The 227,687-nt window shown below is 68.5% G+C and carries 202 protein-coding genes, 9 tRNA genes, 1 pseudogene and 1 riboswitch (1 of these 213 cut by a window edge); of the genes and pseudogenes, 142 read left to right on the plus strand and 70 right to left on the minus strand.

Annotated features, from left to right (window positions below):
* Positions 1-174, plus strand: partial view of a LysR substrate-binding domain-containing protein gene (locus tag BOSE125_RS04970; RefSeq protein ID WP_159554728.1) — the end only. It extends 765 nt beyond the left edge of the window; 174 of the gene's 939 nt are visible here — the last part of the coding sequence; the start codon falls outside the window, past its left edge; the stop codon is at positions 172-174.
* A gap of 8 nt (positions 175-182) precedes the next feature.
* Here the strand turns inward: BOSE125_RS04970 and BOSE125_RS04975 are convergent.
* Positions 183-255: transfer RNA gene (locus tag BOSE125_RS04975), tRNA-Arg, on the minus strand.
* A gap of 207 nt (positions 256-462) precedes the next feature.
* On the opposite strand from BOSE125_RS04975, the gene ssb reads away from it, so the two are divergent.
* Positions 463-1,038 (plus strand): single-stranded DNA-binding protein, encoded by a 576-nt coding sequence (ssb, locus tag BOSE125_RS04980; RefSeq protein ID WP_159550586.1) that lies wholly within the window; start codon positions 463-465, stop codon positions 1,036-1,038.
* A gap of 68 nt (positions 1,039-1,106) precedes the next feature.
* On the plus strand, positions 1,107-2,789 hold the full coding sequence (gene ettA, locus BOSE125_RS04985) for an energy-dependent translational throttle protein EttA (RefSeq protein WP_159550588.1): 1,683 nt from the start codon (positions 1,107-1,109) through the stop codon (positions 2,787-2,789).
* 34 nt (positions 2,790-2,823) lie between these two features.
* Here ettA and BOSE125_RS04990 read toward each other — a convergent pair whose 3' ends face one another.
* From BOSE125_RS04990 to BOSE125_RS05005, 4 genes are all read right to left on the minus strand, one after another.
* Positions 2,824-3,867, minus strand: a complete 1,044-nt coding sequence (locus BOSE125_RS04990; RefSeq protein ID WP_159550590.1) for a glutathione synthetase — start codon at positions 3,865-3,867, stop codon at positions 2,824-2,826.
* A gap of 91 nt (positions 3,868-3,958) precedes the next feature.
* Positions 3,959-5,230 carry a flavohemoglobin expression-modulating QEGLA motif protein gene (locus tag BOSE125_RS04995; RefSeq protein WP_159550592.1) on the minus strand — a complete coding sequence of 424 codons (1,272 nt, stop codon included), beginning with the start codon at positions 5,228-5,230 and terminating at the stop codon, positions 3,959-3,961.
* On the minus strand, positions 5,227-6,069 hold the full coding sequence (locus BOSE125_RS05000; RefSeq protein WP_159550594.1) for an N-formylglutamate amidohydrolase: 843 nt from the start codon (positions 6,067-6,069) through the stop codon (positions 5,227-5,229). The genes BOSE125_RS04995 and BOSE125_RS05000 overlap by 4 nt, the downstream gene beginning before the upstream one ends.
* Before the next feature lie 78 nt (positions 6,070-6,147).
* Complete coding sequence (locus BOSE125_RS05005) at positions 6,148-7,128, minus strand: acyl-CoA thioesterase II (RefSeq protein WP_159550596.1); 981 nt, start codon at positions 7,126-7,128, stop codon at positions 6,148-6,150.
* A 179-nt stretch (positions 7,129-7,307) separates the two neighbouring features.
* Between BOSE125_RS05005 and BOSE125_RS05010 the strand changes: the two genes are divergently transcribed.
* A complete protein-coding gene (locus BOSE125_RS05010; RefSeq protein ID WP_236557819.1) occupies positions 7,308-8,042 on the plus strand; it encodes a hypothetical protein in 735 nt (244 codons plus the stop codon).
* Here BOSE125_RS05010 and BOSE125_RS05015 read toward each other — a convergent pair.
* Positions 8,039-8,518: a globin gene (locus BOSE125_RS05015; protein ID WP_201301264.1), complete on the minus strand. Its 480-nt coding sequence runs from the start codon at positions 8,516-8,518 to the stop codon at positions 8,039-8,041. The two genes, BOSE125_RS05010 and BOSE125_RS05015, sit on opposite strands and share 4 nt — an antisense overlap.
* 225 nt (positions 8,519-8,743) lie before the next feature.
* Positions 8,744-9,265, minus strand: a pseudogene (locus BOSE125_RS18235) (OsmC family protein); the annotation flags it as partial.
* Between BOSE125_RS18235 and BOSE125_RS05025 the strand changes: the two are divergent.
* From BOSE125_RS05025 to moaA, 3 genes are read left to right on the plus strand one after another with little or no spacing between them, the layout of a single operon-like run.
* Complete coding sequence (locus BOSE125_RS05025; RefSeq protein ID WP_159550600.1) at positions 9,259-9,747, plus strand: molybdenum cofactor biosynthesis protein B; 489 nt, start codon at positions 9,259-9,261, stop codon at positions 9,745-9,747. The pseudogene BOSE125_RS18235 and the gene BOSE125_RS05025 overlap by 7 nt on opposite strands.
* The gene (locus BOSE125_RS05030; RefSeq protein ID WP_159550602.1) at positions 9,734-10,240 is read left to right on the plus strand and encodes a molybdenum cofactor biosynthesis protein MoaE; all 507 of its coding nucleotides are present in this window, start codon (positions 9,734-9,736) and stop codon (positions 10,238-10,240) included. The genes BOSE125_RS05025 and BOSE125_RS05030 overlap by 14 nt, the downstream gene beginning before the upstream one ends.
* Entirely contained in the window at positions 10,237-11,403 is a 1,167-nt protein-coding gene (gene moaA / locus BOSE125_RS05035; RefSeq protein ID WP_159550604.1) for a GTP 3',8-cyclase MoaA, read from the plus strand. Before BOSE125_RS05030 ends, moaA begins: the two co-directional genes overlap by 4 nt.
* 50 nt (positions 11,404-11,453) lie before the next feature.
* Here moaA and BOSE125_RS05040 read toward each other — a convergent pair whose 3' ends face one another.
* The 5 genes from BOSE125_RS05040 to BOSE125_RS05060 are packed head-to-tail and all read right to left on the minus strand — an operon-like array spanning position 11,454 to position 15,899.
* Entirely contained in the window at positions 11,454-11,693 is a 240-nt protein-coding gene (locus BOSE125_RS05040) for a MoaD/ThiS family protein (protein WP_159550606.1), read from the minus strand.
* Positions 11,693-12,859 (minus strand): NTP transferase domain-containing protein, encoded by a 1,167-nt coding sequence (locus BOSE125_RS05045; protein ID WP_159550608.1) that lies wholly within the window; start codon positions 12,857-12,859, stop codon positions 11,693-11,695. The genes BOSE125_RS05040 and BOSE125_RS05045 overlap by 1 nt, the downstream gene beginning before the upstream one ends.
* A complete protein-coding gene (gene moaC / locus BOSE125_RS05050) occupies positions 12,852-13,415 on the minus strand; it encodes a cyclic pyranopterin monophosphate synthase MoaC (RefSeq protein WP_159550610.1) in 564 nt (187 codons plus the stop codon). The genes BOSE125_RS05045 and moaC overlap by 8 nt, the downstream gene beginning before the upstream one ends.
* The gene (gene glp / locus BOSE125_RS05055) at positions 13,415-14,755 is read right to left on the minus strand and encodes a gephyrin-like molybdotransferase Glp (protein WP_159550612.1); all 1,341 of its coding nucleotides are present in this window, start codon (positions 14,753-14,755) and stop codon (positions 13,415-13,417) included. The genes moaC and glp overlap by 1 nt, the downstream gene beginning before the upstream one ends.
* Positions 14,748-15,899 (minus strand): HesA/MoeB/ThiF family protein, encoded by a 1,152-nt coding sequence (locus tag BOSE125_RS05060; RefSeq protein ID WP_159550614.1) that lies wholly within the window; start codon positions 15,897-15,899, stop codon positions 14,748-14,750. The genes glp and BOSE125_RS05060 overlap by 8 nt, the downstream gene beginning before the upstream one ends.
* 138 nt (positions 15,900-16,037) lie before the next feature.
* Between BOSE125_RS05060 and fdhD the strand changes: the two genes are divergently transcribed.
* Complete coding sequence (gene fdhD / locus BOSE125_RS05065) at positions 16,038-16,901, plus strand: formate dehydrogenase accessory sulfurtransferase FdhD (protein ID WP_159550616.1); 864 nt, start codon at positions 16,038-16,040, stop codon at positions 16,899-16,901.
* Between the two features lie 82 nt (positions 16,902-16,983).
* Here the strand turns inward: fdhD and pepN are convergent, their stop codons facing one another.
* The gene (gene pepN, locus BOSE125_RS05070; RefSeq protein WP_236557820.1) at positions 16,984-19,599 is read right to left on the minus strand and encodes an aminopeptidase N; all 2,616 of its coding nucleotides are present in this window, start codon (positions 19,597-19,599) and stop codon (positions 16,984-16,986) included.
* A gap of 248 nt (positions 19,600-19,847) precedes the next feature.
* Here pepN and BOSE125_RS05075 point away from each other — a divergent pair, with 248 nt between their 5' ends.
* Positions 19,848-20,321, plus strand: a complete 474-nt coding sequence (locus BOSE125_RS05075; protein WP_159550621.1) for a ribose-5-phosphate isomerase — start codon at positions 19,848-19,850, stop codon at positions 20,319-20,321.
* Between the two features lie 14 nt (positions 20,322-20,335).
* Positions 20,336-21,313, plus strand: a complete 978-nt coding sequence (locus BOSE125_RS05080; protein WP_159550622.1) for an Fpg/Nei family DNA glycosylase — start codon at positions 20,336-20,338, stop codon at positions 21,311-21,313.
* A gap of 90 nt (positions 21,314-21,403) precedes the next feature.
* On the opposite strand, the gene BOSE125_RS05085 is transcribed toward BOSE125_RS05080, so the two are convergent.
* Entirely contained in the window at positions 21,404-22,372 is a 969-nt protein-coding gene (locus tag BOSE125_RS05085; RefSeq protein WP_159550624.1) for a YafY family protein, read from the minus strand.
* 95 nt (positions 22,373-22,467) lie between these two features.
* Between BOSE125_RS05085 and BOSE125_RS05090 the strand changes: the two genes are divergently transcribed.
* On the plus strand, positions 22,468-23,508 hold the full coding sequence (locus tag BOSE125_RS05090; protein WP_236557821.1) for an SDR family oxidoreductase: 1,041 nt from the start codon (positions 22,468-22,470) through the stop codon (positions 23,506-23,508).
* 52 nt (positions 23,509-23,560) lie between these two features.
* Here BOSE125_RS05090 and BOSE125_RS05095 read toward each other — a convergent pair whose 3' ends face one another.
* The 3 genes from BOSE125_RS05095 to BOSE125_RS05105 form a co-directional block, all read right to left on the minus strand.
* Positions 23,561-24,217 carry an SRPBCC domain-containing protein gene (locus BOSE125_RS05095; protein WP_159550626.1) on the minus strand — a complete coding sequence of 219 codons (657 nt, stop codon included), beginning with the start codon at positions 24,215-24,217 and terminating at the stop codon, positions 23,561-23,563.
* Between the two features lies 1 nt (position 24,218).
* Positions 24,219-24,620 carry a helix-turn-helix transcriptional regulator gene (locus BOSE125_RS05100; protein WP_159550628.1) on the minus strand — a complete coding sequence of 134 codons (402 nt, stop codon included), beginning with the start codon at positions 24,618-24,620 and terminating at the stop codon, positions 24,219-24,221.
* Positions 24,621-24,724: 104 nt separating this feature from the next.
* Positions 24,725-24,798 (minus strand) — tRNA-Gly (locus BOSE125_RS05105).
* A gap of 208 nt (positions 24,799-25,006) precedes the next feature.
* On the opposite strand from BOSE125_RS05105, the gene BOSE125_RS05110 reads away from it, so the two are divergent.
* The 6 genes from BOSE125_RS05110 (at position 25,007) to BOSE125_RS05135 (ending at position 30,847) form a co-directional block, all read left to right on the plus strand.
* Positions 25,007-25,080 (plus strand) — tRNA-Pro (locus BOSE125_RS05110).
* A 107-nt stretch (positions 25,081-25,187) separates the two neighbouring features.
* Positions 25,188-26,942 (plus strand): trigger factor, encoded by a 1,755-nt coding sequence (gene tig, locus BOSE125_RS05115; protein WP_159550630.1) that lies wholly within the window; start codon positions 25,188-25,190, stop codon positions 26,940-26,942.
* A gap of 316 nt (positions 26,943-27,258) precedes the next feature.
* Positions 27,259-27,855: an ATP-dependent Clp protease proteolytic subunit gene (locus BOSE125_RS05120; protein ID WP_159554734.1), complete on the plus strand. Its 597-nt coding sequence runs from the start codon at positions 27,259-27,261 to the stop codon at positions 27,853-27,855.
* A 67-nt stretch (positions 27,856-27,922) separates the two neighbouring features.
* Positions 27,923-28,603 carry an ATP-dependent Clp protease proteolytic subunit gene (locus BOSE125_RS05125; RefSeq protein WP_159550632.1) on the plus strand — a complete coding sequence of 227 codons (681 nt, stop codon included), beginning with the start codon at positions 27,923-27,925 and terminating at the stop codon, positions 28,601-28,603.
* Between the two features lie 219 nt (positions 28,604-28,822).
* A complete protein-coding gene (gene clpX / locus BOSE125_RS05130) occupies positions 28,823-30,136 on the plus strand; it encodes an ATP-dependent Clp protease ATP-binding subunit ClpX (protein WP_159550634.1) in 1,314 nt (437 codons plus the stop codon).
* Positions 30,137-30,199: 63 nt separating this feature from the next.
* Positions 30,200-30,847 carry a DsbA family protein gene (locus BOSE125_RS05135; protein ID WP_159550636.1) on the plus strand — a complete coding sequence of 216 codons (648 nt, stop codon included), beginning with the start codon at positions 30,200-30,202 and terminating at the stop codon, positions 30,845-30,847.
* A 64-nt stretch (positions 30,848-30,911) separates the two neighbouring features.
* On the opposite strand, the gene BOSE125_RS05140 is transcribed toward BOSE125_RS05135, so the two are convergent.
* The 5 genes from BOSE125_RS05140 to valS form a co-directional block, all read right to left on the minus strand.
* A complete protein-coding gene (locus tag BOSE125_RS05140) occupies positions 30,912-31,250 on the minus strand; it encodes a hypothetical protein (protein WP_159550638.1) in 339 nt (112 codons plus the stop codon).
* A 55-nt stretch (positions 31,251-31,305) separates the two neighbouring features.
* Positions 31,306-31,749, minus strand: coding sequence for an ATP-binding protein (locus BOSE125_RS05145; RefSeq protein ID WP_159550640.1), 444 nt, complete (start codon positions 31,747-31,749; stop codon positions 31,306-31,308).
* Positions 31,742-32,074 (minus strand): STAS domain-containing protein, encoded by a 333-nt coding sequence (locus BOSE125_RS05150; RefSeq protein ID WP_159550642.1) that lies wholly within the window; start codon positions 32,072-32,074, stop codon positions 31,742-31,744. The genes BOSE125_RS05145 and BOSE125_RS05150 overlap by 8 nt, the downstream gene beginning before the upstream one ends.
* Entirely contained in the window at positions 32,074-33,186 is a 1,113-nt protein-coding gene (locus BOSE125_RS05155) for a SpoIIE family protein phosphatase (RefSeq protein WP_159550644.1), read from the minus strand. The genes BOSE125_RS05150 and BOSE125_RS05155 overlap by 1 nt, the downstream gene beginning before the upstream one ends.
* A 185-nt stretch (positions 33,187-33,371) precedes the next feature.
* Entirely contained in the window at positions 33,372-36,059 is a 2,688-nt protein-coding gene (gene valS, locus BOSE125_RS05160; RefSeq protein WP_159550646.1) for a valine--tRNA ligase, read from the minus strand.
* Positions 36,060-36,154: 95 nt separating this feature from the next.
* On the opposite strand from valS, the gene BOSE125_RS05165 reads away from it, so the two are divergent.
* The 8 genes from BOSE125_RS05165 (at position 36,155) to BOSE125_RS05200 (ending at position 46,149) form a co-directional block, all read left to right on the plus strand.
* Positions 36,155-37,603: an FAD-binding oxidoreductase gene (locus BOSE125_RS05165; RefSeq protein WP_159550648.1), complete on the plus strand. Its 1,449-nt coding sequence runs from the start codon at positions 36,155-36,157 to the stop codon at positions 37,601-37,603.
* A gap of 19 nt (positions 37,604-37,622) precedes the next feature.
* Positions 37,623-38,408 (plus strand): SDR family oxidoreductase, encoded by a 786-nt coding sequence (locus tag BOSE125_RS05170; protein WP_159550650.1) that lies wholly within the window; start codon positions 37,623-37,625, stop codon positions 38,406-38,408.
* Positions 38,409-38,437: 29 nt separating this feature from the next.
* Entirely contained in the window at positions 38,438-39,001 is a 564-nt protein-coding gene (locus tag BOSE125_RS05175; protein ID WP_159550652.1) for a hypothetical protein, read from the plus strand.
* Positions 39,002-39,291: 290 nt separating this feature from the next.
* Positions 39,292-42,777 (plus strand): isoleucine--tRNA ligase, encoded by a 3,486-nt coding sequence (ileS, locus tag BOSE125_RS05180; RefSeq protein WP_159550654.1) that lies wholly within the window; start codon positions 39,292-39,294, stop codon positions 42,775-42,777.
* A gap of 116 nt (positions 42,778-42,893) precedes the next feature.
* Complete coding sequence (locus BOSE125_RS05185) at positions 42,894-44,441, plus strand: folylpolyglutamate synthase/dihydrofolate synthase family protein (protein WP_236558140.1); 1,548 nt, start codon at positions 42,894-42,896, stop codon at positions 44,439-44,441.
* Positions 44,438-44,929 (plus strand): DUF4233 domain-containing protein, encoded by a 492-nt coding sequence (locus tag BOSE125_RS05190; RefSeq protein WP_159550656.1) that lies wholly within the window; start codon positions 44,438-44,440, stop codon positions 44,927-44,929. Before BOSE125_RS05185 ends, BOSE125_RS05190 begins: the two co-directional genes overlap by 4 nt.
* 82 nt (positions 44,930-45,011) lie before the next feature.
* Positions 45,012-45,434 (plus strand): nucleoside-diphosphate kinase, encoded by a 423-nt coding sequence (ndk, locus tag BOSE125_RS05195; RefSeq protein WP_159550658.1) that lies wholly within the window; start codon positions 45,012-45,014, stop codon positions 45,432-45,434.
* 193 nt (positions 45,435-45,627) lie between these two features.
* Positions 45,628-46,149, plus strand: coding sequence for a GyrI-like domain-containing protein (locus BOSE125_RS05200; RefSeq protein WP_159550660.1), 522 nt, complete (start codon positions 45,628-45,630; stop codon positions 46,147-46,149).
* A 56-nt stretch (positions 46,150-46,205) separates the two neighbouring features.
* Here the strand turns inward: BOSE125_RS05200 and BOSE125_RS05205 are convergent, their stop codons facing one another.
* Entirely contained in the window at positions 46,206-46,748 is a 543-nt protein-coding gene (locus tag BOSE125_RS05205) for a vitamin K epoxide reductase family protein (RefSeq protein WP_159554738.1), read from the minus strand.
* A 618-nt stretch (positions 46,749-47,366) separates the two neighbouring features.
* Between BOSE125_RS05205 and BOSE125_RS05210 the strand changes: the two genes are divergently transcribed.
* From BOSE125_RS05210 to BOSE125_RS05295, 18 genes are all read left to right on the plus strand, one after another.
* Positions 47,367-50,450, plus strand: coding sequence for an Rne/Rng family ribonuclease (locus BOSE125_RS05210; protein WP_159550662.1), 3,084 nt, complete (start codon positions 47,367-47,369; stop codon positions 50,448-50,450).
* Between the two features lie 232 nt (positions 50,451-50,682).
* Positions 50,683-50,991 carry a 50S ribosomal protein L21 gene (gene rplU / locus BOSE125_RS05215; protein WP_159550664.1) on the plus strand — a complete coding sequence of 103 codons (309 nt, stop codon included), beginning with the start codon at positions 50,683-50,685 and terminating at the stop codon, positions 50,989-50,991.
* 44 nt (positions 50,992-51,035) lie between these two features.
* The gene (gene rpmA, locus BOSE125_RS05220; protein ID WP_159550666.1) at positions 51,036-51,296 is read left to right on the plus strand and encodes a 50S ribosomal protein L27; all 261 of its coding nucleotides are present in this window, start codon (positions 51,036-51,038) and stop codon (positions 51,294-51,296) included.
* A gap of 189 nt (positions 51,297-51,485) precedes the next feature.
* A complete protein-coding gene (gene obgE, locus BOSE125_RS05225; protein WP_159550668.1) occupies positions 51,486-53,153 on the plus strand; it encodes a GTPase ObgE in 1,668 nt (555 codons plus the stop codon).
* Entirely contained in the window at positions 53,146-54,306 is a 1,161-nt protein-coding gene (gene proB / locus BOSE125_RS05230; RefSeq protein WP_159550670.1) for a glutamate 5-kinase, read from the plus strand. Before obgE ends, proB begins: the two co-directional genes overlap by 8 nt.
* Before the next feature lie 9 nt (positions 54,307-54,315).
* Positions 54,316-55,674, plus strand: coding sequence for a glutamate-5-semialdehyde dehydrogenase (locus tag BOSE125_RS05235; protein ID WP_159550672.1), 1,359 nt, complete (start codon positions 54,316-54,318; stop codon positions 55,672-55,674).
* A gap of 116 nt (positions 55,675-55,790) precedes the next feature.
* Positions 55,791-56,018, plus strand: a complete 228-nt coding sequence (locus BOSE125_RS05240; protein ID WP_159550674.1) for a hypothetical protein — start codon at positions 55,791-55,793, stop codon at positions 56,016-56,018.
* A gap of 54 nt (positions 56,019-56,072) precedes the next feature.
* The gene (nadD, locus tag BOSE125_RS05245; protein ID WP_201301266.1) at positions 56,073-56,789 is read left to right on the plus strand and encodes a nicotinate-nucleotide adenylyltransferase; all 717 of its coding nucleotides are present in this window, start codon (positions 56,073-56,075) and stop codon (positions 56,787-56,789) included.
* On the plus strand, positions 56,786-57,961 hold the full coding sequence (locus tag BOSE125_RS05250; protein ID WP_159550676.1) for a hypothetical protein: 1,176 nt from the start codon (positions 56,786-56,788) through the stop codon (positions 57,959-57,961). The genes nadD and BOSE125_RS05250 overlap by 4 nt, the downstream gene beginning before the upstream one ends.
* Before the next feature lie 116 nt (positions 57,962-58,077).
* Positions 58,078-58,524, plus strand: a complete 447-nt coding sequence (gene rsfS / locus BOSE125_RS05255) for a ribosome silencing factor (protein ID WP_159550678.1) — start codon at positions 58,078-58,080, stop codon at positions 58,522-58,524.
* 64 nt (positions 58,525-58,588) lie between these two features.
* Positions 58,589-59,203: a histidine phosphatase family protein gene (locus BOSE125_RS05260; protein ID WP_159550680.1), complete on the plus strand. Its 615-nt coding sequence runs from the start codon at positions 58,589-58,591 to the stop codon at positions 59,201-59,203.
* A 169-nt stretch (positions 59,204-59,372) separates the two neighbouring features.
* Positions 59,373-59,448: transfer RNA gene (locus BOSE125_RS05265), tRNA-Ala, on the plus strand.
* Between the two features lie 200 nt (positions 59,449-59,648).
* Positions 59,649-61,334 (plus strand): ribonuclease J, encoded by a 1,686-nt coding sequence (locus BOSE125_RS05270; RefSeq protein ID WP_256375972.1) that lies wholly within the window; start codon positions 59,649-59,651, stop codon positions 61,332-61,334.
* A gap of 22 nt (positions 61,335-61,356) precedes the next feature.
* Positions 61,357-63,189, plus strand: a complete 1,833-nt coding sequence (gene glsA, locus BOSE125_RS05275) for a glutaminase A (RefSeq protein WP_159550682.1) — start codon at positions 61,357-61,359, stop codon at positions 63,187-63,189.
* 68 nt (positions 63,190-63,257) lie between these two features.
* On the plus strand, positions 63,258-63,902 hold the full coding sequence (locus BOSE125_RS05280; RefSeq protein WP_159550684.1) for an ABC transporter permease: 645 nt from the start codon (positions 63,258-63,260) through the stop codon (positions 63,900-63,902).
* Entirely contained in the window at positions 63,899-65,101 is a 1,203-nt protein-coding gene (locus BOSE125_RS05285; RefSeq protein WP_159550686.1) for an ABC transporter ATP-binding protein, read from the plus strand. Before BOSE125_RS05280 ends, BOSE125_RS05285 begins: the two co-directional genes overlap by 4 nt.
* Complete coding sequence (locus BOSE125_RS05290; RefSeq protein ID WP_159550688.1) at positions 65,098-65,907, plus strand: ABC transporter permease; 810 nt, start codon at positions 65,098-65,100, stop codon at positions 65,905-65,907. The genes BOSE125_RS05285 and BOSE125_RS05290 overlap by 4 nt, the downstream gene beginning before the upstream one ends.
* A 90-nt stretch (positions 65,908-65,997) precedes the next feature.
* On the plus strand, positions 65,998-66,948 hold the full coding sequence (locus BOSE125_RS05295; protein ID WP_159550690.1) for a glycine betaine ABC transporter substrate-binding protein: 951 nt from the start codon (positions 65,998-66,000) through the stop codon (positions 66,946-66,948).
* A gap of 66 nt (positions 66,949-67,014) precedes the next feature.
* On the opposite strand, the gene BOSE125_RS05300 is transcribed toward BOSE125_RS05295, so the two are convergent.
* Both BOSE125_RS05300 and helR read right to left on the minus strand, forming a co-directional pair.
* Complete coding sequence (locus BOSE125_RS05300) at positions 67,015-68,538, minus strand: asparagine synthase-related protein (RefSeq protein WP_159550692.1); 1,524 nt, start codon at positions 68,536-68,538, stop codon at positions 67,015-67,017.
* Positions 68,539-68,604: 66 nt separating this feature from the next.
* Positions 68,605-70,860 (minus strand): RNA polymerase recycling motor ATPase HelR, encoded by a 2,256-nt coding sequence (helR, locus tag BOSE125_RS05305; RefSeq protein WP_159550694.1) that lies wholly within the window; start codon positions 70,858-70,860, stop codon positions 68,605-68,607.
* 134 nt (positions 70,861-70,994) lie between these two features.
* Here helR and BOSE125_RS05310 point away from each other — a divergent pair, with 134 nt between their 5' ends.
* From BOSE125_RS05310 to BOSE125_RS05320, 3 genes are all read left to right on the plus strand, one after another.
* The gene (locus BOSE125_RS05310; RefSeq protein WP_159550696.1) at positions 70,995-71,387 is read left to right on the plus strand and encodes an MmcQ/YjbR family DNA-binding protein; all 393 of its coding nucleotides are present in this window, start codon (positions 70,995-70,997) and stop codon (positions 71,385-71,387) included.
* A gap of 17 nt (positions 71,388-71,404) precedes the next feature.
* A complete protein-coding gene (locus tag BOSE125_RS05315) occupies positions 71,405-71,995 on the plus strand; it encodes a TIGR03086 family metal-binding protein (protein WP_159550698.1) in 591 nt (196 codons plus the stop codon).
* 113 nt (positions 71,996-72,108) lie between these two features.
* The gene (locus tag BOSE125_RS05320) at positions 72,109-73,260 is read left to right on the plus strand and encodes a N(5)-(carboxyethyl)ornithine synthase (protein WP_159550700.1); all 1,152 of its coding nucleotides are present in this window, start codon (positions 72,109-72,111) and stop codon (positions 73,258-73,260) included.
* Positions 73,261-73,287: 27 nt separating this feature from the next.
* On the opposite strand, the gene BOSE125_RS05325 is transcribed toward BOSE125_RS05320, so the two are convergent.
* The 8 genes from BOSE125_RS05325 to BOSE125_RS05360 all read right to left on the minus strand — a co-directional run bounded on the left by BOSE125_RS05325 (position 73,288) and on the right by BOSE125_RS05360 (position 82,295).
* Complete coding sequence (locus BOSE125_RS05325; protein WP_159550702.1) at positions 73,288-73,977, minus strand: DUF6320 domain-containing protein; 690 nt, start codon at positions 73,975-73,977, stop codon at positions 73,288-73,290.
* On the minus strand, positions 73,974-75,359 hold the full coding sequence (locus BOSE125_RS05330) for an alcohol acetyltransferase (RefSeq protein ID WP_159550704.1): 1,386 nt from the start codon (positions 75,357-75,359) through the stop codon (positions 73,974-73,976). Before BOSE125_RS05330 ends, BOSE125_RS05325 begins: the two co-directional genes overlap by 4 nt.
* Positions 75,356-76,363, minus strand: a complete 1,008-nt coding sequence (locus tag BOSE125_RS05335; protein WP_236557823.1) for an alpha/beta hydrolase — start codon at positions 76,361-76,363, stop codon at positions 75,356-75,358. Before BOSE125_RS05335 ends, BOSE125_RS05330 begins: the two co-directional genes overlap by 4 nt.
* Positions 76,364-76,436: 73 nt before the next feature.
* Positions 76,437-77,072, minus strand: a complete 636-nt coding sequence (locus tag BOSE125_RS05340; protein WP_159550708.1) for a histidine phosphatase family protein — start codon at positions 77,070-77,072, stop codon at positions 76,437-76,439.
* Complete coding sequence (locus BOSE125_RS05345; protein WP_159550710.1) at positions 77,069-78,310, minus strand: ABC transporter ATP-binding protein; 1,242 nt, start codon at positions 78,308-78,310, stop codon at positions 77,069-77,071. The genes BOSE125_RS05340 and BOSE125_RS05345 overlap by 4 nt, the downstream gene beginning before the upstream one ends.
* An 86-nt stretch (positions 78,311-78,396) precedes the next feature.
* A complete protein-coding gene (locus tag BOSE125_RS05350) occupies positions 78,397-80,157 on the minus strand; it encodes an iron ABC transporter permease (RefSeq protein ID WP_159550712.1) in 1,761 nt (586 codons plus the stop codon).
* Between the two features lie 4 nt (positions 80,158-80,161).
* Positions 80,162-81,349: an ABC transporter substrate-binding protein gene (locus BOSE125_RS05355; RefSeq protein WP_159550714.1), complete on the minus strand. Its 1,188-nt coding sequence runs from the start codon at positions 81,347-81,349 to the stop codon at positions 80,162-80,164.
* Positions 81,350-81,452: 103 nt separating this feature from the next.
* Positions 81,453-82,295 carry a MurR/RpiR family transcriptional regulator gene (locus BOSE125_RS05360; protein WP_159550716.1) on the minus strand — a complete coding sequence of 281 codons (843 nt, stop codon included), beginning with the start codon at positions 82,293-82,295 and terminating at the stop codon, positions 81,453-81,455.
* A 153-nt stretch (positions 82,296-82,448) separates the two neighbouring features.
* Between BOSE125_RS05360 and BOSE125_RS05365 the strand changes: the two genes are divergently transcribed.
* Complete coding sequence (locus BOSE125_RS05365) at positions 82,449-83,420, plus strand: arsenic resistance protein (RefSeq protein ID WP_236557824.1); 972 nt, start codon at positions 82,449-82,451, stop codon at positions 83,418-83,420.
* Between the two features lie 10 nt (positions 83,421-83,430).
* Here the strand turns inward: BOSE125_RS05365 and BOSE125_RS05370 are convergent, their stop codons facing one another.
* The 4 genes from BOSE125_RS05370 to BOSE125_RS05385 all read right to left on the minus strand — a co-directional run bounded on the left by BOSE125_RS05370 (position 83,431) and on the right by BOSE125_RS05385 (position 87,030).
* Positions 83,431-84,450 (minus strand): cation diffusion facilitator family transporter, encoded by a 1,020-nt coding sequence (locus BOSE125_RS05370; protein WP_236557825.1) that lies wholly within the window; start codon positions 84,448-84,450, stop codon positions 83,431-83,433.
* Positions 84,447-84,947 carry an ABC transporter substrate-binding protein gene (locus tag BOSE125_RS05375; protein WP_159550718.1) on the minus strand — a complete coding sequence of 167 codons (501 nt, stop codon included), beginning with the start codon at positions 84,945-84,947 and terminating at the stop codon, positions 84,447-84,449. The genes BOSE125_RS05370 and BOSE125_RS05375 overlap by 4 nt, the downstream gene beginning before the upstream one ends.
* Positions 84,948-85,015: 68 nt before the next feature.
* Entirely contained in the window at positions 85,016-86,341 is a 1,326-nt protein-coding gene (locus BOSE125_RS05380; RefSeq protein WP_159550720.1) for a sensor histidine kinase, read from the minus strand.
* Between the two features lie 5 nt (positions 86,342-86,346).
* Positions 86,347-87,030 carry a sensor domain-containing protein gene (locus BOSE125_RS05385; protein ID WP_159550722.1) on the minus strand — a complete coding sequence of 228 codons (684 nt, stop codon included), beginning with the start codon at positions 87,028-87,030 and terminating at the stop codon, positions 86,347-86,349.
* 101 nt (positions 87,031-87,131) lie between these two features.
* Here BOSE125_RS05385 and BOSE125_RS05390 point away from each other — a divergent pair, with 101 nt between their 5' ends.
* Complete coding sequence (locus tag BOSE125_RS05390; protein ID WP_256375973.1) at positions 87,132-87,833, plus strand: response regulator transcription factor; 702 nt, start codon at positions 87,132-87,134, stop codon at positions 87,831-87,833.
* An 88-nt stretch (positions 87,834-87,921) separates the two neighbouring features.
* Here the strand turns inward: BOSE125_RS05390 and BOSE125_RS05395 are convergent, their stop codons facing one another.
* Positions 87,922-89,307, minus strand: coding sequence for a M14 family zinc carboxypeptidase (locus BOSE125_RS05395; RefSeq protein WP_159550724.1), 1,386 nt, complete (start codon positions 89,305-89,307; stop codon positions 87,922-87,924).
* A 137-nt stretch (positions 89,308-89,444) separates the two neighbouring features.
* Between BOSE125_RS05395 and BOSE125_RS05400 the strand changes: the two genes are divergently transcribed.
* The 6 genes from BOSE125_RS05400 (at position 89,445) to mftF (ending at position 96,498) form a co-directional block, all read left to right on the plus strand.
* A complete protein-coding gene (locus BOSE125_RS05400; protein WP_159550726.1) occupies positions 89,445-90,485 on the plus strand; it encodes a hypothetical protein in 1,041 nt (346 codons plus the stop codon).
* Positions 90,486-90,606: 121 nt separating this feature from the next.
* Positions 90,607-90,987 (plus strand): DUF4282 domain-containing protein, encoded by a 381-nt coding sequence (locus BOSE125_RS05405; protein WP_159550728.1) that lies wholly within the window; start codon positions 90,607-90,609, stop codon positions 90,985-90,987.
* Between the two features lie 30 nt (positions 90,988-91,017).
* On the plus strand, positions 91,018-92,427 hold the full coding sequence (locus BOSE125_RS18175; RefSeq protein WP_159550730.1) for an HNH endonuclease: 1,410 nt from the start codon (positions 91,018-91,020) through the stop codon (positions 92,425-92,427).
* Positions 92,428-92,439: 12 nt separating this feature from the next.
* On the plus strand, positions 92,440-93,294 hold the full coding sequence (locus BOSE125_RS05415) for an AraC family transcriptional regulator (protein WP_159550732.1): 855 nt from the start codon (positions 92,440-92,442) through the stop codon (positions 93,292-93,294).
* A gap of 49 nt (positions 93,295-93,343) precedes the next feature.
* Entirely contained in the window at positions 93,344-94,972 is a 1,629-nt protein-coding gene (locus tag BOSE125_RS05420; RefSeq protein WP_159550734.1) for a GMC family oxidoreductase, read from the plus strand.
* Positions 94,969-96,498, plus strand: coding sequence for a mycofactocin biosynthesis glycosyltransferase MftF (gene mftF, locus BOSE125_RS05425; protein ID WP_159550736.1), 1,530 nt, complete (start codon positions 94,969-94,971; stop codon positions 96,496-96,498). Before BOSE125_RS05420 ends, mftF begins: the two co-directional genes overlap by 4 nt.
* Before the next feature lie 28 nt (positions 96,499-96,526).
* Here mftF and mftE read toward each other — a convergent pair whose 3' ends face one another.
* Together mftE and mftR are read right to left on the minus strand one after the other, a co-directional pair.
* Entirely contained in the window at positions 96,527-97,213 is a 687-nt protein-coding gene (mftE, locus tag BOSE125_RS05430) for a mycofactocin biosynthesis peptidyl-dipeptidase MftE (protein WP_159550738.1), read from the minus strand.
* Entirely contained in the window at positions 97,200-97,931 is a 732-nt protein-coding gene (gene mftR / locus BOSE125_RS05435) for a mycofactocin system transcriptional regulator (protein WP_159550740.1), read from the minus strand. The genes mftE and mftR overlap by 14 nt, the downstream gene beginning before the upstream one ends.
* Positions 97,932-98,067: 136 nt before the next feature.
* On the opposite strand from mftR, the gene mftA reads away from it, so the two are divergent.
* From mftA to BOSE125_RS05530, 19 genes are all read left to right on the plus strand, one after another.
* Positions 98,068-98,169 carry a mycofactocin precursor MftA gene (gene mftA / locus BOSE125_RS05440; RefSeq protein ID WP_159550742.1) on the plus strand — a complete coding sequence of 34 codons (102 nt, stop codon included), beginning with the start codon at positions 98,068-98,070 and terminating at the stop codon, positions 98,167-98,169.
* A 2-nt stretch (positions 98,170-98,171) separates the two neighbouring features.
* Positions 98,172-98,492 (plus strand): mycofactocin biosynthesis chaperone MftB, encoded by a 321-nt coding sequence (mftB, locus tag BOSE125_RS05445; protein WP_236557826.1) that lies wholly within the window; start codon positions 98,172-98,174, stop codon positions 98,490-98,492.
* Between the two features lie 16 nt (positions 98,493-98,508).
* A complete protein-coding gene (gene mftC, locus BOSE125_RS05450; RefSeq protein ID WP_236557827.1) occupies positions 98,509-99,768 on the plus strand; it encodes a mycofactocin radical SAM maturase in 1,260 nt (419 codons plus the stop codon).
* Positions 99,769-99,875: 107 nt separating this feature from the next.
* Positions 99,876-100,712, plus strand: a complete 837-nt coding sequence (locus tag BOSE125_RS05455; protein WP_159550748.1) for a mycofactocin-coupled SDR family oxidoreductase — start codon at positions 99,876-99,878, stop codon at positions 100,710-100,712.
* 18 nt (positions 100,713-100,730) lie between these two features.
* Positions 100,731-101,579 (plus strand): mycofactocin-coupled SDR family oxidoreductase, encoded by an 849-nt coding sequence (locus BOSE125_RS05460; RefSeq protein ID WP_159550750.1) that lies wholly within the window; start codon positions 100,731-100,733, stop codon positions 101,577-101,579.
* Between the two features lie 65 nt (positions 101,580-101,644).
* Positions 101,645-102,487, plus strand: coding sequence for a mycofactocin-coupled SDR family oxidoreductase (locus BOSE125_RS05465; RefSeq protein WP_159550752.1), 843 nt, complete (start codon positions 101,645-101,647; stop codon positions 102,485-102,487).
* Positions 102,488-102,494: 7 nt separating this feature from the next.
* Entirely contained in the window at positions 102,495-103,484 is a 990-nt protein-coding gene (locus BOSE125_RS05470; RefSeq protein WP_159550754.1) for a MoxR family ATPase, read from the plus strand.
* Positions 103,485-103,511: 27 nt separating this feature from the next.
* Positions 103,512-104,459, plus strand: coding sequence for a VWA domain-containing protein (locus tag BOSE125_RS05475; protein ID WP_201301138.1), 948 nt, complete (start codon positions 103,512-103,514; stop codon positions 104,457-104,459).
* A gap of 55 nt (positions 104,460-104,514) precedes the next feature.
* A complete protein-coding gene (gene mftD / locus BOSE125_RS05480) occupies positions 104,515-105,801 on the plus strand; it encodes a pre-mycofactocin synthase MftD (protein WP_159550756.1) in 1,287 nt (428 codons plus the stop codon).
* Positions 105,802-105,852: 51 nt separating this feature from the next.
* The gene (locus BOSE125_RS05485; RefSeq protein WP_159550758.1) at positions 105,853-106,674 is read left to right on the plus strand and encodes a mycofactocin-coupled SDR family oxidoreductase; all 822 of its coding nucleotides are present in this window, start codon (positions 105,853-105,855) and stop codon (positions 106,672-106,674) included.
* A 103-nt stretch (positions 106,675-106,777) separates the two neighbouring features.
* Positions 106,778-107,518 carry an IclR family transcriptional regulator gene (locus BOSE125_RS05490; protein ID WP_159550760.1) on the plus strand — a complete coding sequence of 247 codons (741 nt, stop codon included), beginning with the start codon at positions 106,778-106,780 and terminating at the stop codon, positions 107,516-107,518.
* A gap of 110 nt (positions 107,519-107,628) precedes the next feature.
* Complete coding sequence (locus tag BOSE125_RS05495; RefSeq protein ID WP_201301139.1) at positions 107,629-108,702, plus strand: ABC transporter substrate-binding protein; 1,074 nt, start codon at positions 107,629-107,631, stop codon at positions 108,700-108,702.
* 26 nt (positions 108,703-108,728) lie between these two features.
* The gene (locus BOSE125_RS05500; protein WP_201301140.1) at positions 108,729-109,577 is read left to right on the plus strand and encodes an ABC transporter ATP-binding protein; all 849 of its coding nucleotides are present in this window, start codon (positions 108,729-108,731) and stop codon (positions 109,575-109,577) included.
* Positions 109,567-110,361, plus strand: coding sequence for an ABC transporter permease (locus tag BOSE125_RS05505; protein ID WP_201301141.1), 795 nt, complete (start codon positions 109,567-109,569; stop codon positions 110,359-110,361). The genes BOSE125_RS05500 and BOSE125_RS05505 overlap by 11 nt, the downstream gene beginning before the upstream one ends.
* Positions 110,362-112,077 (plus strand): dihydroxy-acid dehydratase, encoded by a 1,716-nt coding sequence (locus BOSE125_RS05510; RefSeq protein WP_201301142.1) that lies wholly within the window; start codon positions 110,362-110,364, stop codon positions 112,075-112,077. It begins immediately after the preceding gene.
* Positions 112,077-113,462 (plus strand): FAD-dependent oxidoreductase, encoded by a 1,386-nt coding sequence (locus BOSE125_RS05515; RefSeq protein ID WP_159550762.1) that lies wholly within the window; start codon positions 112,077-112,079, stop codon positions 113,460-113,462. The genes BOSE125_RS05510 and BOSE125_RS05515 overlap by 1 nt, the downstream gene beginning before the upstream one ends.
* Positions 113,449-114,729, plus strand: coding sequence for an aconitase X catalytic domain-containing protein (locus BOSE125_RS05520; protein WP_159550764.1), 1,281 nt, complete (start codon positions 113,449-113,451; stop codon positions 114,727-114,729). Before BOSE125_RS05515 ends, BOSE125_RS05520 begins: the two co-directional genes overlap by 14 nt.
* Positions 114,726-115,169 carry an aconitase X swivel domain-containing protein gene (locus BOSE125_RS05525; RefSeq protein WP_201301143.1) on the plus strand — a complete coding sequence of 148 codons (444 nt, stop codon included), beginning with the start codon at positions 114,726-114,728 and terminating at the stop codon, positions 115,167-115,169. Before BOSE125_RS05520 ends, BOSE125_RS05525 begins: the two co-directional genes overlap by 4 nt.
* Positions 115,170-115,235: 66 nt before the next feature.
* Complete coding sequence (locus BOSE125_RS05530) at positions 115,236-116,297, plus strand: zinc-binding dehydrogenase (protein ID WP_201301144.1); 1,062 nt, start codon at positions 115,236-115,238, stop codon at positions 116,295-116,297.
* A gap of 40 nt (positions 116,298-116,337) precedes the next feature.
* Here BOSE125_RS05530 and BOSE125_RS05535 read toward each other — a convergent pair whose 3' ends face one another.
* The 4 genes from BOSE125_RS05535 to BOSE125_RS05550 all read right to left on the minus strand — a co-directional run bounded on the left by BOSE125_RS05535 (position 116,338) and on the right by BOSE125_RS05550 (position 120,741).
* Positions 116,338-117,393: a GTP-binding protein gene (locus BOSE125_RS05535; RefSeq protein WP_159550766.1), complete on the minus strand. Its 1,056-nt coding sequence runs from the start codon at positions 117,391-117,393 to the stop codon at positions 116,338-116,340.
* 211 nt (positions 117,394-117,604) lie between these two features.
* Positions 117,605-119,110, minus strand: a complete 1,506-nt coding sequence (locus BOSE125_RS05540) for a tripartite tricarboxylate transporter permease (RefSeq protein ID WP_159550768.1) — start codon at positions 119,108-119,110, stop codon at positions 117,605-117,607.
* 1 nt (position 119,111) lies between these two features.
* Positions 119,112-119,681: a tripartite tricarboxylate transporter TctB family protein gene (locus tag BOSE125_RS05545; RefSeq protein ID WP_236557828.1), complete on the minus strand. Its 570-nt coding sequence runs from the start codon at positions 119,679-119,681 to the stop codon at positions 119,112-119,114.
* A gap of 49 nt (positions 119,682-119,730) precedes the next feature.
* Positions 119,731-120,741 (minus strand): tripartite tricarboxylate transporter substrate binding protein, encoded by a 1,011-nt coding sequence (locus BOSE125_RS05550; RefSeq protein ID WP_236557829.1) that lies wholly within the window; start codon positions 120,739-120,741, stop codon positions 119,731-119,733.
* A 133-nt stretch (positions 120,742-120,874) separates the two neighbouring features.
* On the opposite strand from BOSE125_RS05550, the gene BOSE125_RS05555 reads away from it, so the two are divergent.
* Positions 120,875-121,255, plus strand: a complete 381-nt coding sequence (locus tag BOSE125_RS05555) for a universal stress protein (protein ID WP_159550770.1) — start codon at positions 120,875-120,877, stop codon at positions 121,253-121,255.
* 10 nt (positions 121,256-121,265) lie between these two features.
* On the opposite strand, the gene BOSE125_RS05560 is transcribed toward BOSE125_RS05555, so the two are convergent.
* Together BOSE125_RS05560 and BOSE125_RS05565 are read right to left on the minus strand one after the other, a co-directional pair.
* Positions 121,266-122,045 carry an ABC transporter permease gene (locus tag BOSE125_RS05560; RefSeq protein WP_159550772.1) on the minus strand — a complete coding sequence of 260 codons (780 nt, stop codon included), beginning with the start codon at positions 122,043-122,045 and terminating at the stop codon, positions 121,266-121,268.
* Positions 122,045-122,830 (minus strand): ABC transporter ATP-binding protein, encoded by a 786-nt coding sequence (locus BOSE125_RS05565; RefSeq protein WP_159550774.1) that lies wholly within the window; start codon positions 122,828-122,830, stop codon positions 122,045-122,047. Before BOSE125_RS05565 ends, BOSE125_RS05560 begins: the two co-directional genes overlap by 1 nt.
* Before the next feature lie 120 nt (positions 122,831-122,950).
* On the opposite strand from BOSE125_RS05565, the gene BOSE125_RS05570 reads away from it, so the two are divergent.
* From BOSE125_RS05570 to BOSE125_RS05580, 3 genes are all read left to right on the plus strand, one after another.
* Entirely contained in the window at positions 122,951-124,186 is a 1,236-nt protein-coding gene (locus BOSE125_RS05570; RefSeq protein WP_236557830.1) for a sensor histidine kinase, read from the plus strand.
* Positions 124,183-124,827 carry a response regulator transcription factor gene (locus tag BOSE125_RS05575; RefSeq protein ID WP_159550776.1) on the plus strand — a complete coding sequence of 215 codons (645 nt, stop codon included), beginning with the start codon at positions 124,183-124,185 and terminating at the stop codon, positions 124,825-124,827. Before BOSE125_RS05570 ends, BOSE125_RS05575 begins: the two co-directional genes overlap by 4 nt.
* 246 nt (positions 124,828-125,073) lie before the next feature.
* Positions 125,074-125,925 (plus strand): SMP-30/gluconolactonase/LRE family protein, encoded by an 852-nt coding sequence (locus BOSE125_RS05580; RefSeq protein ID WP_159550778.1) that lies wholly within the window; start codon positions 125,074-125,076, stop codon positions 125,923-125,925.
* Between the two features lie 31 nt (positions 125,926-125,956).
* Here the strand turns inward: BOSE125_RS05580 and BOSE125_RS05585 are convergent, their stop codons facing one another.
* Positions 125,957-127,303: an aromatic acid/H+ symport family MFS transporter gene (locus BOSE125_RS05585; protein ID WP_159550780.1), complete on the minus strand. Its 1,347-nt coding sequence runs from the start codon at positions 127,301-127,303 to the stop codon at positions 125,957-125,959.
* A gap of 48 nt (positions 127,304-127,351) precedes the next feature.
* Here BOSE125_RS05585 and BOSE125_RS05590 point away from each other — a divergent pair, with 48 nt between their 5' ends.
* Positions 127,352-128,149, plus strand: coding sequence for an IclR family transcriptional regulator (locus BOSE125_RS05590; RefSeq protein ID WP_159550782.1), 798 nt, complete (start codon positions 127,352-127,354; stop codon positions 128,147-128,149).
* Positions 128,150-128,187: 38 nt separating this feature from the next.
* On the opposite strand, the gene BOSE125_RS05595 is transcribed toward BOSE125_RS05590, so the two are convergent.
* Positions 128,188-128,439: an NINE protein gene (locus tag BOSE125_RS05595; protein WP_159550784.1), complete on the minus strand. Its 252-nt coding sequence runs from the start codon at positions 128,437-128,439 to the stop codon at positions 128,188-128,190.
* A 19-nt stretch (positions 128,440-128,458) separates the two neighbouring features.
* Positions 128,459-130,180, minus strand: coding sequence for a ubiquinone-dependent pyruvate dehydrogenase (gene poxB, locus BOSE125_RS05600; protein WP_159550786.1), 1,722 nt, complete (start codon positions 130,178-130,180; stop codon positions 128,459-128,461).
* Positions 130,181-130,311: 131 nt separating this feature from the next.
* On the opposite strand from poxB, the gene BOSE125_RS05605 reads away from it, so the two are divergent.
* On the plus strand, positions 130,312-131,916 hold the full coding sequence (locus BOSE125_RS05605; protein ID WP_159550788.1) for an NAD(P)/FAD-dependent oxidoreductase: 1,605 nt from the start codon (positions 130,312-130,314) through the stop codon (positions 131,914-131,916).
* Here the strand turns inward: BOSE125_RS05605 and BOSE125_RS05610 are convergent.
* Positions 131,879-132,301, minus strand: coding sequence for a cupin domain-containing protein (locus BOSE125_RS05610; RefSeq protein ID WP_159550790.1), 423 nt, complete (start codon positions 132,299-132,301; stop codon positions 131,879-131,881). The genes BOSE125_RS05605 and BOSE125_RS05610 overlap by 38 nt on opposite strands.
* Before the next feature lie 548 nt (positions 132,302-132,849).
* On the opposite strand from BOSE125_RS05610, the gene nrdH reads away from it, so the two are divergent.
* From nrdH to BOSE125_RS05645, 7 genes are all read left to right on the plus strand, one after another.
* Positions 132,850-133,095 (plus strand): glutaredoxin-like protein NrdH, encoded by a 246-nt coding sequence (gene nrdH / locus BOSE125_RS05615; RefSeq protein WP_159550792.1) that lies wholly within the window; start codon positions 132,850-132,852, stop codon positions 133,093-133,095.
* Positions 133,096-133,111: 16 nt separating this feature from the next.
* Positions 133,112-133,582, plus strand: a complete 471-nt coding sequence (nrdI, locus tag BOSE125_RS05620; protein WP_159550794.1) for a class Ib ribonucleoside-diphosphate reductase assembly flavoprotein NrdI — start codon at positions 133,112-133,114, stop codon at positions 133,580-133,582.
* Positions 133,579-135,747 (plus strand): class 1b ribonucleoside-diphosphate reductase subunit alpha, encoded by a 2,169-nt coding sequence (nrdE, locus tag BOSE125_RS05625; protein WP_236557831.1) that lies wholly within the window; start codon positions 133,579-133,581, stop codon positions 135,745-135,747. Before nrdI ends, nrdE begins: the two co-directional genes overlap by 4 nt.
* Before the next feature lie 131 nt (positions 135,748-135,878).
* Positions 135,879-136,853, plus strand: coding sequence for a class 1b ribonucleoside-diphosphate reductase subunit beta (gene nrdF, locus BOSE125_RS05630; RefSeq protein WP_159554768.1), 975 nt, complete (start codon positions 135,879-135,881; stop codon positions 136,851-136,853).
* Positions 136,854-137,118: 265 nt separating this feature from the next.
* The gene (locus BOSE125_RS05635; protein WP_159550796.1) at positions 137,119-139,641 is read left to right on the plus strand and encodes an N-acetylmuramoyl-L-alanine amidase; all 2,523 of its coding nucleotides are present in this window, start codon (positions 137,119-137,121) and stop codon (positions 139,639-139,641) included.
* Positions 139,642-139,789: 148 nt separating this feature from the next.
* Entirely contained in the window at positions 139,790-140,656 is an 867-nt protein-coding gene (locus BOSE125_RS05640) for a thioesterase family protein (protein WP_159550798.1), read from the plus strand.
* Between the two features lies 1 nt (position 140,657).
* A complete protein-coding gene (locus tag BOSE125_RS05645) occupies positions 140,658-141,440 on the plus strand; it encodes a lipoyl protein ligase domain-containing protein (RefSeq protein ID WP_159554770.1) in 783 nt (260 codons plus the stop codon).
* 82 nt (positions 141,441-141,522) lie between these two features.
* Here the strand turns inward: BOSE125_RS05645 and BOSE125_RS05650 are convergent, their stop codons facing one another.
* Genes BOSE125_RS05650 through BOSE125_RS05660 form a run of 3 tightly spaced genes read right to left on the minus strand, consistent with a single transcriptional unit; the run spans position 141,523 to position 143,938 of the window.
* Positions 141,523-142,143 (minus strand): uridine kinase, encoded by a 621-nt coding sequence (locus tag BOSE125_RS05650; RefSeq protein WP_236557832.1) that lies wholly within the window; start codon positions 142,141-142,143, stop codon positions 141,523-141,525.
* 56 nt (positions 142,144-142,199) lie between these two features.
* Positions 142,200-142,847, minus strand: coding sequence for an MBL fold metallo-hydrolase (locus BOSE125_RS05655; protein ID WP_159550802.1), 648 nt, complete (start codon positions 142,845-142,847; stop codon positions 142,200-142,202).
* A complete protein-coding gene (locus BOSE125_RS05660) occupies positions 142,847-143,938 on the minus strand; it encodes an S-(hydroxymethyl)mycothiol dehydrogenase (protein WP_159550804.1) in 1,092 nt (363 codons plus the stop codon). The genes BOSE125_RS05655 and BOSE125_RS05660 overlap by 1 nt, the downstream gene beginning before the upstream one ends.
* Positions 143,939-144,273: 335 nt before the next feature.
* On the opposite strand from BOSE125_RS05660, the gene BOSE125_RS05665 reads away from it, so the two are divergent.
* From BOSE125_RS05665 to BOSE125_RS05695, 7 genes are all read left to right on the plus strand, one after another.
* Positions 144,274-144,948 (plus strand): DUF6318 family protein, encoded by a 675-nt coding sequence (locus BOSE125_RS05665; protein ID WP_159550806.1) that lies wholly within the window; start codon positions 144,274-144,276, stop codon positions 144,946-144,948.
* 312 nt (positions 144,949-145,260) lie between these two features.
* Positions 145,261-145,965 carry a PKD domain-containing protein gene (locus tag BOSE125_RS05670; protein ID WP_236557833.1) on the plus strand — a complete coding sequence of 235 codons (705 nt, stop codon included), beginning with the start codon at positions 145,261-145,263 and terminating at the stop codon, positions 145,963-145,965.
* Between the two features lie 61 nt (positions 145,966-146,026).
* Positions 146,027-146,815 carry an SOS response-associated peptidase gene (locus BOSE125_RS05675; RefSeq protein ID WP_159550808.1) on the plus strand — a complete coding sequence of 263 codons (789 nt, stop codon included), beginning with the start codon at positions 146,027-146,029 and terminating at the stop codon, positions 146,813-146,815.
* A gap of 172 nt (positions 146,816-146,987) precedes the next feature.
* Entirely contained in the window at positions 146,988-148,256 is a 1,269-nt protein-coding gene (locus BOSE125_RS05680) for a metallophosphoesterase family protein (protein ID WP_159550810.1), read from the plus strand.
* A gap of 289 nt (positions 148,257-148,545) precedes the next feature.
* A complete protein-coding gene (locus BOSE125_RS05685; RefSeq protein ID WP_159550812.1) occupies positions 148,546-148,875 on the plus strand; it encodes a DUF6504 family protein in 330 nt (109 codons plus the stop codon).
* Positions 148,875-152,636 carry a DNA polymerase III subunit alpha gene (locus BOSE125_RS05690; protein ID WP_159550814.1) on the plus strand — a complete coding sequence of 1,254 codons (3,762 nt, stop codon included), beginning with the start codon at positions 148,875-148,877 and terminating at the stop codon, positions 152,634-152,636. The genes BOSE125_RS05685 and BOSE125_RS05690 overlap by 1 nt, the downstream gene beginning before the upstream one ends.
* A complete protein-coding gene (locus BOSE125_RS05695; protein WP_159550816.1) occupies positions 152,633-153,154 on the plus strand; it encodes an SRPBCC family protein in 522 nt (173 codons plus the stop codon). The genes BOSE125_RS05690 and BOSE125_RS05695 overlap by 4 nt, the downstream gene beginning before the upstream one ends.
* On the opposite strand, the gene BOSE125_RS05700 is transcribed toward BOSE125_RS05695, so the two are convergent.
* Positions 153,136-153,825 (minus strand): dihydrofolate reductase family protein, encoded by a 690-nt coding sequence (locus BOSE125_RS05700; RefSeq protein WP_159550818.1) that lies wholly within the window; start codon positions 153,823-153,825, stop codon positions 153,136-153,138. The two genes, BOSE125_RS05695 and BOSE125_RS05700, sit on opposite strands and share 19 nt — an antisense overlap.
* Positions 153,826-154,070: 245 nt before the next feature.
* Here BOSE125_RS05700 and BOSE125_RS05705 point away from each other — a divergent pair, with 245 nt between their 5' ends.
* The 5 genes from BOSE125_RS05705 to BOSE125_RS05725 all read left to right on the plus strand — a co-directional run bounded on the left by BOSE125_RS05705 (position 154,071) and on the right by BOSE125_RS05725 (position 160,170).
* Entirely contained in the window at positions 154,071-155,843 is a 1,773-nt protein-coding gene (locus tag BOSE125_RS05705; RefSeq protein WP_159550820.1) for an HNH endonuclease signature motif containing protein, read from the plus strand.
* A 256-nt stretch (positions 155,844-156,099) separates the two neighbouring features.
* Entirely contained in the window at positions 156,100-158,124 is a 2,025-nt protein-coding gene (gene thrS, locus BOSE125_RS05710; protein ID WP_159550822.1) for a threonine--tRNA ligase, read from the plus strand.
* On the plus strand, positions 158,121-158,741 hold the full coding sequence (locus BOSE125_RS05715) for an HIT domain-containing protein (RefSeq protein WP_159550824.1): 621 nt from the start codon (positions 158,121-158,123) through the stop codon (positions 158,739-158,741). Before thrS ends, BOSE125_RS05715 begins: the two co-directional genes overlap by 4 nt.
* Positions 158,741-159,370, plus strand: coding sequence for a phosphatidylinositol phosphate synthase (pgsA, locus tag BOSE125_RS05720; protein WP_159550826.1), 630 nt, complete (start codon positions 158,741-158,743; stop codon positions 159,368-159,370). Before BOSE125_RS05715 ends, pgsA begins: the two co-directional genes overlap by 1 nt.
* A 44-nt stretch (positions 159,371-159,414) precedes the next feature.
* A complete protein-coding gene (locus BOSE125_RS05725; RefSeq protein ID WP_159550828.1) occupies positions 159,415-160,170 on the plus strand; it encodes a GPP34 family phosphoprotein in 756 nt (251 codons plus the stop codon).
* Positions 160,171-160,193: 23 nt separating this feature from the next.
* Here BOSE125_RS05725 and ybaK read toward each other — a convergent pair whose 3' ends face one another.
* The 3 genes from ybaK to BOSE125_RS05740 all read right to left on the minus strand — a co-directional run bounded on the left by ybaK (position 160,194) and on the right by BOSE125_RS05740 (position 162,331).
* Complete coding sequence (gene ybaK / locus BOSE125_RS05730) at positions 160,194-160,697, minus strand: Cys-tRNA(Pro) deacylase (RefSeq protein WP_159550830.1); 504 nt, start codon at positions 160,695-160,697, stop codon at positions 160,194-160,196.
* A gap of 56 nt (positions 160,698-160,753) precedes the next feature.
* The gene (locus BOSE125_RS05735; RefSeq protein ID WP_159550832.1) at positions 160,754-161,233 is read right to left on the minus strand and encodes a SufE family protein; all 480 of its coding nucleotides are present in this window, start codon (positions 161,231-161,233) and stop codon (positions 160,754-160,756) included.
* A gap of 141 nt (positions 161,234-161,374) precedes the next feature.
* The gene (locus BOSE125_RS05740) at positions 161,375-162,331 is read right to left on the minus strand and encodes a sulfurtransferase (RefSeq protein WP_159550834.1); all 957 of its coding nucleotides are present in this window, start codon (positions 162,329-162,331) and stop codon (positions 161,375-161,377) included.
* A 163-nt stretch (positions 162,332-162,494) separates the two neighbouring features.
* Between BOSE125_RS05740 and zapE the strand changes: the two genes are divergently transcribed.
* Positions 162,495-163,607, plus strand: a complete 1,113-nt coding sequence (gene zapE, locus BOSE125_RS05745; RefSeq protein WP_159550836.1) for a cell division protein ZapE — start codon at positions 162,495-162,497, stop codon at positions 163,605-163,607.
* A gap of 116 nt (positions 163,608-163,723) precedes the next feature.
* On the opposite strand, the gene BOSE125_RS05750 is transcribed toward zapE, so the two are convergent.
* The 4 genes from BOSE125_RS05750 to BOSE125_RS05765 form a co-directional block, all read right to left on the minus strand.
* Positions 163,724-163,800, minus strand: a tRNA-Gly gene (locus tag BOSE125_RS05750).
* A gap of 35 nt (positions 163,801-163,835) precedes the next feature.
* Positions 163,836-163,907, minus strand: a tRNA-Val gene (locus tag BOSE125_RS05755).
* Between the two features lie 68 nt (positions 163,908-163,975).
* Positions 163,976-164,046: transfer RNA gene (locus tag BOSE125_RS05760), tRNA-Cys, on the minus strand.
* Positions 164,047-164,064: 18 nt separating this feature from the next.
* Positions 164,065-164,138: transfer RNA gene (locus BOSE125_RS05765), tRNA-Gly, on the minus strand.
* 199 nt (positions 164,139-164,337) lie between these two features.
* Here BOSE125_RS05765 and BOSE125_RS05770 point away from each other — a divergent pair.
* From BOSE125_RS05770 to BOSE125_RS05835, 14 genes are all read left to right on the plus strand, one after another.
* On the plus strand, positions 164,338-165,279 hold the full coding sequence (locus tag BOSE125_RS05770; RefSeq protein WP_236557835.1) for a PD-(D/E)XK nuclease family protein: 942 nt from the start codon (positions 164,338-164,340) through the stop codon (positions 165,277-165,279).
* Positions 165,280-165,284: 5 nt separating this feature from the next.
* Entirely contained in the window at positions 165,285-165,842 is a 558-nt protein-coding gene (def, locus tag BOSE125_RS05775) for a peptide deformylase (protein WP_159550838.1), read from the plus strand.
* Positions 165,839-166,960, plus strand: coding sequence for a methionyl-tRNA formyltransferase (locus tag BOSE125_RS05780; RefSeq protein WP_159550840.1), 1,122 nt, complete (start codon positions 165,839-165,841; stop codon positions 166,958-166,960). Before def ends, BOSE125_RS05780 begins: the two co-directional genes overlap by 4 nt.
* On the plus strand, positions 166,957-168,696 hold the full coding sequence (locus tag BOSE125_RS05785; RefSeq protein ID WP_159550842.1) for an RsmB/NOP family class I SAM-dependent RNA methyltransferase: 1,740 nt from the start codon (positions 166,957-166,959) through the stop codon (positions 168,694-168,696). Before BOSE125_RS05780 ends, BOSE125_RS05785 begins: the two co-directional genes overlap by 4 nt.
* An 8-nt stretch (positions 168,697-168,704) precedes the next feature.
* Entirely contained in the window at positions 168,705-169,382 is a 678-nt protein-coding gene (gene rpe, locus BOSE125_RS05790; RefSeq protein ID WP_159554774.1) for a ribulose-phosphate 3-epimerase, read from the plus strand.
* Between the two features lie 37 nt (positions 169,383-169,419).
* A riboswitch (FMN riboswitch) is annotated at positions 169,420-169,564 on the plus strand.
* Positions 169,565-169,688: 124 nt separating this feature from the next.
* A complete protein-coding gene (pnuC, locus tag BOSE125_RS05795; RefSeq protein WP_201301146.1) occupies positions 169,689-170,396 on the plus strand; it encodes a nicotinamide riboside transporter PnuC in 708 nt (235 codons plus the stop codon).
* Positions 170,393-171,592, plus strand: a complete 1,200-nt coding sequence (gene ribD, locus BOSE125_RS05800) for a bifunctional diaminohydroxyphosphoribosylaminopyrimidine deaminase/5-amino-6-(5-phosphoribosylamino)uracil reductase RibD (RefSeq protein WP_159550844.1) — start codon at positions 170,393-170,395, stop codon at positions 171,590-171,592. The genes pnuC and ribD overlap by 4 nt, the downstream gene beginning before the upstream one ends.
* Before the next feature lie 61 nt (positions 171,593-171,653).
* The gene (locus BOSE125_RS05805; protein ID WP_159550846.1) at positions 171,654-172,406 is read left to right on the plus strand and encodes a riboflavin synthase; all 753 of its coding nucleotides are present in this window, start codon (positions 171,654-171,656) and stop codon (positions 172,404-172,406) included.
* A gap of 89 nt (positions 172,407-172,495) precedes the next feature.
* Positions 172,496-173,887, plus strand: coding sequence for a 3,4-dihydroxy-2-butanone-4-phosphate synthase (gene ribB, locus BOSE125_RS05810; protein WP_159554778.1), 1,392 nt, complete (start codon positions 172,496-172,498; stop codon positions 173,885-173,887).
* Positions 173,884-174,426 carry a 6,7-dimethyl-8-ribityllumazine synthase gene (ribH, locus tag BOSE125_RS05815; RefSeq protein WP_159550848.1) on the plus strand — a complete coding sequence of 181 codons (543 nt, stop codon included), beginning with the start codon at positions 173,884-173,886 and terminating at the stop codon, positions 174,424-174,426. Before ribB ends, ribH begins: the two co-directional genes overlap by 4 nt.
* Before the next feature lie 70 nt (positions 174,427-174,496).
* Positions 174,497-174,760 (plus strand): phosphoribosyl-ATP diphosphatase, encoded by a 264-nt coding sequence (locus BOSE125_RS05820; protein ID WP_159550850.1) that lies wholly within the window; start codon positions 174,497-174,499, stop codon positions 174,758-174,760.
* A gap of 83 nt (positions 174,761-174,843) precedes the next feature.
* Complete coding sequence (gene hisG, locus BOSE125_RS05825; protein ID WP_159550852.1) at positions 174,844-175,695, plus strand: ATP phosphoribosyltransferase; 852 nt, start codon at positions 174,844-174,846, stop codon at positions 175,693-175,695.
* A gap of 25 nt (positions 175,696-175,720) precedes the next feature.
* On the plus strand, positions 175,721-176,491 hold the full coding sequence (gene hisF / locus BOSE125_RS05830; protein ID WP_159550854.1) for an imidazole glycerol phosphate synthase subunit HisF: 771 nt from the start codon (positions 175,721-175,723) through the stop codon (positions 176,489-176,491).
* Positions 176,492-176,534: 43 nt separating this feature from the next.
* Positions 176,535-177,434 carry a GNAT family N-acetyltransferase gene (locus BOSE125_RS05835; RefSeq protein WP_159550856.1) on the plus strand — a complete coding sequence of 300 codons (900 nt, stop codon included), beginning with the start codon at positions 176,535-176,537 and terminating at the stop codon, positions 177,432-177,434.
* A gap of 6 nt (positions 177,435-177,440) precedes the next feature.
* Here BOSE125_RS05835 and BOSE125_RS05840 read toward each other — a convergent pair whose 3' ends face one another.
* Positions 177,441-178,136 carry a maleylpyruvate isomerase family mycothiol-dependent enzyme gene (locus BOSE125_RS05840; RefSeq protein ID WP_159550858.1) on the minus strand — a complete coding sequence of 232 codons (696 nt, stop codon included), beginning with the start codon at positions 178,134-178,136 and terminating at the stop codon, positions 177,441-177,443.
* 39 nt (positions 178,137-178,175) lie between these two features.
* On the opposite strand from BOSE125_RS05840, the gene hisI reads away from it, so the two are divergent.
* From hisI to pyk, 11 genes are all read left to right on the plus strand, one after another.
* Positions 178,176-178,610, plus strand: coding sequence for a phosphoribosyl-AMP cyclohydrolase (gene hisI, locus BOSE125_RS05845; protein ID WP_159550860.1), 435 nt, complete (start codon positions 178,176-178,178; stop codon positions 178,608-178,610).
* Positions 178,603-180,243 (plus strand): chorismate-binding protein, encoded by a 1,641-nt coding sequence (locus tag BOSE125_RS05850; RefSeq protein ID WP_159550862.1) that lies wholly within the window; start codon positions 178,603-178,605, stop codon positions 180,241-180,243. Before hisI ends, BOSE125_RS05850 begins: the two co-directional genes overlap by 8 nt.
* Entirely contained in the window at positions 180,240-180,863 is a 624-nt protein-coding gene (locus tag BOSE125_RS05855) for a Trp biosynthesis-associated membrane protein (RefSeq protein WP_159550864.1), read from the plus strand. Before BOSE125_RS05850 ends, BOSE125_RS05855 begins: the two co-directional genes overlap by 4 nt.
* 143 nt (positions 180,864-181,006) lie before the next feature.
* Positions 181,007-181,279: an HGxxPAAW family protein gene (locus BOSE125_RS05860; protein WP_159550866.1), complete on the plus strand. Its 273-nt coding sequence runs from the start codon at positions 181,007-181,009 to the stop codon at positions 181,277-181,279.
* Entirely contained in the window at positions 181,279-182,100 is an 822-nt protein-coding gene (gene trpC, locus BOSE125_RS05865) for an indole-3-glycerol phosphate synthase TrpC (protein ID WP_159550868.1), read from the plus strand. The genes BOSE125_RS05860 and trpC overlap by 1 nt, the downstream gene beginning before the upstream one ends.
* A gap of 97 nt (positions 182,101-182,197) precedes the next feature.
* Entirely contained in the window at positions 182,198-183,508 is a 1,311-nt protein-coding gene (gene trpB, locus BOSE125_RS05870) for a tryptophan synthase subunit beta (protein ID WP_159550870.1), read from the plus strand.
* Entirely contained in the window at positions 183,508-184,338 is an 831-nt protein-coding gene (gene trpA / locus BOSE125_RS05875) for a tryptophan synthase subunit alpha (RefSeq protein WP_159550872.1), read from the plus strand. Before trpB ends, trpA begins: the two co-directional genes overlap by 1 nt.
* Complete coding sequence (lgt, locus tag BOSE125_RS05880) at positions 184,338-185,390, plus strand: prolipoprotein diacylglyceryl transferase (protein ID WP_159550874.1); 1,053 nt, start codon at positions 184,338-184,340, stop codon at positions 185,388-185,390. Before trpA ends, lgt begins: the two co-directional genes overlap by 1 nt.
* 246 nt (positions 185,391-185,636) lie before the next feature.
* A complete protein-coding gene (gene gltB, locus BOSE125_RS05885; RefSeq protein WP_159554780.1) occupies positions 185,637-190,301 on the plus strand; it encodes a glutamate synthase large subunit in 4,665 nt (1,554 codons plus the stop codon).
* Positions 190,294-191,784, plus strand: a complete 1,491-nt coding sequence (locus BOSE125_RS05890) for a glutamate synthase subunit beta (protein WP_159550876.1) — start codon at positions 190,294-190,296, stop codon at positions 191,782-191,784. The genes gltB and BOSE125_RS05890 overlap by 8 nt, the downstream gene beginning before the upstream one ends.
* 75 nt (positions 191,785-191,859) lie before the next feature.
* Positions 191,860-193,353, plus strand: coding sequence for a pyruvate kinase (gene pyk / locus BOSE125_RS05895; RefSeq protein ID WP_159550878.1), 1,494 nt, complete (start codon positions 191,860-191,862; stop codon positions 193,351-193,353).
* Between the two features lie 64 nt (positions 193,354-193,417).
* Here the strand turns inward: pyk and BOSE125_RS05900 are convergent, their stop codons facing one another.
* Positions 193,418-194,035, minus strand: coding sequence for an ANTAR domain-containing response regulator (locus tag BOSE125_RS05900; RefSeq protein WP_159550880.1), 618 nt, complete (start codon positions 194,033-194,035; stop codon positions 193,418-193,420).
* A 134-nt stretch (positions 194,036-194,169) separates the two neighbouring features.
* Between BOSE125_RS05900 and BOSE125_RS05905 the strand changes: the two genes are divergently transcribed.
* A tRNA-Leu gene (locus BOSE125_RS05905) sits at positions 194,170-194,254 on the plus strand.
* A gap of 29 nt (positions 194,255-194,283) precedes the next feature.
* On the opposite strand, the gene BOSE125_RS05910 is transcribed toward BOSE125_RS05905, so the two are convergent.
* Entirely contained in the window at positions 194,284-194,868 is a 585-nt protein-coding gene (locus BOSE125_RS05910) for a hotdog fold thioesterase (RefSeq protein ID WP_159550882.1), read from the minus strand.
* Between the two features lie 106 nt (positions 194,869-194,974).
* Between BOSE125_RS05910 and polA the strand changes: the two genes are divergently transcribed.
* From polA to rpsA, 3 genes are all read left to right on the plus strand, one after another.
* A complete protein-coding gene (polA, locus tag BOSE125_RS05915; protein ID WP_236558145.1) occupies positions 194,975-197,839 on the plus strand; it encodes a DNA polymerase I in 2,865 nt (954 codons plus the stop codon).
* The gene (locus BOSE125_RS05920; RefSeq protein ID WP_159550886.1) at positions 197,823-199,187 is read left to right on the plus strand and encodes a GNAT family N-acetyltransferase; all 1,365 of its coding nucleotides are present in this window, start codon (positions 197,823-197,825) and stop codon (positions 199,185-199,187) included. The genes polA and BOSE125_RS05920 overlap by 17 nt, the downstream gene beginning before the upstream one ends.
* Before the next feature lie 161 nt (positions 199,188-199,348).
* A complete protein-coding gene (rpsA, locus tag BOSE125_RS05925) occupies positions 199,349-200,806 on the plus strand; it encodes a 30S ribosomal protein S1 (RefSeq protein WP_159550888.1) in 1,458 nt (485 codons plus the stop codon).
* A gap of 153 nt (positions 200,807-200,959) precedes the next feature.
* Here the strand turns inward: rpsA and BOSE125_RS05930 are convergent, their stop codons facing one another.
* Both BOSE125_RS05930 and BOSE125_RS05935 read right to left on the minus strand, forming a co-directional pair.
* Entirely contained in the window at positions 200,960-202,228 is a 1,269-nt protein-coding gene (locus tag BOSE125_RS05930; RefSeq protein WP_236557836.1) for a class I SAM-dependent methyltransferase, read from the minus strand.
* Complete coding sequence (locus tag BOSE125_RS05935; protein ID WP_159550890.1) at positions 202,225-202,938, minus strand: YigZ family protein; 714 nt, start codon at positions 202,936-202,938, stop codon at positions 202,225-202,227. The genes BOSE125_RS05930 and BOSE125_RS05935 overlap by 4 nt, the downstream gene beginning before the upstream one ends.
* Positions 202,939-203,051: 113 nt before the next feature.
* Here BOSE125_RS05935 and coaE (BOSE125_RS05940) point away from each other — a divergent pair, with 113 nt between their 5' ends.
* The 4 genes from coaE (BOSE125_RS05940) to BOSE125_RS05955 all read left to right on the plus strand — a co-directional run bounded on the left by coaE (BOSE125_RS05940) (position 203,052) and on the right by BOSE125_RS05955 (position 209,830).
* Complete coding sequence (gene coaE / locus BOSE125_RS05940) at positions 203,052-205,430, plus strand: dephospho-CoA kinase (protein ID WP_159550892.1); 2,379 nt, start codon at positions 203,052-203,054, stop codon at positions 205,428-205,430.
* A 5-nt stretch (positions 205,431-205,435) separates the two neighbouring features.
* Entirely contained in the window at positions 205,436-206,089 is a 654-nt protein-coding gene (gene coaE, locus BOSE125_RS05945) for a dephospho-CoA kinase (protein ID WP_236557837.1), read from the plus strand.
* A 43-nt stretch (positions 206,090-206,132) separates the two neighbouring features.
* Complete coding sequence (uvrB, locus tag BOSE125_RS05950) at positions 206,133-208,304, plus strand: excinuclease ABC subunit UvrB (protein WP_159550894.1); 2,172 nt, start codon at positions 206,133-206,135, stop codon at positions 208,302-208,304.
* A gap of 269 nt (positions 208,305-208,573) precedes the next feature.
* A complete protein-coding gene (locus BOSE125_RS05955; RefSeq protein WP_159550896.1) occupies positions 208,574-209,830 on the plus strand; it encodes a TerC family protein in 1,257 nt (418 codons plus the stop codon).
* Positions 209,831-209,963: 133 nt separating this feature from the next.
* Here BOSE125_RS05955 and BOSE125_RS05960 read toward each other — a convergent pair whose 3' ends face one another.
* The 3 genes from BOSE125_RS05960 to BOSE125_RS05970 are packed head-to-tail and all read right to left on the minus strand — an operon-like array spanning position 209,964 to position 214,792.
* Positions 209,964-211,523, minus strand: coding sequence for an alpha/beta fold hydrolase (locus BOSE125_RS05960; RefSeq protein WP_159550898.1), 1,560 nt, complete (start codon positions 211,521-211,523; stop codon positions 209,964-209,966).
* Positions 211,520-212,107, minus strand: a complete 588-nt coding sequence (locus BOSE125_RS05965) for a GNAT family N-acetyltransferase (protein WP_159550900.1) — start codon at positions 212,105-212,107, stop codon at positions 211,520-211,522. Before BOSE125_RS05965 ends, BOSE125_RS05960 begins: the two co-directional genes overlap by 4 nt.
* Before the next feature lie 30 nt (positions 212,108-212,137).
* Positions 212,138-214,792, minus strand: coding sequence for an RNA helicase (locus BOSE125_RS05970; RefSeq protein ID WP_159550902.1), 2,655 nt, complete (start codon positions 214,790-214,792; stop codon positions 212,138-212,140).
* 44 nt (positions 214,793-214,836) lie between these two features.
* Between BOSE125_RS05970 and BOSE125_RS05975 the strand changes: the two genes are divergently transcribed.
* Positions 214,837-215,682 carry a methyltransferase domain-containing protein gene (locus BOSE125_RS05975; RefSeq protein ID WP_159550904.1) on the plus strand — a complete coding sequence of 282 codons (846 nt, stop codon included), beginning with the start codon at positions 214,837-214,839 and terminating at the stop codon, positions 215,680-215,682.
* A 44-nt stretch (positions 215,683-215,726) separates the two neighbouring features.
* Here the strand turns inward: BOSE125_RS05975 and BOSE125_RS05980 are convergent, their stop codons facing one another.
* Complete coding sequence (locus BOSE125_RS05980) at positions 215,727-216,407, minus strand: MBL fold metallo-hydrolase (protein ID WP_159550906.1); 681 nt, start codon at positions 216,405-216,407, stop codon at positions 215,727-215,729.
* 222 nt (positions 216,408-216,629) lie between these two features.
* Between BOSE125_RS05980 and BOSE125_RS05985 the strand changes: the two genes are divergently transcribed.
* From BOSE125_RS05985 to BOSE125_RS06025, 9 genes are all read left to right on the plus strand, one after another.
* Positions 216,630-217,103 carry a GntR family transcriptional regulator gene (locus BOSE125_RS05985; RefSeq protein WP_159550908.1) on the plus strand — a complete coding sequence of 158 codons (474 nt, stop codon included), beginning with the start codon at positions 216,630-216,632 and terminating at the stop codon, positions 217,101-217,103.
* Positions 217,104-217,300: 197 nt separating this feature from the next.
* Positions 217,301-220,180, plus strand: a complete 2,880-nt coding sequence (uvrA, locus tag BOSE125_RS05990) for an excinuclease ABC subunit UvrA (RefSeq protein ID WP_236558146.1) — start codon at positions 217,301-217,303, stop codon at positions 220,178-220,180.
* Positions 220,177-220,860 (plus strand): HAD hydrolase-like protein, encoded by a 684-nt coding sequence (locus BOSE125_RS05995; RefSeq protein WP_159550912.1) that lies wholly within the window; start codon positions 220,177-220,179, stop codon positions 220,858-220,860. The genes uvrA and BOSE125_RS05995 overlap by 4 nt, the downstream gene beginning before the upstream one ends.
* A 78-nt stretch (positions 220,861-220,938) precedes the next feature.
* Entirely contained in the window at positions 220,939-221,652 is a 714-nt protein-coding gene (locus BOSE125_RS06000) for a 1-acyl-sn-glycerol-3-phosphate acyltransferase (protein ID WP_159550914.1), read from the plus strand.
* 6 nt (positions 221,653-221,658) lie between these two features.
* Complete coding sequence (gene uvrC, locus BOSE125_RS06005; protein WP_159550916.1) at positions 221,659-223,761, plus strand: excinuclease ABC subunit UvrC; 2,103 nt, start codon at positions 221,659-221,661, stop codon at positions 223,759-223,761.
* Between the two features lie 32 nt (positions 223,762-223,793).
* Positions 223,794-224,687 carry an RNase adapter RapZ gene (gene rapZ / locus BOSE125_RS06010; RefSeq protein WP_159550918.1) on the plus strand — a complete coding sequence of 298 codons (894 nt, stop codon included), beginning with the start codon at positions 223,794-223,796 and terminating at the stop codon, positions 224,685-224,687.
* 23 nt (positions 224,688-224,710) lie between these two features.
* Positions 224,711-225,751 carry a uridine diphosphate-N-acetylglucosamine-binding protein YvcK gene (yvcK, locus tag BOSE125_RS06015; protein WP_159550920.1) on the plus strand — a complete coding sequence of 347 codons (1,041 nt, stop codon included), beginning with the start codon at positions 224,711-224,713 and terminating at the stop codon, positions 225,749-225,751.
* A 77-nt stretch (positions 225,752-225,828) separates the two neighbouring features.
* Entirely contained in the window at positions 225,829-226,815 is a 987-nt protein-coding gene (gene whiA, locus BOSE125_RS06020; RefSeq protein WP_159550922.1) for a DNA-binding protein WhiA, read from the plus strand.
* 224 nt (positions 226,816-227,039) lie between these two features.
* Complete coding sequence (locus BOSE125_RS06025; protein WP_159550924.1) at positions 227,040-227,663, plus strand: superoxide dismutase; 624 nt, start codon at positions 227,040-227,042, stop codon at positions 227,661-227,663.
* Positions 227,664-227,687 lie beyond the last annotated feature (24 nt).

Genomic DNA, 227,687 nt, shown 5'->3' on the forward strand with positions numbered 1-227,687 from the left:
CGCTCGGTCCGGCTGACAGAGCCCCGGCTCAGCCGGACCATCAGTCTCGCCCGGCGCCAGGACGTGCAGCCCACGCGCGCCGCGGCGGCCATGCACCGGATGATCCTGCGGACTGCCGATGCGCTCGCCGCCGGGGATCGGGGCCTGGGCGGCCTGGTCTGCCGCGCCGGATGACGGCGAAGTGCCCCAGGAGGGAGTCGAACCCCCGACCAAGAGATTAGAAGGCTCCTGCTCTATCCACTGAGCTACTGGGGCTGGGCCCCGTCATTCTAGCGGGATGGCCCTCCTCCACAGGAAACCGTCCCCGGTGGGTTGTCCACGGATCAACGGTGCCACCCTGTCGCCGCAGTGCCGGTGCGGCTGTGCTGGAAGGGCAGGAAGTTCTCTTCCTGCCGCCGTCGGACACCCTGGCCGACGGCGGCCCCTCGCCGGCCGCGGGCCGGCTCACCGAAAGGCACCAGCATGAGTCAGCACATCACCGTCCGCGGCTTCGTGGCCACCGATCCGACCATCCGCAACGCCCAGGCCGGGTTTCCCGTCGGCAACTTCCGGCTGGCCGCCACGGACCGGCGCTTCGACCGCGAGCAGAATGCGTGGGTGGACGGCAACACGAACTGGTTCACCGTCAATCTCTTCCGCAGCCTCGCCCAGAACGCCTTCACGTCCCTGCAGAAGGGCCAGCCCGTGGTGGTCACCGGCCGGCTCAAGGTCCGTCCGTGGGAGACGGAGGAGCGTTCCGGGACCGCCGTGGAGATCGAGGCGGACACCATCGGTCATGACCTGTCCCTGGGTACGGCCACCTTCCAGCGCTCCTCCGGGCGGCCGGGCGAGGTGGCGGCCGGAGCGGCGGAGACCGGGACCGCGTCGGGCGAGTCGGCTGGGCCGGTCGGTTCAGACGGTCCCAGCGAGGAGGCCTTCGATCGGGAGACCGGCGAACTGCTGGGCCACGAGGGCGCCGGGGCCGGGGCCGCCGAAGGTGCTGAGGGCCCGGACGCTGGAGAGGACTCGGCGGACTCGCACGCCCTGTCAGCGGCCTGAGGGCCCCCGGTGGCCGCCGGACGCAACGGATGCGGGCATTCCGGCGGCCACCCACTAGCCTTGGGCCCATGGCGGAATACATTTACAGCATGGTCAAGGCCCGCAAAAAAGTGGGCGACAAGCTGATCCTGGATGACGTGACGATGGCCTTCCTCCCGGGAGCGAAGATCGGCATGGTGGGCCCCAACGGCGCGGGCAAGTCCACGATCCTGAAGATCATGGCGGGGCTGGACACGCCCTCGAACGGAGAGGCCCGGCTCACTCCGGACTACAGCGTGGGCATCCTCATGCAGGAACCCGCGCTGAACGAGGAGAAGACCGTCCTCGGCAACGTCCAGGAGGGCGTCGGCGAGATCTACGGCAAGATCCAGCGCTACAACGAGATCTCCGAGGCGATGGCCGATCCGGATGCGGACTTCGACGCGTTGATGGAGGAGATGGGCAAGCTCCAGGAGCAGATCGACGCCGCTGACGCCTGGGACATCGACTCCCAGCTCGAGCAGGCCATGGACGCCCTGCGCTGCCCCCCGGGCGATGCGGACGTCACCAACCTCTCCGGTGGTGAGCGCCGCCGCGTGGCGCTGTGCAAGCTGCTGCTGCAGAAGCCGGACCTGCTGCTGCTCGACGAGCCCACCAACCACCTGGACGCCGAGTCGGTGCTGTGGTTGGAGCAGCACCTGGCCGCGTACCACGGTGCTGTGCTCGCCGTGACCCACGACCGGTACTTCCTGGACCACGTGGCCGAGTGGATCTGTGAGGTGGACCGCGGACGCCTGTACCCCTACGAGGGCAACTACTCCACGTACTTGGAGAAGAAGCGCGCCCGCATGGAGATCCAGGGCAAGAAGGACGCCAAGATGGCCAAGCGTCTGTCCGAGGAGCTCGACTGGGTACGCTCCAACGCCAAGGGGCGTCAGGCCAAGTCCAAGGCCCGTCTCTCCCGCTACGAGGAGATGGCGTCGGAGGCCGAGAAGACCCGCAAGCTGGACATGGAGGAGCTGCAGATCCCGCCGGGCCCGCGGTTGGGCAACCAGGTCATCGAGGCCACGAACCTGCAGAAGGGCTTCGGCGATCGCGTGCTGATCGATGGGCTGTCCTTCTCCCTGCCGCCGAACGGCATCGTCGGCATCATCGGCCCCAACGGCGTCGGCAAGACCACCCTCTTCAAGACCATCGTCGGCTATGAGTCCCTCGACGGCGGAGAGCTGAAGATCGGCGAGTCGGTCAAGATCTCCTACGTGGACCAGTCCCGCGGCGGAATCGACCCGGAGAAGTCGCTGTGGGAGGTCGTCTCCGAGGGGCTGGACTACATCAAGGTCGGCCAGGTCGAGATGCCGTCCCGCGCCTACGTCTCGGCGTTCGGCTTCAAGGGCCCGGACCAGCAGAAGAAGGCCGGTGTGCTCTCCGGTGGTGAGCGAAACCGCCTGAACCTGGCGCTGACCCTCAAGGAGGGCGGCAACCTGCTCCTGCTGGATGAGCCCACCAACGACCTCGACGTGGAGACCCTGACCTCCTTGGAGAATGCCCTGCTGGAGTTCCCGGGCTGCGCCGTGGTCATCTCCCACGACCGGTGGTTCCTGGACCGGGTGGCGACGCACATGCTGGCCTACGAGGGCACGGAGCAGGATCCGGCCAACTGGTACTGGTACGAGGGCAACTTCGAGTCCTACGAGGCCAACAAGGTGGAGCGGCTCGGCCCCGACGCCGCCCGCCCGCACCGCGTGACCCACCGCAAGCTCACGCGGGACTGACGGACCGACGGACTGACCACCTCAGGCGCCCGGTTCAGATGGTCGCGAGCCGGGCGTTCTGCAGTGTGTCCCCATAGTGCTTCCGCACGTCCATCTTGCGCTCCAGGTCGGCGATGACCGCGACGGCGAAGTCCTCCCCGTAGAGACTCTGGCAGGAACCCAGCCCGCCCGGGGAGAACACGTTGATCTCCATGAGCTTGTCGCCCACGATGTCCAGGCCGACCAGGAACATCCCGTCGGACACCAGCTTGGGCCGGACGGCCTCGACGAGGTGCAGCATCTCGTCCGTGAGGTCAACCCGTTCGGCGTTTCCGCCGGCCGACATGTTCGACCGGACATCGTTGGACGTGTTCCGGCGGCGGAATGCGGCGGTCTTCCCGTTGACCGTCAGGGGCCGGCCGTTCAGGAGGAAGAGACGCACATCGCCGTTCTCGGCCTCCGGCAGGTACTCCTGGGCCACGATGTAGCCGTCCCGGCCGATGGCCTCGATGATCTGGGAGAGGTTGGGCGACTCCCTGCGGTTCACCAGGAACACCCCCGACCCGCCTGACCCCTGTAACGGCTTGAGCACCGCCTTGCCGCCCATGTCATCGATGAAGTCCGAGATCATGGATTCGTCCCGGGAGATCAGCGTGCGAGGACGTACTACCTCGGGGAAATGCTGGAAGTAGGCCTTGGACAGCGCGTTGGCCAAGGTGTGGGGGTCGTTGGCCACCAGCACCCCGGAGTCGGTGATCAGTTGGCCGAAGGCGACGGCGGCGGTGGGCGCCCAGGGCCGGTCCACGGCGTCGTCGGCCGGGTCATTGCGCAGTAGCACCACATCGAAGTCGTTCACGGCGACCTGCCGCTCCGTCGCCGGTCGCTGGATGTCCTGTAGGTAACGCTCCAGGGAGCGGTAATTCTTGTCCGCCCCCCCGCGGGCCAGCACGGACAGGGTGCCGTCGGGCTCATAGGCGAAGTCGCCCGTCCCGGTCAGCAGGACTTCATGGCCGGCCCGGGTGGCTGCCAGGGCCAGTCGGTTGGTCGTGTAGTGGGCCTTCTCCGTGGCGACGTCGTTGACAACGAATCCGATTTTCATACGTGCTCCGATCGTTCGGGTGCCGGTGGGCGCGGTGCGGGGGTGGTGGCGGCCGGCGAGAAGTGATGAGCGCCGGGTCAGCGGAATGTGCTCAGGCGTTGACGAACGCCGTGGGGTCGTCCAATGCGGCAGCCCGGCCGAGTCTGGCCGTCGCGTCCTGGTCGTCCAGCCACCGAGGCTGGAGCAGCGCCGGCTCCAGGACCCCTCGCTCCTGGAGATCGTCGATGAGCGGCAGATCCTCCAGGGAGAACTTGCCCAACAGCAGCAGGTCGAGGCTGCCTCCCCGGCGCAGGTGCCCCAGGAGATCGAGCATGCCACGCAAGTAGATCGCGTCCTTGGTCAACCCCCCGGCGCGGTACGCACGCATGGTGGTGGTGAAGGCGGACGAGGCAGGGACACCGTCCGCCACGAGGGCCGAGTGCGCTTCGGCAAAGGTGGCCCCGGTGACCATGCGGTGCACTGTCAGTACCCGGGAGGCCAGCTGCCGCAGCCGGAAGGCCGTGAGCCCGCCGCAGGCAACCTCCGCGAGCACGGCCAGGCCCTCCTGCGTCTCGTCATAGCGGGCCAGCCCGGTGCCGAGGATCTTGATGGGCTGGGCGGAGCCGTTGAAGTGGGTGACCAGGTGGGTCCCGACTTCATGCTGGAGCAACGCGTGGGCGCGGGCCTTTCGGACCTTGGATTCGGGTCCCAGGAGCAGTGAGTTCCCCGAGACCATCACCCCGGACACGTCGTCGCGGATCTCGGCGTGCATCTCGATGTCCGGGTCCTGCTGGCGGTAGTGGTCTATTTCCTCCCGGGCGAGGTCGAGGAATTCCTTCGCCCCGAGGCTACCGGCCGACGTCGATTCCGTGGCCGTGACCGTTTCAAGGATCAACTCGGCCGAGCGCCGCAGGTCCGGAAGGATGGCCCCGTAGAGTTCGATACTCAGCGGCATGAAGTCCTCGGTGTCACGGGCTGCCAGCATGTCGAGCTGCAGGGACATCTCCTTGTGCTTGTTGCGCAGCAGGGTGCCCAGCACCGTATCGTCCACCAAGTGGATCGGTACGTCCTCCAGCACCCGCTTGAGCACCTCGGGGTCGTCCACCACGTCGCGGTAGACGAACTCCGGCAACTCGCCGGTGGCGAGGAATTCGGTGCGTGCCTGCTCCACGTTCATCGGTGTGATGTCCAGCAGGAACCGAATGGAGCCGGACAGCAACGCCAACTCATGGTCGATCGCCCGGTCCCGGGTTGAGAGCCCGACGACGGCCCGAGGGTCGTCGATTCGTGTGCCGTCCTTCCGCTTGACCCCGGTGCGCTGGCCTTCAGCCTGATTGCGCCCGGTCTTCTTGTCCTCGGAGCTGGTGGGCTTCTTGGCACTCATGGTGTCGGCACCTCGACCTCCCTCAGCGCGGCGGTGACGGCCGGGACGGTGCGTGCCAAGGCGTCCGCCAGTTGCGCCAAGTGCTCCTCGTCGACGTCTCCGGTCCACTCGTCCATGAAGGTCTTCTTGAACTCCAGGGCCAGGACGCAGGCGGTGTCCGGGTACTGCCGGTGGGCCCAGCGGCCCTCGTTCTGGCCCCAGAACCGGACGTTCTCGCGAACATCAAGCCTGCGTCCCGTGGCCGGGATGACCTCGGTGGACATCGACTCGATGAAGGCGTCCACCACCGGGTTCCAGGGTTCGCGGTCCAGGGATCCGGTCCCGACGTTCACGTCGGGGTTCCCCTCCTGGGGTGCCGGGCCGGCGTCGGGACCGTCCCGGCGGTGGTTGTAGCTGTGCAGGTCATAGACCACGAAGGGTCCCCGGGCGGCCATCGGGGCGATGCGGTGCGCCAGCTCCTCGTACCAGGCGTCGTGGACCCGCCGGCTCCGCTCGGCCACGTCGTCCGGCAATTGGCCGTCCCTCCAGACGTCGAGGCCCCAGGAGTCATCCGGGTCCAGGTACACGGCGGTGTCGCGTGCGCGGTTGAGATCGGCTTCGAACCGGGAACGGTGCATGACCATGCCCGAGTCCAGTCCCGAGCCGATCCGGTCCGTATGCGGGTCCTCCTCGCGGTAGCGGGTGGCCTCGTCCAGCACCATCAGGTCCCGGACCTCAGGGCGCAGGTCGTGGCCGGCGTGGACCGCCGTGAAGACGATCTGGCCGTCCCAGGGGCCGAGCACCGTCAGGAGATCGGGGTTCCCGGAACCGTTCGGGGTCGTCAGGGTGTCGTCGTCCATCCCTTCAACGTAGACCACCAGCCCTGGAGGTCGGCCAGTTTCCACCGACTGCTTAGCCGGCCGCTGACCACCGGCCGGCTACCGACGTGGCCGGGAGGCGCCCTTCAGGAGCAGGCTCTGGACCGAGTTCTTCACCCGGTACTGCAGATCGCCGGGTACCCGGATCATCCCCTCCTGGGCCACCGAGGCCACCAGCCGGCCGTCACGCGAGTAGATCCGTCCGTTGCTGAGCCCGCGGGCCCCCTGCGCCGAGGGACTGGACTGGACGTACAGCAGCCACTCGTCCGCGCGGGCCGGCCGGTGCCACCACATGGCATGGTCCAGGGACGCGACCGAGATCCCGGGCCGAACCCAGGAGATGCCGTGCCGGCGCAGGATCGGCTCGAGCAGGGTGTAGTCCGAGGCATAGGCCAGGGCCGCCCGGTGCAGGTTCGCATTGCCCTCCATGGCGGAGAACGTCTTCATCCACACCATGTTGGTGGCCACCTCCCTCCGGTCCGGGGCGATCTCGATGGGTGGATCCACGTGCCGGATGTCGAAGGGCCGGGCCCAGGACCACTCCTGCGCGATCGGATGACGCATGCGGCCGAGCCGGTCCGAGGTGGACGGCAGGGACTCCGGATCGGGCACGCCCGTGGGCATGGGTGACTGGTGCTCCAGGCCGGACACGGGATCCTGGAAGGAGCTGATCAGGGACAGGATGGTCTTGCCCTCCTGCATCGCCTGGACGCGACGCGCGGAGAAGGACCGACCGTCACGCAGGGTCTCGACGGCGAAGGTGATGGGCAGCAGGGCGTTGCCGGGGCGGAGGAAGTACCCGTGCATCGAGTGGATGCCACGCTCCTCGTCCACGGTGGCGATGGCGGCCATCAGGGACTGGGCCATGACCTGCCCGCCGAACACACGGCCGCGAGCCTGCGGTGGAGTCTCACCGGTGAAGAGGAGATCGCCGGTGGCGGCGTCCTCGCCAGCCGGCGCCAGGTCCAGGACGCTGCGGAGCACATCGGTCGGATCCTCCGGGAAGTCGTTGCGCCCCTTGTGGACCTTGCCAGTACCCATGAATGCCCCTTCGCTGTCTCCGAGCCGTCTGGCTGTTGTGGCCAGTCCGACGGCGTCGGTACCGGCCGGTAACCGTCCCGGAAGTCTACTCCGCCGGCGTGGAACCGCCGCGCTGACCTGCCCCGGGGGATCGTCCGGGTGATCTGTCTCCGGGGCCCGACGATGGGACAATGGATCCCATGTCCTCCTCACCCGACGATCCGTTCCGTCCCGACTCCACGTCCACCCGAAGCCCGGCCGGCCCGGAACTGCATCTGGAGGACCTGGAGGCGGCCAAGGACCTCGAACGGTACGCCACACGGGCCAGGACCATGGCGGACACGGGCATGCGTCTCCAGGTGGCCGGCAACGTGCTCGCCTCCTGGGTCTCCGTGCTCCACCCCCGGGGACTGGGGGACCGCGTTCCGGTGGCCTTGGGCCTGCGGACAGTCCGGTTGGTGGAGGGCCGGCATGACGGGATCGATGCGGTCTATGCCCTGTCCTCCGTGCTGGAGCGCCTGGCCCGCATGGCCGCCACGGGATCCACGGCCTTCACGCTGCCTCCGGCGCCCGAGAGCGCCCCGTGGACGGCCGTGACCCCGCCCCGGGGCGGATGGACGCCGGTGGCCACCGTGGAGGATGGCGAACTCCAGCAGATCGCCCGGGACGGGATCCGAGAGCTGGCCGACGCACTGCCCCAGGACCCGGGGGCCTCCATGGTCGCCCAGGCTCGCGCCGCGGTCTGGGGGCGGCTGTTGGGAGGCTCATCGGCGGAGCCCGGTGACGGCTTCCTGCCGGCCGGAGCGGCCTTCGCGGCCCACGGTCTGGGCTTCCTCAGCCCGCAGGGTACGACGGCGGTCCACACCTCGGGTCCCTGGGTGCGCCTCTCGAACGCGGCCGGGTACGTGCTCTGCCGTCAGCCGATGCTGCTCTAGGCCGAGTTCACCATCGAGTGGGCCGCCCGCTCCAGGTAGTCCCAGAGGGTCTCCTCCAGCAACGGTGCCAAGTCGAGGGAATCCACGGCTGCCCGCATGTGCCGCAACCAGGTGTCCCGGGCCGCGAAGTCCACGGTATAGGGCGCGTGCCGCATCCGCAGCCGAGGATGGCCGCGTTGTTCGCTGTATGTCTTCGGCCCGCCCCAGTACTGCTCGAGGAACATCCGCAGCCGTTCCTCGGCCGGGCCGAGATCCTCTTCGGGGTACATGGCCCTGAACTCGGGGTCCGCCGCGACCTGCTCGTAGAACACCCTGGCCAGCTTCACGAAGGTCTCGTGCCCGCCGACCTGCTCGTAGAAGCTCGCGTTCTCCGGCTGGGCTTCCGCATCAACACGAGCGCCAGCTGCTCCACTTCCACCGGCAGCGGCGCCAGCACCTCCACCGGCGCTGGCAGCGGTGCCGGACGCGGGAGCCATCACCTGCGGCGGTCGCTGGCCGGTCGACGCGGTGGGCCGGTCCTGCAGGCCGGTCACCTGGCTGGGGGCCTTGCCCTGGCGCGGCTTCAGCACCGCGATGGGCGCGCCCAGGCGGCTGCCGAACTCCGGCAGGTTCTGGTTCTGATGGCGGCGCACCTGCTGAGGCTTGATGGTGACGGGGAAGCTGACGGATCGGGCGATGAAGCACTGCTCATGGGCCTTCGCGTGCAGCCCGTCCGCGGTGCCCCGCTGCTCCTCGTCGGCGAGCCAGATCTCCGGGACCAGGGTCGCGGAGGTGATCCGGCCGCCGTCGTGGTCATGGGTCAGCACACACTCGGCGCGCACGGAGGCGCCGGTCACGACCACCTCGGCCTGCGTGGCGGCCTGGAGGTAGGACAGCAGGTGGCACTCGGCGAGGGCCGCGAGCAGGAGCTGTTCGGGGTTCCACCGGGAGTCGCTCCCGTGGAAGGCCCGCGCTGCGGAGCCGTTGAGTTCGCCGGGGCCTTCGGCGCGGACCACGAGCTCACGGCCGTAGTCCTTGTATCCGGAGGTGCCGGAGCCCCGGTTTCCGGTCCATTCGGCATGCAGGGAGAAGGAGTGTTCCACGTCCTCTACGGTACCGCCCGCGGCGTCGCAGCCGTGCGTCGGCTCCGCCACGGTCCGCAGTGGTGGTGTCTGGGGTGACGCCGCTGGCCGGACCGCCCTCGTCAGCCTAGACTCGAGAGACGCTGGGAGGTTTGATGCCACACATCCACATCTTGACCGTCTCCGATCGGGCCCATGCGGGTCAGGCTCCGGATACGGCGGGGCCGCGCGCTCTCGAGCTGGCGGCCCAGTATCTGAGCGAGTGGACGGCAGACGGGGCCGTGGTGGCGGACGGGGTTGAATCCGTCCGGTCCGGTGTCCGGGCGGCACGGAGCGACGGAGCTGACGTGGTCATCACGCTGGGCGGGACCGGGGTGTCCCCGCGAGACCTGACGCCGGAGGCGATGGACGGGCTCCTCGACACGGAGTTGCCCGGCATCGCCGAGATGCTGCGCCGTGAGGGTGCCGAACAGACCCCCACCGCGGCCCTGGGACGCGGACGCGCCGGGATCATCGGCCGGACCCTCGTCGTGAACCTCCCCGGCTCCCTGCGTGCCACGGAGCAGGGCATTCCACTGCTCGCTCCGGTGCTGCCGCACCTGCTCGCCCAACTTGGTGGAGGCGGCGACCATGCCCGCCACTGAGGACGCAGCCACCGTGAGGCCCGTCTCGACGACGCTCTCCCCAGCACTCCGTTCGGTCGCACCGGTCCGCACCGGGGTGACCGAGGAACCCCTGGACCCGGTGGCCCTGGAGTCCTCGGTCGTGACCCCCGCCTGCGGAGCGGCCCTGACGTTCACCGGCATCGTCCGGAACCACGATCCGGAAGCCACCGGCACCGTGACCTCGCTGGACTATTCGGCGCATCCGGATGCGGGAGCCGTGCTGGCGGAGATCGTGACGCGTCACGTCCGCGGCCCCGGGGATCCGCGCGGGGAGGTTCGGGTCGCCGCGGCGCACCGGATCGGACACCTCGACGTCGGCGACCTCGCCCTGGTGGTCTCCGTGGCGTCAGCGCACCGGGCCGAGGCCTTCGAGGTGTGCCGGGCCGTGGTGGAGGACATCAAGGCCGAGGTCCCGATCTGGAAGAAGCAACAGACCGCGACCGGCGAGGCCCACTGGGTGGGACTGCCATGACCTCGGTGCCAATCACCCTGACCACCCGGACCGCGACCGGGCCGGGCGCACGCCCGGCCGGCGCCGCGGACACTGCGCCGGCACCGGGCCCCGAGGCCAGGCGCCTGCTGCCCACCCCGGCCGAGCTGGCCGGCGTCGAGGCCCATGAGGGGAGCGATCGTTCGCTGACGGACGGATTCGGGCGCGTGCACCGGGACCTGCGCGTCTCGCTGACGGACAAGTGCTCGCTGCGCTGCACCTATTGCATGCCCGAGGATGCCGGCCCGTTCATGCCGAAGGACCAGCTGCTCTCGGCCGCCGAGATTGAACGGTTGGTCCGGATCGCGGTGGACCACGGCATCACCGGGGTGCGGTTGACCGGCGGCGAACCGCTACTGCGCCGTGACCTCGAGGACATCGTGGCCCGGCTCGCCGGAATCGAGCTCTCCGATGCTGCCGGGGGTGGGCGCCTGCCGGTGGCCATGACCACCAACGGGATCACCCTGGACCGCCGACTGGCCGCCCTGCACGAGGCCGGGCTGTCCCGCGTGAACATCTCCATCGACACCCTCCAGCCGGAGAAGTTCCGCCAGCTGACGCGCCGTGACCGGCACGCCGACGTCCTGGCCGGGATCGCCGCCGCCCGGGATGCCGGGCTGCGGCCACTCAAGCTCAACGCTGTCGCCATGCGCGGGGTCAACGACGACGAGTTGGCAGACCTGGTGGCCTTCGCCGTGTCCCAGGACGCGCAGATGCGGTTCATCGAGCAGATGCCCCTGGACGCCGGGCACACCTGGAAGCGGGACAATCTGGTCTCCGGTGAGGAGATCCTCGCCCGGCTCGCCGAGCGCTTCGACCTCGCCGAGGTCCCCGGCCGCGGCTCCTCGCCGGCCGCGCTCTACACGGTCGACGGCGGCCCTCACACCGTGGGCGTCATCGCCTCGGTCTCGAAGCCCTTCTGCGGAGACTGTGACCGCCTGAGGCTCACGGCCGACGGGCAGATGCGCAACTGCCTGTTCGCCCGGGAGGAGACCGATCTGCGAACCCTGCTGGCCGGCTCCGCCTCGGACGCGGACCTGGCCGCAGCCATGAAGATCTCGGTCGGGGCCAAGAAGGCCGGTCACGGCATCGACGACCCGGACTTCGTCCAGCCCGGGCGCGGTATGAACGCCATCGGCGGCTGACGGCTCACCCCACGGCGATAGGGCCGTGCCTAGGGCCCGTCTGCTGGCAGCTAGCCGCCGGCGAAGGGCGGCAAGACGTCCACGAGCGAGTCCGCCTGGACCGGGTGGTCGTCCTCGATCGCGCGCACACCGTCCACCATCAGGGAGCATCGGGAGACGACCTGTTCGGCGCTGGTCCCGTGGCCGGCGACCAGGAGCCGGCGCAGTTCGCCCGCGGTGGCGGCTTCGAGGGCAAGTTCTGAGGCGCCCAGGATGTCAGCAGCTCCGGCGAAGAGACGGATCCGGGCCATCAGCCCTCACTCCCTGCCGGGTCGTAACCGAGGGCGAGAACCTGGACGCGGGCCGAGAGCCGGTCCACCAGGCCGGCGATCTCCTCCGGTGTTCGCTCCTGACCGGCCAGCTGTAGTCCTACAGCCACACCGATCAGGTAGGTCGAGGTCGGGGCCCCGGGACGCAGGACCCCGTGGGCCACGTCTCGGGCCACGTCCAACAGGGGACCGGGGAGCACAACGGAGGCCGGCAGACCCAGTTCTCCGGCGACGGCGTCCAGCCAGTCCGCCAGTCCGGGGATGTCCTGCTGGTGGTCGCGGTGGGGGACGCGGTGCGTACCGGCCGGGACCTCGCCGGCGTGGGGTTCGGTGGAGTGGGGTTCGGTGGTGCTGTTCTCAGGCACGGGGGCTCCTGGTGGTGTCGTGGCAGATCCTGCCGGGTGGGGCCGGTGGCGTTGCAGATCCTCGGGGGTGTCCATATCGTCCCAGAGACCGGGGCGGCTTGCCGGTTCGGGAACCTCGAGCAGGTCCAGGCCGGCGACCCGCTCCCGTACACGGGTGACGCGGGTGCCACCGTCCGTGGTGTCAGGTGCCGCCTGCCTGCGCAGGGCCGGAAGCCGGAAGAGGGCGGTGAGGTGCTGGCGGCGGCCGGTGGAGTCCACGGCGACGACGCCGTCGTGGCCTCCGCCATTCAGGGCACCGTCAATGGTTGCCCCCACGGTCCCGTCCAGGACCCCGGCCCGGGTGCGGTCGGAGGCTCGGACGAGCTCTCGGGCGGCCGCCACCGGATCGGCCAGATCGCAGGGCAGCACCAGGACGTGATCTGCTTCGAGGGCCGTCAGGGCGTCCAATGCGGCGTCCAGGGCCGCGACCGGGCCGGACCGCGGTGGGTCCTCACGCACGAACCGGACGACCGGCGAGTCCAGGACGGAGCGCTGAACGGATCGGTGGGGGGCCGCCGAACCCGTGGGCGCAGACGCCGGCAGAGCCTGCGCCGTGGGCGCAGCAGTCACCGGCCGGTCACCGGCCACGACGACGGTGGTGGCTCCGGCCGAGAGCGCGGCGTGGACGGTGCGCTCGAGCAGGGTGGTTCCCTCGGCGGGATCCACCACGATCGAACCCTTGTCCCGGCCCATGCGAGTGGACGCTCCTCCCGCCAGGACGATCGCCGCCAGGATCTCAGCCACGGTCGACCGGTGCCTCCGGCGCTGCCGGGTGCTCCGCGTTGTCACGGCGCCACGTGCCGGAGCGGCCGCCGGTCTTCTCCAGCAGCCGGACTCCGGTCAGCTCAACGGCCCGGTCCAGGCCCTTGACCATGTCCACCATGGCCAGCCCGGCCACGGAGGCGGCGGTCAGGGCCTCCATCTCCACCCCGGTCCGGTCGGCGGTCCGGGTGGTGGCGACGATGCGGATGCGACCCTCGCCGACCTCGAAGTCCACCGTGGCTCCGTGGACACCGATCACATGGGCGAGCGGCAGCAGTTCGGCGCACTTCTTGGCGCCCTGGATGCCGGCGATCCGGGCCACGGCCCAGACATCCCCCTTGGGCACGGTGCCCCCGGTCAGGGCCTCGAGGACCTCCGGGGCCACAAGCACGGTGGCCTCGGCGGTGGCGCTGCGGATCGTCGGCGTCTTGGCCGTGACGTCGACCATGCGGGCCGAGCCGTCACCGGCGAGGTGGGTGAAGCCGTCGGCTCCGTCGGCACCGAGAGCGGTGGATTGGACGGTGGGGGATTCGGTCATCAGGCCTCCAGGGCTCGGTAGAGGACGGTGTCTCCGGCGGACACCGCGTCGGTGGTGGCGGGCACGCGGGCCAGTCCGGTGGCGCGGGCCATCCGGCCGGCCAGATGTGATCCGGAGCCACGCTCGGTCGCCTGGGCGATCCGCAGTGGTTCCCCGGGGGCGGAGACCACCCGTGCCGGCACGAACTGCTCGCGCCCGGGCGGTGAACGCCAGCCCTCTTCTATGGTCACCGGCTGCCACGGGGCCACGGGCGTATCGCGGCCCTGCATGGCCAGCAGCCCCGGCTCCACGAACAGCAGATAGGACACCCAGGCACTGACCGGGTTGCCCGGCAGCGACCACACGGCCCGCCCGTCCGGCAGCAGGCCGAAGCCCTGGGGCTTGCCCGGCTGGACCGCGACCCGGTCGAAGCGCACGGTGGGATCCTCGGGGGCCGGGGTGCCGCCGTCGGGCGTGGAGGGTTGCGTGGACGGCACCGTGCCGCCCGGCGAGTCCGGCGCCAGGACGAGGCGGGCGACGTCATGGGCACCCACGCTGGCCCCTCCGGTGAGGATCACGGCGTCGGAGGCGCCATGGGTGGACTGCAGCACGGTCTGCAGTTCAGCGGGGTCGTCGGAGACGCGGCCCCGGTGCACCACCAGCCCGCCGCTGGCCGCCACCAGGGACGCCAGCAGGAGGCTGTTGGAGTCGGGGATCTGGCCGCGGCGGACCGATGCGCCGGGTGCCACCAACTCTGAACCGGTGCTGACGACCACGACCTGCGGCCGGCGCCGGACCCGCACCTCGGCGATACCGGCGGCGGCGAGCGCGGACAGCCGGTGAGGCGTCAACGGCCGGCCGGCAGGGGAGACGAGGTCGCCGGCACGCACATCCTCGCCGCGCCGCCGCAGATGGCGTCCCGCCGCGGCGGGGTGGTGGAGCTCCACGTGCGCGGGGGTCTCGGTGCCGGCGGTGGGCGCGGCCGGGTCCCAGCCCACGGCATCCTCCAGGGGCACGACGGCGTCCGCGTCCGTGGGCAACGGCGCGCCGGTCATGATGCGGGCCGCCTGGCCGGGAGCCAGCGCCGGATCGGCCTCCGTGCCGGCGGGGAGTTCCGCGATGAGGTCCAGGCGGACCGGTGCCTGCGCGGAGGCTCGCGTGGTGTCCTCCGAGCGGACGGCGTATCCGTCCATGGCGGAGTTGTCCCACGGGGGCAGGTCCAGGGTGGCGGTGGCGTCGGCCGCCAGGGTGAGCCCGGCGGCCTCGGCCAGGGGCAGGGTGTCGGCGGGCAGGAGGGGGGCCAGGGCGAGGATCCGGTGCTGGTGGTCCTCGACGGTGCTGCGGTAGCGGGCCTCAGCCACGGTGGTCTCCCGAGGGCTCGGTGGTTGCGGTGGGAAGCCCGCCGTCCAGGTACCCCTGGACAGGCCAGCCGAGGCGCGCCAGGTGACGGGCCGCCGTCGCGCTCCGGGGGCCGGCCGCGCAGAAGGGCAGCAGCGTCGCTCCGTCCGGCGGCCCTACCATGCCACCGGGTGCCAGGGCAGCCTGGACGGGCGCCAGCGGGTGGTCGGGAGGCAGCGGCAGCTCCGGGCCGTGGCGTAGACGCAGGAGCCGGTCGAGGGGCAGTTCGACGGTGCCGGGCGGGCCGGGGCGCTCGCGGGATTCCTCCGGCCTCCGGACGTCGAGCCAGACAGCCGCCGGATCCACGTCGGGGCGGTCGATCGGGACCACTCGGGCGGTGTCTCCGCCTGACGCGGCAGATGGCGTGAGGGGGATGTCCGTGGTGGTGCCGGAGAGCCCGTCGATCAGCATCATCCGCCCCAGCAGCGGCGTGCCGGTGCCGAGGATGAGCTTGATCGCCTCCAGGGCCATCAGGGAGCCGGTGATCCCGACGACGGCGCCCAGGACCCCGGCCTCGGCGCACCCGGGAGCGGCATGGGTGGCGGCATTGTCCGGGAAGACATCGGTGAGGACGACGGCGGGAAAGTGGGAGGCCACGGGCGGATCGGACCAGAAGACGGTGACCTGGGCGCTCCATTGCATCAGGGCTCCGAATACCACCGGCGTGCCGAGGGCGGTGGCGGCCCGGTGGATGATGAATCGGGTGGTGAAGGTGTCGCTGCCGTCCATGATCAGGTCGGCTCCGGCGAGCAGGTCCGCTGCGTTGGCGTCCGTCAGGCGGACGGTGTGCGGGATGACGGTGGTCTCGGGGGAGAGGCGCCGGGCCGCAGACACCGCACCGTCGGTCTTGAGCCCGCCGAGGGTGTCCACGCCGTGCAGGGTCTGCCGGTTGAGGTTGCTCAGCTCCACGTGATCGTCGTCGATGACGTGGAGGGTGCCGATGCCGGCGGCCGCGAGGTAGCTGATGACGGGCGAGCCGAGGCCTCCGGCGCCGACGACGGCGATGGAGGCCTGTGACAGGAGATCCTGTCCGGAATCGCCGATCTGGGGCAGGGTCCGTTGACGGAGCGTCCGTTCTGCTGTGTGCGCGGGGCGGTCCTGGGGCATGGGGCCAGCCTAGTCCGCGGCGTCCTCACCAGTCCGCGGCGCACTCACCCCCGCGTTTTCCATTGATTTCGGGTGGGCCTGGGGCCTCAGGACCCACCCGAAGTCGACGGAAAGCGGGCCGGGGGCGAAGATGGAGGCATGGCACGAAGTGAATCGCGGGTCCGCGTGGTCAGGGTCAAAGCCGGGGAACGTGACGCCCGGGCGGACGTGCTGGCGGCCGAGGAGCCCCTGGAGATCCGGGTGAACGGCCGGCGGCTCGCGGTGACGATGCGCACGCCCACGGAGGACTTCTCACTGGCCGTCGGCTTCCTGCTCAGCGAGGGGCTGATCGGGGCCGCCGACGAGGTGCACTCCGTCAGGTACTGTGGCCGCGATTTCGGCCCGGGGGCGGAGGAGACCGACAACACCGTGGACGTGGTCCTGCGCCCCGGGGTCCAGGCCCCGGCGCCGGAGATGGAACGCCAGGTGCTCATGTCCAGCGCCTGCGGCCTGTGTGGTCGGACCAGCATCGAGAATGTCCGCACCCAGTCGCGGTTCCCCGTGGACGGCGACCCGATGCAGGTCACCGAGTCCTTCGTCCTGCAGATGCCCGAGGTGCTGCGCGAGCGGCAGAAGGTCTTCGACCGCACCGGCGGGCTGCACGCCGCCGGCCTGTTCAACACCGCCACGGGCGAGCTGGTGGCGGTGCGTGAGGACGTGGGCCGCCACAACGCCGTGGACAAGGTCCTCGGCTGGGCCCTGCTGGAGGGAAAACTGCCCCTGTCCGGGCATGCCCTGATGGTCTCCGGCCGGGCCAGCTTCGAACTCACCCAGAAGGCCATGATGGCCGGGGTGCCGATGCTCGCCTCCGTCTCCGCGCCGTCGTCGTTGGCGGTGGACCTGGCCCGGGAGGCCGGGATGACGCTGGCCGGCTTCGTCCGCGGCGACCGCTTCGTCATCTACGCCGGGGAGCAGCGGATCGTGGCCGACGCTGAAGCTGTTTTGGAGGCCGAACCACGGTAGTCCGACCCTGTGCGGGCCATCCCCAGCGGTGGGGAGTGCCCGCACAGCGTCGGCGAGAGGCGACCGACCTGGCGCGGCGTGGCTACCGGGCGGCATCCGCCTGGCGCGCGGCCAGGGTGCGGACCATCTCGTCGCGGGACTCGGCCACCGTGCGGGACAAGGCGGCCTGCGTGCCCCGCGAGCGCTCCACCAGGGCATTCGCGGCGTCAATGGTCTCCTGGGAGACCTGGGCACCCGGGAACAGCCCGATCGCCGCGGACTCCGCCATCTCGTGTGAACGCGAGGCCCACAGCTCCTCCACACCCGCGAAGAACTCGGCGGCGAACGGGGCCAACAGGTCCGGATCGTGCACGCGGTTGAAACCCAGCAGCACGTTGCGCTGGGTCATGTTGGACAGTTCCCCACTCGCCACCTGGTCCCACGCCGTGCGCTTGGCCTCGGCGGTGGGCACCGCGGCGCGAGCCTGGGATGCCGCCAGGGCACCGGTGGCGGTGGCGTCCGCGGCCTCCGCGGCAGCGATCTCCGCCTCGCCGGCGCGGCCTCCGGCCACGAGCCCGGTGAGCATCTCCCACTTCAGGTCCGTGTTCAGGTCCAGCCCGTCCAGTGACTCGGTGCCGGCCTGCAGGGCGGCCAGCGTGTCCAGCTGCCGCTCCGAGCGGGCCGCCGCCGCGAACGCCTTGGTGAACTGGAGCTGGTTGTCCGAGCCCGCCTCCGCGTTCCGGGCCAGGTCCAGCAGGCGGTCGGCAGCGGAAACACGCAACCGCACAGCGTGCTCGGGCGCGGCGTACTGGGACAGCGTGGTGGCCAGCTGGCGCAGCAGGGTCTGCACCACGGAGGAATCGCGTTCGTGACCGATGTTGGTCAGCACCAGGTCCGTGAACCAGCCCGCCGTGGCCTCGGCGTCACGGACGGTGTCCCACGCCGCACCCCACAGCAAGGTACGGGGCAGGGACTCCGCCACATCCTTCAGGTGGGTGGCCACGAAGGCCCAGGAAGCGTCGTCCAGGCGGATCTTGGCGTAGGCCAGGTCGTCGTCGTTCGGCAGGATCAGGTCCGGGCGCCGCTGGCCGGCGGCCTCCATGACCTCGGTGACCTCGCCGGCCACATCGAGTTCGAACCGGTGGGTGCGCACCAGCCGTCCGGAGCCGTCCGCGGAGTAGAAGCCCACGGCCATGCGGTGCGGACGCAGCACGGCGTCCCCGGGTTGGTGGTCTCCCGGCGCTGACTGGCGCAGGCGCAGGGAGGTGATGGCGCCGGCGTCGGGAGTTCCTTCGTCAGTGGTGCCGGAGCCGGACGCCCCGGCGGTCTCGACCTCCACGGACAGGGTGTTCACCCCCGAGGTCTCCAGCCACAGCCGGGTCCACTCGGTCAGGTCGCGGCCGGAGGAGGCCTCGAGCTCCCGCATCAGGTCCGGCAGCTCGGTGTTGGACCAGGCGTGCTTGCCGAAGTACGCGCGGACGCCGGCCATGAAGTTCTCCTGGCCCACCCAGGCCACGAGCTGGCGCAGCACGGACGCACCCTTGGCGTAGGTGATGCCGTCGAAGTTGACCAGGACGTCATCCAGGTCCCGGATCTCGGCCTTGATCGGATGCGTGGTGCTCAGCTGGTCCTGCTTGTAGGCCCAGTTCTTCTCCATGGCGGAGAACGTGGTCCAGGCCCCCGTGTACCGGGTGTTCTCCGCGGCGGAGAGCGTGGACATGAACTCGGCGAAGGACTCGTTGAGCCAGAGGTCGTTCCACCACTTCATGGTCACCAGGTCGCCGAACCACATGTGGGCCAGCTCGTGCAGGATCGTGATGGCGCGGCGTTCCACCATGGCCTCGGTGACGGTGGAGCGGAAGACGTAGTTCTCCAGGAAGGTCACGGCGCCGGCGTTCTCCATGGCCCCGGCGTTGAACTCCGGGACGAAGAGCTGGTCGTACTTGGCGAAGGGGTAGGGGGTGCCGAACTGGGCCTCGTAGAACTCGAAGCCCTGGCGGGTCAGCTCGAAGATGTTCTCGGCGTCCAGGTACTCGAACAGGGAGGCGCGGCAGTAGGCGCCCAGCGGGATCGTCCGGCCGTCGGAACTGGTCAACTCGGAGTGGGTGGACTTGTACGGTCCGGCGATCAGCGCCGTGATGTAGGAGGAGATGACCGGGGTGGGCTCGAAGGCCCACGTGGAAACCCCGCCTCGTGTGCCCTCGGCGGGCACCGGCCGCGGGGTGGGGGAGTTGGAGACCACGGCCCAGTGATCTGGGGCGGTGATGGTGAAGGCGAACGTGGCCTTCAGGTCCGGCTGCTCGAAGACCGAGAACATGCGGCGGGAGTCCGGAACCTCGAACTGCGAGTACAGGTACGTCTCCCCGTCCACCGGATCCACGAAGCGGTGCAGGCCCTCACCGGTGTTCATGTAGTCGGCCAGCCCGTCCACCACCAGCAGGTTCTCGGCCGCCAGTGGCCCGATGGCGATGCGGGTGCCGTCGAAGGCCTCCGCCGGCAGCACATCTCCGTTGAGGGTGACGGTCGGTGCCTGGGTGGAGACGAAGTCGATGAAGGTGCTGGTGCCCACGGCCGCCTCCGCCGCGGAGAAGGTGACGGTGGTCGCCGAGCGGAAGTGGTCGCCGTCGAGCGTGAGGTCCAGGTCGACCTCGTAGGAGGCGACTCTCAGGGCTGCGGCACGCTCGGCGGCCTCGGTGCGGGTGATGTTCAGAGTGGGCACGTGGCCTCCGGTCGGTCGGAACGGACAGTAACGATGGCGGCGCGGATGCCATCGGGTGGACAGGACCAGCAGACACCCTGGTGTGAAACGAATGCTGGATAACTGGTCCAGAGAGTATTGTGCCACCGGACACATCCCAGCGGGTAGTGGATCCGCCCCGGTAGGCTGGTCGCTGGTCCCGACCGTATCCCACCGCATCGCCACGGCCGCACGAGAACCCGCCAGATGCCGACAGCAGGAGCAGACCCATGCGCGTGCACATCGCCACCGACCACGCCGGCCTCGAGCTGAGCGCCCACCTCATCGAGCACCTCACGGCCGCCGGATACGAGATGGTCGACCACGGACCCCAGTCCTATGATCCGCAGGACGACTATCCGGGGTTCTGCATCAACGCGGCCGCTGCCGTGGTGGTGGACCAGCAATCCGGGGTGGAGGCGCTCGGGATCGTCCTGGGCGGCTCCGGCAACGGTGAGCAGATCGCCGCCAACAAGGTCCGCGGCATCCGCGCCGCCTTGGCCTGGAGCCTGGACACCGCCAGGCTCGCCCGTCAGCACAACGACGCCAATGTCATCGCCGTCGGCGGCCGGCAGCACTCCCTCGAGGAGGCCACCGCCATCATCGAGGCCTTCCTGGCGGAGCCCTTCTCCGGCGACGAGCGCCACGTGCGCCGCATCGGCAAGATCGGGCACTACGAGCAGACCCGCGAGATCGTCAGCTGACGCTGGCCTGAGCCATGCCCGAGGGCCATTCGATCCACCGCCTCGCGCGGCAGTTCTCCGACGTCTTCGCCGGTGAGCGCCTGCGGGTGAGCTCCCCGCAGGGCCGCTTCGCCGCTGGCGCTCGTCTGATCGACGGGGCCACGCTGACGGCGGCCCGGGCCCACGGCAAACACCTGTTCCTCGACTTCAGCCGGGACACCGGCACCGCATTCGTCCTCCGCGTACACCTCGGCCTCTACGGCGCCTGGAGCTTCGGCGGCGATGAGACGTTCCGTGGGTCCTCCAGCATCGGCGCACCCCGCAGGATGGGAGAGACGGACACCTTTGACGCTCGGGCTGCGCCCGCACACACGGCAGCAGACACGGCACCGTACACCCCAGCGCACGACGCCGGCGCGGCACCCGCGTACGCCGGCCCGCCAGCACCGGTGGGTCAGGTGCGCGTCCGGTTGGTCTCCGCCCACGGGTGGGCGGATCTGCGTGGCCCGAGCGCGTGCGAGGTGATCACGCCGCCCGAGGCGGCCACCGTCGTGGACCGCCTGGGGCCGGACCCCTTGACGCCCGGCACCGGACCCGAGGAGTTCCTGCGGCGGGTCTCCGGCCGCGGGGTGGCTCTTGGGCAGCTCCTGATGGATCAGAACGTGCTGGCCGGGGTGGGCAACATCTACCGCGCCGAGTCCCTGTTCCGGCAGGGGCTCGACCCGTACCTGCCCGGGCGGTCGCTGGGACGGGAGGCCGGTGTGGCCCTTTGGGAAGATCTCGTGGCGCTGATGAACGACGGCGTCCGCGACGGCAAGATCATCACCACGCGCCCCGAACACCGCAACTCGAAAGATGAGCGCGGGAACGTGGCTCCGGTGTGGCCGGACAATGCCTACTACGTGTACCAGCGGGACGGGCTGGACTGCCGGGTCTGCGGGACCACGGTCCGGCTGGCCGAGATGCAGGCCCGCAAGCTCTTCTGGTGCCCGGGCTGTCAGCTCGCGGGGTGAACGACGGGGCGACCGACGGGGTGATCGACTGGGCGACTGACAGGGTGGAGGCCGGCGATACCTGGTGATCGAGAGAACTCCCGGTGATGATCACCGGGAATACGCAGGATCGCGGGGAGCGGCAGGGCGGTTCCGGGCGACCAGCTCTGTGCCGCGGCGGTACAACGCCTCCCGTACTGCCGGTGGATCCTGCACCTCGACGCCGGGAACCTGCAGGAGCTGTGCCACGGCGATGCCCTGGTGCTCCATGAGCAGGTCCAGTTCCAGCCGGTCACCCTCATGGCGCGCCGACTCCAGAGACTCGGCGGTTCCCGGTCCCGGGACCGCCGCCCGCAGGGCTTCGAGGGACGCCAGCGGGACGGACAGACGGACCGGAAGGCTCTGGACGGACGCCTCGAAGGAGGCTCGACTGGCCTCCCAGTAGCGCGAGAGGGAGAAGTCCTCCGGGCGCCACGCCGCCTCTGGCCGGATCTCCGCGGAGACGATGCGGGAGAGCCGATAGGCCCGCGGCTGGCGACGATGCGCCGCCACGAGGTACCAGACGTCCGTCTTGAGGACGAGGCCGAGCGGATCGACCAAGCGGGACCCCCTGCTGTGGTCGATGCTCAAGCGCCGACCGGACCACACCGCCTGGGAGACCACCGCCAGAGACGCGGGCCGCTCCGGCTCGGCGAACCACCGCTCATGGTCGATGAGGAAGCGCTCGCTGACGGAGCCGACACCCGGATCCCGGCCCGTCCTCGTGCCCAGCATCTTCAGCCGGGCGGTCTCGAAGTGCGGTTGCAGACCGAGATCGCGGGATCCGGCCTCGCCGATCAGCAGCGCCTGAAGCTCGGATGCCGTCATCCCGGTGATGGGAGAGGACCATCCCTCCACCAACCCGACCCCGCCGGCGGGACCTGTGCGGGTCCACACCGGGACGCCAAGCTGGTGCAGCGCCGTCAGGTCCCGTTGGATGGTGCGGGTGGAGACCCCGTGGTGGTCGGCGAGCTGCCGGACGGACGTCTGCTGACGTCGTGACAGGTCCATCATGATTGCCAACAGCCGGGTGGTGCGCATGAGGCACCCTAACCGATTGACGACATGGGTTGTCCTGAATAGGCGGAACCATGGTGAACACAGGATCGAACACGAGAACCGGAGTGGACAGAGTCATGGCGATGAAACCAGCCGAATCAACGGACGAGACAGGTCCGGCAACACCGGCCGAACGAACGGGAGCAACGGAGTCGGCAGGGCAACGTCCCCGGACCCTGGAGGGGAGGATCGCCCTGGTGGCGGGAGCCACCCGCGGTGCCGGCCGGGCCATCGCCCGGGAACTGGGCCGGGCCGGGGCGATCGTCTACTGCACGGGCCGGTCCACGGCTGGCCAGCCCTCGGACTATGGGCGGCCAGAAACGGTCGAGGAGACCGCCGGACTGATCCGGGCCGAGGGCGGGACGGCCCATGCTGTGGTCGTGGACCATCTCGACGTGAGCGCCGTCCGCGAACTCGTGGCGCGGATCGACCGGGAACAGGGTCGGCTGGACATCCTCATCAACGACATCGGAGGAGAGGCCTACGTGGAGTTCGGCATTCCGCTGTGGGAGTACGACCTCGACGACGGTATGCGGCTCTTCGACGCAGGCTTCCGCACCCATCTGCTGACCAGCCACGCCGCCTTGGGCCTGCTGATCCGCCACTCCGGGGGCCTGGTGGTGGAGACGACCGACGGGACCCGGGACTACAACCAGGGCCATTTCCGGGAGACCGTGTTCCTGGACCTCGCGAAGACCGCTGTCGACCGGCTGGCCTTCGCCGAGGGGCACGAGCTGAAGGCACACGGGGGTACGGCGGTCTCCGTCTCAGCCGGATGGTTGCGCTCGGAGATGATGCTGGATGCCTTCGGCGTCACCGAGCAGACCTGGCGCGAGTCGGCGGCAGCCAACCGCGGGAAGTCCGACGTGGTCCCGCCCTACGAGTTCGTGATCTCGGAGACCCCCGCCCTGCTCGCTCGCGGCATCGTGGAACTGGCGGCCGATCCGCAACGGGAGCAGTGGAACACCCGGTCCGTCAGTTCCTTCGAACTGGCCCGTCACTACGGCGTGACCGACGTGGACGGCTCCCGGCCGGACGCCTGGGGGTTCATCGCGGCCATGGACACGACGCCGTCCGCGGACCTGGCCGTGGAGGACTACCGATGTGCCGGGGGGTGAGCTGCGGGTGAGGCCTGGCCGCCCCGGGGCTGGGCAGCCCCGGGGCGCCGGATCAGGCGTCCGACCCGGTATAGAAGCCATAGGTGGCGTCCGCAGCGCGGGCGGCCACCGTGGGGTCCGCGCCGGCGGCCACGTGGGCCGCTGCCCAGCCGTCAGCAGCTCCGCGATAGAAACGCTTGCCCTCCTCGGTGACGGCCCAGGCCTCCGCCTCCTGGGGCGAGAGGGAGCCTTCGATGGCCCCGAGGTGCAATCCCAGGCCCAGCAGACCGCCGTCCCAGCCCACCCCGGTGGCGCCGGGGCCGTAGGTGTCCCACATCCCCTCCGGGAGGTCTGCGGCGCGGGCGACGTGTTCGAGGATGAATCGCGTCGAGTCACCCTCGGCGGCCAGCCGCACGGTCACCCAGGAGACGCCTCCTCCGAATTCCCAGGTGATCCGGTAGCGTGCCGTGCCGTCCGCAGGAGGGGCGCATTCCAGTACGGTGCCGCCGGCATTGCCCTCGAGCTGGTACTGGCCGCCGAGGCCGAGGTCACCGCTGACCGGCAGGAACCAGCGGGCGATGCGATCGGCAGTGGTGACCGCCTCCCACACGTCCTCAAGCCCTGCCGGGTAGGTCTGCTCGAGCGTTTGGACGTGTGAGGGCTCGCCGTCCCGGTCCTCGAGTGAGAGGCCGCGTGTGACAGCGGAGAGTTGATTCTGGATATCGACCATGTCATGACTCCTGGTGGGATGGATGGTGGTGTTCGGTGGCGTCTACGGTGGTCTCCGCAGCCGCACGCTCCGCCGCCAGCCTCTGCTGGCGCTTGCCTCGGGCCAGTTCAGTCCCCAGGGCATCCAGGCGCGGACGCCAGAACTGCTCGAACGGACTGAGCCAGTCGCTGGCCTGCCGGGGGCCTTGGGGGTCCACCGCGTAGAGTCGGCGCGTGCCCTCGGGACGCACGGTGGCGAAGCCGTGATCACGAAGGACCTTCAGCTGCTGCGAGACCGCCGGCTGGCTGATCCCGAATTCGGCCTGCACCTGGGTGCCGACCTCTCCGGCGCTGAGTTCGCCCCCGGCCAGCATCTCGAGGATGCGGCGCCGGACGGGGTCACCCAGGACATCGAGAGCGTGCATGAACTCATGATTGCATCGAGTCTTATATAAGACAAGGGTTAAGTAGTGGCGTGCGGGAGTTAAACACGAAGGCCCCGGACGGATCCGGGGCCTTCGTGTTGCGGTGGAGGGGATGACGGGAATCGAACCCGCGTAGCCAGTTTGGAAGACTGGGGCTCTACCATTGAGCTACATCCCCGCGGCGTCGGCCGGGATGGATGATCCCGCAGGGGTCATCAGCCGAACGCAGCGAAGATAATCCTATCAAGCAGTCCGTGTGAGCAGCAAAACAGGCCCACATCGGCGCGCCGCAGAGGTTCAGCCGGGGCTTGAATGTCGCAGAAATGCGGAGTATGGGGCCGTCATGCGTACACTGGTCTCTGGCCAGAAATGGCCAGGGCCGTCTGCGGGGTGTAGCTCAGCTTGGTAGAGCGCGCGCTTTGGGAGCGTGAGGCCGCAGGTTCAAATCCTGTCACCCCGACGTCATGGTCGCCCCGCTTGCCGGGGCGGCCTGATTCACCGGATGCCCGACGGCCGGGCCCATCCGCGCCATATAGACGAGACGATCAATCCACACAGGAGTCCCACGTGGTCAAGAGCACCGCAGAAAACCTCAGCCCGACCCGGGTCAAGCTGGACGTCGAGGTCCCCTTCGAGGACCTCAAGCCGCGCCTGGACCAGGCCTACAAGACGGTGGCGAACCAGATCCAGGTCCCCGGCTTCCGCAAGGGCAAGGTTCCTGCGCGCCTCATCGACCAGCGGGTCGGCCGTGGCTACGTGGTGGAGACGGCCGTCAACGAGGGCCTGAACGACTACTACCAGGAAGCCCTGGCCCAGACTGAGACCACCCCGATGGCACGCCCCGAGGTCGAGGTCACCTCCATGCCCGGCGTTGACGGCGAGGCCGAGGGCCCGCTGAAGTTCAGCGTCGAGGTCGACATCCGTCCCGAGGTCGAGCTGCCCGACTACAAGGGGCTCAAGGTCACCGTCGAGCCGGCGGCCGCGTCCGAGGAGGACGAACAGAAGGCCCTCGACGAGCTGCGTTCCCGCTTCGGCACCCTCAAGGCCGTGGAGCGCCCCGCCGCCAAGGATGACTTCGTCACCATCACCTTGACCGCCACCGTCGGGGACGAGCAGGTCGACCACGCCGAGGACCTGTCCTACCAGGTCGGTGCCGGCACCATGCTGGACGGCATGGACGAGGCCCTCGAGGGCCTGTCCGCCGGTGAAGACGCGGTCTTCGAGACCGTCCTGGCCGGTGGCGACCACTCCGGTGAGAAGGCCACCGTCAAGGTCATCCTCGGTGGCGTCAAGGAGCGCGAGCTGCCCGAGGCCGACGACGACTTCGCCCAGCTGGCCTCAGAATTCGACACCATCGACGAGCTCAAGGCCGACCTGAAGGAGAAGGCCGCCGAGGGCGCCGTCACCGGTCAGGGCATCGAGGCCCGTGACAAGGTCCTCGAGGAGCTGGTGAAGCTCGTCGAGGTGCCGGTCCCGGACTCCGTGGTCAACGAGCAGATCGAACAGCACTTCTCCCAGCAGGGTCACTCCGAGGGCGACGATCACGACACCGCGGAGCACCGCGCCGAAGTCGAGTCGAACGCCCGCGAGGCCTTCCGCAACGAGATCATCCTCGACAAGGTCGCGGACGCCGAAGAGGTCGGCGTGGACCAGGGCGAGCTGATCGAGTACATCATCTCCACCTCCCAGCAGTACGGCATGGACCCGAACCAGTTCGCCCAGATGCTGGACCAGGCCGGCCAGGTGCCGATGATCATGGGTGAGGTCCGCCGCCGCAAGGCCCTGGCCAAGGTCCTCGAGTATGCCGTGGTCACCGATACCGCTGGCAACACCGTGGACCTGACCGCCTTCGTCACCCCGGGTGGCGAAGACGGCGCTACCTCGGCGGACTCCGCAGATTCTGCCGACTCCGCAGATTCTGCCGACTCCGCAGATTCTGCGGATTCAGCCCCCTCAGCCGATTCCCCGGCCGAGGCGGAGAAGACCCCCGCGAAGAAGGCCCCCGCCAAGAAGGCTCCGGCGAAGAAGGCTCCGGCCAAGACCGCTGCCGCCAAGAAGGCTGAGGCAGAGGCAGAGGCAGAGGGAGCGGCGGATGCCGAGGAGGCTCCGGCGAAGAAGGCCCCCGCCAAGAAGGCTCCGGCCAAGACCGCTGCGAAGACGGCCACCACCAAGGCTCCGGCCAAGACCGCCGCCGCCAAGAAGGCCGAGGCCGAGGGTGAGGAGAAGGCCCCCGCCAAGAAGGCTCCGGCGAAGAAGGCTCCGGCCAAGACCGCTGCCGCCAAGAAGACCGCCGAGGACAAGGCCGCAGACACGGCCGAGTGATCGCCGAACCGCCGGCCGCCTGCTGAAACTGATCCCCACCGGATCGGCTGCAGCGGGAGTCGAACGCCCGGGCCGACCATGCACCATGCGTGGTCGGCCCGGGCGTTTTGGCGACCGGATCAGGGAGGCCGCCGCCGTCGTCGTCCATCCACGCCAACAGCGAACAGCCGGGCCAGGAGGGCCCGGGCGGCGCCGTTGGACAGTAGTCTCGATCCAAGACCAATGCCGGACGTGTACCACCAGGTGCCGTCGTCGCATGTGAAGTCCATCTGAAGGAAGGCAGGGCGCCATGTCCGCATCGTCCACTGCTCCCCGTATGGCGTCGGTTGATCCGGCGGCCCGCGAGGACTACATCTACAACCGTCTGCTCAAGGAACGCATCATCTGGCTGGGCTCCGAGGTGATGGACGAGAACGCCAACGCGATCTGCTCCCAGATGCTCCTGCTCTCCGCCGAGGACCCGGAGAAGGACATCTACCTGTACATCAACTCCCCGGGCGGCTCCATCACCGCGGGCATGGCGATCTACGACACGATGAAGTACATCCCGAACGACACGGTCACCGTCGCCACCGGCATGGCCGCCTCCATGGGCCAGTTCCTGCTGTCCTCGGGCACGCCGGGCAAGCGCTATGCCACTCCACACGCCCGCATCCTGATGCACCAGCCCTCTGGCGGCATCGGCGGCACCGAGTCGGACATCCGCATCCAGGCACAGCTGATCCTGCACATGAAGCAGGTCATGGCTGAGCTGACCGCGGAGCAGACCGGCCAGACCGTGGAGACCATCCTCAAGGACAACGAGCGGGACAAGTGGTTCACCGCCACGGAGGGCCTGGAGTACGGGTTCTTCGACCACATCGCCGAACGTGCCGGGACCGTGGCCGGCGGCGGTGGCGTGGACAACTCCTGATCCGGCTCCGGCCCTCCCAGGACCCTCCTCCCCACCTCACAGACCCTTCGCCCAGGAGAAACCAGACATGAACCACTTCACCACGGGAACACCGACCGGAATGCCCTCCGGTGCCGGTCAGCCGGCGCCGAGCAACCGTTACGTCCTGCCGCAGTTCGAGGAGCGTACGCCCTACGGATTCAAGCGCAACGATCCCTACGCCAAGCTGTTCGAGGACCGCATCGTGTTCCTCGGCTCGCAGGTGGATGATGTCTCCGCGGATGACATCATGGCCCAGCTGCTCGTGCTGGAGTCCATGGACTCGGAGCGGGACATCACCCTGTACATCAACTCGCCGGGTGGCTCGTTCACCGCGATGACCGCGATCTACGACACCATGCAGTTCGTCCGTCCCGAGATCCAGACCGTGTGCCTCGGCCAGGCGGCCTCGGCCGCGGCCGTGTTGCTGGCCGCCGGTGCACCGGGCAAGCGACTGGCCCTGCCGAACGCCCGCGTGCTGATCCACCAGCCGTCCATGGGCGGGGACCGAGGCACGGCCACGGACCTGCAGATCCATGCCGAGGAACTGCTGCGGATCCGCACCTGGATGGAGGAGACGCTCGCCATGCACACCAACAAGTCGGCCGAACAGATCCGCCAGGACATCGACCGGGACAAGTTCCTCTCGGCCCAGGGCGCCAAGGACTACGGCCTGGTGGACGAGGTCCTCGAGTCCCGGAAGATCACCCGTCCGCAGCTCTCCAACTGATCCGGTCCGGCTGGCGGACCTGCGACCGTGTGAGCGGTGGCAGGGATCGCCGGGGACCAGGGATCGCCCGACGGCGGCCTGCACCTGGACGTGCTTCGTCACGTCCGGTGTGGGCCGCCGTTGCAATCCACCGTCCTAACGTGTCCACCCCCTAAGCTGTAATGGCAGTACCCCGGGCAGCTTCGTCTGGAGGCCCGACCCAATCGAGGAGATTCCCGCATGGCTCGCATCGGTGAAAGCGCCGACCTGCTCAAGTGCTCATTCTGTGGAAAGAGCCAGAAGCAGGTCCGGAAACTGATCGCCGGACCCGGCGTCTACATCTGCGACGAGTGCATCGAGTTGTGTAACGAGATCATCGAGGAGGAACTCTCCGAGGTCGCGGAGACCGCCGAGGTTGAACTGCCCAAGCCTCGGGAGATCTACGACTTCCTCGAGGAATACGTCATCGGCCAGCCCGATGCCAAGCGGTCCCTCGCCGTCGCCGTGTACAACCATTACAAGCGCATCCGCTCCGGCCAGCAGTCCACGCAGGCCAAAAGTGACTCCTTCGCCGACCGCTCGGCCGAGGAAACCGACGAGCTGGCGGATGTGGAGGTCGGAAAGTCCAATATCCTGCTCGTGGGCCCCACCGGATCCGGCAAGACCTACCTCGCCCAGACCTTGGCCAAGAAGCTCAACGTGCCGTTCGCCGTGGCGGATGCCACCTCGTTGACGGAGGCGGGCTACGTGGGCGAGGACGTCGAGAACATCCTGCTCAAGCTCATCCAGGCCGCTGACTATGACGTCAAGAAGGCCGAGCAGGGCATCATCTACATCGACGAGATCGACAAGATCTCGCGCAAGTCCGAGAACCCCTCCATCACCCGGGATGTCTCGGGCGAGGGGGTCCAGCAGGCCCTGCTGAAGATCCTGGAGGGCACCACGGCCGCCGTCCCGCCACAGGGCGGCCGCAAGCACCCGCACCAGGAGTTCCTGCAGATCGACACGTCGAACGTCCTGTTCATCGTGGCCGGGGCCTTCGCCGGCCTGGACGAGATCATCTCCTCGCGAGCCGGGTCCAAGGGCATCGGCTTCGGCGCGCCGATCAACACCATCGGCAAGCGGGACGTGTCCTACTCCGATGTCCGCCCGGAGGACCTGCTGAAGTTCGGCCTGATCCCCGAGTTCATCGGCCGTCTGCCCGTGATCACCACGGTGGACAACCTGGACCACGAGCAGCTCGTGAACATCCTGACCAAGCCCCGGAACGCCCTGGTGAAGCAGTACCAGAAGATGTTCCTCATGGACGGTGTCGAGTTGCAGTTCGAGGATGAGGCGCTGGACGCGGTGGTCGAGCAGGCCGAAGAGCGGGGGACCGGCGCCCGCGGGCTGCGCTCCATCCTGGAGGAGGTCCTCAAGCCGGTCATGTTCGACCTGCCCTCCCGTGATGACATCGCCACCGTGGTCATCACCGGTGACGTGGTCCGCGAGGGGACCGAGCCCACGCTGATCTCCCGTGAGGTGCAGCGCAAGCGCCGCACCAAGTCCGCCTGAGTCCCACCAGGGCTTCACCGCGGACCTCTTCCCGAATCACCCAGACGCACGCCAGGAGGCACCATGACCGAGACCGCAGACGCCACGAACACCGCCACCGAGGAGGGGACCCAGACCGTCGACTTCTGGTTCGACTCCGTCTGCCCGTTCGCCTGGATCACCTCACGCTGGATGCTGGAGGTCGAGAAGGTCCGCCCGATCAGGGTGAACTGGCACATCATGTCCCTGTCCGTCCTCAACGAGCACCAGGATCTGGACGAGGACTACCGCTCCATGCTCGATCGGGCATGGCTGCCAGCCCGCGCCGCCACCCAGATCCAGGAGCGCCACGGCAATGAGGCCATCGGCGCCTTCTACACGGCCGTGGGCACCCGTATCCACAACGAGGGACAGAAGGACTTCGAGGCCGCCGTCCGCGGGGCGCTGGAGGAGCTGGGACTGGAGACCGAGGAGATCCTCGCGGCGGCCCGCACCGATGTGTTGGACGAGGCGCTGCGGGCCTCCCACGCGGAAGGCATCGAGAAGGTCGGGGACGACGTCGGCACGCCGGTGGTCTCCTTCAACGGCACCGCTTTCTTCGGGCCGGTGATGACCCGCATCCCGCGCGGTGAGGAGGCCGGCCGGATCTTCGATGCGGCCGTGACCCTGGCCGGGTTCCCCTACTTCTACGAGATCAAGCGTTCCCGCACGACCAGCCCTCAGTTCGACTGACCTTCCGTCCGGAACGAAGGGCTGATCCCGGCCTCAGCCCCGCCGTGGTGCGCTGCGGGCGGGTTCAGCGTCCGCGGGCCAGACGCCCCGCGGCCCGGATCATCGGGATCTGCAGGGGCAGCCGTGCCAGTGTGACGGCCCGGGTGACAGGTGTGGCCGTCCGGGCACGCCATGCGTGGTAGAAGTTCCCCGGCCAGACGGCTATGAAGAGGATCTGAGCGGCCCGGCCGCCCACGCGGCGGGTGGCCGGTACGGCCAGCATCCCAGCGACGGCGAGTTCTGCCACGCCCGAACCGTAGGTCCAGGTACGGGCCGAGCCCGGTAGGGCGCGAGGGATGAGTCCATCAAAGGCCCGAGGTCGCGCGAAGTGCAGTACGCCCATGCCCGCCAGGGCCGTGGCCATGGCTCCAGCTCGTCCTGGGGTCTCATCACGATTCTTGCCACTCCGTGCCATGGATCTACTCCGTCGGGTTCGTCGGGCGGTACAGGCGCCACACGTTCGTGGCACCGGTGCGTTCGAAATCCAGGCTGACAAGGGCTCGGATCAGGTCCAGTCCCCGTCCCGATTCCGCCAGGGCATCGGCCATGACGTCCTCGAGCGGCACGGTACCCAGCGGGACACTCGGCGCCGCCGAAGCGGCACCGAACTCAATGATGGTCGCCCGCAGCTCGGCGGGGGAGGCCACGAGTTCCATTCCCAACTCGACTGGACCCGGGTCGCCTACACCGTGTCGGATGGTGTTGCTGACCGTTTCGATGACGGCGGTGTCGAAGGCCATCCGGTCCAGGGCCGGAACATGGTCGGCCGCCGCCCACAAGTCTTCCAGGTGGTCGTGGACGGTCTCGATAGTGCCCAGTTCTGCCGGAAGACGGTCGGCACAGAGCAAGATCGGCTCAGGCACGGGCGAATGCCGAGGCGGAGTCGGGGTAAGGGGTCAGCACGCGGTCCATGTTAGTCAGTTGTAGCACCATCAGCACCTGTGGTGGCACCTGGGCGATGCGCAGGTCGCCGCCGGCCTGTCGAGCCAATTTGAGACAGCCGATGAGGGCCCCCAGGCCGGATGAGTCCATGAACTCGGTGGCGCCGAGATCCACCACGATGTGCCGCGAGCCAGCGCTGATCTCGCTGGAGATCACGTCCTTGAGCTTGGGAGCGGCGACCATGTTCAGGCGGCCCTCGCTCCTCACCTCCGTGTAGGTGTCATGTCTTTCTACGGTGACCTGCATTAGCTTTGGTCCTTTCCTGGGATACCGGGATGACGGTGGACGACGACGGCGGTGACGTCATCGTGTTCGGGATCGTCCTGGGCGAGCCGGGCGAGATGGTCCGCCACGTCCTGGATGGTGCGGTGGGCGAGGACGACCTCCGACATGGCCGCGAAGGTCCCCTCGAGGTCGCCGACGGCATCGAGGACACCGTCGCTGACGAGGATCAGTGACTCTCCGGGATTCAGGTCGGCCCGCTGGGCCACCCACTGGTCCTGGGCCCAGAGGCCCACCGGCGGCCCTCCCGGATCCAGGCGCCTCGTGCCGCCGTCGGGGCCCACGATGGCCGCGATTCCATGGCCGGCATCCACGTAGGAGAAGCGGCCGTTGGCGGGGTTGAGGCGGACCTTGAAGACCGTGGCATAGGAATCGGAGCTTTCCAGCGCGCCCCCGAGCGATTGGGCTGCGTGGTTGAAGGCCGAGGTCAGGCCCGGCATGTTCCCGACGGTCCGGAAGGCAGATCGCACGGCTGCGGCGATCATGGCCGCGCCCATGCCCTTACCCATGACGTCCGCGAGGATGACGTGCAACTGGCCGGAGGAGACGTGCCAGTCGTAGAGGTCGCCCCCGACCGCCCGGGACGGGCGGAAGCTCGCGGCCACCTCGTACCCCGGCAGATCCGGAGAGGCATCCGGCAAGAGACCACGCTGGACCTCGATGGCGCGTTCGAGTTCCGTCGAGCCCGTCATCAAGTCGCGGGGCCGCCGGAACAAGGCGGCGACCCGGGCCCTCAGCTCGCGGGTGCTGAACGGCTTGCTGAGGTAGTCATCGGCACCGGCCTCCAACCCGGCCAGTTTGTCGATCTCCGTTGCGCGCGCGGAGATCATCACCACATAGGCGTTGGAGTACTCGCGCAACTGGCGGCAGACCTCCAGCCCGTCGAGGCCTGGGAGCTGCACGTCCAGGGTGATCAGTTCGGGATTGAGTGTTCGGACCAGTTCCACGGCCCGGGTGCCGCTGGGGGCTTCGGACACGGTGAAGCCCTCCCGGTACAGGGTGTGGACCAGCAGACTGCGGATGTCCTCGTCGTCCTCGACCACGAGGGCATGACGAGTAGAGGATGGTGGCGCCATGAGAAGACCAACTCCCGTCGGAAGATACGGAGATCGTGTGGGTCAATGACGGGCGTCCTGGGGATAGAACGCGGGTCATCCACTGATCCCTATATCAGCACGGCAGCCGGACTTTTTTACCCTGGCCCAGGTTTGTTCACTGGTCCGGCATCATGGAGCAGGGGCGTCCCGCCTGACGGCCGTGCTTATCCGGCAGTGGCCTCCGAGACGTCCGGTGCGGCCAGCTCCACCTGGGACACCTCGATGCCGGCGTCCCCGTCCGGGCTGCCGGCCACCAGGGTGAGTTCGCGGACGTTGCCCGCAGCCTTGAGATCGGCGAGTCCGCCGCGCAGGGAACCGAGGCGGTTCTCCGGGGCGGTCACGACGGCGGCGAGCACCTCGGTGCGCTGCTTCACCTTCGCCTCTGACTTGGCCCTCCGGATGCCGCCGAGGGCGAGGGCGACTGCTGCCAGCACATCGGCGGTGGCGCCGGCGGAGGCGGCCTCGATGCCGGAGATCTCCTCAGACCGGCCCGGCCAGGGGGCGCGGTGCACGGAACCGGTCCGCCACCAGCCCCAGACCTCGTCAGTGGCGAAGGGCTGGAAGGGTGCCAGCAAGCGCAGCAGGGCGTCCAGCGTGGTCGCCAGGGTCGCCAGCACGGAGGCCTGCTCAGCCTTGCCGTGGCCGCCGTAGGCCCGGTCCTTGATGAGTTCGACGTAGTCGTCCGTGAACTGCCAGAAGAAGGATTCCGTCAGGTTCAGCGCTCGGGCGTAGTCATACGTCTCGAAGGCCCGCGAGGACTGCTGGACGGTGTCATACAGGCGGACCATCAGGGCCTTGTCCAGCGGGTTGGTGATGACCGCGGCATCATCGGCAGAGCGGACCACGTTGTCCACCGAGGCGCCGAGGTTCAGGGCGAACTTCGAGGCGTTGAGGAGCTTGATCGCCAGCCGTCGGCCGATCTTCATCTGCGCCACCTCATAGGCGGTGTCCGCGCCGAGCTTGGCGGAGGCCGCCCAGTACCGGACCGCGTCGGAACCGTACTCGTCCAGCACATCGGTCGGGACCACCACGTTGCCCTTGGACTTGGACATCTTCTTCCGGTCCGGATCCAGGATCCAACCGGAGAGGGCGGTGTGGTTCCACGGCACCGAGCCGTTCAGGGCCTCGGCCCGGACCACGGTGGAGAACAGCCACGTGCGGATGATGTCGTGGCCCTGGGGCCGCAGGTCGAACGGGAAGACCTTGCCGAAGAATTCCTCGTCCCGGCTCCAGCGCCCCACGATCTGCGGGGTCAATGAGGAAGTCGCCCAGGTGTCCAGCACGTCCGGGTCACCGGTGAAGCCACCGGGCACGTCCCGCTGGGTCTCGACGTAGCCCGGAGCCGCCTCGGCCACCGGGTCCACCGGCAACTGGTCCTCGGCGGGCACGATCGGGTGCTCGTAGTCCGGTTCGCCGGAGGCGTCGAGCGGGTACCAGACGGGGATCGGTACACCGAAGAACCGTTGGCGGGACACCAGCCAGTCGCCGTTGAGACCCTCCACCCAGTTCTCGTAGCGGGAGCGCATGAACTCGGGATGCCAGGACAGCTGGCGCCCTCGGGCAATGAGCTTCTCGCGGCGTTCGGCGTCCCGGCCGCCGTTGCGGATGTACCACTGGCGGGAGGAGATCACCTCGAGCGGCTTGTCACCCTTCTCATAGAAGTTCACCGGGTGGGTGATCTTCTTCGGCTCACCGTCCACCAGCTCGGCCTCGGTCAGTGCGGTCACCACGGTCTCCTTGGCGGAGAACACGGTCTTGCCGGACAGCTTCTCGTACTCGGCGCGGCCTGCCTCGGTGGTGATCCACTCGGGCGTCTCGGCATGGAAGCGGCCGTCACGGCCCACCACGGTGCGGGTCGGCAGGTCCAGCTCGCGCCACCACGTGACGTCGGTGAGATCACCGAAGGTGCAGACCATGGCGATGCCGGAACCCTTGTCCGGCTTGGCGAGGCCGTGGGCGCGGACCTCGACCTCGACCCCGAACAGCGGAGAGGTCACGGTCTGGCCGAACAGCGGCTGGTACCGCTCGTCGTCGGGATGGGCAACGAGGGCCGAACAGGCCGGCAGCAGCTCGGGACGGGTGGTCTCGATGAAGACCTTGTCCCCGGCAGCGGTGAAGAACGGGATGCGGTGATAGGCGCCGGGCACCTCGCGGTCCTCGAGCTCGGCCTGGGCCACGGCGGTGCGGAAGGTGACATCCCACAGCGTGGGGGCCTCGGCCATGTAGGCGTCCCCGGAGGACAGGTTGCGCAGGAAGCCGCGCTGGGAAACGGCGCGGGAGGTGTCGTCGATCGTCCGGTAGGTCAGGGACCAGTCCACGGACAGGCCGAGCCGTGTGAACAGGTTCTCGAAGACCTTCTCGTCCTCGACGGCCAGTTCCTCGCACAGTTCGATGAAGTTGCGGCGGGAGACCACGTCCCAGTCCCGCTGGTTCTTCGCGGGCTTCTCCGGCGGCTGGTACCCCGGGATGTAGGGCTTGGTCGGATCGCAGCGGACGCCGTAGTAGTTCTGCACGCGGCGTTCCGTGGGCAGGCCGTTGTCGTCCCAGCCCATGGGGTAGAAGACGTTCTTGCCGTTCATGCGCTGGTAGCGGGCCAGCACGTCGGTCTGCGTGTAGGAGAACATGTGCCCCACGTGCAGCGATCCGGAGGCGGTCGGCGGCGGGGTGTCGATCGAGTAGACCTGCTCCCGCGTGGTGTCCGTCTCGAAGGCATAGGTGCCCTCGGTCTTCCACCGGGCGGAGAGCTTGTCCTCCAGCCCCTCGAGGGCGGGGCGGTCCGGAACGGTCACGGCAGGACTGGTGGACGCGGTCGTGGAAACGGGCGTGTCTGTGCCCGGGATCTGTTCAGCCATGATCCCGATTGTCCCACGCCCCCTGAGGCTCTCCGAACCGGGTCACTCGGGACGGCGCGGTGGCGAGCCGGGGGATCCCGGCCTACCGTGGGGCCATGTCCACCTCACGCAGTACAGTCGTCAGCACAGCCGGCAACACCCTGGCGCAGCGACTGGTCGACGAGTTGGGACCCGAGCTCACCCCGGGCGCCGTCAGCGTCGAGCCGGGCGTCGTGGCGGGCCATGCCGCGGACCAGGCACCCTTCGGCGCGGTGGGTGATGCGCTGGCGCTGGTGCGGGCCCGCACCGTCCAGGATGTCCAGGCGACGCTGCGTCTGGCGTCCCGGCTCGGCATCCCGGTGGTGCCCCAGGGCACCCGCACCGGCATCTCCGGTGGCGCGAACGCCGTGGACGGGTGCATCCTGCTCTCCGTCGAGCGGATGGACTCGATCCTGGAGATCAACGCCGGGGAGCAGACGGTGACCGTGGAACCCGGGGTCATCAACCAGACCCTCAAGGAGGCCCTCGTGCCCCACGGCCTGGCGTATCCGCCGGATCCCGGCTCGGTGGCGATCTGCTCCATCGGCGGGAACGTGGCCACGAACGCCGGCGGTCTGTGCTGCGTGAAGTACGGGGTGACACGGGACTACGTCCGGGAACTCAAGGTGGTGCTGGCTGACGGCACGCTGACCCGGCTGGGGCATCGGACGGCCAAGGGAGTGGCCGGACTGGACCTCGTCGGCCTGTTCGTCGGCTCGGAGGGGACCCTGGGCGTCGTCGTGGAGGTGACGTTGCGATTGGTGCCCCTGCTGCCGCCCCCGTTGACGGCCGTGGCGGCCTTCGCCACGGAACGCGCGGCCGCCTCCGCCGTGGCCGCGTTCATGGCCACGGGCGCCCGCCCCTCGATGCTGGAGTCCCTGGACCGCCATGCCATCACGCTCCTCAACGAGTTCGGCGACTTCGGACTCGACGCGGAGGCCGGAGCCCTGCTGCTGATGCAGTCCAACGGGGACGGCCACCGGGAGGCCGCCGAACAGGAGGTGGCCGCCTTCGCCGCGACGGCCGAGCACCACGGCGCCCTGGACGTCGCGTTCAGCACGGACCCGGAGGACAGCGACGCCCTGGTGGCCACACGGCGGATGGCCCAGCCGGCCTTCGAACGCCATGCGCAGACCCACGGCGGCGGACAGCTGCTGGACGATGTCTGCCTGCCACGGATGGCATTGCCCGAGTTCTACGACCGTCTGGAGACCATCCGCGAACGGACGGGCCTGATGATCGCCGTGGTCGCCCATGCCGGTGACGGCAACGTCCACCCCTCCGTGTTCTTCGACGCCCAGGACCCGGAATCTACCCGTCAGGCCCATGAGGCGTTCGAGGAGATCATGGACATCGGCCTGCAGCTGGGCGGCACCATCACCGGCGAGCACGGGGTGGGATCGCTGAAGCGTGCCTGGTTGCCCCGGGAACTGGACGAGGGGAGCCGGCGGCTGCACCGGTCGATCAAGGACGCGGTGGATCCCGGGGGCATCCTCAATCCCGGCAAACAACTCGCCGAACTCTGACCGTGCCTAGAGTGGTGCCATGACTGGTGAGAAGAACACCCGACCGAACCGAGCCGCCGTCGTGACCGGGGCCTCCTCCGGCATCGGCCGGGCCACCGCCGCTCAACTCGCGGCCGAGGGCTGGACCGTCTACGCCGTGGCCCGCCGCGCCGAGAGGCTCGAGTCCCTCGCGGAGGCGGTGCCCGCGGGTACCGGCACCATCGTCCCCGTGCCCGCAGACGTCACGGACGCCGAGCAGATGGCCAGGGCCCGCCAGGTCGTCGAGGACGGCGGGGGAGTGGACACCGTGCTGTGCATCGCCGGCGGCGCCCAGGGCACCGACCGGGTGGCGGACGGCCGGGCGGGGGACTGGGACTGGATGTACCGCGTCAACGTGCAGGGCACCCTGAACACCACTCAGGCGTTCCTGCCCCTGCTCCGCGCGACCGGACACGGCACCGTGCTGGTCCTGACCTCGACGGCGGCGCTTGCCAGCTATGAAGGCGGCGGCGGGTACAACGCAGCGAAGATGGCCCAGCACGGACTCGTCGGCGCGCTGCGCCTCGAGGAGGTGGACCACAACATCCGGGTGGTCGAGGTGCTGCCGGGACTGGTGCACACGGAGGAGTTCACGCTGAACCGACTCGGCGGCGACCAGGAGGCGGCGGACCGCGTCTACGCGGGGGTGGAGAAGCCCCTGACCGCCGAGGACGTCGCGGACGTCTGCACCTATGCCGTCTCGGTGCCCCACCACGTGAACCTGGACCAGATCGTGCTGCGGCCCGTGGCCCAGGCGGCCAACTTCAAGATGATCAGAACAACGTAGGACTGTAGGACTAAGTGAGGAACACCAGCATGGCAGGACAGCACCGAGACCAGCCGACCGCCGCCCGGGGCAGCAGCAAGGACAGCGGCGCGGTCAGCAGCACGGACACCGGCCACCCCGGCGTGGACGTCCCACGACTCCGGAAGGCACTCGGCCTGGGCGTCGCCACCGGGATCGTCTCCGCCTTCCCCCTGTGGAAGATCCCGCGCAAGCCGCTGGCCCTGTGGTCCGGCGGCATCGCCGCCGCGGTGGCGACCGGCGTCCTGATGCTGAAACGGGACCAGCTCGAGCGTGAGGCCGAGGTGCAGGGCGAAGCCCCCACCGAAGCGTCCCGGGCCCGGCGGCTCGGCGCCCCCGTGGTCACGGGGGCCCTCTTCGGCGGCCTCATGGCCGGCTCCATGTGGCTGACCTCGGTCACCGACGAGTGGTCCGAGAAACTGATGGCCCGGCTCGGTGCCAAACGGCCTCGAGCCACCTACGCCGTCCTCGCCGGGGTGGGGACGGCGCTGATCGACTACTTCGACGATTCGCCGGGAAGGAGCGGACAGGACGGGAAAGTCGATCCAGGCGAGACGAGCGGGAAAAGAGCGTAGAATCAACGCCAGCAGCACCAGTAGCACTGACCCGGCCATCACCGGCGAGCTTCCGGAAGAACGGGCACGGCACGCGCCGGCCCCAGTAGACCCGGACGGGTAAGCCCGTCACAGCAGTCATGAGCGGCCGATCGCGTCTCACGGGACCACCGGGGAGCGGGACGGCAAGCAGGGTGGTACCGCGCCGCCGTCGTCCTCGATCTCCACGCCGGAGTTTGAGGACAACGTCAGGCGTCCTTGCAGGAAGACCAGACAGCACCACAGTCGACCCCTGCAAGGATGGAACGCCCGTGTACCCCCTCGCCAGCTCGGATCCTCACGCCCAGTCCGGCACACCCTCCTCTCCGCGTTTCCCGGAGATCGAGGAGCGCGTCCTGAAGTACTGGGACGAGGACGGCACCTTCCAGGCCTCCATCGACGCTCGGCCTGCCACCCACGAGGATGGCTCCGGCAACGAGTTCGTCTTCTATGACGGCCCGCCCTTCGCGAACGGCCTGCCCCACTACGGCCACCTGCTGACCGGGTACGTCAAGGACCTCGTGGCCCGCTACCAGACGCAGCAGGGCCGCCGGGTGGAGCGCCGCTTCGGCTGGGACACGCACGGGCTGCCCGCCGAACTCGAGGCCATGAAGCAGCTGGGCATGACGGACAAGGCCCAGATCGAGGCCATGGGGATCGACAAGTTCAACGACGCCTGCCGCGCCTCCGTGCTCAAGTACACGGACCAGTGGAAGGACTACGTCAACCGGCAGGCCCGCTGGGTCGACTTCGAGAACGACTACAAGACCCTGAACCCCGAGTTCATGGAGTCCGTGCTCTGGGCGTTCAAGGACCTGCACTCCAAGGACCTCACCTACCGCGGCTTCAGGGTCCTGCCCTACTGCTGGCAGGACGAGACCCCGCTGTCCAACCACGAACTGCGGATGGACGAGGACGTCTACAAGTCCCGCCAGGACCCCTCGGTCACCGTGGCCTTCCCAGTCACCGGCCTGGCCGCAAAGCCAGAACTGGTTCCCGACGGCGGCGCTGACGCCGAGCTCGCGGCTCAGCTCACCGGCGTGCGGGTGCTCGCCTGGACCACCACCCCCTGGACCCTGCCGACCAACCAGGCACTCGTCGTCGGGCCGGAGATCACCTACGCGGTGGTCCCCGCCGGACCGGAGGCGGCGGAGGACGTCGCCGGATCCTCGTATCTCCTGGCGCAGGACCTGCTGGGGGCGCACGCCAAGGAACTGGGCTATCCCGACGCCGGCGCCGCCACCGAGGCGGTCCAGCGCACCTACCTGGGCTCCCGGCTGGGCGGTCTTGCCTACGAGCCGCTGTTCACGTACTTCACGGATGTGGAGGCCTACGGCACCGAGCACGCGTGGCAGATCCTCGTGGACGACTACGTGACCACCGAGGACGGCACCGGCGTGGTCCACCAGGCCCCGGCCTACGGTGAGGACGACCAGCGGATCTGTGAGGCCAACGGCATCCCGGTGATCCTCTCCGTGGACGAGGGCGCGCGCTTCCTGCCCCTGTTCGGGGACGTGAACCGGGGCGGCGGTGTGCTCCAGGACATCGCGGGCGTGCAGGCCTTCGAGGCCAACCGGACCATCATCCGGGCGCTGAAGTCCGCCGGGAAGCTGCTCAAGGAGACCTCCTACGAGCACTCGTACCCGCACTGCTGGCGCTGCCGGACGCCCCTGATCTACCGCGCCATCACCAGCTGGTACGTCTCCGTCACCGCGTTCAAGGACCGCATGGTCGAGCTGAACGAGGACATCAACTGGATCCCGTCCAACGTCAAGCACGGGCAGTTCGGCAAGTGGCTCGAGAACGCCCGGGACTGGTCCATCTCCCGCAACCGCTACTGGGGCTCGCCCATCCCGGTATGGGAGTCAGACCATCCGGAGTACCCGCTCCAGGAGGTCTACGGCTCGCTGGCCGAGATCGAGGAGGCCTTCGGGCGGTTGCCGCGCAACGCCCAGGGCGAGGTGGACCTGCACCGGCCCTGGATCGACGATCTGACCCGGCCGCACCCGGACCCGGAGGCGGCCGCCGCCGGGGCCGTGATGCGCCGGGTGGAGGATGTGCTGGACGTCTGGTTCGACTCCGGCTCCATGCCGTATGCCCAGGTGCACTACCCCTTCGAGGCGAAGGAGTGGTTCGAGACCCACAACCCGGCCGACTTCATCGTGGAGTACATCGGTCAGACCCGCGGCTGGTTCTACACCATGCACGTGCTGGCCACCGCTCTGTTCGACCGCCCGGCGTTCTCCAACGTCATCAGCCACGGGATCGTCCTGGGCTCGGACGGGCAGAAGATGTCCAAATCCCTGAAGAACTACCCGGACGTCTCCGAGGTCCTGGACCGGGACGGCTCCGACGCCATGCGCTGGTTCCTGATGGCCTCGCCCATCCTGCGCGGAGGGAACCTGGTGGTCACCGAGGAGGGCATCCGGGAGGCGACCCGCCAGGTCCTGCTGCCGGCCTGGAACGTGTGGCACTTCTTCAGCCTCTACGCGAACTCGGCACGCGGCCGGGCCGCTGACGACACAGAGCGCCCGGACGGCTACCGTGCCTCCTTCCGCTATGACTCCACGGATCCGCTGGACCAGTACATCCTGGCCGCCACCGGGCGCATGCTCCGCGAGGTCAAGGCCGGCCTCGACTCCTACGAGGTCTCCGACGCCACAGACGCCCTGCGCGCCTACATGGACACCATGACCAACTGGTACATCCGCCGCTCCCGCCAGCGTTTCTTCGACGAGGACACCCAGGCGCTGGACGTGCTGTACACCTCCCTGGAGGCCTTCTGCCGGGCCGCGGCGCCGTTGATGCCGCTGGTGGCCGAGGAGATCTGGCGCGGACTGACCGGCGGCCGATCGGTGCACCTGACCGACTACCCTGATGCCGCGCCGTTCTTCGCCGGCTTCGCCTCGGAGGCGGAGGCACAGGCCCTGGTCGAACGCATGGAGACCGTCCGCCGCATCGCCTCGGCCGGCTCCTCGTTGCGCAAGGGGGCCAAGCGCCGCGTGCGGCTGCCGTTGCAGTCCCTGACCGTGGTGGTGCCGGATGCCGCCGGCCTGACCGGCGCCTACACGGACATCATCATGGATGAGCTGAACCTGAAGTCCGTGGACCTGCAGGACGCCGCCGAGGTGTCCGCCACCGATTTCGGCATCAGCCAGTCCCTGGCCGTCAACGCCCGTGCTGCCGGCCCGCGCCTGGGCAAGCAGGTCCAGGTCGCCATCAAGGGCGCCAAGTCCGGTGACTGGTCCGTGGCCGAGGACGGGACGGTCGTCTCGGGCGGCATCGCGCTCGTCGAGGGGGAGTACTCCCTCGAGACCACCGTCGGAGCGGCCGGGGCTGCGGCTGACGGAAGCCGAAACAACGACGCCGACGCCGATGCCGGCGCCGCGGCTGCATCGCGCGCGGTCACCGTGGTGCCCGGCGGCTTCCTGGTGCTGGACACCTCGGTTCCGGCGGACATGGCCGCCGAGGGAACGGCGCGTGACGTGATCCGGGCCGTCCAGGCGGCCCGCAAGGAGGCCGGACTGGAGGTCTCGGACCGGGTGCGGACCGTGATCACGGGACCGGCCGCCGTCGTGCAGGCCGTAGATGTGCACCGTGACCTCGTCTCCGGGGAGACCCTGACGGTGGAGTTGGTGCTGGAGGACTCCGGGGCCGCGGATCCGCGTCAGGACCCCGCCGACGATGCGACCAAGACCGTGCAGGTGGCCGTGGCCAAGGCCGCCGCCGCATCCATCTCGACCGGGAGTGACGCGTGAGCATGAAAGACCACAAGAACAAAAGCAAGAACAAGAAGAGCACCCAGAACGAGGACTATCAATTCCCGGATGAACCGGCCGAGGCACCCGAGACGGTCGAGGCCGTCTACCGTGACCTGCTCGCGCGGGCCCCGGAGAACAAGATGGAACCGCGCATGGAACCGATGTTCCGGGCGATGGAGTTGCTCGGCGAACCGCAGCGGGCGGCTCCGGTCATCCACCTGACGGGGACGAACGGCAAGACCTCCACGGCGCGCATGATCGAGTCGGTGCTACGGGCCTACGGCCTGCGCACCGGTCGGTACACCTCGCCGCACCTGAGCTCGGTGACCGAGCGCATCAGCATCGACGGGGCTCCGGTGGACCGCGGCACCTTCGTGCGGATCTGGAACGAGATCCTGCCGGTGGTCCAGGTGGTCGACGCCGAGCTGGAGGCGGCCGGGGAGAACCGGCTGACCTACTTCGAGGCCGTGACCGTGCTCGGCTTCGCCGTCTTCGCGGACGAGCCGGTGGATGTGGTGGTGCTCGAGGTCGGCCTCGGCGGGATCACGGACGCCACCAATGTGGCCGACGCGGCGGTGTCCGTGGTGAGCCCTATCTCACTGGACCACAGCGACCTGCTCGGGGACACCGTGGCCGAGATCGCCGCGGAGAAGGCCGGGATCATCAAGCCCGGCGGCTTCCTCGTCTCGGCCGCCCAGGAACCGGACGCCGCGCAGGTCCTGCTGGACGTGGCCCGTGCGGTGGACGCGGGTTTCCGGTTCGGCGGCGTCGACTTCGGTGTGGAGTCCCGCTCCGTGGCCGTGGGTGGACAGCAGGTGTCCGTCCAGGGCATCGCGGGCCGCTACCCCGAGCTCACACTGCCGCTGCACGGCGGGCACCAGGCCGAGAACCTGGCCCTGGCCGTGGCCGCATTGGAGGCGTTCTTCGGGGGCGAGAAGCCGCTGAAGTTCGACCTGCTGCAGCAGGGCATCGCCGAGGTCACCGCGCCCGGCCGGCTCGAGGTGGTGCGCAACGCACCGACGATCGTGGTGGACGCGGCGCACAATCCGGCAGGCATCAAGGCCACCGCCGGGGCACTCCAGGAGGCGTTCGGGCTGGAGAAGCTCGTGCTGGTGGTCGGTGTCCTCCAGGAGAAGGACGCCCTGTCCATGCTCACAGAGCTGTACCGGGAGTTCGGCGACCTGGTGGAGGACCTCTGCTTGACCCAGTCCGATTCGCCGCGGGCCATCCCGGCCGGCGAACTGGCCCAGACGGCCCTGGACGCCGGCTGGCCGGAGGAGGATCTCTTCGCCACGGAGTCCATTCCGGACGCCATCGAATGGGCGGTGGGACGTGCCGAGGCCACCGTTGCCGGGGAAGCCGGCCTAGGCGGCGGTGTGCTGATCACCGGATCCATCACCCTGGTGGCCCAAGCCCGTGAGCTCCTCGGTGCACCCTCAGCGGGTGCGCCCGGTTCCGGGACCCCGGAGGCCGTGGCCGTGCCCACCGCCGTGGACGTATTCAACGACTTCGGCCTGGAGCTGGGTGACGGCCTCGACGAGGACGAGGAGGACTTCGACGACATCTTCGACGAGAACGATCCTGATGACGATGCCGATGGCGGAGCCCCAGGGGCGGGACGCTCCCGGGGATTCCGGGCAGACGGAGGGAACAACGCATGAGTTCGGACCACTCATCCGAGACGACGACCGGGCACGAGCCCTGGCGACCGGCACGGGAGACCAAGTCCCAGAGGCAGTGGAAGCCGGGGCAGGTCAAGAAGGTCCGCTCCATCCGGGCGACCTTCACCTCCACCGTCCTGGTCATGGAGGCCTTCGTGCTGGCCTTCTTCGGCATGGCCGTCTACGGGGTCAACCGTGGCGAGCCGATGGCACCCTGGGCGCTGGGCCTGTCCCTGGGCCTGGCGGTGGTGGCGATCCTGACGTGTGCGCTGGTCCGGAAGCCGCTCGGCATCTGGATCGGCTGGACCATCCAGATTCTCCTGGTGGCGTCAGCCTTCATCGAGTACACCATGGCCATCGTGGGCGTGGGCTTCGGCCTGGCCTGGTGGTACGCCGTGGTCAAGGGCGCGCAGATCGACCGTGAGAACACCTCGCGCGCCGAGGCCGAGGCGAAGTGGCGTGAAGAGCACGGCCCCGCATCCCAGTAGGGTTGGACCCGGAGTTCGCGTGAGCGGCCTAGAAACCATCCATTCCGGGACCACCCGACCCCTGGAGATCCAAGGAGCATCTGTGACCACCACTGTTGAAGAGACCCTCGTCCTCATCAAGCCCGACGGAGTCGCCCGCAACCTGACCGGCCAGATCCTGGCCCGTGTCGAGGCCAAGGGATACACCGTCGCGGACCTGAGGATGCTTGAGCCGAGCCGCGAGATGCTCGTGCAGCACTACGCCGAGCACGAGGGCAAACCCTTCTTCGAGCCGCTGGTCGAGTTCATGGGTTCCGGCCCGGTCGTGGCCGTGCGCCTGCAAGGCAACCGGGTCATCGAGGGCTTCCGCTCACTGGCCGGCGCCACGGAGCCCACCACCGCGGCCCCTGGGACCATCCGTGGTGACCTCGGCCGCGACTGGGGCGAGTCCGTGCAGAAGAACCTGGTCCACGGCTCCGACTCCACCGAGTCGGCCACCCGCGAGCTCGGCATCTGGTTCGCCTGACCTGTCCGACCGCTCTGACTGAATCCCGCTGAACTTTCTCGGTCCCTCGGAGGGACTGCCGATGCAGACCGCAGGTATGGAGTGGGGCCGCGGGGGTCAGGGTCCTAGGGTGATCCTGGAATTCCGCCGCCGCTCGACAGAGCACATCGACAGAGAACAGTGGGGGGCACCCCCCCGGACCCGAGGAGTCATCATGACGCAGAACGCCTCCAGCCCGTACTACCTGGCCGAGCCCTATACCGAGGTCACGGTTCTCGAGGTGCCGCCGGTCACCACGGTGGTGCAGGCCGTCACCGATTCGCCGATGGCGTCCATGGCGGAGGTGTTCGACTCCACCTTCTCGGCTCTCTTTCCCGCGCTCGGCGCCCACGGCCTCCAGCCGGTCGGTCCCGCCTTCTCGCTGCACACCCGGATGCCCACGGACACGGTGGACATGGAGGTGGGTCTGCCGGTGGACCGGCCTCTGGCCGAGCCGGTCACCGCGGGAACAGGAATCACGTTGGCGTCCTCCGAGTTGCCGGGAGGCCGGATCGCGATCGTGTCCCACCTCGGCGCGTATGACGGCCTGGGGGACGCCTGGGGCACCTTCATGCAGGCCGTGGCCGAGGCCGGGCATCAGCCGGCGCTGCCGTTCTGGGAGATCTACGTGACCGAGCCGAGCCCGGACCAGGACCCGGCCGCCATGCGCACTGACCTGGTCACGCTGCTCGCCTGAGCTTCCACGCTGTTCGCCCGAGTCAGTTCGCTGGGGCAGGCCGCCCGGACAGCGGCTCAGAAGAAGGCGTTGGAGAAGCGCAGCAGGATGGAGGCCAGCACGCCCACGTAGAGCAGGACGATGATCGGCCAGGACCACTCGGCGGCGAACTTCCGTAGGCCGGCCGGGGCGGGGATCACGCCGTGTTGGATGTTCCGGGACGTCAGCAGGACGAACAGGGGGATCATGCCGGCCCAGACGACCATGCAGTACAGGCAGAGGATGTTGATCTCGTAGACGGCCTGGCTCCACAACCAGACGATGAAGACGAAGCCGGCCAGGACTCCGAGGTTCATTCCGATCCAGAACCAGCGGGCGAACCGCGCCCGGGCGAACAGGCCCATGGCGATGGTGATGACGATCGGGAATGCCACCATGCCGATGAATTGGTTGGGGAAGTTGAACAGCTGGGACTGCCACGTCTTCATGACCTCGCCGCAGGACACCCAGGGATTGAGGTCGCAACTGGTGATGTGGTTCGGATCGTTCCACAGCATCACCCGTTCCATGACCAGCATGAGGGTGCCGTAGAGGCCCAGCAGGGCGGTGACCAGCATCATCCAGGCCGTGCCGAGAGGACGGGCGTACCAGCTGAGCCGGTCGTCGAGCCCACCGCCGGGGGTGGCGACGTCGCTGCCAGCGTCGGTCGCGGTGCGGGGGGGAGCATCTGCGGAAGAGTTCACCGCTCCATCGTAGAACGTGGGGTGCTGCCGTGAACGAGTCCTGCTGCGGAGTACGGCCGTGGCGCCGGATGGTGGAGGCCCATCGGCTTCATCCCGCCGATCAGGCGCCCCGTGTGAGAGAATGGTCCTCGACCCGCCGATGGCCACACCATGGGCAGGGTCCATTGGACGGCCACCGGGCCGGCGGTAGAGGACTGAGGCAGTGTAAGGAAACTGCCAGGCCTTCAGAGACGCGGACCACGCGTCCTCGGCCTTGCGACAGCCGCCATTGGCACGCGACAAGACGCGTGAGACCGGGATGGCCGCCGATGGTTCCGGGGGAGGACGCCGCATCCAGCGGAGACCGAACCTACGGTTCACCTAAGACTTTTTGGAGTCCGTCGACGGCGGCACCCCGAGTACCGCTTGACGGATCGGGGGAAACGCCACCGGGAACGGACCGAGCCGCTCCACGGGCACGAGTGTGGCGTGACCGCGGTGCAGGAGGTGCTGTCCATGGCAGCCAACGAACATCACGACAACGATGCAGCAGCAACGTCCGAACAGGACGCGCAGTCCACGGGAGACCGGACGCTGGATCCGCCCTCAGCGGTTCCCGAGGACGCCGGGGCAATGGTCGTCCAGGAATCATCCTCCGCTGAGGATTTCCCGGCCACCGAGTCTGAGGCGCCGGCCGGCCCCTCGGATACGGCCACTGCTGGCGGCACCGCGGCAACGGAACCCGCCGAGGAGAAGCCGGCCGTTGATGACCCCTTCGCCATCCCGGATGACCCGTTGGCCCTGATCTTCAAGGCTCCGGACCTGTCCACCCTTCCCCCGGTACCGCGCAGGTCCCGCGATGACCGCAGCGAACGCAGTGAGCCAGAAGGCCGGGGCCCGCGTCAGAACCGCAACCGCCGTCAGGACGAGGACGCCAGCGGCGGCGATGACGAGCTCGAGGCCACGGCTGACGGCACACGCATGTCCCGCGATGACCGGGACGAGCAGGAGGACGAGGGCGGGCAGTCCGGTTCCCGCAGCTCCCGCCGTCGCCGCCGCGGCCGGGGCCGCTCGGGCAGCGCCTCGGACCAGGGCAGCACCACGTCGGAAGACGAGGACGGCGATGACCAGTCCCAGCGCAGCTCCGGTGCGCGCGGCGGAGACGGCCGTGAGAACCCGTCCCACGTGGACGGCTCGGACGCCGAGGGCGACGGCAACGGTTCGCGCCGCCGCCGCAAGCGCCGCCGCGGTGACGTGGACATGGAGCTGGAGGGTGGCGCCGGGGATGACCCGGAGAACACCGTGACCCGTGTTCGCGCGCCCCGCCAGACCGCCTCCACCGGTCCGGAGGCCGTCACCTCACTCAAGGGCTCCACCCGTCTGGAGGCCAAGCGCCAGCGCCGCCGCGATTCACGCTCCGGTGGCCGCCAGCGCCGCCATGTGATCACCGAGGCCGAGTTCCTGGCCCGCCGCGAGTCGGTGGACCGCAAGATGCTGGTCCGCCAGCGTGAGCACCGCATCCAGATCGCCGTCTTGGAGGACGGGGTCCTGGCCGAGCACTTCGTGTCCAACACCACCCAGGACTCGATGATCGGCAACGTCTACGTGGGCAAGGTCCAGAACGTGCTGCCGTCCATGGAGGCCGCCTTCGTGGATATCGGCCGCGGCCGCAACGCGGTGCTCTATGCCGGCGAGGTCAATTGGGATGCCGCCAACCTCGAGGGCAAGTCCCGCAAGATCGAGAATGCCCTGAAGTCCGGCGACTCCGTCCTCGTCCAGGTCACCAAGGACCCGGTCGGTCACAAGGGCGCCCGGCTCACCAGCCAGATCTCCCTGCCGGGCCGCTACCTCGTCTACGTGCCGGGAGGTTCCATGACGGGCATCTCCCGCAAGCTTCCGGACGTCGAGCGCTCCCGCCTGAAGAAGATCCTGAAGGACCATCTCCCGGAGAACGCCGGCGTGATCGTTCGCACGGCGGCCGAGGGCACCTCGGAGCAGGAGCTGATGCATGACATCAACCGCCTGCGTGCCCAGTGGGAGGGAATCGAGGAGAAGTCGACCTCCACGAAGACCCTGGCGCCGGAACTGCTCTACTCGGAACCGGACCTGACGATCAAGGTGGTCCGGGACGTCTTCAACGAGGACTTCTCCGGCATGATCGTCCAGGGCGAGGACGTCTGGGACAACATCGAGGCCTACGTGACCTACGTGGCGCCGGACCTGCTGCCCCGCCTGGAGCAGTGGAAGCCCGAGGAGCATGGCGGCGAGGACCTGTTCGCGTCCAACCGCATCGACGAGCAGCTGCAGAAGGCGCTGGACCGCAAGGTCTTCCTGCCCTCCGGCGGCTCGCTCGTCATCGACCGCACCGAGGCGATGACCGTGGTGGACGTCAACACCGGCAAGTTCACCGGGTCCGGCGGCAACCTCGAGGAGACCGTCACCAAGAACAACCTCGAGGCGGCCGAGGAGATCGTCCGGCAGCTGCGCCTGCGGGACATCGGCGGCATCATCGTCATCGACTTCATCGACATGGTGCTCGAGTCCAACCGTGATCTCGTGCTGCGCCGCATGGTCGAGTGCCTCGGCCGCGACCGCACCAAGCACCAGGTCGCCGAGGTGACCTCGCTCGGCCTGGTCCAGATGACCCGCAAGCGGATGGGCACCGGCCTCGTCGAGATCTTCTCGGAGACCTGCGAGCACTGCAACGGCCGCGGCATCATCGTCCATGACATGCCGGTGGAGCACCGCCGCGCCCACAATGCGCACGGCGAACCGCGGGCCCACAGTGCGCCCCCCACCCACGGCGGATCGGGGGGATCCGGTGGTTCCGGCGGGTCCGGGCAGGACGACTCCAACGACGCGGGCCGGAAGTCCTCCCGCAGTGAGCGCCGCCGCCGCAGCCGGGAACGCCAGGCCGAGCGTGAGCGTCATGAGCAGCATGAGCCGCCGGTCGAGCAGCAGCTCACCCCCGAGGAGGAGGCCGAGCGCAAGGCCCGTGCCGAAGCGGCCCGGGCGGCCTTCGCCAACATGGCAGCCGCTGCGGCCAGCGCGCATGAGGAGAAGGACGGACCCTCCGGCTCCGAGAAGGCCTCCCAGCCGGCACCGGAACGGCAGACCCGCCAGGAAGCCGGCCAGGATCAGCCGGATCCGGCACCCTCGACCCTGACCCTCGCGGGCGAGGCCGTCGAGGTTCCGCAGGCCAAGCGCCGTTCCCGGCGTTCGAAGGCCACGGCGGCGGCCCCCCAGGCGGACCTGGCATCACTGGAGAGCGCCCTCGACCAGAAGACCCCCCGCGACCAGCGTGCCTCCGGAGACGCGCCTCAGACAGGCCAGACAGGTCAAACAGCTCAGACAGAACCGGCAGCGCGGCCTCAGCGCCGTCGTCGGGCGGCCTCCTCCGAGGGTGCCGGTGACATCCGGACGGTGGAGGTCGCGGCGGCCGGAGAGAACGCTGGCGGTGGTCATCGCTTCAGCGCAACCGCCGCCCCGGCCAGGAGCGGCACGGGGTCGGAGGCCCAGCAGAAGGCGGCGACGCCCTCGGCTGCGCCGATGATGCTCGGCGTCGGGGTCAAGGCGGAGGATATCGCCCGCCCCGAGTGAGCGTGTCATTTGGCCCGAGGGGGCACCGGCGGGTAGGATAGATACTCGGTGCTGCGCCGCCGTCGTTTTCTGTCTGCCCGGTGAATTGGGTATTGGAAAGCCCGCCGGTACGCCGAGAGCCGTTGCCCCCGCTGTCCGGGACCGTCCGCCTTTGCCGGCCGGACACCGCTGGTTTGGGCAGGCCGGGTTGCAGTCAAACAGATTCGTAAATGTCGAGAGAAGTGAGTCCCAAGTGGTGTACGCGATTGTCCGCGCTGGCGGCCGCCAGGAAAAGGTCTCCGTTGGAGACCTCGTTACCCTTGACCGCGTTGCCGCTGAGGCCGGAAGCTCCCTGGAGCTGTCCGCCGTCATGCTGGTGGACGGGGACAAGGTGACCACCGGTACCGATGACCTGGCCAAGGTCAAGGTCACTGCCGAGGTCGTTGACCATTCCCGTGGCAAGAAGATTGTCATCCAGAAGTACAAGAACAAGACCGGCTACAAGAAGCGCCAGGGTCACCGTTCCGAGCTGACCACCGTCAAGGTCACCTCGATCGCCTGATCCGGACTTCCAGGTCCCCGAGATAAACACCGAAGGATTGCACCATGGCACATAAGAAGGCCGGTAGTTCCTCCAAGAACGGCCGCGATTCGAACGCACAGTTCCTGGGCGTCAAGCGTTTCGGCGGCCAGGCCGTCAACGCCGGCGAGATCCTGGTCCGCCAGCGCGGTACCAAGTTCCACCCGGGCTCCAACGTCGGCATCGGCAAGGACGACACCCTGTTCGCCCTGTCCGCCGGCGCCGTCGAGTTCGGCAACCGTCGTGGCCGCAAGGTCGTGAACATCGTTACTGCCGCTGCTGAGTGATCATTCAGCTGACGGCACCGGGGGAGTGATCCCCCAGTAGTTCAACGCTCCGGCGGGGGTGGGCCACTGCGGCCCGCCTCCGCCGGAGTGGTTAACGCGCGCTGTGCTCCACCGGCGGAACACAGCGATCTGCGCAAGACTGGTCACCACCGCACGGGTGGTACCGAGAAGTTCTGAGGAGAGGCGGCCATGGCGGCTTTCGTGGACCGGGTGGTCCTGCACGTTTCCGGCGGGCATGGAGGGCACGGCGTGGCTTCCGTGAAGCGGGAGAAGTTCAAGCCCCTGGGTGGTCCCGATGGCGGCAACGGCGGGGACGGCGGTGACGTCACCCTGGTCGTGGACTCCCAGACCACGACGTTGCTCTCCTACCATCACGCACCGCACCGTCATGGTGGCAATGGCGGTCCCGGGATGGGCGATTTCCGCAATGGCGGCAACGGCGAGTCCCTGACGCTGAGCGTGCCGGACGGCACCGTGGTCAAGGACGCCGAGGGGAACATCCTCGCCGACCTCGTGGGCCACGGCGCCAGCTTCGTGGCCGCGGAGGGCGGCATGGGCGGCCTCGGCAACGCGGCGCTGGCCTCGGCCAAGCGCAGGGCCCCCGGCTTCGCCCTGCTTGGCATCCCCGGGGATGAGCGGGACATCGTCCTGGAACTGAAGTCCGTGGCGGACGTGGCCCTGGTGGGTTTCCCCTCGGCCGGCAAGTCCTCCCTCATCGCCTCCATCTCCGCAGCCCGCCCGAAGATCGCCGACTATCCGTTCACCACCCTGGTACCGAACCTGGGCGTGGTCCAGGCCGGGGACACCCGCTACACCGTCGCCGATGTCCCGGGCCTGATCCCGGGTGCCTCCGAGGGCAAGGGCCTGGGCTTGGAGTTCCTGCGCCACGTGGAGCGCTGCGCGGCCCTGGTGCACGTACTGGACTGCGGTTCCCTGGAGTCAGACCGGGATCCGCTCTCCGACTTCGAGGCCATCGAGGCGGAACTCGCCGCCTACGCCGTGGAGCCGACCTTCGCCCAGGGCGGCCAGGGCGTCATCCCGCTGAACGAACGCCCACGGCTGATCGCCCTGAACAAGACCGACCTTCCGGACGGCCAGGACATGGCGGACATGGTCCGCTCCACGCTGGAGGCGCGTGGACTGCGCGTCTTCGAGGTCTCCGCCGTCTCCCACAAGGGACTGGACCCCTTGAAGTTCGCGATGGCCGACCTGGTCCGCCAGGCCCGCGAACGGCTGCCCGAGCCCGAGGAGATCGCCGAACCAGAGGTCGTCCGCCCGCGGTCCGTCCGCTCGCGCAAGGGCCGCAGCGGAGAGTTTGAGATCCACCGTGAGGAGCGCAACCTCGAGCCCCTGTTCCGGGTCCGTGGCATCAAGCCCGAACGGTGGGTGGCCCAGACCGACTTCACCGTGGATGAGGCCGTGGGCTACCTGGCTGACCGCCTCAATCGCCTCGGCGTGGAGGATGAGCTGTTCAAGCAGGGCGCCAAGCCCGGGGATGCCGTGGTCATCGGCTCGGATGACAACGGGGTGGTCTTCGACTGGGAGCCGACCATGGCCGCCGGTGCTGAGCTGTTGGGCGGCCCCCGCGGCGCCGACCTCCGCATGGAGGATCGCGACCGGCCCACCCGTGAGGACAAGCGCCGCGACTACGAGGAGCGCAAGGCCGCCCGCGCCGCGACCCAGGCCGACCTTGCCAGTGAGCGCCGCACCGGTGTGTGGGCCGTGGACCAGGAGATCAACCGCCTGGCGGGTATCAGCGACGATGAGACCGGCACGTCCGACGAGACAGTCGGTTCCGGCACGGCCGATTACGCTGATACGACGGCGGGCTCCGGCTCTGAGGACTCCCATGGCTGAGCAGGTCCCCAATCCGGTGACGGGTCGGGACACCCTGCACCGGGCCCGCCGCCTGGTCATCAAGATCGGTTCCTCATCCCTGACCACCCCCACGGGCGTGAACCGGGAAGCCATTGATTCGCTCGTGGACACGATCGCCGCCGTCCGCGCCCGCGGCACGGAGGTCATCCTGGTGTCCTCGGGGACCATCGCCGCCGGCATCCACCCCCTGGGGTTGGGCAAGCGCCCGCGTGACCTGGCCACGCAGCAGGCCGCGGCCGCAGTCGGGCAGGGCAAGCTGCTGGCCGAGTACACGGCCTCCTTCGCGCGCCACGGCACCGAGGTGGCGCAGGTGCTGCTGACCGCGGAGGACCTGATCCGCCGCACCCAGTACACCAATGCGCACCGGGCACTGAACCGGCTGCTGGCCTTGTCGGTGGTCCCGATCGTGAACGAGAACGACACCGTCACCACCGCGGAGATCCGGTTCGGGGACAATGACCGGCTCTCGGCACTGGTGGCCAACCTGCTGCGCGCGGATGCGCTGCTGCTGCTGACGGATGTCGATGCCCTGTACACCGCGCCGCCGTCACGCCCCGGCTCGGAACGCATCGCCCACGTGGTCTCGAAGGCTGAACTGGACACGGTGCTGATCGGGCGGACAGGGCCGGCCGGCGTCGGGACCGGAGGGATGGTCACCAAAGTGGACGCCGCCGGGATCGCCACCGGCTCGGGGATCCACGCGATCGTCACCTCGGCGCAGAACGCCGAGGCGGCGCTGGCCGGAGAGGACGTGGGCACCTGGTTCCAGGCCTCCGGGAAGCGGCAGTCCGCGCGCGGCATCTGGCTCGGCCTGCTCGCCGAGGTGCAGGGCCGCGTGGTGCTCGACGACGGCGCGGTCGCCGCGGTCGTGAAGAACCGCCGGTCCCTGCTGCCCGCCGGGATCACCGGGGTGGAAGGGGCCTTCGAGGCCGGCGACCCGGTCGAGTTGGCGGACGCCCATGGCACCGTGGTGGCCCGTGGCTTCGTCAATTACTCCTCGACGGAGCTTCCGGCCATGCTCGGTCGGCACACCGTCCAGCTGCGTGAGGAGTTCGGGCCTGAGTATCAGCGGCCCGTGGTGCACACCGACGATTGTGTCCGACTGCCGGCGAGGGCACGGCCTCGGCGCTAGGCTGGGGGTATGTCCACGACTGCCCAGAACAACGCCCCCGTCACCGACTCAGCGACCGGAACCGGGCCCTCCGGCGAACCGGCCGTGGCCACGGTGCCGGAGGAGATCCGCGAAGCGATCCTCGCGGTGGCCGAGCGGGCCCGCAGGGCGCGGCCGGAGCTGGCCACCGCGCGTCGGGCCCGGAAGGACGAGACGCTGCAGGGCATGGCGGACGCGCTGCGTGAGAACGCCTCCGCGATCCTGGCGGCCAACCGCAAGGACGTGGAGAAGGGCCGCGAGAAGGGCACGTCAGAGGCCATGCTCGATCGGCTCAGCCTGGACGGGCCGCGGATCGAGGCCCTGGCGGCCGCCCTGGAGGAGCTCGTGGCGTTGCCGGACCCCGTCGGAAACGTGGTGCGCGGACGGGACCTGCCCAACGGCCTGCACATGACCCAGCTGCGCGTCCCCCTGGGCGTGGTGGGAGCCATCTACGAGGCACGCCCCAACGTCACCGTGGACATCGCCGGGCTGGCCCTGAAATCCGGCAACGCCGTGATCCTGCGCGGCGGCTCCGCCGCGCGGGAGACCAACACGGTGCTCATCCAGATCCTCCGGGAGCAGGCACTGTCCCACGGCTTCGAGTCGGACATCGTCCAGGGGATCGATGAGTTGGGCCGGGACGGCGCCACGGCCCTGATGTCCGAGCGCGGCTCCGTGGACGTCCTGGTGCCGCGCGGCGGACGGGAGCTGATCCAGTCCGTGGTCCGCAACGCCAACGTGCCCGTCATCGAGACCGGTGAGGGCAACGTGCACCTCTACATCGACGAGTCGGCTCCGGTGAAGATGGCCGTGGACATCGCTCTGAATGCCAAGACCCAGCGCGTCTCCGTGTGCAACACCGCCGAGACCCTGCTGATCCACGCGGGGGCGGCGGAGGCCGGCCGCGAGGTGCTGCGCGCACTGCACCGGGCCGGGGTGCTCCTGCACGTGGACGAGGGCGCCCGCGCGTGGTTGCCCACCGAAGCGGAGGCCACGGCCACGCCGGCCACGGAGGAGGACTGGGGCACCGAGTATCTGGCCCTCGAACTGGCCGTGAAGACCGTGGGCTCGCTCGATGAGGCCATGGACCACATCCGCCGCTGGTCCACCGGGCACACCGAGGCGATCGTGACCAACGACCTGGCCAACGCAGACCGGTTTGTCGCGGAAATCGACTCCGCCGCTGTCATCGTCAACGCCTCGACCCGCTTTACGGACGGCGGCCAACTGGGGCTCGGCGCTGAGGTGGGGATCTCCACGCAGAAGATGCACGCACGCGGCCCCATGGGCCTCGAGGAACTCACCACCACCAAGTGGGTGCTGCGCGGCCAGGGCCAGGTCCGATCCTGACGGGGGCCGGAGCTGTGCGGGGAACGTACTAGGATGGACCGCAGACATCACCGTGATACGAGGCCGGGGCGCCGGCCATCTTAGTAGTCTGAGCAGTTTTAAGGGAGAACCACCAGATGCAGAACATCACCGCGGCCGTGACCGTTGCCGCTGAAGAGGCCCACGTGGTCAACGAGCTCATCGCCCCGGACTGGGTCTTCGGTGTGGGGACCTTCGCCATCCTGATGCTGTTGCTGGTGGCCACCATGTCCCTCCGTTCCGTCTCGCAGCGCCACCCCGCGCCGGCCACTGACGTCAACGTCCACGGATCGGCTGGCCACGGCGGCCAGCGTTCCGGCCACTGATCCACCCCTGAACCGCATCTCACTGTGACCCACCGTCGCTTCCGCCTGGGCATCATGGGTGGCACCTTCGACCCCATCCACCACGGGCACCTCGTCGCCGCCTCTGAGGTGGCCTCCGAGCTGGACCTGGATGAGGTCGTCTTCGTGCCCACCGGCCAACCCTGGCAGAAGGACGCGGGGAGGGTGTCACCCGCCGAGCACCGGTATCTCATGACCGTGGTCGCGACTGCCTCGAACCCCCGCTTCACGGTGTCCCGCGTGGACATCGACAGGCCCGGCCCCACGTACACGGCGGACACCCTGCGGGACCTGAAGACCCTCCGGCCCGAGGCCGAGCTGTTCTTCATCACCGGTGCCGACGCCCTCGAGCAGATCATGACCTGGAAGGACGTCGAGAAGCTCTGGGACATGGCCCAATTCGTGGGCGTGACCCGCCCGGGACATGACCTGGTGGAGCTGGGGCCGGAGACCGGCGTCAAGCTCATGGAGATCCCCGCCATGGCGATCTCCTCCACCGATTGCCGAGACCGGGTCCAGGACGGAAAGCCGGTCTGGTACCTGGTGCCGGACGGCGTGGTCCAGTACATCGCCAAGCACAACCTGTACCTCCCGTCCGCCCATATCCCCGGAGGGGGGCTGGGCGGCGGCAGCGGTGACGGCCAGGAGCCGTTCACCGGGGGGAGCCGTCCGCCCGAGATGCTCCCGGACACACCACGGCAGTCCGGGAATCCGGCTGCCGCACCAGCATCGACGCCGGGAACCACCGTATGAGTCAGCAGGACCAGAAGCCGCAGGCCGCCAAGCCCCGTCTGGGCAGGCCCCAGATCAAACGCGGTGCGCCGGGGGTGGAGCCCGCCGAGACCTCCACCGGCGGAACCCCGGCCGAGCTGCAACTGCCGACGCGGCGCTCACTGCGCCAGCACCGCCGTGCGGACAGCGAGGCCGGCGCCCCGGCCGGCGATCTCTCCAGGGCGACGATCCTGGAGTTGCCAGCCACCTCGATCAGCCCCGCCGACGTCGGCCCGCTCACCGGACAGCTGCCCCGCGTCATCTACGCCACCGGTGAGCCCGGAGGCGGTGGATATGCCATCAAGTCCCCGGACGAGGCGGTGCCCTCGATCGGCGGTGACACAGCCCCCGCGGACCGGCCCGCGCTGAAGGCCCGCCGGGCCACCGGTGCAGCGGACCGTGAGGCCGGGGGACCGGGGAAGCAGTCCACCGCGTCGGTGGCGGCCTCCTCAGCTGGCCTGCTGCCCGAGGACGTGACGCTGGACCGTGACGGCGTTCCCGTGGGCCCGGACGGGCAGCCGCTCTCGCGGCGGCAACTGCGCGAATGGCGCCGCCAGCAGGGCACTGCCATGCCGGTCGCTGCCACGCCGGCCACCCGCCGTGAGGCCACCCGGGCCCGCCGGGCGGAGGCACCTGCGGGGGCGCCCTCCGGAGCCGTGGCGGAGGGCGCTGAGATCGCCGACGGCGGCACGGTCACGTCCGCTGCACCGGGCACCTCCGCTGGACAACCGTTCACCCGGGAGTCCCTCGCCGCGGAGGGCGCCGCGCTGGCTGCCCGGATCGAGGCCGCGGAAGGGGCGGACCCCTCCACGGTCGACCCGTCCCTGCTCCGGGAGCAGGAGCTGTTGGCCGAGAAGGCTCGGCAGCTCAACACCGGCCTCATCCGCCAGGTCCCGCCGTCGGCTCCGCAGGTCTCTTCGACCTCGGTGGCCAGGTCACCGGCCGTAGCGAAGCCGGCGGCTGGCCCTGCCGCACCGAAGCACGGGGCAGTCTCGCCCACCGACCGGCACGAGCCCGTGGACGCACAGTCCGCGCATGGGCTCGACTCCATCCAGGCCTCCGAATGGTCCTCACGCGAGCGGACCCTGATGATCGTGGCCGGGATCGTGGTCCTGATCCTCGTGGTCGCCCTGATTCTCGCCATCGTCTTCTGACGGCCGTCCCTCCACCGCTACCTCCGTCCTGTCCACTGCTTTCACCGTTTCTTCACAATTCCTTCCCGATTCCACTCATCCGACCCGTTCGCTGACCGATCCACACCGAGGTGCCTATGACCATTCCCGAGACCACCCTGACCGCACTCAAACTGGCCGGACAGGCCGCCGCAGACAAGCAGGCCACAGACATCGTGGCCGTTGACGTGGCGCAGCAGATGGGCCTCACGGACGCCTTCCTGATCGCCTCCGCCGGCTCCGAACGGCAAGTCGTCTCGGTGGTGGACGAGATCGAGGACGTGCTGACCCAACAGCTCACGCTGGATGCCCTCCGCCGCGAGGGCAAGGCCGGTGGCCGATGGGTCCTGCTGGACTACGGACACTTCGTGGTGCACGTCCAGCACGAGGAGGAGCGCGTGTTCTATGCGCTGGACCGCCTCTGGAAGGATTCCCCCCTGGTGGACCTTGGGTTGGCCGATGGCGTGGCCGCGGAAGAGGGCGGCTCCACGGTGCACCCGGACGAGGGCCAGCGGGATTGGACCCCCAGCCGGGATCAGGATTGATCTCTCTCCACACGGTTGAACAAGACTGAACAGTACTGACCGAGACTGAACCGGGGGAGACGGGATGCGACTGGTCTTGTTGCGGCATGGCCGCACGGCGTGGAACGCCGAGGAGCGCTACCAGGGACACACGGATATCCCCCTGGACGACGTCGGCCGGTCCCAGGCCGCGGAGGCCGCGGTCCGGCTGGCCGGCCACCATTTCGACCTGGCGGCATCCTCACCCTTAGTCCGGGCCCGCGCCACCGCGGAATCCGTGGTGGACGGCCGTGGTCTGGACCTGGTGCTGCACGAGGAGTTCAAGGAGACCGGCGGCGGCACCTGGGAGGGTCTGAGCTTCAGCGAGATCCGGACCCAGTGGCCGGACGACTGGACCACGTGGCGCAACTCCCATCTGGACCACGGCCCCTTGGACGGGGAGACCCCGCGGCAGTCGGGCACCCGGGTGATCACTGCCATCACCCGCATGGTGGGCGAGGCGGAGTCCACCCTCGGCACGCCGGAGGCCATGCTGGTCACGGCCCACGGCAACTGCCTCCGGGCCGCGGCTACGCTTCTGACCGGCATGGACGCCGCCGGGATGGGGCGGTTGGAGCGGCTGCGCAATGGTGCGGCGATCGTGCTCGAGGGCTCGCCGCAGCGCCCCGGGCGTTGGCGGATCGAGGCCTACAACGCGTGATGAGCGGGTGATCAACGGGTGACGGCCGGCGCGCGGACGACTATCTGTACTGCTCTGTGCCCTCGGCCACAGGGGATCCGTTCGATTTGCGGAGCGTGCGAAGTGCTGTGTATATTTATGGAGTTGCTTCGGACGGAACGGAAACGGGAAAGCCAGAAACAACGCATCTGGGGGTATGGCGCAGTTGGTAGCGCGTCTCCATGGCATGGAGAAGGTCAGGGGTTCGAATCCCCTTACCTCCACCAGGTGAAAAGCCCTTGTTCTTCGGAATAAGGGCTTTTTTGTTGCCTCGATACGGCGGCCACCCTGCACCGGGGCGGCGGAGCTCCACCGTGAGGGGTAGCATGGGGAGTTGATCTCCCTGTAGCGGTCCGCGTCCATGCCGGATCCGTGCAGTCGGCATGGTCCCCCTGTCTTGAAACAATCCCGATGAAAGCGTGATCCTTTGGCCCGTTCGCCCCGCAAGTCCAAGTCCCCGTCCGGCGTTCCTTCCGGGGGGCTGCGGGTCACGCCGCTGGGAGGCCTCGGCGAGGTCGGGCGCAACATGACCGTCTTCGAGTACAACGGCAAGCTGTTGATCGTCGACTGCGGTGTGCTGTTCCCCGAGGAGCACCAGCCCGGTATCGACGTCATCCTGCCGGACTTCACGTCCCTGCAGGGCCGCTGGGATGACATTGTCGGCATCGTCCTGACGCACGGCCACGAGGACCACATCGGCGGCGTCCCCTACCTGCTCAAGGAACGCCCGAACATCCCCCTGATCGGCTCCCAGCTGACCTTGGCGTTCATCACCGCCAAGCTCACCGAGCACAAGATCACCCCGGTGACAGTGCACGTGGAGGCCGAGGACATCCACCAGTCCGGCCCCTTCGAGCTCGAGTTCGTGGCCGTGAACCACTCCATCCCGGACGCGCTGGCCGTGGCCATCCGCACCCCGGCCGGCCTGGTCCTGCACACGGGCGACTTCAAGATGGACCAGTTCCCGCTGGACGGCCGGATCACGGACCTGCGTCACTTCGCCCGCCTGGGCGAGGAGGGCGTGGACCTGTTCCTCACCGACTCCACCAACGCCGAGGTCCCCGGCTTCACCATCTCCGAGCGCGAACTGACCCCGGCGATCGACCAGGTCTTCGCCACCGCACCGAAGCGGATCATCGTCTCCAGCTTCGCCAGCCACGTGCACCGGATCCAGCAGGTCCTGGACTCCGCGCACGCCCACGGCCGCAAGGTGGCGTTCGTGGGGCGGTCCATGGTCAAGAACATGGGGATCGCGCGCGAGCTGGACTACCTGAAGATCCCACGCGGGCTGGTGGTGGATTTCAAGAAGCTGCAGTCGATGCCGGACAACAAGGTCACCCTGATCTGCACCGGCTCCCAGGGCGAGCCGCTGGCGGCGCTGTCCCGGATGGCCAACGGCAGCCACCAGATCAGGCTCGGCGCGGATGACACGGTGCTGATGGCCAGCTCGCTGATCCCCGGCAACGAGAACGCCATCTACGGCATCATCAACAAGTTCACGGACCTCGGGGTCAAGGTGGTGCACAAGGGCAACGCCAAGGTGCACGTCTCCGGACACGCCTCCGCCGGCGAACTCGTCTACTGCTACAACATCGTCCAGCCCACGCACGTCATGCCCGTCCACGGTGAGTCCAAGCACCTGCACGCCAACGCGGACCTCGCCGTCAAGACCGGCATCGCCCCTGAGCGCGTGCTGGTCGTCAAGGACGGCACCACCGTGGACCTGGTCAACGGCAAGGCCGCTGTCTCCGGTCAGGTCGAGGCCGGCCTGGTCTATGTGGACGGCCACACCGTCGGCAAGGTCACCGAGGAGACCCTGAAGGAGCGCACGTCGCTGCAGGAAGGCGGCGCCGTGACGGTCGTGGCCCTCGTGGACGCGGACACCAACCAGCTCGCCGAGCCGCTCGAGTTCGTCACCAAGGGCTTCATCCAGGACAAGGTGATCTTCGACGGTGCAGCCAAGAAGGTCTCGATCGCCCTGTCCAAGCCGTCCGTGTCCGAGATCGACGACCTCGACAAGCTCGAGCAGCTGATCGGCGAGACCGTGGCCCGTCACCTCGACCGTGCCTACCGCCGGGCGCCCGTCCTGACCGTCGTCGTCATCGACGCCTGACCCGAGCTACTACGGTTGGGGCATGGAATCGCCCATCCAGGAGTACCTCGAGTCGCTGCTCGCTGACGTCCAGCGCCTGCGCGGGGGAGAGCCCTACGAGGTGCACCCCACGGGGCGGGAACCGAACCCGGAGGACTTCGGCATCTGCCTGGCCACCGTGGACGGCCGGGTCTACTCCGTAGGGGTGGCCGACCAGGAGTTCTCGATCCAGTCGATCTCCAAGCCGTTCAGCTACGGACTGGCTCTGGCGGACTATGGCTTCGAGGCCGTGGACGAGAAGGTGGACGTGGAACCCTCCGGGGACCCGTTCAACCAGATCTCCCTGGCCCCGGTGACGGGCCGGCCGCCGAACGCCATGGTGAACGCCGGTGCGCTGGCGGTGGCCTCGATGATTCGTGGCGGCGGCGGCAAGTCCGCCGTGCGCCGGATCGTGGACACCTACTCCCGCTTCGCCGGGCGGGATCTGTCCAGCAGCCGTTCGGTCTTCGACGTGGAGATCCGGCACAGTGACCGCAACCATGCGTTGGCCTACCTGCTCAGCTCCGTCGAGGTCATCGAGAACGACCCCAGCCGCGCCCTGGAAAACTATCTGCGTCAGTGCTCGGTCCAGGTCACCTGCCGTGACCTGGCCATGATGGCGGCCACCCTCGCCAACGGCGGCACGCAGCCCGTCAGCGGTGAGCAGGTCTTCGAGATCGACGTGGTGGAACGGGTCCTGTCCGTCATGATGACCTCCGGCATGTACGACGACGCCGGTGCCTGGGTCAGCAGCGTCGGCATGCCCGCGAAGTCCGGGGTGGGCGGCGGGACGCTGGCCGTGCTGCCCGGACAGGCCGGCCTGGCCGTCTTCTCGCCCCCGCTGGACGGGCACGGCAACAGTGTCCGAGGTCTGGAGACCTGCCGGCGGGTGTCGAAGGACATGGAGATGCACTTCGTGCGCGCCGCCCGCAGTGGGCGGTCCGCGGTCAAGGACACCATGGAGATCTCCCGATTCCCCTCCCGCGTGCGGCGCACCGAGGAGGAGGCCGAGGTCCTGGAGCGCTACGGAGACCGTGCCCGCATCATCGAGGTGACCGGTGACCTCTTCTTCGCCGGCACCGAGTCGCTGGTCCGCGCGGTCAGCGAACTGGAGGACGGCGTCGTCTTCGTGGTCCTGGACCTGCGGCAGGTGTACGACGCCGGCCGGCTCGCCCGCCAGATGATCACCGGCCTCCAACGGCAGCTGGCCGCGGCCGGACGGGAATTGGTCCTCGTCACCGGTGAGGAGGCCCCTGCCCTGATCGTCCACCCCGACGCCGGCCCCGAGGGTCACGCGGCCCAGGTACCGGTCTTCCAGGGCCTCGGTGAGGCGGTCGAACACTGCGAGGACGCCCTGTTGGAACGCTACGGCGCGCCGATCCCGGCCACGGAGCGGGTCCCGGTGACCGAGTCGCCTGCACTTGACCTCCTGGAGGAGGGTGACCGTGAACGGCTGGCCGCCCTGATGGAGCACCGGTTCCATGAGGACGGGGACATCATCCGCCGGGTGGGGCAGCGCTTCGGTGGCGTGCACTTCATCGTCTCCGGACAGATCAACACCATCGCCACCAATCCCCTGGGTGAACGGGTGCGGTTGAACACCCTGGGGGCCGGGATGACGTTCGGCGAGCTGGCCCTCGGGACCGCGGACCGGCAGGAGACCACCGAGAAGGCCGTCGGCGAGGTCGAGATCATGGTCCTCACCCCGGAGGCGATCGAAGTACTGGAACAGGATGATCCGGCGCTGGCGCTGCAACTGTGGCGCGCCCTGACCCGGGACGCGTACTCGCTCGTGGACCGCTACCTGCGTGAGGCCGCCGTCCGCCTGACCTACTGAGACGTATCGCGGAAATTCGCTGAACTATAGTCGTCATCAGGCATTATTCGTCTCGGAAGGGGGCAGCCGTGGAATTCCTCGAGTTCCTGGGGAACCGGGCAGACGACCTGCTCGAGATGGGTCTGGCGCACGCCGCGATCGTCGGTGCAGCAGTCCTCATCGCCACCGTCGTCGGCGTGGCCCTGGGCATCGCCACCTATCAGACGGAGCGTCCGCGGGAGTTCGTGCTCGCGATCACCGGGACGTTCCTGACCATCCCGTCCTTCGCCCTGTTCATCCTGCTGCTGGGACCGCTCGGCCTCGGCTGGCCGCCCGTGCTGTTCGCCCTGGTGCTGTACGGACTGCTGCCCGTGGTGCGCAACACGATCACCGGACTGCGGGAAGTGGACCCGGCCGTCATCGAATCCGCCCAGGGCATGGGACTGACCCGGCGGCAGCGCCTGCTGCGAATCGAACTGCCGCTGGCCTGGCCCGTGGTCATCACCGGTGTCCGGGTCACCACCCTCGTGCTGCTGGGCATCGCGGCCATCGGCGCGGTGGTCAACGGACCGGGCTACGGCGAGATGATCTTCACCGGGCTGGCCCGGGTGGGAACCCCCGTGGCCGTGAACATGGTGCTGGCCGGCACCCTCGGCGTGATCGTGCTGGCCGTCCTGTTCGACCTGATCTTCTACACCGTCCAGCGACTCACAACTTCGCGAGGTATCCGATGACCCAGACACCGCAGACCACACCGGAGCCCGAGGTCATGATCCGCCTCGAGAACCTGACCAAGCGCTTCCCCGGGACGCAGCGCAATGCCGTGGACGGACTCACCCTGGACATCCACGCCGGCGAGATCGTGGTCCTCGTGGGACCATCGGGCTGTGGCAAGACCACCACCATGAAGATGATCAACCGGATCATCGAACCGACTTCCGGCCGGATCATCCTCGGCGGCGAGGACGTCACCACCACGAATGCGGACCAGCTGCGCCGGAGGATCGGCTACGTCATCCAGCAGACGGGTCTGTTCCCGCATCTGACCATCGGCGAGAACGTGGCCACCGTGCCGAAGCTGCTGGGCTGGGACGCCGCCCGCACCCGGGCCCGGGTGGACGAGCTGCTGAGCATGGTGAACATGGATCCGGAGGAGTACCGCGGCCGCTATCCGAAGCAGCTCTCGGGCGGGCAGCAGCAGCGCGTCGGGGTCGCCCGCGCGCTCGGTGGCGACCCGCAGGTCATGTTGATGGACGAGCCTTTCGGGGCGATCGACCCCATCACCCGCGAACGCCTCCAGAACGAGTTCCTCCGCCTCCAGTCCGAGGTGCGCAAGACGATCGTGTTCGTCACCCATGACATCGATGAGGCCATCAAGATGGGGGACCGGATCGCGATCTTGCAGGAGGGGTCCTCGATCGCCCAGTACGACACCCCGGAGAAGATCCTCACCGCACCGGCCAACGACTTCGTCCGTGACTTCATCGGTGGAGGCGCCTCCCTGAAGCGGCTGAGCCTGTCCCGGGTCCGGGACATCGAGCTCGCGCCGTGGCCCACGGTGTCCGCCGCGGACTCCGTGGAACAGGCGCACCGGGTGCTGCGCGAATCGGACCACAGTGCGGTCCTCGTGCTGGATACGGAGGGGCGCCCGGCCCGCTGGGTCGGTGCAGATGACCTGCGCCGGGGCGAGGGGCAGTCCCTGGACCGGATCGGCACCGTGCCTCAGGCCGTCGTGGAGTCCCGGGCCACCCTGAGTGACGCGCTCAACGAGCTCATCGCCGCCCGCTACGCCGTCACCGTCGTGGTGGATCAGGATGGTCGGCACCTGGGCGTCGTGGACATCGAGCAGATCAACGAGGCCATCCGCTCCATGCGCCACTCCGCCGTCGCCGAGGCCCGCACCGAGTTCGCGGACGGGAGGACGACACCATGAGCACCGTCACCCCTGCCGGGGTCCGGGACACCGACGTCGTCGCCCAGACCCCGCCCGCCGCGGGCCGCCGCGGATGGGTGGGTTACCTGATGATGCCCCTCATCCTGGCCGTCGTCCTGGTCTCCCTGTACCTGTACGTGACCGGCCGGGAACTCGATTCGATCGAGGCACGTTCACTGAACGCGGCCGCGCTGTCCACGGCCGTGGGGGAGCACGTGGCCCTCACCGCGGTCTCCACCGCGATCACGCTCCTGATCGCCGTCCCCCTGGGCATCCTGCTGACCAGGCCGTTCACCCGCCGGGTCCGTCCGTACATCATCACCCTCCTGACCCTGGGCCAGGCGGTGCCGACGATCTCCGTCCTCGTGCTGCTGGCCGTGATGTTCCTGTTCCTCGGGTTCCAGGCCGCGATCGTCGGCCTGGTGCTCTACGCGATCATCCCGGTGCTGCTGAACACCATGGTTGGACTGGAACAGGTGGACGAGAACGTGCTCGAGGCAGGGCGGGGCATGGGCCTGTCCCGGTTCCAGGTCCTGCGTCGCCTGGAGCTGCCCTTGGCCGTGCCCGTGATCCTGGCGGGCGTCCGCACCGCCCTGGTGATCAACGTGGGCACGGCAACGCTGGCGACCTACATCAACGGCGGTGGACTGGGTGACGTCATCATGGCCGGGCTGTCCACCAACCGGGTCCTGGTGCAGGTGGTCGGTGCCGTGCTGACCTCCGTGCTGGCCCTGCTCATCGACTACCTCGCCGGGTTGGCAGAGAACCTGCTGCAGCCCAAGGGACTACGGTCCGCCGGGACCTGAGCGAACGCACCGTGACCGCATCCTGACCGCATCGTTGAACGCACCCTGATCGCACCGATCACAGTGATCGCACTGAAATGAGGAACTGACATGAGAAACGCAACCACCCGCAAGACCACGCTCGGCGGCATCGGCCTGACGGCGGTGGCCGCGCTGCTGCTGACCGGCTGCGGAGGCGGCGACGGCGGCGGAGACAGCGCCAACGCCGGCAAGCTGGACGGGGCCGAGCTGACCGCGGGCTCCAAGGAGTTCACCGAGTCCGTCGTCCTGTCCCAGATCACCTCGCTCGCCCTGGAGGACGCGGGGGCCAGCATCGAGGACCAGACCGGGATCTCCGGCAGCGCCACCGTCCGCGAGGCGCTGGAGACGGATGAGATCGACTTCTACTGGGACTACACCGGCACCGGCTGGGTCAACATCCTCGGCAACACCACCGAAGAGGTGCCCGAGGACCTGTTCGCGGCCGTCTCGGAGGCGGACGCGGAGAACGGCATCGCCTGGCTGGACGCGGCCCCGTTCGAGAACACCTACCGCATCGCGGTCAAGCAGGACTTCGCCGACGAGAACTCCCTGGTCACGCAGTCCGACGCGGCGGAGTTCATCAATGCGAACCCGGACCAGGCCCGCGTCTGTGCGGCCAGCGAGTTCATCAACCGCGATGACGGCCTGCCCGGGCTGGAGGAGGCCTACGGCTTCGAGTTCTCCGAGGTCGTGGAACTCGAACTGAACCTGATCTACACGCAGGTCGGGGACACCTGCGAGTTCGGTGAGGTGTTCTCCACCGACGCCCGGATCGCGTCGAACGACATGGTGGTCCTGGAGGACGACCAGGAGTTCTTCGTCGAGTACCAGGGTGCCATGACCCTGCGTCAGGAGACTTTGGACGAGTACCCGGCGATCGCCGAGATCATGGCCCCGATCTCGGAGAAGCTCACCAACGAGACCATGATGGAGCTCAACGGCAAGGTCGACACCGACGGCGAGGATCCGCGGGACGTGGCCGAGGAGTGGCTCCAGGACCAGGGTCTCATCGGCGGCTGACCGCCCCCGCCACGGACCGCACCGCCCCCTCCATCGCATCCAAGGTCGGCCGGTTCCCGGGTCTGATCAGGCCTCTGGGAACCGGCCGACGGTCTCTTGGGCGTTGACGCCGCGCAGGACGGCCTCGAACATCCGGAAGTAGGCGAGTTCCTCCCGGGTGCGCACCGGCGGGGTGAGGGCATCCGCCTCGGCCGCCAGGTCGTCGTCGCTGACGGTCTGACCGAAGTGTTCGGCCAGGACGTCGTTCATGCCGGTGCCTTCGCCGAACTGTTCCTTGCGTCGCCACAGCACCTCGTCCGGCAGCCACCCATCGAAGGCCTTGCGCAGCAACCACTTGGCCGGGCGGTCCCGTCCCACGAGCTTCCATTCCGGGGGCAGGGCCATCGTCAGTTCCACCATGTCCAGGTCCAGGAACGGCAGGCGGGGCTCCACTCCGAGCGCGCCGGCCACACGGTCCACCCGTTGCAGCCCGCCGATATGCATGCCCTGCAGGGTCTCCAGCAGTTCCGCGTGCAGTTCGGATCCGTCACGATGGCGCCCGTAGTGGGTGTAACCGGCGAACAGCTCATCGGCGCCCTCACCCACGAGGACGATCTTGACGTGCAGGGAAGCCAGGCGGGAGACGAAGTAATTGGGCACCGCCGAATGCACGAGCTTCGGATCGAAGGACTCGAGTCCGGCGACGACCTCGGGCACCGCCTCGATGGCGTCCTGGGCGGTGTAGACCAGCTCGTGGTGGTCCGTACCGCAATGCTCGGCCACGATCCGGGCGGCCGCGAGATCCCCGCTGCCCTCGAGCCCGACGGCGAAGGTCTTCAGCGGTGCAGACGTCCAGTCGCCGCGCCGGGCGGCGATGGCGGTGATGATGCTGGAGTCCACGCCACCGGACAACAGCACCCCGGGACGCTGCCGGCTGGCGAGGCTGCGGTCCACGGCCCGGATCAGGGTCTCGCGCAGGGCATCGAACACCCATGCCGGCGGCTCGTCGTCCGCGGACCGGCTCTGCAGGAGTACGGGCGTGGTGCCGGGGAAGCGCCGGATGGGCTTGAGCCCCTCCTGCGGGGTCCAGCAGTGTCCGGGCGGGAAGGGCCGTACCGCGGGGCGCTGATCCTCGTCGAAGGCCTTCAGCTCCGAGGCGAACACCACCGTCTCGCCCTCGTGCACCCAGTACAGCGGGGCCAGCCCGAGGATGTCTCGGGCCGCGGCGAATCGGCCGTCCGCGGCGGCGACCACGAGGGCGAAGGGCCCCCACAGGTGTTCGAAGGCCTCGGAGCCGTGCTCGTCGACGAGGACGATCGCGGCTTCCAGGTCCGAGTCGGTGCGGAAACGCCCGTCACCCAGCCGCTCGCGGATCCGGCGGTGGTTGTGGATCATGCCGTCTCCGACGACCCAGAGTCCACCGTCCCGTCCGCCGGACAGTGGCTGGTCACCGGAGACCGGATCGACAATGGAAAGGTACCTGCTGCCGAGCCAGGACCGGCCCAGTTCCCGGCTGCCCGCCCCGTCCGGCCCGCGGTGGGCCAGCCGGTCCAGCATCCGCTGGCCGCGGCGGGGATCGAAGGACCCGTGGGCTGCGACTACTCCTGACATGGACATCCACCTCTGATTGAGACAACCGGTACGTCTGGCTTCCAGCCTAGTCTTCCAGGACGGTCCTCAGTCCTCCAGGATCACCAGCTGCTGGGTGGCCCGGCTCATGGCCACGTACCGGTCCACTGCACCCTCGATCCCGGTGCCGAATTCCTGTGGGTCGACCAGGATCACCAGGTCGAACTCGAGGCCCTTGGCCAGAGCGGGCGTCAGGGACCGCAGCCGGTCCCGCACCGCCGTGCCCGGTGCCTTGCCCTGAACCGGACCGGCCGCGGCGGTCCCGTCCGCACTGATCACGACGGCGGTGCCCTCACCCTGGTCGTGTTCCTCGAGCCAGGCGTCCAGCACCTGGTCCAGCTCGTCAGGGGTGCCGTGGCGCACCGCGTTGCCCGAGGCCCGGACCGAGGTCGGCACGTTGGCATCCGGGATCTGGGCCCGGATCACCGGGGCCGCCTCCGCCATGACCTTTTCGGGTGTGCGGTAGTTGATCGTGAGCGTGGCGATCTCCACCGATCCGACCCCGACGCGTTCCAGCCGCTGCCGCCAGCTCTCCGTGAACCCCCGCCGGGCCTGGGCTCGGTCCCCGACGATGGTGAGGCTGCGGGACGGGCACCGGGCCAACAGCATCTGCCACTCGGCATCGGTGAGTTCCTGCGCCTCGTCCACCACGATGTGCTCGAAGGGTCCGGCCAGCGGGTCACGGGTGTCCGCCGGCAGGTGCTCGTCGACGGTGAGTTTGTCCCGGATGTCCTCGGTCTGCAGGGACGTCATCAGCTGCAGGTCGGAGACGTCGGCGGCGACCAGGTCTTCGATCACCCGGTCCATGACGGCTTGGTTCCACTCACGTGCCCGGTCTCGGGTGCGGCGTTTCCAGGCCGTGACCGGGTCACCGATGCGGCGGCGTGCCGCGTCCAGGATCGGCAGGTCGGACAGTGTCCACGCCTGAGGATCCGCACGCTGCAGGGATCGCACCTCGGACGGCTCCAGTGTGGGCGCGCACCGGGACAAGTAGGCGGGCACCGTGAACAGGTCGCCGACGATCTCCTCGGCACGCAACACGGGCCAGGCGCGGGCGAAGGCCGCCCGTAGCCCACGGTTCGACTCGAAGGACCGGTACAGCAGTTCGGTGGACGGTCCGCTGTTCTCCCCGTCCCGGGCGGCGTTCGGGTCCGTTCCGGCGCTGTGGGCCTCCACCAGGATCTGGAGCAACGCCGTCCAGACGTCCTCCCGGGCCTCGTTGTGTGGGGTGCCGGAGTCGGGGGCGCCGAAGGCCTCGGCCCAGTCCTCGGGATACAACCAGACCTCGTCCCACGGCGTCTCCACCAGCAGGGCCTCAGCCGGAGGTTCCTCATACAGCCGGACCGCCGGCTCCACGGCGTCCACCAGGTCACGGCGGGACTTCAGATCGGCGACGCGCTGATCCGCCTCGGCGGGAGCCGTGGCCCCCTCCGGGAGCAGCCCGCGCACCGTCGCGGTGAGTACCCCGTCCTCGCCGAGTGAGGGCAGCACGTCCGCGACGTAGGCCAGGTAGGGCTCGTGGGGGCCCACGACGAGCACGCCTCCACGGTGGCGGCGCAGCCGCTCGTCAGAGTAGAGCAGGTGGGCCGTGCGGTGCAGGGCGACGACGGTCTTTCCGGTGCCCGGGCCGCCGTCGACCACGAGCGCCCCGCGCGAACCGGCGCGGATGATCGCGTCCTGATCCGCCTGGATGGTGCCGAGCACGTCCCGCATGCGTCCGGTCCGGTGGGCCCCGAGGCTGGCGATGAAGGCGGACTGGTCGTCGAGTGCGGCGTGGGCCTGCAGTCCGCCGGACAGTCCCTCCGTGGTGAAGACCTCGTCCCAGTAGTCGGTGACGCGCTCCCGGCTCCACCGGTAGCGGCGGCGGCTGGCCAGGCCGAGGGGTTGGGCGTGGGTGGCGGCGAAGAACGGCTCAGCCGCGGGGGAGCGCCAGTCGATGAGCAGACGGTGGCCGTCACCGTCGGTCAGGCCGGTGCGTCCCACGTAGACGGTGGTGCCGCTGCCGTCGGACGGGACCATCCGGCCCAGCACCAGGTCCAGGCCGAACCGTTGGAGCAGGAGCAGGCGGGAGGACAGCCGGCGGATCTCGGCATCCCGCTCCAAGGCGTACTCGCCGCTGCCACGCGGCTGCCGGCGCAGGGCGTCGAGGCGGCGGCCGTCCTCGAAACGTCGGTAACCGAGGGCGGCGGCGATGGCCGCGAAGTGGGCGTCGTCGCCGGCCACCAGGTCCGGATCTGCCTTGGCGGAAAGGTGCTCCGGCAGCGCGAAGACTGAGGTGCTGGTGCGGTGGTGGTCTGTGGTCATGGGGCGGCTCCGATCCGATGCGAGCCATGATTCTGACAGCACCAGGGGGCCTTGCGGCAAGGCCCCCGCTCGGGCATAGTCTGAAGATGGCGGAGGGGATTCGACCCCATGCGAGCACCGGGGGAACGGACACCATGAACGGGACCACAGTGCACCGGATCGCCCGAGATGCGGCACTCGAATTCCCCGCCGTCACCGTGGAGCAGCCGTTCGGGCCGGACTATGACGTGTTCAAGGTCAAGGGCCGGATGTTCATGTTCCTGGCCGAGCTGGACGGCGAACCGATCGTCAACCTCAAGGCCGAACCCGAGGACTCCGGCGCACTGCGCCAGGCCCATCCCGAGATCACCCCCGGCTACCACATGAACAAGAGGCACTGGATCACCGTGACCGGCGGGGACACCGTCACCGGCGGACTGGTCCAGGAACTCGTGCTCGATTCCTACCGCCTGGTGGTGGAGAAACTGCCACGGCACGCCCGCCCGGTGGACCCCGAGACCTTTGGCACCACCACACCGGCCCGTTAGCGAGAGAGGGAACCACCATGACCAGCATCGACCTCACCGAGAGCACACGGAGGGTGGCGTCCGTGGTCCGCGGGATCGAGGACGCGCACCACTATGCCCCCACGCCGTGCCCCCAGATGCCCGTCCACTTGCTCCTGGCCCATCTGCACGGCCTGGCCATCGCCTTCCGTGACGCCGCCCGCAAGATCGACGGCCCGACCACCCACACGGCTCCGGACCCGTCACGGCTGGAACTTCCCGAGGACTGGCGGGAATCCCTGCCGGCCGAGTTGGAGAACCTTGCCGCCGCCTGGAACGAGACCGGGGCACGCACCGGAACGACGACGGCCGGGGCGCAGACCATGCCCGCCGAGGTGGCGATGCTGGTCGCGCTGGACGAGGTGGTGCTGCATGGCTGGGACCTGGCGGTGGCGACCGGCCAGGACTATGCGGTGGAGCAACAGGCCCTTGACGCCGTCGAGCAGTTCTGCGCTGGTATCCCCGAGGAGCCGGGCGAACGGGAGGGGCTCTTCGGCCCCCGGATCCCGGTGCCGGCGGACGCACCCCAGCTGGACCGGGTGCTGGGCCTGTCCGGCCGAGATCCCGGGTGGCGGCCCCCGGGCCACTGAGCCGTGCGGCCCCACACCAGTACCGCCTGCAGCCTGTCCGCAGCTGGAACACCCGGGCCGGTATAGCCTGATATGTGCGGTGCCACTGCGGCACCGCAGAATGGACGTGCACCATGGCACCATCGACTCATCCTGTCCTCGGCGTGTTGGGGACCACCCGGAAGACCGCCGAGTACCGCGTGCCCCTGCACCCGGACCACCTGCAACGCATCGATCCCTCCGTACGGAGCAGGATGGTCCTGGAGGAGGGCTACGGCGAACGGTTCGGATACTCGGACGCGAACCTCGCTGAGCTGGTGGGTGCCGTGGCTGACCGGGCGGCGGTCATCGCCACCGCCGACACCGTGTTGCTGGCCAAGCCGCAGGCGGCAGACCTGGCCGAATTGCGGGACGGTCAGACGCTCTGGGGATGGCCGCACTGTGTGCAGGACCGCGAACTCACCCAGCAGGCCATCGACCGGCGGCTGACCCTGATCGCCTTCGAGGCCATGAACCACTGGGCCAGTGACGGCGGCTTCTCACTGCACGTCTTCCATCAGAACAACGAACTGGCCGGGTACTGCTCCGTGCTCCATTCCCTGGCCCTGACCGGTGTCACCGGGGACTACGGCCGCCGGCTCAGTGCCGTGGTGATCGGATTCGGCGCCACCGCACGGGGAGCCGTCACGGCCCTGAAGGCGCACGGCATCTCAGATGTCCGTGTGCTGACCAACCGCAAGGTCGCCTCGGTCGCCTCACCGATCCATTCCGCGCACATGATCCAGTTCGACCATGACGGTGGCCCCTACCTCAGCGAGGTCATCACCGATGACCGCGGACGGGTCCCGCTGGCTCCCTTTCTGGCCGAGAGTGACATCGTCGTCAACTGCACGCTGCAGGATCCCAATGCGCCACTGCTCTACCTGCGCTCCGACGATCTTGAGGCCTTCCGGCCCGGCAGCCTGATCGTGGATGTCTCATGCGACGAGGGCATGGCATTCGAATGGGCCCGCACCACCACGTTCGCCGACCCCATGTTCACGGTGGGCGGGACCATCGATTACTACGCGGTGGACCACAGCCCCTCGTACCTGTGGAACTCGGCCAGCTGGGAGATCAGCGACGCCCTGCTGCCCTTCCTGGACATCGTCATGGGCGGACCCAGCGCCTGGGCCGGCAGCGAGACCATCAGCCGGGCCATCGAGATACGCGACGGAGTCGTCCTCAACCCCGCCATCCTGGAGTTCCAGGGCCGCTCGGGGGACTACCCGCATCCGGGCGGATGACCGGACGGCGGTCCGGTGGCACGGGGTCTACAGGTGCAGTCGCTTGGCGAGTTCGTGGCGGACCTGCCGACTCCGTCCGAGCTGCAGGAGTGCCAGGGCGAACAGGCTGAGGGCACCGCAGATTGCCGAGGGCAGCGGGGTCGTCACCCAGCCGAAGAGGAGGAACCCGAGCGGTGCCAGGCCCAGCAGCACCGTCAGGCCGCTGTAGACGATGTGCTCGCCCACCTCGATGCGCATCACCCGGACGGTGATCAGCAGGGCGACGATGGACGAGGCGCAGACGATGGGGACCGCATAGGTCAGCGACCAGCCGAGCCATCCGGTGAGGTAGTCCCAGTACACGCAGACCAGGCCGACCAGCACCACGAGGTACACGGTGCTCTTGGCGAGGTTACGCCGCTTGCGCACCGCCATCAGCACCACCAGCCACATGGCGCTGACACCCAGCCACACGGAGCGCAGCACCCCGATGCCGTCCAGGTCCCGGCTGAACAGCAGCTGGGCCGTGAACGAGGCGAGGATCACAGCGATCGAGGCGAGGAAGAGAGCCCTGAGGACCCGGCGCCGGGAGAACTGGAGAGGCACTGCGGGGAACGGACTCGGGGTGACCTCGCCGGAACCCTCACTCGAGGCCGAAGCCGAGGTCGGGGCCGCGCACAGGGGACAGTGACTCCAGGCGCCTTCGATGTCCACGGCGCATTCCGGGCAGCGCCTCATGCCTCCACCACCGTCGCCACTGACCTGAGCTCCTCCTCCGTGACGCGCGCCGCCGCCACGGACACCGCGATCCCGCGGTCGGTGAGGTGCCGGGCGAATTCTCTGATGTGTCCGGTCTCGGTGAACGGTGAGGAGAAGCTGATCGTGAGCAGGCCGGCGTGGGAGACGACGCAGAATTGGGGGCGGGCAGCCGAGACATGGAGCAGCAGGCGGCCCACGTGGGAGTCGACCGGCTCCGGTAGGCTCACGCGGCCCATGTTGGAGATCGCGACGGTCAGTCCGCGGTTGTTGACCCGGTTGACCAGCCCCAGGATCAGGTCCTTGAGAGGCCTCGGCATCACCCGCAACACGGGCGTCCGCTCGAAGCGGATGAAGCGCCGAAGTTTCCTCTCCAGGGCTTCCGGGGTGGCCTTCGGGCGGAACTGGCCCTCCAGCTGTCGGGCGACGGAGCCGACGTCGTCCTCGCCCTCCCCGTAGGTGTGCTCCACCCGGACGGCCGCGAAGAAGTTCCGTGCCGACGTCGAGGGGAAGAACTGGCGCAGGTTCACCGGCACCGAGACCGCGAGGGTGCGGTTCCGGCCCAGTCCGCCCGAGGACCGGCGAACGGACTCGAAGAAGAGGGCGGTCAGATACATGGTGAGTGAGACGCCCTCGGTCCGGGCCAGGCTCAGCACGTCCCGGGCCGGCAGGGTGAGTTCGACGGCACGGGTGCGGTGGTCCGGCGTGCGGGTGCCCCTGATCCGGTGCACCCGCTTCCGCGGAGGTCGGGCCGCACCGGTGGCGGGCACCTGGTCCCGGCCGCGCCGGCGGAAGTAGTGCGCGAAGCTGTCGGCGGTCAGCTCGTGGACCGGCGCCTCCTGGAGTCGTCCGGCCGGTGCCGTGCCGTTGGGCTCCGGGGCGGCATGGTCGGCAGCAGGATCCGCACCGGCCTCGGGGGCTGCCCCGAGTGCCCGCTCCACCTCCGGGTAGCGCAGCCCGAGGTAGGCGGTCACCAGGTCGGAGAGGAACCACAGCGCCCCGGTGCCGTCGGACAGGGCGTGGAACACCTCGAGGTTGACCCGCCGGCGGTGGTGCAGCACGCGGAACAACAGGGTGCGCCGGTCCACCTGGTAGATCGGGGCGCAGGTGTGCTGGAGCTCCGCGCTGACGAGGGGACGCAGGTCGCTGTCCTGCAGGTAGTACCAGAACACGCCGCGCCGCAGCACCGCACGGTAGAGCGGGTACCGGTCGAAGGTGATGTCCAGGGCCTGCTGCAGCAGCTGCGGATCCACCTCGTGGTCGAGTTCCGCACTGAGGCGGAACACCTTGGGATCGGCATCGGTCCGCGCCGCCAGGAAGATGTTGGAGGCGTTGTCCAGACGCACCCAGGTCCGCCCGGTCATGGCGCGTCCTGGAGGCCAGGGTGGCCGGGATGGCCGGCACGGCCGTGCTGCTCACCGACAGGCTGCTCATCGACAGGAGAGTCCTCGTCGAGGAAGGCGTTGATCACCTCGTACGCCTCCCGCAGGGAACGGGAGAACCGGGGCAGCGCGATGAACCCGTGCAGCGCCCCGTCCACCCGGTAGACGCGCACTTCGTTTCCGGCCTCTGCCAGGGCCTGGCCGTAGGCTTCCCCCTCATCACAGAGCAGGTCCAGTTCCGCCGTGATCAGCAGGGTCTTCGGCTGCCCGGACAGGTCAGGTGCCATCAGCGGGGCGATCAGAGGGCTGCGGCGCTCCTGGTGGTCTGGCACGTACAGGTCGAAGTAGTCCTGGACCTCCGTGGAGGTGAGCCGGTAGTCCTCGCCATGGTGGCGAACCGAGGCGAATGGGGAGGTCGCCGGGTCGTGGTCCCAGTGTGTCACCGGGTACAGCAGAATCTGCCGGCTCGCACCGCGATGGCCGCGCTCCCGCAACATCAGGGAGACGGCGGCCGCCAGGTTGCCGCCGGCGGAGTCGCCCACGAGGACGACGTTGGCGGCCGAGTCGATGCCGGCCCGCTGCGGATCCTCCAGTACCATCCGTGCCACGTGGAAGCAGTCCTCGAGTCCTGCCGGGAAGGGATGCTCCGGGGCCAGCCGGTAGTCCACGGAGGCCACCACGCAGCCGGTGAGGTCGGCCATCGTGGCACAGGCCGGGGTGTAGCTCTCGATGTCACCGGTGACCCAGCCGCCCCCGTGGAAGAAGAGCAGGACCTCGTCGCGCCTCTTCTCCTTCGGCTGGAAGACTCTCACGGGGACACGGTGGGTCCCCACCTCCGCCGCCGTCTGCCGGTACAGGGGCCGGTAGCGCGGTCCCGAGAGCGCGGCCACGTGCTGCTGGAAACGCCGGACCTTCGCGTAGTCCTCCCGCACGTTGAGCCGGGGCGCGGCGAACAGGCCCAGGACGGACCGGAACAGCCGGTTCACGGGCGGGGGAGGGGTGGTGCGGTGGACGGGTCCATGTGCCCAGCCTAATGGTCCCGCGGCGGCGGCCATCGACTCAGTCTGAGGGGTCCAGCAGAGAGAGGGCGGGTGCGAAGTTGAACAGCCTCAGCCTGGCGGTCCCGGCGAGGCTGGGCGAGTCCGCCGCCGGGTCCACATCCACGCAGGACAGGCTCGCCGGATGGCTCGGCACCGTCCGGGCTGGATCAAGTCCGACGGCGGCCCGCAGGTAGGCACGGACCGGCCCGCCATGCGTGACCACCATCAGGGTCCCGAGGCCTCGGGCGTGTGCGTCTCGGATGGCCTGGTCCACGCCCGCCACGACGCGGTCCGTCAGTTCCGTGAAGCACTCTGCGCCCGGCGGCTGGTACTGTCCGGCCCGCCATTGCTCGTACAGCTCGGGGGTGGAGGCCTTCAGCTCGGCCGAATGGCATCCCTCCCACGAGCCCAGGAAGGCCTCGTTGAGCCGGTCGTCGGTGGCGTCCAGACCGGCCCCGAGCAGTTCCGCGGTCTCGCGGGCGCGGGCGAGTTCCGCTGACACCACGTACTCCGGGGCCAGTCTCCGGATGGCGCCCAGCAGCGCGAAGGCCTGTTCGCGTCCCGTCGTGGACAGCCCGATGTCCCGTTGGCCCTGCAACCGACGCTCGAGGTTCCAGGTGGTCTCGCCGTGCCGTACCAGGATGAGGCGCATCATCGCCGGGCCCCGCCCAGGACCACGCCATCGGGGCCGAAGACGGCGTCGGGTCCGTCCGGGAAGAGCAACTGCACCGGATCGCCGGGGCTGAGGTCCACCGGGAAGGGAAGGACGACGCTGAGGCGGTTGCCTCCGGGTCCATCGACACCGACCACCCACCGGTCGGCCAGCGGTACCTGGTCGGCGAACAGAGCATCGAGGGCAGGCCTGTGACTCGTCTGACCCGGCGTCGGCACGATCCGTTGCGGGGGTTGCGTGTGCTCCAGCGTGATCGAGGTGGCCCGGAACATGACCTGCACGTTCTCCCCTTCGGCCACACCGTCGGGCGCCGGCCCGCAGTCCAGCCGCGGTGCCGCCGCGGGGCCTTCGGCCATCATCCGGCCCCCGGTGACGGTGCACGGCAGGACGTTGGCCGGCGGAGTGCCGATGAAGGTGGACGTGAACGCGGTACGGGGAGACTCCAGCAACTCGCGGGGCGAGCCGAACTGCTCGATCCTGCCGTCCTTCATGAGCGCAACATGGGTGGCCATGGTCATCGCCTCCACCTGATCGTGGGTGACGTAGACGCTGGTGGCGCCGGTGGCACGGTGGATGCGCATCAGCTCGCCGCGGGTGTCCACGCGTAGTTTGGCATCGAGATTGGACAGGGGTTCGTCGAACAGCAGGATCTTCGGTTCCGGCGCGATCATCCTCGCGATGGCCACGCGCTGCTGCTGACCACCACTGATCTCCCCGGGGTACCGTTCCGCCAGCTCGGAGATGGCCAGCAGGTCCAGCACCTCGGCCACCCGTTCCCGCCGCCGGCCCGCCGCCCACTTCGCGACCTTGAGCGGCCATTCCACATTGTCACGCACGGTCTTGTGCGGCCACAGAGCGTACGACTGGAAGACCAGCCCGGCTTCGCGCTGGGCGGCCGGGACGTTGACGGTCCCGTCCCCGCGGGCGATGGCGCGGTCGCCGAAGCTGATCTGCCCGCCGGTGGGCTGTTCCAGGCCCGCGAGCATGCGCAGGGTGGTGGTCTTGCCGCAACCCGAGGGGCCCAGCAGAACCAGGAAGGCCCCGGCTGGGACGGCGAAGGAGATGCCGTCCACGGCTACGGAGCCGCCGAAGTCCTTGCGCAGTCCTGTGACAGTCACGGAGCCGGAGCCGGAGCCGGAGCCGCCGGGAGGGAACGGGGCTGGGGCGGAGGGTGTGGTGCTGTCGTGGACGGCGCCGGGCCGAGCGCGGACGGCGGTCATGTGCAGGTCCTTCAATGGGGTGTCCTTTCAAGCAGGGAGGCGGTACTGGGAGGCCGGGGATCGGGTCGCCCCGATCGGGCCCTCCCTCAGTCGGCCGTGGTCTGCCGTGCCCAGGGCTGGGCGGCGCCCTCGAACCGACGGGCAGCCAGGGTGGCGCCCACCGAGATCACCGCGATGATCACGGTGACCGCGTTGGCCAGTTGGGTGAAGTTCTCGGAGGAATACTGATAGGTCAGCACGGCGAGCACCGGCATGGCCGGCGTGGCCAGCAGCACCACCAGGGACAGGTCGCGGACCATCTGCACGAACACCAGAACTCCGCCGGTGAACAGACCACGCGCGCTGAGCGGGGCGATCACGGATCTCAGCCTCCGGACCAACCCGGCCCCCGCCATGACGGCGGACTCCTCGATATCCGTGGAGACCTGGCTCATGGCCGCCGTGCCCGAGCGGACGGCGAACGGGATGGTGGCGGCGATCCCGGCGATCACGAGGATGGTGAACGTGCCGTAGAGGCTGGGAATCGGGCCGATGGGTGCTCCGAACTGCGCGATGAACGCCGCGCCCAGGGCGATGCCGGGGATGAGGAAGGGCACGAAGGAGAGCACGTTCAGTGACCCGATCATCCACCTGGGGTGCCGGTGGCGGGTGACCACGTAGGAGATCAGCAGCCCCAGCAGGCCCGCGCCGAGGGCCACGCAGACGCCCAGCAGCACGGTGTTCGCCGTGGCCTGGAGAATCTGCGGGTTGTTCAGGACGCCGCGCTGCCCCTGGGCGATCGACGGATCCGAGCCTCCGGTCCAGTAGTGCAGGGTGAGCCCGGACGTGATGTCACCGGTCCTCCGGGCCAGCGAGCTGAGCACCAGCACGATCCCGGGGAGGACGGTGGTGCAGGCCACCACGAGCCAGGACAGCGCCCCGACCGGCCAGCCCCAGGCTCCCAGGGCTATCCCGCGCTGGCGGCCACCCTTGCCGGTGATCGTCGCGAAGCTGCGCCGGCCCCCGGTGACCCGGGTGGATGTGTACATGATCATGGCGGCCACCACGATCAGCACGATCGACAGCACGTAGCCGCGGGAGGTGTCTCCGGTGGTGATGGAGCCGTACAGCCGGGTCGAGAGGGTGTGGAACCGCACCGGCAGCCCCAGCAGAGCCGGGGTGACGAAGTTGGAGACGCCCTCCGCGAAGGCCAGTAGCGCGCCGGAGACCAGGGCGGGAGCGACCACGGGCAGGGCGATGTCCTTGGCCACCCTGAGCTTGGACGCCCCGGTCATCTCAGCAGCCTCCATCAGGTCCCCGTTCACGGACGCCAGGGCTGCCGCGATCAACATGAAGGACAGGGAGAAGTAGTGGGCGGTCAGCGTCAGGGCCACCGGGACCGGCCCCCAGGCCAACCAGTCCGGGACCTGGACGCCCAGGTTCCACAGGATCCCCGTGGACCCACCGACCAGATCGTTGCGGAACACCGATTCCCAGGCCAGGGCCAGGGCGAAGCTCGGCAGGGCGAAGGGGATGGTGGCCAGGACGCCCAGCACCGCCCGTCCGCGGATACGTGTCATCACGACCACCCAGGCGAGGAACCCGCCGATCACGGTGGAGAGTACCGCGGTGGTGACCCCCATGAGGAGGGAGTTCCCCAGGGGGTCCCACAGCAGGTTCTCGGACAGCCGCGAGGCGAAGACATCAGACCAGGCCTCGCGGTTGCCGACCGTGAGCGTGGAGTTGACCAGTCCGACGATCGGCGCGACGACCAGCACGGCCAGCACCAGCAGGGTGCCCAGTCCGAGCACCGCGGCGGGCTGACGTGCGGCCACGCGGAGGCGGACGGCCGTCGTCGTGTTGGTCATGCGATCAGCTCAGCGTGAGGATGAAGTCGGCCACGTCGGAACGCGTCTCGGCGGTGGCCTCCGGATCGATGTCCCAGGCCGCCAACTCCTCCAGGGACACGGCGCCTTCGGGATTCTCCACATCCTCGCGGACCGGGTAGTCGCCGGCCACGTAGAACGGCTCGTAGCCGGGGCCGCCCGTGGGCGAATCGTCGCCCATCAGGAAGTCGATGGCCAGCCGGGCGGCAGCCGGGTTCTCCGTTCCCTCCACGAGACCCAGGTAGGCGGGAAAGGTGATGCCGGTGGAGGGCTCGGTGCCGAGCGAGACCTGCAGGGCCCAGCCCTCGTCCTCGTTGTCCCGGCGGTCGGAATAGGAGGTGAAGCCCACCGGCGGGTCCTCCTGGCCGGTCTGGCCGACGGCCGCATTGACGTTGTCCGTGTCATCCACCAGGACCAGTCCGTTGGCGTAGAGGTCGGCGATGAACTGCTCGCCGGCAGTGGAGACGCCCTCGTCCAGCTCGATGGGCCGACCGAAGTGCTCCTGATGGGCGGCGGCCATGGCGTCGGACTGGGCGACGATCTCCGTCATCAGATCCAGGTAGTCGCCGCGGACCGTGGGGTCCACCATGACGACCTTGCCGTTCCACTCCAGCTCGGTGAGCTGCCACAGGTTGGAGATGGGGCTGCCGTCCGGGTGGGCGTCCTCGTTGTACATCAGCACCTTGGTGGACAGCCGGTTGGCCAACAGCGGTTCCTGGTACTCGGCCGGGACCACCTCGGCCATCCGTTGGGGCACGTGGTTGATCAGGATGCCGTCCTGGAGCAGTTCGGTGATGACCACGGGGGCATCCGAGATGTAGGCGACGTCCGCCGACGGTGAGCCGGCCCGGGCCTCGGCCTGCAGACGGGTGATCTGCTCCGAGGAGGAGATGTCATGGCCGATGAAGTCGATCCCGGGGTACTCATTCTCGAAGGCCTCCTCGACCTGGGCGATCCGGGAGGTGAAGGAGTAGATGGTGACCTGTCCCTCCTCGAGGGCTCGCTCCTCCAATTGCTCCTGGCTGAGTGAGTCGAGCTCCTGGTGTGCGGCAGTACTCGCCGGAGACCCGGTCCCAGCGTTCTGGGCGGCCTCGGGAGAACCTCCACCACAGGCGGCGAGGGTGAGGAGCAGGGGGAGGAAGACGGCGATGGGCAGGGTTTTCTGTGAACGCATTTCCAGTCCTTCGGGGATGTTTTCGGGCAGGGAACGGTAGGGCGGGGTGCATCACGGGGATGCGGGGTGATTCGAACGGATGGTGGTCGGTCTGGGGCGGGGGTCAGTCGAATGCGGCCATGAGTCCATCCAGGGCATCCAGCGCCGGGAGCAGCGCCTGGTCGTGACGTTGGGCGATCGTCAGCACCAGGGCGTTGGCGATGGCCATGGGCACCGTGAGGGAGGCGAATCCCTCTCGGCTGTCCTGGTGTCCACGCGGCGCGGACAGGATGGCGTCCGGGGCCGGGTCGAGGGTGTGGATGGTGTCGGTGACCAGCGCGGTGCCTGCGCCGACCTGCTGCGCGTGGCCCAGTAGCTCGCTCAGTTCGCGTGGCGGCCGCCGGAAGGCGAACGCCACCACGAGGTCTTCAGCGGTCAGGCTGAGGATTCGCTCTGCCACGTCCCGGCCGGTGCCGGTCAGGTTGACCGTGCGGATGCCGAAGCGGCGGAGTCGTCGTTCCATCAGTTCCGCCAGCACCGAGGCATTGCCGCGGGCGAAGAGATGGACTGTGCCGGCGGAAGCGATGCGGTCGGCGAGCCGATCCAGCTGGTCCTGGCCCACGTGCCGGCACAATTGGGACAGGGTGTCCAGTTCGGTGGTCAGCAGGGTCTCCAGCACGGAGTGCCCACCAGAGTCCTGGAGTTCCACCCGGAAACGGTCGCCCGCCCCAGTGAGCCCGGTACCCAGATCCTGCCGGAGGTGATCCCGCAGATCGGGGTAGCCGTGATATCCCAGCCGCTGGGCCAGCCGGGTGGCCGCCGCCGGGTGGACGCCGGCACGCCGGGCCACGTCTTCGCCGCGCCACAGAGGCGCCTCGGCCGGATAGGACAGCAGTTCGTCCACCAGCGCCCGGTCCGACTTCGTCAATCGGCTGCGGTGCTCGTCAACGCGGTCGGGGAAGCTCATGAAACCAGCGTAAGTGGCAATTTCTGTTGCAGGAGGGAAATGCGTGCAAGTTGTCTTGCTGTTCACCTGACCTTCACCGATATCGCCACCGTCCGGGATCTACCGCCAGATCCTGAGATGCTGGAGGACATGTGGCGAGAGGCGGCGGGTCGAGTGGCGGCCACCGTTCCGTGGCTGGAACGGCACCAGGTGGTGCTGTACGTGGCCGCGCTGCTGGCCGGGGCCGGCGTCGGGCTCCTGGTCCCGGCCGTGGCCGGACCGGCGGGGCACGCGATCAATCCCGTGCTCGGCCTGCTGCTCTACGCCACCTTCCTCGCGATTCCGTTTCCGCGGCTGGCGGGGGCCTTCCGTGACGGCCGGTTCCTGCTGACGGTCCTGCTGGTGAACTTCGCGGTGATCCCGATCGTGGCCTTCGGGCTGTCCCGCCTCGTGGCGCCGTCCCAGGTGCTGGAGGTCGGGGTGCTGTTCGTGCTGCTGACCCCGTGCGTGGACTATGTCATCGTCTTCACCCGACTGGCAGGCGGTGCGGCGGACCGCCTGCTGGCGGCCACGCCGCTACTCATGCTGGTCCAGATGGCGCTCTTGCCCGTCTACCTGCGGCTGATGGTGGGCGAGCGTTTCCTGCAGACGGTCGACGCCGGCCCCTTCCTCGAGGCCTTCGTCCTCCTCATCGTCCTGCCGTTGGCCGCCGCGTGGCTCACCCAGACGGCCGCCACCCGCTGGCGTGCCGGGCGTTGGCTGCGGGACGGGGCGCTCGCGGCCATGGTCCCGCTGATGATGGTGACCCTGGCCGTGGTGGTCGCGTCCCAGATCCACGATGTCGGCGCGCATCTGGGCGGCCTGCTCACCGTGGTCCCGGTGTTCGTGGCGTTCGCTGTGGTCATGGTGGTCATCGGCCTGGCGGCCGGCCGGCTGGCCAGGCTGGGCGTCCCGGGCCGCAGGGCGGTGGTGTTCAGCGGCGTGACCCGCAACTCGCTCGTGGTGCTGCCGCTGGTGCTCGCCCTGCCAGCTGCCTTCGACCTCGCACCACTCGTGGTGGTGACCCAGACCCTGGTGGAGCTGGTGGTCATGGTGCTGCTGGTCAGGGCCCTGCCCCTGCTGGTCCGGGAGCGTCTCCGGACCTGAGGCCGGAGGGTCAGCGGGCCGCCTGACCGCCCTCGGACTGCTTGTCCCGCTCGACTCCGCCGTGGACCTCTGCGGGCAGTTCCTCCACGAGGGCGACCACCACGTCCTCCAGCTTCCAGTCCAGTTCGACGATGCCCTCGGTCAGCTCGCGCAGGCGTGAGGGAGTCTGTGCGGCGCCATCGCGGGGAACCACGAACATCTCCGTGTGGAATACGTGGCCCTCATCCCGGACCCTGGCTCCGGCATCCAGGACCCAGTCGACCGACCGGGCATAGTCCTCCGCCTTCGCCACCAGTGGGTGCGGGTCCTCGCCGTCGATGGTCCGGGCCCGCGCGTCGGCGAGGTCCGTGATCGCGGTACCCACATTCGTGATGCCGTCCTTGAGGATGCTGGCACCCACGAAGATCGCGGCGGTGGCGTCGAACCACCAGAGTCCTAGCCCCACGCCGGCCACACCGACGGCGGTGGCAACCCCCGTCTGCCAATCCGCCTTGTTCATGTCCGCGTCGGCGTACAGGACCTTGTCATGCAGCTGCTCGGCGATCTTGATCTTCATCCGCCCCAGGATCACGGGCCCCGGGATGGACAGGATCATGACGGCGATCATGATCCAGCCCTGCCACACCGTGTGCCCGAACAGGTGGAACGTGCCGATCGGGGGATGCTCGGCCGACACCAGGCCGCTGCCGGAGTCGATGATGAGGTATCCCCCCATGACCAGTAGGGCGACGGAGGCCACGAGATGCCCCACCCCCGCGGCACTGTGGTTGCCATAGGGCCGGCTCCGCGTGGGAGGGCGGTTGATGACGCGGGCCGCCACCAGAAAGGCGAGAGGAGGGATGAAGGACAGCATGTCCTCGATCCAGGCGGCTTTCATGGCCTGGGAATTGCCCATGACCACGATCACGAGCGTCACGGTCACCGCGAGCATCCCCAGGGTGATCCATTCCAGGCGGGTGGCTCGGCGCAGGGCCTGCTGCAGTTCGGGTGTGAGTTCGGTCCGCCCGAATCGGCGCACGGTCGTGGTCACGGGGTGGTTCCCGGGTGACGCTCGTCGAGGAACCGCTCGAGCTCGCCGAGCATCTGGTTCTCACCCAGCGGGACGGCCAGGACGAGGTTGACGGTCTTGCCGTCCGGGCCGGTGTCCTCGGCATAGGAGCGGGTGAGGGCCGCTTGCGAGGACCAGGGGGACTGGTCGGTCAGTCCTCCGGCCATCAGGTCCACGTCCCCGGTCTCGAGGGCCGTGATGAGGGCCTCCTCGCCGGAGGCGGTCCATTCGATCTCCGCGTCGATCTCCTCGGCGAAGGCCTGGATGAGGTCCACCTCGCTGCCGGTGGGCTCGGCACCGGTGGCGTCCACGTACGGGGGGTGATGGACCACCCCCACGGAAAGGGTGCCACCCGAGACGTCGTCGAAGGTCCCGTCCGGGTCGGCCGGATAGGCCGAGGACGTGCAGCCGGTCACCGTCAGGGCCACCGCCACGACCAAGAAGCCGCTGGTCATGGCCCCTTTTCTGGACATGTTCATGGATCCTCCTTCTCCTGAGCCCACTGTAGGGAGAATCGTCCTCCGGTGACTAGCTCCGGCGCGGGCGGCTACAGGGGCAGCCGAACTTTCACGGCGAAGCCGCCCTCCGGCGTCGGCCCGGCCTTGACCGTGCCTCCCAGCGCGCTGACTCGCTCACGGATACCCTTCAGGCCGAGGCCTGCTCCCGGCGACGCCACGAGACCCCCACGGGCGGCGGGCCCGTTGGCGATGCGGATCCCGATCTGGTCTCCCACGGAGACCTGCACGCGGATGGCGGCACCCGGTGCGTGCCGCAGGGCGTTGCTGATCGCCTCCTGCACCACCCGGTAGGCGGTCAGGCCCGAGGCGGGAGGCACGACGGCGGACCAGTCACCGGCCGCACTCGGCGCACCGGGGACTCCGGTCCCGCCAGCGGTTGTCACTCCGCCCAGCGGGAGGAGCTCCGGGTCGATCTCCAGTTCCACGTGCGCCCCGGAGGACCGCGTGGTGACGACCAGCTGGGGGATGTCCGCGATGGTCGGCTGGGGCGTGGTGTCCGCGGCATCGTCTCCGCGCAGGATGGCGAGCAGCCCCCGCATCTCGGTCAGCGCGCGGCGGGAGGAGTCTGCGATCGAGTCGAACTCACCCCGCGTCGGCTCGTCCATGCCGGGCAGACGGTAGGGGGCAGTGGTGGCCTGCACGGAGATCACGGACATGGAATGTGCCACCACGTCATGCAACTCCTGGGCGATCCGGTTTCGCTGCTGCAGCTCTCGGCGCTTGGTCTCCTCCTCGGCGGTGAGCTGGCGTTCGTGGTCGAGTTGGCTGCGGCTGGCCAGGAGGACCTGCAGGGCGCTGCCGACGGCCAGGGCGCCACCGGCGATGGAAGCGCACACGACAGCGTTGGACAGGGTGGCGCTGGACAGGGCCGCCTCGGCCGTGGAGCTCTCCAGGGCGAGGCCGAGCCCACCGACCAGGGCGCCGGCACACCAGGCAACGGCACCGATGCGCCAGGGGTGGCGCAGGGCGACCACGAGGACCAGCAGGATGAAGGCGATCAGGGTGGTGACGGGCCACGGCCATGGCCCGGACGCGGGGTCGGAGGCGAGTGTGGTGCCGAGGGCCGCGGCCGTGCTCAGCAGGAGGGCCGGGATGGGCCGCCGGACGGCGAGGGGCACCGCAGCCGCCTGTCCGACGGCCAGCACCATGGCGATGGCGACATGGACGTGGTGGACTGCGGCGAGGATGGGCCAGCCCGTGGCGACCAGGACCATGGCGGCGCAGGACGTCAGGAGCCAGGTCCACCCACTGCGTGAGAAGCTGGCCCGGACGGGTGACGGTCCAGGGGGACGTGCCTCACCTGACGATGGGGTGGAGGAGACTGACGAGGGAGCAGACGGCTCGGCGGCGCGCATGGCGTTCACGCTACCCGCGGCCCGGCCGGCATCGGATATCCCGGCGCCGGTCCGGCGCCGAGCGCGGCCACCGTGGTGGAGGCGTCCAGCAGGGCGAGTCCGCGCATCACGGCAGGCAGGGTGAGCAGGAAGAGCACGCCGATCAGAAGATTGACGACGGACTCGACCGCGTAGCTGGTGGCCACGGCATCCGGGATGGCTCCGCCGGTCAAGGCCTCCAGCATGCCGGCGGCCAGGGGATACTCCTGCTCGCCACGGGGAAGGTAGTGGCCCCACAACACGTAGGTGGTCCCACCGAGGGCCCCTGCCGTCCAGGCCACGGAGACCACGAAGGTGAGGGTGCGCACCGGGAAGGCGATGAGGGTCTCGAAGAGCAGGTCCAGCCAGCGCCGCGGGTCGGTGAGGTAACGGAGGGATCCGTTGATACCGGTGCCCCCACGGCGGTAGGCGGGCTGATCGAGCCGGCCGCCCCAGAGCCGCACCCGGTTGCGGGAGAGTTCGGCGAATCCGGCGGCCACCAGCAGGACAAGGGGCAGCAGCCAGACACCGATCCAGATGACGGCCGTGCCGAGAGCCAGCGTGAACAGGGGAACGAGCAGGACGAAGGCGAACAGGGAGATGAAGAAGCCGGGCAGGACGAAGGCGTAGTCACGGCCGAGGCGGGTCAGGACGGAAGGTGTGGTGGTCATGGTGGCGAAGCTACGGAGCCGGTCGGGCCGGGTCATCACCCGCCAGAGTGAAAGTGGGGGCTACGTGCGGGCTACTTCGGCGTGACGGATACGCTGGTCGGGTGAGCCAGAGACCTGCGGAACCGTTCTCCGCCATACACCCGATCCGCATCCTCATCGTGGATGACCAGGCCATGGTGCGCCAGGGCTTCGGGGCCCTGCTGGACGCGCAGGAGGACATGGCCGTCGTCGGGAGCGCACAGGATGGCGCCGAGGTGGTGGACCTCGTCAAGAGATCCCGGCCGGACGTGGTGCTGATGGACATCCGCATGCCGGTGGTCAATGGGCTGGACGCCACTCGTGCGGTCTTCGCGATGCCGGGGGGCACCCATCCGCGGGTGATCATGCTGACCACCTTCGACGCGGACGAGTACGTCTTCGCCGCCCTGCAGGCCGGCGCCAGCGGCTTCCTGCTCAAGGACGCCACCGCCGAGGACCTCGCGAACGCTGTGCGGGTGGTCGCGGCCGGGGAGGCCCTGCTGGCGCCGTCGATCACCCAGAAGCTGATCGCGGACTATGTCAGCCGGCCGGTGGCCCGCCAGCCGGATGTGACCGTGCTGGGGGAACTGACCGAGCGCGAACTGGAGGTCATGCGGCTCGTGGCCACGGGACGGTCCAACGCGGAGCTGGCCGGCGAGCTGTTCCTCTCCGAGCAGACCATCAAGACCCACGTGTCCCGGATCCTCGCCAAACTCGGCCTGCGGGATCGGACACAGATCGTGGTCACCGCCTATGAGTCGGGACTGATCAACGCGGGGCAGTGACAGACCGCAAGAACGAGTCCGCCCGGTTCCGGCCACCCATGTGGGTGGCCGGCACCGGGCGGAACCATCGCCAGCGGACCGGCTCGTCTCAGCAGTCGTCCAGCGGGGTGGCCTCCGTCACCCCGTACTCGGCACGCTCATCGAGCAGCAGCGGGATCAGCGTCTTTCCGGGCTGCGCCATGGTGACGAAGGCTCCCTCGGCGTTCTCCTCCCACGCGATCTCATGCAGTTCCAGCGTGGACCCCACCTCGGACAGTTGCGCCTCGGTCAGCTGGTATCCGCACATGGGGTGGGGCTCGGCGCCGTCACTGGTGGTCGGGAGCATGTTGTCCTGACCGCTGAAGTAGACGACTCCGGCCTGGTCGGCACCGGCCTGGGTGGCGCGTTCGGCGGCCTGGGCCGACTGGCGGGCGAGCCTGGTCCGGTTCTCCGAGATCATGGCCAGCGAGCCGACGGCGCTCGAGTACTGCACGTCCACGGCGCGGCGGTTCGCCAACAGCGGGTCGTTCTCCTCCTCCGGGGTCACCGGGCCCTGCGCCGCCTCCGTCAGTTGCCCGGTGATGTGCTTCAGGCCCGTGTAGTTGCGCAGGATCCTGGCCTGGTGGTCACCGGCCACCTGCTGGAACGGCTCTCCGTCCTTGACCAGCAGGCCGTAGATCCCGCTGGTCATGCCGTTGGCCTCGATCTGTGCCCCCGTGTAGTCGTTCACCATCCGCTCGGACAGGTCATGGATGGTGGAGTCCACGTTCCGATTGCGGGGCCACAGGACCAGGGCCTGCGTGTCATAGAACTCGCGCGGACCGAACTCGTGGAGGTCGTTGAGCACGTCAGGATTCCAATCCCGCATGACCGTGGCCAGCGCCTGGGCCTCAGGGGTGGTCAGGGCCAGGAAGTCCCGGTTGATGTCCACATCGTCGGCATTCTCCCGGGTGTCGGCCTCCCAGCCGTCCGGGTTGATGAAAGTGAAGCCCACCGTGGTCTTGTTCAGCAACCGCTTCCACGCGGGATCCTTGGTGGTGCTCAGGTCCCGGGCCAGCTGGAGACACCCCTCCCGACCCGAGGGCTCATCGCCGTGGATCGAGCAGTTGAACAGGATCATGGACCCGTCGGCGACCTCTTCTTGCGATTCCGGTGCGGGGGAGCCGACGGTGACGAAGTTCAGGGGCCGGCCCTCCACCGACTCGCCCACCTGCTGCAGGGCGACGCGCTCGCTGCCCGCGTCGAGTTCCTCCAGGAATGTCTGGGCCTCCTCGACCGTGGTCCAGTTCGCCCCGTTGCTGGCCTCGAACGGTGTCTGCAGGCCTCGTGACGGAGCCTCGGTCAAGGACCGCTCCAGAGCCTGCGTGTCCGCCGTGTCAGTCCTTGCTGCTGTTTCGATCGTGTCCGGTGCGGCGGCCGTCGGGCCGGCCACCAGTGCCGTGCCGGCCAGGGCCAGCGCGCAGCCTGCAGCGGTCAGTCTTTTCTTGTGTCCCATGGGAAATGCCCTTCTCCTTGGTTGAGGCTGGGCCCGGTCGGACGTCCTCGTCCACGGGCTCTGCCTCCTGAACCCGGCCAGTAGATGTGACGCGTTCAGGTAACGTCAAGGTTTAGTCTGTGGTCAGGAGGCAGACCATGACCACGTTGTTCCTCATCCACGGGCGGGGCCAGCACACCGCTCCGGGCGTCCCCGCTGGTCAGGTGGCAGAGCACGCGGAGGCCATCCGCCGCCGGTGGCTGCAGGCCCTGAACACCGGATTGCACGACGCCGGCCGGCCACCGATCCCGGACGCCGCCCCCGTCCTGTTCCCGTTCTACGGCAATGCCTTCCGCGACGCGGTCGCCGAACGCGAGGGCACCGGCCCGGGACCGGATCTGGCCCGCTGGAGTACCGGCGAGCCGTTGCCCGCCGACGTGCAGGCGGTCTGCGAGGTCAAAGCCGGCTTGGTCCATGACGTCACTGAAAGCTTGCGGTTCGAACCGGACTCTGCCTCCCTTCACACCGAGTCCCTTCACCCCGCGGCCGGTGAGCCGACCGCCCGGGGTGTCCCGGCCGGCGTCGGGCGCCCCTGGTGGGAACTGGACGAGCTGCTCAGGGTGCCGTGGCTTCGAGCGGCCCTGCAGTTCCTGGCCGAAAGGGCGGGGGTCTCCGCTCGGGTGATCGAGGAGTACTTCACGGACGTGGCCTACTATCTGGGCTGCGCCGAGGTGCGTCAGACCGTACTGGCGATCGTGGAGCGGGCGCTTGCCGATGTCCCGACGGAGGAGCCGGTGGTGGTGGTCGGGCACAGCCTGGGCAGCGTGGTCGCCCACGACGCTCTGACCCGGGGCGCGCAGGGACGAACGATCGCCCTGGTGGCGACCACCGGGAGTCCTCTGGGGCTGCCGGTGGTGCAGAGGCATCTGCTCGGGGGAGCCGGGGATGGGCCGGTGCCGGTGCCCGCGGTGGTCCCTGACCGGCGTTCTGCCTGGGTGAACGGCTATGACGTACGAGATGTGGTGGCGATCCTGAACCCGCTGGCCCCTCGCCTGGACCAGGCCGTGACGGGGCAGATCCGGGACGTGCGGGTCAGCGCGGGCGATGAGCCGCATGCGGTGATCGGGTACCTCGAGGACGCGGCCGTGGCGGAGCCGATCGGCCGAGCCGTGCACTCCGGGTCCCCTGCTTCCCGGTGAGCGTCCATGGCGTCTTCACACTGCTGAACGGCAGTCCTAGGGTGAGGGTATGCGGTGCACCTGATGCACGTGATCTTCCTGATCCGCCGTGGTGCACCCGGTCCGATGCAGGAGGTCCGAGATGGTTGTCTCCCATGATTCGCGGCCGGCAACTGGCCGGCAGGATCCCACCAGCCACTTCAGCCCGTATCGCCACCCGGAGCACTCCCCGCCGGAGCCGCACGGGCCCGTGTCCCTCTTCCGGGCCCTCTTCGAACTGAACGGGGACCAGCGGATGTCGATGGGCCTGGCCCGCGCCATCTATGCCGTGGTGGTGGTGGGCATCGTGGTGACCTGGGTGGCCGTGGTGCTCATCGGGTTCAGCCAGGGGACCACGCTGGGGATCCTGGCCCTGCTGCTCGGCTGGATACCCGCCGTGCTCTGGATCGCCTGCGCCCGGATCGTCCTCGAATTCTCCACTGCCATGGACACCCTGATCGGGAGGTCCACCGGTTCGGCTTAACGTGTCCTGACCCCCTCATAGGGTCAGAACATGGAAGAACTCCCGTGCATCGCTTCGGCCCTCGGCTCCGCTGACGTGGCCGTGGGTGAGGCGCGCGCTGGTAACAGAAGCGTCGCCTGCGAACCACTGGCGGGGGTGACCGGAACTCTGTTCCGGCAGTTGAACAACTCCGAGCAACTCACGGAACTCCGGGAGGCACTCGCAGGGATGGCCTCTGCTGGAACCGAGGCCGAGGCCATCGACCGGATCCGGGGCCTGGAGTCCCTCAAGGCGACGTGCGCGGCACTGCAGGCGCGCGAGGCGGTGGCCCTGGACGGCCTGCGCCGGACCCGGGAATCCGCAGAAGGAGTGCCGGCCGATCAACAGGGTCGTGGAGTCGGCGGAGAGGTGGCATTGGCCCGCCGGGATCCGGCCCAACGGGGCGGACGCCACATCGGCCTCGCCCGTGCCCTCTGCCATGAGATGCCGAATACCCTCCGGGCCCTGACGGACGGTGAGATCTCCGAGGAGCACGCCACGGCCATGGCACGCGAGACGGCGTGGCTGCCGGTGGAACACCGCCGGACCGTGGACGCGCTGATGTCATGCCGCCTGGGTCCCATCGGCGTGAAGAAGCTGGCCGCTGAGGCGAGGGCCCATTCCCAGCGTCTGGACCAGGAGTCCGCCGTCGCCCAGCTGGAGCGGTGCAGGATTGAACGCCGGGTCTCCGTACGTCCGGCCACCGGCGGCATGGCCTACCTGACGGCCTTACTGCCGATGCCTCAAGCCGTGGCGGTGTACGCGAACCTCCACCGGGACGCCAGCACCGCCGTGGGGGTGGGCGATGCGGAGGGGCGGACGCGGGAGCAGATCATGGCCGACCTCCTGGTCGAACGCGCCACCGGGCAGTCCTCGGCGCCGGAATCCGGGCAATTGGTGGCCATGGACTCGAGGGCGCGGGTGTTCCCGCCGCTACTGCGCAGGATGCTCGTCCTGCGGGACGACGTCTGCCGCACCCCGTGGTGTGAGGCGCCCATCCGGCACGCCGACCACGTGAAGCCGCACAGCGAGGGCGGCCTGACGAGCTACAACAATGGCTCGGGGTTGTGCGCGCGGTGCAACCACACCAAGGAGAACGCCGGCTGGCGTCACGAGGCCACCCCTGACGGGCTGGACGTCATCACCCCCACCGGCCACCGCTATGAGAACCGGACATCGCCCCTCCTCGGCCGAATGTATCGATCTCGTCATGAGAGACCAATGCATTCGAGCGTCCCGGAGGCGCGTGCCGCCGCCGTCATGTCCGGGTGGAACACCGCGAGGACCCTGGCGCGACTCTCCATGGCGGCCGCCCTGGCCGGGCCTGACCATCGGCTGGAACTCCGTGGAATCGGCTCCGACCCAACCGGGCACGATTTCTCGGGTAGGAGGCTACGTTTCCTCCCTACAGTTGAGCTGTGAAGGGAGGATGCCATGCAGCACTGGAATCGCGCCATCGGTGACATCGAAGCGGATCTGACGGCCGACGTCGACGTCCAGGCACTGGCCAGGACTGCCATGACCTCGGAGTATCACTTCCGCCGGATGTTCTCGACCCTTGCCGGCATGCCGCTGTCCGAGTACGTCCGACGCCGGCGCCTCACCGCGGCCACCGCCGAGATCCTGGATGGCTCCACGGTGCTGGACGTGGCCGTGCGTTATGGCTACGGCTCTGCCGAGGCGTTCAACCGGGCCTTCAAGTCACTGCACGGCATGACACCGAGACAGGCGCGCCGGCCCGGCGCCGTCCTTCATTCTCAACCGCAACTCAGATTTCATCTGACCGTCGAAGGGACCGCAGACGTGAAGCACCGCATCATCGAGAAGCCCGCCTTCACCCTGGTGGGAGTCGGTACCCGCGTCCCCCTCATCCATGAGGGGGAGAATGCCGCCATCGCCGAATTCGAACGCTCCATAGACCCCACCATCCGGACGCAGCTGGCCGAGCTCTCGGACCAGGAACCGTCCGGCAGTGTCGCCGTCACCGTCAACATCGACGAGCCGCGCGCCGAGGGGAGCTGGCTGGATTATTGGCGTGCGGTCGCCACCACGCGCCCGACGCCGGCCGGCCTGGAATCGCTCGACGTCCCGGCTGGGCTGTGGGTCGTCTTCCAAGCGGAAGGCGACTTCCCTGAGGCACTGCAGCAGCTCTGGGCCGATGCGGCGACCGAGTGGTTCCCAGCCAACCCGTACCGATGGGCGCCGGGCCCCGAATTGCTCTCCGTGGGATCGGACGAGGGCGGAACCAGCGGGAGCGGCCAACTGTGGATTCCTATCGAGAGGGCCTGATGATGGCGATGACGGCCTGAGTCTCTGCCGTGACTACGATGAACGCACTATGACACCAGGTCTCGTCGGCTCTCGCGCTGGATCCACTGACCCGCCTGCGGCGGCGCGCGGACTGACCGCCGATGTCATCGTGGTCGGTGCCGGTGCGGCCGGATGTGCGATGGCTGCCGCGCTCGCTGAGGATCCGGACCTGCGGGTCCTGGTCGTGGAAGCCGGCCCGTGGAACCGCAATCCCTTGGTGTCCGTGCCGAAGGGCTTCGTGCGGACCATGTTCGACCCGCGGATCAGCTTCGAGTATCCGGCACTCCCGGCACAGGAACCGGGCCCCGTGGACGTGTGGCGGCGGGGCCGGGGCGTCGGCGGTTCCACGCTCATCAACGGCACCATGTACCTGCGCGGAGAGTCCCACCTCTACGACGTTCTGGCGGATCACCTCGGCCAGGACTGGTCCTGGCGCGCCTTTGGACGGGCCTTCGATCATCTGGAAGCCCTACTGCCCGTCTCCGCGCCCGCGGCGGAACCCTCGTCTGGACCTCCGTCCGAGGTCCTGAGTGCCCTGATCGCCGGCCTCGGGGAGACCCGAGTGCCGTTCGTGCCGGATGTGCGCGCCGCCGTCGGGCCCCGGGTGGGACACACCCCGGCCACCATCCGAGGCAGGATGCGGCGGAGCGCGGCCACGTTGTTGCGAACCGGACTCCGGGCAGGGAACCTGAGGGTGCTCACGGGACAGACGACCGTGCGGGTACTGACCGCCGGTGACCGAGCGGTCGGCGTGGAGACGGTCCTCGAAGACGGCAGCCGCATCCATCACCACGCCCGGCATCAGGTGGTGCTCACTGCGGGGACGTTGGAGACACCGCCGCTCCTGGAGCGCTCGGGTATCGGAGACCCGGATCGGTTGCGGCACCTCGGCATCGACCCCGTCGTCTCAGCTCCGCGGGTGGGTGAGGGCCTCAGGGAACAACGCGGGGCCACCATCAAGGCCCGGATCCGCCCCGGGCTGGGCCTCAACGGCCGGCTCGGGACCACCCGAGGACTGCTCGGTGCCACCGCCCAATACCTCGTGACCCGGTCGGGGCCGCTCTCCTCCGGCCCCTACCCGCTCGCCGCCTCCGTGGACTCGACCGGCGGGAACCGGCCGGATCTGCAACTGCTGCTCACCGACATCTCCACGGACGGCACGGGCCTGGCACCGGCGGACCACGCCGGCCTGATGATCCAGGCCTATGCCCTCAGCCCGTACTCCACCGGATCGGTCCACGCGGCGAGCACCGACCCCCACCGGCCCGCGGACGTCCGTGCACCTTTGCTTGAGGATCCCCGCGACCGGGCCGCGGCCGCCCGTGCCCTGATGGCGGCCCGCGCCGTGCTCGCCGCACCGGCGCTCTCGGATGTTGTCATCGACGAGGACCTGCCGGGCGCCAGTGTCGCCGACGGTGATGACGCGGCTGCCGCCAACTTCGTCCGTACCTCCGGCGGCGGCATCTACCACGCCGTGGGGACCTGCGCGGCCGGCGGACCGGACTCCGTCGTCGACGAACATCTACGGGTGCGCGGCATCGACGGACTGCACGTGGCCGACCTCTCCGCCCTGCCCACGCACCCCTCCGGAGGGACGGCCGCGGTGGCCATGGCACTCGGGCACCTGGCCGGGACCCGGATCCGGGAGGACCGATGACAGCCATCGCCCGGACCCAGGGCTCCTACACCCGCCGCCACGGCGAACTGTTGTTCGGCGGTTCGCCGTGGGGACTGGCCCGGCTGTCCGCTCCCGCCCGTCCCTTCGCCACGAGGGTCCTGCGCCGCGGCGCCGGGGCCGTCGAGCCGGACAATGATGTGGAACACGCCACGGCGCGACTGCTCGTGGACCGCGGGCTGGCCCTGCCCGTCCACCCACCCCGCCGGCCCCATCCGGACGAGGTGGACGTGATCGTGCCGGTCCACGGTTCCGCGGCGCCCCTGGCGCGTCTCCTCCCGGCCCTGCGCGGCCATCGCGTGACCGTGGTGGATGATGCCTCGAGCGCCACCGACGCTCGGGACATCGCACGGGTCTGTGCAGCCCACGGCGTGCGACTGGTGGTGCTGCCCGAGAACGTCGGACCCGGCGGCGCCCGCAATGCCGGGCTGGCCGCGTCCAACGATTCACCGGGGGCGCCGGCCGACTTCGTTGCGTTCCTGGACGCGGATACCCTGCCCACCGAGGACTGGCTGGACGCCCTCCGCCCGCACTTCGACGACCCGAAGGTGGCCGTGGCCGCTCCCCGAGTACGCGGCACCGTGACCGGCGCCGGCGCGGGCACCGTCCTGGAACGGTTCGAGTCCCGGCGCGGTGGACTCGACCTCGGATCCCAGGCGCGGCGCGTCGCCCCCGGAGGCCAGATCGGCTACGTCCCCACCGCTGCCCTGCTCGTGCGGCGCTCGGCACTGCCGGATCCGCCCTTCGAACCGGGGCTGCGAGTGGGGGAGGACGTCGACCTCATCTGGCGCCTCGTCGAGGCCGGACACACCGTCCGGTACCTGCCAGCCGCCGAGGTCCATCATGGGGTCCGCTCTGGACTGGCGGAGTGGTCACAGCGTCATGCCGCCTACGGGACCTCTGCCGTACCGCTCGAGGACCGGCACCCCGGCCGCCTCGCCCCAGTGACCTCGGGCTGGCCCGGTCTGGTGATGCTCGCTGGAAGCCTGGTGGCTGTTGGTGGTCGGGGACCGGTGCGCGCCCTGGGTGTTGCGGGTGCCGTGGGCGGGGCAGCGGTCCAGGTCGGAGCGGGCGTGCGGCGGTTCAGCCGCAGGGGTCTGCCCGTGTCCGGCGGTGCCGAGGTTGCCGTGCTCGGACTGCGGTCCGAGATCACCGCCATCGGCAACGCCCTGCGTCGCGAATGGTGGCCACTCGGGGCGCTGGCCCTCGCGGTGTCCACGGTGTCCGCGGCTCCGGTGAACCGGGCGCGGCGGGTGGCGCGCGCCATCGTCGTGCTGGCCCTGGTTCCCACGGTGCCGGACACCGTGCAGGCTGCCCGGCACTGGGTACAGGACCGCCTCGGTCATGACGGCCCAGCGCACGACGCCGGCGCTCCCCTCGACCCCGCCCGGCACCTTGCCCTGCGACTCGTGGCCGACGCGGCCTACGGTACCGGCGTGCTCCGTGCCGCGGTGCTGTCCCGGCGTGGGGCGGTGCTGCGGCCGCGGCTGCGCCAGCGCACAGCATGAGTTCTGCCGCCGCTGCTTCCACTGCCGTCTAACCCGTGAGGACGTCGAACGCTGCGATGGCCCGGTCGCGGAGCCGCGCGAACAGTTCCGCTCCCTCGGCGGCGCTGGCCCCGGTCGGATCGCCGAGAACGCCGTTCGGGCTGACTCCCCGCACCCCGTGCGCCTTCATCTCGGCCAGGAGATCTCGTAGGGGTGCGGTGTTGCCGGGCTCCACGTGATCCAGCCGCACCCGCTCCGGGGTCAGATGCAGCATCAGCGAGGTCTCCGTCCGGCCGGCATGGGCGTCCATCCCCGGCAGGCCCAGGTGGTGGGACAGGAGTATTCGTCCTTCAGCCGTGCACAGTTCGGCTGCGGACCGGAGGGCATCCACGTTGCCGCCATGGCCGTTGACCACCATGACCGCGGAGAACGTCGGAGTGGAACTGCGGACCGCCTCGACGATGAGTTGACGCAGGGCTTCGGTGCCGATGGACAGCGTGCCGGGAAAGTCGGTGTGTTCCCCGCTGGCGCCGATCGGCAGGGTCGGGGCGAGGGCGGCCCGAGGCCGGGCCACTGCCACGGCGGTGGCCACCGCCGTGGCAGTGACGGCATCCGTGTCCAGGGGAAGGTGTGGACCGTGCTGCTCCAGCGCCCCGAGCGGGAGCACAAGCACTGGGGCCGCGCCGCCGAAGGTCTGTGGGTGGATATCCGGCCAGGTGGCATCAGCGAGTCTCATCGACGTTCTCCTCCGGTGATTCCGGCAGCTCCTGGATGGTCGCGGTACCCGTGATTCCCCTGTGGTCCTGCCCCACGGTGACCAACCGTGTCGACAGCTGTGCTGCGACGCCCTGCTCCAGCCGGTCCAGATCCACGATGGCGGCGAAGGCGGTGTCGATGAAGGTCGAGAGGTCGGTGTCAGGCGAGGGAATCCACTGCCGATAGGCGGCGACGGCCGCGCTCAAGGCGACCTCACCGACCAGTTCAGGGAAGAAGGATGTGGGATCCATGTCGAGTCGCCGAGCCGTGAACTCCGCGATGACTCGCCGCCAGTCGAGGAATTTCACTAGGGACCGGGCGATCAACTCCGGCTCCGTCAGGATGAGTCCGAGCCGGGCACGGTGCTGGTCGACGGCCTCCGGCGGGACGCGATTGAACTCCACGACGGCATGTCGTACGGCGGCCATCAGGGGGATGTCATCCGGCACGAGGGCCAGTTCTCCGCGCAGCCGTTCCACCTCCCGGGCGAAATCGCCCCAGGGCAGGTCCGCCTTCGTCGGGAAGTATCGGAAGAAGGTCCGGCGGGACACCCCCGCCACATCGGCGATCTGCTGGACCGAGACGTGCTCATACCCGTGGCGGGTGAAGAGTTCCACACCGATCTCGGCCAGCACGTCATGCGTTGTGGCACGGGGACGGCCCAAGGTCCGTTCAGGCGTCTCGTGGTCTTCGGTCATGGCACCTCCTCTCACCTCTAGGAAGATTGTTCACCAGATTGAGAACGATCCATTGCATTGGCACCCAGTGTCATTTAGTCTCCCATCATGTGAGTGATTCAGCTCACATATTCACGGCACTTTCCACGGAGGAACTATGGAGCAGTCCAGCGCCCACGCCCAGAGCACGGACCCCGAGGTCACTGCGGACGACCTCGTCGAGGATGTCTCGATCGACGGTATGTGCGGGGTCTACTGACCTTGGCCACCACCACACACCCGGCTGTGGATCCGGGATCGGGGCTCGTCCTCGATCCCGGGACGGCCTGGATCCTGAATCCCCGCGTGGCGGTGCGGCCTGAGCCCTTCGGGGCTCTGCTTTACCACTTCGGCACCCGCCGCCTCAGCTTCCTCAAGGACACCCGACTCGTCGACCTGGTCACCGCACTGGCCGACTTCCCGAGCGTGGATGCGACGTTCACCGCCCTGGGAATCGACGAGGCTGCGCGTCCGGGCTACGTGTCCGCCCTGCAACGACTCGCCGACACGGACATGTTGCTGCCGGCCCCCCGCCACGACTGAACCCCTGGAGTTTGCCTTGACCCTCGCGCCCGAACGCCGCCCGACCCTCATCGACCACTTCGAACGCGGTCTCGATTCCCCGATCTGCCTGACCTGGGAGTTGACCTACGCCTGCAACCTCAGCTGTTCGCACTGCCTCTCGGCCTCCGGCCGCCGCGATCCGAACGAGCTGTCCACCGAGCAGTGCAAGGAGATCATCGATGAACTCCAGCGGATGCAGGTCTTCTACGTCAACATCGGCGGCGGTGAGCCGACCGTGCGCTCCGATTTCTGGGAGATCGTCGAGTACGCCACCAGCCACGACGTCGGCGTGAAGTTCTCCACGAACGGGGTGCGCATCACCCCGGAGGCCGCGCAGCGGATTGCCGACAACGGCTACATCGACGTGCAGATCTCCCTCGACGGGGCTACCTCGGAGGTCAATGACGCCCTGCGGGGCAAGGGCTCCTTCGACCTCGCGGTCCGGGCGATGCAGAACCTGAAGGATGCCGGCGTCGAAGGGTTCAAGATCTCCGTGGTCATGACCCGGCACAACATCCCCCAGCTCGACGAGTTCAAGGCCCTGGCGGACGAGTACGGTGCCACGCTGCGCATCACCCGCCTGCGGCCCTCCGGACGCGCGGTGGATGTCTGGGATGACATCCACCCGCGTCCCGAGCAGCAGCGCGAGCTCTACGACTGGCTGGTGGCACACGGGGAGGGCGTGCTGACCGGTGACTCGTTCTTCCACCTCTCCGCCTATGGGCAGACCCTGCCCGGGCTGAACCTCTGCGGTGCCGGGCGGGTGGTATGCCTGATCGACCCGGTCGGCGATGTCTACGCCTGTCCCTTCGCGATCCACGATGAGTTCAAGGCCGGCAACACGGTGCACGACGGTGGATTTGCGGCCGTCTGGCGCCAGTCCGAGCTGTTCACCGAACTCCGCGAGCCGCAGACGGGCGGCGCCTGTGCCGGGTGTCAATTCATCGACACCTGCCGCGGCGGCTGCATGGCCGCGAAATTCTTCACCGGCCTGCCGCTCGACGGACCAGACCCCGAATGCGTGCGCGGTCTCGGCGAGGAACTCCTCCAGGGGCGGGAGGCGGACCTGGAGTTCCCACGGCCCAGCGTCGACCGGTCACACCGCACCTCACCGCCCCGTCCACGCGCGAAGTCCCGCCCGGTACCGGTGAGCATCGGCATGGGCGCGCCCGCACGCCCGCCAGTCAGTGCCTGCGAGATCGATCCATTGGCCGGATTCGTGCCACCTGGCGCCTCCGCGGCCTCATCGTCCTGACCGGATCCTCCTCCACCGTCACCGCACATCTGAATCACATCCACCTCCATCCACTGTCAAGCCACCCCACGGCAATCAGAACAGCAATCTGAATAAGGAGTCACATCATGGGTGCACGTCTCGAAGGCAAGGTCGCGTTCATTTCCGGAGGAGCACGGGGGCAGGGCAGAAGCCATGCCGTGCGTCTCGCGGAGGAGGGTGCCGACATCATCACGTTCGACATCTGCCAGGACGTGGAATCGAATCCCTATCCCGGCCCGCGTGCCGAGGACCTGGCGGAGACGGTCCGTCAGGTCGAGTCCCTGGACCGGCGCATCATCGCCCGCCAGGCCGACGTCCGCGACTTCGCGGCGGTCAAGGCCGTCGCGGACGACGGTTTCGCTGAGTTTGGGCGACTCGATATTGTCTCCGGCAACGCAGGCATCCTGGGCGAGGTCAACCAACTGGCGGACCAGTCCGAAGACGGCTGGCAGGAGATGATCGACATCAACCTCACCGGCGTCCGCCACACGGTCAAAGCTGCCCTTCCGCACCTTCGTGCCGGTGGCAACGGCGGCGCGATCGTCCTCACCAGCTCGACGGCGGGTATTAAGGGCTACGCCAATATGGCGCATTACGTCGCCGCCAAGCATGGCGTAGTCGGCCTGATGAAGACACTGGTGCTTGAACTGGGCAAGGAGAACATCCGCGTCAATACGATCCACCCCACCCAGGTGGACACGGACATGATCCAGAACGAGGCGATCTACAAACTGTTTGTCCCCGGTAAGGACAATCCCAGCCGGGAGGACTTCGCGGAGGTCTCCCGGACTATGCAGGCGCTGGACATCGACTGGGTCGAGGCCAGGGACATCTCAAACGCGCTGCTATTCCTCGCCTCCGACGAGGCCCGCTACATCACCGGTCAGCAGCTCAAGGTCGACGCCGGCCAGACGAGCCTCTAAGCAGAAGGGAAATTGATCATGGGTGCACGTCTCGAAGGCAAGGTCGCGTTCATCTCCGGAGGAGCACGGGGGCAGGGCAGAAGCCATGCCGTGCGTCTCGCGGAGGAGGGCGCCGACATCATCACGTTCGACATCTGCCAGGATGTCGAACACGTTCCCTACGCGGGGCCCACCGCCGAGGATCTGGCGGAGACGGTCCGCCAGGTCGAGGCCCTGGACCGACGCATCATCGCCCGCCAGGCCGACGTCCGCGACTTCGACGCAGTCAAGGCCGTGGCCGACGAGGGCTTCGCCGAGTTCGGCCGGATCGACATTGTCTCGGCCAATGCCGGGATCTCTGGCGAGATGGCCGAAGCAGACGTCATGTCGGAAGGCGGCTGGCAGACGATGATCGACATCAACCTCACTGGGGTGTGGCACACGGCCAAGGCCGCGATCCCGCACATCAAGGCCGGAGGCAGCGGCGGCTCGATCGTCCTCACCAGTTCCCTGGCCGGCCTCAAGGGTATGGGCAACATCGCGCACTATGTCTCGGCCAAGCACGGAGTGGTCGGCCTGATGCGGACGCTAGCCCTCGAGTTGGCCCCGCACAGCATCCGCGTGAACTCCATCCACCCGACCCAGGTGGACACCCCCATGATCATGAACGAGGCCACGAAGAAGCTCTTCCGCCCCGACCTGGAGAACCCCACCGACGAGGATTTCGCCGCGACCTCCCAATCCATGAACTCGCTGCCCATCCCGTGGGTCGAGCCCGTGGACATCTCCAACGCCGTCCTCTTCCTTTCCTCGGACGAGGGTCGCTACATCACCGGTGTCCCGCTTCCCGTGGATGCCGGCGCCGGCCTCAAGTCCGTCGTCTTCTGACCCCGTCGTCTCGTCATTACCCCTCTTGGCACCAGGACCGCATCACGACAAAGGAGTCACACATCATGACAGGACGTCTGAAAAGCAAGGTCGCCTTCATCACCGGCGCTGCACGGGGACAGGGTAGGAGCCACGCAATCCGGCTGGCTGAGGAAGGTGCGGACATCATTGCGGTCGACCTCTGTGCTCCGGTGGGCAGCCTTGAAGGCTTCTACGAACTGCCGGGAGAGGATGAGCTTCAGGAGACCGCGCGGCAAGTGGAGGCGCTGGACCGTCGAGTGGTGACGCGTGTTGCAGACGTGCGGGATCTCGACGCACTGAAGTCGGCCGTCAACGATGGCGTGGCCGAACTCGGTGCCGTCAACGTCATCGTCGCGAATGCGGGGATCTTCACCTTCGGGGCGAACACGCATGAGGTCAGCGAGACTTCGTGGAACGACATCCAGGACATCAATCTCACTGGCGTGTGGCACACCTACGCCGCAGCGGCCGAGCACCTGATCAAGGCTGGCAAGGGTGGTTCCGTCATCATCATCTCCTCTCTTGCCGGCTTCAAAGGTTTGGCGAACGTCGCTGCCTATACCACTGCGAAGCACGGCATCGTCGGCCTGATGAAGGTGCTGGCGAATGAGCTCGGACCACACGGCATTCGCGTCAACACCATCCATCCGAACTCGATCGACACACCCATGGTCAAGAACGAGAGCGCGTACCGGCTCTTCCGGCCGGACCTGGACGAGCCGAAGGCGTCTGACGCCGAATCGGCGTTTGCCGGATTGAACCCCTTCGGGAAGGCATGGATCGAGCCCATTCACGTGTCCAACGCGGTGCTGTGGCTCGCTTCCGATGAGTCGTATTACGTCTCCGGCGGCCAGATTCCGGTCGACGGAGGCGCGGCGATCAAGTAGGACGGACATGAGCATCCAGTCAACGGGCCTGCGGGACAGCGGTCACGTGACCCGTGTCCGCGAGAGCCTCGGCCACCGCGTCGTCGGCCGCGAACGTGAACTCGACCTGGTCCTCGCCGCGGTGGCGGCCGGGCGGGACATCCTGCTGGAAGGTCCCCCGGGGACGTCCAAGTCCACGATCCTGCGGGCCATCGCCGAGGAATGGGGCATCCCCTTCGTCCTGGTCGAGGGCAACGCAGACCTGACCCCGTCCAAGCTCATCGGAGGGCATGACCCCGCCCGGGTTCTGCGGGAGGGGTACCGGGATGAGAACTTCGTGGACGGCCCGCTCGTGCGGGCCATGCGAGAGGGCGGCTTCCTCTACATCGAGGAGTTCAACCGTGCGCCGGATGACACGCTCAACACGCTGCTGACGGCCATGGCGGAGCGGCAGGTCACGATCCCACGGATCGGAACCATCACGGCACAGCCGACGTTCCGCATCATCGGATCGATGAATCCCTACGACAACGTCGGGACCACCCGCCTGTCCACCTCGGTGCATGATCGGTTCAACCGTCTGGTCCTTGGGTACCAGGACGCAGCGGCGGAGCACCGGATCGTGATGTTGCGCACCGGCCTGGGGCCCGACGGCGGCCAGGACGTCCCAGCGCGGCTCGCCTCCGCGCTGGTCACGGACGCCGTCGCCCTGACCCGGGCCACCCGGGACCACGAGGACACCCGCCAGGGCAGTTCGGTGCGGGGCGCCATTGACCTGGCCCTGGTGGCCGCACAACTGCTGAACCTGCACGGCCTCGACACTCCGGGCGAGGGCCGGGTGGGCGCGGAGGACACCCCGCGGCGCCGCTATGCCGACGTCATCCTGGACGCCGCCATGGTCTCCCTCTCAGGGCGCCTCCACGTGGACGAGGCGGCGGGAACCACACCAGAGCGCGTGCTGCAGGAGATCTGGGAGGACCATTTCATCCTGAATCCCGCGGCGGCGGAGCCGGGTTGAAAGCAGATCGAGGGCGATGCTCCGATCGTGCGCCGGGCGGAGAAGGCGCCGGGCCGGCGTCGCAGGCCGAAGGTGCTCGAGGAGGCGCCGACGGTCTTCGAGCCGGCGACCGGCGAGGGCGGAGGACAGGTTCTGACGGCCAGCGGAGCCGGCAAGGATGCCACCGCCGCCCGGGTCAGGGGAACAGCGGCCCCGGGGGAGACCGGCGAGGACAGTCAGGTCATCGACCTGGAGGACCTGGACGATCATGCCGACCGGGAGGTGCTGCGCCGGGCACGGGAGATCGCCCTGTCCTTGGCCATTCCCCAGCCGCCGCGGCGGGCGACGGCGCGGCGTGGACTGGGCGATCTGGAGCGACTTCCCTTCCGAGGCAGTGCCGAGGATATCGACCTGGAGGCGACGGTGGAGAACCTGGTGGCCAAGCCGGTCCCGGAGCCCTCGGACATCGTGGTGCGCGAGCGCATCCGGCAACGCCGGGCGATGGTGCTCCTCCTCGATGTCTCCGGCTCGATGCGCGGGGAGAGGGTCCGCTCGGCCGCTGCCGCGGTGGGCGCGATCGTGGGGGAGTTCGCCCGGGACGATCTGGCCGTGATCGCGTTCTGGTCCGATGCCGCCCGCATCGTCCCGATGGGACAGGGCGGCACCCCGGGCGGGATCCTCGAGACGCTCGTGCGCATCCCGGCACGGGGATTGACCAATGTGGAGCACTCCCTGCGCCTGGCCCGGGACGAACTGGCCAGGGTCCCCGCGTCCGAGGGCCGTGTGCTGCTGCTGTCCGACTGCGTCCACAACGCCGGACCGGACCCCCGCGCTGCGGCCGCCAGCCTGCCCCGGCTGGACATCCTCCTCGATACCTCGGGGGAGAAGGACGTGGACCTGGGGCGCGACCTGGCCCGGCTCGGGCGCGGACGGCTGGAGACCGTGCGCACCTTCCGGGACCTGCCGCGGGCCCTGTCCAGGATCCTGAGTCCGTGAGATTCACCCTGATCAGCAACGACCAACGACATCCAACAGTGAGGACGGCATCACCATGACCAATCCGTGGTTTGAGAGTGTGGCGGAGGCCCAGCGCCGAGCAAAGAAGCGCCTGCCGAAGTCCGTGTACATGGCCCTCGTGGCCGGTTCAGAACGCGGCATGACCGTGCAGAACAACATCGATGCCTTTTCGGAGCTCGGCTTCGCCCCGAAGATCACCGGCAATCCCCTTCAGCAGGACACGACCACCACGATCATGGGTGTGCCGGTCGAGCTGCCGGTCATGATCTCGCCCACGGGCGTACAGGCCGTGCACCCCGAAGGCGAGATTGCCGTGGCCCGGGCGGCGAACAACCGGGGCGCGGCTATGGGCCTGGGTGCCTATTCGTCGAAGCCCATGGAGGATGTCATGCCCGAGAATCCAGGGCGCACGTTCTTCCAGCTGTATTGGGCCGGCGGTCGCGACCAGATGCTGACGCTCGCCCAGCGTGCCAAGGACGCCGGGGCGGCCGGCCTGATCATCACCCTCGACTGGACGAACGGCTATGGCCGGGACTGGGGCAGCCCCGAGATCCCGTTGCAGATGGATCTCAAGGCCATCCTCAAGTACGCCCCGGAGATCGTCCTGGGACGCAAGTTCGGCTACGCCATGGACTGGGCCAAGACCCTCTCGCCGCCCGAGCTGTCCGTGCCGAACGCCGTGCCGAAGGGCGAGCCCGCACCGGGGTTCTTCGAGGCCATGGGCTGGTGGCGCCAGACGGAGATCCCCTCATGGGATGACATCGCGTGGCTGCGCCGGCAGTGGGACGGGCCCTTCATGGTCAAGGGCATCACCCGCGTGGACGACGCCAAGGCCGCCAGGGACGCCGGCGTCACCGCCGTCTCCGTGTCCAACCACGGCGGCAACAACCTCGATACGACGCCGGCCACCATCCGCCTGCTCCCCGCAATCGCGCAGGCCATCGGCCACGACGTCGAGGTGTACCTGGACGGCGGCATCCGCCGCGGTTCCCACGTCTACAAGGCACTGGCCCTCGGCGCCCGGGGTGTCCTCATCGGGCGTGCCTACCTCTGGGGCATGAGCGCCAACGGGCAGGCCGGGGTGGAGAACGTGCTGGACATCATGAAGGACGGGCTCAAGGCCTCCATGATGGGCAACGGCCACGCCAACCTGGCCGAGATCTCCGCGGACGATCTCCTCATTCCCCCTCAATTCACCATCACGGCAGGCGGCGACGACGGCCACGTCTGGGGGGAACCCCAGATCGGCTCCAGCCTGGCCGGGGCCGGTGCTGCCGGTGGTGGACTCGGACCATCCACCCGGCCACCGCTGAACCAATAGACGGTCGTTCACCGCAGGCACACGAACACCAAGAGGAACGGAGCAGTACGCATGTCGAACGAACTCGAGGGCAAGGTCGCCTTCATCACCGGTGCCGCCCGTGGCCAGGGCCGCGCCCATGCCGTCAAGCTGGCGAGCATGGGCGCGGACATCGTGGCCGTGGACATCGCCGGCCCCGTGGCCGATTTCCTCCCCTACCCCGCAGCCACGCCCGATGACCTCGTGGAGACCGTGCGGTTGGTGGAGGAACTCGACCGCCGCATCCTGGGGGTGGAGGCCGACGTCCGGGACCGCGATGCCCTCAAGGGTGCTGCCGACCGGGCCGTGGCCGAACTCGGCAGCCTCGACATCGTGGTGGCCAACGCCGGGATCTGTGAACCCGCCAAATGGCAGGACATTTCGCAGCAGTCCTGGCAGGACACCATCGACATCAACCTCACCGGCGTGTGGAACACCATCACCGCCACCGCCCAACACCTGATCGACGGCGGCAAGGGGGGCGCGATCGTGATCACCTCAAGCTACGCCGGCAAGAAGGTGCAGCCGATGATGATCCACTACACGGCGTCCAAGCACGCCCTTGTGGGGCTGACCCGCGGCTTCGCGATCGAACTGGGCCCTCACAACATCAGGGTGAACTCCGTGCATCCGGGCGCCGTGGCCACCCCGATGGGCGGCGGCGACACCGTGGACCGGATCGAGGCGTCCACCCGGGAAAACCCGAAGGTCAACCAGATGGGCCAGGCGTTCCTGGAACCGGGTTGGATGGAGCCCGAGGCCATTGCCAACGCGGTGGCATTCCTCGTCTCCCCAGCCTCGGCCACGATCACCTCGGAGCACCTCAGCGTCGATCAGGGCATGCAGTACTTCTGAGCTGGGCATCCGCCCTGGGGCGCTGGTCAGCCACCTCGGCGACTATCGTGTGATGAGAGGCACACGAGGAGGAGGAGCCCTGGCTGGCGAGGATCAACGAAGCATGCTGTCCAGGATGGCGTCCATCCTCCGAGCCTTCGAGCGGGGCGCGGAGGAACTGACCGCCACCGAGGTCAGCCGCCGGACCGGGCTGCCGGCCTCCACCTGCCACCGGATCATGCGTTCCCTGGCCGAGGAGGGAGTGCTGGAGATCGGCGAGGGGCACCGCTATCACGTGGGCCTGTGGCTGTGGGAGGTGGCTGCCCACGCGCCGCGGTCCGGCGGGGTGCAGCAGGCGGCACTGCCGTTCATGCAGGACCTCTTGGACATCACCGGTCACCCGGTCCACCTGGCCGTGCGGGAGGGGTCGCAAGCAGTCTTCATCGAACGGATGTCACATTGGCGTGCGCGGAACTCCCGGCCCTACATCGGCAGCCACTATCCGCTGCACCTGACCTCGGTGGGATTGATGCTGCTGGCCCATGCGCCCGTGGAGGTCCAGGAGGACTACCTGACGGGCCGCCTGGAGCAGCGGACGCCCTTGACCGTCACCAGTCCCCAGGAACTGCGGCGGATGTTGGCCTCGATCAGGTCACGCGGCTTCGCCGTCAGTGACCGCCAGGTCGTCATGGATGCCATCTCGGTGGCGGCGCCGATCCGTGACACCCATAGCCAGGTCATCGCGGCCCTGTCCGTCAACACGCCCCTGGGGAGCCTGAAGGAACAGACCATGGCGCATGCCGTTCAGACGACCGCCTTGGCCATCACGAGGTCCATGGCACTGAACGTCCAGATGAATCGGTAATTCTCATCTCGTAGTGTGACTCAGATCTCACTGACTGAGATCTCTGTAGAGCCGCGTCGCCCCCGTTGGCAAAGTCGTGTTCGGCGATCCACCCGAACAAGGAGTCAACGATGTCCCTGCAATCCCCGCTCGTCCGTTCCCAGGTCAACCGGCGCGGTTTCCTTGCCGGCACCCTGGGGCTGTCGGCACTCGGCATGACCGGCCTTCTCACCAGCTGCGGTACCGCGTCCTCCGGTGCAGCGGGCGGTGGTGAGGGCGGAACCGCGCCGTTCACGTACCTGAGCTACCTGCCGATGGAGACCCTCTCGGTGGCTCCCGAACTGCTGGCGGACGCCGGCGGCCACTTCGAGAACCACGGCCTCCAGGTCACGTTCCAGTCCACGAAGGGCTCACCCCAGGCCATCCAGACTCTCGTGGCCGGGGCGGGGCCGCTGACCCGAGTGGGGGCCATCGACCTGATCACGGCAGCTGCGGACGGACAGCCCCTCGTCAACGTGGGCAGCATCGTGCGCGGCTCATCCATCCGCATCCTCAACGCCACGGCGAACCCGCTGGAGAAGCCCGAGGACTTCCTCGGCAAGACCATCGGAGTGCCCTCCGAGGGCGGTACCAGCGACAAGTCGCTCTCCCTGATGCTGCACAAGGCCGGGCTGAACCCCGACGACGTCGCACGCCAGGTCGTCGGCCTGGGCCCCGGGACCTTCGAACTGGTCAAGCGCGGGGACATCGCCGGGTACATGGTCAGTATCGACCAGGCCATCGTCACCCAGCAGCAGTTCGAGGGCGAAGCCCAGGCCTTCGATGCCGGCGATGCCGTTCGCGCCGACTCCCAGATCTACACCGCCACCCAGCAGTCGCTGGAGGAGCACGGGGAGAACATCAAGGCGTACCTGGCCGCCATCCGGGATGCCGTCCAGGAGATCGTCGACGACGAGTCACTGGAATCGGTCATCGAGACGATGCGGTCGAAGTACTCCTTCGGGTCCCTGGACGATGACGCCGTCGCCAAGGAATCACTGAGCCAGAGCAGGGATCTCTGGACCGCCAAGGGGACCCAGCCGCTCCTCACCACGGACGAGGGCTACTGGGCCGAAGGATACGAGGAACTCGTGGCCGCCGGGATGGTCGAGGCCGGCTCGGACCCGTTGAAGTGGCTGGACAACAGTTACCTTCCGGCCTCCTGAGATCCGCCCATCCCCGAGGAGCAATCATGAGCATGCAAACCCAGCCCATCGTGGCCACGCCTGAGACCGCAGTGCCGGACTCGAGTCCAGAGATCCGGATCTCCGGACTTGGCAAGACCTACAAGACCGAGCGAGGGACCACCCACGCGCTCTCCGACATCAACCTGGACATCCGCAAGGAGGAGTTCGTCTCCCTGATCGGCCGTTCCGGGTGCGGCAAGACGACGCTGCTGCGCATCATGGCCGGACTGGTCCCGCCCACCGCCGGTCACGTCGAGATCGGCGGACGGGCCCTGTGGCACCAGGAGACGGTCGACTCGTCCGTCATCCGCCGTCTCGGCGTCGTGTTCCAGGATTCGAACCTCTTCCCCTGGTACAACATCGAGGACAACATCGCCCTGCCCCTGCGCCTGCGCGGTGTCAAGAAGAACGAACGGCGGGACCGGGTCCGGGAACTGGCCGAACTGGTGGGGCTGCAGAACTTCCTGCCCAACTATCCCCGCGAGCTGTCCGGCGGCATGCGCCAGCGGGTGGCCATCGCCCGGGCGCTCAGTGACAACCCCGAACTCCTCCTGATGGATGAGCCGTTCGGCGCCCTGGACGCGTTGACCAGGGAAAAGATGAACATGGAGATCCAGCGCATCGCCCTGGCCACCCGAGCCACCGTCGTCTTCGTCACCCATGACATCGACGAGGCCGTGGCCCTGGGGGACCGGGTCGTCCACCTCACTCCGCGCCCCGGTCGCATCAAGGATGTCGTCGAGGTCCCCCTGGCCCGGCCCCGCGGGCTCGAGATCAAGAAGGACGCCGCCTTCCACGGGCTGGTCGGGAACCTGCACACCTCACTGAACGAAGAGGACGACCATGAATCGTAAGAAGCTGCTGAAGGTCCTGCCGTGGATCACCACTCCCGGACTCCTCGTGGTGTTGTTCGTGATCTGGGAGCTGAGCGTCAAGGCGCTCGACGTCTCCCCGCTCATCCTGCCTCCGCCGACCATGATCTTCGAGAATCTCGGGGAACTCCTCGCCCAGCCCACCACCTGGGACAACGTGCGGGTGACCGTCATCGAGATCGTCCTCGGCTTCCTGGCCGGAGTCCTGGCGGGTGTCCTCGTCGGGGTCATCCTGGGGAAGCTGCCGCTGGTGGAGGCCAGCGTCCGGCCCTTGATCATCGCCCTGGAGGTAGTGCCGAAGGTCGCCCTCATCCCGCTGTTCGTCATCTGGTTCGGGTTCGGCATGACCACCAAGGTCATCATCGCCGGCCTCCTGGCCTTCTTCCCCGTCATGCTCAACGTCCTGCTGGGCGTGCGCTCCGTGGACCGGGGGCACCGGGACCTGATGCAGAGCATCAACGCCAGCCGGTGGCAGACCTTCCGGCACCTGGAGTACAAGAGCATGATGCCGCACGTCTTCGCCGGCATGGAGACGGCCATCGTGCTGGCGGTGATCGGCACCATCGTCGGCGAGTACCTGGGTGGCAACGAGGGACTGGGCTACATGGTGGTGAAGACCCTCAACGAGCTCAATGCACCGGCGTTGTTCGCGGTCATCCTGATGCTGGCCACCGTGGGACTGATCATGTACTTCATCGTGACCTCCTTCAAGCGCGTGGCGATCCCCTGGCACGAATCCGTCTATGGGCGAAAGGACGTGGGCTGAATGGAGCTGCGCAGCAACTTCCCCGTCGGCTCTCCCCGGTGGGCGACCCGCCGGACGCAATGGAAGGCACTCGGCCTCAGTGACGAGGATGTGATCAAGCCGAAGATCGCCGTGGTCAACTCCTCCTCGAAACTCTCACCCTGCTTCAGCCATCTCGACGCCATCGCCGACCAGGTGGCCGAAGCCATCCGGGAGGCCGGGGCCGTGGGCTTCGAGATCCGAACGGTGGCACCCACCGACTTCATCATGGCCGCCGGGGGCCGGGGCGGCTATGTCCTGTCCAGCAGGGACCTGCTGGCCAATGACATCGAGGCGGCCGTGGAGGGCGGCCAACTGGACGGCATGATCTGTCTGGCCTCGTGCGACAAGACGACACCGGGCCAGCTGATGGCGGCCGGGCGGATCAACGTGCCCACCATCGTGGTGCCCTGCGGATACCAGCCCTGCGGAATCCTGGACAACGGCGAGCCCGCGGACATCGAGGAGGTCTTCCTGAAGGCCGGCCACGTGGCCACCGGAGGCATCACCATCGAGGACCTCTGCACGATCAGCGACCGGGCCATCGCCGGCCCTGGCGTCTGCACCGGCATGGGAACCGCCAACACCATGCACATCATGGCTGAGGCACTCGGCATGAGCCTGCCGGGATCGGCGCCCGTGGCGGCCAATAGCCCCGCGATGTGGGAGAACGCGCGTGCCTCCGCCCGGACCATCGTCGAGGCGGTGTTGGTCCAGCGTCGTCCCCGGGACATCCTGACCCCGGGCGCCTTCCGCAACGCCGTCGCGGCCGTACTGGCCGTGAGCGGATCGATCAACAGCGTCAAGCATCTGCAGGCCATCGCTGTGGAATCCGGAGTGGACGTGGACATCAGTGCCCTGTTCGCCGAACTCGGCCGCGAGGTGGGACCACTCACAGCCATCCGGCCGAGTGGACCTGACAGCATCGAAGACCTGGAGGCGGCCGGGGGAGCCCTCGGCGTCCTCACGCAGCTGCAGCCCGTCCTGGATCTCGAGGTCGCCACCATCGGCGGACGCACATTGGGCGAGGTCCTGCAGCGGGCACCGGAGCCGGACGCCAGCATCATCCACCCCCTGCACGAGCCTCGCGCCACACACGCCACCATCCAGATCCTGTACGGGTCCCTGGCGCCGGCCGGTTCGATTGTCAAACTCTCCGCCACCGAGCGACGGCAGGACAGCTTCGAGGGCCCTGCCCGGGTCTTCGAGGATGCGGCGGAGGCCATCGCGGCCATCAACGCACATCAGGTCGAGGCGGGGACCGTGCTGGTCCTGCGCGGCCTGGGACCCTCCGGCACGCCGGGGATGGGTATGGCCTCCAACGTCGTGTTCGCCCTCAATGGTGCCGGACTCACCGGTCAGGTGGCGGTGGTGACCGATGGCCAGCTCTCCGGGCTCGTGAACCAGGGCATCGTCGTCGGCGAGGTCAAGCCGGAAGGAGCCGTGGAGGGGCCCCTCGGGCTGGTCCACGAGGGCGACCGGATCCGGGCCGATATCCCGGCCAGGACCGTCGACCTGCTCGTCTCCGGGGACGAACTCGAGCGACGCCGGCTGACCCAGCCGGTCCGCGAACCCGCCGCGACCAAGGGGTGGCTGGGCGTCTATGCCCGGACCGTCACGCCGCTCGAACACGGCGCCACCCTGGTCGCCGAGGCCGCCCCAGCACTGCAGCACCACCACTACGCCAAGGACTCCTGATGCCCCACAAACTGACCGACGTGAAGATCCACACCGTCACGAAACCACCGAGCGGACCGCTGGAGGAGCTGCGCGGCGACCTGTGCGTCGTCGGCGCCGGCATCGCCGGCGTCTCCGCCGCCCTGACCGCGGCGGGTCTGGGCCGGCGGGTGATCCTCGTGGACGCCCTGCCCATGCTGGGCGGGCAGTGCGCGAACTCCCTGATCGGACTGTTCTGCGGCGTCTACGGCAACGGGCCGGAGTACCGACAGCTCACGCACGGCCTCTTCGACCGGATGTTCCCCGACCTGGAGAAGACCGGCGATCTCTCCTACAACCACCGCCACACCATCACGGTGAACTATGACGAGCACGCCGTGGGCCGCTGGATGGAACGCGAGATCGTCCAGTCGGGAGTGGTTCCCGTGACCGGAGCCTCCATCCTCTCGGTGGACAACGACGCCGGCCACCTGCGGTCAGTGACGTTCGCGACTCGCTACGGACTGCTGAAGGTCGAGGCGGACGCCTTCATCGACGCCTCCGGCGACGCGGCGCTGACCTGGGAGGCCGGCCTCGAATGCCGGGTTCCGGAACGGACCATCTGGGGATCGCAGCAGGTGCGCGTCGAGGGGCTCGTCCCCTCGGCTGCGCCGGAACCCCAGGATCTGGCCCAGAGCGTGTACGATCACGCCGAGGAGTACGGGCTGATCCGTCGGGACGGGCTGGCCTTCTTCTTCCCCGGCCGGGACACGGCGGTGCTGAACATGACCCATATCGAATCTCCTCTCGAGGCTGTGGGGGCCGCTGAGGCCCAACTGCGCGGCAAGGACCAGGCGGATCGCGTCATCCGATTCCTCCGGGACCATCATCCGGCGGCCTTCGGCCAGGCGTCGGTCCGCTTCTATGGCCTTCCGGGACGGCGCCAGACCCGATGGATCGCCGGTGAGCACCAGCTCACCGAACACGAGGTCCGCTCAGGGTTCCGGTTCGAGGATTCAATCGCCCGGACCTCCTGGCCCATCGAACTGCATGACCAGCCCGAGGGGTACGTCTGGGAGCAATTCGACGGCGATCACGTGCACTATGTGCCCCTGGGCAGCATCACCCCCCGAGGCGCCGTCAACCTGCTGGCTGCCGGACGGTGCGTGGACGGCGACGCCGCCGCCCTCTCCAGCATCCGTGTGATGGGGCCCTGCGCAGCCATGGGTGAGGCCGCGGCTCACGCGCTCGACCTGGCCGACGGCGGCCCCGTGGCCGAGATCGACCGGGCCCAGTTGCGCGAACGCATCAGGGCCAATATCGGTCCGGATGAAGCCGGAGACGGTGCGGGTCCGGCCGGGGCGCCAGCCAGCGACCGTCATGAGGAGAAAGACGAAGACAAGGAGTCCCTCCATGCTGCTCACTGATGATGACCGGGCCATGCGGGACGGGCGGGACGGTGACGCCGTAGCGGCGGCCATGGACCTGCTGGTCCGCTACGGGGAGGGGCTGGGGGCCGAGAGACTGTGCAGTGTCCGCAATGTGGCCGGAACCTCCACTCAGCCCACCCCTGCGAAGGAGAAGATCGCCGCCGAGGGCGGCTGGAACAAGGCGTACGCCGTCATCAATCTTGACTGCGATGACGAGATCGAGATCCCCAAGATGCGGGTCCCCACGTGCCAATTGCAGCACGGATTCAGTGCCGATGCCCTCAATGTCACCCCCTACAACCCCCACCTGGTGGAGCTGCAGGCCGACGCCGAGGCCTTCGCGAGTGACCGGGGCATCAACATCCTGGCCACATGCACGCCCTACCAGGTGGGCAACCTGCCCGTGCGGGGAGAGCACATCGCCTGGATGGAGTCCTCAGCGGTGGTCTACGCGAACTCGGTCATCGGGGCCAAGTCCAATTGCGAGGGCACCGCGTCGACGGGAGCGGCCGGCCTGACCGGCCGCATCCCCTATTGGGGCAACCACCTGGATGAGAACCGTCACGGATCCCACCTCATCCGGGCGGACGTGGCCATCGACTCCTTCCTGGACTGGGGACTGTTCGGGTACTTCGCGGGGCACGTGGTCCAGGAGGAGCGGCCCGTCCTGACGGGGGAGCTGGCCCTTCCCACCCAGGGCGACCTGAAGCACCTCGGGGCTGCCCTGGCGACCACCGGGGGTGTGGAGATCTTCCACCTGCCGGGCGTCACGCCGGAGGCACCCTCGGTGGAGGCCGCCTTCGGCCCGGATAAGATCCCGGAACCCGTGGCGTACACCGCGTCGGATCGACGCCAGATGTACGAACTGCTCAACAACCAGGGGGACACCGAGGACGTCGACTTCGTGTTGCTGGGCTGTCCCCATGCCTCCCTGGACCAGCTGGGCGAGATCGCAGCGCTGCTGGACGGGCGGACACTGCATCCCGGGACGGAACTCTGGATCATGACGCCGCGGGCCTTGCGGGCCGTGGCTGACCGCAACGGCTACACGGAGGTCATCCAGCGTGCCGGAGGGCGCCTCCTGACGGACTCCTGTCCGGCCATGTCCCGGACAGCGCCGAAGGGCACACGGGTCTTCGCCACCGACAGTGCCAAGCAGGCCCACTATCTGCCCGCCATCCTCGGGATCGAAGCCTGGTTCGGCACCACAGCGGACTGCGTGCAGGCCGCGATCACCGGGACTTGGAAAGGAGAGCTGTCATGAGCATGCCGTCCACAGATGCCCGTGCCGAGGCCCCGGGAACAGTGCTGAGGGGAAGGGGAATCGTTCCCGGAATCGTCCGGGCCGAGGCCCTCGTCTCCCCGGAGACCATCTCGGGGTGGGGCGGCATCGACCCGGCCCAGGGCACCATCATCGAACGGCGCCACGCCTTGTTCGGGGTGTGCTTCACGGGCAAGGTCCTCGTCTTCCCCGGGGCCAAGGGATCGTCTGGCTGGTCGGGCTTCTTCCAGAGCACACGGTTGCTGGGAACGGCCCCGGCGGCAATGGTGTTCACCACGGTGACCACCAAGGCCGTGCTCGGCGCCGTGGTGACCCGTGTACCCACCGTGAGCGAGTTCGACCGTGACCCAGTCCAGATCATCCGCTCCGGCGACATCGTGGAGGTCGATGGCGACTTGGGAACTGTCAGCATCGTGGGGTAGGGCGTTGCCGATGGCTGGCCGGCGACCAGGACGTTCGGGAGGGTGACTGCCGGTAGCGTGGGGGACATGAAAGCGACCTTCATGTACGGCGCCGGAGACGTCCGCGTCGAGACTGTCCCGGATCCTTCAATACTCGAGCCCACGGACGCTGTCATCCGCACGGTGCGCTCCTGCGTGTGCGGCTCGGACCTGCATCCCTATCACTCGATGGATGCCTCGGTGCAGGGCAGCCCCATGGGTCACGAGGTCATGGGCGTGGTGGAGGAGATCGGCGCGGCCGTGATCTCGCTGCATCCGGGCGACCTGGTGATCTCCTCCTTCACCTACCAGGACAACACCTGCGAGTTCTGCCGTGAGGGATTCCACGTCTCCTGCCTGCATGGCGGGTTCTTCGGTGGCCAGGGGATCGGCCTGCAGTCCGAGTTCGTCCGCGTCCCGCTAGCTGACGGCACCCTGGTGGCGGTCCGGGGCACCGACGGTTCTGCCGTCGATGAGACGGGCAACGGCTCTGGGGAGCTGCTCGCGAGCCTGCTGAGTCTCTCGGACGTCTACCTGACCGGATACCACGCCGCGACGATGGGCCGGGTAGGCCCCGGGCAGACTGTGACCGTGATCGGTGACGGTGCCGTGGGGCTCTCCGCCGTCCTGGCGTCCCGTCAGCTCGGCGCGGACCGGATCATCCTCATGGGCCGGCACGCTTCGCGCACGGACCTCGGCCGCGAGTTCGGTGCCACGGACGTCGTGGCCGAACGCGGTGAGGAGGGGATCGCGTTGGTGCGGGACCTGACGGAGGGCCACGGTTCCCACGTGGTGCTCGAGGCCGTGGGCCATCGTCCAGCCTACGAGCAGGCAGTCGGGGTGGTGCGCGCCGGCGGGACGATCTCCCGCGTGGGCGTCCCCCAGTACCGGGAGGCCCCGATCGGCGGCAGCCTGTTCTTGAACAACATCACGCTGACCGGAGGCACGGCCCCGGTGCGCCGCTACCTTGAGTCAGCCACGGCACAGGTCGTCGCCGGGGAGATCAACCCCGGGCGGGTCTTCGACGTCACCATGCCGCTCACGCAGGCACCGGCCGCCTACGCCGCCATGGACAGCCGCGAGGCACTCAAGGTGATGCTGGTCCCCTGAGTCGCGGCGGCCGTCACCGCCCGTCCGGGACCAGGGAAGATTACCGGAGCCGTTTCACCTGTTCGGCCCACGCGGAGGGTCCTGCGAGGAACTCCTCGTCCGTCAGCACGGCCCGGTCGAGAGCGCTGATCAGCCCCTCGCGGTCCAGGTCCAGGCCGATGAAGGCCAGGTTCTGGCCGACGGTCAGCGGGTCCGTGTCCGCCCAGGGGTCCAGCAACAGCTCAAGCTCGTCGTCGAGGCTGACCGGGCTGAGCGCCATCACCTTGCCCACGTGGTTCCAATGCCCGGTGACGTTGGCGCTGCTGGCCACCCTGCAGTAGCCGGCGGAGCGGACCACGGTACCGAACCGCTCCGGGGACATCAGCTCGTGGACCAATTCGTGCATCCGCACGGGATGGAACGGCCGGGCGCAGTCGTAGTGGAGGGCTGTCACCCGGTCATCGTGGATGAAGGTCTCGAATCCGTGGGCCACCAGCTGCGCCCAACCAGCGCGGTCCAGCTGGGCGTCATATCCGGGGTTCGCAGGCAGATCCGGCAGGGTGTCCTCCATGTCTGCCATGTCCTCCAGCAGGCGTACCCGTGCCAGCGGACTGAGATGGTGGAGCAGCGCCAGCAGGGTCCGGAGCTCGTCCGTGGCGACGTCCTCCCAGTTGACCAGGACGATCAGGGAGGCGTACTCCACGTGCGTGATGGACACGAGGGATCGGGCCGTGGCGGTGGAGGGGTGACCGCTCCGGGGGACCAGGTAGTCCTCGCGGAACAGGTCCTGCACGCCGTGAGATGCGTCCACCACGCAGATCACGCCGTCCAGCCGCGTGGCGGATGCGGTCGAGGACAGCTCAGAGGCGAGGTCTGCCGTGGACACCCGGTCGGGGATCTCCACCACGGCACCGGCCGGTGTCTCCACCCGGGCCGTCAGACGACTGGCCTCGGCCACGGGCTCCTCGGCCGCCCTCAGCTGAAACGAGGTCACCAGCTGCCGGTCCAGGGTCCGGGCCAGCTCGGTCGCGTACTCCAGCCGCGCGTCCGGGCGGGTGCCGACCACGGCGAGCACCGGCACACCGGCCGAAGGCCGTGCGTTGTCCTGCGAGATCATGATGACTTTTCCCTTTCGGCGCGCCCGGCACCACGGCCGGTGGCCTGGTCCACTGGGACTGCTCTTCCGGCGTCGTGGGTGGGGTGTTCGAGATGCTCGATGGTCACGGGGTACGGCTCACTTCGAGTCGGTAAGGTGAGCCTAACCTAAACTGAAGTCCGTGTGGAGTGCGAATTCCTGCCTCCGACCACGTCACACCGCGACACGTGGGTCAGGTGTCCTTTCGCGCCTTCGCCCGGACCCGGCCCACGATGGAGATCACCAGGGCGAGGGCCAGCAGCGCATAGATGGCCACCGGGATCGGGCCATCGACGAAGACCCCGTAGCTCTGGTTGGAGCTGGCCAGGGCGTCCCGCATGCTCGTCTCGAACAGGGGGCCGAGGACCATGCCGATCATCAGCGGGGCCAGCGGCACACCGAACCGGCGCAGTGCGAATCCCAGCAGGCCGATGCCCAAGAGCATCAGCAGGTCGAAGGTGGAGCCCGAGGTCGCGTAGACCCCCATGCCGCAGAAGACCGTGATCCCGGCGTACAGGTAGGGGCGGGGGATCGCCAGCAGCTTGGCCCAGAGCGGCGCGAAGGGCAGGTTCAGGACCAGCAGCACGACCATCGCGATGAAGAAACTGGCCAGCAGCGCCCAGACCAGATCGGGTGACCGGTCGAACATCAGCGGTCCGGGCTGAAGTCCGTACTGCTCGAAGGCGGCGAGCATGATGGCCGCGGTGGCGGAGATGGGCAGGCCCAGGGACAGCAGCGCACCCATGGCGGTCCCCGTGGTGGCGTTGCCGGCAGCCTCCGGGGCCGCGAGCCCGCGGATGGCCCCCTTGCCGAACTGGGGTTTCCTGCGCCGGCGGTCGAGTTGGCGCTCCAGGCCGTAGGCCACGAAGGTCGGGACATCTGCGCCACCGGCCGGGATGACGCCGAAGGGCAGGCCGATGCCGGTGCCTCGGAGCCAGGCTGGGAGGGCCTCGCGGAACTCCCGCCCGGACAGGAACGGCCGGCCCTTGGCCTGGATGACGCGGTTGGTGGGATCGCGGCGGACCCTCGAGGCGATGTGGAATACCTCGCCGAGGGCCAGGATCGCGACGGTCACGGTCACCAGGGAGATGCCGTCGAAGAGCTGGGGAACGCCGAAGCTGAACCGCTCGGCCCCCGAGGTCTGGTCGATGCCGACCACGGCGATGCCCAGTCCGATGATCAGCGAGCACAGGCCCTTCAGGATCGAGTCGGCCACCACGGAGGACGTGGCCACGAAGGCGAACAGGGCCAGGGCGAAGAACTCCTGGGGCCCGAAGTTGGCCGAGAAGTCCGCCAGTGCCGGGGCCAGGAAGACCACCACGATGGAGCCGATCATGCCGCCGATGAACGCGCCGATGGCGGCGGTGGCCAGGGCCTGGGGCGCCCGTCCGGCCTTCGCCATGCGATGCCCCTCGAACGTGGAGGCGATGGCCGAGGCCTGGCCCGGGGTGTTCATGAGGATGGCCATGGTGGAATCGCCGAAGAGTCCACCGAAGTAGACGCCGGCGAACATGATGAAGGCGCCCGTGGGGTCCAGGGCGAAGGTCATGGGCAACAGCAGTGCCACGGCCATGGAGGAGCCTAACCCCGGCAGTACGCCGACCGCGGTGCCGAGCAGGCAGCCGACGACGACCCACAGGAGGTTCATGGGAGAGAGCGCCGAGCCGAAGCCGTCCATGAGATTCATGATGGATTCCATCTCAGAACACCCCTCCCAGCAGGCCGGAGGGCAGGGACAGGCCCAGTCCCACGTCGAAGGCCAGGTAGATGAAACTGCTCAGCAGCAGGCCCAGACTGGCGTCGAAGACGTGGCGGCGGCTGCCGATCCCGTGGGCCACGCACCAGAAGAGCAGCGCCGCGCCGAGGATCCAGCCGAGCACGTTCAGCAGCAGTGCGAAGGCCAGGAACCCGGCGACGCTCCAGCCCACGGCATACCAGTCCGAGAATGTCCGGTACTGCACGGTGGCGGCGGCCTCTGCCGCGCGCCGCTCCTCGTCGGTCGCATCGTCCTCGGCGGTGAAGGTGGGGGTGACCGCCGGCTCGGGTGTGCGGATGTAGTGGACGGCCAGCAGGAGGGCGAGGATATATCCGGCCACCGTGATGATCAGGGGGACGAACTGGGGCCCGGGGGCGTCGGCACCGTCCGGGACGGCCATGGTGAGGATGCCGACCAGGAGGTACGTGGAGAAGGCCGCCATGAAGGCGGCGAGGAAGAGGCCGCTGCGTCCGTGCCACCAACTGCGGGCGGTGGGGGAGCCGGCGTCGCCCACGGGGTGTGAGGGCCCACGGGGTGTGAGGGGGCGGTGGGCTGCGACTGGCTCACAGGTCCAACTCCTCGATCAGGGCGGCGATCTTCTCCTGGTCCTCGGCGATGAACTGTTCGAACTCCTCGCCGGTCATGAAGGAGTCGGTCCACTGGTTGTCCTTGAGGGCCTGACGCCACTCGGGTGTCTGGGACGTCTCCGTGACGATGGCCTCGAGCTCCTCGAACTGCTCATCGGTGATACCCGGGGCGGCGAGCATGCCGCGCCAATTGGCCATCACCACGTCATACCCCTGCTCGGTGATGGTGGGGACGTCCACGCCCTCGAGTCGCTCGGGACTGGAGATGCCCAGGGCCCTGATCCGGCCGGCCTCGATCTGGTCCGCGAATTCGTTGTATCCGGAGGTCGCCGCCTTCGCGGTGCCGGAGGCGATGGTCTGGATCGCCTCGCCGCCGGAGGTCTTCGGGATGTAGGTGATCTCGGCTGGATCGATGCCGGCCTCCAGCGCCAGCTCGGCGATGATCAGGTGATCGATGGAGCCGACCGAACCGCCCGTCCAGGGGAACGAGGCTGGGTCTTTCCTCCAGTCCGCCACCAGGTCGTCGATCGTCTCGTAGGGCGAATCGGCCGGGACGACGATCGCATCGAAGTCGTCGGAGAGCCGGGCGATGGGGCGCACGTCCGAGAGGTCCACGGGGGAGTTGTTCAGTTCGATCCCCCCGAGCATCACCGAGCCGGTGGCCATGAGGGTGTCCGCCTGCCCGTGCATGGTGCTGAACCGGCCGAGCCCGATGGTGCCGCCGGCGCCCGGGATGTTGACGACCTGGGCGTTGTTGACGATCCCGTTGACGCGCATCGCGGACTGCTGGGAGCGGGTGAACCCATCCCAGCCGCCGCCGGCGCCCGCCGGCGCGATCAGGGTCAGGTTGCTGCGCAGGTCCGCCCCGGCCGTGGCCGACTGGATCGAGAAGAACGACGCCGTCCCGATCACCAGGGCGGCTATCACGCCATAGATGATCATGCCGACGCCGGGTCTACCCGATGTGGCGTGGTGGTCAGCTGCCATGCTGGACGTCCCCCTCTGGACTGGCTCACGGGCTGGTGTCCCCTGGTCTACAGGGAAATGTATCCTGAGTCACAGTCATGGACGAAGAGCGGGGGCGTCGCGGTGGCGCGTCCGCACACCGGAGGGAGTCGGCATGTCGGTATTGGTGGGGCGGACGGGCAGCCCGGAGGGCCGGGCGGCGGTGGACTTCGCGGTGGCTGAGGCCACTCGCCGTGGGGAGGACCTCATCCTCTTCGACCTCGACGGCGGCGCGGGCGGGTCCGGAGCCCTGGGCCCCGACGCCGGTCCGGCGCCGGCTGGTCTCGCGGTCACGCACCGTCAGCCGGACGCCCGCGGCCGGGATGCCGCCGGTGATCTGCTGGACGTGGCCGAGGAGCTGAACGCATCCGTGATCGTGGTCGGCATCAAGCACCGCAGTCCGGTGGGCAAGCTCTTGCTCGGCTCGAACGCCCAGGAGATCCTGCTGGGCGCCTCCGTCCCGGTGATCGCGGTCAAGGTCCCGAAGGGTTCCTGACGCTGGCGTCCTACTCCCAGCGGAACAGGCAGATCGCCACCCCGGTGCCGATCACCGCGGTGGTCACGAGGCTGATCAGATGCGTCAGGTCAAGGGCGACGCCGGCCCAGGCCGATCCCAGCGCCTGGACCGCGGCCCCGAACGGCAGCCAGTCGGCCAGCGGTGCCAGAGCGTCCGGCAGCATCTGCACTCCACCGAACAACCCGCCCAGGGCGCCGAAGGCGAAGAACAGGACCAGGCCGATCGCCACGGCCGAGTTCGGCGTCGGGGCAATAGCGGCGACCATCATCCCCAGCGCATACATCGCGGACAGGGCCAGAAGGAAGATCCCGACGGCGGCCCACAGGTGCACGGGCGGATTCGCCCCGAACCCCCAGAACGCCACCGCCAGGGCGAGCATCAGTCCGAGCACTGTCTGCAGCAGGCTCACCACCACCTGTGCCACCAGCACCATGGCCGGAGACGCCGGGGTGACGGCCAGTCGGCGCAGGATGCCCGAGCGGCGGTAGTAGGCCAGGAAGCTGGGCATGTTGATGATGCCGATGGTCGCGATGATGACGGTCAGCACCAACGGCAGCACGAACAGGTCCAGCGCTGTGCGACCGTTGACGATGACCTCCTGGGAGGCTGGTGCGGCGCTCATCACGAGGATCAGCAGAGGCAGGCCCAGCGGTATGATGAGCCCGGAGGTGTCCCGGGTGACCATCTTCGCCTCGGCCCCCATCAGGGACAGCCAGGATTTCGGGCCGGGGCGCCGGGCCGTGGGTGGGAGAAGGGTGGCGGTCGTCATCAGTGGGCCTCGGCTTCCGTGGTGGACTTCTCCGCTGGACTGTCGTCGTCCGCGTCGAGATCCCGCCCGGTCAGGGCCAGGAAGGCGTCTTCCAGTGAAGGGGTCCCGGTGGCGGAGGTGATCTCGCCGGGGGTGCCGCGGGCGATGACGCGTCCGGCGTCGAGCACGACGAGCCGGTCACACAGGTGCTCCACCTCGTCCATGGCGTGGCTGACGAGCAACACCGTCACGCCGTCCTCGCGCATCTGCTCGACCAGCGACCACAGCCGGCGGCGTGCCCGCGGGTCCAGTCCCGTGGTCAACTCGTCCAGGATCACGACGCGCGGTCGGCCCGCCAGAGCGAGTGCGATGGACACCCGCTGCTGCTGGCCCCCGGAGAGCTTCTCGAATCGGGTCCGGCGCTGGGCGGTGAGTCCCACGCGGTCGATGAGATCCTTGGCAGGGACCGGGTCGGGGTAGAAGCTGCGGTACAGGTCCACGAGCTCCGCCACGGTCAACGCCCCGTGCAGGTAGGACTGCTGCAACTGGACGCCGAGGACCTGGCGCACCGCTCCGCGATCGTGCCGGGGGTCGAGGCCGAGGACCCGGACGGTGCCGCTCTCCGGCGTGCGCAGCCCGGCGATCATCTCCACGGTGGTGGTCTTGCCGGCGCCGTTGGCCCCGAGGACGCCCATCACCTCACCGGGCTGGACGGACAGGGAGATGCCGTCCACCGCGGTCCTGCCGCGATAGGACTTGCGCAGATTCTCGGCGTGGATGGCCGGTGCTGATGCTGGAGAGGTCATGGTCCTGACGCTAGGCAATACGGGTCCCGCGCACAGGTGCCGCCCGTCATCATGGTGCTGGGCGGCGGCCCATGACCATCGGCACGGGTGCCGGTACCCACGCTCTTCTAGACTCGGAAGATGAGCCAGCGGTACGGGTACGAGATCTGGTCGGGACTGGCGATGCTCGTCGTCGCCATCGCCGTGGCCTCCCCGGTCCTGTTCGGAGCGGCCGAGCCGTCGATCCACCGCACCCTGTGGACCAGCCTGTTCGTCGTCTTCATGCTCAGCCTCATCGCGGCGGTCTCCGGAATGGCGAGGCGCGTGGACCTGCTGGGGTTCGCCGCCGCCGTCGTGTTCTCCTGGATGCTGGTGCTGACCGCCCCTGGGATGGGATTGCTGAATATCCTCCTCGTACTGACCGCCGCCATCAGCGCCTACCTGGTGCCCGTGTGGGGCGGGTTCGTGCTGGTCGGGCTCAACACAGTGGTGCTCGCGGTGGATGCCGTGCAGGAGGCCTCGCCCCAGTGGGGCGGCGCGATCACGGAAGCCGCCCTGATGGAGCTTGGGCTGTTCCTCGGGTTCTACCTGATGATCCAGGTCGCGACCCTGCTGAGTACCGTCACCCTGATCCGTGAACAACGGCAGCGACGCGAGCTGGCCCGGGCCCACGTGGACCTGCGGGCGGCCTCCGCCGTGCTGGCCGTGAACGCCCGCGCCGCCGAACGGCTGCGGATCTCCCGGGACCTGCATGACACGCTCGGTCACCAACTCACCGTCCTCGCCCTCGAACTGGAGGCGGCCAGGCACCGTACCCCGGGGCCGGCAAGGGAGCATGTTGAGCGGGCTGGCACCGTGGCCAAGGAGCTGCTGGCCGATCTGCGGGCCACCGTGGACCAGTTGCGCACCGAACCGACCGACCTGGCCCGAGCTCTGGACGAGGTGGTGGCGGACCTGCCCGGTCTCCACGTGGAGCTTGACGTGGAACCGGAGATCAGCCTGGACGAGGCACGCACCGAGGCCCTCGTCCGGGCCGTGCAGGAGATCACCACCAATACCCTCCGCCATGCCGACGCCACCCGGTTGTGGATCACCGTGGGGCTGGACGGAGAGAACGGGGGCGTCGGCAGGGATGTGGTGCTCACCGCCGAGGACGACGGGTGTGGCCCCCCGGACGCGGGCGCAGGTGGGAACGGATTGCGGGGCATTGCAGAACGGTTCGAGATGCTGGGCGGCACGGCGACGTTCGGAACTGCCGCTCCACGGACTGCGAAGACTGCCAAGACTGCCAGCATCGAAAGCACTGGAAGAACTACTCGTGGCCGCGACCCCCTGGGTCAGGGGTTCCGCGTCGTCGCCCGGGTGCCGTCCGCATGACCCGCGTGGTGGTCGTCGACGATCAGACCCTCGTGCGGCACGGGATCCGCACCCTCCTGGACATCGCGCACGTCGAGGTGGTGGGGGAGGCGGACGACGGCGCTGCGGCACTGGAGGTGATCGCCCAAGAAGCGCCCGACGTCGTGCTACTGGATTTGCGGATGCCCCGTTACGACGGGCTGTGGACCCTGCGGCAACTGCGGGACCGGGGGATCGAGGTGCCCGTGCTGGTACTGACGACCTTCGACGATGACACCCTGGTGCTGGATGCCCTGCAGTCCGGCGCTCGCGGCTATCTGCTCAAGGACGTGACGGTCAAACAGCTCACCCATGCGGTACAGACTCTGGCCGATGGCGGAACGCTCATTGCCCCATCCATCACCGATCGGTTGCTGCGGGCAATCCGCACCGGCGCTGTGCCCACGCCGGAAGCTGCGGTGCCCGCCCAGGATCTCACCGAACGGGAACGGGAGGTGCTGCGGCTGATGGCCGAGGGCTACCCCAACCGGCAGATCGCCCAGGCCCTGTTTCTCGCCGAGGGCACGGTGAAGAACCACGTCTCCACCATCCTCCTGAAGCTGGGTGCGCGGGACCGGACGAATGCGGTGCTCCGCGCCCTGCGTGACGGTCTGCTGCGGTAGCCCGCGGAGGCTCAGTACCGAGATCGGCCCGCCCGCCGCATTCTCGAGGCTCAGCAGGGTGACCCGGTCCCGTATGCGCGGCATCCGGGATGCGGCCGACCTCTGCCGACCAGAGGAACTGGTCCTCGAGCTCGAGGACCGGAAGGAACCCCTTGCACCCAGCACGCCGACGGGGTTGTCTGAGGGTGAGCCCTCATTCCCGTCCGCCCGTCATCGCTTCCGCGTTGCCCCACACAGGAGGTCCCCATGCGTGCCCAGCAGATCACCGACCCGGTCGCCTACCACGGCGAGGGGCCGGTCTGGTCTGAGCAGTGGGGAGGCCTGCGCTGGGTGGACATGCTGGCCGGGGACATCCTCACGCTGCCCGGGGACGCGGGGGACACGGTGACCCGCCACCACGTCGGTTCGGTGGCCGCCGCGGTGCGGCCACGCCGTGGCGGGGGCGCGGTGATCGGCGTCGAACGGGGCTTCGCCCTGGAGGAGCCCGACGGCTCCATCGCCACCCTGTCCCCGGTGTGGGCCTCGACCGGCGTGCGGATGAACGAGGGCGCCTGCGATCCGGACGGCCGGTTCTACTGCGGATCCATGGCGTATGACCAGACGCCGGGTGCTGCCTCCCTCTACCGCCTGGATGCCGACGGCCGGGTCGATGTGGTCCTGGACGGCGTCACCAACTCGAACGGGCTGGACTGGAGCCCGGACGGGTCCCTGGCCTACTACAACGACACGCCGACCGGTCTGGTCTCGGTCTTCGACTATGACACCGAGTCCGGCCTGAGCGGCCGGCGGACCTTCGTGCGTATTCCCGGCGGCGGCCAGCCGGACGGGTTGACCGTGGACGCCGACGGAGGGGTCTGGGTGGCCGTGGTGGACCAGGGCGTGATCCACCGGTACCGGCCGGATGGCCACCTCGACGAGGTCATCGAGGTGCCGGCCACCAAGACCACCGCCTGCACCTTCGGCGGTGAGCACCTGGACCGGCTGTTCATCACCACCTCGCAGGAAGACGTGGATACCGATGCGGACCCGCTGGCCGGTGCCTTGTTCGTGGCGGAGGTAGGGGTGCCCGGAATCCCGACGCGCCCGTTCGCGGGCTGATGACCCCGGCCGTGGAACTCTGTCAGACGATTCAGCTCGCCGTGACCTGGCGCGATCCGACGCCGCGCCCGCCGTTGCCCTGGGCGATGATGACGACCAGCAGCACCGCCGCCACCAGGGCTGCCACGCCGAAGGCGACGAAGATCGATCCGGCGCCGAAGCCGCCGTCGAGCAGGAAACCGGCCACCAGCGGGGCCGTCACGGCACCCAGGCGCCCCACGCCCAGGGCCCAGCCGAGGGCCGTGCCGCGCAGGTGCCCCGGGTAGTGGTTGGCCACGGCGGCGATGATCAGGCACTGCGTGCCGTGCGTCCCGACGCCGGCCACCATCAAGATCACGTACACGAGCCACACGGGCGGGGAGAGCAACAGGCCGAGCAGGGCCACGCCGGCCAGAGCGGCGGCGATGACGCTGGAGCGGACAGCGCCGAAGCGGTCGCCGGCCCAGGCCGTGACGATCGAGCCGAGAACGGCACCGACGTTCAGGGACAGCGAGAAGGTCAGGGCGGAGCCGAGGTCATAGCCCTGGGCTTCCATGGCGCGCGGCAGCCACGTGCCGAGTCCGTACCAGGCGAACAGCGTGGCCAGGGTGGCCAGGGCGAACATGATGGAGGCCAGCAGGAAGGGATCACGGAGCAACAGGGAGAAACCGCCGGCCTTCGCCGCCTTGCCAGTGGCCGGTGAGGCGCCGGGGCGATCCCGGGCCGCGGCTTCGGACGGCAGGGTCTCGGGGAGGTAGGCCAGGCCCATCGGGACCACGATGACGAGGGCCAGGACGGCCACGAGGAACATCGACTGCCAGCCGAGGGCCGGAATCAGGGGGATGCCGATGAGGGCGGCCAGGGAACCGCCGATCGGGACGCCGGACATCATCAACGTGGCGATGGAGGAGCGCCAGCGTTCGGGGACCAGCTCGGCCACCATGGCGTTGGCCGAGGGCACCAGGCCGCCGAGGCCGATCCCGGCCAGCAGCCGGAAAGCTCCGAAGACCCAGGCGCTCGGGGCGATGGCACAGAGAATCGTGAAGATCGAGAAGGTGACGGCGCACGCCAGGATGGTACGGCGGCGGCCCCAGGAATCGGCCATCCGCCCGGCCAGCAGGGCGCCGATCATCATCCCGACGAACGCCATGGACCCCATGAGGCCGAGGGTGGCGTTGTCCAGGCCCCAGCCGGTGTTCTCCAGCAGCGAAGTCTGGACGGTGCCGAAGACGATGAGGTCGTATCCATCGAAGACCACGAGGAGCCAGCAGACCACCACGGCCAGGGTGGCCTGGCGGCGGGACAGCCCACTGCCCTGCGGTGAGCCCTGGACGGTGATGGCGGCCTGTCGGTGGGGCGCCACGGACGGTGCGTCCGAGGCGGATGTGCTCTGGATCATAGATCTACTGTGAACCTCAGCACAGGAACACTGCCAAAATGATCTACTGTGCAGAAAACGCCATCCCTGCGGCAGTCGCCGAGGTATCCCGTCGACTCCGTGGACCGCGCCCTGACCCTGATGGAGATGGTGCGTGACTACGGCCGGGTGCGCATCAGTGTTGCGGCCCGGCTGTTGGGCGTCTCCGTCTCCACGGCACACCGCCTCATGGCGATGCTGGTCTACCGCGGGTACGCCGTCCAGGACGCCTCCCGTCGCTACATCCCGGGCCCGGCCCTGGGTCTGCCGCCGGTGGGGGTCCCCTGGACGGCCGAGCTACGTCACCGCAGTTATCCGCACCTGGAGATGCTGGCCGGCCGGCTGCGGGAGACGGCCAACCTGATGGTCCGTGCCGGCACCGAGGTTCGTTTTCTGGCCTCCGTGGAGGGGGACCACTCCGTTCGAGTGGGCGACCGCCAGGGCGTGGCCCTGCCGGCCGCCGCGGCCTCGGGCGGTAAGGCCCTGCTCGCGACGATGGACCCGGCCACGGTCGAACAGCTGTACCGCCACCAGGCTGAACTGGTCGGCAGTCCCTTCGACGCGCGGTCCCACACGCGGCTCGCCGCCGAACTGGCGATGATCCGGATCCGCGGCTTCGCCATCAACGATCAGGGCACCGAGGAGGGCGTCGGCGCGGTCGGGGTGGCCGTCCGGGACAGCTCGGGCGCAGCGGTGGCCGGGATGACCGTCTCCGTGCCCCGGGACCGCTTGCGTACTGCCCTCGACGCCGGCCTGGTCGCTGAGCTGATGCGCTCACGGATCGAGTTGGAGGCCGACCTGCACGGCTTCGTCGCCGCCACCTGGTAGTCGCACTGCAGGGGCCGCATCCCGCAACGGTGAACTGCCTAGTTGAGGCCGCCGTCGGCCCGCCGGACGAGTCCGGGCAGGCGCACCAGGTCGAGCAGGCACAGCAGGATCACGATCCCGCCGAACACGAACCCGATGCCCCACGGAGCGCTGGCGAGGCCGGCCACAGTCAGGACCGGGTACACCACGCCGAGCGCACGATGCCCCAGGTAGAACCGGTGTGCCCCCACCAGTCCGAGGGCCACACACAGGACGTAGGCGAGGATGAGGTTCTTCGGCGTACGGTCCACCCGGCAACCCTAGCTGGGACTAGAACAACCGGCGCAGGTTCGTCTTCGCCAGGTCGAACAGCTCGTCGCCGCGGCCCGAGAGGACCGTGCGGAGCGAGTACAGCGCGAAGCCCTTGGCCTGTTCGAACTGGATGGCCGGCGGAATGGTGAGTTCCTGCGGGTCCGTCACCACGTCCACCAGAGCCGGGCCGTCGTGCGCGAAGGCCTCCGTGAGGGCCGCGTCCACGTCACCGGAGTCCTCCACCCGGATGCCCTTGATGCCCATGGCCCGGGCCACGGCGGCGAAGTCGGGGTTCTCCAGGCTCGTGGCGAAGGGCAGCTGCCCGGCGGCCTTCATCTCGAGCTCCACGAAGTTCAGGGACGAGTTGTTGAACACCACCACCTTCGCCGGCAGCCTCATCTGCACCAGCGTGAGCAGGTCACCGAGCAACATGGTCAGCCCGCCGTCGCCGGAGAGCGTGACGGTCTGCCGGGCGCGATCCTGGGCCAGCACGCCGATCGCCTGCGGGACCGCATTCGCCATGGAGCCGTGCGAGAACGAGCCGAGCAGCCGGCGTCGTCCGTTCATCTCCAGGTACCGGGCGGCGTAGACCACGGGGGAGCCGACGTCCGGGATGAACACGGCGTCCTCGGCCGCCAGCGCGCTGATCCGCCGTGCCAGGTACTGCGGATGCACCGCTGCGCCCTTCCGGGCCGGGGTGGCCAGGTCGTCCAGCTTCGCACGCGTCTTGGCGTAGTGCTTCCGCGCGTCCGCGAGGTGCCTGCCCTTCTTCTGCTCCAGCAGCGGGACCAGCGCGGCCGCCGTCTCCTGGACCCCACCCACCAGGGCAACGTCCACGGGATGCCGGCGCCCGATCTGCTCGCCTCTGAGATCGACCTGGACCACCCGGGCATCGTCCGGATAGAACTGCGGGTACGGGAAGTCCGTGCCCAGCATGAGGATGGCGTCCGCCTCGTACATGGCCTTGTACCCGCTGGCGAAGCCGAGCAGGCCGGTCATGCCGACGTCATAGGGGCTGTCGTACTCCAGGTGTTCCTTGCCGCGCATCGCGTGCACGATCGGCGAGGCCAGCCGCTCGGCCAACTGCATCACCTCGGCGTGCGCTCCCGCGGTCCCCGCACCGCCCAGAATGGTGACGTTCCTCGCCGTGTTGAGGATCCCGGCAGCCTCTTGCAACTGGTCCGGCAGGGGCACGACGGCGGAGCGGGCCTTCCGCACGAGGGTGTGGCGATCATCGTGGGCGGCCGCCGAGGCGACATCGCCGGGGATCACCAGGACCGCCACGCCACGTTGCTCGATGGCGGTGCGCAGGGCGATCTCCAGCAGGCGGGGCATCTGCTTCGGATCGGCCACGTACTCCACATAGACGGAGCATTCCCGGAACAGCTCCTGCGGGTGGGTCTCCTGGAAGTAGGTGGTGCCGATCTCCTCCGTGGGGATGTGGGCGGCGAGCGCGAGCACCGGGACACGGCTGCGCTGGGCATCGTAGAGCCCGTTGATCAGATGCAGGTTCCCCGGCCCGCAACTGCCCGCACAGACCGCCACATCTCCGGTCATCTCGGCCTCGGCCCCGGCGGCGAACGCCGCGGTCTCCTCGTGGCGCACGTGCACCCACTCCATCTCGGGGTGGGTCCGGAGGGACTCCGTGATGGCATTGAGCGAATCACCGGGCAGGCCGTAGATGCGCTTGACGCCATTGAGGGAGAGGGTCTGGATGAGGTTCTCGGCAACGGTGACCATGGGCTCAGCGTAGGGGCCGGGACGCCTTCAGGGGGAGGGTGTCCGGTCGCCGGGCTCGGACGCCCGCGTTCGGCGTGGGCCGGGTTCACTGTCTCTCGCCACCCGGGGTGCGCTGATGGAAGTCTGGTCCCATGGCTTCCCCCTCCACCCCAGCGTCCACTCCCATCCCGGCGTCGATCCCCACGCCCGCCGCCACGTCTGTCACGTCCGTCTCGGCGTCCAGGACGGTCGACGCCATCGTGATCGGACTCGGGCCCGGCGGGGAGGACATCGCCGCACGGCTGGCGCGCGGCGGCTGGTCGGTGATGGCCGTGGACGAGCACCTGGTCGGCGGCGAATGCCCGTACTACGGCTGCATCCCGTCGAAGATGATGCTGCACGAGTCCCGAAGGGCGGACGCCTCGTGGGCGAGGGTGGCGCAGCGGATCCGCGAGGAGGCCACGGACCACTGGGACGACCGGGTGGCCGTGGAGCGGCTGCTCGGCACCGGCGCGACGTTCGTCCACGGCCGGGCCGAGATCGCGGGAGGCCCCGCAACCGGCACGGCCTCAGACGGCACCAGCGTCACCGTCACCCCGAACGACGGCGGCGCGCGCCAGACCTGGACGGCCCGCCGTGCGGTGGTCCTGAACACCGGCTCGGAATCGGTGCGGATCCCGGTGCCCGGCCTGCCGGATGCGGTGACGTGGACCCACCGGGACGTGGTGACGGCGGAGACACTCCCGGCCTCCCTCGCCATCGTGGGCGGTGGGCCCGTGGGATGTGAACTGGCGCAGGCGCTGACCGGGTTCGGGGTCCGCGTCAGCCTGCTGGTGCGCGGTGGACGGTTGCTCTCGGGCGAAGCCCCGGAGGCCGGCGAGCTGGTGGCGGAGCGGTTCCGGTCCGAGGGGATCGACGTCCGTACGGGGACGGAGATCAGTGGTGTGCAGGCCGGGGAGGCCTCCCGGTATGAGACGTCGCACGGCATCCCGGCCTCGGCCGGCCCCGTGGACCTGGAGCTGACCACGGGGGACCGGCTGACCGTGGACCGAGTGCTGCTGGCCACCGGCCGGGTGCCGCGGGACCCCGTGGACGTGGATGACTGGTGCCGCGTCCTGGACGGCGCGGCCGCGGAGGGTGGGCAGCCCGTGCCGGGCCGATACGCCATCGGGGACATGACCGGTGTTGGCCCCTTCACCCACACGTCCATGGCCCAGGCGGCGGTGGTGGCGGACCAGCTCCTGGCCGGAGCGGCTCCGCGCCCCTTCCCCCGGCATGCCGTACCCCGGGTGACGTACACGGATCCGGAGGTGGCCGCCGTCGGGCTCTCTGAGGGTGAGGCCCGGAAGGCCGTGGAGCATCAGGGGGGCGATGCCTCCGAGGTCCACGTGGTGAGGGTGGATCTCGGGGCCTCGAGCCGGGGGTGGATCGACGAGGTTCGAGGGCACCTGACCCTGGTGGCTCTGGCGGAGGGGACTGCGGAGGAGAAGGGGGCTGGGGCGGAGGAGAAGGGGACTGGGAAGGGAGCCGGGACCAGGACGAGTGGGGGAGCGCTCGCCGGCGCGGCGGTGGTGGGCCCCCATGCCGGGGAGATCCTCGGGGCGCTCACCGTGGCCGTCCACGCCCGGGTGCCGCTGGCCGAACTGGCCCGGATCCCGTGGGCCTACCCCACCCTGCACCGGTCCATCGGGGACGCCATCGCCCAGTTCGGAAGCGACGTCATGGGCGCAGAGTCGGGAGCAGGCCCGGCTTCCTGACGTGGACCGTGTGGTAGACCAGTCCGGAACCATCCGCGGTGAAGCGGCGCATCGAACGCCGGGGCATCCACAGGAGGTCTCCGGGCCGAAGGGTCAGGTCTCCCTCTGCGGTTCCGAGCGTGCCGGAGCCGTGGAGGACATGGATCATCACGTCGTTGTCCGGGCCCTGGTGCGCGTCGATCCCGTCACCGGCCGGCAACGCGATGATGTTCGAATCAAGCTCCCGGAGCGGCTCCTCGAGTTTCCAGATCGCGCCTGCGGCGCCGGTGGCGATCCTGGCACCTGTGGCGTCTGCGGCGGTCGCTGTCTCGCGGGCGGTGAGGCCGGCGCGGCCGACGAGGTCGTGGGTGTTGACCAGTCGGCGGGGTGTCTCTGGCGTGGGCATGGGAGTCCCTCCTGTGGTGCCTCTTGTGGTTCCTCTTGTGGGTCCTCGAGGCTAACCGGGTCCTGTCCGTGAAGCCGACCGGTCCCGTCACGATGCCGACACGCCGCCGCCGCGGACAGGACACGCCGCCGTGCCGGATCAAAAGAATCTGTGCACAACGCCGGGCCTCTTCGTCCACACCCTGTGGACGTTCTCCGGCCCGCAACCGTCGATCGGCGTGATTCCGGCGTTCCGGGCGGGTGCGTTCACGGCCCGTTCATCCACACCGCCTGTGGACGAACTGGGGGAAACTAATCCCAACCATGTAAGACAGGATCTTGTGGTTGTTCCATACGGTCACCACTAGATGTAGTATTGATGTCAGCAGTTCGGACCGCGCAGTTTTTCACGCCGGAGAGTCCGGGCGGGCCCGGAATCCACGGTATCGGGACCTGTTGAACAGGCCCTAGACGGATTTCGCGGCCATGACGCAAGAACACAGACCACAGAGCAGAAACGCCCGCCGGTCCGGCAATCCGGACGCGGTAACCGAGGACAGGGGAATGACCATGACCGTCACCGTTTACTCCAAGCCGGCTTGCGTGCAGTGCAATGCCACCTACCGCGCCCTGGACAAGAAGGGCATCGCCTACGAGACCGTGGACATGTCCCAGGACGCCGAGGCGCTGGAGCGCGTCCGGTCGTTGGGCTACATGCAGGCCCCGGTCGTCATCTCGGGTGCCGAGCACTGGTCCGGCTTCCGTCCGGACAAGATCGAGGAGCTGACCACCGCCGCTGCCGCCTCGGTGGCCTGAGGTTCCCGAGGTCACCATGACGAGCGTGGTCAGCGACAGCAGGCCGACAGGTGTTGTGGGGTCCCAGACCCCGCAACAGACGGCTGCACGCCTGATCTACTTCTCCTCCGCCTCCGGCTACACCCACCGCTTCGTCTCCAAACTGGAGCTGCCGGAGGGTGAAGTGGCGCGGCTGCCGATCATCACCAAGGAACCGACCCTCCTGGCCACGGAGCCCTTCGTCCTCGTCCTGCCGACCTATGGCGGGGGAGACGGCAAGGGAGCCGTGCCGAAGCAGGTCATCAAATTCCTCAACGTCAAGTCGAACCGGGAACTGATCCGGGGCGTCATTGCCGCAGGGAACACCAACTTCTACGAGGCCTACTGCCTCGCCGGGGACATCGTGGCGCGCAAGTGCGAGGTCCCCCTGATGTACAGATTCGAACTCATGGGCACGCCGGAGGACGTCACGGCCGTGCGCGAAGGATTGGAAAGGTTTTGGGGATGACTATCACCGAGCAGGACATGATCAGGTCGGCCAAGGAGCTGCCGGCGGCATGGCAGAACCTGGGCTACCACGAGCTGAACGCCATGCTGAACCTCTACGGTGCGGACGGCAAGATCCAGTTCGAGGCGGACCACGCCGCAGCCCGTCAGTACTTCCTGCAGCATGTCAACAACAACACCGTCTTCTTCCACGACCTGAACGAGAAGCTGACCTACCTCGTGGAGCACGACTACTACGAGGCCGAGACGCTGGAGCAGTACTCCGCCGAGTTCCGGACGAGTCTCTGGGACCGCGCCTACGGGTTGAAGTTCCGTTTCCCCACCTTCCTGGGCGCCTTCAAGTTCTACACGTCCTACGCGCTGAAGACCTTCGACGGCAAGCGCTACCTGGAGCGCTACGAGGACCGCGTCTGCATGGTGGCCCTGCACCTGGCCCAGGGCGATGAGCAGCTCGCCATCGACCTGGTGGAGGAGATGGTGGGCGGACGCTTCCAGCCCGCCACCCCGACCTTCCTCAACGCCGGCAAGGCCCAGCGCGGCGAGCTCGTCTCCTGCTTCCTGCTGCGTATCGAGGACAACATGGAGTCGATCGCGCGCAGCATCAACTCCTCCCTGCAACTGTCCAAGCGCGGCGGCGGCGTGGCCCTGTCCCTCACCAACATCCGTGAGCACGGCGCCCCGATCAAGCAGATCGAGAACCAGTCCTCCGGCGTCATCCCGGTGATGAAGCTCCTCGAAGACTCCTTCTCCTACGCGAACCAGCTCGGTGCCCGCCAGGGTGCCGGAGCCGTGTACCTGCACGCCCACCACCCGGACATCTACCGGTTCCTGGACACCAAGCGCGAGAACGCGGACGAGAAGGTGCGCATCAAGACCCTGTCCCTGGGCGTCGTCATCCCGGACATCACGTTCGAGCTGGCCAAGAAGAACGAGGACATGTACCTCTTCAGCCCGTACGACGTGCAGCGCGTCTACGGCAAGCCGTTCACCGAGATCTCGGTCTCGGAGAAGTACTACGAGATGGTCGACGACGCGCGGATCAAGAAGACCAAGATCAACGCCCGCGAGTTCTTCCAGACGCTCGCTGAGATCCAGTTCGAGTCCGGCTACCCGTACATCGTCTTCGAGGACACGGTGAACCAGGCCAACCCGATCAAGGGCCGGATCACCATGTCCAACCTGTGCTCCGAGATCCTCCAGGTCTCCGAGGCCTCGGAGTTCAATGAGGACCTGACCTACGCCTCCGTGGGCAAGGACATCTCCTGCAACCTCGGGTCCATGAACATCGCCAAGACCATGGATTCGCCGGACTTCGGCAAGTCCATCGAGACGGCCATCCGGGCGCTCACCGCGGTGTCCACCATGTCTGAGATCAACTCGGTGCCGTCCATCGTCCAGGGCAACAACTCCTCGCACGCCATCGGCCTGGGCCAGATGAACCTGCACGGCTACCTGGCCCGCGAGCGGGTGCACTACGGCTCCGAGGAAGGCATCGACTTCACGAACATCTACTTCTACACGGTGCTGTTCCACGCCCTGCGGTCCTCCAACCGCATCGCGATGGAGACCGGGTCGACGTTCGGCGGCTTCGAGGACTCCACGTACGCCTCCGGGACGTTCTTCGACAAGTACACCGAACAGGTCTGGGAGCCGGCCACCCCGCGGGTCGCCGAGCTGTTCTCCGGTGCCAACGTGTCCATCCCCACCCAGGCCGACTGGCGCGAGCTGAAGGCCTCTGTCATGGAGCACGGCATCTTCAACCAGAACCTGCAGGCGGTGCCGCCGACCGGTTCGATCTCCTACATCAACAACTCGACCTCCTCGATCCACCCGGTCGCCTCGAAGATCGAGATCCGCAAGGAGGGCAAGCTGGGTCGCGTCTACTACCCGGCTCCCTACCTGACGAACGAGAACCTCGAGTACTACGACGATGCATACGAGATCGGCTACGAGAAGGTCATCGACACCTACGCCGCCGCCACTCAGCACGTGGACCAGGGCCTGTCCCTGACCCTGTTCTTCAAGGACACGGCCACCACCCGTGACCTGAACAAGGCCCAGATCTACGCTTGGCGCAAGGGCATCAAGACCATCTACTACATCCGGTTGCGCCAGCTCGCGCTGGAAGGCACCGAGGTCGAGGGCTGCGTCTCCTGCATGCTCTGATCCGTCAGGCCTCCGGGCCCGACGCCGGCCACTAGCCTGGGCCGGGCGGGTCGCTTCCCGGCGGCCCGCCCGGCTGAACCACGAACCACCCACAGCACTGCACCCTTGAAGTGAGGACGACACCTGAGATGATGGCCGACGCTGTCAAGACCCTCGAGACCGTCGAGGCAATCAACTGGAACCGTATCCAGGATGACAAGGACGTGGAGGTCTGGAACCGTCTGACCTCCAACTTCTGGCTCCCGGAGAAGGTGCCGCTGTCCAATGACATCCAGTCCTGGGCCACGCTGTCCGAGGACGAGAAGACCCTCACCATGCGGGTCTTCACCGGACTGACCCTGCTGGACACCATCCAGGGCACCGTGGGCGCTGTCTCCCTCATCGCGGACTCGCTGACCACCCACGAGGAGGCCGTCTACACGAATATCGCGTTCATGGAGTCGGTGCACGCGAAGAGCTATTCCTCGATCTTCTCCACGCTGTCCAACACCAAGGAGATCGACGACGCGTTCCGTTGGTCCCAGGAGAACGCCAACCTGCAGAGGAAGGCCCGGATCATCCTGGACTACTACCACGGTGACGATCCGCTGAAGAAGAAGGTGGCCTCCACCATCCTGGAGTCCTTCCTCTTCTACTCCGGCTTCTACCTGCCCATGTACTGGTCCTCCCGTGCCAAGCTGACCAACACCGCGGACCTGATCCGTCTCATCATCCGCGACGAGGCCGTGCACGGGTACTACATCGGCTACAAGTACCAGCGCGGGTTGGAGAATGAGTCGGCGGAGCGCCAGCAGGAGCTCAAGGACTACACCTTCGAGCTCATGTTCGAACTGTACGAGAACGAGGTCCAGTACACCCATGACCTCTACGACTCCGTCGGCCTGGCTGAGGACGTCAAGAAGTTCCTGAACTACAACGCCAACAAGGCCCTGATGAACCTCGGCTACGAGGGGATGTTCCCCTCCGCCGTCACCGACGTGAATCCGGCCATCCTCTCAGCACTGTCACCGAATGCGGATGAGAACCACGACTTCTTCTCCGGCTCCGGCTCCTCCTACGTGATCGGCAAGGCCGAAACCACGGAGGACGATGACTGGGACTTCTAAGATCGACGGAGAGCTCTGACAGCCGTCCACCGACGGCGCGCATAGGGACACCGGGTCCACCCTTGAGGGGGACCCGGTGTCCCTTTGTCTTGTCCTGGCTGGGCCTGTCATCAGCGCCAACCACGGAGTGAACTCTGTGTTAAAGCTGAGACCAAAGGGACAAAAGTGATTACAAGTCAATAAACGCTTGATAACCTATCTGTGGCGTGGAGGGGAAACCCACGACCACGTCCACCGCTCTGCACCACTTGAGGGAAAAACTGATATGTCCCGGACGCTCCACCCTGTCCTGAAGGCCGGCGCCGCCACTGCCCTGGCACTCACGCTCACCGCCACCACCGTCCTGCCGGCCACGGCCATGCCCGTGGTGCCGGACACCACTGCTGCTCCGGCGGTGACCGCCGCCACCAGCGAGAATGCCGTTGACCCGGCCGTCGAGCCAGGTGAGGTGGCCTCTGAGGTCAAGGGTGCCGAGGAGCAGTCCATTGCCCTCGGCGGCATCGACCCCGAGGCGCTCCCCGAGGTGGCGGACACCCCTGAGTCGGCACCGGCTCCTGACGTGACGGAAGCCCCTGACACGCCGGACCTTGAGAGCACCGAGACGCCTGACGGCACCGAGACCTCTGACGGCACCCAGGCGCCTGACGGCACCCAGGCGCCTGACGGCACCCAGGCGCCTGACGGCACCCAGGCGCCTGACGGCACCCAGGCGCCTGACAGCACCCAGGCGCCTGACAGCACACCAGCTCCCTCGGTCACGGACACCCCTGACCTCGCTGAGCCGTCGGCGTCCTCGGCACCGGAGGCCAGCGAAGCCGCGGCCGCTGAGTCCGCGGCCACCGAGCCCGAGGTCTCGCTGATGTCCTCGACGCTCTCGGCCCGGTCGACCCCCGTGTCCGGCACAGCACCGAAGTCACCGGGCAGCGAGGCCCAGCCCTCCGACGTCGTGATCCGGGAACTCCGGGCCAAGGCTGACGCCACCGCCGATGCTCCAGCGGCCCCCGAGGCCGAGGAGCTGACTGACTCCGTCTTCAACGGCGCCATCTCGTCCACGCAGGAGGTCGAGGTCGAGCGGATCGCGGCCCTCACCCAACCGGTCGAGACCATGGACTTCATCGTCGCGGGCGTGACGTGGGACATCGCCGAGACGAACCAGGTCACTGACGTGTCCCTGCGTGTACGTGAAGCGGGGGAGTGGACCGACTGGAACAGCATGGAGATCCATGACGGCGATGAGGCGCCTCATGCTGACCGCGTGGGCACCGAGCCCTTGATCTCCAGCGGGGGCGATGCCATCCAGGCCCGGGTGACCACGGCGGACGGCGAGGTTCCGGCCGGACTGGAGCTGGAGCTCATCGACCCGGGCACGGCCGAGACCGACGGCAAGCTGGAGGCAGCTTCCTCTGCCTCAGGCGACCTGGCGGAGATCGAGCAGCAGGCCGGCCTGGCCAGCCAGGAATCCGCATCATCCACCCAGGGCGCAGCGGCCGTGCCGGCTTCCTCCCTCGGCACGGGCAGCGACGCGGCCTTCACACCCGCCGTCCATGAACAGCAGGGACTGATCACCGGGACCGCCCAGGCCACTGCCACGGCCAACTCCTCGGCTGATGCGATCAAGCCGAAGATCATCACCCGCGCGCAGTGGGGTGCCGATGAGAGCAAGGTCAAGGACTGGGGGACCCCGTCGACGGACCTGAAGGCGATGTACGTGCACCACACGGCCGGGTCGAACAACTACACCGCCTCCGGCGCCTACGCCCAGATCCGGGGCATCTTCCAGTACCACGCGGTCTCCCTGAACTGGGGAGACATCGGCTACCAGTTCCTGGTGGACAAGTACGGCAACATCTTCCAGGGCCGCCGCGGATCGATCGAGAAGCCCGTCCAGGGCGCTCAGGCCGGCGGGTTCAACACGGACACCATCGGCATCTCCGCCATGGGCAACTATGACATCGCCTCGGCCCCGGCCCCCATGGTACGGGCCATCGAGAAGGTGCTCGCCTGGCAGGCCTACCGGTATGACGTGAACCCGACGGCCAACGTCACGCTGACCCAGCGGGGCAAGGGCACCGCCCGGTGGAGTGACGGCACCAGGGTGACCGTTCCCACCATCCTGGGGCACAAGGTCACCAACTCCACGGCCTGCCCGGGGCGGTACCTGGACGCTCAGCTGCCGACCATCCGCAAGAATGTGGCTTCCGCGGTCAACGCTGCGCGGCAAAAATATGGCCAGTACCAGGTGCCGGCGACGGTGGTGGCGGGCAAGCAGCAGTGGACGGGCGGGAAGCTGTCGATCTGGTGGGGCAAGTCTGCTCGGGCGGATTATTACAAGGTGTTCCGCCGCACGGCTCCGGTGGGTTCCTTGGGTCAGGTGGATGGTCGCTACTCGTCCGGAAGTTATGCGGTCAGCCGCGGGGCGAAGACTCAGTTCGCCGTACGGGCTTACAATTCTGCGGGCTACACGCCGTTGACGGTGGTGGCCACCCAGACGCTGGAGCAGCTGCAGGTGCCGGCGACGGTGGTGGCGGGCAAGCAGCAGTGGACGGGCGGGAAGCTGTCGATCTGGTGGGGCAAGTCTGCTCGGGCGGATTATTACAAGGTGTTCCGCCGCACGGCTCCGGTGGGTTCCTCGAGTTTCGGGGGGTGGAAGTATGTGGGTCAGGTGGATGGTCGCTACTCGTCCGGAAGTTATGCGGTCAGCCGCGGGGCGAAGACTCAGTTCGCCGTACGGGCTTACAATTCTGCGGGCTACACGCCGTTGACGGTGGTGGCCACCCAGACACGGTAGGCATCGCAGTAGATCTCGACCTCCATCCTGATCTCAGGTATGACGACGGTTCAGCCAAGGTACTGGATTCCGGTCTCCGTACGAATCGGAGCCACTCGCCAGCCGACTTGTCCAGCGCCGCATCTCCGGCTCTGACAGGATGGAGGGCATGACTTCCACCACCATGGCCGGCGGTTCCGGCATCGAGGGGCACGACGTCGGCGCCAACTTCCAGCGGACCTCGCCTCCCAGCGTGGTGGACGGGGTGCGCACCTCGGAGTTCGACTCGCTGGTCCATGCCCAGGGCACGTGGCGAGACGACGAACTCCACATGGCCCCGGTCTCCGGACTGATGACGGCAGAGATCCTGGCCCACGATCCACGTCCCGAGCTGCGATTGGCCCGGTTGTCCTTCGAGATCCTCGGAACACTGCACTACGGGCCCCTGACGGTCACCACCCGTACCCTGCGCCCCGGGCGGACCATCGAACTGGTGGAGTCAACCCTGGGGGCCCAGGGGCGCGCCGTCCTGGTGGCCCGGGCCTGGCGCCTCGTCACCTCGGACACGGCCGACGTGGCCGTCACGAACGACTCTGCCCTCACCCCCTTGGCCCAGTGCCGGCCGTTCCCGGCGATGGAACAGCGGTGGCCCGGTGGCTACATCAAATCGCTGGAGATGCGGGTGGCCCCGGATCACGCCCCGGGGCACGGGCGCTGCTGGTCCACCACTGCCGTGGACATGATCGCGGGTGAGCCGACCAGTGACCTCGTCCGGCTGATGGGGATGGCGGACACCTCCAACGGAGTCGCCCCCGTGCTGGACGCCGGTCCTGGTGGCTACGGATTCCCGAACGTCGACCTGCAGATCCATCTCTACCGCGATCCCGTGGGCGCTTGGCTGGGCTATGCGACCACCTCGAACATGGGCTCGGACGGGATCGGGCTGACCTCGTCCGTCCTCCATGACGAGCGGGGCCCGTTCGGGCGATCCGAGCAGATCCAGACGGTGCGGAAGGTCCCCTCCGTCGATGCTTGAGATGGTCCAGCCGTCGGCTCGGCACGCGGCCCCACCGGTCGTGCTGCAGTGGACCCGGCAGGGGACATCGCTGGGCCCGGCTGAGGATCTCGACTACGGGATCACCCTGCTCCGTGCCGCCCAGAACGGGGTGATCAGCTCTCCGATGGTCCGCCTCTACCGCCCCGCTCCCACCGTGGCCTTCGGCCAGCGTGACACCCGGTTGCCCGGTTTTGCCCGAGCCCAGCAGGCGTGCCACGCACACGGTTTCGCGCCCGTGGTCCGGCGCGCGGGTGGCCGGGCCGCGGCCTATCACGGCGGCAGCGTGGTGGTGGATCACATCCAGCGCAACCAGGACGCGATGCAGGGGTTCCAGGACCGCTTCGCCGGGTTCGGCGAGATGTTCGCCCAGGTGTTCCGGAGCGCTGGGGTACCGGCCGCCGTCGGGGAGATTCCCGGGGAGTACTGCCCGGGCGAGTACTCGGTGCACACGCCGCTGCCGCCCGGGCCGGGCGGAGCCGAGCGTGGACCTGTGAAGCTGGCGGGCACGGCGCAGCGGGTCGTCAAGGGTGCCTGGTTGTTCTCCTCATCGATCGTGGTGGAGGATCCCGCGCCGATCCGCGCCGTGCTCGTGGATGTCTACGCGGCACTCGGCCTGGACTGGGACCCGGCGACGGCGGGAGCGGCCACAGACGCCGTGCCGGGGCTGGACGTGGAGACGTTCGCCGCCGGACTGCGCGCGGCCTACCAGCCCGTCGAGGACCGGCCCTGGGTTGACCTGCTCCGGGCGGTTCCGCCCCGGTAGGTCATCCGGTGGTTGGCCTGGTTGGCCTGGTTCGTCCCAGGAGGCCACCGCTGTGGGCTGCTGCGGCGTTGGCGTTGCGCCGTCAGCGCGCTGCGAGACGCCGATGCAGCTCGCCCTTCGGCACCGGCGTGAAGCCGGCGTCCAGGTAGTGGTCGCGGATCTCCCGCTCATTGCGGAGGAGGGACCATCCTCGCTGGAGAAGGAAGGGGACCGGCTTCCGGCGTTCGGCGAGGTCGCGCGCCAGCCGGCGGGCCGCCGTCGTGAGCTGGTGCTGGTCGATGTACCAGGCCTGGAAGTCGACTCCAAGCCGGGTGAGGATGCGGGGGAGCTCCGCGGCGAAGATGCCCTCCGCGACGATCGGTCCTCCCGCCAGCTCGAGGTCCAGGTAACCGGTGATGGACGACGTGGTGATGGAGTAGTCGGGCACGCGGGTGCGGCCGGTTTCCCTGAGCTCGATGATCGCGTCCACGGCGGCGCGTGCATTCCAGGTCCCTGGATGGTCCCAGTCGATCTCACCGTAGGCGGTACGGGGAAAGGCCCGCTCTGGGTCGCACTTCTGGTCCTCGGCGATCTCCCGGTAGAAGGAGTCCAACAGCAGGTGCGGACGGCCGTAGGTGCGGGCCAGATAGGACTTACCCGAACCGGAGGCCCCGCCCAAGAGGACGAGGCCTCCGGAATGGTGTTCGGAGGATGCGGTACTCACAGAGTCGGTGTTCCCGTCAGAGACTGGCGGCGCCTGATGGGAGACCGGCCCGGCGGCTAGTGACCGCGGTCGATCCATTCCTGCAGGTGCGGGGCTTCGGCGCCGATCGTGGTGGAGTCCCCATGGCCGGTGTTGACCGTGGTCTCGTTCGGCAACGTCAGGAGCCGGTTCTTGATCGACTCCACGATGGTACCGAAGTCCGAGTAGGACCGCCCGGTGGCGCCCGGTCCGCCCTGGAAGAGGGTGTCGCCGGAGAAGACGACGCCCTGGGTTCCGGAGTCGCTGACCAGTTCCGGGGAATGGAAGCAGACCGAGCCGGGGGAGTGCCCCGGGGTGTGCAGGGCGGTGAGTTGGATCTCGCCCACGGTGAAGGTCTCCCCGTCCTCGATGGTGCCGTCGGGGGCCTGGTCCGGGTAGACGGTGTCCCACAGCATCCGGTCGGCCTCGTGCAGCAGCACGGGGGCGTCCACGAGCGAGCGGAACATCTGGACGGCGCGGATGTGGTCGTCATGGCCATGGGTCAGCAGGATGGCCAGGACCTGGCGCCCGTTGACAGCCTTCTGGACCTCGAGGGCGTCGTGGGCGGGATCGATGACCACGCAGGTCTCGTCGTCGCCGACGATCCAGACGTTGTTGTCCACCTCCCAGGTGCCGCCATCCAGGGAGAAGGTGCCGGAGGTGACGATCTTGTTGATGCGAGCCATCAGAGCACCACCACCGAGCGGAGGACGTCACCGGAGTGCATCTTGGCGAAGGCGGCCTCGATGTCGCCGAGGCCGATGGTCTCGGTGACGAAGGCGTCCAGGTCGAGGCGGCCCAGGTTGTACTGGTCGATCAGCATCTGGAAGTCGCGGGAGGGCAGGCAGTCGCCGTACCAGGAGGACTTCAGCGACCCACCGCGACCGAAGACATCGGCGAGGGGCAGCTCCAGCTGCATCTCCGGCGTCGGGACGCCGACGAGGACGACGCGGCCGGCCAGGTCGCGGGCGTAGAAGGCCTGCTTGTAGGTCTCGGGGCGGCCCACGGCGTCGATGACGAGATCGGCGCCGAATCCTCCGGTGAGAGCCTGGATGGCCTCGACGGCTTCCTGGTCCTTGGAATTGACCGTGTGGGTGGCTCCGAGCTCGACGGCCTTGTCCAGCTTCCGCTGATCGAGGTCCACGGCGATGATGGTGGTTGCCCCGGCCAGCTTGGCGCCGGCAATGGCGGCCGTGCCGACGCCGCCACAGCCGATGACAGCCACGGACTCGCCGCGCTTGGCCTCCCCGGTGTTGATGGCAGCGCCGATCCCGGCCATGATGCCGCAGCCGAGCAGCCCGGCAGCGGCATTCTGCTCCTCGGAGACGCCCTCCACCTTGGTGCACTGGCCGGCTGCGACGAGGGTCTTCTCGGCGAAGGCGCCGATGCCCAGCGCCGGGTCCAGTTCGGTACCGTCCTCCAGTGTCATCTTCTGGGTGGCGTTGTGGGTGTTGAAGCAGTACTGGAGCTGGCCCTTCTTGCAGGCGCGGCACTCGCCGCAGACGGCCCGCCAGTTGAGGATGACCTTGTCACCGACGGCCACGTCCGTGACGCCCTCGCCGATCTGGGAGACGACACCGGTGGCCTCGTGGCCGAGCAGGTAGGGGTAGTTGTCACCGATGCCGCCCTGGACGTAGTGCAGGTCGGTGTGGCACACGCCGCAGGTGAGGATGTCGACGACGGCTTCACCCGGACCCGGATCCGGAATGACGATGGTCTCGATGCTGACGGGGGCGTCCTTCGCCGTGGCGACGACCGCCTGGACCTTCTGGGGCACGGTGCTGCTCCTTCCGGGGCCCGCGGTGGGGCAGGGCTCCGACTCGTGGGTGGTTTCGGACCCATCCCATCACATCTGGCGCGGCATGGGTGGCAGGTTCCCTGTGAGACGTATCCGAAGGCCTCGGATTTGCGTTGTGGATATCTGTGACGTGGTTCATGGGGGTCTGTTTAGACTGGTCGGGGGCCTGGCAGGCGGGATCTGGCTGGGCTGCTGTGTTGATGAGTGCTGATGAGTGTTGGCGAGCCGTGGGGACGGCGTACTGCCTCGTCTGGGAATGAGTTGGTTTCCGGGTTCGTGGTCGGTGGCCCTGTGGCCCTGAGGGAGGGGTCTGCATGACCGATCCGGTGAATCGTCCTGTCCGACTGGCTGGCCTGGCTGGTGTGATGGCGTTGGGTTTGGTGTTGGCGGGGTGTTCTGGTGATGGGGGAGCGGGGGAGTCGTCCTCTGTTGCGCCGAGTGCCACATCGGTGTCGAGTGAATCTGCCTCGCCCGATGGTTCGTCGAGTGCGTCGCCGAGCGCTTCCCCTTCCGGCACGTATGAGCCGGCCACCGAGACCTCTCCGGCGAAGAACGTGCCGGTGCCCGAGATGCCCGAAGCGGCAAAGGAACCCACTCAAGAAGGCCTTGAAGCCGCAGTCGAGTATTGGTGGGAGGCGGACAATTATCTGAAATTGACCGGTGACTCTGAAGCACTTGAACGTGTGTCCACTGCGGACTGCAAACTTTGTAATGACCTTATAGATCGCTGGTCCGAGATTTACAAGCTCGGCGGATGGGCTGAAAGCGGTCAGGCCGAGATAAATGTTCAGTTCACAACTATCGACGACGGCGGATCCGGAGGCACCGGTGCAATGGAGGTCTCTGAGGCCCCCGGCCAAATCTACAGACCAGATGGCGAGCTGGGCGCGACTGGAGAGGGAACGTCAAAGATTCCGTGGACCTTCTCTGCGTTTTTTAACGAGAATGATCGCTCCTGGAAGATTGACGACCTCGGCGCTCAAGGATGATCGTCAATGCGCAAAATAGCTGAAACTCTAAGTCTCGGCATATGTCTAATTGCCATAATGCTTGTGGCCATGATGGCTCCGGGTAGCAATGCTGGAGCGTTCGCAGATGGATGCAGTGACGTATTTTGTGGTGGTTTTCATAACAATGCGCCGATAGTGGGTGGAACAACGCCTGGCACCCAAACGTCAGAAACTCCTGCGGTAGATACATCCACGCCCATTACGGAAGTACCTCAGGTTGGAAACTCAGAAGACGAACAAAGCGAAGCTGCGGATCCCGCCCGAATCATTACGATCACTCGAGGCTATTGCATGGATATCGCTGGCGTTTCTCAGATGGACTGCCTCGAAGCCGAGCAGTCGGCCTGTAGAGAGCCCGGCAGCCAATGGCTGATTAGAGTTCAGTATCCTGCCAATGATCCTGGGGCCTTAGAAACCATCGGGCGTCAATTCTGTTCAGGCCCTGATGTCGAAGTCGTGGTGGATCCGGCGGCGGAGGCCCCTGATGCTCCGCCGATGCCGGTGGTGACGTTGGCTGATTTCCGTGCCTTGGATATTGCCCCCTCGGAGATCGAGTCTGACTCCGGTGGCTTTGGTTTGATTCGCGGGAATACGAATTTCTTCGCGACCGAGGAGGACCAGACGTTGAACACCACGATGCTGGGTCAGCAGGTGGCGATTCAGGCGGTGCCGGTGCAGTGGACCTGGGACTACGGGGACGGCTCGGAGCAGTTGTCGAATCCGTACCCGGGTGGGCCGCAGGTGGAGTTCAACCAGGAGACCACCACCAGCCATGTCTACGAGGACACCGGCCAATACGCAGTGGGGCTGACCACGTCCTACCGGGGGCAGTTCTCCGTCAATGATGGGCCGTGGATCGCGATCCCGGGCACTGCCGAGGTCCCGAGTGAACCGGTTACCGCGGACATCTGGCGGTCCCAGTCCAAGAACGTCGCCGAGGACTGCCACGAAAACCCCGAAGGTTGGGCCTGCGGCACCCCCCTCGTCGAAGACTGACGGTCGAAGACTGATCCCGGGCGGTTGACCATCAGACGAAAGGCTGCGGCAGACTGAAGCCATGTGCGGACGGTATGTGATGGCCAGGGCCATCGGTGACCTGGTGGCGGACTCGGGTGCGGACCTCAACGAGGAACTGGTGCTGCCGCCGAACTGGAATGTGGCGCCCACCGATGATGTCGCCGTGGTGCTGGAACGTGCCGTGCCGACGTCGGGCTCCGAGGCCGGAACGCGCCGGGAGATCCACGTGGCCCGGTGGGGCCTGGTCCCGCCGTGGGCCAAGGACCTGTCCGTCGGTTCGAGGGCGTTCAACGCGCGGTCTGAAACCGTCACGGAGAAGCCCACGTTCCGCTCCGCGGTGAAGGCCCGCCGCTGTGCCGTCCCCGTGGACGGCTACTACGAATGGCTCAAACCGGACACGGGCGCGCCTAAGTCGGCGAAGAAGCGTCCCTTCTACATCCACCCGGAGGACGGCTCCCCGATCTACTTCGCGGGACTCTACGAATGGTGGAAGGACGAGGCCGTGCCGGACGGCGACCCGGCCCGCTGGCTGCTGAGCTGCACCATCCTCACCGGCCCCTCTCCGGAGGCGGACGATGCCGACCCGACCCTGGCGCAGCTCGGTGGTCTGCACGACCGGCTCCCGCTGCCGATGGACCGGGACACCCTGGACGCGTGGCTGGAGCCGGAGAGACTGTCCTCGGCGGCTGCCGGCGCCCTGGTGGACCGCGTCCGGGAGCGGGCCTTCGGGACAGCCTCGGGATGGTCGCTGGATGAGGTGGGTGCCGCCGTCGGCAACGTCCGCAACAACGGCCCCGAACTGATGGAACCCCTGGACACGCTGATCTGACGGCTTCCGGCGCCCCTCGCTCTCCCAGCTGTGAATCCGCTGACAATGCGGTGAAGTTCTACCCACAGGTAGTGGTTCCACGCTTCGGCTCTGCGCCATGTGGAGTTCAGGAGGGCTCTCTAGTTTGTGGAGCGCCGCAGTCCGCGGCGTCGCCTTGTCCCGAGGGGGAACCATGACCGAGCAGAATCCGTCCGACCCGTCCATCGCGCAGCCGTCCCCGGAGCCCCCTGGAGTCGGCCGTCGCCGTATGCTGGCCGGCGGTGGGGCGCTGGCCGCCGCCGGGGTCCTCGGCTCCCTGCCGGCGGCGGCCCATGCCGCCGGAGTGCAGCCCGCGGCCGGCAGGGGCAAGGAGAGGCGCAGCCGTCGGATGCCGCTGTCCTTCAACCGCAACGGCCGGTTCAAGATCATCCAGTTCAACGACACCCAGGACGACCACCTGACGGACCGCCGCACCCTGGACTTCATGGGGAAGGTGCTGGACCAGGAGGAGCCGGATTTCGCCCTCATCAACGGCGACGTGATCACCGGAGGCCCCACCACCAACCGCGAGGTCTACCAGGCCATCAACAATGTGGTGATGCCCATGGAGTCCCGGGGCGTCCAGTGGGCACTGACCTTCGGGAACCATGACGAGGACTCCACCGAGCAGGCCGGCACCACGGTGTTCGAGCCGCAGATGGTGGAGTTCATCCGCCAGTACAAGCACAACCTGAACCCCACCGACGAGGACGGGCTGTTCGGTTCCTCCAACGGCCAGCTCCTGGTCCGCGGCTCCCGCGGTCGCAATCCAAGGTTCGGCATCTGGCTGCTCGACTCAGGCCGCTACGCCGAGGAGAACCCCGCCGGCCAGTCGCGTGAGGGGCTCATGGGGTACGACTGGATCCGCCCCGAGCAGATCCGCTGGTACAACGAGCTCTCGAAGGAGACGGAGGAGCGCTACGGCCAGAAGGTGCCGAGCCTGATGTACTTCCACATCCCGACCTATGAGCACCACCACATGTGGTTCGGCCAGCAGTTCACCTCGGACGACTCCGGCCACGCGGCGGCCGCGGAGCGCCACGGCATCGTGGGGGTCAAGAACGAGGGCGTGTACACCGGGCTGTTCAACTCCGGCATCTACGCGGCCGCCTTCGAGCGCGGCGACGTCCTCGGCATGTACAGCGGCCATGACCACATCAACACCTACATGGGCAACTACTACGGCATCGAGCTGGGCTACGGTCCGGGCACCGGCTTCGGCCCCTACGGCCTGAACGACGGTACTTGGGACCAGCACACCCTGCGCGGTGCCCGGGTCTTCGAGCTCAACGAGAACTCGAAGCGGGTGTACGACGGCACCCGCCTGGTCTTCGCCAAGGATCTGGGTCTGGACATGAACCCGGAGCCCCAGAAACTCGACGAGCCGCTGGCCTTCCCGAAGTATGTGAAGCCCATCAACTGACGGGTTTCTGACCGGACGCTTATCGCGTCCGACCTTCCTCGTAGCCTCATTCTTGGTGTTAGAACACATGTACTAATACCATGGTGGGGTGCGGCCGGTCCTTCCCGTCGGCCGTTTCACTTCCCACCGCCCCACCGGACAGCCCCGGCTTCGGGCCCGCCGTTCCTTCCCAGACGGCAGGGCACGACGCCGGCCCGGGCTGCCCCCGGACGAACCCGCCGGCCACGTGCCGGAGGGCGGAAAAACGGCATGAGAAGTCACGACAAGAACAGGGCAGGAATCACGTCCCATGGGAATCTTCACTCAATCGGTCGCCGTTGGATGCACCACGGCAGGGGCCCCGGAGCGCCTGGAGTGGAACGGCCGGATCTACGTACTGGCGGCCCAGCCGGTGCGCTGGTACGAGCGGCGCAAGTGGTGGACCGAGGAGCGCCGGGCCGAGCGAGGCCGCGGCGCCGGTCTGGTGGACCACGAGGTCTGGCGGGTCCAGGTGCGCCTGGAGAAGGCACGCAACGCACCATTGCTGACCTTGGACCTCTCCCACCATGTCGACTCCGGCCGCTGGCGGCTGGTCCGCATCCATGATGGCGCCGCCGTGCGCCTCAGGGAGAGCGCTTGATGGGTGCCGCCCCGGGCTTTCCGCATCTGCACGTGGCCAGTGCCTTCAGCTCCCATTACGGGGTGTCCTGGCCCGCTGAGCTGGCCGCAGCCGCCGCCGCGGACGGTGCGGAGGTACTGGCCTGCACTGACCGGGACGGGCTCTACGGCACGGCCAAGCATGTCAGCGCCTGCCTGGAGCAGGGGCTGGACCCGGTGATCGGGGTGGACCTCGCGGTGGCCTGGGGCGAACAGCGGTCGAATCCCGCCGGTCGGGTGGTCGTGCTGGCCCGAGGCGGCACGCAGGGCACGGGATACCGAGCCCTGGTCCGGCTCATCTCGGCAGCGCATGCCCACACCACGGGTGGCTCTGCCGGGGGAACCCCGTACGTCACGATGGCCGAACTGGCCGAGTGGTCCGCCGGCAGGCACCACGGTGCCCCGCCGGAACTGTTCGTTCTGCTGGGGCCGGGATCCGACGTCGGGAGGCTGATGGCCGCGCGCAAGTACACGGCCGGCCGGGCGCTGCTGCGCCAGTGGAAGGCCGCGCTGCCCGCCGGATCCCTGCGGGTGGAGGTAGTCTGCCATCTCTCTGCGCCAGGGGAGAAGCTGTCAGCCGCCCACGCCGTGAAGATGCTGCGCGCCGCCCGGGAGACCAGGGTGCCGGCGGTGCTGACCAACGCGGTGCGCTATGCGACGCCGGACGGGGCCGCCACCGCGGACGTCCTCGACGCCGCCCGGGCCCTGAGCTCCCTCGAGGCCCTCACCGACCTGCAGCCCAACGGGCAGGGCTGGCTGAAGCCCGCGGGGCCCATGCGTCAGATCGCCCTGGAGATCTGCGAGGCGGCGGGGTCCGGGACGGAGGGGCGGGCCGGCGGCAGTGCCGAGGGGGTCACGGCCCTGCTGGATGACACCCATGCCCTCGCTGATGCCTGCCGCATGGACCCCGGCCCGGACCTGGGCTGGAGGCGGCCCACCGTGCCGGAGGCCTCGGTCATCGGGATCACCGGGGACCCGGTCAGAGCGCTGCGGGACCGTACTCTGGCCAGGGTTACCGACCGCTTCCCGGGCCTCTATACCGGGACCCGCTTTGCGTCGTCGACCGCCGGCCAGGACCTGGAGAAGCGGTTGGAGCAGGAGCTGGGCATCATCAACCGGCTCGGCTTCGCCAGCTACTTCCTGACCGTGGCCGAGGTGGTGGCGATGATCGAGAAGATGGGGGTGCGGGTCTCCGCGCGCGGATCCGGGGCCTCGTCGCTGGTCAACTACCTGTTGCGGATCTCGAACGTGGACCCCATGCGGCACGAGCTGATCTTCGAACGCTTCCTCTCCAACGACCGCTCGACCCTGCCGGACATCGACATCGACGTGGAATCGGCCCGCCGTCACGACGTCTACCATGCGATGTTCGAGCGCTTCGGGGCCGAACGCACCACGCTCATGAGCATGCAGAACGGTTACCGTGCCCGAGGAGCGGTGCGTGACGCCGGGATGGCCCTCGGCATGGAACCGGGGCAGGTGGATACGATCGCCAAGCAACTGTGGCGGTTCTCGGCGTCGAGCTTCCGTGAGGCCATGGACCGGATGCCGGAGTTGCGCGGTTTCGCGGAGCAGGTCGAATCAGGCCGGGCCGCCGGACAGGAGCAATTGGACCTGCTGGTGGACCTCACCGAGCGACTCGACCGGTTGCCGCGGCACATCGCCATGCACCCGTGCGGGGTGATCCTCGGAGACGCCACCCTGCTGGACCGGACGCCGTTGCAGCCCTCCGGGATCGACCTGCCGATGAGTCAGTTCGACAAGCACGACATGGATCCCATGGGCATGCTCAAGCTCGACGTGCTCGGCGTGAGGATGCAGTCGACCATCGCCTACACCCTGGCCGAGATCGAGCGGACCACGGGGAGGACGGTGGACCTCGAGCAGGTGCCCTTCGATGACGAGCCGACCTTCGAACTGATCCGGACCACGCACACCCTGGGCATCTTCCAGATCGAGTCACCGGGCCAGCGTGAGTTGATCGGGAAGATGGCTCCCGTGGAATTCAACGACCTGACCATCGACATCTCGTTGTTCCGGCCTGGGCCCATGCAGTCGGACATGGTGCGGCCCTTCCTCGAACAGCGCCACGGTTTCTCCCAGGCACGGTATCCCCACCCGGACCTGGAACCCGTGCTGGCCGAGACACACGGGGTGACGGTGTTCCACGAACAGGTGCTGCGGACCTTCCACGTGATGACCGGCTGCGGGCTGGCCCAGGCGGATGAGTTCCGCCGTCAGATCGGCGGGCCGCAGGAGCACGTGGTGGAGGAGTTCTTCCGGTCTACGGCACTGGCGAAGGGCTACCCGCCGAAGGTCGTCGACGAGGTCTGGGGGACGCTGCACGCCTTCGGCTCCTTCGGCTTCTGCAAGGCCCACGGTGCCGCGTTCGCCGTTCCCACCTACCACTCGGCGTGGCTCAAGACCCATCACCCCGAGGCGTTCCTGGCCGGGATCTTCGAGCACGATCCCGGAATGTACCCCCGCCGACTGATGATCGCCGAGGCCCGCCGCATGGGCATCCCGGTGCTGCCCGTGGACATCAATGCCTCCACCGATCGGTTCAGGCTCGAGTGGGTGCCCGGCCATCCTGAGATTCCCGACGCCGGCGCCGCGCCCTTCCTGGAGAACGCGCCTGCCGCTGGGAGCCGGCCGGACGGCGTCGGGCCGGGGAAAGCCGCAGGGCGCTGGGGGATCCGGCTGGCGCTGAACGCGCTGTCCGGGCTGAGCGAGACGGAGATCAAGAGGATCGTGGCGGGGCAGCCCTATGCCTCACTGGCCGATGTGCGGGACCGGGCCCGCCCGACCCGGAGGAACCTCGAGCGGCTGGCTCAGCTCGGTGCGCTGGACTGCCTCCTGCCGCTGGGCGGGGCCTCGCGCACGGACCTGGTCCACCATCTGGAACTGCAACACGGTGGGCAGGCCGAAGGGCTGTCGGGGCGGAGGAAGCGGTCTGGCGGACGCCAGGTCGACGGTCAGCTCTCCCTGGAACTGCCCGATACCGAGGCAGCGGCGATCGTGCCGATGTTCCCGGAGCCCAGCCGGGACCAACGGGTGCGGACCGAGCTGGATCTGACTGCCATGGACACGACCGCCCACTTGATGGAATCGCACCGGCCGTACCTGGAGGCGCTCGGGGTGACGGCGGCGGAGGACCTGCTCGGGCTGCGGTCACAGTCGCGGGTGCTGGTGGCCGGGGTGCGGGTGGCGACGCAGACCCCGCCCATGCGCAGCGGCAAACGCGTGGTGTTCATCTCCGTGGACGACGGAACGGGGTGCGTGGACGCCTCATTCTTCACGGAGGCCCAGCATGAGACCGGCGAGATGCTGTTCTCGGCCAGGCTGATGCTGATCGAGGGCACTACGCGCCGGACCGGCCCCAAGGCCATCAGCCTGCAGGCCATTCGTGCCTGGGACCTGCACCGGCCCGATTCGCTGCCCGATCCGGACTATCTGGATGGCACGCGGGACGAATGGCGGGCCTGGTTGCGCCGGGACCGGACCCGGGCTGGTGCGCCACCTGCTCCGGTGCCGTGGGGTCCGGCCGCCTCGTCAGCCGCCCAACAGCAGGAGACCGGTGGCTCGCGCCAAGTGGTGGGGGCCACCGCGCGGCTTCACGACATCCCGCACCATGACACCGGGTCCTGGCCGGTCAAGGTGCGCGGCCCGGTGGGAGTTCCGGAGGGTGCCTCGGCGACGGGCGGAAACCGGTCTGACCCAGAACGTGCGACGATCAGACCATGACGAGCACATTCACGGTGGTGACCCCGTCGTCGCACGCAGCCGAGCGGCTCTTCGACCTCTCCCTGAGCATCGATGAGCATCTCGGATCGATGGCCGACTCCGGTGAACAGGCCATCGGCGGCGTGACCTCGGGGCAGATCGGTCACGGCGAGACCGTCACCTGGCGGGCCCGGCATTTCGGGATCTGGTTCACCATGACCTCCCAGATCACCGAACATGACCGTCCCCGTCGGTTCGTCGACGAGCAGATCACCGGCCCCTTCCGCTCCTTCCGCCACGTCCACGACTTCTCGAGTGAGGCCCACGGATCTGCCGGAGCCGGACTCGCAACGGCCGGGGGAACCGCTCAGAGGGCGAGCACCATGACGGATACGATCACCGTGACGTCGCCCCTCTTCGGACGCCTGGCCGAAAGACTGATCCTGGTGCCCTACCTCCGCAGGCTGATCCGGCAGCGCAACCGGCATCTGCTCGGGGTTCTCGACGCCGAGGCCTCGGCTCAACGCCAGAAGAAGTGATGCTCCATCCCGCTCGGGCTCAGGACACTCTCATGATGGAAGCGGTCCTCGAAGTCCGTCGGACTGGACCACAGCCGCAGTCCTGAACCGATGTCATGGGGTGCGACGGCGATGTGCAGATCATCCACGAGGCCAGCTTCGAGGAACTCCAGCACCGTCGTGACACCACCACCGAGGCGGACGTCCTTGCCCTGGGCAGCGTCCATGGCGATCCTCAGCGCCTCGGAGGGACTGGCATCGAGGAAATGGAACGTCGTGTCGCTGAGCGAGAAGGACGGGCGCAGGTGGTGCGTCAGCACGAACACCGGCGAGCGGAACGGCGGGTCATCACCCCACCAGCCCTTCCAGTCCTCGCTCGTCCAGGGGCTCCGGAACGGACTGAACTTGTGGCTGCCCATGATCTCGGCCCCGATGTTGTGGGTGAAGTCGCGGACGATGTGGTCGTCCACGCCCCGCGAGCCGCCGGGATCCGTTCGATTGGGCCAACTGTCCGTGGCCCCGGCCCATTCGGTCAGGGGGCCCGGGTCCACGTGGCCGAAGGGGCGTTCCAGGCTCTGGTCTTCCCCTGCGGCGATGCCGTCCCGCGAGACGAAGAAATTCTGGACCCTGAGTCGTTGAGGCCTGCGCCGGTGAAGCGGCTCGCCGGTGGAGGAATCTGTCGTGGAAGGCATAGGTACATCCCGGTTCTGGGCTGCGTTGTCAGCAGTCGGACGCTGGTGGTTGCCCCGAGTGTAGAAACGCACGACGTCGGATGGCCAGATCCGCGGTGCGTACCGCCTCCTGCACAGGCAACAGAAGGCAGGGAGGCGTCCACATTCCGCGGTGAGGGAGCTTATCGTGTCCCAGCATCATGATCGAATATATGTACTAGGCGGACGACTTGGTGGGGTTGCAACTACACGGGAGAGGAGCACCGGTGATCGAGAAGGGCGAGTTGGCAGGGCTGGACCTGCCCGAGTTGCTGGTGGCCTCCCGCCTCTTACTGGAGGAGCTGGCGGCACGGGTATCGGATCCCCGGCTGCCGGATGCCGTCGACCGCTTCCCGGATGGGCCGGATCATGATCGTTCCGAGGAGTGGGGGCTGTATGCCCATGCGGACAGGGCGCTCGACGAGAGGGGCGGCGCGGACCCGGATGAGTTGCTAGGCGACAAGTCTCTGAACGGCGCGACTCTGAACGATGAGACCCTGGGCGCCACCGCGGAAGCCGTGCCGGTGGGTTGTCTGCCAGTCGTGCTGTCCCGGGTCGAGGAGCTCGGCCGATGGGTGGATGCGGCTCGAACGGGACTGGCAGGCCAGGTGGACCACGTCTTCGAAGAGCATGGGACTCGTCGCGGTGTGTTGGGGATACCGGAGGGCAAGTGTGCCTACCGCAACGGGGCGGACTACCTCCAACAGGTTCTGCGCATCCCCCGTCATGAGGCGAAGAAGCGTGTCCGCCGCGCTGCCCGTGTCATGCCGCAGTTGTCCCAGGACCGAACCCAGGTGCTTCCACCCGAGATGGGCGCACTGGCCGGCACCGTGACCTCGGCCCAGGCCGATCTCGCCGCGGTGGACACAGTGGCGGACGCCCTCGCGTCTGCTCGTGCCGACGCGGGCCGAGCTGGAGCACCGAAGGAACACATCGACCTCTTGATCACTGAGGGGGAGCGGGTGTTGGCGGCCCAGGCGCAGGAGATGGACCCGGACGCCGTACGGAAGGTGTGCGCGTACTGGCGCCAACGCTTTGACGCTGTGGTGAATCCCGACGGTCTCGAGCCCACCGATGCCCAGATGAACGCGGCCCAAGGGCTCTTCTATCACGGCAAGGGCACCGCGAACCTGCACCACTGGTCCCTGTTGGCGACTGACGGCCAGCATGAGACGTTGAAGACCCTCGTCTCCGCCTCCTCCAACCCGCGCAGGATTGCTGACGAGCAGCCGGGTGCCGACGTGTGGGCGGAGCACCTGGATGTTGCGGACTCGCTGGATTCCCGGAGCCGGGCCCAACAGGAACTGGACGGACTCATCAGTGCCCTGACCGGTGCACTGGCCTTGACGAACCAAACGACTCCCACCGCCGAAGAGGGCGGATCTGACCTGCCGGATGCCGGGGGTGGCGGAGCCAGGCCACAGGTTCTGGTGACGATCGACTACGAGTCCCTGGCAGGCCACTACACGAGCGTCATAGGCAACGCCGGCACCGGCCACGTGGTATCCCAGGCAGCGTATGCGGGAGCGATCGATCCACAGACCATCCGGCAGAAGGCCTGCGATGCCGACCTGATCCCTATAGTGCTCGGCGGTTCAGGAGAGGTGCTCGACGTGGGGCGATCCCAGAGGCTGTTCACCCGAAAGCTCAGACGGGCCATCGTTGCCCGGGACGGCGGATGTGCGGCACCCGCCTGTTCCATACCTGCTCCCTGGTGCGAAGCCCACCACATCCGCTTCTGGGAGCATGGCGGGCCCACCAGTGTCGAGAACGGGGTCCTGCTCTGCTCACATCACCACCACGCAGTCCACGCTGGCGCGTGGGAGATCGAGGTCAAAGACGGTGTGCCCTGGTTCATCCCTGCTCGCTATCACGACCCGGAACAACGGCCCCGCCGCAATCACTATTGGCGCCCCCGAGATCCAGGTACCTCTGGCAGTCCGGGGCCCGAGACCCCAGGGGAATCAGGCGGCCGCGACAATCTCGATGACGTGGCGTGACGTGGCGTGACGTGGCGTGAACCGACTGACCAGCTGAATCAACTGGACCAAGTGAAGCAGCTGAATCAACAACCGCCACGCTTCTGACCTTCGAGACTGTCTGAGGCTGTCTGGTCCGCAGCACGCCTCCAGAGGCACCACGGCATGCACGCCATCAGACGGTGAACCGACCACGACTGCCCTAGAATGGCCGGTGGCTGGCGATGGCCACCGTATGCCATCAGCCCTGAAGCCCTACCCAAGGAGGAACCGGACCGTGTCCGAGGCGTTGCAACACGAACAGATCACCATCACCGTCAACGCGGAATCGCGGGAGGTGACCTCGGGTACCACCGGCACAGAACTCTTCTCCGATCAGAAGACCATCGTCGTGATGCGTGTGGACGGCCAACTGCAGGACCTGAGCCGCCAGATTCCGGCCGGCGCCGACGTCGTGGGCGTGGACATCTCGGACGAGGACGGACTCAACGTCCTGCGCCACTCAACCGCCCATGTCATGGCCCAGGCGGTCCAGCAGTTGCGCCCGGGCGCCAAGCTGGGCATCGGCCCCTACATCACGGACGGCTTCTACTTCGACTTCGACGTCGAGGAACCTTTCACTCCGGAGGACCTCAAGACCCTCGAGAAGATGATGCAGAAGATCATCAACTCGAACCAGACCTTCGCCCGCCGCGTCGTCACCGAGGACGCGGCCCGCCAGGCGATGGCCGATGAGCCGTACAAGCTGGAACTGCTGAACAAGCAGGAGGATGCGGACGCCGTGGGCGAGGGGGCGAACATCGAGGTCGGCGCCGGCGAGATCACCATCTACGACAACGTGGACCGCAAGACCGGTGACAGCGTCTGGTGCGATCTCTGCCGCGGCCCCCACCTGCCGAACACCAAGCTCATCTCCAACGCCTTCGCGCTGACCCGTTCGGCGGCCGCCTACTGGTTGGGCAACGAGAAGAACAAGCAGCTGCAGCGCATCTACGGCACCGCCTGGCCCACCAAGGACGATCTCAAGGCATACCAGGAGCGACTGGCCGAGGCAGAGCGCCGCGACCACCGCAAGCTCGGCGCCGAGATGGACCTGTTCTCCTTCCCGGACGAGCTGGGCTCCGGCCTGCCCGTGTTCCACCCCCGCGGCGGCATCATCCGCAAGGAGATGGAGGACTACTCGCGTCAGCGCCACACCGAGGCCGGCTACGAGTTCGTCTACACCCCGCACATCACCAAGCAGCACCTCTACGAGATCTCCGGACACCTCGACTGGTATGCGGACGGCATGTTCCCGCCCATGCAGATCGACGAGCAGCGGGATCCAGTCACTGACGAGATCACGAAGCAGGGCCAGAACTACTACCTCAAGCCCATGAACTGCCCCATGCACAACCTGATCTTCGCGTCGCGGGGCCGCTCCTACCGTGAGCTGCCCATGAGGTTGTTCGAGTTCGGGCAGGTGTACCGCTATGAGAAGTCCGGTGTGGTGCACGGCCTGACCCGAGTGCGCGGGATGACGCAGGACGACGCCCACATCTACTGCACCAAGGACCAGATGAAGGAGGAGTTGACCACCACGCTCACCTTCGTCCTGGACCTCCTCAAGGACTACGGCCTCAACGACTTCTATCTCGAACTGTCCACCAAGGACCCCGAGAAGTACGTCGGCGAGGACGCCGTCTGGGAGGAGGCCACCCGCACCCTCGAAGAGGTCGCCACCGCCTCCGGCCTGGACCTCGTCCCGGATCCGGGCGGCGCCGCCTTCTACGGCCCCAAGATCTCCGTCCAGGCGAAGGACGCCATCGGCCGCACCTGGCAGATGTCCACCATCCAGTTGGACTTCAACCTGCCGGAACGCTTCGACCTCGAGTACCAGGCCGCAGACGGCACCCGCCAGCGCCCCGTGATGATCCACCGCGCCCTCTTCGGGTCCATCGAACGCTTCCTCGGCGTGCTGACCGAGCACTACGCCGGCTCCTTCCCGGCCTGGCTGGCCCCGGAGCAGGTCGTGGCGATCCCGGTCGCGGAGGCCTTCAACGACTACCTGGCCGAGGTGGTCGCCCAGCTCAAGGCCCAGGGCATCCGTGCCCGCCTTGACGACGGTTCCGACCGCTTCCCGAAGAAGATCCGCACCGCCTCCAAGGAGAAGGTGCCGTTCGTGCTCATCGCCGGTGGCGAGGACGCCGAAGCGGGAGCGGTCTCCTTCCGGTTCCGGGACGGCAGCCAGGACAACGGCGTGCCCGTCAGCGAAGCCGTCGAACGCATCGTGAACGCCGTGAGGAACCGGGAGACCCAGTGACGCCGGAGCCGAGCCCGAGGGGCAGCACCCCGGCCACCGACGACTTCGAACTCGCCGGAACGCCGGACGGCTTCCAACGACTGTGGAACCCTCACCGGATGGCCTATGTCCGTGGGGGACAGGACCAGGTCAGCGGAGAATCCACGTGTCCCTTCTGCGCCGCTCCGGGTCGATCTGACGAGCAGTCACTGATCGTTGCACGGGGCAGGACGGCCTTCGTGCTGTGCAACCTCTACCCCTACAACGCGGGGCACCTGTTGGTGTGTCCCTACCGCCATGTTCCCGACTACACGGACCTCACCGTGGACGAGACCCTGGAGATCGCCCGGTTGTCCCAGATCGGCATGACGGCACTGCGCACCACGGCGAAGGCCACCGGCTTCAACCTCGGCATGAACCAGGGCAAGACCGGCGGCGCCGGCATCGCCGCCCACCTGCACCAGCACATCGTTCCGCGGTGGGGCGGAGACGGAAACTTCCTCCCGATCATCGCCGAGACCAAGAACATCACGGTGACCCTGGATACGGTCCGCGCGGCCGTGGCCGGAGCCTGGGCAGAAGCGGAAACCGCCTTTGACAGCCACCAGGCGAGCACCGCCACGGAACAGCGCGGCTGATGCTCAACCGCTACGCCCGGGCCCTGTTCACCCGGATCTTCACGCCGGCGGCCAGGTTCCTCCTGGCTCGCGGCGTCTCGGCGGATGCCGTCACCATCGTCGGGACACTCGGCGTGGTGCTGGGGGCACTGATCCTGTTCCCGTTGGGAGAACTGTTCTGGGGCACCATGGTCATCACCCTCTTCGTCTTCTCGGACGTGCTGGACGGGGTCATGGCCCGGATCGCCGGGACGACCGGCAGGTGGGGCAGCTTCCTCGACTCCACCCTGGACCGGGTCCAGGACGCCGCCGTCTTCCTGGGACTGATGCTCTGGTTCTTCGGTGCCGGAGACTTCTGGATCGCCGGCGTGGCGGCCGCCGCCAGCATGGCACTCGGCATGCTGGTGTCCTATGCCCGCGCCAAGGCCGAATCATTGGGCTTCGACGCCAATACCGGCATCGCCGAACGGGCGGAGCGGCTCGTGGTGACACTGGTGTTCGCCGGCCTGACCGGTCTCGGCCTGAACCCATGGGCCCTGGCAGTGGTCCTCCTGTTGCTGGCGGCGGCGTCGGCCATCACGGTGGGCCAGCGCATGGTCACGGTGTACCGGCAGTCCCGCAAGGTCCGCGAGAACGACGCCGGTCAATAACCCCGGTCCTGCGCAATCGAGGCCTTCTGCGCCACAATGGATGGATGAGCGAGCCCTTCACGGACAGCACTGAGGCTGTCACCGACCGACCGCTGAATCTCCCCGAGTACTTCCTGCTGCTCTGCCTGGACGACGAGAAGGGCAAGCTCCTGCTGGACGGACCGACCGTCGGGATGGGGATCGCCGGGGCCGCACTGGTGGAATTGGCGCGCCGGGGCCGGCTTGAGGTCACGCGAAGCACGGTGCGCACGATCGAGCATCCGCAGCAGGTCTTCGCCGTTGATCCGAATCCGCCGGCGTGGGCGCACAGCACAGGGCTTGAGTGGCCGCTGGAGCAGGTCTGGGACATCATCCGCGCCTTCACCCGCCATCGCGATGCCGAGCAGTGGATCAACCGCTTCTCACGCCAGACGCTGCGGGACGCCGTGGCGGCCTCACTGGTGAAGCGGGGCATCGTGGAGGAGGACGAGAGTACGGTGCTGTGGATCTTCCACCGGACGCGCTACCGGGAGCGGGACGAGCACTTCGAGCACGAGCTGCGGGACAGGATCCGTGGTGTGCTCATGGACGGTCAACCGGCCGACGACGTCACGTGGCCGCTCATCTCGCTGATGCGCACCACCCGCCTGCTCCACCGGCTGTTCCCGGACGTGGACAAGGCGCACATCCGCGCGGCCGCCGTCACCCCGGTGGGCAGCCCCGCCACGGAGCTGTCCATGTCCGAGGCGCTCCTGGCGACGGAGAACGCCGTGGCTGAGGCCCTGACGGCGACGACGGGCGGGGCCTCAGCGCTCGACTGAACCCTGGATCTCGACGGAAGGCTCTACAGAGCCGCGATCGGTGCGACGCGAGCCTGCGTCAACGTCACCAGATCTCGCGGTGCCAGTCTCACGTCCAGTCCTCTGCGACCTCCCGACACCAGGACATGGTCCAGGGCCAAGGCCGAGTAGTCGATGACCACCACGGTTTGATGCCGCTGGCCCATCGGCGAGATCCCACCCAGCACGTAACCCGTGCGTCTCTGCGCCAGGGCCGGCTCCGCCATGGTGACCTTCTTGACCCCGAGCGCGGAGGCCAAGGCCCGCAGATCGAGGGTTCCGGCGACGGGTACCACGGCGGCTGCCAGGGAGTCGTCCGGCAGGGCCACCATCAGGGTCTTGAACACCACGGTGGCGTCCAGCCCGAGCTTCTCGGCGGCCTCCTCGCCGAAGCCAAGGCCGGATCGCTCGTCGTGCTCGTACTCCAACACCTCATGTTCGATGCCGGCCCGTTCCAGCGCGTGCAGGGCGGGCGTCGAGGCGGAGTGCGCGGGCTTCTTGCGGGTCATGGGGTATTAGGCACGTCCGGCGGAAACTCGACCTGTTGCCGGTTCAGCTTGCCGGTTCAGCCCGCCAGCTGATCGGCCAGCTGGTCCGAGATGTTGCGCTTGATGCGACCCAGCATGGCGGACATGCCCCGCAGCCGCAGGGGAGTCAGGGCTTTCTGGAGGCCCAAGCGGGTCGAGAGGTCCTCGGGGACGGCCAGGACCTCGGCGGCCGGCAGGCCGTTCAGGCTCTGCGACAGCACCGAGGCGAAGCCGCGGGAGGTGGGAGCCTCCGGCGGAGCGGAGACGAACAGGCGGACGATCGACGCGGCGGTGGGGCCGGCGTCGGGCGCGGCGTTCTCCAGCTCCACGGCGAGGAACAACGGCGTCTGGCATTCGACGACCTGCTCCATCTGGTCCTGATGACCGGCATAGCGGTCGGGCAGGGCCGGCAGCTCCTCGGAGAACTCCAGCAGCAGTTCCAGCCGTTCCGGGTCCGGGACGGCTCGGAAGTCCTCGACGATCTCGTGGAGCTTCTCAGGGAGTTCGGTGGTGGTCATCGTGAAGTGGGTTTCCTTCCAGAGTGATCGGTGAAGGCCGGCGATCACCGGTGACGGACGATTCTGTCCCTTAAACACCGCTGGGGTGCGATCTATGCCGTACCCCAGCCTAGTCCCGGCCTGAAGTATGCCGGAGGCCGGTCAGCGTCCGGCCGGCGCCTCGCCGCGCTCTTCGCCCACGGCGATGGGCAGGCGCACAGAGTTGCCCCACTCGGTCCAGGAGCCGTCGTAGTTGCGGACCTTCTCATATCCGAGGAGGTGGCGCAGCACGAACCAGGTGTGTGATGACCGCTCGCCGATCCGGCAGTAGGCGACCACGTCATCGGAGGTGCCGAGGCCGGCGTCGTTCCGGTAGATCTCCTCGAGTTCCTCGCGGGACTTGAAGGTGCCGTCCTCGTTGGCTGCCTTCGCCCACGGTACGGAGGCGGCGGTGGGGATATGCCCGCCGCGGAGGGTGCCCTCCTGCGGGTAGCCGGCCATGTGGGTGGTCTCACCGGTGTACTCGAGCGGCGAGCGGACGTCCACCAGGGGCTTGCCGAAGTGGCCCAGGACGTCCTCGCGGGAGGCACGCTCGGTGGAGTCGTCGCGGTCGACCACCGGGTAGTCGACCGGCGTCACCGACGGGACCTCCCGGGTCGTCTCGCGGCCCTCGGCGATCCACTTGTCACGGCCGCCGTCCATCAGGCGGGTGTCGGCGTGGCCGTAGAGCGTGAAGACCCACAGCGCATAGGCGGCCCACCAGTTGGACTTGTCGCCGTAGAACACCACGGTCGTGTCCCGGCTGATGCCCTTGGAGCCGAGGACGCGGGCGAACTCCTCCGGACCGACGAAGTCCCGGGACACGGGATCGTTCAGCTCGGTGTGCCAGTCGATCTTGAGGGCGCCGGGAATGTGGCCGGTGGAGTAGAGGAGCGTGTCCTCATTGGACTCAAGAATGACGAGGTTCCGGTGGTTCTCGTGGCTCTCACCCAGAACTTGGTCGGCGACCCACTGCGTGGACACGAGCTTCTCCGGATGCGCATAACCGGAGAAATCGGCGGAGGGGTCAGCGGAGAGGTGAACGGACGGGTCAGGCGAACTGGAGGATTCAGTGGTCATTCTCTTACATTACGCCACAGGCCCCGGTGGTAATTGGTGAGGGTTGCCTTCATTGAAATCGGTGAACATCGGCAGGGGGCGACCGCCGGTAGAGTTACCGTCGTCATGGCCGGCTCACACCGCCTGACCCGATCCTTCACACCCCATCAGGATGGAGCCGCCCGTGGCTGAGACCGTTCACCTCGCAGACCGCACCCCCCAGGTGTCCGCCGAGGACCTGCTCGCCGGCTTCCACCCCTCCTACCGGTTCGGTGAGGTCTCCTTCGACACCTACATCCCGGACCCGGCCCACCCCTCGCAGGCCGAGGCCGTGAGCCGTCTGCGCGACTTCGCCGCCTCCATCAAGGGCGGCGCTCGGGGCGGCAAGGACAACGGCGGAGGCAGCAGGAAAGGCAGCAGCGGGGGACTGTTCGGGTTCCTGAAGGGCGGCAAGTCCGGCTCGGCCGGAAGATCCAAGGGCACGACGTCGGCCGCCGGCATCTACCTCGACGGCGGCTTCGGCGTGGGCAAGACCCACCTGCTGGCCTCCACCTGGCACGCCGCGCCGGGCCCCAAGGCGTTCGGCACCTTCGTCGAGTACACCAACCTCGTCGGCGCGCTGTCCTTCCGCAAGGCCGTGGACGTGCTCAAGGAGTACACCCTCGTCTGCATCGACGAGTTCGAACTGGACGATCCCGGTGACACCGTGTTGATGTCACGGCTGATGCGTGAGCTCTCGGACGCCGGGGTGAAGCTCGTGGCCACGTCCAACACCCTGCCCGGATCGCTCGGCGACGGGCGCTTCGCGGCCCAGGACTTCAAGCGGGAGATCCAGGTCTTGGCCGATCAGTTCGACGTGATCCGGGTGGACGGCGAGGACTACCGTCACCGTGGCCTGACCGCGGCGCCGGATCCGCTGGAAGACGACCAGCTGCTGACGGTGCTGGCAGATCGCTTCCCGGACGCCGCCGTCGTGTCCGAGGACTCCTTCGAGGATCTGACCGCAAACCTGTCACGGGTGCATCCGAGCCGCTACCGCAAGCTCGTGGAGGACGTCGACGTGATGGTGCTGCACCAGGTGGAGACCATCTCCGAACAGGCCATGGCCCTGCGCTTCGTGGTCTTGGCCGACCGTCTCTATGACAGGGACGTGCCGGTCATCGCCTCGGGCGTGCCGTTCGACCGGCTGTTCACCGAGGAGATGATGAGCGGCGGGTACATGAAGAAGTACTTCCGCACCGTGTCCCGCATGACCGCCCTGGTCCGGGAGGGCCAGATGGGGGAGACGGGGCTGTAACCCGGCGGATCGGCTCCCTGTTGGCTGGGGGCTGCTGAGGGGAGCTGCTTCTCCGCGAACGAAGAGATCCCCCGACGACGGTGACCGTCGTCGGGGGATCCTCTTTTCATCTTCAGTGGAGCGGATGACGAGATTCGAACTCGCGACCTCCACCTTGGCAAGGTGGCGCTCTAGCCAACTGAGCTACATCCGCAGGACCAGGATAACCTCGAAAGGAGGATCAGTCCGTGCGCGATACTGGGATCGAACCAGTGACCTCTTCCGTGTCAGGGAAGCGCGCTACCGCTGCGCTAATCGCGCCCATGGGCTCCGGCGAACCGGAACTTCTGAGTTGCAGGTCCCCATCCTAGCGGACAGAAACCGATGCGAGGTGGGGACGGGATTCGAACCCGCGTACACGGCTTTGCAGGCCGTTGCCTCGCCTCTCGGCCACCCCACCAGGGATTGGAGACTTGCGAGCGGATGACGAGATTCGAACTCGCGACCTCCACCTTGGCAAGGTGGCGCTCTAGCCAACTGAGCTACATCCGCACAGAAAACTGGTGACCGGAAAAACCAGTCACCGTGATTTCCAACGAGAGATGACTCTAGTGCACGTCAGGCGGGAACGTCCAATCGGGATCTTTCCCGGCGTGTTCCGGTCTGTTCAGGTCTGTTCCGGCGCGTTCCCACCAGAACCCCCGCCCGGACGGACGCTAACGTGTCCGTCGCAGTGGGAGAATGGATCATCATGACCCAACCCCAACTCGCCCACCAGACCGAACACGGACGCATGTATGCCCGGAGTCTGTCCGGCGTGCCCGAGGTTCCGTCCATCACCACGGTGATCTCGCAGCAGAACACAGACCTCAGCGGCTGGGTCGGCCATATGGCGGCGACCGCCGTCATCGAGGACCCTCGGCTGTCCCAGGCGGTCGGCTCCAAGCCGCAACTGAAGACCGTGGCCAGGCAGGCCTCGAATGCGGCCGAGCGCTACCGGGACGAGGCGGCCGCCCGCGGAGACCGTGTCCACAATTACGCCGAGCAGGTCGGGCTGCACGCCCTCGGCAAGCCGCACCAGATGGCCCAGATGCGCGCGGTGCTCGCCGAGCATGGGGAGGGTGCCTACGCCGACCGGTTCGATGAATGGTGGGACCTCTACGACGTCCGGCCCCTCGCCACCGAGATCACCGTCTGGAACGGCACCGTCGGGTACGCCGGGACCCTGGACCTCGTGGCCTCCATCGGCGGCCGCACGTGCATCATCGACTACAAGACCAAGGGCACCACGCGGGACGGGCGTGTCAAACCCCTCGACGCGAAGGTCGTCATGCAGCTCGTGGCCGGGCTGAAGGCAGAGGAGTCTCTCGTGGACCCCGTGGCCGGGACCTGGGAGCCCTGGAAGTACGGAGATGCGCCGCTGCTGCTGGGGGTGGCCGTCGGACAGACCGAGGTCGTCGCCCACCAGGCCAACCCCCAGGTGTTGCCGGACCACTGGCGCAAGTTCTGGTCGCTCCGCCAGGTCTGGGGCTACTCCCAGGCCGCTGACGGCGCCGGTCCGGCACTGCGACCCATCGGCCCCCCGCCCGCATCCACCGTGCCGGCCGCATCCACCGTGCCGGCCGCATCCGCCGCGCCTTCAGCGTCCTCAGTGCCAGCAGCGACCCCGGTTCCCGGGGCGCAGATACAGTAGTCGCCGTGACTGTCCTGCCCATCCGCACCGTTCCCGATCCCGTACTGCGCACCCTCGCTGACCCCGTGCCGGTCGGCCGTCGAAACCTTCACCAGCTGGTGCGGGACATGTTCGAGACCATGGACGACGTCGGCGGTGTGGGTCTCGCTGCCCCGCAGGTCGGCGTGGGGTTGAGGATCTTCACCTTCGATGTGGAGGGCCAGCGCGGCCACGTGGTCAACCCGGTCCTGGAGACCTCGGGTCAGAAGCTGACCGAACCGGGGGAGGGCTGCCTGTCCGTGCCGGGACTGCGCTACCACCCCGAACGCTTCGCCGAGGCCACCGTCACGGGCGTCGACCAGGACGGGAACCCGGTGAGTTTTAGGGGCGAAGGTCTGACCGCACGCTGCTTCCAGCACGAGGTCGACCACCTCGAGGGCATGCTCTACATCGACCGACTCACCGGTGAGGACCGCAAGGACTCCCGCCGCAAACTCCGCGATCCCGGCTATGGCCGCATCACCGGCTCCACCCGGGCCGACCGCGCGGCAACGACCAGCTCCAGTTTCGGAGGTTCTCTGTGAGCGCTGCACCGAGCGATAACTCCGCCTACCGGATTCTGTTCGCAGGAACCCCGGACACCGCCGTCCCGTCGCTGGACGCACTCGTGGACGCCGGCTTCACGATCGCCGCCGTGTTGACCCGTCCGGATGCGCCGGTGGGTCGCAAGCGCGTCCTGAGCCCCTCACCGGTGGCCGTCCGTGCCGCGGAGCTGGGCCTGCCGATCCTCCATGCCTCCCGCCTGACTGGCGACGCCGGCCGGGAAACCCTGGACCGGATCGCCGCGCTGGATCTGGACGCGGCCGCCGTCGTGGCCTATGGGGCCCTGGTGCCCACAGCCGGCCTGGACTTGCCGCGCCACGGCTGGGTGAACCTGCACTTCTCGCTGCTGCCCGCCTATCGGGGCGCCGCACCGGTGCAGCATGCCGTGATCGACCAAGCACCTCAGACCGGAGCGTGTGTCTTCCAGTTGGAGGAGGGACTCGACACGGGGCCCGTGTTCTCACGCCTGGTGCGTGACCTGCAGCCCGGAGAGACGTCCGGGGCGGTGCTCGCTGACCTGGCAGTCTCGGGCGCGGATCTGCTCGCGAGCACGATGGCCGCCATCCTGGCCGGCGCTGCGTCGGCCGAACCGCAGAGCGGCGAGCCCAGCCTCGCCCCCAAACTGGACCAGGCTGACGGGTTCGTGGACGCCGCACGGCCGGCGGCCGCCGTCGCCGCCCGGATCAACGGCACCACGCCGGAGCCCGGCGCCTGGGCCCTGCTGGAGGAGAGATCGCCAGCCACGGAGGAAGCGGCAGGAGCGGCGGAAGTGGCAGGAGCGGCAGGGGGCCGGCCGGCGCAGCAACGGGTCAAGCTCCTCGGTGCCGTCCCGGAAGATCTTCCCGAGGGTGCCGCTGACCTTTCTGCTCCGCCACCTGCTCCGCCACCTGCTCCATCGCCTGCTCCATCGCCTGGCCACCTGCACCGCGGACGCAAGACGGTGCATCTGCAGTGCGCGGACGGGACGGTGCGGTTGGTGCAGGTCCAGCCCGCCGGCAAGAAACCGATGTCCGCGGCCGATTGGGCGAGGGGACTGCCGGAGGGCACCCGGTTCCAGACGGGATCCACGGCAGAGACAGCGACTGAGGGAACACGATGAGCGAGCAGGGCAAGAGCCGCGGGCCAGGCCAGCCAGGGAAATCAGGCCGGCCTGGGCAGCCAGGTCGGCCGGAACGCCGCAAGGAGCAGCGCGGCCAGGGTCAGGGGCAGGGCCGCAACGAACGCCGCGACGAGCAGGGCCGCACCCGCAACCGCGGCACCTCCGGCGGACCGCGGCAGTACTCGGCGTCGGCACCCTCACAGCGTCGCCGGTCGGCGGATCCGTCCCGGTTGGCGGCCTTCGAGACGCTGACCGCGGTCAGCAGGGACGACGCCTACGCGAACCTCGTGCTGCCGGGGCGGATCGCCGCCCACCGGCTGGACAAGCGGGATGCCGGCTTCGCGACCGAACTGACCTATGGCGCCCTGCGCGGGCAGGGCTTCTACGACGCCGTGTTGGCCACCTGTGTGGACCGCCCCCTGGACCAGCTCGACCGTCCTGTCCTGGATGCCCTGCGGCTCGGCGCCCACCAATTGCTCGGCATGCGGGTGCCGTCCCATGCGGCCCTGGACTCGACGGTGTCCCTGGTGCGCGACCAGATCGGTGCCGGCCCCTCCGGCCTGGTGAACGCCGTGCTCCGCAAGGTCACCGCCCAGGACCGCGAGGCGTGGCTGGACCAGCTCGCGCCCGTGGACGAGCAGACCGGTGCCGCCTCGGATGTGGCCCTGGCTATCCGCCACTCCCACCCGCAGTGGATCATCCGGGCCCTGCGTCAGTCACTGGCCAACCACGGGCGCCCCGCTGAGGGACGGTCGGCTGAACTCGAAGCACTGCTGGAGGCGGACAATGCCGCCCCGGTGGTCAACCTGGTGGCCCTGCCCGGATTGGGGGACCTGCAGCCTGTGCTCGCGGCCGGCGCGGAACCCGGACCGTTGGCACCGGGCTCGGCCCTCTACCGCGACGGCGACGCCGGCCGGTTGCCAGGCGTGAAGGAAGGCACCATCCGTGTGCAGGACGTGGGCTCCCAGCTCACGGCCCGTGCCCTGGCGGTGGTCCCCGTGGGCAGTGCTGCGCCGGGTGCACACGGGGCATCAGGGGATGCGCACACGCCGGAACGCTGGCTCGATCTCTGCGCCGGCCCCGGCGGCAAGGCGGCCCTGTTGGCCGCGTTGGCCCGCGAACAGGGGGCGACCCTGCTGGCCAACGAGCCGGCCGAGCACCGGGCCAGGCTCGTGGAGAACGCATTGGCGGCCGTGCCGGGCGGATCGAGCGCGGCTGATGCGGCTGATGCAGACAACACCTGGTCCATCCGCTGCGGAGACGGCCGGGACGTCGGGACGGAGCAGCCCGAGGCCTTCGACCGGATCCTGGTGGATGCGCCGTGCACCGGGCTCGGAGCCCTGCGGCGCCGGCCGGAGTCCCGGTGGCGGCGTCAGCCCTCGGACCTGGGCCCACTGACCGAATTGCAGCGCCAGTTGCTTGACTCAGCGGTGGAGGCGCTGAAGCCCGGCGGCGTCCTGGGGTACGTGACCTGCTCGCCCCATCCTGCCGAGACGGTGTTCCAGGTCCAGGATGTGCTCAAGCGCCATCCCCGCTTGGAACTCCTGGACACCACCGGCTACCTGACCACCGTGGCACCGGCTCTGCAGGATGCTGGCAGTGAGCCGACTGCGCGCTCTGCCGGTTCCGGAGCCAACCCCGGCGCCAGCTCCGCCGGCAACACCAGCCAGCTGTGGCCACACCTGCACGCCACCGACGCCATGTTCATGGCCCTGTTCCGGAAGGTGGAGTCGTGAGCCACGCCATGCCCCACCACGCGGAGCACTCCCGCGGCATCCACATCCACCCATCCATCCTGTCGGCCGACTTCGCCCGGCTGGCCGAGGAACTCGCGCGGATCCGGAACGCCGACGCCGTACACGTGGATGTCATGGACAACCACTTCGTGCCGAACCTGACGCTCGGTCTGCCGGTGGTCCAGGCCATCCGCCGGGCCACCGACCTGCCGCTGGACGTGCACCTGATGATCCAGGACGCCGATCGCTGGGCGCCCGCCTACGCGGAGGCCGGCGCCCATTCCGTGACCTTCCATGCCGAGGCGGCCGGGGCGCCTATCCGGCTGGCCCGGGAACTGCGCTCACACGGGGCCAAGGCGGGCATGGCGCTGAAGCCGGCGACCGCCGTCGAGCCCTATCTGGACATGCTCGAGGAACTGGACCTGCTGTTGCTCATGACCGTGGAACCGGGTTTCGGCGGCCAGCCTTTCCTCGACGTGGTCCTGCCCAAGATCCGGCGAGCCCGGGAAGCTCTGGACGGTTCCGGTGTGCCGGTCGCCCTACAGGTGGACGGCGGCGTCACCCGGGACACCATCATGCGCGCCGCCGAGGCCGGCGCGGACGTGTTCGTGGCGGGCTCGGCCGTCTACGGGGCAGAGGACCCCGAGGCCGCAATTGACGAATTGCGAAGCGCCCCGCTCCGCTGAAGGCGGACACGGGGATGCGTTGTGGCACAATCGTGTCAACGTGCTCCGGGGTCGGTGTAAATCCGAACCGGCGGTCAAAGTCCGCGACCCGCGCGTCGACCCACACCCGTGGCCATCGACCAGCGGTTGAACCGGTGGAATTCCGGTACCGACAGTTAAAGTCTGGATGGGAGAAGCACGTGCAGCACCGCCGTTCCGGTGGGTGTGGTTTCGCGGTAGCCGTTTCGGGCTACCCGGGATCGCTCCATGGGAGGGGCGAATCCGCAGCATGATCCCCCGGAGCCGCCGCGTTCCGAAGGAGGATTCATGGATTTCATGCGGTGGCTCGTCGAACTCTTCAATTGGTACATCCCGGTCGCCGGCGGCGGCCTGTTGATGCGAGAAGTGGTCGGCAACATCTTCGGTCTGGCCTCGGCCCTGGGCGGCATGCGCCGCAAGGTCTGGGCCTGGCCCATCGGCATCATCGGCAACGTCATCCTGCTCACGGTGTTCCTGTCCAGCCTGTTCGGCGGGGCGGACGCCGCGAACCTGCTGGGCCAGGCCGGTCGCCAGATCATGTTCATCACCGTCTCGGTCTACGGCTGGGTGCAATGGCGCCGCGCCAAGGCCGAACGCGCCGGTGACGACACGGCGATCGCGCCCCAGTGGGCCGGGCTGAAGGCCCGCATCGGGATCGTGGCGGCCATGGTGATCGGCACCCTGGCCCTCACTCCGCTGTTCACGGCGCTGGGGTCCTACGAGCCGGTCTGGGCGGATGCGTGGACCTTCGTCGGCTCGCTCATCGCCACCTACGGCATGGCCCGTGGCTGGGTCGAGTTCTGGCTGGTGTGGGTGGCGGTCGACGTCGTGGGGGTGCCGCTGCTCTTCAGCGCGGGCTACTACGCCAGTGCGTTCATGTACATGTTCTACGGGGCCTTCACCCTCGTCGGCTTCTTCGTCTGGGTGCATGCCAAGGCGAATGAGAAGCCCGAGGTCGAGACGGTCATGCCGGATCCGACGGTGCGTGTCCCATGAGCGCATCTGACAGCGTCACTGCCGGTCACCATGCTGCCGGTCCCGAGGAGGCCCTGGCCCTGGCCGTGGCGCAGGCCCTACGCGGGACCCGAGGTGCCAATCCGCTCGTGGGGGCGATCATCACCGCCTCGGACGGCCGGGTGCTCGCCTCCGGATACCACCGCGGCCGCGGCACCGCCCATGCCGAGGTCGAGGCCCTGGCCGGATTGCGCGGATTCGGTGGCTCCAGTGGCTTCAGTGGCCTCAAAGAGTCCACCGAGTCCACCGAGTCCACTGAGTCCACGAGGATCGATCCCGCCGACACCACGCTGTGGATCACCCTGGAGCCCTGCGACCACACCGGCACCACCGGCCCCTGCACCGAAGCCATCCTGGCCTCGGGGATCCGGAGGGTGCGGTACGCGGTGGCGGACCCCACCGGGCTCGACGGCGGCGGCGCGGCCCGGCTGCGCAGCGCCGGGCTGGACGTGGCGCAGGTCGACGCGGATCAGGTGCGGCGTGCCGGGGCGGTCAACCTCAATCGACGCTGGACGCTGGCGCGCGACAGCGGACGTCCCTTCGTGACGGCACATCTCGCCCAGTCCCTGGACGGCCGCGTGGCAGCCGCCGACGGCACCAGCCAGTGGATCACCGGACCAGAGGCCCGGCGGCATGCCCACCGGGTGCGCTCCCGGGTGGACGCGATCATCGTCGGGACCGGGACCGTGCTCGCGGACGATCCGCGGCTGACGGCACGGGATGAGGACGGCCATGACCTGCTCCGCCAGCCGGTCCCGGTGGTGCAGGGCCGTAGGGCCGTTCCCGCCGGGGCGGCCCTACGGGGTGGCGCCTCCTGGCTCCATGTCGAGAGCCATGACCCTCAGGTGGTCCTGGATCAACTGACCGCCGGAAACGTCGCCGAAGGCAACACCGAACGCCCCTCCGTCTCCACCTCGTGGCCCCACGGAGGGACCAGTCCAGGCCATGTCCTGATCGAGGGCGGCCCCACCGTGCTGTCGGCCTGGATGGGGGCCGGCCTCGTCGATGAGCTGTTCCTCTACCAGGCCCCTCTGGTCCTCGGCTCCGGCCCGGCCGGACTCGACCTGCCCCAGCACACCACCCTGTCCCATGCCCTGCGCCTGACGCTGGACGCAGCCGAGAACGGCGCCGTCAGCCGGCTCGGGGACGACGTCCTGCTCCACTATGCGGCCCTTTAGATGCAGAGGCGCGAGCTGCACAGACCCCATGACCCATCACGGACCTCCCGGAGGGAACACCATGTTTACCGGAATCATCACTGAACTCGGCACCATCACCGAGCTCGAACACCGCCCGGACCACGACTCGGCGCGGCTCACCATCCACGCACCGGCCTCGAGTGTCGATCTTCCTCTCGGCGGATCCCTCGCTGTCAACGGCACCTGCCTCACCGCCACGGCGGTGTCCATGACCGATGGCGCCAGCACGGAGGGCCTGAAGCCCGGCTCCGTCGTCGTCGACGTCATCGGTGAGACGCTGCGCCGGACCGCCATCGGCGACCTGCAGGCGGGGGACCGGGTCAACCTGGAACGCTGCATGCCGGCCTCGGGCCGCTTCGACGGCCATATCGTGCAGGGCCATGTCGACGGCACCGGGACCATCGCCAAGATCGAGGTCCACGGATCGTGGCGCCAGGTCCGCATCGCCCTGCCCTCCGGGCTGGGCCGCTACGTCGCCGAGAAGGGGTCCATCGCCGTTGACGGTGTCTCCCTGACCGTCACGGCCGTCAATGACGTGAACCGGGCTTCGGAGTCAGAAACCCTGTCCGGGGCACCGTCCGGAGCCATCAACGACTGGTTCGAGATCGGTCTCATCCCCGCCACCCTGGCCGAGACCACTCTCGGTACCCGCAGCCTGGGGGACCGGGTCAACCTCGAGGTCGATGTGGTGGCCAAGTACGCCGCCCGGCTGACGGACCATGATCGTGCCAGTGCCAGTGCCAGTGCCAGTGCCAGTACCAGTGCCACCGCAGGGCAGGAGGTGACGGGATGAGGTCCCCAGCGCAGCCGACTGAGGCCCAGCCGAATCAGGCTGCACCGAACCAGGCAGCATCAAACCAGGCAGCACCGAACCAACCATCGATCCAGCACCCGATCCAGCTGGACTCGATCGAGAAGGCGATTGCGGCCATCTCGGCCGGGCGGGCCGTCGTCGTGGTGGATGACGCAGACCGTGAGAATGAGGGCGACATCGTCTTCGCCGCGGACGCCGCCACCCCGGAGATCGTGGCCCTGACCGTGCGCTACACCTCCGGAGTGCTGTGCGCGCCGATGCCGGCCGACGTCGCCGAACGCCTGGACCTTCCGCCCATGACCGCGCGCAACGAGGACCCCAAGGGAACCGCGTACACGGTGTCCTGTGATGCGATCGCCGGCACCACCACGGGCATCTCCGCCGCGGACCGCGCGACCACGCTCAAGGTGCTGGCCGACCCCTCGGCCACCGCCAACCTGGTCAGCCGCCCCGGGCATGTCTTCCCGCTGGTGGCGGCGGCCGGCGGCGTGGCCGAGCGGCGCGGACACACCGAGGCGGCCGTGGAACTGAGCCGGCTCGCCGGTCGGACCCCGGTGGGGGCCATCGCGGAACTCGTCAATGACGACGGCTCCATGATGCGCCTGCCCGGCCTGCGCCGTTTCGCCGATCGGCACCGGTTGCCACTGGTCTCGATCGAGGACCTCGTCGCGTATCTGGCGACCGAAGGCGACGAACACCGTGACGAGCACCGAGTGGTTCCGGGTCTCGAGCGCGCTGTGGAGCCAGCGGACGAACCCGACACCAGCACGCCGACGGTGAACCTGCCCACCCGCTACGGCACGTTCCAGGTGTCCGTCCATCCCGAACAGGAGACCGGCGCCGAACATGTGGTGCTCCAGGCGCCGGGTGCCGGGACCACCGGGCTGGACGTCGCGGCTCCGCTCGTCCGGTTGCATTCCGAGTGCCTGACGGGGGACGTCTTCGGTTCGGAACGCTGTGACTGCGGCGCCCAACTCGACCATGCCCTGCGGCAGGCGATGGCCGAGGGTGGAACGGTGATCTACCTCCGCGGCCATGAGGGGCGGGGGATCGGCCTGGCCAACAAGATCCTGGCCTACGCACTGCAGGACTCCGGACTCGACACCGTCGCCGCGAACGAGCATCTCGGCCTGCCCGCCGACGCCCGCAGTTACCGGTCCGCGGCCGCGATCCTGCGCCGGCTTGGACTGGACCGCATCCGACTGGTGACCAACAACCCGGACAAGTCACAGCAGCTGGAACGGGAGGGGATCGAGGTGGCGGAGATCGTCCCGAGCCCCGCGCCCGTCACCGAGCACAACCGCGGCTACCTGACCACCAAGCGGGACCGCATGGCGCACCGGCTCTCCGGTGACCTCGTGCCGCGGCAGGCGAGCACGATGCCCGGGTCACCGGCCACGTCACCTGCAGCAACATCACCAGTAACCACACCACCCGAAACCACAGGAGATACAGCATGAGCGGTCACGGAGCACCCCAGGGACTGGGCGCAGACCTCGGAGAGAAACTGGCGGGGAAACGCACGACGGCGGCCGGCACCACGGACTCGAACGGCCCCCTGCGCGTCGCCGTGGTCGCGGCCCAGTGGCATGAACAGGTCATGGAGGGGCTGCTGGCCGGCGCCCGTCGGGCGGCCGCCGACGTGGTGTCGGCAGCGCAGCCGATGGCTGGGTCCGGGATCGAGGTCGAGGAGTTCCGCGTCCCCGGGACCTTCGAACTGCCCGTGGCGGCGGCCCGGCTGGCACCCCGCTTCGACGCGATCGTGGCCCTCGGCGTCGTGATCCGAGGCGGGACCCCGCACTTCGAGTACGTCTGCTCCGGGGCGACGCAGGGCCTGGTGGACGTGTCCGTGCGCACCGGGACCCCCGTCGGCTTCGGGGTACTGACCTGTGACAACGAGGAGCAGGCCCTGGACCGGGCCGGGCTCGAGGGGTCCAGCGAGGACAAGGGGTACGAGGCGTTCCAGGCCGCCGTCCTGACGGAACTGTCGCTGCGCTGAGCGGTGGCTTCGGCGTCACATTGGACGGGCGAGGTCAGAGGTACTGTCCGGCGGTGGCTACGCTGGGAGGGTGAAAACCTTCGATGAACTCTTTGCCGAGCTGAGCCGGAAGGCCGAGACCCGGCCGGAAGGGTCCGGGACCGTTGCCGAACTCGACTCCGGAGTCCATGGGATCGGCAAGAAGGTCGTGGAGGAGGCCGCCGAGGTGTGGATGGCCGCCGAATACGAGTCGAAGGACGAGGCGGCCGAGGAGATCTCCCAGCTGCTCTACCACCTGCAGGTCATGATGATCGCCAAGGGCCTGACCCTTGAGGACGTCTACCGCCACCTCTGAGGCGCCCCGGCAAGACGCCGACCGCCTCACCATCCGCCGCGCCACCCACCACACCACCCACCACACCAGGAGAACCAGCACGTATGCTGCGCATCGCCGTTCCCAACAAGGGCGCCCTGTCCGAAGCCGCCCGAGACATGCTCCAGGAAGCCGGATACCTTCAGCGGAGGGACTCCAAGGAACTGGTGATGATGGACCCGGAGAACCAGGTGGAGTTCTTCTACCTGCGGCCCCGTGACATCGCCGTCTACGTGGGTCAGGGCACCCTGGACATCGGGCTGACCGGGCGCGATCTCTTCCAGGATGCCCAGGTCGGCGGGTCCGCGGAGGAGATCATGGCCCTGGGCTTCGGCAGGTCCACCTTCCGCTTCGCCGCCCCGGTCGGACGGTTCTCCTCGCAGGCCGAGCTCGAGGGCAAGCGCATCGCCACCAGCTATGACGGGCTGCTCGAGGACTACCTCGCCACCCAGTCCGTGAAGCCGGAGATGATCGTGCACCTTGACGGTGCCGTGGAGTCCTCGGTCAACCTGGGCGTGGCGGACGCCATCGCGGACGTGGTGGAGACCGGCAGCACGCTCAAGGCTGCCGGCATGGAGACCTTCGGCGAACCGATCATGCGGTCCGAGGCCATCATCATCGGTCAGACCGGGCGCCGCCCCGAGGGCCTGGATGTGTTGCTGCGGCGCCTGCAGGGTGTCCTGGTGGCCCGCCGCTACGTCATGATCGACTATGACGTGAGCCGCGCGAACCTGGACCGGGCCTCGGCCGTGACCCCCGGTCTGGAATCGCCGACCATCTCCCCGCTGCAGGACGAGAACTGGGTCGCAGTCCGTTCCATGGTCAAGAAGGGGGACACCAACAAGGTGATGGATGAGCTCTATGACCTCGGCGCCCGCGCCATCCTGGTCTCCGCCATCCACGCCATCCGCATCTGATCCCGAACCACCCGAGGAAGTACCCATGCCCGTTGCCGTACGCGTGATCCCCTGCCTGGATGTCGATGCCGGCCGGGTCGTCAAGGGTGTCAACTTCGCGGCCCTGCGGGACGCCGGCGATCCCGTCGAGCTGGCCCGCCGCTACAACGAGGCCGGCGCCGACGAGCTCACGTTCCTGGATGTCACCGCCTCCACCGCCGACCGTGCGACCACCTACGAGGTGGTCTCCCAGACCGCCGAGGAGGTGTTCATCCCTCTGACCGTCGGCGGGGGCGTGCGTACCGTGGACGACGTGGACCGGCTGCTGAGGTCCGGCGCGGACAAGGCGTCCATCAACACCGCGGCCGTGGCCCGGCCGGAGGTCATCAACGAGATCACCCAGCGCTTCGGATCCCAGGTCCTCACCCTGTCCCTCGACGCCCGCCGCACGGACGATCCGGCGGTGGGCTCCGGCTACGAGGTCACGACCCACGGCGGGCGGCAGGGCACGGGGATCGACGCCGTCGAGTGGTGCCGGGAGGCCTCCGAGCGCGGTGTGGGGGAGATCCTGTTGAACTCCATCGACGCCGACGGCACCAAGGAGGGTTTCGACCTGGAGATGATCCGCGCCGTGCGCGCCGTGACCACCGTTCCCCTCATCGCCTCCGGGGGTGCCGGCGCACCGGAGCACTTCCCGCCGGCCATCGAAGCCGGGGCGGACGCTGTGCTGGCCGCCTCGATCTTCCACTTCGGACCCGTGGACATGATCTCCCGGGTCAAGGCCGCCATCAGGGAGGCCGGCTATCCCGTCCGCTAACCGCCCTACCCCTCCGCGTCCCTCACCGATCGAGTTGCAGCGCTTGACCCTCCTGGGCTGGCCGGCCATCGAGTCACAAGAGGTCAACGGCTGGTCAGTGCGCTTCTCGTCCGGCATCACCCGGCGCGCCAATTCCGTGGTGTCCGCGACGATGCCGGTCTCCGTGGCGGAGATCGAGGCCGCCGTGGATGAAGTCGAGCGGAGAAGCGCCGAGCGCTGGCTGGCTCCGACCTTCCAGCAGTGGCTGCCGGCGTCGGGATCCTGGCTGGAAGGCCATGCGGAAATTTCTCCGGAGAACACTTCCGAGAACTCTTCAGAGGACTCCTCGGGGGTGTCTTCAGCGGGCATCACCATCGCGGCACACCACGTGGAGTCCGAAGCGTTCTTCGAGGGCCAGCACCGCCTGGGCCATCTGTTGGAACGCCGCGGTTACGAGGCCGTCGCCCCGACCGGCGTGCTGTGGATGGATCGGGAGGCTCTCCCGGCGGACGCCGAGTGGGACCGGCGCATCCTCGTCAGCGACACCCTCAGCGACGAATGGCTGGAGGCCTACATGGGCCGGGACGCGGGCAGCGGACCATCCGGGGACGATTCCGCCAGCCGGATGGTCCACCGCCGCCTGCTCGGCGGCGGTCGCAGCCGCTTCTACAGCTGCCTGGACGAGGACGGCAACATCGCCGGCGGGGCGAAGGTCTCCCTCGTGACCCCAGAGGGATCCTCGAACACCTTCGCGGGAATCTATGCGCTGTGGGTCCGTGAGGACCGGCGCGGGCGGGGACTCTCGGCCCTCCTGTTGGATGCCATCTTCAACCACCTCGTCCGGCTGGACGTCTCCGGGTGCTGGCTGCAGGTGGAGGAGCGGTCCACGCGGGCGAGAGCCGTCTACCAGGCGGCCGGCTTCTCGACGGTGGCGCGGTACCGGTACCTCACCCGCGCCCACTGACGCAGCTCAGTCCAGCAGCACCAGGGCATGGTCACGGCGGCCGAACGCATGCAGCACGAGTTCCCCGGCCGGACCGGAGACGGTCCGGGTCTCCTCGTCCTTGCCGGTGGGGCGCGCCACCAGGCGTTGGCCCGTACTGCGGGCCAGGACGACCCCGGTCGGCTCGGAGCGGTACATCATGCGGACCCGGCGGCCGAACTCGGTGAACAGGGCGTTGGCGTAGTCGTCGGCGAGGTGGCGCGGGGCCCAGCGGTCCTGTGCGCGCCGGACGTCCTCGGTGTGGACGAAGAACTCGAGCAGGTTCGTGGCCTGGGCGGCACGGCGTGCTGCGGTGGACCCCTGGATGGTCTTGGTCAGTCTCGAGGCCCGCGGGTTCTGGCGCAGCCGCGCCGGTGGCTGCGGCCCGGAGGCCACCCGGTCCACCAGCTGCTGGTAGGCGGGCGGCGAGGACGAGGCGTCGCCGAGTTCCATGGTCTTCCGCTCCAGGGTGCGGGCCAGGGGACGGAGCACCAGGCCGGCCACGAGCGGCGAACTCTCCCGCAGGACGATATGGGCTGCGAGGTGCTCTGTCTGCCATCCCTCACACAGGGTCGGCCGGCCGGGACCGGCGGCCAGCAACGACTCGACGAGTGCATCCCGAGAGGCCGCGGTGAAGTCGCGTCCAGGTGTCTGGCCGGTGGTCCGGTCGGCGTGGTTCCCCATAACAGGGACAACGCTACACGGAGCCTAGACTGGATCACCATGGACAACACCGCCTCCGCCGATGTGGCACTCGACCCGGCGATCGCACAGCGGCTCAAGAAGACGCCAGACGGCCTCGTCGCCGCCATCGCCCAGCAGCACGACACCGGCGAGGTGCTGATGCTGGGATGGATGGACGAGGAGGCCCTGCGGCGCACCCTGGTCTCCGGCCGGGCCACCTACTATTCGCGCTCACGGCGGGAGTACTGGCGCAAGGGGGACACCTCGGGCCACATCCAGGAGGTCCGGTCCGTGGCCCTGGACTGCGACGGCGACGCGTTGCTCGTGCAGGTCGACCAGACCGGCGCCGCCTGCCATACGGGCACTCGCACGTGTTTCGACGGACGCCGGCTTCCGCTCTCCGGCGCTGACCGTCCTGACCCTGCTGACGTGCCTGCAACCACCACAGCGAAGGAGACCACCACGGATGCGTGAGCTCGGCACCATCACCCCCTCCGCGGAGGATTTCGAGGACCTCGCCGGACAGCACCGGGTCATCCCGGTCACCCTGACGGTCCTGGCGGACGGCCTGACTCCGGTCGGCATCTACCGCCGCCTGGCCGCGGACGAGCCCGGCACCTTCCTGATGGAGTCAGCGGCGCAGGGCGGCGTCTGGTCCCGCTACTCCTTCATCGGAGCGGGAAGCGCTGCAACCCTGACCACGCGCCGGCAGGGAGGGGAAGCCGTGGCCCACTGGCTGGGGGATCCCCCAGCCGGAGTGCCCACCCAGGGCGACCCCATCGAGGTGCTCCGGGCGACCCTGGACCTGTTGTCCACCGACGTGCGGGAGGGGTTGGGCGATGACCTGCCCAACCTGGTCTCCGGGTTGGCCGGTTTCCTCGGCTGGCCCACGGTGCGCCGCTGGGAGAAGCTCCCGAGCCCGCCGCCCGACGACCTCGGGCTCCCGGAGATGGCCATGAACCTCATCACAGACCTCGCCGTGCATGACACCGTGGACGGCACCGTCACCCTCGTGGCCAACGCCATCAACCACAACGGCCTGGCCTCCGGCGCCCGCGAGGCGTGGACGGACGCCGTGGAGCGACTGCGCTCGATGGCCGTCCGGCTCACCGGTCCTGCGTCGCCCGGAGCAGCAACGTGGGCTGGGGGCATGACAGAAGGTGGCGTGCCGGGCAGTGGTGACCCGGTGTCCGTCGCCCCGAAGGACTGGCTGAACCTCGACGTCTCGGCCCACGTCCACGACTCGTGGACGCACGAGGGCTTCCTGGACGCCGTCGCCAAGGCCCAGCAGGCCATCGTGGACGGTGAGGTCTTCCAGATCGTCGTCTCGCGCCGCTTCTCCGCGGAGACCACGGCCAGCGGCCTGGACATCTACCGCGTCCTGCGCGCCATGAACCCCAGCCCGTACATGTACCTGTTCTCCTTCGAGAAGCCCGGGCCCGACGGCGGCCGGTACCAGATCGTCGGCTCCTCGCCGGAGGCGCTGGTCACCGTCAACGACGGCTCGGTGATCACCCACCCGATCGCCGGATCGCAGCCCCGCGGAGCCACCGTGGAGGATGACCACCTGCACGAGAAGCTGCTGGTCAACGATCAGAAGGAGCGGGCGGAGCACCTGATGCTCGTGGACCTCTCCCGGAACGACCTGTCCAAGGTCTGCGTGCCCGGCAGCGTGTCTGTCACGCAATTCATGGAGGTGGAGCGGTTCAGCCACATCATGCACCTGGTCTCCCACGTGGAGGGCCGGCTGGAACCGGGGCAGAAGGCCCTTGACGTCCTGGCCGCGGCCTTCCCCGCCGGCACCCTGTCCGGGGCGCCGAAGCCGCGGGCGCTGCAACTGCTGGATGAGTGGGAACCCCAGGAGCGAGGCCCCTACGGGGGCGTGGTCGGCTACTTCGACCTGGCCGGCAACATGGACATGGCCATCAACATCCGCGCCGCGACGCTCGTGGACGGGACCGCCTACGTGCAGGCCGGCGCCGGTATCGTGGCCGATTCAGTCCCGGAGACGGAAGCCGCCGAGACCGTGACCAAGTCGAGCGCACCGATGCGGGCCGTCCTCGCGGCGGGGCTGCTGAGCACCCTGGACCCGGAGGTGACGCCATGATGCTGAAGAGGCGCACCGCGGTCCTGTGGGCCATCGCCGCCGGGGCCATCATCCTCGGCACCGGGGCCCAGACCTGGATCGAGTCGACCCAGATCTCCGGGTTGCCGGGCGACTCGGTGACGACCACCGGGAACGAGGCGGCCGCCGTCGTGCCCGCCATGGCCCTGGTCGGGATGGCCGCCGGCATCGCACTGTCCATGGCCCGCAGGATCGGCCGGTGGATCACGGCGCTGCTCCTGCTCCTCGCTGGAGCGGCGACCGCCTGGTCCTCCCTCCAGGCCGCCCTGGACCCGGCAGCTGCAGCCCGGACCCAGGTCTCCGAGGCCAGCGGCACCACGGCGGACGCGGGGGCCTACGCCGTCACCGTGTGGCCATGGCTGACCCTTGTCGGCGGCATCCTGCTGTTCCTCTGCGGTCTCGCCGTGCTTCTGTTCGGCCGACGGTGGACCACCACCCGCCGCTATGAGGCCACGCCGACCACTGCAACAGCCACAGGAGCCACCGGGACCACATCCACCGCGGCGCCCACCGCGGCGGAGACCCCGGGCGCGGGGGACACCGGGGACCTGGACGAGATCGACGCCTGGGACGAGCTCAGCCGCGGCCAGGATCCCACCTGATCGAGACGGGGCGAGACCTGCGGGTCCGGCACTGACTTCCGTGGCAGAATGAGGCACAGACCTGATCAGTTGCCGCACGCCTGGAACGCGGGCAGTGCTGGCCTGGATAGACCTGGATATACCTGGAACGAAAGGGACGGTCCATGACCACCTCGCACCGCACCACTGACGACGACCTCGTCCTGAACGACCCGACTCACGCCGAGCCCCTCGGCCACGGCAACTCGCCGGCCGCGTGGACGCTGGTGCTGTTGCTCCTCGCCGGATCCCTGCTGGCCGGCGTCGGCATGCTGGCCGACCTGTTCGTCCTGGTCATCGCCGGTGCCGTCGTCGCGGTGGCCGGTCTCGTCGCCGGATTCATCATGGGCAAGGCCGGCAAGGGCACCAAGGGTCACGCCGAGCCCGCCCGGCACTGATGGCCACCGTTCTGGACGAGATCATCGTCGGAGTCCGCGCCGACCTCGCCGAGCGCCGCCGCACGGTCTCCCTGGACGCCATCCGGATTCTCGCGGACGAGGCCACGGACCGTGCTCCGGCCCGGGACGCCTACGCCGCCCTCGGCGGGGGACGTACCGACCCGCAGGGCATCCGCATCCTGTCCGAGGTCAAGCGGTCCAGCCCCTCTAAGGGGGCCCTGGCGGACATCGCCTCCCCGGCTGACCTGGCCCGGAGGTATGAGGCCGGTGGGGCGGCCGCCATCTCCGTGTTGACAGAGCAGCACCGCTTCGGCGGCTCACTCGCTGACCTGGACGCCGTCCGTGCGGCCGTGGACATCCCGGTGCTGCGCAAGGACTTCACGGTGGACGAGTACATGATCCACGAGGCCCGGGCCCACGGCGCGGACCTGGTCCTGCTCATCGTTGCCGCCCTGGACGAGGCGCAGCTGGCGGAGTACCTGGCCGTCACCCACGCACTGGGGATGAATGCCCTGGTCGAGGCCCACACGGTCGAGGAGATCGAGCGCGCCGTGGCCGTGGGCGCCAGGATCGTGGGTGTCAACGTCCGCAACCTCAAGACCCTGGACGTGGACCCGCGGAACTATGCCACCCTCGCCCCGCACCTGCCCGAGGACGTGGTCCGGATCGCCGAGTCCGGTGTCCAGGGGCCGGAGCAGGTGGCCGACTACGCCCGCGACGGGGCGGACGCCGTCCTGGTCGGTGAGGCCCTGGTCAAACACGGCGACCCGACGCAGGCCATCCGCGACTTCCGCGCCGCCTCGCTGGCCGTCCGCGGCTGACGTGTCCCGACCCCGAGGCGACCGCGCCTTCCTCCTGACGTATCCCTGACGTACCCCCGAACCTCCGGAAGTACCCGAACACAGACTGGAACGTACGATGATTGAGCACACCGGGAGCTACCAGCACCAGCCTGGGCCGTACTTCGGCCCCTACGGCGGGCGCTGGATGCCCGAATCCCTGATCGCCGCACTCGAGGAAGTGGACCGGACCTTCACCGAGGCCCGGAACGACCCGGAGTTCACGGCCGAGCTGCAGGACCTGTTCACGAATTATGTGAATCGGCCATCGTTGCTGACGGAGGTGCCGCGTTTCGCCCAGGATTCCCCGGGCGTGCGGATCTTCCTCAAGCGTGAGGACCTCAACCACACCGGGTCCCACAAGATCAACAACGTGATCGGGCAGGCTCTGCTGGCCCGTCGGATGGGCAAGACCCGCCTCATCGCGGAGACCGGTGCCGGTCAGCACGGCGTGGCCACCGCCACGGCCGCAGCCCTGTTCGGCCTGGAGTGCACCGTCTACATGGGCGAGGTGGACACCCAGCGCCAGGCGCTCAACGTCGCCCGCATGGAGATGCTCGGTGCCACCGTCATCCCCGTGACCACCGGCGCCCGCACGCTCAAGGACGCCATCAACGAGGCCCTGCGCGATTGGGTCGCCTCCGTGGACACCACCCACTACCTCCTGGGCACCGTCACCGGGCCGGCCCCGTTCCCGGCCATGGTCCGCTACTTCCACTCGGTCATCGGCGACGAGGCCCGCGAGCAGATCCTCGCGCAGGCCGGTCGGTTGCCGGACGCGGTCTGCGCCTGCGTCGGCGGGGGCTCGAACGCCATGGGCCTCTTCCACGCCTTCCTGGACGACTCCGGTGTGGCGCTCTACGGCCTGGAGGCCGGGGGCAAGGGGATCAGCACGGGCGAGCACGCCGCGTCGATCAACCTTGGCCGTACCGGTGTGCTCCACGGCGCCCGCACCTACCTGATGCAGGACGAGGACGGCCAGACCATCGATTCACACTCGATCTCGGCCGGCCTCGACTACCCGGCGGTCGGCCCCGAGCATGCCTGGCTCAATGACACCGGCCGGGCCACCTACGAGCCCGTGGACGATGCCGAGTGCATGGACGCCTTCCAACGGCTGTGCCGCACCGAGGGCATCGTGCCGGCCATCGAGTCCGCCCATGCCCTGGCAGGCGCCCTGCGCCTCGCGCAGCGCTGGTCGGACGAGGGCGTCGTCAGTGCGGACACCGCCGTTGGTGAGGAGAAGATCATCGTGGTCAGCCTGTCCGGACGTGGTGACAAGGACGTGGCCACGGCGGCGAAGTACTTCGGCATGTTGCCGGACGCCGCGACCCCCGAGGGCGGCGACGCGGAGGCCGTGGCCGCACGCCCCGAAGGAGCGCAGAACTGATGACCGAGCAGAACACCGGACAGCAGATCCGATCGCTGACCACCGAGAGCATCGAGGCCGCGCGCGACGCCGGCCGCACCGCCTTCATCGGGTACCTCCCCGCCGGCTTCCCGACCGTCGAGGACTCGATCGAGGCCGCCGTCGCCCTGGGCAACAACGGTGCCGATGTCATCGAGATCGGCATCCCCTACTCTGATCCGGTGATGGACGGGCCGGTCATCCAGGCCGCCACGAGCCAGGTGCTGGTCGATGGCTTCCGGGTCGACGCGGTCTTCGACATCATCCGTGCCGTCACGCAGCGCACTGACGCCGCGGTGGTGGTCATGACCTACTGGAACATCGTCGACCGGATGGGCGTGGAGACCTTCGCCCGCCGGCTGGCCGAAGCCGGGGGAGCCGGCATCGTCACCCCGGACCTGGTTCCGGAGGAGGCCGGAGCGTGGTTCGAGGCCTCCGACCGCTACGGACTGGACCGGATCTTCCTGACCGCGCCGAGTTCCACGGACGAGCGCGTGAAGCTGATCACCGAGTCCTCGCGGGGCTTTGTCTACGGCGTCTCCGTCATGGGCGTCACCGGAGCCCGCTCCGAGGTCTCCACGGCCGCCGAGAACGTCGTCGCCCGGGCGCACGCCGCCGGGGCACCCCGGGTCGCGGTCGGCCTCGGCATCTCGAAGCCCGAGCACATCCGTGAGATCGGCGCGTATGCCGACGGTGCGATCGTGGGCACCGCCCTGGTGGTGGCCCTGCGGGACGGTGGCCCGGCCGCCGTCGGGACCCTGGCGGCCGATCTGGCCACGGGCGCCGTGAAGAGCTCGCGAGGAGACGCCTGATGGACGGCGCGCTGACCACGGCCGCCATCCCCGCCCCGATCTGGGACGGATTCGACCTCGGGCCTGTCACGATCCACGCGTATGCGCTGTGCATCGTGGCCGGGATGATCGCGGGCCTCTGGCTGGCCTCGCGGCGCTGGAAGGCCCGTGGCGGCCCCGAGGGCAGCCTCATCGACGTCTCCATCTGGGCCATCATCTTCGGCCTGGTCGGCGCCCGGCTCTACCACGTGGTCTCGTCCCCGGATGCCTATTTCGGTCCCAACTTCGACGGCACGGGTGACCTGACCAAGATCTGGCGGGTCTGGGAAGGCGGCCTCGGGATCTGGGGAGCCGTCGCCCTGGGAGCCGTGGGCGCCTGGATCGCCTGCCGCCGCTACGGTTTCAAGATCTCCGCATATGCCGACGTGGTGGCGCCCGGCGTGCTGCTGGCCCAGGCCATCGGCCGGCTCGGCAATTACTTCAACCAGGAACTCTTCGGCGGCCCCACCACGGCGCCCTGGGGCCTGCAGGTGTCCGCCGACCACCCGAACTTTCCCGCCGGTGCCCTCGAGGGCACCCTCTTCCACCCCACGTTCGCCTACGAGATGCTGTGGAGCCTGCTGGGGGTGGCCCTGCTACTGCTGATCGACCGCCGGCTCCAGCTGCGCCGAGGCATGATGCTCTGGTCCTACGTCGCCTGGTACACGGCCGGGCGCACCTGGATCGAGATGCTCCGGATCGACGACGCGGAGATGATCACGCTCTTCGGCACCACCCAGCGCCTGAACGTGTGGACCTCGCTGCTGATGCTGCTGATCGCCATCGGCTTCCTCATCTACCTGGGCCTCACCCGGCCGAAGACCGCCGAGGCGGAGGCCGAGGCCGATTCGGTGTGGCGTGCGGGCCGTGAGCCGATCGAGGAGACCGCAACCGAGACTGGCTCCACCGCTGAGTCCGCGGCGTCATCAGGTGCGGCGGATCCAGCCGGGCCGGCCGATCCAGCCGTCGACGGGGCGAAAGTTAACGCAGCCGAAACAAAAAAAGTGGCTGATCCGGTCGAAAAATCTGATTGACGGCCTCGCACCTCGGTAGTATCGACTCCACTGCATTGACGTGAGGTGAAGCGGACGAAACCGCGTGTTCATCTCTCGTCGTAGGGGCCGATGATGTCCCCTTCCACCGCAGCAGAACCCCTGCGCAACGGAAGGAATCTCATGACATTGCGCCGCGACGACCAGTACGTCCGCCCTCCTCAGGGCCAGCCCGCCGAGGCAGGGGACCCTGTTGAGTCCGCCACGCCGGCGCAAGCCGCCCGGCCCATGCCGGACGACTCGGCCCAGGACGCCTTGGCCCGGGACCCGAAGAACCCCTTCAACCGGTTCTCCGCGATCCCCGCCGAGCAGGGCCTGTACCGTCCCGACGCGGAGACCGACAACTGCGGCCTGGCCGTCATCTCGACCCTGCGCGGCACCCCCGGGCACGACATCGTTCAGCACGCCCTCGTGGCACTGCGCAACCTCGAACACCGGGGCGGCGTCGGCGGGGATGACGGCACCGGAGACGGGGCCGGACTGCTGCTGCAGATCCCGGACGCCTTCTTCCGCGAGGTCGTCGACTTCGACCTGCCGGACGCGGGCAACTATGCCGCGGGCACGGCGTTCCTGCCGCAGGACGCGGCCGAGCGCCGCGAGTGCGTGGACGGCATCCAGGGGCGCGCTGCCGAGGAGGGCCTCGTGGTCCTGGGCTGGCGCGACGTCCCGGTGGAGACCGATGTGCTCGGTGCCTCTGCCCGAGCGGTCATGCCCCATTTCTCCCAGCTGTTCCTCGCCCTGGACCCCTCGGTGGGGGCCACGGGCGGCGACTCGCTGGACGCCCGCGTCTTCCGGGTCCGCAAGCGCACCCAGAACAAGTTCGGGGTCTACTTCCCCTCCCTCTCCACGCAGACGATCGTCTACAAGGGGATGCTGTCCACGGCCCAGCTCGAGCCGTTCTATCCCGACCTCTCGGACGAGCGCTTCGCCACCTCCCTGGCCGTGGTGCACTCGCGCTTCTCCACGAACACCTTCCCGTCCTGGCCGCTGGCCCAGCCGTTCCGGGCCATCGCCCACAACGGTGAGATCAACACGGTCAAGGGCAACCGGAACTGGATGCGCGCCCGCCAGTCCCAGCTGGCCTCCTCGGTGCTCGGCGAGGAACCGGAGAAGCTGTACCCGATCTGTACCCCGGGCGCCTCCGACTCGGCGAACTTCGACGAGGTCGCCGAGCTGCTGATGCTCGCCGGCCGGCCCCTGAGCCACGTGGTGATGATGATGATCCCGGAGGCGTGGGAGAACCACGAGTCCATGGATCCGGACCGCCGGGCGTTCTACGAGTACCACTCCATGCTGATGGAGCCGTGGGACGGCCCCGCCGCCGTGGCCTTCACCGATGGCCGCCAGGTCGGTGCCGTGCTGGACCGCAACGGCCTGCGCCCGGCCCGCTACTGGGTCACCGATGACGGACTCGTGGTGCTGGCCTCCGAGGTCGGTGTGCTGCCGCTCGAGCCCTCCCGGATCGTCCGCAAGGGGCGGGTGGCCCCGGGCCGGATGTTCCTCGTGGACACCGCCGAGGGTCGCATCATCGAGGACAACGAGGTCAAGGCAGAGGTGGCCTCGGCCAACCCGTGGCGTGAGTGGGTCCACGAGAACCTCATCGACCTGGCCGACCTGCCTGAGCGTGAACACGTCAATTACTCGTCCACCTCCGTGGCGCACCGCCAGCGCACCTTCGGCTACACCACCGAGGAGTTGCGGCTGCTCATCGGCCCCATGGCGGAGAAGGGCGCGGAGCCCCTGGGGGCCATGGGGACGGACACCCCCATCGCGGTGCTCTCGAAGCGGCCCCGGCTGCTGTTCGACTACTTCACCCAGTCCTTCGCGCAGGTCACGAACCCGCCGCTGGACTCCATCCGCGAGGAACTCGTCACCTCCATGCGGACCTCGATCGGCCCGGACGGCAACCTGCTGTCCACCGAACGAGTGCGGACCAACCATGTGAACCTTGAGTTCCCGGTCATCGACAACGACCAGCTGGCCAAGATCGCCAACCTGCGGTCCGAGGGTGGTCAGCAGTCCGGCGACCAGCCCGGAGGCAAGCCGGGCGGCAAGGTGGCCCTGAAGGTCCGTGGCCTGTACCGGGTCGACGGCGGCTCGGCCGGCCTGCGTGACCGGCTCACGGAGATCTGCGAGCAGGTCTCAGCCGCGGTGAACCGCGGCGTGCAGTACATCGTGCTCTCCGACCGCGACTCGAACGCGCAGTGGGCTCCCATCCCGTCCCTGCTGCTGCTCTCCGCCGTGCACCACCACCTGTTGTCCTCGGCCAACCGCACCCGCGCCTCGCTGCTCGTCGAGGCCGGGGATGTCCGCGAGGTCCACCACGTGGCCGTGCTCATCGGCTACGGTGCCTCCGCGGTGAACCCGTACCTCGCCATGGAGTCCGCCGAGGACCTGGTCCGTACCGGGGCCATCACCGGCGTGACCCGCGCCGAGGCCGTCGCCAACCTCATCAAGGCGCTCGGCAAGGGCGTGCAGAAGATCATGTCCAAGATGGGCATCTCCACCGTGGCGTCCTACTGCGGGGCCCAGACGTTCGAGGCGATCGGATTGTCACGGCCTCTCGTGGACCGGTACTTCGCCGGCACGCACACCCCCATGGGCGGGGTCGGGCTGGGCGTCATCGCCGCCGAGAACGAGCAGCGCCACTGGGCGGCCTACCCGCCGGACGGAAATGACATCGATCCGTACCGGGAGCTGGAGACCGGGGGCGAGTACCAGTGGCGCCGGGACGGGCCACCGCACCTGTTCAATCCGGAGACCGTCTTCCGCCTCCAGCACGCCACCCGGACCCGCCAGTACGGCATCTTCAAGGACTACACGCAGGGCGTGGACGAGCAGTCCCGGGACCTGATGACGCTGCGTGGGCTGCTGACCCTGAAGACCGGGGTGCGCCAGCCGGTGCCGCTGGACGAGGTCGAGCCCGTCTCGGAGATCGTCAAGCGCTTCTCCACGGGGGCCATGAGCTACGGCTCCATCTCCCGGGAGGCCCACGAGACCCTCGCGATCGCCATGAACCGGCTGGGCGGCAAGTCCAACACGGGTGAGGGCGGCGAGGACCCGGAGCGACTGCTGGATCCGGAACGCCGCTCGGCCATCAAGCAGATCGCCTCCGGCCGCTTCGGCGTGACCAGCCTCTACCTGGCCACCGCGGACGACCTGCAGATCAAGATGGCGCAGGGGGCCAAGCCCGGGGAGGGCGGCCAGCTCATGGGCACCAAGGTGTATCCCTGGGTGGCCTCCACGCGGCACTCCACGCCCGGTGTCTCCCTGGTCTCGCCGCCGCCGCACCATGACATCTACTCGATCGAGGACCTCGCCGAGCTGATCTATGACCTGAAGCGGTCCAACCCGGCGGCCCGTGTGCACGTCAAGCTCGTCTCCGAATCAGGAGTGGGCACTGTGGCGGCAGGCGTGACCAAGGCGAAGGCCGACGTCGTGCTGATCTCGGGGCACGACGGCGGCACCGGCGCCTCCCCGCTGAACTCGCTCAAGCACGCGGGGGCTCCGTGGGAGCTGGGCCTCGCCGAGGCCCAGCAGACACTGATGCTCAACGGCCTGCGGGACCGGGTGGTGGTCCAGGTGGACGGCCAGCTCAAGACCGGTCGGGACGTGGTCATCGCCGCGCTGCTCGGCGCCGAGGAGTTCGGCTTCGCCACCGCACCCCTGGTGGTCTCCGGCTGCATCATGATGCGCGTCTGCCACCTGGACACCTGCCCGGTGGGCGTGGCCACCCAGAATCCCGAGCTGCGGTCCCGGTTCACCGGCCAGCCCGAGTTCGTGGTCACCTTCTTCGAGTTCATCGCCCAGGAGGTCCGTGAGTACCTGGCGGAGCTCGGCTTCCGGTCCATCGACGAGGCCATCGGCCACATCGAGGTCCTGGACCGGGATGCGACCCGGAACCACTGGAAGACCGAGGGCCTGGACCTCAGCGGCATCCTGGCCGGATACGATCCGGCCGATCCGGTCAAGGCCCGTCAGCTGTCCAACACCCACGGACAGAACCACGAGTTGGACCAGCACTTCGACAACGAGCTCATCACCCTGGCCGAGCCCGCCATCGCGAACGGCACACCGGTCGAGGTCACCAAGCGGATCGTCAACACGGACCGGGCCGCCGGAACCATGCTCGGCTACCACGTCACCAAGGCCCGGTTGCTGGACGAACTGCCGGCGGACACCATCACCGTGAACCTCACGGGTGAGGCCGGTCAGTCGCTGGGTGCCTTCCTGCCGGCCGGGATCACGCTCCGGCTGCAGGGCGACGCCAACGACTACGTGGCCAAGGGCCTGTCCGGCGGACGCATCGTCGTGCGCCCGGACGCCTCGGCCGGATTCGCGGCCGAGGACAACGTGGTGGCGGGCAATGTCATCGGCTATGGCGCCACCTCGGGCGAGGTCTTCCTGCGCGGACGCGTGGGGGAGCGGTTCCTGGTCCGCAACTCCGGGGCCACCGCCGTCGTCGAGGGGATCGGTGACCACGGCTGCGAGTACATGACCGGTGGGCAGGCCCTGATCCTCGGCCGGACCGGCCGCAACTTCGGGGCCGGCATGTCCGGTGGCACCGCCTGGGTCCTGGACCTGGACGAGACCACGCTGAATCCACTGGCGGTGGAGCAGCACGATCTGTTGCTGCTCGAGCCGCGGGCCGAGGATCGGGAGGCCATCATCGGCCTGCTGGAACTCCACCGTGCGGAGACCGGCTCGCCGGTGGCCGCTCACCTGCTCTCCGACCTGGAGGCAGACCCGGAGGCGGTGATGGCACGCTTCACCACCGTGCTGCCGGCCACCTACGACGCCGTGCTGAAGACGCGTGCGGCCGTCATCGATGAAGGACTAGACCCGGACGGCGACGCCGCCTGGGGTCGGATTGTGGAGGCTACCCGTGGCTGATCCCCGTGGATTCCTGAACACCCGTGAGCGGCAGGACCGGCCGTCCCGGCCGGTGCCCGTGCGCATCCTGGACTTCAAGGACGTCTATGTCCGCCAGGACGAGGCCGTGATCCGGACGCAGGCCGGTCGCTGCATGGACTGCGGCGTCCCGTTCTGCCACCAGGGCTGCCCCCTCGGGAACCTCATTCCCGAGTGGAACGACCTGGTCCGCCGGGGCCGGTGGGAGGAGGCTGCCGCCCGGTTGCACGCCACCAACAACTTCCCCGAGGTCACCGGCCGTATCTGTCCGGCACCCTGCGAGTCGTCCTGCGTGCTGGGCATCAACCAGCCGGCCGTGACGATCAAGCAGACCGAGGTGTCCATCGCGGACGCGGCCTTCGACAACGACTGGCTCGACCCCGTCGTCCCGCAGCGGCTCAACGGTCACACCGTGGCCGTCGTCGGATCCGGCCCCACCGGCCTGGCCGCCGCCCAGCAGCTGACGCGGGCCGGCTTCACCGTGGCCGTCTACGAGCGGGACGGGAGGGTCGGCGGTCTGCTGCGGTACGGGATCCCGGACTTCAAGATGGAGAAGGACATCCTGGACCGCCGGATCGAGCAGATGGAGGCCGAGGGGACGCGTTTCCGCACCAACGTGGCCATCGGCACGGACATGACCTGGGCTGAGCTGCGGTCTCGCTACGACGCCGTCATCATGGCCACCGGGGCGCCCGTGCCGCGTGACCTGCCCGTGCCGGGCCGGCAACTGGACGGTGTGCACTTCGCCATGGACTACCTGGTCCAGTCCAACCGCGCCGTGAACGGGGAACTGGACGAGGCGGAGGCGGCGGCACAGATCCGGGCCGACGGCAAGCACGTGGTGGTGCTCGGCGGCGGTGACACCGGCGCCGACTGCATCGGCACGGCTCACCGCCACGGCGCCGCGTCCGTGACCACCCTGGCCATCGGCAAGGAACTGCCCGCTGAACGTCCGGATGACCAGCCCTGGCCGACCGTGCCGCGGGTCTACGAGGTGACCTCCGCGGACGCCGAGGGCGGCACGCGCGAGTACCTGGCCTCCACGGTCGAGTTCCTGGGCGAGGTGGGTGCCGACGGCGTGGAGCGGGTCCGGGCCGTGCGCGTGGCCGAGACCGAGTACCTGCCGGACGGCCGCCGCGTGCCCAAGCCCGGCACCGAACGGGAGATCCCCGCGGACCTGGTGCTGCTGGCACTGGGGTTCACCGGGGTGGAGGACGCCGGACTGACCTCCGGAGAGGGCCACGCCGGCGTCGTGCTCGAACGCGGACTGGTCAAGCGGGACCACCGCTACGAGACGGACACCCCTGGGGTCTTCGTGGCCGGCGATGCCGGGCGCGGTGCCTCGCTCGTGGTGTGGGCCATCGCCGAGGGGCGGGCCTGCGCGAAGGCCGTGGACGAGTCGCTCGAGACCTGGACCCGGCTGCCGTCCCCGGTGGAGCCGACGGATCGTGCCATGTCGGTGTGATGTCGGTGTGATGTCGGTCCGAAGGTGGCCACGCCTGTTCACCTCAACGTCAGTTCGGCTCGTTAGGCTGGGAACATGAGACACGCGAAGATCGTCGCCACGTTCGGCCCGGCCAACGAGGGATACCAGAACACCAAGGACCTGATCGCCGCGGGGGTCGATGTCGCGCGCATGAACATGAGCCACGGCAGCTGGGACGTCCACGAGCAGACCTACGCGGACATCCGCAAGGCCGCCCGGGACCTGGACCGTCCCGTGGCGATCTTCGCGGACCTGCAGGGTCCCAAGATCCGGCTCGGACGGTTCGCCGACGGTCCGCACGAGCTGAGGGTGGGTGACCGGTTCACCATCACCACGCAGGAGATCGAGGGCACCGCGGAACGTTGCGGCACCACCTTCAAGGGGCTGCCCGACGACGTCAAGGCCGGGGACGCCCTGCTGATCGACGACGGCAAGGTCGCCCTGCGTGCCGTGGAGGTGACCGGAACCGACGTCGTGACCGAGGTGGTGGTCCCGGGAACGGTGTCCAACAACAAGGGCATCAACCTGCCCGGTGTGGCCGTGAACGTGCCCGCCCTGTCCGGGAAGGACGAGGACGACCTGCGCTGGGCCCTGGACCTGGGCGTGGACATGATCGCCCTGTCCTTCGTCCGCTCGGCGGAGGACATCCAGCGGGTGCACGAGATCATGGATGAAAAGGGCCGCCGGGTCCCGGTGATCGCCAAGATCGAGAAGCCCCAGGCCGTGGAGGCGCTGCACGGGATCGTGGATGCGTTCGACGCCATCATGGTGGCCCGTGGGGACCTCGGAGTGGAGCTGCCGCTCGAGGACGTCCCGCTGGTGCAGAAGAGAGCGATCGAGCTGGCCCGCCGCTGGGCCAAGCCGGTCATCGTGGCCACCCAGGTGCTGGAGTCCATGATCGACAGTCCTCGGCCCACCCGCGCCGAGGCCTCCGACTGCGCCAACGCCGTGCTGGACGGGGCCGATGCCGTCATGCTCTCGGGGGAGACCTCGGTGGGCAGGTACCCGGTGACCACCGTCGAGACGATGGCCAGGATTATCGAGTCCACCGAGACCCACGGACTCGACCGGATCCGCCCCCTGGGCTCCAGGCCGAAGACCCGCGGCGGGGCCATCACCCGGGCCGCCGTGGAGATCGCCGACCAGTTGGACGTGCGCTACCTGGCGGCCTTCACCCAGTCGGGCGACTCCGCCCGGAGGCTCTCCCGGCTGCGTCCCCAGCAGATGATCTACGCGTTCACGCACGTGGAGCACACGCACAACATCCTGTGCCTGTCCTGGGGTGTGCTGCCGAAGATGGTGCCCTTCGCCGACTCCACGGATGAGATGACGGCGCAGGTGGACCGTTCGCTGCTGAAGGAGGGCATCGCGGGCGTCAACGACCTGGTGGTCATCGCCGCCGGGTCCCCTCCCGGGAAGACCGGGTCCACCAACATCGTCAAGGTGCACCGCATCGGTGACCTGGACGACTCCGGGGGACTCGTGGAGGGCTACCCGCAGCCGAACGCCGAGCGGGTGGGGATGTGGCCGGCACGTTCGCCCCTGTGACGGTGGGTGTGAGCCTGCGTATGACCTGCGTATGACCTGCGTGTGACCGAGTGTGGGCGCGAGGTCAGCCCATTTGGTCGATGACCGTCTGGGCGACCTCGCGCATGCTCAGCCGCCGGTCCATGGAGCTCTTCTGGATCCACCGGAAGGCCTCCGGCTCGGACAGGTTGAGGGTGGTCGTCAACAGTGACTTGGCACGGTCCACGAGCTTGCGCGTGGCGAACTGCTCGGCGAGGTCGGACACCTCCTCCTCGAGCGCCCGGAGCTCGTCGAAGCGGGCCACCGCCAACTCGATCGCGGGCACGAGGTCGTTCTCGTTGAATGGCTTGACCACGTAGGCCATGGCCCCGGCCTCGCGGGCCCGCTCCACCAGCTCCCGCTGGCTGAAGGCGGTCAGGAGCACCACGGGGGCGATCTTTGCCTGGGCGATGTGCTCGGCGGCGGTGATGCCGTCCATCACGGGCATCTTGACGTCCATCAGGACCACGTCCGGCTCCAGCTCGGTGGCCAGTTCCAAGGCCTTCTGGCCGTTGTCCGCCTCACCGACCACGTCATAGCCCTGCCCGGTGAGGATCTCCACGATGTCCACCCGGATGAGCGTCTCGTCCTCGGCGACGACGACGCGCAGTCTGGCGGGTTCCACCTCGGGGCGGTTGGTCTGTTCGCTCTGCTCGGTCGGCATGAAGACTCCTTGCGCTCGGTCAACGAACAGCGTATCGGTTCGATGCCTGGCCACGACGCACAGCGTGTTCGTGACGTGTATCCTTGTAGGGTTGTCAGGCCGGTTCCGACCGGCACCAACCTTGCAGTACGCAAGCCCGAATGGCGGAATTGGCAGACGCGCCGCACTCAAAATGCGGTATCGAAAGATGTGTGGGTTCAAGTCCCACTTCGGGCACCAGTCTCATCCCGTCTCCGTGCAGCCGCGCCTCAGCGCCGGCTCGGATCCAGGATCATGTTCGTGATCTTGGCCGTGGACAAGCGCTTCCCCTGCTCATCGGTCATGACGATCTCATGTGTGGTCAGCGTCCCGCCCAGGTGGATCGGTGTGCAGGTGCCCGTGACCAGGCCGGCTGTGGCACCTCGGTGATGCGTGGCGCTGATCTCGATCCCCACCACCGGCTTCTGTCCCCCCGTGTGCAGCACGGCGCCGATCGAACCCAGGGTCTCGGCCAGGACCAGGTGGGCGCCGCCGTGCAGCAGTCCCGCGTTCTGCTCGTTGCCCGCCACCGGCATGGTGGCCACCATGCGCGCCACCGTCATCTCCTGGAAGATGATGCCCATCTTCGCCGCCAGAGGACTGATGCCCAGTACGCCCAGCTGGTGGTGGAGCTCTTCCGGGATGCCGGAGTCGAACATCATCTGCCGGCGCTCCTCGGGGCTGAGCTCGGGGGTGACGCCCGGTACGAAGGCATAGGGCTCCGGCCCCGTGGTCGGTGTTGAGGTGGACGGTGTGGCGGGCTCGGCGCCCGGAGAAGTGGCGGGGGCTGCTGTCTGGGCATGGTTCATGACCATTAGGCTGGCACCCGTGACTGATTCGAGCAATCCCGTTCCTGATTCCGCCGTTCCCGCCGCGCCACCGGCCGCCGACCAGCGCCTGCTGGTCATCGATGGCCACTCCATGGCCTTCCGGGCCTTCTACGCGTTGCCGGTGGACAACTTCGCCACGGACACCGGTCAGCACACCAATGCCGTCTACGGCTTCACCACCATGCTGCTGACCATGATCCGCCAGCAGAAGCCCACGCATGTGGCGGTCGCGTTCGATCTGGACACCCCCACGTTCCGCTCCGAGGAGTACACGGAATACAAAGCGGGCCGCTCGAAGACGCCCGAGGAGTTCCACGGGCAGATCAACCTGATCATCAAGGTCATGGAGGCCATGAACATCCCCACCGTCTCGGTGGACGGGTTCGAGGCGGATGACATCGTGGCCACGTTCGCCGCGCAGGCCGAGGCAGCCGGATGGGACACCCGTGTGGTCTCGGGGGACCGGGACGCCTTCCAGCTCATCACGGATCAGACGACGGTGCTCTACCCGAAGAAGGGCGTCTCGGACATCCCGCCCATGGACGCCGCCGCCATCATCGAGAAGTACGGCGTGGCCCCGGAACGCTACCCGGACCTGGCTGCCCTCGTCGGCGAGACGGCGGACAACCTGCCGGGCGTCCCGGGCGTCGGCCCCAAGACCGCCGCGAAGTGGATCAATCTCTACGGCACCGTCGAGGACGTGCTCGAGCACGCCGACGAGATCAAGGGCAAAGCCGGCCAGTCCCTCCGGGACCACGCGGACGACGTCCGGCGCAACCGCCGCCTGAACCACCTGCTGCGGGACATGGAGCTGCCCGTGGCCCTCGAGGCCACCGAGCTCACCCACCCCGACCACGAGCAGGTCGAGGAGCTCTTCGACGCGCTCCAGTTCAACACCGTGCGTCAGCGCCTCTTCGACACCCTGGCTGAGCGCCTCGGGGGCGAGCCGGAGAGCGCCCCGGTCGAGGCCACGCCGGAGTTCACGGTCCTCACCCCGGATGCCGCCGGCGTGGCCGCGCTGGAGTCCTTCCTCTCCGAGCACGCCGCCAACCTGATGGGTGTGCACGTGGTCCTGGACGGCCCGGCCATCCTGCCCAAGCGCAAGATCCCGGCCCCCGGCGACTACGGCGTCGCGATCGGCGCCGCGCTGGTGGCAGAGGTCAGCGGCAGTGCCGGCACCGCTGGCACGAACACCGGGCAGGCCGAGAAGGCAGTGAAGGTAGCGAAGGCTGCCGTCTATGTTGACCTCCGGCTCCCGTCCGGGAGCACATCCTCGGACACCACGCCCGACGCCGGCCCCGGCCCGGTGCTTGCCGCCTACCTCGCGGAGGCGGGCCACCCGAAGGCGATCTACGACCTCAAGGCCGTCGCGAAGGCGCTCTCCGCGGCGGGGCACCGGACCGCACTGGGGACGGAAGTGGTGCTGGCCGGCGTCGTGGATGATGTCCTGCTCTCCGCCTACCTGATCCAGCCGGACCGCCGCGGCTACGGACTGGACGCCCTGGTGCAGACATATCTGCAGTCCACCTTGGAGATGGAGGACGATCCGACCCAGGCGGGGGACCAGCTGGAACTGGATCTGGACAGTGCGGCCGACGCGGGAGCCTCCTCGGAGGAGGCCGTCCTCCAGGCCCGGGCGGCCGCCTCAGTCCGGGCGGGCTGGATGGTGCGGCGGCTCTCCGAAATCTTCTCGCCGGCCCTGATCGAGCGGGGCGGCCAGCAGCTGCTGCTGGACCTGGAGATCCCGCTGGCCGAGGTCATGGTGGACATGGAGCTGGCCGGCATCGCGGTGGACCGCCCGGTACTGGACGGACTGTTCGCCGACTTCACCGAGCGCATGGAGGCGGCCCAGGAGTCGGCGTGGGCCTCGGTCTCGGAGGTGACCGGCGGGGAGAAGGTCAACCTCGGCTCCCCGAAGCAGCTGCAGGCCCTGCTGTTCGAGAAGCTGGACATGCCGAAGACGCGCAAGACCAAGACGGGCTACTCCACGGACGTCGACTCCCTCAACGACCTGCTGAACCAGACCCAGCACCCCTTCCTCGAGAACCTGATGCTCCACCGGGACGCCACGAAGCTGCGGCAGACGGTGGAGGGGCTGCGGGACACTGTGGCGGAGGACGGGCGCATCCACACCACCTACTCACAGACGGCCGCCGCCACCGGACGGCTGTCCAGCCTGCACCCGAACCTGCAGAACATTCCGGTGCGCACCGAGGCCGGCCGGAAGATCCGCGAGGTGTTCGTGGTGGGGGAGGGCTACGGCACCCTGCTGACCGCCGACTACTCCCAGATCGAGATGCGGATCATGGCGCACCTCTCCGAGGACGAGGCCCTGATCCAGGCCTTCCGGGACGGTGAGGACCTGCACCGGTTCGTCGGGGCGCAGGTGTTCGGCGTGGACCCGGCAGACGTCTCCGGTGAGATGCGGGCCAAGGTCAAGGCCATGAGCTACGGACTCGCCTACGGGTTGAGCTCCTTCGGGCTGTCCAAGCAGCTCCAGATCCCCGTGGATGAGGCACGGGGACTGATGAAGGGCTACTTCGACCGCTTCGGTGCCGTGCGCGACTACCTGAAGGACGTGGTGGCGCAGGCCCGCCGGGATGGGTACACGGCCACGATCAAGGGCCGGCGCCGTTACCTTCCGGACCTCAACAGTGACAACCGCCAGTTGCGGGACATGGCCGAGCGGGCCGCCCTCAATGCCCCGATCCAGGGATCCGCAGCGGACATCATCAAGCAGGCCATGCTGGACGTGCAGCTGGCCATCAACGAGCAGGGCCTGCGTACCCGGATGCTGCTGCAGGTGCATGACGAGCTCATCCTCGAGGTCCCGGACGACGAGTTGGAGGCGGCCACCGCCTTGCTGGAGGACAAGATGGGCCATGCGGCGCAGCTCACGGTACCTCTGGACGTGAACGTGGGCGTGGGGCGAAGCTGGCATGATGCGGCCCACTGACCGGCCGGACGGGCCCACGGACGGGTTCACGGACGAACGTACCGCCGAGATCCTGCCCGGCTTGGACCTGCACCGTTTCCGGTCCTCCGGCCGGCCCGCCGCAGAGGACCCCCGCGGTGCCCGCATGATCGCCGCGGTCGAGCGGGGCTTCTACGAGGCGGTCCCCACCGGGGCGGCGCTCGACCAGGTCCTCTCCCTCTATGGGGAGGATCGGCGCACCTATGTGGGCGTCTATGAGACCGGGACGGATCCGGAGACCACCGAGCCGGTCGGCACCTTCGCCTCCTTCAGCAAGCACCTCCAGACCGGGGCCGGCCGGGAGATCGAGGGCCTTCTCATCTCGGACGTGACCGTGCGCTCCACCCATCGCCGCCGGGGCATCCTGAGGGCCATGATGCGGGCCGAGCTGGACCGAGCCGCCACTGCAGGAATCCCCGTGGCCGCACTGAGCGCCTCGGAGGCCACCATCTACCGGCGGTTCGGGTTCGGGGTGGCCACCACCCGACGCACGGTGGAGGTGGACACCGGCGGTGAGGTCGCCCTCGCCGGGCCGGTTTCCGGGTCCATGAGGATGGTCGAGCCGAAGGACCTGCGGGACCTGGGACCGGCACTCTATGACCGTGCACACCGCCAGAGCCCCGGTGCCGTGGGCCGCACGGCCGCCTACTCGGTGATCGAGACGGACACCTGGATGTCCAAGAACGATGGCAAGGGCACCGGGGTGCTCGCGGCCGTGCATCACGACGACGGCGGCACACCCCGCGGGTACGTCACCTACACGTTCACCGGCTGGGACCAGAAGGTCCCGACCGTCAAGGTCGGGGTACTCGTGGCGAGCACCGCCGCCAGTTACCGGGCGATCTGGGACTACCTCGTCCACCTGGACCTCATCCGGAAGGTCGAGTGGGGCTTCGCCTCGGACGACCGGCTGCTCGAGAACCTGCTGGTGGACCCGCGCCGGGTCAAGACCACCGGGCATGCGGACCAGCTGTGGCTGCGCGTCCTCGACGTTCCGGCGTGCCTGACGGGCCGGCCGTACCACCGGGACGGCGAGCTGGTCCTGGAGGTCACGGACCCCCTCGGCTATGCCGCCGGGATCTGGCGCCTGACCGTGGAGGGCGGCACGGCCGGCGTCGTGAGGGTGGGCGACGCCAAGACGGAACTCGAGACGGCGACGGCAGACCTCTCCCTGGAGGTGGCCGACCTTTCCAGCGTGTACCTCGGCGGGGTGTCGGCGGAGATGCTGCGGCAAGCCGGGAGGATCACGGAGCACCGGCCGGGTGCCGCGGCGGAACTGACTGCCCTGTTGTCCCAGGACCGGCCCGTGTTCTGCATGACGGGTTTCTGACGGACTGCCTTTGACCCAGACTTGCCAATGTCGTTAGACTGAACGAGCACTTTCTGTGCGCTACCAATATTCATATCAACCCACTATCCGGGTTGTCGCGTTCCCCACGTGTGTCCGCGTCACCCGGCCGAGTGAACAATCCACATCGGAGCCCCTACTACATGACCATTACCTCCACCGCCCCGCAGGTTGCCATCAATGACATTGGCACTGCTGAGGACTTCCTCGCCGCCGTTGACGCCACCATCAAGTACTTCAACGACGGCGATCTGGTCGAAGGCACCGTCGTCAAGGTCGACCGCGACGAAGTGCTGCTCGACATCGGTTACAAGACCGAAGGCGTCATCCCTTCCCGGGAACTTTCCATCAAGCATGACGTGGACCCGGACGAAGTTGTTGCCGTCGGCGACAGCGTGGAGGCCCTTGTCCTCACCAAGGAGGACAAGGAAGGCCGCCTGATCCTCTCCAAGAAGCGTGCTCAGTACGAGCGTGCCTGGGGCTCCATCGAGAAGATCAAGGAAGAGGACGGCGTCGTCACCGGCACCGTCATCGAGGTCGTCAAGGGCGGCCTCATCGTGGACATCGGCCTGCGCGGCTTCCTGCCCGCCTCCCTGGTCGAGATGCGCCGCGTCCGCGACCTGGCCCCGTACATCGGCCAGGAGCTGGAAGCCAAGATCATCGAGCTGGACAAGAACCGCAACAACGTGGTCCTGTCCCGCCGTGCGTGGCTCGAGCAGACCCAGTCCGAGGTCCGCTCCAACTTCCTGCACAAGCTGGAGAAGGGCCAGGTCCGCACCGGCACCGTCTCCTCGATCGTCAACTTCGGTGCCTTCGTGGACCTGGGCGGCGTCGACGGCCTGGTGCACGTCTCCGAGCTGTCCTGGAAGCACATCGACCACCCGTCCGAGGTCGTCGAGGTCGGCCAGGAAGTCACCGTCGAGGTGCTCGAGGTGGACATGGACCGCGAGCGTGTCTCGCTGTCCCTGAAGGCCACCCAGGAAGATCCCTGGCAGCTCTTCGCCCGCACCCACGCCCTCGGCCAGGTCGTGCCGGGCAAGGTCACCAAGCTGGTTCCGTTCGGTGCGTTCGTGCGCGTCGAGGACGGCATCGAGGGCCTGGTGCACATCTCCGAGCTGGCCTCCCGCCACATCGACACCGCCGAGCAGGTCGTGTCCGTCAACGACGAGCTGTTCGTCAAGGTCATCGACATCGACCTCGAGCGTCGCCGCATCTCGCTGTCCCTCAAGCAGGCCAACGAGGGCGTCGATCCGGAGGGCACCGAGTTCGACCCGGCGCTCTACGGCATGGCTGCCGAGTACGACGACGAGGGCAACTACAAGTACCCCGAGGGCTTCGATCCCGAGACCAACGAATGGCTCGAGGGCTTCGAGACCCAGCGCGCCGCTTGGGAGCAGCAGTACGCTGACGCCCAGGCCCGCTGGGAGTCCCACAAGGAGCAGGTGGCCCGCCACCTCAACGAGGATGCCGAGGTCGCGGCCGACGTCGAGTCCGGCGCCGCCTCCTACTCCTCCGACGACACCAACCAGGTTGCCGATCAGGGCACCCTGGCCTCCGACGAGGCCCTCGCCGCCCTGCGCGAGAAGCTCACCGGCAACTGATCTGCTGATCAGTCACGGGGCGGCCATGGGCTGACCCGCCGACCTGACAGGCCCCGCACCCTCCGGTGCGGGGCCTGTCTGCGTCCGGGCTGACAGGGCAGTCGCAGGGCGCGAGTCCGTGGACGGCACCGTCGGAGACTGACGGTCAGCCGGTCAGCGGCGGGTGCTGACGGTCACCGTGAACGTCCGATCGCGGGAGAGCTGCCGGGTGGGGCCCACGAGGCGCTCGAGCTCAGGCCGGTACATCAGGTGCGAGTTCCACACGCACCACAGTTCCCCGCCGGGACGCAGGACCCGTGCCGAGGCGGCCATCAGGCGCACCGCGATCCGCGTGTCCACAGTGTTGCCCGCGTGGAACGGCGGATTGAGGACGAGGAGGTCCTCGCTGGCGTCCGGGAAGGTGGACAGGGCGTCATCCCGGCGGACCTCGATCCGGTCCTGGACCCCGTTGAGTGAGGCCGTGAGCCGGGTGGACGCACACGCGTCCGCGGACTGGTCAGTGGCGATGACGCTCACACCGTCCAACCCGTCCAATCCGTCCAAGCCATCCAGTCCGGCCAGCTGCGAGGCCAAGTACACCGCGATCGTGCCGTTGCCGCAGCCCACGTCCACGGCCCGCTTCCGTCCGGCCCACTCAAGCCCACCCCGCTGGAGGTCGGACTCCAACGACCGGAGCAGGTAGGCCGTCCCCGGATCGAGGTTCGTCCCCCCGAAGGTGGCCCCGTGGGCGGCCAGGGTGACCGGGCCCAGGCCGGGCATCTGGTGTTCGGCGGTCCGGGGGAACGGGGCGGGGCGTCCGCGCCGCGGGCCACGGGCGGTGATGACCCGGGACTTGGACCGGCCCCGGCCGGGTACCACCGAGGCGAAGTACCGCTCGAGGACGGTGTTCTGGCGCGGGGTCATGTGCTTGTCCCGGCCGCCCGCGAGGAGCAGGACGTCCTCGTGTGCGTGTTCGGCGATCAGGTGCGCCCACTGCTCCAGGGCGTCCAGGGACCGGGGCAACTGCAGCAGGATCATGCGCGCCCCGGCCGCCAGCTCGGGGCCGATTCCGTGACGGCTCAGCGGGACGGCGTCCTTCAGCGCACCGGAGTCCCGGAACGCCGCCACATTGGCGTCGAATGAGCGCTCCTGGGCCAGGGCGTCCTGGCCGATCCGGACGCCATGTCCCGCGGTCAGCAGGGGCAGGGTGAGAGCGCCGTGACGGTCCTCGAGGACGACGACCGGAGGGACGCCGCTGTCATCCAGCGATACGGCATCCCACCAGGCCTGCGCCGTGTCCAGCAGCAGCAGGTCCGCGGCATCGTGGGCCTGGAGGTCGGGGGACTCGGGAAAGGGCCAGCGGGAGAGGGCAGCGAAGTCGAAGCCGGTGGTCAACGCGGTCCGGTGGACCGGCGGGGTCTGGCCTCGGGGGACGGAATTCACGGCAGGTCCACCCACTCGGTGCCCAGCGTGCGGAAGTGCGCCGTCCCCGCGGTGACGGACGCCAGCCGCTCGGTGAACGCGGCGCCGGACCGGCCGTCGTCGGGCAGGGCCACCACCAGCGTGGCGGATCCGGAGCCGTAGCGCGTCTCCTGGACCTGGAAGCCCGCGGCGCGCAGCTCGTTCTCCCACCGTCCGGCCTCGGAGTGTGGGGCATCGACGCCGGCCAGCACCATACGCTGCCGCGTCACCGTCACGGTCTGGTCCAGGGTGGCGGAGACGGCGTCCGAATAGGCGCGGACCAGGCCTCCGGCACCGAGCTTCACCCCGCCGAAATAGCGGACGACGGCGATGCACACGTCGGACAGGTCCCTCGCCGCGTTGCCCTCGGGCCGTGACCGGGTCTCGCGCTGGGACAGGGCCTCCAGCATGGGGACGCCCGCCGTGCCGGCCGGCTCGCCGTCATCCGAGGAGCGCATGGCGGCCCGGTCCGGGCCGAGGATGAACGCGCTGCACACGTGCCTGGCCTCGTGGTGCTGCTTCCGGAGGGCCGCGATGAAGGTGCGGGCCTCGTCCTCGGTCGTGACGCGCAGGGCGTGGCCGATGAAGCGGGAGCGCCTGATCTCCAGTTCGTGAACGATCGGGGTGCTGATCGTGATCGACGGGAGCACCGCATAGCGTGATGCCCGGGACCCGGGCTGCTCCACAGACATACCGTCCACTCTACTGCCGAGTACCATCCGGCCGTGATGAGGTAGTTTGTTGGCCAGCGTGAACCCGCCCCGGCACGACCGCCGGTGACGGCTCGATCGGAGGGGGACTCCACATGCTGACCCGATTGCACAACCGACTCGGTCTGCGCACCGGCCCGGCCATCTTCTTCATCTCAGCGTTGATCATCGTCGTCTTCACCCTGGCAATGGCGATCTTCCCGGGACCGGTCCAGGGTGCCTTCGGCGTGGTCTCCACCTACCTGCGCTATGACGTCGGCTGGTTCTACACGCTCGGCACCACGCTCTTGGTGGTCTTCGCGGTGGGACTGGCACTGAGCCGCTTCGGCCGCATCAAGCTCGGCGACGACGACTCCCAACCTGAGTTCTCCGGAATGGCATGGTTCGGCATGCTCTTCGCCGCCGGCATCGGCGCCACCCTGATGTTCTGGGGCGTGGCCGAGCCGATGAACCACTACGCCAACCCGCCGCTGTACGGCACCGAGCCCCTGTCTGACCAGGCGGCCACGCAGGCCCTCGCGATCTCCAACTTCCACTTCGGCATCCACATGTGGGCCCTGCTCGTGGTGCCTGGCCTGTGCTTCGGCTACTTCACCTACAAGCGCAAGCTGCCGCCGCGCGTGTCATCGGCCCTGCAGCCCTTGCTCGGAGACCGGATCCACGGCCCCTGGGGCAAGCTCGTGGACATCATCTCCGTGCTGTCCACCGTCTTCGGCCTGGCGGTCTCCGTAGGCCTGGGTGCCATGCAGATCAACAGCGGCATGAACTATGTCATGGGCGTCCCCATCAGCGGCTGGCTGCAGGCGGGCATCGTCGCCATTATCACGGGCATCGCCCTGGCTTCGGCGCTGGCCGGCCTGGACAAGGGCATCAAGCGCCTGTCCTACCTGAACATCGTGCTGGCGATCGTGCTGTTGGTCTATGTGCTCATGTGGGGTGCCACCATGGACACCGTGCGCGGCATCGTCGAGTCGGCGGGGGCGTACCTGTCCCACCTGCCGGCGCTGTCCTTCTTCAACGACACCTTCGGCGGCGGTGAGTGGTCAGGCGACTGGACCGTCTTCTACTACGCCTGGACCGTGACGTGGTCGCCCTTCGTCGGGCTGTTCATCGCCCGGATCTCCCGCGGCCGCTCGATCCGCGCCTTCGTCACCGCCTGCCTCGGCCTGCCGACGGCCTTCGTGGTCATCTGGTTCGGCATCTACGGCCTGAGCGCTTTCACCATCGACCGTGCCGAGGGGACCGCGGGTTCTCTGACGGAGACCATCGTCACGGACGGGAACGTGGAGGCGGCACTGTTCCAGCTCCTGCAGTCCTACCCGTTGTATCTGGCCACCGCAGTCCTGGCCCTCATCGTCATCGTCATCTTCTTCGTGACGTCACTCGACTCCGGGGCCCTGGTCCTGGACTCCATGGCCTCCGGGCACGAGGACGTGGGCCCGAAACGCCAACGCGTGTTCTGGGCCGTGTCCGTGGGGCTGGTCTGCGCCGTCATCCTGGTGACCTCGGGGGAGAACGGCCTGAACGCGCTCCAGGAGGTCATCATCGTCATCGGTGCCCCGGTGATGGCGCTGTCCCTGTTCCAGGCCTGGCTGCTGCTCCAGGCCCTGCGCGAGGACGCCGGGACCACCCGGCCACTGCGCACCCGGCAGTGGAAGCAGGTGCTGCCGATCGAGGAGTACCACCGCCGAGCCCATGAGGACGAGCACGACCTTGACGAGTACGTGATGCGGCCGGAGTACGAGGTGGGCACCGAGCCCGAGTACGAGGCACTCCAGCCGAACACCTACCACCGGCAACAGGCGCTGGAGAGCCGTGGACTGTTGACGGTCGGCCTGACCGGTGGCATCGCCTCCGGGAAGTCACTCGTGGCCCGTGACCTCGCGCAGTGGGGCGCCGTGGTCATCGACGCCGACGAGCTGGCCCGCGCGGCCGTCGCCCCGGGATCCGATGCCCTCTCGGAGATCCGTGCGGTCTTCGGCCCGGAGGTCATCGCCGAGAACGGTGAACTGGACCGCCAGGCCCTGGCACAGCTCGTCTTCGGCAACACGGTGGCCCGGGAGAGACTCAATGACATCGTCCACCCGCGGGTCCGGCAACAGATCCAGCGGATCGCCCGCGAGGCCGGCCCGGAGGCGGTGGTGGTCGTCGACCTGCCCCTGCTGGTGGAGACGGCGTCTGCGGGTGAGTTCGACGTGGTGCTCACCGTGGAGACCACTGCGGAGGCGAGGGTCAACCGGCTCGTGCATGAGCGGGGGATGTCCATGCAGGAGGCCTGGGCGCGGGTGGACGCCCAGGCCACGGACGCCGAGCGAAGAGACGTCGCCCACGAGGTCATCGTCAACGACGCGAGCCTGAACGACCTGTCCGAGGCCACGCGGCGCTTCTGGGACGACTACGTGCAGCCGGCCCTCGACGAGCACCGCGCCACCACCGCCGCGGGCAGCGCCACTCCTGAGAGCGGAGCCCAGTGAACAACGTGAACGAGACGGAAGACGGCATGGTCAGGCCCCGGCTGCACATCGGGCTGACGGGCGGCATCGCCAGCGGCAAGTCCACGGTTGCCGCGGAGCTGTCCGCCCTCGGTGCCATCGTGGTGGACGCGGACGCCCTCTCCCGGGCCGTCGTGGAGCCCGGCAGTGAAGGGCTGGGCCGCGTGCGTGAGGCCCTCGGCCCCACCGCGATCGCTGCGGACGGATCCATGGACCGCGCCGCCGTCGGGAAGCTGGTGTTCGCCGATCCAGAGGCCAGGGCGCTGCTGAACGGGATCATCCACCCCCTGGTGCGCGCCGAGGGTCGGAGACTCGTCATGGAGGCCGGTCCGGACGCCGTCGTGGTCCAGGACGTGCCGCTGCTGGTGGAGTCCGGGCAGGCGGGCACCTACGACCTCGTGCTGGTCGTGGAGGCGGACCCCGAGGAGCGGGTGGTGCGGATGGTCCGGGACCGGGGGATGACGGAGGATGACGCGCGGGCCCGGATCGCTGCCCAGGCCACGGACGAGCAGCGCCGCGCCGCAGCGGACGTGCTCATCGTCAACGACGCCGGCCTGGAGGACCTGCGCCGCGCCACGCGCCGAGTATGGGACGAGTACGTGGAACCGGTGCTCGGCGGGGACCAGATCCGCCGGCGGTGAACCGGCCTCCCCGTCCGACTCGAACAGTTGTACGGTGGAGTCCATGAGTCTGGCACAGAAGATCAACCGGCAGGTCGCCCCCTTCGAGGTCATCTCGGACTACCAGCCCTCCGGTGACCAGCCGAAGGCGATCGCCGAACTCGCCGAGCGCGTCCAGGCCGGAGAGAAGGACATCGTTCTGCTCGGTGCCACCGGTACCGGCAAGTCGGCCACCACGGCCTGGCTGGTCGAGAAGGTGCAGCGTCCCACGCTCATCATGGTGCAGAACAAGACGCTCGCGGCGCAGCTGGCCAACGAGTTCCGTGAGCTGCTACCGAACAACGCCGTCGAGTACTTCGTCTCCTACTACGACTACTACCAGCCGGAAGCATACGTCCCGCAGTCGGACACCTTCATCGAGAAGGACTCCTCGATCAACGAGGAGGTCGAGCGGCTGCGCCACTCCGCCACCAATGCCCTGCTGACCCGCCGTGACGTGGTGGTGGTCGCCACCGTGTCCTGCATCTACGGCCTCGGCACCCCGGAGGAGTACATCGAGCAGATGGTCACGCTGCGCCGGGGCGCGGAGATGGACCGGGACACGCTGCTGCGCCAGTTCGTGGCGATGCAGTACGTGCGCAACGACCAGGACTTCCACCGCGGGACCTTCCGGGTCCGCGGGGACACGGTCGAGATCATTCCGATGTACGAGGAACTGGCCATCCGGATCGAGTTCTTCGGGGACGAGATCGAGGCCATCCAGACCCTCCACCCCCTGACCGGGCACGTGGTCCGCGAGGAAGAGGAGATGTACATCTTCCCGGCCTCCCATTACGTGGCCGGGGACGAGCGGATGCACCGGGCCATCGGTGCCATCGAGGACGAGCTGCGGGACCGCCTGCAGGAGTTCGAGTCCCAGAACAAGCTGCTCGAGGCCCAGCGGCTACGGATGCGCACCACCTACGACCTCGAGATGATGCAGGAGATGGGGTACTGCAACGGCATCGAGAACTACTCCCGGCACATCGACGGCCGGGCGGGCGGTTCCGCGCCGCACTGCCTGCTCGACTACTTCCCGGACGACTTCCTGCTCGTGGTGGACGAGTCTCACGTGACCATTCCGCAGATCGGGGCCATGTACGAGGGGGACATGTCCCGCAAGCGCACCCTGGTGGAGCACGGGTTCCGTTTGCCGTCCGCCATGGACAACCGGCCCCTGAAGTGGGGCGAGTTCCTGGAACGCATCGGCCAGACCGTCTACCTGTCCGCCACTCCAGGCAAGTACGAGCTGGCCCAGGCCGACGGGGTGGTGGAGCAGATCATCCGGCCCACGGGGCTGGTGGACCCGGAGCTGGTGGTCAAACCGACCCAGGGCCAGATCGACGACCTGCTCGAGGAGATCCGCGTCCGCAGTGAACGCGATGAGCGGGTGCTGGTGACCACTCTGACCAAGCGCATGGCCGAGGATCTCACCGAGTACCTGCTCGAGCACGGGGTCAAGGTGGAGTACCTGCACTCGGACGTGGATACCCTGCGGCGCGTAGAGCTGCTGCGGGACCTGCGCAAGGGCGTCTTCGACGTCCTGGTGGGCATCAACCTGCTGCGTGAGGGACTGGACCTGCCCGAGGTCTCCCTCGTGTCCATCCTGGATGCGGACAAGGAGGGATTCCTGCGCTCCTCCACGTCACTGATCCAGACCATCGGCCGCGCGGCCCGCAACGTGGACGGACAGGTCCACATGTATGCCGACCGGATCACCGACTCCATGCGGCAGGCCATCGACGAGACCAACCGGCGTCGCGAGGTGCAGGAGGCCTACAACAAGGAACACGGCATCGATCCGACGCCGCTGCGCAAGAAGATCGCGGACATCACCGACCAGCTCGCTCGGGAGGACGCCGACTCCGCGGACTTCCTCGCCGGCATGGGCGGGGTGAAGACCGGCTTCGACTACGGGATGGGCAAACGTGGCTACACCGCCACGATCTCGGATGAACAGCGCGCCGCGGCCGCTCATGCGGCCGATGGAGACTCGGCCGACGGCTCCGGCGGCACAGGGGCTCCCGACTTCGCGAAGCTGCCGGCCAAGGACCTGTCCGAACTGATCGAGCAGATGAGCGCACAGATGCATCAGGCGGCCGTGGACCTGCAGTTCGAGCTGGCCGCGCGGATCCGTGACGAGGTGTCTGAGCTGAAGAAGGAGCTGCGGCAGATGCAGCGCGAGGGCCACGCCTGAGACGGCCGCCACTCCTGACTTCGGGCGGAGGCGGGGTACACTGGTCCACGGCGTAGGGGAGTATCCCTAACACTGCGATCGTCAACACGCTGGATCTGTCCACGGGGAGAGCCAGCCGGACGCAGTGGCCTGCCGGGACCGTAACCCACAGGGAGCGGCCATGGCAGGCGGAGAGACTTGCGGCACCCACCTGAACGCGTGCAGCGTTTCCGACTCCCCATTATGGCGGAAGCGGGTCGCGCACCGCCCTCCTCACGGAAAGTGACCGCATGGTTATCAACGGCTGGACCTGGGCCATCACGATCGCTGTCATCGTGGCCCTGCTGCTCTTCGACTATTTCTTCCACGTGCGCAAGGCACACATCCCCACCATCAAGGAGTCGGCCATCTGGTCGTCCATCTACGTGGGGATTGCCCTGGTATTCGGCCTGGTGTTCTTCGCCCTGGGCGACTCCCAGCATGCCATCGAGTATTACGCGGGCTACATCACCGAGAAGGCGCTGAGCGTCGACAACCTGTTCGTCTTCCTCGTCATCATGGCGTCGTTCAAGGTGCCCCGCGAGGACCAGCAGAAGGTCCTGTTGTTCGGCATCACCTTTGCACTGATTTCCCGGACCGCCTTCATCCTCGTCGGCGCCGCTGTCATCGAGCTGTGGTCGGATGTGTTCTACCTGTTCGGCCTGGCGCTGCTGCTCATTGCCGGCAGCCAGCTGAAGGGCGCGCTATCCACGGACGAGAGTAAGGACGAGGCGGACAACGTCATGGTCCGCCTGGCAAAGCGCATCATGCCGGCCTCGGACAAGTACGACGGCGACAAGCTGTTCACGATCGAGAACGGCAAGAAGGTCATGACCCCGATGCTGTTGGTCATGGTGGCCATCGGTGCAACGGACGTGCTCTTCGCTTTCGACTCCATCCCGGCGATCTTCGGCCTGACGCAGGAGCCGTACATCGTTTTCACCGCCACCGCGTTCTCCCTGATGGGCCTACGCCAGCTGTACTTCCTCATTGACGGTCTGCTGGACCGCCTGGTCTACCTCACCTACGGTCTGGTCGCGATCCTGGGCTTCATTGGCGTCAAGCTCGTCCTGCACGCCCTGCACGAGAACAACCTGCCGTTCATCAACGGCGGCGAGAACGTGCCGGTCCAGGAGATTCCGACCATGACGTCCCTGGTCGTGATCGTGATCATCCTGGTGATCACGGTGCTGGCCTCGTTGTACAGCCCGAAGGGCCGGTCGCTGATTGCCCTGCAGAATGCCGAGAAGTTCGCTTACCGGTACACCAAGCTGGACGATTCGGCACCCACCGAAGAGCGCCGCGAGGCTGCCGAGAAGATGGACCGGTGGACTAGGGCGGCGGAGAAGGTCTCGCCGAAGTGGCGTGACGAGCTCGTCGAGCACAAGGACAAGTATTCGCGGGTGATCCGCACCGCCCACGAAACACGGCTGGCCGATGCCGTGGCTGCCGGTCACGAGGCCCCCGTTTCCCAGCACATCGTCGACCGGGAAGGCCCGACGATCTAGGGTTGCCCGTCTCGCCACCTTTCGCGGAAAGCTGTGGTCAATGTCGAAGCCCCGGCCCGGAACAATCCGGGCCGGGGCTTTCGTGCACCCTGTGCCAGTCAAGAGGCGCATGCCGGGAACCGCTGCCTACCGACTATGGGCCGGTCATCTCCAGCAGCCGGCGGAGGATGCCCGGGCCGTCGTCCCCGATGCCGTCATGGTGGAACTCGTCGGTTTCCCAAGCCATCAGGCCCTGGACCCGGGAAGCCGTCTCCAGGGAGAGATCCCGGTCCACGTAGACGTCATGGGTGTAAATCGCTGCGGCGGTCGGCACGGTATTGGTGGCCAAGGCCTCGAGGTCGTACAGGGGGCCCCAGTCGGTGCGGCGCGCCAATTCTTCGGTCACGGCCTGCAGTGGTCTGAGGGCGGGGTCCAGATCCGCATACCAGTCGAAGACCATCTCCCCGGTGAGCAGCGGGTGTGCGGTCTGGTCTGGATCGAAGTCCGCGAGGTCGGGGAACGACCGCAGCACGCGTTGCGCGGCCCACGCCGTGTCCGTGGCGTCGTCCTCCGGCGGTGAAGCCAGTTGTGCCAACGGTGGCGAGTCCTGCTGCGCCTGCGAGACCTGAGCCGGCTGGGCGTAGATGGATTCGTGCATCACCAGGTACAACGGGTTCGTGGCCCGGGAGACCTGCTGGTACAGGCCGTGAAGGAAGACGTCAGACAGGATGTCCTGGCTGGCACCCGCCATCACCTCTCCACCCTCGGCGACCTTGACCGGCACGACCGGCACCCGTTCGAACGCCTCCTGGAGCAGGTAGTGCAACTGGTCCATCCGGGTGTTGCCCCCGAGGAACATCCCCAGCATCTGGACGCGCCCCACCGTGACGGGCGACCCGTCCGGGAGTAACACCGACGGCGCGGCCCCCGTCTCGCCGGCACGAACGGCATCGTAGACGCGGCCCAGGATCTGACGGTCCTCAGGAAAACGCCCGAAGTACTCCTCGTTGCGCGCACGCATGCGCTGATAGGTGGCGCGGTAGACGCGGTCCGGGGGGCCGTCCAGCGGCGCCAGTCCACCGGTGATGAGGGCTCGGGACATCCCCTCGGGGTGCCAGGACAGGTAGCTCAGCGCACAGAACCCGCCGAAACTCTGCCCGAAGACCGTCCACGGCTCCGCACCGAGCATCAGCCGGATCAGCTCGGCATCCTGCACGATGGAGGGCGCACGCAAGTGCACCAGGTAGTCCGCCTGCTCCTCGGGCGTGCCGATCAGGGGCAGTGTGTTGCGGTTGGCAGGGGTGGACAGACCGGTGCCTCGCTGGTCCAGCATCAGGATCCGGAACCGCTGGGCCACCTCCTTCATCCACCCGCCCAGCTGGGCCTGGCGCACCCCTTTGCCACCGGGCCCGCCCTGCAGGAACAACAGCCACGGCAGGCCGTGCCCTGCGCCGGCTGCCCCGACGTCTGCCGAACTGTCCAGGGGTGCTGTGGTGTCCGGGTTGAGGCCGGAGACGTACTCGCGGGCGTACACCCGAATCAGCGCTCCCTCCGGCCGGGCATGGTCCAAGGGCAGGTCGAACCAGTGGTCGGTGATGCGGGTCCCGTCCAGCAACCGCGCCGACGGTCCGGCGCGGTGGGTACAGACGCCGGAGGCGATCACCTCGGCCGGCCGCGCGAAGGTGCGGGGATCGCCTGCGGCGCCGGGCGTCATCGGTGGCCGTCCGAGGTGATTGGGTGGGCGCCGGCGGCGTCCTCGAGTGCGGCGCCCGTGAGCCGGAACGTCGTCCACTCGTCCTGGGAGGTGGCGCCGAGAGACCGGTAGAAACCGATCGACGGCTCGTTCCAGTCCAGGACGGTCCATTCCAATCGCGCATAGCCGCGCTCGGCCGCGATCCTGGCCAGGTGCAACAGCAGCCTCTTGCCGTGACCGCGTCCCCGCATGACCGGGTCCACGTAGAGGTCCTCGAGCCAGATCCCGTGGGTGCCCTCCCATGTGGAGTAGCTCAGGAACCACAGCGCCATGCCCACCACGGTGGGGCCGGAGGCCGGAAGCGACGCCGGCTCAGGCCCCGGCCCCGCGACGGTTCCCCGAAGCGTGTCCTCGATGACGTGGCAGAAGACCGCCGGTTGGTCGCCGAAGAGGCTCGCCTCCAGGGCGGCCTCCGTGGTCTTCACAGCGTCCGGCTCCTTCTCATAGATCGCGAGATCCCTGATGAGCCGGAGGATGTGGGGGACGTCTGCTGGGACGGCCGGACGGACGGCGCCGGGAACGGTTCTGGGGGTGGTGGCGCTCACGTGTCGGGTCTCCTTCTCACAGAGTTCGGGTCACACTGTCCAGCCGGGCTCCGGGGCACCCACGGACACCACGTGCACCACGGGGTGGGCGGCCTCGTCCGAGGCGTCCAGGTCGACGAGGGCGTTGATGCCCCAGTCCAGGTGGCCCTCCGGGTCGACGAGGACCTGCCGGACCGTCCACCAACGGGAGCCGGAGACGCCGGCCGGGGCGCCGCCGTCGGGCCCTGGCTGAGGCGTGGTGTCCACGCGGAAGTACTGGGGTCCGCGGGCGGCGGGGCCGTCGTCGATGTCCTCGTAGTCCCCGAAGTAGCCGTCCAGTGCATACGCCCAGTCGTCGGCGGAGAACGAGTCACCGGCGTCCTTGCCGAGCTCGGCGAGGGCACCGTCCTGCTCATCGCCGAACAGCCGCACCCGGCGGAACAGGGCGTTGCGGACCATCACGGTGAAGACCGGCTTGTTGGCGGTGAGCCGTGGGGGCGCCGGCGGGGCCAACTGCTCGTGGTCCTTCTTCAGCTCCTCGATGTCCCCGGCCAGCAGGTCCTCCCACTCCTCGATGAGTGAGGAGTCGGTCTGCTTGACGATCTCGTCCAGCCAGGCCACCAGGATGTCGAGTTCCTCGTCCCGATCGTCCTGCGGGATGGTCTGCTTGAGCGCCTTGACGGCATCGGTCAGGTAGCGCAGCAGCACCCCCTCGGAGCGGGACAGCCCGTAGAAGTTCACGTAGTCACCGAAGCCCATGGCGCGTTCGTACATGTCCCGGACCACGGACTTCGGGGTCAGCTCGAAGTCATGGAGCCAGGGGGCGGAGGCGCTGTACAGCTCGAACTGCTGCTCGAGCAGTTCGGCCAGCGGCATCGGGTACGTGACCTCGTCGAGGGCGTTCATGCGGTCCGTGTAGTCCATGCCCTCGGCCTTCATGGCCGCCACGGCCTCACCGCGTGCTTTCTTGACCTGGGCCGAGAGCACCTGCCGGGGAGGCTCGAGGGTTGCCTCCACGATGGAGACCATGTCCAGGGCGTAGCCCGGGTCGGCCTGATCGAGGAGGTCGAAGGCGGCCAGGGCGAAGGGGGAGAGGGGCTGGTTGAGAGCGAAGTTCGGCTGCAGATCCACGGTGAGGTCCACGGTGCGGCCCTCGGCATCCGGCTCGGGCAACTTCTCCACCACGCCGGTGGCCAGCAGCTCGCGGAAGATGCCCAAGGAGCGGCGCATGTGGGCGGCCTGTTTGGCCGGGGTCTCGTGGCTGTTCCGCAACATCCGGCGGACCGCGATGACCGGGTCGCCCGGCCGGTCGAGAATGTTCAGCAGCATCGAGTGGCTGATGCGCATCTGGCTGCTCATGGCCTCGGGCTCGGCTGAGATGAGCTTCTCGAAGGTGGCCTTGCCCCAGGAGACGAAGCCCTTCGGCGGCGTCTTCTTCGGGGAGGACTTCGTGGACTGCTTCATGCGCTTGCTGCGCTCGGCCTCGTCCTTGATGTTCGCGAACTTCGCGGCCGCCTTCTGCTGGGCCTTGGCGTTCTCGATGACGTGCTCGGGCGCCTGCACCACCACGAGTCCCGAGGTGTCGTAGCCGGCGCGGCCGGCCCGGCCGGCGATCTGGTGGAATTCCCGGGCGTGCAGGATGCGGGTGCGCTGGCCGTCGTACTTGCTGAGGGCCGTGATGAGCACGGTGCGGATCGGCACGTTGATACCGACGCCGAGGGTGTCCGTGCCGCAGATGACCTTCAGGAGCCCCTCCTGGGCCAGGCGTTCCACGAGCCGGCGGTACTTGGGCAGCATCCCGGCATGGTGTACCCCGATGCCGGCCCGGACCAGTCGGTTGAGGGTCTTGCCGAATCCGGCGGAGAATCTGAAGCCTGCGATCCGCTCCGCGATGGCGTCCTTCTCCTCGCGAGTCGCCACGGACACGGAGGACAGGGACTGGGCCCGCTCGACGGCGTCCAGCTGCGAGAAGTGGACCACGTACACCGGTGCCTGACGGGTCTCCACCAACTCGGCGACCTTGTCCTGCACCTGCTCCTCAGACCATTCATAGGTCAGGGGGATGGGCCGCTCCGCGTGCGCGACGGTGGTGGTGGTCCGTCCCGTCCGTGCGGTCAGGTCCTCCTCGAACCGGGCGGTTTCCCCGAGCGTGGCGCTCATCAGCAGGAACTGCGCCTGGGGCAGCTCCAGCAGGGGCACCTGCCACGCCCAACCGCGCTGGGGGTCCGCGTAGAAGTGGAACTCGTCCATGACCACCGGTCCCACGTCCAGGCCGGACCCCTCCCGCAGGGCATGGTTCGCGAGGATCTCGGCCGTGCAGCAGATGATCGGGGCGTCTCCGTTCACGGAGGAGTCGCCGGTCACCATGCCGACATGGTCTGCGCCGAAGATCTCCACCAGGGCGAAGAACTTCTCCGAGACCAGGGCCTTGATCGGGGCCGTGTAGTAGGTCCGCTGGCCGGTGGCCAGGGCCTGGAAGTGGGCGGCGATGGCGACCATGGACTTACCGGAGCCGGTGGGGGTGGACAGGATGACGTTATTGCCCTGCACGAGTTCCATGACGGCCTCGTCCTGCGCGGGATACAGGGCGATGTCCCGGGACCGGGACCACTCGAGGAAGCCCTCGTACACGGCATCGGGGGAGAGGCGTTCCGGCGCGGTCGCGAGACCGCCGGCGGGGGAGGGAATCAAGTCGGAGAGCAACATTACGTCCAGCTTACGTCTCGCCGGGGACGCGCTAGCGTGGAAGCATGCAGGACTTCACCTGGGATCCCCAGCAGTACACCGTCTTCGCCGACCGCCGGGCCCGGCCGTTCCGTGACCTCACGGCGCGGGTCCGGGCCACGGACCCGAAGGTCGTGGTGGACCTGGGCTGTGGCCCGGGCAATATGACGCGGACCCTGGCCGAGCGCTGGCCGGGCGCCCACGTGGTCGGTCTGGACTCCTCAGCGGACATGGTGGCCTCCGCCCAGCAGATGGCCGCGGAGTCGGGAGCACCCGGCAACCTGGAGTTCGCCGAGGTGGATGCCGAGCGCTGGGCGCCGGACGCCGAGGTGGACGTGATCGTGTCCAATGCCATGCTGCAGTGGATCCCGGATCATCGGCAGCTGGTGCGCGGGTGGCTCGAGGCCCTGAAGCCCGGAGCCTGGTTCGCCGTGCAGGTCCCCGGCAATTTCGCTGCCCCCTCGCATGCGACCATCGCGGAGATGTCCCGCCGCCCCGAGTTCGAGGTCGCCCTGGAAGGCGTGGTGGAACGGGAATCGGTCTACACCACGGACGAGTACCTGGAGACCCTGATCGAAGCGGGCTTCGAGGCGGACATCTGGGAGACCACCTACAGTCAGCCCCTCAGTGGACCCGATCCGGTGTACGACTGGGTCCGCGGCGCCGCCCTGCGACCCTCGTTGCAGCGGCTGGAGGCCGCCGACCGGCGTGATGGCACCAATCTCCAGGAGCGGTACATCGAGGAGTACCGGCGGATCATGCGCGAGTCCTACCCGACCTACACCACGCCCGAGGGCGTGCGGCTGACGGACTACCCGTTCCGCCGCATCTTCATCGTGGGTGTGAAGAACGACCTCTCGCCCAGTATCTGAGCTGGACTCCGGGGCGGTGACGTGAGGTCACCGCCGTCTCGGGCCTACCAGCCGCGTTCGCGCCAGTCCCCGAGGTGGGGGCGTTCCGTGCCGAGAGTGGTCGCGTCTCCGTGGCCGGGGTGGACGATCATGTCATCCGGATACTGCTCGAACAACCGCTCCACCACGTCCGTGAACAGCGAGTCGAAGCGGTCCGCGTCCTGCTGCGTGTTGCCCACGCCCCCGGGGAACAGGCTGTCGCCCGAGAAGCAGAGCGGCGGCCCGTCCTCTGGCTCGTAGACCAGCGCCACCGAGCCCGGGGTGTGCCCACGGAGCCCGACGACGGCCATCGAGATCCCGTCGAACGTCGCCGTATCGCCGTGGTTCAGCAGGACCTTCGCGCGCACGCCGGTCTCCCGCTCGATGGCGTCGGCATCGTCCACGCCGGCCGCGGTCGGAACCCCCGTGGCCTCCACGACCTCGGCCAGGGCCCGGATATGGTCCCAGTGCTGGTGGGTCGTGATGATCACGGCCAGCTTGAGCTCGCAAGGGGTGTCGTCCTTCGCCGACTGCAGCAGCTCACTGACGGCGACGGCGTCGTCCGCAGCATCGATCAGCACCTGGGTCCCGGACGTCTTCGAGGTGAGGACGTACACGTTGTTCGCCATGTCGGAGACCGACCGCTGGCGGACCGTCACCCGGGGCAGATCGTGCAGCAACCGGATGGGGGAGGTGGATGAAGGCATGAGCAATAGTCTAAGGACGTTGACCGCCACCGGGGCAAGCCCATATCGGGGGTCAAGTCTCGATCGCCGCCGCTCCGTCCCCTCCGGACCGCCTCGGGCCTGGGCGCGGATCGGCCCCATCCCGGCGCCCCCCGGCGCTCCGCGCTCCGATAGGGTGTCTGGACACACAGACACGGGACAGGGCACGGACCAGACACGGACCGGGTAGGGACACGGGGACACATGGCGGCACGGGGCACATCAGGCCAACCGAAGGATCCGGCGCAACCTGAGGATCCATCGGCGGGCACACCGCCGGCGAAGTCCCCCGCCACTCCGGTCCCCGCGTGGTTGGTCAGCGCCCTGTCCATCAATACCGGCTCGACCGTTCCCCCCTACGAGCAGGTGCGGACCGGACTGCTCGACCTCATCCACCGCAAGAGGCTTCCGGTCGGCAGCAAGCTGCCCACGGTGCGCGCACTGGCCTCGGCCCTGGGCGTGGCCGCGAACACCGTGGCCCGCGCGTACAAAGAGCTGGAACAGGCCGCCGTCGTGACCGCCCGGCCACGGCTGGGGACCGTGGTGGCGCAGGGAAATGACACGGCGGAGTCCCAACTCGCCGCCGCGGCGGTCACCTATGCCCAGGTCGCGCGTGCCCTCGGGTATGGTCCGCGTGAGGCGACGCGGCAACTCGAGGCCGTCTTCCCGGCCTCCTGACGGAGAATTCGCTCAGGGCCGACGGTTCGAAGAGGTGTTCGAAGCATCTCTGCCATACAGTGGATTCCGTGCCGAAATCCCTCACGACTCCCGACTCCGATACGGTTCCCGCCACGTCCGCGTCCTCCACGTCCCGCAACTCCCGTGGTCTCGCCTCCGGCCCCGCAAGTGGGGCGCACCGCCATGATCCCGATCGGATCGTGGTCAAGGGTGCCCGCGAGCACAACCTGAAGAACGTGGACCTGGACATCCCGCGCGATGCGCTGGTCGTCTTCACCGGGCTCTCCGGCTCGGGCAAGTCCTCCCTCGCCTTCGACACGATCTTCGCGGAGGGCCAGCGCCGCTACGTGGAATCGCTGTCCTCCTATGCGCGCATGTTCCTCGGTCGAGTGGACAAGCCCTCCGTGGACTTCATCGAAGGTCTGTCCCCGGCGGTCTCGATCGACCAGAAGTCCACGAACCGCAACCCGCGCTCCACGGTCGGGACCATCACCGAGGTCTACGACTACATGCGCCTGCTGTGGGCACGTATCGGCATCCCACACTGCCCCGAGTGCGGCGAGCCGGCCAGCCGGCAGTCGCCACAACAGATCGTGGACCAGCTCAGCGAGCTGCCCGCCAAGACCCGCTTTCAGGTGCTCGCCCCCGTGGCCCGGGGCCGCAAGGGCGAATTCGTGGACGTCTTCACCAACCTCGCCACACAGGGCTTCTCCCGGGCGATCGTGGACGGTGAACTCATCCAGCTGTCCGACCCGCCGAAGCTGAAGAAGCAGATCAAGCACACCATCGCCGTGGTGGTGGACCGTCTGGCCATGAAGGACGGCATCCGCCAGCGACTCACCGATTCGGTGGAGACCGCCCTGAACCTGGCCGACGGCCTCGTGGTCATCGACTTCGTGGACGTGGACGCCGCCGTGGACCCGGCCAAGGCCAATGCGGGCGAGTGGGACGCCTTCGATGCGGAGGGAACGCCCAAGTTCCGCTCGTTCTCGGAGAAGCTGTCCTGCCCCAACGGCCACCAGCTGACCATCGACGAGATCGAGCCCCGCTCCTTCTCCTTCAACAATCCCTTCGGCGCGTGCACGGTCTGCACCGGTATCGGCACCAAACTGGAGGTGGACGAGGACCTCGTGGTCCCGGACCAGGACAAGACTCTCCTGGAGGGGGCCATCGCCCCCTGGTCGATCGGCAAGTCGACGTCTGAGTACTGGCAGCGGCTGCTCTCCGGCCTGGCCAGCGAGGTCGGCTTCAGCATGGACGTGCCCTGGAAGGACCTGCCGGCCGCTGCCCGCAAGGCCGTCCTGCACGGCAAGGACTTCAAGGTCGAGGTGTCCTACCGGAACCGCTTCGGCCGCGAACGCCGGTACACCACCGGCTTCGAGGGGGTCATCGACTACATCCACCGTAAACACCTCGAGACCGAGTCGGACCATGCCCGGGACCGCTACGAGTCCTACATGCGGGAGATCCCCTGTGCGGCGTGCAACGGCACCCGCCTGAACCCGACCTCACTGTCCGTGACCGTCGGCGGGAAGTCCATCTCCGAGACCACGGTCCTGCCGATGCAGGACGCCATCGACTTCTTCGAGCAGCTCGAGCTGTCCGAGCGGGACGTGCAGATCGCGGACCAGGTCCTCAAGGAGATCCTGGCGCGCCTGCACTTCATGCTGGACGTGGGCCTCAACTATCTGAACCTGGAGCGGCCGGCCGGAACGCTGTCCGGCGGCGAGGCCCAGCGCATCCGCCTGGCCACCCAGATCGGTTCTGGGCTCGTCGGGGTGCTCTACGTCCTGGACGAGCCGTCCATCGGCCTGCACCAGCGGGACAACCGGCGGCTGATCGAGACACTGCTGCGGCTCCGGGACCTCGGCAACACCCTGATCGTGGTGGAGCATGACGAGGACACGATCGCGGAGGCCGACTGGATCGTGGACATCGGCCCCCGGGCCGGTGAGCACGGCGGCGAGGTGGTCCACTCCGGCTCCCTCGAGGGCCTGAAGGCGAACGAACGATCGCTGACCGGTGACTACCTGGCCGGGCGGCGCGAGATCGCCCTGCCGGAGCAGCGCCGTCCCCTGGACAAGAATCGGAAGATCACCGTGGTCGGGGCCCGGGAGAACAACCTGAAGGACGTCACCATCGACTTCCCTCTCGGTGTGCTGACCGCCGTGACCGGCGTGTCCGGGTCCGGGAAGTCCACGCTCGTGAACGAGATCCTGTACAAGGTCCTCGCCAACCAGCTTAACCACGCCAAGCACGTCCCGGGCCGGCACAAACGGGTCAACGGGCTGGACCAGCTGGACAAGGTCGTGCACGTGGACCAGAGTCCGATCGGCCGCACTCCGCGCTCCAACCCCGCCACGTACACCGGCGTGTTCGACACCATCCGGAAGCTCTTCGCGGACACCCAGGAGGCCAAGGTCCGTGGCTACCAGCCCGGACGCTTCTCCTTCAACATCAAGGGCGGTCGCTGCGAGGCATGCTCCGGTGACGGCACCCTGAAGATCGAGATGAACTTCCTGCCGGACGTCTACGTCCCCTGCGAGGTCTGCCACGGCGCCCGGTACAACCGGGAGACCCTCGAAGTGCACTACAAGGGCAAGAACATCGCCGAGGTGCTCCAGATGCCGATCGACGAGGCGGCGGACTTCTTCTCCGCCTACACGAAGATCTCGCGCTACCTCAACACCCTGGTGGACGTCGGGCTCGGGTACGTCAAACTGGGCCAGCCCGCCACCACGCTCTCCGGCGGCGAGGCACAGCGCGTCAAGCTTGCGGCGGAGCTCCAGAAGCGCTCGAACGGCCGGACCATCTACGTGCTGGACGAGCCCACCACCGGCCTGCACTTCGAAGACATCCGTAAACTGCTGGGTGTGCTGCAGTCCCTCGTGGAGAAGGGCAACACGGTGATCACGATCGAGCACAACCTGGACGTCATCAAATCGGCTGACCATGTGATCGACCTCGGCCCGGAGGGAGGGTCCGGCGGCGGCGGCATCGTCGCCACCGGCACCCCGGAGCAGGTCGCTCGGAATGCGGCCAGCCACACCGGCCAGTTCCTCGCGGGGATCCTGTGACGGCGCCCGTCAGCGCGATCCTGTTCGACCTGGACGGGACCCTGGTGGATCCCGCGGGGGCCATCACCGGGGGCATCGCCACCGCCCTGGAGCGCCACGGACTGCCCGTGCCCGGCCCGGACCGGTTGGCGTCCCTCGTGGGACCGCCGTTGCAGGAGAGCCTGGCCTCCCTCGAGGGAGTCACGGCGGAGAACATGCCCTCGGTGATCCGGGACTACCGGGCCGGATACCTGAGCCACGGGATGGCGGCCAGCACCGTCTACCCCGGTGTCCGTGACGCCCTCGAGGACCTTCGGGCAGACCATCGGCTGGTGGTCGCCACCTCCAAGCCCCGCTCGCTCGCGCGCCAGCTGCTGCGCGTCCAGGGCCTCGATCACCTCTTCGCGGCGGTCTGCGGCTCGAACGACGACGAGACCGCACCGCTGCCGCCGCACGGCACGAAGGTGCAGGCGATGGACGAGGCGTTGGCCGCCGTCGGGCACCCGGAGCGGGCCGTGATGGTGGGGGACCGGCACTTCGACCTGGCCGGGGCCACCCACCACGGGATCCCGGGGATCGGTGTGCTCTGGGGCTTCGGCAGCCGGCACGAGCTGGAGGGAGCCGGGGCCACGGTCCTGTGTGAGGACGCGGGGGACCTGCCCGCGCATTGCCGAGCACTGCTGACCGCGGCCCGGACCTGACCCGGGCACTATGATGGACCCGGTCCGCGGGAGCCTCCGGGACACTCAGCTCTGTCGATTCCACTGGAGAGGACGGCCATGGCGACCAATGAAGCCGTGCGCACGGGGATCCGTGCCCTGGTCAAGGTCACCTGCCGGCCGACCATCACCGGCCTGGAGAACGTGCCGGAGTCCGGCGGGTTCATCGTGGCCAGCAATCACTTGTCCTTCTTCGACTCCGTGATCCTGCAGGCAGTCATGCCGCGCATGGTGCACTTCTTCGCCAAGGCCGAGTACTTCACCCAGCCCGGCATCCGGGGCACGGTGATGAAGGGCTTCTTCGACTCCGTGGGCTCGATTCCCGTCGAACGCGGTGAGATGGCCGCATCCGTGGCAGCCCTGGAGTTACTCGTGGACCACGTGGAGGCCGGCTCGGGCGTCGGCATCTACCCCGAGGGCACCCGCAGTCGGGATGGCCGCCTCTACAAGGGCCGCACCGGCGTCGGCTGGCTGGCACTGGCCACGGGGGTGCCGGTGGTGCCGGTCGGTCTGCGGGGGACCGACCGCCTCCAACCTCCCGGTTCGAACCGGTTCACGCCGCACCGTTTCTCCCTGACCGTCGGCCAGCCGCTGCAATTCGAGCATCTCGGCACCAAGCACCCGTTGCCGCCCCGGCGGCAGGCGACGGCGGAGATCATGGACGCCATCGCGGCCCTCTCGGGCCAGGAACGCGCGGCCACCTACAACGAACCGGTCTCGGGCAACACCTCCGGCAGTCAAGCCGGACAGAGCCCGACGCCCGCCCAGGACTGATGCACCATGGCTGATCCGGCCAGCTACCGCCCGAGGACCGGCGAGGTGCCCACCTCGCCGGGGGTGTACCGGTTCCGCGACCCGGACGGGCGCGTCATCTACGTGGGCAAGGCCAAGAACCTGCGGTCGCGACTCGCCTCCTACTTCCAGGACCCCAACGGGTTGCATCCCAAGACCCGGGCGATGGTGTTCACCGCCGCCTCGGTGGAGTGGACCGTGGTCGGCTCGGAGCTGGAGGCCCTGCAGCTCGAGTACACCTGGATCAAGCAGTACACACCGCGGTTCAACATCATGTACCGGGATGACAAGTCCTACCCGTACCTCGCCGTGACGATGAACGAGAAGTACCCGCGGGTGCAGGTCATGCGCGGGGACAAGCGCAAGGGCGTGAAGTACTTCGGACCCTTCCACCCGGCCAAGGCCATCCGTGAGACCGTGGACCTGATGCTCCGGGTCTTCCCGGTCCGGACCTGTTCCTCTGGCGTCTTCCGGCGGGCCGAGCTCACGGGCCGGCCCTGTCTGATGGGCTACATCGACAAGTGCGCCGCCCCGTGCGTGGACCGGATCAGCCAGGCGGGGCACCGGCAGCTCGCGCAGGACTTCTGCGACTTCATGGCCGGGGACGCCCAGAAGTACATCCGCCGCCTTGAAGCCCAGATGAAGGAGGCCGTGGCGGACCTGCGCTACGAGGACGCCGCGCGTCGCCGGGACGACATCGCGGCCTTGAAGCGGGTGTTCGAGCGCAACGCCGTGGTCCTCTCGGAATCCACGGAGGCAGACATCTTCGCCTTCGCCGACGACGAGCTCGAGGCCGCCGTCCAGGTGTTCCACGTCCGGGACGGGCGCATCCGCGGTCAGCGCGGCTGGGTGGTCGAGAAGGTCGAGGACGTCTCGGGTGCCACCATGGTGGAGCAGCTGCTGGAGCAGGTCTACGGCTCGCTCGAGGACACCAGCCGCATCCCGCGCGAGGTCCTCGTGCCCGAGCTGCCGGAGAACGCCGACCAGGTGGCCGCCCTGCTGTCCGGCATGCGGGGCGCCCAGGTCAGCCTGCGGGTGCCGCAGCGCGGTGACAAGAGGTCCCTGATGGAGACCGTCAAGGAGAACGCCGTGCTCGCGCTGCGGATGCATAAGACGCGCCGCTCCGGAGACCTGACGACTCGCTCCGCCGCACTGCGCGAGCTCCAGGACGCCCTCGAACTGCCCGAGCCGCTGCTGCGGATCGAGTGCTATGACATCTCCCACGTATCCGGGACCAACGTGGTCGGCTCCATGGTGGTGGTGGAGGACGGGATGCCGAAGAAGGCCGACTACCGCAAGTTCAGTGTGACGGGGGATGCCGCCCGGGATGACACGGCCGCCATGCGCAACGTCCTCACCCGCCGGTTCCGCCACTACCTGGAGGACCAGGAGCGCAGTGGCACGTTCGCCACCGGGGAGATCGCTCTCGAGACGGATCCGGCGGATCCGGCTGGTCAGACGGGTCCCGGCGGAGCGGCAGAGGGCCCGGCCGGGGCACCCGCGGACGGTCCGTCCTCGCGCCGTTTCGCCTACCCGCCCTCCCTCGTGGTGGTCGACGGCGGCCCCCCACAGGTGGCCTCGGCCGTCCAGGCCCTGGCGGACCTGGGGATCACCGACCTGCCCGTGGTCGGCCTCGCCAAGCGGCTCGAGGAGCTGTGGCTGCCGGGCGAGGAATTCCCCCTCGTGCTCCCGCGCGCCTCCCAAGGGCTCTACATGCTGCAGCGGATCCGCGACGAGTCCCACCGCTTCGCCATCACCTTCCATCGGGAGAAGCGTGGTAAGTCCATGGTCTCCTCTGCCCTGGACGGCATCGAGGGTCTGGGCCCGGCCAAGCAGAAGGTCCTGCTCAAGCACTTCGGTTCGGTCAAACGCATCCGTGCCGCCAGCGTGGATCAGCTGCAGGAGGCCCGGGGCATCGGCCCGGCCCTGGCGGCCACCGTCCACGCGGCTCTCCACCCCGAGATCTCGGCGCCCGAAAGCGAGTCCGCTGAAGCCGCGGAGGCCGCTGGGACTGCCGAGCCTGCCGAGATGGCCTCGGCGGACCGGGTGACGCACGGCGTGAACCTGACCACCGGGGAGATCCTGGAATGAGAGGGGTGGACTGGACTGGGTAGTCTGGACGCATGAGCGACGGCCTGACCCCGGTGAAACCACCCACCTCTGAAGTCCTCATCGTCACCGGCATGTCGGGAGCGGGACGGACCACCGCCGCCCACGCGCTGGAAGACCACGGCTGGTACGTGGTGGAGAACATCCCGCCACAGCTCTTCATCACCCTGACGGACCTCGTGGGCCGTTCCCCGGAGGCGATCCCGCGGCTGGCCCTCGTGGTGGACGTGCGGTCCAAGGAGCTCTTCAAGGACATCCAGGAGGCCCTGGGCCAGTTACGTGCCCAGGGCGTGGACTACCGGGTGCTCTTCCTGGATGCCAGTGACGAGTTGCTGGTGCGCCGTTTCGAATCGGCCCGCCGCCCGCACCCCCTGCAGGGTTCCGGCCGCATCCCGGACGGGATCGCCGTCGAACGCCTGCTTCTGCGGGAGCTGAAGGAAGAGGCCGAGATCGTGGTGGACACCAGCACGAAGAACGTGCACTCGCTGGCCACCACCATCACGGAGCTGTTCACCGAGTCCGGCCCCATTGTGCTGCGTCTGAACGTCATGAGCTTCGGCTTCAAGTACGGGCTCCCGCAGGACGCGAATTTCATGGCCGATGTCCGGTTCCTGCCGAACCCGCACTGGGTCCCCGAGCTGCGTCCCTTCACGGGCCGGGACACCGCGGTCTCGGATTTCGTGCTGCAGCAGCAGGGCGCCAGTGAGTTCGTGGATCACTACCTCGAGGCGCTGGTGCCCGTCCTGGACGGCTACCGCCGGGAGAACAAGCACTATGCCACCTTCGCCATCGGCTGTACGGGTGGCAAGCACCGCTCGGTGGCCGTGGCCGAGGAGCTGGGCCACCGGCTGAGCCAGCAACCGCGGGTCACGGTCAACGTGCACCACCGGGACCTGGGCCGGGAATGAGTGGGATGGCGGGGATGCCGGGCATGAGCAGCCATTTCACGGGCCAGTTGCCCCTGGCGCCCAGTTCCGTTCCGGCGCCGGGCCAGCCGGCCGGGACGTACGATCCGACCCTGCGCGTCACCGCGCTCGGCGGCGGCCATGGGCTGTCGGCCACGCTGCGGGCCCTGCGGCTCATCGCCGGGGAGATCACGGCCGTGGTGACGGTGGCCGACGACGGGGGATCCTCGGGCCGCATCCGCCGGGAGATGGACGTGCTGCCGCCTGGTGACCTGCGGATGGCCCTGGCCGCCCTGTGTGATGACACGGACTGGGGGCGGACCTGGCGCGATGTCATGCAGCACCGGTTCACCTCCAAGGAGGGCACCGAGGCCACGCTGGACAACCACTCCCTGGGCAACCTGTTGATCGTGGCCCTGTGGGAGCTGCTCGGTGACCCGGTGGGCGGACTGCGCTGGGCCGGGGCCCTGTTGGGTGCCCGCGGTCAGGTGCTGCCCATGTCCACCGTGCCGCTGGCGATCTCCGGTGCCGTGCTGTCCGAGAACGAGAAGGGCGAGCTGGTCCGGCGGACCGTGACGGGCCAGTCCTCGCTGGCGGCCGCCGGGAAGAACACCAGGGTCTCCCACATCCGGCTCGAACCGGAGAATGCCCCCGCCTGTGAGGAGTCCATGGAGGCCATCGAGCTCTCCGACTGGATCGTCCTCGGGCCCGGTTCCTGGTACACCTCCGTCCTGCCGCACCTGCTGCTACCCGAGCTGCGTGACGCCCTGGTCCGCACTCCGGCCCGGAAGGCGCTCGTGATGAATCTCACCACGGACACCGCGGAAACCTCCGGCATGAACGCGGCGGACCACCTGGAGGTCATCCACCACTACGCGCCCGATCTGCGGTTGGACGTCGTCATAGCAGACCAGGACGCGGTCCAGGACGCCCAGGGCTTCGTGGATGCGGCTGAGCGTCTGGGGGCCGCGGTCCTGTTTAGTAGGGTTGGTGCCGGTTCGGGGACCCCGATCCATGACCCACTGCGTCTGGCTTTGGCCTTTCAGGAGGCCTTCAAGGGCTCCTGATACGGTCATCGTCGTCCGTCACGCCCACCGGTATGGCGGCTCCACCAGTACAAGCGAGAGATGTGAGGCGAGACGCCATGGCGTTGACTGCGGCGGTGAAAGAGGAATTGGCCCATCACGGGATCAAGAGCTCTTCCGAACGGAAGGCCGAGGTCTCGGCCATGCTGCGCTTCGCCGGGGGACTGCACATCATCTCCGGCCGGATCGTCATCGAGGCCGAGCTGGACCAGGCCGCCACCGCCCGCCGACTCCGGACCGCCATCGCCGAGGTCTACGGCCACGGCAGCGAGATCATCGTCGTGTCCGGCGGCAATCTGCGCAAGGGCAGCCGCTACGTCATCCGGGTGATCCGTGATGGCGAATCCCTCGCCCGCCAGACCGGCCTGCTGGACGTCCGCGGCCGCCCCGTGCGTGGTCTGCCCCCCATGATCGTCAACGGTTCCGTCGCCGACGCCGAGGCCGTGTGGCGCGGAGCCTTCCTGGCGCACGGGTCCCTCACCGAACCGGGCCGGTCATCCTCCCTGGAGGTCACGTGCCCCGGCTCCGAGGCCGCCCTGGCACTGGTGGGGGCCGCCCGCCGGCTCGGCATCGCCGCCAAGGCCCGCGAGGTGCGCGGCGTGGACCGCGTGGTCATCCGTGACGGAGACGCCATCTCGGCCCTGCTGACCCGAATGGGGGCGCACGACACCGTGCTGGTGTGGGAGGAGCGCCGCACCCGCAAGGAGGTCCGCGCCACCGCCAACCGGCTGGCCAACTTCGATGACGCGAACCTGCGGCGTTCGGCCCAGGCCGCCGTCGCCGCCGGGGCACGGGTCGAACGGGCTCTGGACATCCTCGGCGACGAGGTCCCGGACCACCTCAAGTACGCCGGGCAGCTGCGCGTGGACCACAAGCAGGCGTCCCTGGACGAACTCGGACGGCTGGCCGATCCGCCCATGACCAAGGACGCCATCGCTGGCCGGATTCGCCGACTGCTCGCCATGGCGGACAAGCGGGCCATCGAGGAGGGCCTGCCCGGGACCGACGCCGCCCTGCCGTCGGACACGTCGGAACATGACGCCTGACGACTCCTGAATCACGCTCTGCGGGGGTGCTGTGATGACCACACCGCAGCTGGCCGGTACCTGGCCGGCAACTTTCCGGCGGCTGAACATTCCGGCTCTGAGCGGAACCGGTGGCCAACGCCCCCACAGGGGTGCTTAGGATGGGAAGCAAGGTCTCCTGACGGGGGCCAGACACCAGGGCCCGGCACCCCGGACCCTGGATACATGTCCATCAAGGAGGAAACATGGCTGAATTCACCCTGCCGGAACTTGATTATGACTACAGCGCGCTGGAGCCCCACATCTCGGCGAAGATCATGGAGCTGCACCACTCCAAACACCACGCCACCTATGTGAAGGGTGCCAACACCGCCCTCGAGAAGCTGGCCGCCGCCCGCGAGAGCGGCGATTTCGCCACCGTCAACCAGTTCTCCAAGGACCTGGCGTTCAACCTGGGTGGGCACACCAACCACTCCATCTTCTGGAAGAACCTGTCCCCGAACGGCGGGGACAAGCCCGAGGGCGAACTGGCCGCGGCGATCGACGAGTTCTTCGGCTCCTTCGACAAGTTCCAGGCCCACTTCACCGCCGCCGCGCTGGGCATCCAGGGCTCCGGCTGGGCCGTGCTCGCCTACGAGCCGATCGGCGGCAACTTGGTCATCGAGCAGTTCTACGATCAGCAGAACGGCGTCCCCGTGGCCACCATCCCGCTGTTCCAGCTGGACATGTGGGAGCACGCCTTCTACCTCGACTACCAGAACGTCAAGGCGGACTACGTCAAGGCCATCTGGAACATCGTGAACTGGGCGGACGTCTCGGCCCGCTTCGAGGCCGCCCGCGCCGGCGCCTCCAAGCTCATCACCCCCTGAACCAGGTGACCCGTTGACGGGCCG

This window comes from Citricoccus sp. K5 (genome assembly GCF_902506195.1).
Classification (GTDB): Bacteria; Actinomycetota; Actinomycetes; order Actinomycetales; family Micrococcaceae; genus Citricoccus.

Excerpts from the sequence above, each read along its gene's own strand:
- BOSE125_RS05320 (WP_159550700.1), top strand. The coding sequence starts at position 72,109 with ATGGCACCATCGACTCATCCTGTCCTCGGCGTGTTGGGGACCACCCGG.
- nadD (WP_201301266.1), top strand. The coding sequence starts at position 56,073 with ATGGGTGGCACCTTCGACCCCATCCACCACGGGCACCTCGTCGCCGCC.
- BOSE125_RS05855 (WP_159550864.1), top strand. The coding sequence starts at position 180,240 with ATGATGCTGAAGAGGCGCACCGCGGTCCTGTGGGCCATCGCCGCCGGG.
- coaE (WP_159550892.1), top strand. The coding sequence starts at position 203,052 with ATGCTGACCCGATTGCACAACCGACTCGGTCTGCGCACCGGCCCGGCC.
- BOSE125_RS05260 (WP_159550680.1), top strand. The coding sequence starts at position 58,589 with ATGCGACTGGTCTTGTTGCGGCATGGCCGCACGGCGTGGAACGCCGAG.
- BOSE125_RS05340 (WP_159550708.1), bottom strand. The coding sequence starts at position 77,072 with ATGATGCGCCTCATCCTGGTACGGCACGGCGAGACCACCTGGAACCTC.
- BOSE125_RS05610 (WP_159550790.1), bottom strand. The coding sequence starts at position 132,301 with ATGCCCACGCCAGAGACACCCCGCCGACTGGTCAACACCCACGACCTC.
- hisI (WP_159550860.1), top strand. The coding sequence starts at position 178,176 with ATGGACAACACCGCCTCCGCCGATGTGGCACTCGACCCGGCGATCGCA.
- BOSE125_RS05465 (WP_159550752.1), top strand. The coding sequence starts at position 101,645 with ATGACAGGACGTCTGAAAAGCAAGGTCGCCTTCATCACCGGCGCTGCA.
- BOSE125_RS05540 (WP_159550768.1), bottom strand. The coding sequence starts at position 119,110 with ATGGAATCCATCATGAATCTCATGGACGGCTTCGGCTCGGCGCTCTCT.
- BOSE125_RS05315 (WP_159550698.1), top strand. The coding sequence starts at position 71,405 with ATGACCAGCATCGACCTCACCGAGAGCACACGGAGGGTGGCGTCCGTG.
- BOSE125_RS05400 (WP_159550726.1), top strand. The coding sequence starts at position 89,445 with ATGACCACGTTGTTCCTCATCCACGGGCGGGGCCAGCACACCGCTCCG.
- BOSE125_RS05090 (WP_236557821.1), top strand. The coding sequence starts at position 22,468 with ATGGCGATGAAACCAGCCGAATCAACGGACGAGACAGGTCCGGCAACA.
- rsfS (WP_159550678.1), top strand. The coding sequence starts at position 58,078 with ATGACCATTCCCGAGACCACCCTGACCGCACTCAAACTGGCCGGACAG.
- BOSE125_RS05550 (WP_236557829.1), bottom strand. The coding sequence starts at position 120,741 with ATGGCAGCTGACCACCACGCCACATCGGGTAGACCCGGCGTCGGCATG.
- BOSE125_RS05415 (WP_159550732.1), top strand. The coding sequence starts at position 92,440 with ATGCAGCACTGGAATCGCGCCATCGGTGACATCGAAGCGGATCTGACG.
- BOSE125_RS05095 (WP_159550626.1), bottom strand. The coding sequence starts at position 24,217 with ATGGTCGATATCCAGAATCAACTCTCCGCTGTCACACGCGGCCTCTCA.
- BOSE125_RS05010 (WP_236557819.1), top strand. The coding sequence starts at position 7,308 with ATGTCCTCCTCACCCGACGATCCGTTCCGTCCCGACTCCACGTCCACC.
- BOSE125_RS05575 (WP_159550776.1), top strand. The coding sequence starts at position 124,183 with ATGACCCGCGTGGTGGTCGTCGACGATCAGACCCTCGTGCGGCACGGG.
- rpe (WP_159554774.1), top strand. The coding sequence starts at position 168,705 with ATGCCCCACCACGCGGAGCACTCCCGCGGCATCCACATCCACCCATCC.
- pgsA (WP_159550826.1), top strand. The coding sequence starts at position 158,741 with ATGCTCAACCGCTACGCCCGGGCCCTGTTCACCCGGATCTTCACGCCG.
- trpB (WP_159550870.1), top strand. The coding sequence starts at position 182,198 with ATGATTGAGCACACCGGGAGCTACCAGCACCAGCCTGGGCCGTACTTC.
- BOSE125_RS05200 (WP_159550660.1), top strand. The coding sequence starts at position 45,628 with ATGACGCAGAACGCCTCCAGCCCGTACTACCTGGCCGAGCCCTATACC.
- glsA (WP_159550682.1), top strand. The coding sequence starts at position 61,357 with ATGGAATCGCCCATCCAGGAGTACCTCGAGTCGCTGCTCGCTGACGTC.
- BOSE125_RS05935 (WP_159550890.1), bottom strand. The coding sequence starts at position 202,938 with ATGTCTGTGGAGCAGCCCGGGTCCCGGGCATCACGCTATGCGGTGCTC.
- BOSE125_RS05900 (WP_159550880.1), bottom strand. The coding sequence starts at position 194,035 with ATGCCGACCGAGCAGAGCGAACAGACCAACCGCCCCGAGGTGGAACCC.
- BOSE125_RS05955 (WP_159550896.1), top strand. The coding sequence starts at position 208,574 with ATGGTTATCAACGGCTGGACCTGGGCCATCACGATCGCTGTCATCGTG.
- ettA (WP_159550588.1), top strand. The coding sequence starts at position 1,107 with ATGGCGGAATACATTTACAGCATGGTCAAGGCCCGCAAAAAAGTGGGC.
- BOSE125_RS05740 (WP_159550834.1), bottom strand. The coding sequence starts at position 162,331 with ATGACCACTGAATCCTCCAGTTCGCCTGACCCGTCCGTTCACCTCTCC.
- BOSE125_RS05060 (WP_159550614.1), bottom strand. The coding sequence starts at position 15,899 with ATGCCCCAGGACCGCCCCGCGCACACAGCAGAACGGACGCTCCGTCAA.
- BOSE125_RS05075 (WP_159550621.1), top strand. The coding sequence starts at position 19,848 with ATGCGCGTGCACATCGCCACCGACCACGCCGGCCTCGAGCTGAGCGCC.
- moaC (WP_159550610.1), bottom strand. The coding sequence starts at position 13,415 with ATGACCGAATCCCCCACCGTCCAATCCACCGCTCTCGGTGCCGACGGA.
- BOSE125_RS05685 (WP_159550812.1), top strand. The coding sequence starts at position 148,546 with ATGGGAATCTTCACTCAATCGGTCGCCGTTGGATGCACCACGGCAGGG.
- mftE (WP_159550738.1), bottom strand. The coding sequence starts at position 97,213 with ATGAGACTCGCTGATGCCACCTGGCCGGATATCCACCCACAGACCTTC.
- lgt (WP_159550874.1), top strand. The coding sequence starts at position 184,338 with ATGGACGGCGCGCTGACCACGGCCGCCATCCCCGCCCCGATCTGGGAC.
- BOSE125_RS05380 (WP_159550720.1), bottom strand. The coding sequence starts at position 86,341 with ATGCGCGCCGCCGAGCCGTCTGCTCCCTCGTCAGTCTCCTCCACCCCA.
- BOSE125_RS05295 (WP_159550690.1), top strand. The coding sequence starts at position 65,998 with ATGAGAAACGCAACCACCCGCAAGACCACGCTCGGCGGCATCGGCCTG.
- mftR (WP_159550740.1), bottom strand. The coding sequence starts at position 97,931 with ATGACCGAAGACCACGAGACGCCTGAACGGACCTTGGGCCGTCCCCGT.
- gltB (WP_159554780.1), top strand. The coding sequence starts at position 185,637 with ATGCCGGACGACTCGGCCCAGGACGCCTTGGCCCGGGACCCGAAGAAC.
- BOSE125_RS05585 (WP_159550780.1), bottom strand. The coding sequence starts at position 127,303 with ATGATCCAGAGCACATCCGCCTCGGACGCACCGTCCGTGGCGCCCCAC.
- BOSE125_RS05330 (WP_159550704.1), bottom strand. The coding sequence starts at position 75,359 with ATGACCGGGCGGACCTGGGTGCGTCTGGACAACGCCTCCAACATCTTC.
- BOSE125_RS05190 (WP_159550656.1), top strand. The coding sequence starts at position 44,438 with ATGAGTTCGGACCACTCATCCGAGACGACGACCGGGCACGAGCCCTGG.
- BOSE125_RS05485 (WP_159550758.1), top strand. The coding sequence starts at position 105,853 with ATGTCGAACGAACTCGAGGGCAAGGTCGCCTTCATCACCGGTGCCGCC.
- BOSE125_RS05285 (WP_159550686.1), top strand. The coding sequence starts at position 63,899 with ATGACCCAGACACCGCAGACCACACCGGAGCCCGAGGTCATGATCCGC.
- BOSE125_RS05975 (WP_159550904.1), top strand. The coding sequence starts at position 214,837 with ATGCAGGACTTCACCTGGGATCCCCAGCAGTACACCGTCTTCGCCGAC.
- uvrC (WP_159550916.1), top strand. The coding sequence starts at position 221,659 with ATGGCTGATCCGGCCAGCTACCGCCCGAGGACCGGCGAGGTGCCCACC.
- nrdH (WP_159550792.1), top strand. The coding sequence starts at position 132,850 with ATGACCGTCACCGTTTACTCCAAGCCGGCTTGCGTGCAGTGCAATGCC.
- BOSE125_RS05000 (WP_159550594.1), bottom strand. The coding sequence starts at position 6,069 with ATGGACGACGACACCCTGACGACCCCGAACGGTTCCGGGAACCCCGAT.
- BOSE125_RS05850 (WP_159550862.1), top strand. The coding sequence starts at position 178,603 with ATGCGTGAGCTCGGCACCATCACCCCCTCCGCGGAGGATTTCGAGGAC.
- BOSE125_RS05535 (WP_159550766.1), bottom strand. The coding sequence starts at position 117,393 with ATGATCTCGCAGGACAACGCACGGCCTTCGGCCGGTGTGCCGGTGCTC.
- BOSE125_RS05125 (WP_159550632.1), top strand. The coding sequence starts at position 27,923 with ATGAACCACTTCACCACGGGAACACCGACCGGAATGCCCTCCGGTGCC.
- BOSE125_RS05525 (WP_201301143.1), top strand. The coding sequence starts at position 114,726 with ATGAGCATGCCGTCCACAGATGCCCGTGCCGAGGCCCCGGGAACAGTG.
- BOSE125_RS05960 (WP_159550898.1), bottom strand. The coding sequence starts at position 211,523 with ATGACGCCCGGCGCCGCAGGCGATCCCCGCACCTTCGCGCGGCCGGCC.
- BOSE125_RS05025 (WP_159550600.1), top strand. The coding sequence starts at position 9,259 with ATGCCACACATCCACATCTTGACCGTCTCCGATCGGGCCCATGCGGGT.
- BOSE125_RS05165 (WP_159550648.1), top strand. The coding sequence starts at position 36,155 with ATGTCCACCTCACGCAGTACAGTCGTCAGCACAGCCGGCAACACCCTG.
- polA (WP_236558145.1), top strand. The coding sequence starts at position 194,975 with ATGGCCTTCCGGGCCTTCTACGCGTTGCCGGTGGACAACTTCGCCACG.
- BOSE125_RS05210 (WP_159550662.1), top strand. The coding sequence starts at position 47,367 with ATGGCAGCCAACGAACATCACGACAACGATGCAGCAGCAACGTCCGAA.
- BOSE125_RS05985 (WP_159550908.1), top strand. The coding sequence starts at position 216,630 with ATGGCGGCACGGGGCACATCAGGCCAACCGAAGGATCCGGCGCAACCT.
- BOSE125_RS05980 (WP_159550906.1), bottom strand. The coding sequence starts at position 216,407 with ATGCCTTCATCCACCTCCCCCATCCGGTTGCTGCACGATCTGCCCCGG.
- pyk (WP_159550878.1), top strand. The coding sequence starts at position 191,860 with ATGAGACACGCGAAGATCGTCGCCACGTTCGGCCCGGCCAACGAGGGA.
- whiA (WP_159550922.1), top strand. The coding sequence starts at position 225,829 with ATGGCGTTGACTGCGGCGGTGAAAGAGGAATTGGCCCATCACGGGATC.
- BOSE125_RS18175 (WP_159550730.1), top strand. The coding sequence starts at position 91,018 with ATGGAAGAACTCCCGTGCATCGCTTCGGCCCTCGGCTCCGCTGACGTG.
- nrdE (WP_236557831.1), top strand. The coding sequence starts at position 133,579 with ATGACTATCACCGAGCAGGACATGATCAGGTCGGCCAAGGAGCTGCCG.
- BOSE125_RS05310 (WP_159550696.1), top strand. The coding sequence starts at position 70,995 with ATGAACGGGACCACAGTGCACCGGATCGCCCGAGATGCGGCACTCGAA.
- BOSE125_RS05490 (WP_159550760.1), top strand. The coding sequence starts at position 106,778 with ATGCTGTCCAGGATGGCGTCCATCCTCCGAGCCTTCGAGCGGGGCGCG.
- BOSE125_RS04990 (WP_159550590.1), bottom strand. The coding sequence starts at position 3,867 with ATGAAAATCGGATTCGTTGTCAACGACGTCGCCACGGAGAAGGCCCAC.
- trpA (WP_159550872.1), top strand. The coding sequence starts at position 183,508 with ATGACCGAGCAGAACACCGGACAGCAGATCCGATCGCTGACCACCGAG.
- BOSE125_RS05385 (WP_159550722.1), bottom strand. The coding sequence starts at position 87,030 with ATGACCACCACACCTTCCGTCCTGACCCGCCTCGGCCGTGACTACGCC.
- helR (WP_159550694.1), bottom strand. The coding sequence starts at position 70,860 with ATGACCACAGACCACCACCGCACCAGCACCTCAGTCTTCGCGCTGCCG.
- BOSE125_RS05560 (WP_159550772.1), bottom strand. The coding sequence starts at position 122,045 with ATGACGACCGCCACCCTTCTCCCACCCACGGCCCGGCGCCCCGGCCCG.
- mftA (WP_159550742.1), top strand. The coding sequence starts at position 98,068 with ATGGAGCAGTCCAGCGCCCACGCCCAGAGCACGGACCCCGAGGTCACT.
- BOSE125_RS05635 (WP_159550796.1), top strand. The coding sequence starts at position 137,119 with ATGTCCCGGACGCTCCACCCTGTCCTGAAGGCCGGCGCCGCCACTGCC.
- BOSE125_RS05005 (WP_159550596.1), bottom strand. The coding sequence starts at position 7,128 with ATGGGTACTGGCAAGGTCCACAAGGGGCGCAACGACTTCCCGGAGGAT.
- BOSE125_RS05695 (WP_159550816.1), top strand. The coding sequence starts at position 152,633 with ATGACGAGCACATTCACGGTGGTGACCCCGTCGTCGCACGCAGCCGAG.
- mftF (WP_159550736.1), top strand. The coding sequence starts at position 94,969 with ATGACAGCCATCGCCCGGACCCAGGGCTCCTACACCCGCCGCCACGGC.
- BOSE125_RS05690 (WP_159550814.1), top strand. The coding sequence starts at position 148,875 with ATGGGTGCCGCCCCGGGCTTTCCGCATCTGCACGTGGCCAGTGCCTTC.
- BOSE125_RS05505 (WP_201301141.1), top strand. The coding sequence starts at position 109,567 with ATGAATCGTAAGAAGCTGCTGAAGGTCCTGCCGTGGATCACCACTCCC.
- BOSE125_RS05655 (WP_159550802.1), bottom strand. The coding sequence starts at position 142,847 with ATGGCTCGCATCAACAAGATCGTCACCTCCGGCACCTTCTCCCTGGAT.
- BOSE125_RS06025 (WP_159550924.1), top strand. The coding sequence starts at position 227,040 with ATGGCTGAATTCACCCTGCCGGAACTTGATTATGACTACAGCGCGCTG.
- moaA (WP_159550604.1), top strand. The coding sequence starts at position 10,237 with ATGACCTCGGTGCCAATCACCCTGACCACCCGGACCGCGACCGGGCCG.
- BOSE125_RS05805 (WP_159550846.1), top strand. The coding sequence starts at position 171,654 with ATGTTTACCGGAATCATCACTGAACTCGGCACCATCACCGAGCTCGAA.
- BOSE125_RS05030 (WP_159550602.1), top strand. The coding sequence starts at position 9,734 with ATGCCCGCCACTGAGGACGCAGCCACCGTGAGGCCCGTCTCGACGACG.
- BOSE125_RS05300 (WP_159550692.1), bottom strand. The coding sequence starts at position 68,538 with ATGTCAGGAGTAGTCGCAGCCCACGGGTCCTTCGATCCCCGCCGCGGC.
- BOSE125_RS05420 (WP_159550734.1), top strand. The coding sequence starts at position 93,344 with ATGACACCAGGTCTCGTCGGCTCTCGCGCTGGATCCACTGACCCGCCT.
- BOSE125_RS05725 (WP_159550828.1), top strand. The coding sequence starts at position 159,415 with ATGAGCGAGCCCTTCACGGACAGCACTGAGGCTGTCACCGACCGACCG.
- rpsA (WP_159550888.1), top strand. The coding sequence starts at position 199,349 with ATGACCATTACCTCCACCGCCCCGCAGGTTGCCATCAATGACATTGGC.
- BOSE125_RS05555 (WP_159550770.1), top strand. The coding sequence starts at position 120,875 with ATGTCGGTATTGGTGGGGCGGACGGGCAGCCCGGAGGGCCGGGCGGCG.
- BOSE125_RS05645 (WP_159554770.1), top strand. The coding sequence starts at position 140,658 with ATGGTCCAGCCGTCGGCTCGGCACGCGGCCCCACCGGTCGTGCTGCAG.
- BOSE125_RS05240 (WP_159550674.1), top strand. The coding sequence starts at position 55,791 with ATGCAGAACATCACCGCGGCCGTGACCGTTGCCGCTGAAGAGGCCCAC.
- BOSE125_RS05920 (WP_159550886.1), top strand. The coding sequence starts at position 197,823 with ATGATGCGGCCCACTGACCGGCCGGACGGGCCCACGGACGGGTTCACG.
- BOSE125_RS05700 (WP_159550818.1), bottom strand. The coding sequence starts at position 153,825 with ATGCCTTCCACGACAGATTCCTCCACCGGCGAGCCGCTTCACCGGCGC.
- BOSE125_RS05375 (WP_159550718.1), bottom strand. The coding sequence starts at position 84,947 with ATGAACATGTCCAGAAAAGGGGCCATGACCAGCGGCTTCTTGGTCGTG.
- poxB (WP_159550786.1), bottom strand. The coding sequence starts at position 130,180 with ATGGTCACCGTTGCCGAGAACCTCATCCAGACCCTCTCCCTCAATGGC.
- BOSE125_RS05205 (WP_159554738.1), bottom strand. The coding sequence starts at position 46,748 with ATGATGCTGGTCACCGCCCTGCTGGGCCTCTACGGCACCCTCATGCTG.
- BOSE125_RS05510 (WP_201301142.1), top strand. The coding sequence starts at position 110,362 with ATGGAGCTGCGCAGCAACTTCCCCGTCGGCTCTCCCCGGTGGGCGACC.
- BOSE125_RS05155 (WP_159550644.1), bottom strand. The coding sequence starts at position 33,186 with ATGGCGCCACCATCCTCTACTCGTCATGCCCTCGTGGTCGAGGACGAC.
- BOSE125_RS05085 (WP_159550624.1), bottom strand. The coding sequence starts at position 22,372 with ATGCGCACCACCCGGCTGTTGGCAATCATGATGGACCTGTCACGACGT.
- BOSE125_RS05665 (WP_159550806.1), top strand. The coding sequence starts at position 144,274 with ATGACCGATCCGGTGAATCGTCCTGTCCGACTGGCTGGCCTGGCTGGT.
- BOSE125_RS05970 (WP_159550902.1), bottom strand. The coding sequence starts at position 214,792 with ATGTTGCTCTCCGACTTGATTCCCTCCCCCGCCGGCGGTCTCGCGACC.
- BOSE125_RS05785 (WP_159550842.1), top strand. The coding sequence starts at position 166,957 with ATGAGCGAGCAGGGCAAGAGCCGCGGGCCAGGCCAGCCAGGGAAATCA.
- BOSE125_RS05735 (WP_159550832.1), bottom strand. The coding sequence starts at position 161,233 with ATGACCACCACCGAACTCCCTGAGAAGCTCCACGAGATCGTCGAGGAC.
- ribH (WP_159550848.1), top strand. The coding sequence starts at position 173,884 with ATGAGCGGTCACGGAGCACCCCAGGGACTGGGCGCAGACCTCGGAGAG.
- BOSE125_RS05170 (WP_159550650.1), top strand. The coding sequence starts at position 37,623 with ATGACTGGTGAGAAGAACACCCGACCGAACCGAGCCGCCGTCGTGACC.
- BOSE125_RS05290 (WP_159550688.1), top strand. The coding sequence starts at position 65,098 with ATGAGCACCGTCACCCCTGCCGGGGTCCGGGACACCGACGTCGTCGCC.
- BOSE125_RS05235 (WP_159550672.1), top strand. The coding sequence starts at position 54,316 with ATGTCCACGACTGCCCAGAACAACGCCCCCGTCACCGACTCAGCGACC.
- BOSE125_RS05515 (WP_159550762.1), top strand. The coding sequence starts at position 112,077 with ATGCCCCACAAACTGACCGACGTGAAGATCCACACCGTCACGAAACCA.
- BOSE125_RS05500 (WP_201301140.1), top strand. The coding sequence starts at position 108,729 with ATGAGCATGCAAACCCAGCCCATCGTGGCCACGCCTGAGACCGCAGTG.
- BOSE125_RS05770 (WP_236557835.1), top strand. The coding sequence starts at position 164,338 with ATGACCCAACCCCAACTCGCCCACCAGACCGAACACGGACGCATGTAT.
- ssb (WP_159550586.1), top strand. The coding sequence starts at position 463 with ATGAGTCAGCACATCACCGTCCGCGGCTTCGTGGCCACCGATCCGACC.
- BOSE125_RS05670 (WP_236557833.1), top strand. The coding sequence starts at position 145,261 with ATGGATATCGCTGGCGTTTCTCAGATGGACTGCCTCGAAGCCGAGCAG.
- BOSE125_RS05570 (WP_236557830.1), top strand. The coding sequence starts at position 122,951 with ATGAGCCAGCGGTACGGGTACGAGATCTGGTCGGGACTGGCGATGCTC.
- nrdF (WP_159554768.1), top strand. The coding sequence starts at position 135,879 with ATGGCCGACGCTGTCAAGACCCTCGAGACCGTCGAGGCAATCAACTGG.
- uvrB (WP_159550894.1), top strand. The coding sequence starts at position 206,133 with ATGAGTCTGGCACAGAAGATCAACCGGCAGGTCGCCCCCTTCGAGGTC.
- clpX (WP_159550634.1), top strand. The coding sequence starts at position 28,823 with ATGGCTCGCATCGGTGAAAGCGCCGACCTGCTCAAGTGCTCATTCTGT.
- BOSE125_RS05565 (WP_159550774.1), bottom strand. The coding sequence starts at position 122,830 with ATGACCTCTCCAGCATCAGCACCGGCCATCCACGCCGAGAATCTGCGC.
- BOSE125_RS05040 (WP_159550606.1), bottom strand. The coding sequence starts at position 11,693 with ATGGCCCGGATCCGTCTCTTCGCCGGAGCTGCTGACATCCTGGGCGCC.
- BOSE125_RS05140 (WP_159550638.1), bottom strand. The coding sequence starts at position 31,250 with ATGGCCACGGCCCTGGCGGGCATGGGCGTACTGCACTTCGCGCGACCT.
- BOSE125_RS05640 (WP_159550798.1), top strand. The coding sequence starts at position 139,790 with ATGACTTCCACCACCATGGCCGGCGGTTCCGGCATCGAGGGGCACGAC.
- ybaK (WP_159550830.1), bottom strand. The coding sequence starts at position 160,697 with ATGACCCGCAAGAAGCCCGCGCACTCCGCCTCGACGCCCGCCCTGCAC.
- obgE (WP_159550668.1), top strand. The coding sequence starts at position 51,486 with ATGGCGGCTTTCGTGGACCGGGTGGTCCTGCACGTTTCCGGCGGGCAT.
- yvcK (WP_159550920.1), top strand. The coding sequence starts at position 224,711 with ATGAGCAGCCATTTCACGGGCCAGTTGCCCCTGGCGCCCAGTTCCGTT.
- BOSE125_RS05250 (WP_159550676.1), top strand. The coding sequence starts at position 56,786 with ATGAGTCAGCAGGACCAGAAGCCGCAGGCCGCCAAGCCCCGTCTGGGC.
- BOSE125_RS05455 (WP_159550748.1), top strand. The coding sequence starts at position 99,876 with ATGGGTGCACGTCTCGAAGGCAAGGTCGCGTTCATTTCCGGAGGAGCA.
- BOSE125_RS05325 (WP_159550702.1), bottom strand. The coding sequence starts at position 73,977 with ATGAGGCGCTGCCCGGAATGCGCCGTGGACATCGAAGGCGCCTGGAGT.
- BOSE125_RS05355 (WP_159550714.1), bottom strand. The coding sequence starts at position 81,349 with ATGCGTTCACAGAAAACCCTGCCCATCGCCGTCTTCCTCCCCCTGCTC.
- BOSE125_RS05460 (WP_159550750.1), top strand. The coding sequence starts at position 100,731 with ATGGGTGCACGTCTCGAAGGCAAGGTCGCGTTCATCTCCGGAGGAGCA.
- proB (WP_159550670.1), top strand. The coding sequence starts at position 53,146 with ATGGCTGAGCAGGTCCCCAATCCGGTGACGGGTCGGGACACCCTGCAC.
- BOSE125_RS05860 (WP_159550866.1), top strand. The coding sequence starts at position 181,007 with ATGACCACCTCGCACCGCACCACTGACGACGACCTCGTCCTGAACGAC.
- valS (WP_159550646.1), bottom strand. The coding sequence starts at position 36,059 with ATGGCTGAACAGATCCCGGGCACAGACACGCCCGTTTCCACGACCGCG.
- BOSE125_RS05150 (WP_159550642.1), bottom strand. The coding sequence starts at position 32,074 with ATGCAGGTCACCGTAGAAAGACATGACACCTACACGGAGGTGAGGAGC.
- BOSE125_RS05680 (WP_159550810.1), top strand. The coding sequence starts at position 146,988 with ATGACCGAGCAGAATCCGTCCGACCCGTCCATCGCGCAGCCGTCCCCG.
- BOSE125_RS05605 (WP_159550788.1), top strand. The coding sequence starts at position 130,312 with ATGGCTTCCCCCTCCACCCCAGCGTCCACTCCCATCCCGGCGTCGATC.
- hisF (WP_159550854.1), top strand. The coding sequence starts at position 175,721 with ATGCCCGTTGCCGTACGCGTGATCCCCTGCCTGGATGTCGATGCCGGC.
- BOSE125_RS05405 (WP_159550728.1), top strand. The coding sequence starts at position 90,607 with ATGGTTGTCTCCCATGATTCGCGGCCGGCAACTGGCCGGCAGGATCCC.
- fdhD (WP_159550616.1), top strand. The coding sequence starts at position 16,038 with ATGGCACGAAGTGAATCGCGGGTCCGCGTGGTCAGGGTCAAAGCCGGG.
- BOSE125_RS05350 (WP_159550712.1), bottom strand. The coding sequence starts at position 80,157 with ATGACCAACACGACGACGGCCGTCCGCCTCCGCGTGGCCGCACGTCAG.
- BOSE125_RS05840 (WP_159550858.1), bottom strand. The coding sequence starts at position 178,136 with ATGGGGAACCACGCCGACCGGACCACCGGCCAGACACCTGGACGCGAC.
- BOSE125_RS05675 (WP_159550808.1), top strand. The coding sequence starts at position 146,027 with ATGTGCGGACGGTATGTGATGGCCAGGGCCATCGGTGACCTGGTGGCG.
- trpC (WP_159550868.1), top strand. The coding sequence starts at position 181,279 with ATGGCCACCGTTCTGGACGAGATCATCGTCGGAGTCCGCGCCGACCTC.
- BOSE125_RS06000 (WP_159550914.1), top strand. The coding sequence starts at position 220,939 with ATGGCGACCAATGAAGCCGTGCGCACGGGGATCCGTGCCCTGGTCAAG.
- ribD (WP_159550844.1), top strand. The coding sequence starts at position 170,393 with ATGAGCGCATCTGACAGCGTCACTGCCGGTCACCATGCTGCCGGTCCC.
- BOSE125_RS05135 (WP_159550636.1), top strand. The coding sequence starts at position 30,200 with ATGACCGAGACCGCAGACGCCACGAACACCGCCACCGAGGAGGGGACC.
- BOSE125_RS04995 (WP_159550592.1), bottom strand. The coding sequence starts at position 5,230 with ATGAGTGCCAAGAAGCCCACCAGCTCCGAGGACAAGAAGACCGGGCGC.
- BOSE125_RS05495 (WP_201301139.1), top strand. The coding sequence starts at position 107,629 with ATGTCCCTGCAATCCCCGCTCGTCCGTTCCCAGGTCAACCGGCGCGGT.
- pnuC (WP_201301146.1), top strand. The coding sequence starts at position 169,689 with ATGGATTTCATGCGGTGGCTCGTCGAACTCTTCAATTGGTACATCCCG.
- BOSE125_RS05360 (WP_159550716.1), bottom strand. The coding sequence starts at position 82,295 with ATGAGCTTCCCCGACCGCGTTGACGAGCACCGCAGCCGATTGACGAAG.
- hisG (WP_159550852.1), top strand. The coding sequence starts at position 174,844 with ATGCTGCGCATCGCCGTTCCCAACAAGGGCGCCCTGTCCGAAGCCGCC.
- BOSE125_RS05175 (WP_159550652.1), top strand. The coding sequence starts at position 38,438 with ATGGCAGGACAGCACCGAGACCAGCCGACCGCCGCCCGGGGCAGCAGC.
- BOSE125_RS05580 (WP_159550778.1), top strand. The coding sequence starts at position 125,074 with ATGCGTGCCCAGCAGATCACCGACCCGGTCGCCTACCACGGCGAGGGG.
- BOSE125_RS05080 (WP_159550622.1), top strand. The coding sequence starts at position 20,336 with ATGCCCGAGGGCCATTCGATCCACCGCCTCGCGCGGCAGTTCTCCGAC.
- BOSE125_RS05100 (WP_159550628.1), bottom strand. The coding sequence starts at position 24,620 with ATGCACGCTCTCGATGTCCTGGGTGACCCCGTCCGGCGCCGCATCCTC.
- BOSE125_RS05015 (WP_201301264.1), bottom strand. The coding sequence starts at position 8,518 with ATGGCTCCCGCGTCCGGCACCGCTGCCAGCGCCGGTGGAGGTGCTGGC.
- BOSE125_RS05530 (WP_201301144.1), top strand. The coding sequence starts at position 115,236 with ATGAAAGCGACCTTCATGTACGGCGCCGGAGACGTCCGCGTCGAGACT.
- rapZ (WP_159550918.1), top strand. The coding sequence starts at position 223,794 with ATGAGCGACGGCCTGACCCCGGTGAAACCACCCACCTCTGAAGTCCTC.
- BOSE125_RS05345 (WP_159550710.1), bottom strand. The coding sequence starts at position 78,310 with ATGACCGCCGTCCGCGCTCGGCCCGGCGCCGTCCACGACAGCACCACA.
- BOSE125_RS05395 (WP_159550724.1), bottom strand. The coding sequence starts at position 89,307 with ATGGGACACAAGAAAAGACTGACCGCTGCAGGCTGCGCGCTGGCCCTG.
- nrdI (WP_159550794.1), top strand. The coding sequence starts at position 133,112 with ATGACGAGCGTGGTCAGCGACAGCAGGCCGACAGGTGTTGTGGGGTCC.
- BOSE125_RS05120 (WP_159554734.1), top strand. The coding sequence starts at position 27,259 with ATGGCGTCGGTTGATCCGGCGGCCCGCGAGGACTACATCTACAACCGT.
- rpmA (WP_159550666.1), top strand. The coding sequence starts at position 51,036 with ATGGCACATAAGAAGGCCGGTAGTTCCTCCAAGAACGGCCGCGATTCG.
- BOSE125_RS05470 (WP_159550754.1), top strand. The coding sequence starts at position 102,495 with ATGAGCATCCAGTCAACGGGCCTGCGGGACAGCGGTCACGTGACCCGT.
- mftD (WP_159550756.1), top strand. The coding sequence starts at position 104,515 with ATGACCAATCCGTGGTTTGAGAGTGTGGCGGAGGCCCAGCGCCGAGCA.
- BOSE125_RS05910 (WP_159550882.1), bottom strand. The coding sequence starts at position 194,868 with ATGGTCATGAACCATGCCCAGACAGCAGCCCCCGCCACTTCTCCGGGC.
- BOSE125_RS05520 (WP_159550764.1), top strand. The coding sequence starts at position 113,449 with ATGCTGCTCACTGATGATGACCGGGCCATGCGGGACGGGCGGGACGGT.